The 230,686-nt window shown below is 43.2% G+C and carries 194 protein-coding genes, 7 tRNA genes and 1 other annotated feature; of the genes, 110 read left to right on the top strand and 91 right to left on the bottom strand.

Annotated elements, in window-relative coordinates; genetic code table 11:
* Positions 1 to 82: 82 nt before the first annotated feature.
* The gene (locus K5R16_RS04120; protein WP_220736273.1) at positions 83 to 358 is read left to right on the top strand and encodes an acylphosphatase; all 276 of its coding nucleotides are present in this window, start codon (positions 83 to 85) and stop codon (positions 356 to 358) included.
* 9 nt (positions 359 to 367) lie between these two features.
* Here K5R16_RS04120 and K5R16_RS04115 read toward each other — a convergent pair whose 3' ends face one another.
* The 3 genes from K5R16_RS04115 to K5R16_RS04105 form a co-directional block, all read right to left on the bottom strand.
* Positions 368 to 1,381, bottom strand: a complete 1,014-nt coding sequence (locus K5R16_RS04115; protein ID WP_220736272.1) for a peptidoglycan binding protein CsiV — start codon at positions 1,379 to 1,381, stop codon at positions 368 to 370.
* Positions 1,382 to 1,383: 2 nt separating this feature from the next.
* Complete coding sequence (gene mfd, locus K5R16_RS04110; RefSeq protein ID WP_220736271.1) at positions 1,384 to 4,857, bottom strand: transcription-repair coupling factor; 3,474 nt, start codon at positions 4,855 to 4,857, stop codon at positions 1,384 to 1,386.
* Positions 4,858 to 4,947: 90 nt separating this feature from the next.
* Complete coding sequence (locus tag K5R16_RS04105; protein WP_220736270.1) at positions 4,948 to 5,532, bottom strand: hypothetical protein; 585 nt, start codon at positions 5,530 to 5,532, stop codon at positions 4,948 to 4,950.
* 207 nt (positions 5,533 to 5,739) lie between these two features.
* Between K5R16_RS04105 and K5R16_RS04100 the strand changes: the two genes are divergently transcribed.
* The 7 genes from K5R16_RS04100 to K5R16_RS04070 all read left to right on the top strand — a co-directional run bounded on the left by K5R16_RS04100 (position 5,740) and on the right by K5R16_RS04070 (position 13,261).
* Positions 5,740 to 6,963, top strand: a complete 1,224-nt coding sequence (locus tag K5R16_RS04100; protein WP_220736269.1) for a lipoprotein-releasing ABC transporter permease subunit — start codon at positions 5,740 to 5,742, stop codon at positions 6,961 to 6,963.
* 10 nt (positions 6,964 to 6,973) lie between these two features.
* Entirely contained in the window at positions 6,974 to 7,672 is a 699-nt protein-coding gene (gene lolD / locus K5R16_RS04095; protein ID WP_248975287.1) for a lipoprotein-releasing ABC transporter ATP-binding protein LolD, read from the top strand.
* Positions 7,669 to 8,922 (top strand): lipoprotein-releasing ABC transporter permease subunit LolE, encoded by a 1,254-nt coding sequence (gene lolE, locus K5R16_RS04090; RefSeq protein ID WP_220736267.1) that lies wholly within the window; start codon positions 7,669 to 7,671, stop codon positions 8,920 to 8,922. Before lolD ends, lolE begins: the two co-directional genes overlap by 4 nt.
* A 296-nt stretch (positions 8,923 to 9,218) precedes the next feature.
* A complete protein-coding gene (locus K5R16_RS04085; protein ID WP_220736266.1) occupies positions 9,219 to 10,136 on the top strand; it encodes a M14 family metallocarboxypeptidase in 918 nt (305 codons plus the stop codon).
* Between the two features lie 395 nt (positions 10,137 to 10,531).
* Positions 10,532 to 11,389, top strand: coding sequence for a hypothetical protein (locus tag K5R16_RS04080; RefSeq protein WP_220736265.1), 858 nt, complete (start codon positions 10,532 to 10,534; stop codon positions 11,387 to 11,389).
* Positions 11,390 to 11,398: 9 nt separating this feature from the next.
* A complete protein-coding gene (locus K5R16_RS04075; RefSeq protein ID WP_220736264.1) occupies positions 11,399 to 12,691 on the top strand; it encodes a DUF4785 family protein in 1,293 nt (430 codons plus the stop codon).
* 162 nt (positions 12,692 to 12,853) lie between these two features.
* Entirely contained in the window at positions 12,854 to 13,261 is a 408-nt protein-coding gene (locus K5R16_RS04070) for a GNAT family N-acetyltransferase (protein WP_220736263.1), read from the top strand.
* 10 nt (positions 13,262 to 13,271) lie between these two features.
* On the opposite strand, the gene K5R16_RS04065 is transcribed toward K5R16_RS04070, so the two are convergent.
* A complete protein-coding gene (locus tag K5R16_RS04065; RefSeq protein WP_220736262.1) occupies positions 13,272 to 14,156 on the bottom strand; it encodes a LysR family transcriptional regulator in 885 nt (294 codons plus the stop codon).
* 151 nt (positions 14,157 to 14,307) lie between these two features.
* Here K5R16_RS04065 and K5R16_RS04060 point away from each other — a divergent pair, with 151 nt between their 5' ends.
* Both K5R16_RS04060 and K5R16_RS04055 read left to right on the top strand, forming a co-directional pair.
* A complete protein-coding gene (locus K5R16_RS04060; RefSeq protein WP_308440791.1) occupies positions 14,308 to 14,613 on the top strand; it encodes a monooxygenase in 306 nt (101 codons plus the stop codon).
* 21 nt (positions 14,614 to 14,634) lie between these two features.
* The gene (locus tag K5R16_RS04055) at positions 14,635 to 15,006 is read left to right on the top strand and encodes a hypothetical protein (RefSeq protein WP_220736261.1); all 372 of its coding nucleotides are present in this window, start codon (positions 14,635 to 14,637) and stop codon (positions 15,004 to 15,006) included.
* A 59-nt stretch (positions 15,007 to 15,065) separates the two neighbouring features.
* Here K5R16_RS04055 and K5R16_RS04050 read toward each other — a convergent pair whose 3' ends face one another.
* Both K5R16_RS04050 and K5R16_RS04045 read right to left on the bottom strand, forming a co-directional pair.
* Positions 15,066 to 15,626 carry a VOC family protein gene (locus K5R16_RS04050; protein ID WP_220736260.1) on the bottom strand — a complete coding sequence of 187 codons (561 nt, stop codon included), beginning with the start codon at positions 15,624 to 15,626 and terminating at the stop codon, positions 15,066 to 15,068.
* An 80-nt stretch (positions 15,627 to 15,706) separates the two neighbouring features.
* A complete protein-coding gene (locus tag K5R16_RS04045; protein WP_374758376.1) occupies positions 15,707 to 16,177 on the bottom strand; it encodes a murein L,D-transpeptidase family protein in 471 nt (156 codons plus the stop codon).
* Between the two features lie 245 nt (positions 16,178 to 16,422).
* Here K5R16_RS04045 and K5R16_RS04040 point away from each other — a divergent pair, with 245 nt between their 5' ends.
* Positions 16,423 to 17,256 (top strand): ion transporter, encoded by an 834-nt coding sequence (locus K5R16_RS04040; RefSeq protein ID WP_220736258.1) that lies wholly within the window; start codon positions 16,423 to 16,425, stop codon positions 17,254 to 17,256.
* A gap of 101 nt (positions 17,257 to 17,357) precedes the next feature.
* A complete protein-coding gene (locus tag K5R16_RS04035; RefSeq protein WP_220736257.1) occupies positions 17,358 to 18,905 on the top strand; it encodes an MATE family efflux transporter in 1,548 nt (515 codons plus the stop codon).
* A 19-nt stretch (positions 18,906 to 18,924) separates the two neighbouring features.
* Here K5R16_RS04035 and K5R16_RS04030 read toward each other — a convergent pair whose 3' ends face one another.
* Positions 18,925 to 19,140, bottom strand: coding sequence for a DUF2986 domain-containing protein (locus K5R16_RS04030; protein ID WP_220736256.1), 216 nt, complete (start codon positions 19,138 to 19,140; stop codon positions 18,925 to 18,927).
* A 285-nt stretch (positions 19,141 to 19,425) separates the two neighbouring features.
* Here K5R16_RS04030 and yqfB point away from each other — a divergent pair, with 285 nt between their 5' ends.
* The 4 genes from yqfB to K5R16_RS04010 all read left to right on the top strand — a co-directional run bounded on the left by yqfB (position 19,426) and on the right by K5R16_RS04010 (position 24,915).
* Positions 19,426 to 19,731 (top strand): N(4)-acetylcytidine aminohydrolase, encoded by a 306-nt coding sequence (gene yqfB, locus K5R16_RS04025; protein WP_220736255.1) that lies wholly within the window; start codon positions 19,426 to 19,428, stop codon positions 19,729 to 19,731.
* Positions 19,732 to 19,850: 119 nt separating this feature from the next.
* Complete coding sequence (locus tag K5R16_RS04020) at positions 19,851 to 20,468, top strand: TetR/AcrR family transcriptional regulator (protein WP_220736254.1); 618 nt, start codon at positions 19,851 to 19,853, stop codon at positions 20,466 to 20,468.
* Complete coding sequence (locus K5R16_RS04015; protein ID WP_220736253.1) at positions 20,468 to 21,808, top strand: efflux RND transporter periplasmic adaptor subunit; 1,341 nt, start codon at positions 20,468 to 20,470, stop codon at positions 21,806 to 21,808. The genes K5R16_RS04020 and K5R16_RS04015 overlap by 1 nt, the downstream gene beginning before the upstream one ends.
* Positions 21,805 to 24,915: an efflux RND transporter permease subunit gene (locus K5R16_RS04010; protein ID WP_220736252.1), complete on the top strand. Its 3,111-nt coding sequence runs from the start codon at positions 21,805 to 21,807 to the stop codon at positions 24,913 to 24,915. The genes K5R16_RS04015 and K5R16_RS04010 overlap by 4 nt, the downstream gene beginning before the upstream one ends.
* A 39-nt stretch (positions 24,916 to 24,954) precedes the next feature.
* On the opposite strand, the gene K5R16_RS04005 is transcribed toward K5R16_RS04010, so the two are convergent.
* Positions 24,955 to 25,377 (bottom strand): hypothetical protein, encoded by a 423-nt coding sequence (locus tag K5R16_RS04005; protein WP_259649762.1) that lies wholly within the window; start codon positions 25,375 to 25,377, stop codon positions 24,955 to 24,957.
* 116 nt (positions 25,378 to 25,493) lie between these two features.
* Here K5R16_RS04005 and K5R16_RS04000 point away from each other — a divergent pair, with 116 nt between their 5' ends.
* Entirely contained in the window at positions 25,494 to 26,180 is a 687-nt protein-coding gene (locus K5R16_RS04000) for an energy-coupling factor ABC transporter permease (protein WP_220736251.1), read from the top strand.
* An 80-nt stretch (positions 26,181 to 26,260) separates the two neighbouring features.
* On the opposite strand, the gene K5R16_RS03995 is transcribed toward K5R16_RS04000, so the two are convergent.
* Positions 26,261 to 26,668, bottom strand: coding sequence for a GFA family protein (locus tag K5R16_RS03995; protein ID WP_220736250.1), 408 nt, complete (start codon positions 26,666 to 26,668; stop codon positions 26,261 to 26,263).
* A 268-nt stretch (positions 26,669 to 26,936) separates the two neighbouring features.
* Here K5R16_RS03995 and K5R16_RS03990 point away from each other — a divergent pair, with 268 nt between their 5' ends.
* The 7 genes from K5R16_RS03990 to K5R16_RS03960 all read left to right on the top strand — a co-directional run bounded on the left by K5R16_RS03990 (position 26,937) and on the right by K5R16_RS03960 (position 31,132).
* Entirely contained in the window at positions 26,937 to 27,671 is a 735-nt protein-coding gene (locus K5R16_RS03990) for a DUF1538 domain-containing protein (RefSeq protein WP_220736249.1), read from the top strand.
* Entirely contained in the window at positions 27,671 to 28,456 is a 786-nt protein-coding gene (locus K5R16_RS03985) for a DUF1538 domain-containing protein (RefSeq protein ID WP_220736248.1), read from the top strand. The genes K5R16_RS03990 and K5R16_RS03985 overlap by 1 nt, the downstream gene beginning before the upstream one ends.
* Positions 28,446 to 28,796: a P-II family nitrogen regulator gene (locus K5R16_RS03980; protein WP_220736247.1), complete on the top strand. Its 351-nt coding sequence runs from the start codon at positions 28,446 to 28,448 to the stop codon at positions 28,794 to 28,796. Before K5R16_RS03985 ends, K5R16_RS03980 begins: the two co-directional genes overlap by 11 nt.
* The gene (locus tag K5R16_RS03975) at positions 28,793 to 29,200 is read left to right on the top strand and encodes a CBS domain-containing protein (protein WP_220736246.1); all 408 of its coding nucleotides are present in this window, start codon (positions 28,793 to 28,795) and stop codon (positions 29,198 to 29,200) included. Before K5R16_RS03980 ends, K5R16_RS03975 begins: the two co-directional genes overlap by 4 nt.
* A 214-nt stretch (positions 29,201 to 29,414) precedes the next feature.
* Positions 29,415 to 29,912, top strand: a complete 498-nt coding sequence (locus K5R16_RS03970; RefSeq protein WP_220736245.1) for a hypothetical protein — start codon at positions 29,415 to 29,417, stop codon at positions 29,910 to 29,912.
* A gap of 15 nt (positions 29,913 to 29,927) precedes the next feature.
* Positions 29,928 to 30,332 (top strand): hypothetical protein, encoded by a 405-nt coding sequence (locus K5R16_RS03965; RefSeq protein ID WP_220736244.1) that lies wholly within the window; start codon positions 29,928 to 29,930, stop codon positions 30,330 to 30,332.
* Positions 30,333 to 30,487: 155 nt separating this feature from the next.
* Complete coding sequence (locus K5R16_RS03960; RefSeq protein ID WP_220736243.1) at positions 30,488 to 31,132, top strand: CatB-related O-acetyltransferase; 645 nt, start codon at positions 30,488 to 30,490, stop codon at positions 31,130 to 31,132.
* A 103-nt stretch (positions 31,133 to 31,235) separates the two neighbouring features.
* Here K5R16_RS03960 and K5R16_RS03955 read toward each other — a convergent pair whose 3' ends face one another.
* The 3 genes from K5R16_RS03955 to K5R16_RS03945 all read right to left on the bottom strand — a co-directional run bounded on the left by K5R16_RS03955 (position 31,236) and on the right by K5R16_RS03945 (position 35,638).
* Complete coding sequence (locus K5R16_RS03955; protein WP_220736242.1) at positions 31,236 to 31,592, bottom strand: glutathione S-transferase N-terminal domain-containing protein; 357 nt, start codon at positions 31,590 to 31,592, stop codon at positions 31,236 to 31,238.
* A 79-nt stretch (positions 31,593 to 31,671) separates the two neighbouring features.
* Positions 31,672 to 32,313, bottom strand: coding sequence for a Type 1 glutamine amidotransferase-like domain-containing protein (locus tag K5R16_RS03950; protein WP_220736241.1), 642 nt, complete (start codon positions 32,311 to 32,313; stop codon positions 31,672 to 31,674).
* A gap of 217 nt (positions 32,314 to 32,530) precedes the next feature.
* On the bottom strand, positions 32,531 to 35,638 hold the full coding sequence (locus K5R16_RS03945; RefSeq protein WP_220736240.1) for a DUF748 domain-containing protein: 3,108 nt from the start codon (positions 35,636 to 35,638) through the stop codon (positions 32,531 to 32,533).
* Between the two features lie 193 nt (positions 35,639 to 35,831).
* On the opposite strand from K5R16_RS03945, the gene K5R16_RS03940 reads away from it, so the two are divergent.
* On the top strand, positions 35,832 to 36,827 hold the full coding sequence (locus K5R16_RS03940; RefSeq protein ID WP_220736239.1) for a 2Fe-2S iron-sulfur cluster-binding protein: 996 nt from the start codon (positions 35,832 to 35,834) through the stop codon (positions 36,825 to 36,827).
* A gap of 6 nt (positions 36,828 to 36,833) precedes the next feature.
* Here K5R16_RS03940 and K5R16_RS03935 read toward each other — a convergent pair whose 3' ends face one another.
* The gene (locus K5R16_RS03935; protein WP_220736238.1) at positions 36,834 to 37,214 is read right to left on the bottom strand and encodes a VOC family protein; all 381 of its coding nucleotides are present in this window, start codon (positions 37,212 to 37,214) and stop codon (positions 36,834 to 36,836) included.
* A 320-nt stretch (positions 37,215 to 37,534) separates the two neighbouring features.
* Between K5R16_RS03935 and K5R16_RS03930 the strand changes: the two genes are divergently transcribed.
* From K5R16_RS03930 to K5R16_RS03920, 3 genes are all read left to right on the top strand, one after another.
* Positions 37,535 to 38,242 (top strand): DUF445 family protein, encoded by a 708-nt coding sequence (locus K5R16_RS03930; RefSeq protein ID WP_220736237.1) that lies wholly within the window; start codon positions 37,535 to 37,537, stop codon positions 38,240 to 38,242.
* A 129-nt stretch (positions 38,243 to 38,371) separates the two neighbouring features.
* Positions 38,372 to 38,722: a VOC family protein gene (locus K5R16_RS03925; protein ID WP_220736236.1), complete on the top strand. Its 351-nt coding sequence runs from the start codon at positions 38,372 to 38,374 to the stop codon at positions 38,720 to 38,722.
* A gap of 35 nt (positions 38,723 to 38,757) precedes the next feature.
* A complete protein-coding gene (locus K5R16_RS03920) occupies positions 38,758 to 39,102 on the top strand; it encodes a 5-carboxymethyl-2-hydroxymuconate Delta-isomerase (RefSeq protein WP_220736235.1) in 345 nt (114 codons plus the stop codon).
* Positions 39,103 to 39,186: 84 nt separating this feature from the next.
* Here K5R16_RS03920 and asnB read toward each other — a convergent pair whose 3' ends face one another.
* Positions 39,187 to 40,851, bottom strand: coding sequence for an asparagine synthase B (gene asnB / locus K5R16_RS03915; RefSeq protein ID WP_220736234.1), 1,665 nt, complete (start codon positions 40,849 to 40,851; stop codon positions 39,187 to 39,189).
* Between the two features lie 371 nt (positions 40,852 to 41,222).
* The gene (locus tag K5R16_RS03910; protein ID WP_220736233.1) at positions 41,223 to 42,869 is read right to left on the bottom strand and encodes a M28 family metallopeptidase; all 1,647 of its coding nucleotides are present in this window, start codon (positions 42,867 to 42,869) and stop codon (positions 41,223 to 41,225) included.
* A gap of 554 nt (positions 42,870 to 43,423) precedes the next feature.
* Between K5R16_RS03910 and K5R16_RS03905 the strand changes: the two genes are divergently transcribed.
* Complete coding sequence (locus tag K5R16_RS03905; RefSeq protein WP_220736232.1) at positions 43,424 to 45,565, top strand: TonB-dependent receptor; 2,142 nt, start codon at positions 43,424 to 43,426, stop codon at positions 45,563 to 45,565.
* 69 nt (positions 45,566 to 45,634) lie between these two features.
* On the opposite strand, the gene K5R16_RS03900 is transcribed toward K5R16_RS03905, so the two are convergent.
* Together K5R16_RS03900 and K5R16_RS03895 are read right to left on the bottom strand one after the other, a co-directional pair.
* Positions 45,635 to 48,454: an FAD-binding and (Fe-S)-binding domain-containing protein gene (locus tag K5R16_RS03900; protein WP_220736231.1), complete on the bottom strand. Its 2,820-nt coding sequence runs from the start codon at positions 48,452 to 48,454 to the stop codon at positions 45,635 to 45,637.
* Between the two features lie 78 nt (positions 48,455 to 48,532).
* Positions 48,533 to 50,176 (bottom strand): L-lactate permease, encoded by a 1,644-nt coding sequence (locus tag K5R16_RS03895; RefSeq protein WP_220736230.1) that lies wholly within the window; start codon positions 50,174 to 50,176, stop codon positions 48,533 to 48,535.
* Between the two features lie 722 nt (positions 50,177 to 50,898).
* On the opposite strand from K5R16_RS03895, the gene K5R16_RS03890 reads away from it, so the two are divergent.
* Positions 50,899 to 52,299 (top strand): cache domain-containing protein, encoded by a 1,401-nt coding sequence (locus tag K5R16_RS03890; RefSeq protein ID WP_220736229.1) that lies wholly within the window; start codon positions 50,899 to 50,901, stop codon positions 52,297 to 52,299.
* Positions 52,296 to 52,916, top strand: coding sequence for a response regulator transcription factor (locus K5R16_RS03885; RefSeq protein ID WP_220736228.1), 621 nt, complete (start codon positions 52,296 to 52,298; stop codon positions 52,914 to 52,916). The genes K5R16_RS03890 and K5R16_RS03885 overlap by 4 nt, the downstream gene beginning before the upstream one ends.
* A gap of 240 nt (positions 52,917 to 53,156) precedes the next feature.
* Here the strand turns inward: K5R16_RS03885 and K5R16_RS03880 are convergent, their stop codons facing one another.
* From K5R16_RS03880 to purM, 3 genes are all read right to left on the bottom strand, one after another.
* Positions 53,157 to 54,227, bottom strand: coding sequence for a DcaP family trimeric outer membrane transporter (locus K5R16_RS03880; RefSeq protein ID WP_220736227.1), 1,071 nt, complete (start codon positions 54,225 to 54,227; stop codon positions 53,157 to 53,159).
* 607 nt (positions 54,228 to 54,834) lie between these two features.
* Positions 54,835 to 55,479, bottom strand: a complete 645-nt coding sequence (purN, locus tag K5R16_RS03875) for a phosphoribosylglycinamide formyltransferase (RefSeq protein ID WP_220736226.1) — start codon at positions 55,477 to 55,479, stop codon at positions 54,835 to 54,837.
* Entirely contained in the window at positions 55,479 to 56,519 is a 1,041-nt protein-coding gene (purM, locus tag K5R16_RS03870; protein WP_220736225.1) for a phosphoribosylformylglycinamidine cyclo-ligase, read from the bottom strand. Before purM ends, purN begins: the two co-directional genes overlap by 1 nt.
* Positions 56,520 to 56,738: 219 nt before the next feature.
* Between purM and upp the strand changes: the two genes are divergently transcribed.
* Positions 56,739 to 57,365: a uracil phosphoribosyltransferase gene (upp, locus tag K5R16_RS03865; RefSeq protein ID WP_220736224.1), complete on the top strand. Its 627-nt coding sequence runs from the start codon at positions 56,739 to 56,741 to the stop codon at positions 57,363 to 57,365.
* A gap of 100 nt (positions 57,366 to 57,465) precedes the next feature.
* On the opposite strand, the gene K5R16_RS03860 is transcribed toward upp, so the two are convergent.
* Positions 57,466 to 58,788, bottom strand: a complete 1,323-nt coding sequence (locus K5R16_RS03860; RefSeq protein WP_220736223.1) for a Na+/H+ antiporter family protein — start codon at positions 58,786 to 58,788, stop codon at positions 57,466 to 57,468.
* A gap of 317 nt (positions 58,789 to 59,105) precedes the next feature.
* On the opposite strand from K5R16_RS03860, the gene K5R16_RS03855 reads away from it, so the two are divergent.
* On the top strand, positions 59,106 to 59,711 hold the full coding sequence (locus tag K5R16_RS03855; RefSeq protein ID WP_220736222.1) for a peroxiredoxin: 606 nt from the start codon (positions 59,106 to 59,108) through the stop codon (positions 59,709 to 59,711).
* A gap of 247 nt (positions 59,712 to 59,958) precedes the next feature.
* Here the strand turns inward: K5R16_RS03855 and rnt are convergent, their stop codons facing one another.
* The gene (rnt, locus tag K5R16_RS03850; protein ID WP_220736221.1) at positions 59,959 to 60,645 is read right to left on the bottom strand and encodes a ribonuclease T; all 687 of its coding nucleotides are present in this window, start codon (positions 60,643 to 60,645) and stop codon (positions 59,959 to 59,961) included.
* A 140-nt stretch (positions 60,646 to 60,785) separates the two neighbouring features.
* Between rnt and K5R16_RS03845 the strand changes: the two genes are divergently transcribed.
* The 17 genes from K5R16_RS03845 (at position 60,786) to K5R16_RS03765 (ending at position 73,150) form a co-directional block, all read left to right on the top strand.
* A complete protein-coding gene (locus K5R16_RS03845) occupies positions 60,786 to 61,655 on the top strand; it encodes an OmpA family protein (protein ID WP_220736220.1) in 870 nt (289 codons plus the stop codon).
* A gap of 634 nt (positions 61,656 to 62,289) precedes the next feature.
* Positions 62,290 to 64,446, top strand: a complete 2,157-nt coding sequence (locus K5R16_RS03840) for a prolyl oligopeptidase family protein (RefSeq protein ID WP_220736219.1) — start codon at positions 62,290 to 62,292, stop codon at positions 64,444 to 64,446.
* A gap of 303 nt (positions 64,447 to 64,749) precedes the next feature.
* The gene (gene ybgC, locus K5R16_RS03835; protein WP_220736218.1) at positions 64,750 to 65,148 is read left to right on the top strand and encodes a tol-pal system-associated acyl-CoA thioesterase; all 399 of its coding nucleotides are present in this window, start codon (positions 64,750 to 64,752) and stop codon (positions 65,146 to 65,148) included.
* Positions 65,138 to 65,827, top strand: coding sequence for a protein TolQ (tolQ, locus tag K5R16_RS03830; RefSeq protein ID WP_220736217.1), 690 nt, complete (start codon positions 65,138 to 65,140; stop codon positions 65,825 to 65,827). The genes ybgC and tolQ overlap by 11 nt, the downstream gene beginning before the upstream one ends.
* Positions 65,827 to 66,264, top strand: a complete 438-nt coding sequence (gene tolR, locus K5R16_RS03825) for a protein TolR (RefSeq protein ID WP_020911971.1) — start codon at positions 65,827 to 65,829, stop codon at positions 66,262 to 66,264. Before tolQ ends, tolR begins: the two co-directional genes overlap by 1 nt.
* Complete coding sequence (gene tolA / locus K5R16_RS03820) at positions 66,264 to 67,199, top strand: cell envelope integrity protein TolA (RefSeq protein WP_220736216.1); 936 nt, start codon at positions 66,264 to 66,266, stop codon at positions 67,197 to 67,199. The genes tolR and tolA overlap by 1 nt, the downstream gene beginning before the upstream one ends.
* A 9-nt stretch (positions 67,200 to 67,208) precedes the next feature.
* Entirely contained in the window at positions 67,209 to 68,537 is a 1,329-nt protein-coding gene (gene tolB, locus K5R16_RS03815; protein ID WP_220736215.1) for a Tol-Pal system beta propeller repeat protein TolB, read from the top strand.
* A gap of 23 nt (positions 68,538 to 68,560) precedes the next feature.
* Complete coding sequence (gene pal, locus K5R16_RS03810) at positions 68,561 to 69,100, top strand: peptidoglycan-associated lipoprotein Pal (protein ID WP_220736214.1); 540 nt, start codon at positions 68,561 to 68,563, stop codon at positions 69,098 to 69,100.
* Positions 69,101 to 69,122: 22 nt separating this feature from the next.
* Positions 69,123 to 69,845 carry a tol-pal system protein YbgF gene (ybgF, locus tag K5R16_RS03805; protein ID WP_220736213.1) on the top strand — a complete coding sequence of 241 codons (723 nt, stop codon included), beginning with the start codon at positions 69,123 to 69,125 and terminating at the stop codon, positions 69,843 to 69,845.
* A gap of 195 nt (positions 69,846 to 70,040) precedes the next feature.
* Positions 70,041 to 70,116 (top strand) — tRNA-Lys (locus K5R16_RS03800).
* Positions 70,117 to 70,172: 56 nt separating this feature from the next.
* Positions 70,173 to 70,248: transfer RNA gene (locus K5R16_RS03795), tRNA-Lys, on the top strand.
* 44 nt (positions 70,249 to 70,292) lie between these two features.
* A tRNA-Lys gene (locus tag K5R16_RS03790) sits at positions 70,293 to 70,368 on the top strand.
* A gap of 56 nt (positions 70,369 to 70,424) precedes the next feature.
* Positions 70,425 to 70,500: transfer RNA gene (locus K5R16_RS03785), tRNA-Lys, on the top strand.
* Between the two features lie 43 nt (positions 70,501 to 70,543).
* Positions 70,544 to 70,619, top strand: a tRNA-Lys gene (locus K5R16_RS03780).
* A gap of 147 nt (positions 70,620 to 70,766) precedes the next feature.
* Positions 70,767 to 70,842: transfer RNA gene (locus K5R16_RS03775), tRNA-Lys, on the top strand.
* A gap of 64 nt (positions 70,843 to 70,906) precedes the next feature.
* Positions 70,907 to 70,982 (top strand) — tRNA-Lys (locus K5R16_RS03770).
* A gap of 1,022 nt (positions 70,983 to 72,004) precedes the next feature.
* A complete protein-coding gene (locus tag K5R16_RS03765) occupies positions 72,005 to 73,150 on the top strand; it encodes a DcaP family trimeric outer membrane transporter (protein WP_220736212.1) in 1,146 nt (381 codons plus the stop codon).
* An 85-nt stretch (positions 73,151 to 73,235) separates the two neighbouring features.
* Here K5R16_RS03765 and K5R16_RS03760 read toward each other — a convergent pair whose 3' ends face one another.
* From K5R16_RS03760 to acs, 3 genes are all read right to left on the bottom strand, one after another.
* Positions 73,236 to 73,502: a GrxA family glutaredoxin gene (locus K5R16_RS03760; protein WP_220736211.1), complete on the bottom strand. Its 267-nt coding sequence runs from the start codon at positions 73,500 to 73,502 to the stop codon at positions 73,236 to 73,238.
* 224 nt (positions 73,503 to 73,726) lie between these two features.
* Complete coding sequence (locus K5R16_RS03755; RefSeq protein WP_259649760.1) at positions 73,727 to 75,472, bottom strand: DEAD/DEAH box helicase; 1,746 nt, start codon at positions 75,470 to 75,472, stop codon at positions 73,727 to 73,729.
* Between the two features lie 161 nt (positions 75,473 to 75,633).
* On the bottom strand, positions 75,634 to 77,586 hold the full coding sequence (gene acs, locus K5R16_RS03750) for an acetate--CoA ligase (RefSeq protein WP_220736209.1): 1,953 nt from the start codon (positions 77,584 to 77,586) through the stop codon (positions 75,634 to 75,636).
* A 173-nt stretch (positions 77,587 to 77,759) separates the two neighbouring features.
* On the opposite strand from acs, the gene K5R16_RS03745 reads away from it, so the two are divergent.
* Entirely contained in the window at positions 77,760 to 81,188 is a 3,429-nt protein-coding gene (locus K5R16_RS03745) for a PAS domain-containing hybrid sensor histidine kinase/response regulator (protein WP_220736208.1), read from the top strand.
* A 55-nt stretch (positions 81,189 to 81,243) separates the two neighbouring features.
* On the opposite strand, the gene K5R16_RS03740 is transcribed toward K5R16_RS03745, so the two are convergent.
* Complete coding sequence (locus tag K5R16_RS03740; RefSeq protein WP_220736207.1) at positions 81,244 to 81,576, bottom strand: hypothetical protein; 333 nt, start codon at positions 81,574 to 81,576, stop codon at positions 81,244 to 81,246.
* A gap of 398 nt (positions 81,577 to 81,974) precedes the next feature.
* On the opposite strand from K5R16_RS03740, the gene K5R16_RS03735 reads away from it, so the two are divergent.
* Positions 81,975 to 83,264, top strand: a complete 1,290-nt coding sequence (locus tag K5R16_RS03735) for an FAD-binding oxidoreductase (protein WP_220736206.1) — start codon at positions 81,975 to 81,977, stop codon at positions 83,262 to 83,264.
* A 66-nt stretch (positions 83,265 to 83,330) separates the two neighbouring features.
* Here K5R16_RS03735 and K5R16_RS03730 read toward each other — a convergent pair whose 3' ends face one another.
* Together K5R16_RS03730 and K5R16_RS03725 are read right to left on the bottom strand one after the other, a co-directional pair.
* On the bottom strand, positions 83,331 to 83,990 hold the full coding sequence (locus K5R16_RS03730) for a response regulator transcription factor (RefSeq protein ID WP_220736205.1): 660 nt from the start codon (positions 83,988 to 83,990) through the stop codon (positions 83,331 to 83,333).
* A 217-nt stretch (positions 83,991 to 84,207) separates the two neighbouring features.
* Positions 84,208 to 84,633: an acyl-CoA thioesterase gene (locus tag K5R16_RS03725; RefSeq protein ID WP_220736204.1), complete on the bottom strand. Its 426-nt coding sequence runs from the start codon at positions 84,631 to 84,633 to the stop codon at positions 84,208 to 84,210.
* Between the two features lie 114 nt (positions 84,634 to 84,747).
* On the opposite strand from K5R16_RS03725, the gene K5R16_RS03720 reads away from it, so the two are divergent.
* On the top strand, positions 84,748 to 85,305 hold the full coding sequence (locus tag K5R16_RS03720) for a hypothetical protein (RefSeq protein ID WP_220736203.1): 558 nt from the start codon (positions 84,748 to 84,750) through the stop codon (positions 85,303 to 85,305).
* Between the two features lie 119 nt (positions 85,306 to 85,424).
* Here the strand turns inward: K5R16_RS03720 and K5R16_RS03715 are convergent, their stop codons facing one another.
* Both K5R16_RS03715 and K5R16_RS03710 read right to left on the bottom strand, forming a co-directional pair.
* A complete protein-coding gene (locus K5R16_RS03715) occupies positions 85,425 to 86,486 on the bottom strand; it encodes a 3-deoxy-7-phosphoheptulonate synthase (RefSeq protein ID WP_220736202.1) in 1,062 nt (353 codons plus the stop codon).
* A gap of 366 nt (positions 86,487 to 86,852) precedes the next feature.
* On the bottom strand, positions 86,853 to 87,665 hold the full coding sequence (locus K5R16_RS03710) for a pyruvate, water dikinase regulatory protein (protein ID WP_220736201.1): 813 nt from the start codon (positions 87,663 to 87,665) through the stop codon (positions 86,853 to 86,855).
* Between the two features lie 126 nt (positions 87,666 to 87,791).
* On the opposite strand from K5R16_RS03710, the gene ppsA reads away from it, so the two are divergent.
* The 5 genes from ppsA to K5R16_RS03685 all read left to right on the top strand — a co-directional run bounded on the left by ppsA (position 87,792) and on the right by K5R16_RS03685 (position 94,907).
* Positions 87,792 to 90,161 (top strand): phosphoenolpyruvate synthase, encoded by a 2,370-nt coding sequence (gene ppsA, locus K5R16_RS03705; protein WP_220736200.1) that lies wholly within the window; start codon positions 87,792 to 87,794, stop codon positions 90,159 to 90,161.
* 140 nt (positions 90,162 to 90,301) lie between these two features.
* Positions 90,302 to 93,352, top strand: coding sequence for an FAD-binding and (Fe-S)-binding domain-containing protein (locus K5R16_RS03700; RefSeq protein WP_220736329.1), 3,051 nt, complete (start codon positions 90,302 to 90,304; stop codon positions 93,350 to 93,352).
* Positions 93,353 to 93,426: 74 nt separating this feature from the next.
* Entirely contained in the window at positions 93,427 to 93,861 is a 435-nt protein-coding gene (locus K5R16_RS03695) for a DUF1285 domain-containing protein (protein WP_220736199.1), read from the top strand.
* 156 nt (positions 93,862 to 94,017) lie between these two features.
* A complete protein-coding gene (locus K5R16_RS03690) occupies positions 94,018 to 94,437 on the top strand; it encodes a MarR family winged helix-turn-helix transcriptional regulator (RefSeq protein WP_220736198.1) in 420 nt (139 codons plus the stop codon).
* 56 nt (positions 94,438 to 94,493) lie between these two features.
* A complete protein-coding gene (locus K5R16_RS03685) occupies positions 94,494 to 94,907 on the top strand; it encodes a PliI family lysozyme inhibitor of I-type lysozyme (RefSeq protein WP_220736197.1) in 414 nt (137 codons plus the stop codon).
* A gap of 33 nt (positions 94,908 to 94,940) precedes the next feature.
* Here K5R16_RS03685 and K5R16_RS03680 read toward each other — a convergent pair whose 3' ends face one another.
* Both K5R16_RS03680 and K5R16_RS03675 read right to left on the bottom strand, forming a co-directional pair.
* Positions 94,941 to 95,285 (bottom strand): hypothetical protein, encoded by a 345-nt coding sequence (locus tag K5R16_RS03680; protein ID WP_044556344.1) that lies wholly within the window; start codon positions 95,283 to 95,285, stop codon positions 94,941 to 94,943.
* Between the two features lie 166 nt (positions 95,286 to 95,451).
* Positions 95,452 to 96,483 carry a Glu/Leu/Phe/Val dehydrogenase gene (locus K5R16_RS03675; protein ID WP_220736196.1) on the bottom strand — a complete coding sequence of 344 codons (1,032 nt, stop codon included), beginning with the start codon at positions 96,481 to 96,483 and terminating at the stop codon, positions 95,452 to 95,454.
* A 269-nt stretch (positions 96,484 to 96,752) separates the two neighbouring features.
* Between K5R16_RS03675 and K5R16_RS03670 the strand changes: the two genes are divergently transcribed.
* The gene (locus tag K5R16_RS03670) at positions 96,753 to 97,190 is read left to right on the top strand and encodes a DUF4826 family protein (protein WP_020911998.1); all 438 of its coding nucleotides are present in this window, start codon (positions 96,753 to 96,755) and stop codon (positions 97,188 to 97,190) included.
* A gap of 95 nt (positions 97,191 to 97,285) precedes the next feature.
* Here K5R16_RS03670 and K5R16_RS03665 read toward each other — a convergent pair whose 3' ends face one another.
* The 6 genes from K5R16_RS03665 to K5R16_RS03640 all read right to left on the bottom strand — a co-directional run bounded on the left by K5R16_RS03665 (position 97,286) and on the right by K5R16_RS03640 (position 103,253).
* Positions 97,286 to 98,413, bottom strand: a complete 1,128-nt coding sequence (locus tag K5R16_RS03665; protein WP_220736195.1) for a cupin domain-containing protein — start codon at positions 98,411 to 98,413, stop codon at positions 97,286 to 97,288.
* A gap of 100 nt (positions 98,414 to 98,513) precedes the next feature.
* Complete coding sequence (gene purB, locus K5R16_RS03660; RefSeq protein ID WP_220736194.1) at positions 98,514 to 99,884, bottom strand: adenylosuccinate lyase; 1,371 nt, start codon at positions 99,882 to 99,884, stop codon at positions 98,514 to 98,516.
* Between the two features lie 29 nt (positions 99,885 to 99,913).
* Positions 99,914 to 100,531 (bottom strand): high frequency lysogenization protein HflD, encoded by a 618-nt coding sequence (gene hflD, locus K5R16_RS03655; RefSeq protein ID WP_220736193.1) that lies wholly within the window; start codon positions 100,529 to 100,531, stop codon positions 99,914 to 99,916.
* 3 nt (positions 100,532 to 100,534) lie between these two features.
* Positions 100,535 to 101,650: a tRNA 2-thiouridine(34) synthase MnmA gene (gene mnmA, locus K5R16_RS03650; protein ID WP_220736192.1), complete on the bottom strand. Its 1,116-nt coding sequence runs from the start codon at positions 101,648 to 101,650 to the stop codon at positions 100,535 to 100,537.
* Positions 101,651 to 102,127: 477 nt separating this feature from the next.
* Positions 102,128 to 102,580, bottom strand: coding sequence for an NUDIX hydrolase (locus K5R16_RS03645; protein WP_220736191.1), 453 nt, complete (start codon positions 102,578 to 102,580; stop codon positions 102,128 to 102,130).
* Complete coding sequence (locus K5R16_RS03640; RefSeq protein WP_220736190.1) at positions 102,573 to 103,253, bottom strand: pseudouridine synthase; 681 nt, start codon at positions 103,251 to 103,253, stop codon at positions 102,573 to 102,575. Before K5R16_RS03640 ends, K5R16_RS03645 begins: the two co-directional genes overlap by 8 nt.
* 298 nt (positions 103,254 to 103,551) lie before the next feature.
* Here K5R16_RS03640 and K5R16_RS03635 point away from each other — a divergent pair, with 298 nt between their 5' ends.
* Entirely contained in the window at positions 103,552 to 105,777 is a 2,226-nt protein-coding gene (locus tag K5R16_RS03635) for an NADP-dependent isocitrate dehydrogenase (RefSeq protein WP_220736189.1), read from the top strand.
* Positions 105,778 to 105,874: 97 nt separating this feature from the next.
* On the opposite strand, the gene cspD is transcribed toward K5R16_RS03635, so the two are convergent.
* Positions 105,875 to 106,081, bottom strand: a complete 207-nt coding sequence (gene cspD, locus K5R16_RS03630) for a cold shock domain-containing protein CspD (RefSeq protein ID WP_012155761.1) — start codon at positions 106,079 to 106,081, stop codon at positions 105,875 to 105,877.
* Between the two features lie 239 nt (positions 106,082 to 106,320).
* Between cspD and clpS the strand changes: the two genes are divergently transcribed.
* Complete coding sequence (gene clpS / locus K5R16_RS03625; RefSeq protein ID WP_020912009.1) at positions 106,321 to 106,629, top strand: ATP-dependent Clp protease adapter ClpS; 309 nt, start codon at positions 106,321 to 106,323, stop codon at positions 106,627 to 106,629.
* Between the two features lie 36 nt (positions 106,630 to 106,665).
* Positions 106,666 to 108,924, top strand: coding sequence for an ATP-dependent Clp protease ATP-binding subunit ClpA (gene clpA, locus K5R16_RS03620; protein ID WP_220736188.1), 2,259 nt, complete (start codon positions 106,666 to 106,668; stop codon positions 108,922 to 108,924).
* Positions 108,925 to 109,066: 142 nt separating this feature from the next.
* Here the strand turns inward: clpA and infA are convergent, their stop codons facing one another.
* The 3 genes from infA to aat all read right to left on the bottom strand — a co-directional run bounded on the left by infA (position 109,067) and on the right by aat (position 110,833).
* Positions 109,067 to 109,285 carry a translation initiation factor IF-1 gene (gene infA, locus K5R16_RS03615; protein ID WP_005500725.1) on the bottom strand — a complete coding sequence of 73 codons (219 nt, stop codon included), beginning with the start codon at positions 109,283 to 109,285 and terminating at the stop codon, positions 109,067 to 109,069.
* Positions 109,286 to 109,407: 122 nt separating this feature from the next.
* Entirely contained in the window at positions 109,408 to 110,133 is a 726-nt protein-coding gene (locus K5R16_RS03610) for an arginyltransferase (protein WP_220736187.1), read from the bottom strand.
* Positions 110,123 to 110,833 carry a leucyl/phenylalanyl-tRNA--protein transferase gene (aat, locus tag K5R16_RS03605; RefSeq protein ID WP_220736186.1) on the bottom strand — a complete coding sequence of 237 codons (711 nt, stop codon included), beginning with the start codon at positions 110,831 to 110,833 and terminating at the stop codon, positions 110,123 to 110,125. Before aat ends, K5R16_RS03610 begins: the two co-directional genes overlap by 11 nt.
* 53 nt (positions 110,834 to 110,886) lie before the next feature.
* Here aat and K5R16_RS03600 point away from each other — a divergent pair, with 53 nt between their 5' ends.
* Positions 110,887 to 111,363 (top strand): glycine zipper 2TM domain-containing protein, encoded by a 477-nt coding sequence (locus K5R16_RS03600; RefSeq protein ID WP_220736185.1) that lies wholly within the window; start codon positions 110,887 to 110,889, stop codon positions 111,361 to 111,363.
* Between the two features lie 98 nt (positions 111,364 to 111,461).
* On the opposite strand, the gene K5R16_RS03595 is transcribed toward K5R16_RS03600, so the two are convergent.
* Complete coding sequence (locus tag K5R16_RS03595) at positions 111,462 to 112,829, bottom strand: PLP-dependent aminotransferase family protein (RefSeq protein ID WP_220736184.1); 1,368 nt, start codon at positions 112,827 to 112,829, stop codon at positions 111,462 to 111,464.
* A gap of 98 nt (positions 112,830 to 112,927) precedes the next feature.
* Here K5R16_RS03595 and K5R16_RS03590 point away from each other — a divergent pair, with 98 nt between their 5' ends.
* Positions 112,928 to 113,533 (top strand): LysE family translocator, encoded by a 606-nt coding sequence (locus tag K5R16_RS03590; protein ID WP_220736183.1) that lies wholly within the window; start codon positions 112,928 to 112,930, stop codon positions 113,531 to 113,533.
* A 188-nt stretch (positions 113,534 to 113,721) separates the two neighbouring features.
* On the top strand, positions 113,722 to 115,047 hold the full coding sequence (locus tag K5R16_RS03585) for an amidohydrolase family protein (protein ID WP_220736182.1): 1,326 nt from the start codon (positions 113,722 to 113,724) through the stop codon (positions 115,045 to 115,047).
* A gap of 75 nt (positions 115,048 to 115,122) precedes the next feature.
* On the opposite strand, the gene K5R16_RS03580 is transcribed toward K5R16_RS03585, so the two are convergent.
* Positions 115,123 to 115,779 carry a glutathione S-transferase gene (locus K5R16_RS03580; RefSeq protein WP_220736181.1) on the bottom strand — a complete coding sequence of 219 codons (657 nt, stop codon included), beginning with the start codon at positions 115,777 to 115,779 and terminating at the stop codon, positions 115,123 to 115,125.
* Positions 115,780 to 116,108: 329 nt separating this feature from the next.
* Between K5R16_RS03580 and K5R16_RS03575 the strand changes: the two genes are divergently transcribed.
* A complete protein-coding gene (locus K5R16_RS03575) occupies positions 116,109 to 117,092 on the top strand; it encodes a rhodanese-related sulfurtransferase (protein ID WP_220736180.1) in 984 nt (327 codons plus the stop codon).
* Between the two features lie 41 nt (positions 117,093 to 117,133).
* On the opposite strand, the gene K5R16_RS03570 is transcribed toward K5R16_RS03575, so the two are convergent.
* Both K5R16_RS03570 and K5R16_RS03565 read right to left on the bottom strand, forming a co-directional pair.
* The gene (locus K5R16_RS03570) at positions 117,134 to 117,910 is read right to left on the bottom strand and encodes a slipin family protein (RefSeq protein WP_374758375.1); all 777 of its coding nucleotides are present in this window, start codon (positions 117,908 to 117,910) and stop codon (positions 117,134 to 117,136) included.
* 22 nt (positions 117,911 to 117,932) lie between these two features.
* A complete protein-coding gene (locus K5R16_RS03565) occupies positions 117,933 to 119,237 on the bottom strand; it encodes a nodulation protein NfeD (protein ID WP_374758374.1) in 1,305 nt (434 codons plus the stop codon).
* Between the two features lie 397 nt (positions 119,238 to 119,634).
* Between K5R16_RS03565 and yegD the strand changes: the two genes are divergently transcribed.
* Entirely contained in the window at positions 119,635 to 121,002 is a 1,368-nt protein-coding gene (gene yegD, locus K5R16_RS03560) for a molecular chaperone (protein WP_220736177.1), read from the top strand.
* Between the two features lie 88 nt (positions 121,003 to 121,090).
* Positions 121,091 to 121,579 (top strand): CreA family protein, encoded by a 489-nt coding sequence (locus K5R16_RS03555; RefSeq protein WP_220736176.1) that lies wholly within the window; start codon positions 121,091 to 121,093, stop codon positions 121,577 to 121,579.
* Between the two features lie 75 nt (positions 121,580 to 121,654).
* Here K5R16_RS03555 and K5R16_RS03550 read toward each other — a convergent pair whose 3' ends face one another.
* Together K5R16_RS03550 and azu are read right to left on the bottom strand one after the other, a co-directional pair.
* Complete coding sequence (locus K5R16_RS03550) at positions 121,655 to 122,230, bottom strand: type II secretion system protein (RefSeq protein ID WP_220736175.1); 576 nt, start codon at positions 122,228 to 122,230, stop codon at positions 121,655 to 121,657.
* Positions 122,231 to 122,357: 127 nt separating this feature from the next.
* Positions 122,358 to 122,810 carry an azurin gene (gene azu, locus K5R16_RS03545; RefSeq protein ID WP_220736174.1) on the bottom strand — a complete coding sequence of 151 codons (453 nt, stop codon included), beginning with the start codon at positions 122,808 to 122,810 and terminating at the stop codon, positions 122,358 to 122,360.
* 312 nt (positions 122,811 to 123,122) lie between these two features.
* On the opposite strand from azu, the gene rsgA reads away from it, so the two are divergent.
* From rsgA to K5R16_RS03515, 6 genes are all read left to right on the top strand, one after another.
* Complete coding sequence (gene rsgA, locus K5R16_RS03540; RefSeq protein ID WP_220736173.1) at positions 123,123 to 124,169, top strand: ribosome small subunit-dependent GTPase A; 1,047 nt, start codon at positions 123,123 to 123,125, stop codon at positions 124,167 to 124,169.
* 342 nt (positions 124,170 to 124,511) lie between these two features.
* Complete coding sequence (locus tag K5R16_RS03535) at positions 124,512 to 125,003, top strand: DUF1097 domain-containing protein (RefSeq protein WP_220736172.1); 492 nt, start codon at positions 124,512 to 124,514, stop codon at positions 125,001 to 125,003.
* Between the two features lie 420 nt (positions 125,004 to 125,423).
* The gene (locus tag K5R16_RS03530; RefSeq protein WP_220736171.1) at positions 125,424 to 126,881 is read left to right on the top strand and encodes a methyl-accepting chemotaxis protein; all 1,458 of its coding nucleotides are present in this window, start codon (positions 125,424 to 125,426) and stop codon (positions 126,879 to 126,881) included.
* 180 nt (positions 126,882 to 127,061) lie between these two features.
* Positions 127,062 to 127,808: a hypothetical protein gene (locus K5R16_RS03525; RefSeq protein ID WP_220736170.1), complete on the top strand. Its 747-nt coding sequence runs from the start codon at positions 127,062 to 127,064 to the stop codon at positions 127,806 to 127,808.
* Positions 127,805 to 130,159, top strand: coding sequence for an EAL domain-containing protein (locus K5R16_RS03520; protein ID WP_259649758.1), 2,355 nt, complete (start codon positions 127,805 to 127,807; stop codon positions 130,157 to 130,159). The genes K5R16_RS03525 and K5R16_RS03520 overlap by 4 nt, the downstream gene beginning before the upstream one ends.
* Before the next feature lie 9 nt (positions 130,160 to 130,168).
* Complete coding sequence (locus K5R16_RS03515; protein ID WP_220736169.1) at positions 130,169 to 131,410, top strand: hypothetical protein; 1,242 nt, start codon at positions 130,169 to 130,171, stop codon at positions 131,408 to 131,410.
* Positions 131,411 to 131,478: 68 nt separating this feature from the next.
* On the opposite strand, the gene xthA is transcribed toward K5R16_RS03515, so the two are convergent.
* The 4 genes from xthA to K5R16_RS03495 form a co-directional block, all read right to left on the bottom strand.
* Positions 131,479 to 132,285 (bottom strand): exodeoxyribonuclease III, encoded by an 807-nt coding sequence (gene xthA / locus K5R16_RS03510; protein WP_220736168.1) that lies wholly within the window; start codon positions 132,283 to 132,285, stop codon positions 131,479 to 131,481.
* Between the two features lie 16 nt (positions 132,286 to 132,301).
* Complete coding sequence (locus tag K5R16_RS03505; protein WP_220736167.1) at positions 132,302 to 132,601, bottom strand: YciI family protein; 300 nt, start codon at positions 132,599 to 132,601, stop codon at positions 132,302 to 132,304.
* Positions 132,601 to 133,146, bottom strand: a complete 546-nt coding sequence (locus tag K5R16_RS03500) for a septation protein A (protein WP_220736166.1) — start codon at positions 133,144 to 133,146, stop codon at positions 132,601 to 132,603. Before K5R16_RS03500 ends, K5R16_RS03505 begins: the two co-directional genes overlap by 1 nt.
* A 320-nt stretch (positions 133,147 to 133,466) precedes the next feature.
* Positions 133,467 to 133,841 carry an STAS/SEC14 domain-containing protein gene (locus K5R16_RS03495; RefSeq protein ID WP_220736165.1) on the bottom strand — a complete coding sequence of 125 codons (375 nt, stop codon included), beginning with the start codon at positions 133,839 to 133,841 and terminating at the stop codon, positions 133,467 to 133,469.
* A gap of 304 nt (positions 133,842 to 134,145) precedes the next feature.
* Between K5R16_RS03495 and K5R16_RS03490 the strand changes: the two genes are divergently transcribed.
* Entirely contained in the window at positions 134,146 to 135,114 is a 969-nt protein-coding gene (locus K5R16_RS03490; protein ID WP_220736164.1) for a dihydrodipicolinate synthase family protein, read from the top strand.
* Positions 135,115 to 135,190: 76 nt separating this feature from the next.
* Here the strand turns inward: K5R16_RS03490 and K5R16_RS03485 are convergent, their stop codons facing one another.
* From K5R16_RS03485 to K5R16_RS03465, 5 genes are all read right to left on the bottom strand, one after another.
* The gene (locus tag K5R16_RS03485) at positions 135,191 to 135,577 is read right to left on the bottom strand and encodes a RidA family protein (RefSeq protein ID WP_259649763.1); all 387 of its coding nucleotides are present in this window, start codon (positions 135,575 to 135,577) and stop codon (positions 135,191 to 135,193) included.
* Positions 135,578 to 135,740: 163 nt separating this feature from the next.
* Entirely contained in the window at positions 135,741 to 136,208 is a 468-nt protein-coding gene (locus K5R16_RS03480; RefSeq protein ID WP_220736162.1) for a hypothetical protein, read from the bottom strand.
* A 101-nt stretch (positions 136,209 to 136,309) separates the two neighbouring features.
* Positions 136,310 to 137,035: a hypothetical protein gene (locus K5R16_RS03475; RefSeq protein ID WP_220736161.1), complete on the bottom strand. Its 726-nt coding sequence runs from the start codon at positions 137,033 to 137,035 to the stop codon at positions 136,310 to 136,312.
* On the bottom strand, positions 136,998 to 137,294 hold the full coding sequence (locus K5R16_RS03470; RefSeq protein WP_220736160.1) for a hypothetical protein: 297 nt from the start codon (positions 137,292 to 137,294) through the stop codon (positions 136,998 to 137,000). The genes K5R16_RS03475 and K5R16_RS03470 overlap by 38 nt, the downstream gene beginning before the upstream one ends.
* A gap of 121 nt (positions 137,295 to 137,415) precedes the next feature.
* Entirely contained in the window at positions 137,416 to 138,006 is a 591-nt protein-coding gene (locus K5R16_RS03465) for a hypothetical protein (protein WP_220736159.1), read from the bottom strand.
* 424 nt (positions 138,007 to 138,430) lie between these two features.
* Here K5R16_RS03465 and K5R16_RS03460 point away from each other — a divergent pair, with 424 nt between their 5' ends.
* Entirely contained in the window at positions 138,431 to 139,375 is a 945-nt protein-coding gene (locus K5R16_RS03460) for an integron integrase (protein ID WP_220736158.1), read from the top strand.
* A gap of 85 nt (positions 139,376 to 139,460) precedes the next feature.
* Here the strand turns inward: K5R16_RS03460 and trpA are convergent, their stop codons facing one another.
* From trpA to K5R16_RS03430, 6 genes are all read right to left on the bottom strand, one after another.
* Entirely contained in the window at positions 139,461 to 140,270 is an 810-nt protein-coding gene (gene trpA / locus K5R16_RS03455; RefSeq protein ID WP_220736157.1) for a tryptophan synthase subunit alpha, read from the bottom strand.
* Positions 140,263 to 141,480, bottom strand: a complete 1,218-nt coding sequence (gene trpB / locus K5R16_RS03450) for a tryptophan synthase subunit beta (RefSeq protein WP_220736156.1) — start codon at positions 141,478 to 141,480, stop codon at positions 140,263 to 140,265. Before trpB ends, trpA begins: the two co-directional genes overlap by 8 nt.
* A gap of 105 nt (positions 141,481 to 141,585) precedes the next feature.
* A complete protein-coding gene (trpCF, locus tag K5R16_RS03445) occupies positions 141,586 to 143,004 on the bottom strand; it encodes a bifunctional indole-3-glycerol-phosphate synthase TrpC/phosphoribosylanthranilate isomerase TrpF (protein WP_220736327.1) in 1,419 nt (472 codons plus the stop codon).
* A gap of 52 nt (positions 143,005 to 143,056) precedes the next feature.
* A complete protein-coding gene (gene trpD, locus K5R16_RS03440) occupies positions 143,057 to 144,109 on the bottom strand; it encodes an anthranilate phosphoribosyltransferase (protein ID WP_220736155.1) in 1,053 nt (350 codons plus the stop codon).
* Positions 144,106 to 144,720 carry an aminodeoxychorismate/anthranilate synthase component II gene (locus K5R16_RS03435; RefSeq protein ID WP_220736154.1) on the bottom strand — a complete coding sequence of 205 codons (615 nt, stop codon included), beginning with the start codon at positions 144,718 to 144,720 and terminating at the stop codon, positions 144,106 to 144,108. The genes trpD and K5R16_RS03435 overlap by 4 nt, the downstream gene beginning before the upstream one ends.
* Positions 144,717 to 146,288: an anthranilate synthase component 1 gene (locus K5R16_RS03430; protein WP_220736153.1), complete on the bottom strand. Its 1,572-nt coding sequence runs from the start codon at positions 146,286 to 146,288 to the stop codon at positions 144,717 to 144,719. The genes K5R16_RS03435 and K5R16_RS03430 overlap by 4 nt, the downstream gene beginning before the upstream one ends.
* Positions 146,289 to 146,408: 120 nt before the next feature.
* Positions 146,409 to 146,518, bottom strand: a sequence feature (Trp leader region).
* Between the two features lie 408 nt (positions 146,519 to 146,926).
* Here K5R16_RS03430 and K5R16_RS03425 point away from each other — a divergent pair.
* The 5 genes from K5R16_RS03425 to rluB all read left to right on the top strand — a co-directional run bounded on the left by K5R16_RS03425 (position 146,927) and on the right by rluB (position 150,762).
* Entirely contained in the window at positions 146,927 to 147,799 is an 873-nt protein-coding gene (locus tag K5R16_RS03425) for a PHP domain-containing protein (RefSeq protein ID WP_220736152.1), read from the top strand.
* Positions 147,796 to 148,416 (top strand): L-threonylcarbamoyladenylate synthase, encoded by a 621-nt coding sequence (locus K5R16_RS03420; RefSeq protein ID WP_220736151.1) that lies wholly within the window; start codon positions 147,796 to 147,798, stop codon positions 148,414 to 148,416. The genes K5R16_RS03425 and K5R16_RS03420 overlap by 4 nt, the downstream gene beginning before the upstream one ends.
* Positions 148,417 to 148,499: 83 nt before the next feature.
* Positions 148,500 to 149,288, top strand: a complete 789-nt coding sequence (locus tag K5R16_RS03415; protein ID WP_220736150.1) for a ScpA family protein — start codon at positions 148,500 to 148,502, stop codon at positions 149,286 to 149,288.
* Between the two features lie 12 nt (positions 149,289 to 149,300).
* A complete protein-coding gene (scpB, locus tag K5R16_RS03410) occupies positions 149,301 to 149,897 on the top strand; it encodes an SMC-Scp complex subunit ScpB (protein WP_220736149.1) in 597 nt (198 codons plus the stop codon).
* On the top strand, positions 149,890 to 150,762 hold the full coding sequence (rluB, locus tag K5R16_RS03405; RefSeq protein WP_220736148.1) for a 23S rRNA pseudouridine(2605) synthase RluB: 873 nt from the start codon (positions 149,890 to 149,892) through the stop codon (positions 150,760 to 150,762). The genes scpB and rluB overlap by 8 nt, the downstream gene beginning before the upstream one ends.
* A gap of 86 nt (positions 150,763 to 150,848) precedes the next feature.
* Here the strand turns inward: rluB and K5R16_RS03400 are convergent, their stop codons facing one another.
* A complete protein-coding gene (locus K5R16_RS03400; protein ID WP_220736147.1) occupies positions 150,849 to 151,586 on the bottom strand; it encodes a YciK family oxidoreductase in 738 nt (245 codons plus the stop codon).
* Between the two features lie 262 nt (positions 151,587 to 151,848).
* On the opposite strand from K5R16_RS03400, the gene K5R16_RS03395 reads away from it, so the two are divergent.
* The 3 genes from K5R16_RS03395 (at position 151,849) to K5R16_RS03385 (ending at position 156,973) form a co-directional block, all read left to right on the top strand.
* On the top strand, positions 151,849 to 154,359 hold the full coding sequence (locus K5R16_RS03395) for a VolA/Pla-1 family phospholipase (RefSeq protein WP_220736146.1): 2,511 nt from the start codon (positions 151,849 to 151,851) through the stop codon (positions 154,357 to 154,359).
* 408 nt (positions 154,360 to 154,767) lie between these two features.
* Positions 154,768 to 155,799: a protease SohB gene (sohB, locus tag K5R16_RS03390; RefSeq protein WP_220736145.1), complete on the top strand. Its 1,032-nt coding sequence runs from the start codon at positions 154,768 to 154,770 to the stop codon at positions 155,797 to 155,799.
* Positions 155,800 to 155,926: 127 nt separating this feature from the next.
* A complete protein-coding gene (locus K5R16_RS03385; RefSeq protein WP_220736144.1) occupies positions 155,927 to 156,973 on the top strand; it encodes an AraC family transcriptional regulator in 1,047 nt (348 codons plus the stop codon).
* Positions 156,974 to 157,008: 35 nt separating this feature from the next.
* Here the strand turns inward: K5R16_RS03385 and K5R16_RS03380 are convergent, their stop codons facing one another.
* The 4 genes from K5R16_RS03380 to K5R16_RS03365 all read right to left on the bottom strand — a co-directional run bounded on the left by K5R16_RS03380 (position 157,009) and on the right by K5R16_RS03365 (position 163,304).
* Positions 157,009 to 158,196: an SO2930 family diheme c-type cytochrome gene (locus K5R16_RS03380; protein ID WP_220736143.1), complete on the bottom strand. Its 1,188-nt coding sequence runs from the start codon at positions 158,194 to 158,196 to the stop codon at positions 157,009 to 157,011.
* Between the two features lie 103 nt (positions 158,197 to 158,299).
* Entirely contained in the window at positions 158,300 to 160,948 is a 2,649-nt protein-coding gene (locus K5R16_RS03375; protein ID WP_220736142.1) for a parallel beta-helix domain-containing protein, read from the bottom strand.
* A gap of 497 nt (positions 160,949 to 161,445) precedes the next feature.
* Positions 161,446 to 162,543: a YdiY family protein gene (locus tag K5R16_RS03370; protein WP_220736141.1), complete on the bottom strand. Its 1,098-nt coding sequence runs from the start codon at positions 162,541 to 162,543 to the stop codon at positions 161,446 to 161,448.
* A 116-nt stretch (positions 162,544 to 162,659) separates the two neighbouring features.
* Positions 162,660 to 163,304, bottom strand: a complete 645-nt coding sequence (locus K5R16_RS03365) for an arylesterase (protein WP_220736140.1) — start codon at positions 163,302 to 163,304, stop codon at positions 162,660 to 162,662.
* Here K5R16_RS03365 and K5R16_RS03360 point away from each other — a divergent pair.
* Together K5R16_RS03360 and K5R16_RS03355 are read left to right on the top strand one after the other, a co-directional pair.
* Positions 163,285 to 164,022 carry an ABC transporter ATP-binding protein gene (locus K5R16_RS03360; protein ID WP_220736139.1) on the top strand — a complete coding sequence of 246 codons (738 nt, stop codon included), beginning with the start codon at positions 163,285 to 163,287 and terminating at the stop codon, positions 164,020 to 164,022. The genes K5R16_RS03365 and K5R16_RS03360 overlap by 20 nt on opposite strands.
* Positions 164,013 to 166,466: an ABC transporter permease gene (locus K5R16_RS03355; protein ID WP_220736138.1), complete on the top strand. Its 2,454-nt coding sequence runs from the start codon at positions 164,013 to 164,015 to the stop codon at positions 166,464 to 166,466. The genes K5R16_RS03360 and K5R16_RS03355 overlap by 10 nt, the downstream gene beginning before the upstream one ends.
* Positions 166,467 to 166,782: 316 nt before the next feature.
* Here the strand turns inward: K5R16_RS03355 and K5R16_RS03350 are convergent, their stop codons facing one another.
* Complete coding sequence (locus tag K5R16_RS03350; protein WP_220736137.1) at positions 166,783 to 167,688, bottom strand: TIGR01777 family oxidoreductase; 906 nt, start codon at positions 167,686 to 167,688, stop codon at positions 166,783 to 166,785.
* A 380-nt stretch (positions 167,689 to 168,068) separates the two neighbouring features.
* Here K5R16_RS03350 and K5R16_RS03345 point away from each other — a divergent pair, with 380 nt between their 5' ends.
* Both K5R16_RS03345 and K5R16_RS03340 read left to right on the top strand, forming a co-directional pair.
* Complete coding sequence (locus K5R16_RS03345) at positions 168,069 to 169,151, top strand: AI-2E family transporter (RefSeq protein WP_220736136.1); 1,083 nt, start codon at positions 168,069 to 168,071, stop codon at positions 169,149 to 169,151.
* A 5-nt stretch (positions 169,152 to 169,156) separates the two neighbouring features.
* Positions 169,157 to 170,080 carry a class I SAM-dependent methyltransferase gene (locus K5R16_RS03340; RefSeq protein WP_220736135.1) on the top strand — a complete coding sequence of 308 codons (924 nt, stop codon included), beginning with the start codon at positions 169,157 to 169,159 and terminating at the stop codon, positions 170,078 to 170,080.
* Positions 170,081 to 170,145: 65 nt separating this feature from the next.
* Here the strand turns inward: K5R16_RS03340 and K5R16_RS03335 are convergent, their stop codons facing one another.
* The 4 genes from K5R16_RS03335 to ackA all read right to left on the bottom strand — a co-directional run bounded on the left by K5R16_RS03335 (position 170,146) and on the right by ackA (position 175,298).
* Complete coding sequence (locus K5R16_RS03335; RefSeq protein ID WP_220736134.1) at positions 170,146 to 170,370, bottom strand: hypothetical protein; 225 nt, start codon at positions 170,368 to 170,370, stop codon at positions 170,146 to 170,148.
* Positions 170,371 to 170,999: 629 nt separating this feature from the next.
* Positions 171,000 to 171,458 carry a hypothetical protein gene (locus K5R16_RS03330; protein ID WP_220736326.1) on the bottom strand — a complete coding sequence of 153 codons (459 nt, stop codon included), beginning with the start codon at positions 171,456 to 171,458 and terminating at the stop codon, positions 171,000 to 171,002.
* Positions 171,459 to 171,851: 393 nt separating this feature from the next.
* Complete coding sequence (gene pta / locus K5R16_RS03325; RefSeq protein WP_220736133.1) at positions 171,852 to 173,996, bottom strand: phosphate acetyltransferase; 2,145 nt, start codon at positions 173,994 to 173,996, stop codon at positions 171,852 to 171,854.
* Between the two features lie 105 nt (positions 173,997 to 174,101).
* Positions 174,102 to 175,298 (bottom strand): acetate kinase, encoded by a 1,197-nt coding sequence (gene ackA / locus K5R16_RS03320; protein ID WP_220736132.1) that lies wholly within the window; start codon positions 175,296 to 175,298, stop codon positions 174,102 to 174,104.
* Between the two features lie 466 nt (positions 175,299 to 175,764).
* Between ackA and yfbV the strand changes: the two genes are divergently transcribed.
* Positions 175,765 to 176,208 carry a terminus macrodomain insulation protein YfbV gene (gene yfbV, locus K5R16_RS03315; protein WP_220736131.1) on the top strand — a complete coding sequence of 148 codons (444 nt, stop codon included), beginning with the start codon at positions 175,765 to 175,767 and terminating at the stop codon, positions 176,206 to 176,208.
* Between the two features lie 12 nt (positions 176,209 to 176,220).
* On the opposite strand, the gene pflA is transcribed toward yfbV, so the two are convergent.
* The 3 genes from pflA to K5R16_RS03300 all read right to left on the bottom strand — a co-directional run bounded on the left by pflA (position 176,221) and on the right by K5R16_RS03300 (position 181,637).
* A complete protein-coding gene (gene pflA, locus K5R16_RS03310; RefSeq protein ID WP_220736130.1) occupies positions 176,221 to 176,961 on the bottom strand; it encodes a pyruvate formate lyase 1-activating protein in 741 nt (246 codons plus the stop codon).
* Between the two features lie 66 nt (positions 176,962 to 177,027).
* Positions 177,028 to 179,310, bottom strand: a complete 2,283-nt coding sequence (gene pflB, locus K5R16_RS03305) for a formate C-acetyltransferase (RefSeq protein WP_220736129.1) — start codon at positions 179,308 to 179,310, stop codon at positions 177,028 to 177,030.
* 794 nt (positions 179,311 to 180,104) lie between these two features.
* Entirely contained in the window at positions 180,105 to 181,637 is a 1,533-nt protein-coding gene (locus tag K5R16_RS03300) for a DUF3360 family protein (RefSeq protein ID WP_220736128.1), read from the bottom strand.
* Positions 181,638 to 182,607: 970 nt separating this feature from the next.
* On the opposite strand from K5R16_RS03300, the gene focA reads away from it, so the two are divergent.
* Entirely contained in the window at positions 182,608 to 184,143 is a 1,536-nt protein-coding gene (gene focA, locus K5R16_RS03295; protein WP_220736325.1) for a formate transporter FocA, read from the top strand.
* A 61-nt stretch (positions 184,144 to 184,204) separates the two neighbouring features.
* Here focA and K5R16_RS03290 read toward each other — a convergent pair whose 3' ends face one another.
* Positions 184,205 to 185,119: a LysR substrate-binding domain-containing protein gene (locus K5R16_RS03290; protein ID WP_220736127.1), complete on the bottom strand. Its 915-nt coding sequence runs from the start codon at positions 185,117 to 185,119 to the stop codon at positions 184,205 to 184,207.
* A gap of 564 nt (positions 185,120 to 185,683) precedes the next feature.
* Here K5R16_RS03290 and yfcC point away from each other — a divergent pair.
* The gene (gene yfcC / locus K5R16_RS03285; RefSeq protein ID WP_220736324.1) at positions 185,684 to 187,162 is read left to right on the top strand and encodes a putative basic amino acid antiporter YfcC; all 1,479 of its coding nucleotides are present in this window, start codon (positions 185,684 to 185,686) and stop codon (positions 187,160 to 187,162) included.
* A 108-nt stretch (positions 187,163 to 187,270) separates the two neighbouring features.
* Here the strand turns inward: yfcC and K5R16_RS03280 are convergent, their stop codons facing one another.
* The 3 genes from K5R16_RS03280 to K5R16_RS03270 form a co-directional block, all read right to left on the bottom strand.
* Positions 187,271 to 189,973 (bottom strand): TonB-dependent siderophore receptor, encoded by a 2,703-nt coding sequence (locus K5R16_RS03280; protein ID WP_220736126.1) that lies wholly within the window; start codon positions 189,971 to 189,973, stop codon positions 187,271 to 187,273.
* Between the two features lie 554 nt (positions 189,974 to 190,527).
* Positions 190,528 to 191,514 carry a TDT family transporter gene (locus tag K5R16_RS03275; RefSeq protein WP_220736125.1) on the bottom strand — a complete coding sequence of 329 codons (987 nt, stop codon included), beginning with the start codon at positions 191,512 to 191,514 and terminating at the stop codon, positions 190,528 to 190,530.
* A 118-nt stretch (positions 191,515 to 191,632) separates the two neighbouring features.
* Complete coding sequence (locus K5R16_RS03270; RefSeq protein ID WP_220736124.1) at positions 191,633 to 192,706, bottom strand: methyltransferase; 1,074 nt, start codon at positions 192,704 to 192,706, stop codon at positions 191,633 to 191,635.
* A gap of 171 nt (positions 192,707 to 192,877) precedes the next feature.
* On the opposite strand from K5R16_RS03270, the gene K5R16_RS03265 reads away from it, so the two are divergent.
* Positions 192,878 to 193,555, top strand: a complete 678-nt coding sequence (locus tag K5R16_RS03265; protein WP_220736323.1) for a TetR/AcrR family transcriptional regulator — start codon at positions 192,878 to 192,880, stop codon at positions 193,553 to 193,555.
* A gap of 30 nt (positions 193,556 to 193,585) precedes the next feature.
* Here the strand turns inward: K5R16_RS03265 and cysK are convergent, their stop codons facing one another.
* On the bottom strand, positions 193,586 to 194,554 hold the full coding sequence (gene cysK / locus K5R16_RS03260) for a cysteine synthase A (RefSeq protein ID WP_220736123.1): 969 nt from the start codon (positions 194,552 to 194,554) through the stop codon (positions 193,586 to 193,588).
* A 221-nt stretch (positions 194,555 to 194,775) separates the two neighbouring features.
* On the opposite strand from cysK, the gene K5R16_RS03255 reads away from it, so the two are divergent.
* Both K5R16_RS03255 and K5R16_RS03250 read left to right on the top strand, forming a co-directional pair.
* Positions 194,776 to 195,939 (top strand): RDD family protein, encoded by a 1,164-nt coding sequence (locus K5R16_RS03255; RefSeq protein ID WP_220736122.1) that lies wholly within the window; start codon positions 194,776 to 194,778, stop codon positions 195,937 to 195,939.
* Positions 195,940 to 196,115: 176 nt separating this feature from the next.
* Positions 196,116 to 197,357 carry a response regulator gene (locus K5R16_RS03250; protein ID WP_220736121.1) on the top strand — a complete coding sequence of 414 codons (1,242 nt, stop codon included), beginning with the start codon at positions 196,116 to 196,118 and terminating at the stop codon, positions 197,355 to 197,357.
* Positions 197,358 to 197,413: 56 nt separating this feature from the next.
* Here K5R16_RS03250 and K5R16_RS03245 read toward each other — a convergent pair whose 3' ends face one another.
* Entirely contained in the window at positions 197,414 to 199,753 is a 2,340-nt protein-coding gene (locus tag K5R16_RS03245) for a carbohydrate binding family 9 domain-containing protein (RefSeq protein ID WP_220736120.1), read from the bottom strand.
* Positions 199,754 to 200,088: 335 nt separating this feature from the next.
* Complete coding sequence (gene cysZ / locus K5R16_RS03240; protein ID WP_220736119.1) at positions 200,089 to 200,862, bottom strand: sulfate transporter CysZ; 774 nt, start codon at positions 200,860 to 200,862, stop codon at positions 200,089 to 200,091.
* A gap of 204 nt (positions 200,863 to 201,066) precedes the next feature.
* Between cysZ and K5R16_RS03235 the strand changes: the two genes are divergently transcribed.
* From K5R16_RS03235 to K5R16_RS03185, 11 genes are all read left to right on the top strand, one after another.
* Positions 201,067 to 204,501, top strand: coding sequence for a chromosome segregation protein SMC (locus tag K5R16_RS03235; RefSeq protein WP_220736118.1), 3,435 nt, complete (start codon positions 201,067 to 201,069; stop codon positions 204,499 to 204,501).
* A gap of 23 nt (positions 204,502 to 204,524) precedes the next feature.
* Positions 204,525 to 205,472, top strand: a complete 948-nt coding sequence (gene zipA / locus K5R16_RS03230; protein WP_220736117.1) for a cell division protein ZipA — start codon at positions 204,525 to 204,527, stop codon at positions 205,470 to 205,472.
* Between the two features lie 77 nt (positions 205,473 to 205,549).
* A complete protein-coding gene (gene ligA / locus K5R16_RS03225; protein WP_220736116.1) occupies positions 205,550 to 207,556 on the top strand; it encodes an NAD-dependent DNA ligase LigA in 2,007 nt (668 codons plus the stop codon).
* Between the two features lie 197 nt (positions 207,557 to 207,753).
* Positions 207,754 to 208,221, top strand: coding sequence for a DUF2919 domain-containing protein (locus tag K5R16_RS03220; protein ID WP_220736115.1), 468 nt, complete (start codon positions 207,754 to 207,756; stop codon positions 208,219 to 208,221).
* 750 nt (positions 208,222 to 208,971) lie between these two features.
* Positions 208,972 to 210,165 carry an HD-GYP domain-containing protein gene (locus K5R16_RS03215; protein WP_220736114.1) on the top strand — a complete coding sequence of 398 codons (1,194 nt, stop codon included), beginning with the start codon at positions 208,972 to 208,974 and terminating at the stop codon, positions 210,163 to 210,165.
* A gap of 321 nt (positions 210,166 to 210,486) precedes the next feature.
* Positions 210,487 to 211,305 carry an SDR family NAD(P)-dependent oxidoreductase gene (locus K5R16_RS03210; protein WP_220736113.1) on the top strand — a complete coding sequence of 273 codons (819 nt, stop codon included), beginning with the start codon at positions 210,487 to 210,489 and terminating at the stop codon, positions 211,303 to 211,305.
* Between the two features lie 15 nt (positions 211,306 to 211,320).
* The gene (locus K5R16_RS03205; RefSeq protein ID WP_220736112.1) at positions 211,321 to 211,947 is read left to right on the top strand and encodes a thiol:disulfide interchange protein DsbA/DsbL; all 627 of its coding nucleotides are present in this window, start codon (positions 211,321 to 211,323) and stop codon (positions 211,945 to 211,947) included.
* Between the two features lie 268 nt (positions 211,948 to 212,215).
* On the top strand, positions 212,216 to 212,482 hold the full coding sequence (locus tag K5R16_RS03200; RefSeq protein ID WP_012277650.1) for a DUF4212 domain-containing protein: 267 nt from the start codon (positions 212,216 to 212,218) through the stop codon (positions 212,480 to 212,482).
* 31 nt (positions 212,483 to 212,513) lie between these two features.
* Positions 212,514 to 214,232, top strand: coding sequence for a sodium:solute symporter family protein (locus K5R16_RS03195; RefSeq protein ID WP_220736111.1), 1,719 nt, complete (start codon positions 212,514 to 212,516; stop codon positions 214,230 to 214,232).
* A gap of 150 nt (positions 214,233 to 214,382) precedes the next feature.
* Complete coding sequence (locus K5R16_RS03190; RefSeq protein WP_220736110.1) at positions 214,383 to 216,230, top strand: DUF294 nucleotidyltransferase-like domain-containing protein; 1,848 nt, start codon at positions 214,383 to 214,385, stop codon at positions 216,228 to 216,230.
* 5 nt (positions 216,231 to 216,235) lie between these two features.
* Positions 216,236 to 216,913 (top strand): exonuclease domain-containing protein, encoded by a 678-nt coding sequence (locus K5R16_RS03185; RefSeq protein WP_220736109.1) that lies wholly within the window; start codon positions 216,236 to 216,238, stop codon positions 216,911 to 216,913.
* A gap of 40 nt (positions 216,914 to 216,953) precedes the next feature.
* Here the strand turns inward: K5R16_RS03185 and K5R16_RS03180 are convergent, their stop codons facing one another.
* Together K5R16_RS03180 and K5R16_RS03175 are read right to left on the bottom strand one after the other, a co-directional pair.
* The gene (locus K5R16_RS03180) at positions 216,954 to 218,702 is read right to left on the bottom strand and encodes an ATP-binding protein (RefSeq protein ID WP_220736108.1); all 1,749 of its coding nucleotides are present in this window, start codon (positions 218,700 to 218,702) and stop codon (positions 216,954 to 216,956) included.
* A 22-nt stretch (positions 218,703 to 218,724) separates the two neighbouring features.
* The gene (locus K5R16_RS03175) at positions 218,725 to 219,258 is read right to left on the bottom strand and encodes a heme NO-binding domain-containing protein (protein ID WP_220736107.1); all 534 of its coding nucleotides are present in this window, start codon (positions 219,256 to 219,258) and stop codon (positions 218,725 to 218,727) included.
* Positions 219,259 to 219,535: 277 nt separating this feature from the next.
* On the opposite strand from K5R16_RS03175, the gene K5R16_RS03170 reads away from it, so the two are divergent.
* The gene (locus K5R16_RS03170; RefSeq protein ID WP_220736106.1) at positions 219,536 to 220,114 is read left to right on the top strand and encodes a lecithin retinol acyltransferase family protein; all 579 of its coding nucleotides are present in this window, start codon (positions 219,536 to 219,538) and stop codon (positions 220,112 to 220,114) included.
* A 57-nt stretch (positions 220,115 to 220,171) separates the two neighbouring features.
* Here K5R16_RS03170 and K5R16_RS03165 read toward each other — a convergent pair whose 3' ends face one another.
* The 5 genes from K5R16_RS03165 to K5R16_RS03145 all read right to left on the bottom strand — a co-directional run bounded on the left by K5R16_RS03165 (position 220,172) and on the right by K5R16_RS03145 (position 225,194).
* Positions 220,172 to 221,236: a ketoacyl-ACP synthase III gene (locus K5R16_RS03165; RefSeq protein WP_220736105.1), complete on the bottom strand. Its 1,065-nt coding sequence runs from the start codon at positions 221,234 to 221,236 to the stop codon at positions 220,172 to 220,174.
* Positions 221,237 to 221,333: 97 nt separating this feature from the next.
* Positions 221,334 to 222,005 carry a GntR family transcriptional regulator gene (locus K5R16_RS03160; protein ID WP_220736104.1) on the bottom strand — a complete coding sequence of 224 codons (672 nt, stop codon included), beginning with the start codon at positions 222,003 to 222,005 and terminating at the stop codon, positions 221,334 to 221,336.
* 107 nt (positions 222,006 to 222,112) lie between these two features.
* Positions 222,113 to 223,678 carry an aldehyde dehydrogenase (NADP(+)) gene (locus tag K5R16_RS03155; RefSeq protein WP_220736103.1) on the bottom strand — a complete coding sequence of 522 codons (1,566 nt, stop codon included), beginning with the start codon at positions 223,676 to 223,678 and terminating at the stop codon, positions 222,113 to 222,115.
* 41 nt (positions 223,679 to 223,719) lie between these two features.
* On the bottom strand, positions 223,720 to 224,721 hold the full coding sequence (locus K5R16_RS03150) for a 4-hydroxyproline epimerase (protein WP_220736102.1): 1,002 nt from the start codon (positions 224,719 to 224,721) through the stop codon (positions 223,720 to 223,722).
* A 77-nt stretch (positions 224,722 to 224,798) separates the two neighbouring features.
* Positions 224,799 to 225,194, bottom strand: a complete 396-nt coding sequence (locus K5R16_RS03145; RefSeq protein WP_220736101.1) for a dihydrodipicolinate synthase family protein — start codon at positions 225,192 to 225,194, stop codon at positions 224,799 to 224,801.
* Between the two features lie 167 nt (positions 225,195 to 225,361).
* On the opposite strand from K5R16_RS03145, the gene K5R16_RS03140 reads away from it, so the two are divergent.
* The 3 genes from K5R16_RS03140 to K5R16_RS03130 all read left to right on the top strand — a co-directional run bounded on the left by K5R16_RS03140 (position 225,362) and on the right by K5R16_RS03130 (position 228,069).
* Positions 225,362 to 226,402, top strand: coding sequence for a proline racemase family protein (locus K5R16_RS03140; RefSeq protein ID WP_220736100.1), 1,041 nt, complete (start codon positions 225,362 to 225,364; stop codon positions 226,400 to 226,402).
* Between the two features lie 24 nt (positions 226,403 to 226,426).
* Positions 226,427 to 227,710, top strand: coding sequence for an FAD-binding oxidoreductase (locus K5R16_RS03135; RefSeq protein WP_220736099.1), 1,284 nt, complete (start codon positions 226,427 to 226,429; stop codon positions 227,708 to 227,710).
* A 176-nt stretch (positions 227,711 to 227,886) separates the two neighbouring features.
* Positions 227,887 to 228,069: a hypothetical protein gene (locus tag K5R16_RS03130; RefSeq protein ID WP_220736098.1), complete on the top strand. Its 183-nt coding sequence runs from the start codon at positions 227,887 to 227,889 to the stop codon at positions 228,067 to 228,069.
* Between the two features lie 89 nt (positions 228,070 to 228,158).
* On the opposite strand, the gene K5R16_RS03125 is transcribed toward K5R16_RS03130, so the two are convergent.
* The gene (locus K5R16_RS03125) at positions 228,159 to 229,475 is read right to left on the bottom strand and encodes an aminopeptidase P N-terminal domain-containing protein (RefSeq protein ID WP_220736097.1); all 1,317 of its coding nucleotides are present in this window, start codon (positions 229,473 to 229,475) and stop codon (positions 228,159 to 228,161) included.
* A gap of 126 nt (positions 229,476 to 229,601) precedes the next feature.
* Here K5R16_RS03125 and gmhB point away from each other — a divergent pair, with 126 nt between their 5' ends.
* Positions 229,602 to 230,159, top strand: coding sequence for a D-glycero-beta-D-manno-heptose 1,7-bisphosphate 7-phosphatase (gene gmhB / locus K5R16_RS03120; RefSeq protein WP_220736096.1), 558 nt, complete (start codon positions 229,602 to 229,604; stop codon positions 230,157 to 230,159).
* The last annotated feature ends 527 nt before the right edge of the window (positions 230,160 to 230,686 follow it).

Here is a 230,686-nt window from a genome sequence, read left to right as displayed (position 1 = left end):
AAGTTGTTAAAAGTAGTCGAAGTAATGCGTTGATAAAATATTTACTTCTTCAAAGGACGATTTACACAGGTGGGTGCTAACTATGAAGCGTGTCATCATTAAGATCACTGGAAAGGTTCAAGGTGTCTCTTTTCGTCAAAGTACGCTGGCGCAAGCTACGGCGCTAGGTCTAACCGGTTATGTGAGTAACCTGACTGATGGTTCGGTGCAAGTGCTTGCTCAGGGGAGTTATCCAGCGGTAGACAAATTGATTAGTTGGTGTGAAACCGGCGCGCCGATGGCAAGTGTTGATAATGTTTATGTTGAAGATGACGAGGCAGACGATATCTACCTCGACTTTTCAATTGTACAGCTCTAGCTTCAGTGACTAGTTTAAAAGCAAGGCTTCTGTGTTGGCGTTGCTAATATACTCACTCTCTTCTTTAGTGCTTTTGGCTGTAGGATGCTCCATTTTTCTGATCTGAATGATCATCCCCATTTTAGGGTGGTCAAAATAGTGCACTTCATCACTTCTCACACGTCTATTTTGCTTCATCGGAATCGAGTATAAAAACGGACTGGTAACCGAGTCTATTTCTGGCTTTGAGTCTATACCTGTTGAAGCGGGATTATCATGATGCATTAAGGTTACGGTTTTTTCTCCCTCTTCACGCAGGTTAAATGCCGTTTCAATAAACAGGTAGTGTTCAAGGTAGATATTTAACGTCCCATCTAACTTCCACACAGGCTTTTGCGGCTCAGCTAAAAAACCACTACTCATAAAGTCAAACTGTGGCAGTCCATTGCTATCATCGCTGCTTTGCAACGGTTGGCCGTTTTGTTCGTACTCATTTGAGAAGTCATGGCCTGAGTATAACTTGATTGGAATTGCTCGATTTCTTGGCAACATCGATTGTTGCCATGTCATATGCATTAGGCTCTTATTGCCTTTCTCTCGCTTTAACGTTGCAATGATTTCTTTAAACTGGCTTTGACTTTCAGCCAGCAATACCGCGCCGTCTCCCAAATGTGCAGTTGCAGGTTCCGCTGCTGCAATGACCATCGGTATATCGGTTAAGGATTTTACTTGGTTGTTTGAGTTAAGCTGCTCGTTACAGTTAAGGCTATCGGTTGCCCAATCTGTTGAGGTACACCCGTTGAGCCCCATATTAACGGCTGTTAGATCAGTACTTACCATCGGAGTGATAAAGTCGACGGTTTTACGTTGACGAGGCTTAACGGCTTTATCTGACCATTGCTCAACTGTAGGAGAGTTATGCTCATACAGATAGATCTCAACCTCAAACCAACGCTCTTCTTGGGCGATAGCTGTGGTTGACAGGCTCGAAAGCAGACTTGCTGCTAGTGCAAGTATCAATTTATGTGTAGAAAGTCTAAACACGTTTATTCTCCAATGCGATGTTGAGACAACTGTTCAATTAACAGTTTAATGAGTGCAAGCCTGTCTTTGGCTGATTCAGATGGCATAGCAAACTTTAGCTTATTCGGGCCATCCATTCGATATACTTGTGGTTGGTTCTGTAATAAACCAATAATAAAACTCGGATCGACCTTGTTATCATCGCCAAATTCTATGCTACCACCTTTTGCATGCATCTCGATCTTTCTTAGCCCCAGTTGTGTGGCCAGATGCTTATAGAGCGTCAGCTCCATGAGGTTTTTGGTCGGTTCGGGTAACATACCGAAACGATCGATTAGCTCGACTTTTAATTCATCGACAGCTTTTTCTGATTTACAATTAGCAATGCGTTTATACAGCGACAAGCGCATGTTGACATCACTAACATAATCGTCAGGCAGTAGGGCGGGGATCCGCAAATCAATTTCACTTTGCTGCCGCATCATTTGATCAAGTGAAGGCTCTTTGCCCTCTTTAAGCAGTTTAACGGCATCTTCAAGCATCTCCATATAAAGGGTAAACCCTATCTTGGAAATATGACCACTTTGCTCATCGCCAAGCAGTTCACCGGCACCTCGAATCTCTAAATCTTGGGTTGCCAGCATAAAGCCTGCACCGAGATCTTCTAAAGCGCCAATGGCTTCGAGTCGCTTACGGGCATCTTTGGTCATGCGTTTTGGATGTGGTGTCATTAAATAAGCATAAGCTTGGTGATGAGAGCGACCGACGCGGCCTCGCAATTGATGCAATTGCGCTAAACCAAATTTGTCAGCTCGCTCTATGACGATGGTATTGGCCGATGGAACATCAATTCCGGTTTCAATAATGGTGGTGCAGACCAGTACATTAAAGCGCTGATGATAAAAATCAGACATCACACGCTCAAGTTCACGCTCACGCATCTGGCCGTGGGCTGTCACCACTCGCGCTTCGGGTAGCAACTCACTTATTTCAGCCGCACGTTTCTCAATGGTTTCAACGCTGTTATGCAAGAAGTAAACTTGGCCGCCACGTAATATTTCACGCAGTAGTGCTTCTCGAATCGTGGCGTCGTCATACTCTCGGACAAAGGTTTTCACTGCCAATCGTTTAGCTGGTGGGGTGGCGATAATTGAGAGATCGCGCATACCCGACATGGCCATGTTTAATGTTCGTGGAATAGGCGTGGCTGTGAGGGTTAAAATATCCACGTTTGCCCGCAGCGCTTTAATTTTCTCTTTTTGACGGACACCAAAACGGTGCTCTTCATCAATGACCAGTAAGCCTAAGTTTTCGAATTTAGCTTCTGACTGCAACAGCTTATGAGTACCGATCACAATATCGACTTTGCCTTCGGTGAGCTCTTTCATTACTTGAGTTTGCTCTTTGGCCGTTTTGAAGCGTGACATTACCTCTATTTTAAATGGCCAATCGGCAAAACGGTCTTGAAAATTTTCAAAATGCTGCTGCGCAAGCAGGGTGGTCGGCACTAATATCGCCACTTGCTTGCCGTCGTTAACAGCCACAAAAGCGGCGCGCATGGCCACTTCGGTTTTACCAAAACCAACGTCGCCACAGACGAGTCTGTCCATTGCCATTGGGGTGCGCATATCATCAAGTACAGCGGTAATTGCTGTTTCTTGGTCGACGGTTTCTTCAAACGGAAAAGTACTGGCAAACTGGGCGTATTCTTGTTGATCTATTTTACAAGCATCGCCCGGGCGTGACTGTCTGCGAGCATAAACATCGAGCAGCTCTGCGGCAACATCACGGATCTTTTCAATCGCTTTGCGTTTTGCCTTTGCCCAGGTTTCATTGCCGAGCTTATTTAGATTCGCCTCTTCATCAGGGCCAACACTGTAACGGCTGATCAGGTGCAGCGAAGAAACGGGCACATAAAGCTTGTCGCCACCTGAGTATTCAAGCACCAGGTATTCGGCAACAAGTCCGCCCGTATCGAGTGTTTCTAAACCTAGATAACGGGCAACCCCGTGTTCAAGGTGGACAATTGGTTGGCCTACCTTTAACTCTGCGAGGTTTTTTACTAATGCGTCACTGCTTATTTGGCGCTGTTTATCTCGGCGGCGTCGCTGTGAAATACGCTGGCCAAATAGTTCGGTTTCGCAGATAAGGCTGAATTTGCCACCAGTCTTTTTCTCAATGATACAACCTTGAGAAAGCGGCGAGACAATTAGCCCTAGTTTGGTTTTGCTGGCGGCAAATTCATTAAAGTGGCTAAACAGTTTTGGTTTAACACCTATTTTGCCCAGTAGCTCAACCAGTGCTTCACGACGGCCTTCAGATTCGGCACTGAATAATAACCTATCGCCTATAGCGGCATACTCTTCAAGGAGAGAGAGAGGTTGCTTGAGTTTATGGTTTGCCGTCAGATCCGGTAATTTAACGGCTTTGGCCTCAATAGCCGTACCAGAGTATGGCGGTGTCTTTAACTGGAATCGAGGTAAGGCTTTAAAAGCAGCAAAGATCTGCTCGGTTAATAGGTATAATTCCTGCGGAGCCAATAGTGGTCTGAGTGGATCAACACGTCTATCTTCATAGCGGGTTTCAACTTCATGCAGGTGAGCTTGGCTGGCAGCTTCAATATCACCAAGAGTGACTAGTTGCGTTTTTGCCGGCAGATAATCAAACAGACTAGCTGTTTCATCAAAAAACAGCGGCAGGTAGTTTTCAATTCCCGCTGGCATGGTCTTCTTACTGACCATTTGGTAGATAGAGCCCGGCTCTTTGACTAATACCTCAAAGCGGCGACGGTAACGTTGCCTAAAACCTTCTATTGCGGCGTCATCTGTGGGGAACTCTTTGGCGGGCAATAACCTAATTGATGCTATTTCTTGACTCGATCGTTGAGTTTCCGGATCAAAGTGTCGAATCGACTCGACTTCGTCATCGAATAATTCAATACGAAACGGCTGATTTGAACCCATAGGGAAAATATCGATAATTGAGCCACGTACTGCAAACTCCCCGTGCTCATAGACTTGCTCGACACTGTGATAGCCAGTATTTATCAGCTGTTCTCTAACATCGTGCAGTTGATAGTTATCACCCTTTTCTAAAATCAGTACATTGCCACTTAAAAATGATTGAGGCGGCAGCTTGACCATTAAGGTACTGATAGGAACGATAACCACACTTTGTTGCGCTTGCGGTATCCTAGACAAAGCTTCAAGACGTTGAGAGACCAAATCTTGATGCGGCGAGAAGCTGTCATAGGGCAGGGTTTCTCGGTCAGGGAATAACCATATCGACATAGCCGTTTCGCTAAGCAAATAGCTTAACTCTGTTTCCAGCGCGATAGCACTTGGAGTATCGGCTGTGACAACAAGGGTAACACCTTGATGTTGCTTTGCGATATTCGCGATAGTTAGCGCTTGGGCAGCGCCACCAATAGTACACAGCGTTTGTGCTAAGTTAGCACTCTTGACCGCTGGTGGAGTCAATACAGAAAAGGCATTCATCAAGGCGAGGGAAACGTGTCCAATAACAGCAAAGTTGCTTGGTATTGTAGTGGCTTGCCGACGCTCTGACCAGCTAAAAGTAGTTTTATACTATGGTACTAGCTTTCGTAATTTCAGTTGTTTCTGTTGCAAACTTAAGCTTGCTTTGACCAACTGCTCAACATCAGCATCTTGAATGACGCAAAATGCTAGCTGAACACTAAAGCTCTGAGGTGAATTATCATCTTCATTTTTAATGAGCGAGCAACTTTGAACGTTAGCAAAACAGATTAACGCTACCAACTCCTCTTTAATGTGCAAACTGACCTTAAAGTCACTGCCAAGGGGGAGCTCTTTACTGGTAGTGATGGTAATCGAACTGCCGCCGAAATGACTGCCAGCATAACGCTCACCGTCATATTCCTCTTTACCAATTACATGCTGCAACACCATATCAATTTTACGCGATTGCAATTTTAAGAACTCTACAACTGTTTTTGCATCATCATCAAGATGACGAAGTTGCAGCAAGCAATCAGATTCTAGTGATTTAATATCACTAATTAGCTGCAAACTCGGTGGTAACATCAGGCTAAGTTGCGCAATTGTTGGTAGAGGCTGGTTATTGTCCCAAGCTTGTAAATAGGCATCAAATGGATGATTAATACTAAAATAGGCGCTAGAGTCGTTTAACAATGGTGTTGCCTCTTGTTTTTAGGGGGCGAATACCCCTATTATCGTGCGCATCTTTATGATTTAGCAAGGTTAGAGATAACAATTACCTTGGCTTCGATGATGAGTAGAGTATTGCTGAGCAATATTGGTTGGGCTAATTGATGTGTTTATATCGATACTTCAACCTGATTGGCATCAGATTAGATTTGATTTTATTTGGAATTTTTAATGAATTTTTCATTATCTTTTTATATTGGTTACCGCTATTGGCGCGCAAGAAAGGCTAATGCCTTTGCCTCTTTTATTACCATATTCTCTGTGTCCGGCATTTTATTAGGTGTTGCAGCACTAATTGTAGTGAGCTCGGTGATGAATGGCCTTGAAGGGCAACTCAAAAAGCGTATTTTAGGCGCAGTACCGCAATTAACGGTGCATTCTGAAGTTGCATTAGATAATTGGCAGCAAGATGTCACTAAAATATCAGCATTAAAAGGTGTGCAAGGCGTTACGCCGAGTGTAACTACCCAGGCGATGTTGCAGTCGCCGTCTAATATTGGTGCAGCGCAAGTCTATGGCGTATACCCACAGCAGGAGCAAAAACTACTCAGCTTGACGCGTAATACTTATGCAGGTGATTTTGATGCGCTCGTTGCGGGGAAGTACCGTATTATCTTGGGCGCTGAACTGGCGCGTAAACTGGATGTAGTCGTCGGTAATAAAATTCGTGTATTGAGTGGCGATGGCGTGGTTTATACCCCATTAGGTCCAATTCCTAGTCAGCGAAAGTTTACTGTGGCGGGTATTTTTGAGATGGGTTCTCAAGTCGATGCGAGTGTCGCCTACATGCATCATGACGATGCACAGCGCTTGATGCGTCAAACTCCTGGACAAGTGAAACAACTGCGTGTTTATTTAGACGATCCGTTTAAGGCCTCTACCATCGCGCCAAGTGTGCAAGGTTATTTCTCCCATAAAGTCACAACGACAGACTGGCATGATTCCTATGGGCACCTGTTTGGTGCGGTCAAAATGGAAAAGAATATGATGTCTTTAATGTTGAGCCTGATTATCGCTGTCGCAGCATTTAATATTGTTTCGGCTTTAGTGATGATGGTGGTTGATAAAACCACCGATGTGGCAGTGTTAAAAACGCAAGGATTAACAACCTCAAGTGTGATGGGTATTTTTATGATCCAAGGATCATTAAATGCCATCATTGGCCTGCTTACCGGCGTGGCTGCGGGTGTGCTGCTGACGCTTAATTTAAATGAAATCACCAATGTATTGGGGATTTCCATTCTTGGTGCTGGACAGAACCTGCCGGTACAACTCGAGTTAAACCAACTCAGTTGGATAGTGATAGGTACGCTTATCATGACTTTATTAGCCACCATTTACCCGGCCTTAAGAGCTGCCAATGTTCAGCCAGCGAGCACCCTTAGACATGAATAGTGAGTCAACAATGAATTCAGAATTATTGCTACAAGTTAGCAATGTCAGTAAGCACTACACTGATGGTGCGGTTGAAACTCAAGTGTTACATAGCGTTAATATTGAGGTTTACAAAGGTGAGCAACTGGCGATAGTAGGAAGCTCTGGCTCCGGTAAGAGTACATTACTGCATATTATGGGCACACTGGATAAGCCCAGCAGTGGCAGCGTGGTCATGCTCGATGAAGATCTTTATAAACTATCGAGTAAACGTCAAGCTCACGTGCGCAATAGTAATATTGGTTTTATCTATCAGTTCCATCATCTATTGCCTGAATTTAGCGCTTTGGAAAATGTCTCGATGCCGGCACTTATTCAAGGTAAAAAGCGTAAAGAGGTAGAGAGTAAAGCCACAGCATTACTAGAAAGAGTTGGCCTTGGACATCGTTTAGCACATACGCCCGCAGAAATGTCGGGTGGTGAGCGTCAGCGAGTCGCCATTGCTCGTGCATTGATCAATGATCCCAAGTTGGTACTTGCCGATGAACCAACAGGGAACCTTGATGCCAATAGTGGAGAGGCTGTTTACGAATTGATTACCGAACTTGCTGCACAGTTAGGAACCGCATTTGTGGTGGTGACTCATGACCAAGACCTTGCCGCTAGAATGGACAGGCAACTGCATATGAAAGATGGCCATTTGGTGAATGCTGAGGAGCTCGCTGGATGAAAAGCCTGTTAGCGATGCGGATTGGCTGGCGCTTTTATTTAGCGCGGCAGTCAAACCGCTTTATCAACTTTATTTCGTTTGCATCAACCGCGGGAATAGCGCTTGGTGTTGCAGTCTTAATCATCGCTTTATCGGCAATGAATGGTTTTGAAAAAGAGCTAGAAGATAGGCTGTTAGGTGTTGTCTCTCATGGTGAGTTAGCGGGGGTTAACGAACCAATACAAAATTGGCCGAGCATCATTGCTGATGCCAGTAAGGTGCCAGGGATCGTCGCCGCGGCTCCCTTTGTGCGGATGCAAGGTTTGATTCAAAAGCCTGGCGGGTTTCAAGGTTTGACGGTGCTTGGGATCGATGGAGAGCTTGAGGGTAAGGTCTCTAATATTCGCGACTTTATGTCTGAGCAGAGCTGGAACAGCCTGCAGGATGAAAGCAAAAATAATATAGTGCTTGGTAAAGGCTTAGCTGACAGTTTAGATGTAGCGGTAGGGCAATCCATTAGCCTATATATGCCCAATAACAGCAAACAAGCCCAGAATAAGATTGCTGCAGCTAAAAGCCAACGCTTTGTTGTTTCGGGTATTTTTGAGCTTGGTGGTGAGCTAGATACTTCCACTGCTTATGTGCCTATGGCTTTTGCCGCTGATCTACTTAAGCTAGGACAGGGGGTTTCCGGCATTAGGATCAAGGCCAGTAATGTATTTCAAGCGCCAATGTTGATCCGTGACCTAGGTTTTAGTCAACAGCAATATGTTTACATTACTGACTGGACACGAACTCAGGGACATCTGTATCAAGATATACAACTTGTCAGAATGGTGATGTATCTTGTGTTGGCATTAGTCATTGCAGTCGCTTGTTTTAATATTGTTTCTACTTTAGTGATGGCAGTACGAGATAAACAGTCTGAAATCGCTATTTTATTGACTATGGGCATGAAAAAAAGCGCGGTGATGCTAATCTTTATTGTGCAGGGCGCATTAAATGGTCTGCTAGGCTGTGTGATTGGTAGCGCTTTAGGCGTAACGGTTGCGTTTAACTTAAGTGATATTGCCGCCGGTATCGAATCTATATTAGGCATTCAGCTGTTGTCAGCAGATGTTTATTTTATCGATTTCTTGCCTTCGCAGTTGGTTGCTACTGATGTGATTATGGTTGTGTCATTGGCATTTGTGATGAGTTTAGTTGCCACACTTTATCCTGCGTGGAAGGCTAGTCAAACACCGCCAGCAAGCGCATTAGCAGGTAGGTGATGTCAGTTTTTCGGCTAAAGTACTAGTCGGAAATTAATCCTTTAGTATTAGAGTGGGCACAAGCGTGTTCACTCGCTATCTTCAGCCTATCTTTCCTAAACCTTCCGTAAACATTACCCTCTTTTTTGATGACGATAAATCCGCCAGAGCCCACCCCCAGCTTTAGACTCTTTTCATTAACTGGTGATTGAATTCGGCGGCGACGATGTTTATGATTCGATGCTCTCTACCAAATATCAATACACTGTCTAATCTCTATAATAATTGTGTATTGCCTAGTTTAAAAAGGAAAATCGATGAATGCTGCTGAACACTACCCAATAGGTACACCAGGCCAGAAATGGAATGATGCAGATAAGTCTGCTTGGCTTGCATTGCAGTCCGTTAAACGCTCTTATAAAGAGCAAGTGCTAACAAAGGTGTTGGCTTTGGGTGAAAAGTTCACGTTAGAACAATACGCTGCTTTGTCTGTTGATGAGGCCAAGTACCCTTTATACGCACTAAAAAGTAATAACTGGCAGACTGACAAACCGATTATTTTGGTAACGGGTGGCGTTCATGGTTACGAGACCAGCGGTGTACAAGGTGCAATTCGCTTTATGGAAACTAAAGCGCAAACTTATGCAGAGCATTTTAATATTGTGCTTATTCCCTGCGTAAGTCCTTGGGGTTATGAGACGATAAATCGCTGGAATCCCAGTGCTATTGACCCTAATCGTTCATTTTATGCTGATAGCCCCGCTGAGGAATCAGCGGCGTTATTAGCTTATCTTGCGCCCATTAATGAACAGATTTTTGCTCATATTGATCTGCACGAAACCACTGACACTGATAATAGTGAATTCAGACCTGCATTAGCTGCTCGCGATGCAAGCGTGCATGATAATTGGAATATTCCAGACGGTTTTTATCTGGTGGGTGATACCATCAATCCACAGGCTGATTTTCAAAAAGCCATTATTGCTGAAGTTGAGCGAGTGACTCATATTGCGCCAGCTGATGAAAGCGGCAAGCTAATTGGGGTTGAGCTTGCTCAATTTGGGGTGATCAATTATGCAACTAAGGCGTTGGGGTTATGTGCTGGCCTTAGCGGTGCTAAATATGTGACCACAACAGAAGTCTACCCAGACAGCCCATTGGTGGACGATGAAAACTGTATTATTGCCCAGGTAGCTGCGATAACGGGTGGTTTGGATTACCTACTGACCTTGTAACTTATCCCATTTAGCTGAACGTCGCCTCTAGTGTTAATAGGAGGCGATAGCAGCATTATTTTATGCTGTAACTCTAGCTTTCTTGATTTAATCCTTGTGCTTTAGGTCGGTTTGTTGACAGAAATCACTGGTGATTCTATCTCCGCTCAAAATAATTTGTAAAAAATTCCAACTCCAATTCAAACAATGAGCCTATTAATTAAGCGCTTGCTAAAGCATAGGTTGTGTTGTGCCGATTTTGTTTTAAACAATCATCATTAAATCATTCGCTTAACTGGTACTCCCGTACCTAAAATTTATCTTGATAGCTTATTTTCTAATCGTTAGGTTGGCGAAAGAGCTCAGATCTCTGGCCTCATAAAGAACATTCAGACTATAACAATAGAGATAAAAAAATGAAGATCTTAAAACAATTCACCTTACTGGTGTTGGTCGCAATAAGCCCCTTTGTACACAGTGCGACAGGGGTCGCTTTTATACATGGAACAGGCCATCAGACTGATGCGCTTAACGATTATTGGAGTTCAGAGTTTGTTGATACCGTTAGGCAAGGAATAACTGAGCCGGATAATTACGTCGTGATCAATTGTGACTTCGACCAATACATGTGGGAGCAAGCTGCTGCAGGCTGCTTAGCCCAGCAGTTATCGAGTTTCATCAGTGACAAGCAGATAGACTCATTGACAATGATCACTCATTCAAATGGTGGCAATGTGGTGCGCTGGCTTCTATCTAATCCGACTTGGGATAGCCGCTATCCAAATATTATTAATGTTACTAATCGAGTGGTTGCCTTAGCTCCCTCTAGTGGCGGCACGCCTTTGGCTGACGCGGTTAATCAGGGTAATGTTTTTGAAACTTCGCTGGGTTGGTTACTTGGTTATGGTAGTAATGCAGTTAAGCAGCAGCAAGTGAGCTGGATGGAGCATTACAACAATACTTGGCTACACGGTACAGCAGGTCGACCAGCGCTAAGTCGTCCTTTCGAAGTGGTTGTTGGCTCTGATGTCGATTCGGCAATTTGGGACGGTGACAGCTACTGCGCCGGCTATCAGTATCAAGTTGCTTTGGAAACCACACAAAACTGGCTAGATGATTGCTCTGATGGCTTCTTAGAGTGCAGCTCGCAAAGCGCTGCGGGAACGGTTTGGTTTACTGATAAACAGCGCACCGCTGGGCGAGAACCACTCAGTCATCAGCAAAGCCGACGTGCTTGCTTTAACCTTCACCGTCTCATTCGCGATCATATCTAGGAGCCACCAATGAACAGATTAACAACCGCCATGGTGTCTATCACCGCTGGATTTATCCTTGCTGGCTGTCAAAGTGAAGAGCAACAAGACCCACAGCCAGAGCAGAGTATACTAATCGTGAGTAAACAGTTTTCGTTGGCAGCAGTTCAAGCTGGCGATATAACCGTTGGCAATATTCAGGCGCCTTCTTTGGATGCGATTAACAACAGTAAAGATCCGATTAGTTTTGTTAATTCAACACCCAGCCAACAAGCCTTAGTGTTACCACTATCAAATACTAGCAGCGAAAGTGATGAGTTTTGGATGACAGTCTCAGGTGCTGAACTTAACAAAGGCGTTAAGCTTGCGATAAGCCAACCTGCTAGCATTATCCGAGTTGCACCAAGAGCCAATAATCATTCTGGCGCCTTGATTCAAAGTAAGTCGATATCACCAGAACAACTTCGATTGCAAAAAGTGGGTGATAAAACAGATAGCAAAGTGTCTTATATACAATCGTTAACGGATGCTGATGCGCTTGCAACGGCAGGCCTTGATGACAACTCAAGTGCGTTGACGTTATCGAGCAGTGCAACGGCAGGAACCTATAAGCTAACAGTGGCGCAACCTCTGCCTAAAAGTGGCCAATACCTGCTGAACGTTAAAGAGAAGGGCTCACCCTATAAGCTAAAGCTGTCAGCTAACAATCGTATCTCTAGTGATAAGCCAAACGTGCCATTTACTTTGCAGTTAACTAATAGCCAAACAACGTTGCAACCACAAGCCAGTTTAAAGCATGCCGATGGCAATATTCAGACTTTGGCGGTAGAGCAGATAAATGGGCAGTGGCAGGCTAAGCTGCCGACTGTATCGAATATGCCTTCGAGCAATGCTGGTTTGAGTGAGATCCAAGTCAATGTGCAAACTCAAGTAAATGGTCAAGCGGTCTATAGAACGGTCAAAACGGCTTTTAAGCAGTATGTTGCCAGCGCGAAACTAAGCAGTAACGTTGCGAGTCAGTGGCAAGCAGGGTTGCCGTCGCAGCTCACTTTTGCTGTTGAGCTACAACAGGAGGGTCGTTTTGGCGTCAATGCAGCATTAACGGGCACAGACTCTGTGGGCAATGACGTACTCATCTTGACCAGCCAATCAGCAGCTTGGTTAACGACAGAATCATCGACAATATCACTTGATTTAAATACTGATGCTATTAAAAACTCAGGGCTTAAAGCACCCTTTAAACTCAAAGCGTTGGAGTTTGTAGATCAAGGACAGATGGTAAGGCTAAGTTATCAGCAACAAGCATTAACCATGAGTCTGTAGTCAATTAAACATTAAAAATAAGCGCGCCTAATCAGGCGCGCTTTTTCTTTGCGCTTGATAGCCATATTCTTATGATAATCTAGGCAGGCAATTACTATATTTATCGCTTAGTTTGTACAACTACATGTTTAAAAATACATTTATACAAATAAGAGTACTTCAATGACCGATCACAGATATACCATTATCGAGCAGGTAGCTACTGCCGAAGATTTCGTTCGCCTTCGCATCATTACAGGCTTAACGCCTAGGCCATTAGAGGCTGCAAAAAAGGCGTTGCCTAATAGCGTTTATGGCGTGCATATCTGTGTTGCTGAGCAAACCATTGCGATGGGCCGCGTTGTGGGTGATGGAGCGTTAAATTTTGATATTGTCGATGTTGCTGTCGATCCTGACTACCAAGGGCAGGGCTTTGGTCGACTTATCATGCAAAGCATTATGGATTACCTCGAAAATACAGCCTTTAAAGGTGCTTACATTACCTTAATGGCGGATGTACCTGAGCTATACACAAAGTTTGGATTTAAGTTAAGCCGGCCAGCAAGCGAAGGTATGTATATTATTAAGTAATCTCAGCCGGCTAATCTCGAACACTCACTGACTCTTGTAATAATTGGTACAAATATTTAGCTGCAGGCCCAGATTTTGCGCCTTTCGGCAGCGTAATATGCAGCGGCACTTGATACTGCTGCGCATGTTCAACTTGTAGCACGACAACATTGTTGTCAGTAAATTTTTCGATAATATGCATTGGTAAACGGCAATAACCCAGTCCTTGTTGCATTGCATGCACTGCATGGTCGAAATTATCAACCGTGATCCGTTGATTTGATTTTAACCAACCTACATCTTGTTTACTGTTAATGCCTAGATCTCGCACCACTATCTGCCTATTGCTACTTAGATCTGCCAAACAAGGCTTAGGCTTTGATGCTAAAGGATGGCATGTTGCCACGACCGGCAACATGCTGACGACCCCAAAAGCTTCAGATGGATGATTGGTGATAGGCAGAGTAATAATTGAAATATCAGCAGTTTCACGATTGACCATCTCTTGGGTTTTTGACAATGAGGTTTCTACAACTTGTACTGAAGTTGTGTGGTTTTGCTTAAAAAATAAAGCCATCGGTTCATATAGCCACTGGCGGTCACAAAGGTGATCGATTGCAATCGTTAATTCAGACTCAACCCCTTGAACCAATTGATTACTAATCTCTTCCAGCGCTTTAGCTTGTTCTAACATTGTCTGGGCGCGGCGCAACAGTGACTTTCCATCGTCGGTGAGTATTGCACGGCGCTTTTCAACCTTTAGCAATGGCACGCCAAGTTGTTCTTCTAACTTTCTGACAGCATAAATCAGCGTAGTGTGGCTTTTGTTTAAAGCTACTGCTGCAGCTTGAATGCTGCCAGCTCTATCTATTTCAAATAATGTGAGCCATTGCTCTAAGGTTGTTTTTAATCTCATGGTCTAATTTACCTACATTAAATGGCAGTATTATGAACTTTTCTGTCTGGATTTTATAAGTAAGATGGTTGGTATCGCAAGTATTGCTGAGCAGATAGTGACTTATCAGCGTAGCGAACTTGTCATTTACTACTATTTTTGGAGACAAATTATGAATACATTACTACAAGTCGATTTTGATTATAGCGGCCCATTTGACAGTGAGATGGCGAGCATGCTTAAAGCGCTAGCCGAATCTATTAACCATGAGCCTGGGTTGATTTGGAAAATATGGACTGAAAGTGAAACAGAACATTTGGGCGGTGGTATCTACTTATTTGAAGATGAGAAGTCAGCCAGTGCATATCTAACAATGCACTCAGCACGACTGAGTAAAATGGGCATTGAAAATATTCGGGGTCGGATCTTCGCAGTGAATACCGCGCTTTCTGCGATTAATAATGGTCCAATCGGATAAAATAGCTAAGGAGCAAAGGTTATGAATAATAGTCAAATTTTAACTTTACATGCTGTGATTTACGCGCTGTTTGCCTTGGTATTGTTTTTTATCCCAACACAAATTTGGCCAATTTACGGTGTAGAGATAAATGATCAGTACGCACTGTTTTTGTCACAGCATACGAGTATATTTTTAGCTGGTATTGCCGTTATCTGTTTTTTGCTTAAAGACATCGACAAGGGAACTTTGGCTAAAAAGCTATTTATCGCCTTATTCATTACCAATCTTATCGGCGTTGTGATCACTCTGAAGGCTGCGTTCACAGGCATTCTTGTTGGATTAGGTTGGAGTGATCCTGTGTTTTTCGCGTTTATGGCAGTGTTAAGCGTCAGACAGATGATGAAGCAGTAATCTTAGCAATAAAAAAGCAGCAACGTCTTGGTTGCTGCTCTGAGTTGTTAGCGCTGTTTCTATTCACATTCTGAAGCTATTACCGCTTTTATGCCGTGCGAGTGAACCTTGATGCATAAACCGTCTTTTTTAAAGGCGATGGTTGGATTAGCTAAGCGCTCTTTATCTCCTTTGGGTGAACTCATTTTCACCTTTACTTCGGTCTCACCTGCCAGTACCGGCTTGAGATTTGGTAGTGCTGCTAACAGATCTTGGCTGAGAGTTTCACACTCTTGAGCAGCTGATTTTAAAACTAACTCAATATGTTCCCAACCTTCTGCCGGGTATGACTTTTCTCCAGGGAAGGGCAGTTCGACACATTCGATAGTCATGTCACCAAGTCGCAAAGGCTGGTTTAGCTCAATAATTAAAATAGGACGGCCGTTGATCATGTTGTTCGAGATGATTGTGCCATGTTCTGCAAACTCAAGTTGTAACTGCTGCGCAGCTTGGGTGCTATTGACTCGCAGCGCAGTATGATCGCATTCAAGTGCCAGTTTATCCAAGCCAAGCTCGCTCATAAACTGAATAATAGATTGGCTAAAGACTGGCCAACTGCTGGCTAGTTGTTCATAGGTCATTAATTTTTCTCTGCTGGAGCCCGCTTTTAAACGGGCCTACTTTTTTGATTTAAAGTTTTTATTTCAAGAGGTGTGGAGCGTTATGGCCAGATCTCGATTGGGGTGCCTTCATCAATCGCGCGCCAAAGCTCATCCATCTCAGCATTGGTTACGGCTATACAGCCGTCAGTCCAATTGTACTGCTGAGCCTCTATTGGGCTCAGGCTGGAATTAGGGTTTTCACCATGGATCATGATTTGACCACCGGGCTCTATGCCAAGTGCATTGGCGCGTAAGCGATCTTCATCATTAGGGTAGGAGATGTGAATAGAACGGTAATAAGCACTGTCTGACTTTTTATAGTCCAGTAAGTAACGTCCTTCAGGGGTGCGTTGATCGCCTTCTGTGAGTTTATGGCCAACCGGGTTATCACCCATGGCAATGCGGTAAGACTTTAACACTTTGCCTTCGCGTAGCAGCGACAAACTTGATTCTGATTTGGTGACGACAACCAAATCAGCTTTACCACTGGCATGAGCTAAGTTCGTTTGGAAAACGCTTAGTACCAGCATTAATGAAACAATTGTTGAGAAGAAAACCCGCATTTACAACCCTGAGCCTAATGCCCTTAGCATGTAGAAATTAGGCCTATGTTACCTCAAAATCTGGTGATTGTTGACGTACAAGCTTAAGATTATTTTTGAGCTCTGCTTGTTTGCGTGTCACACTATTCATACCACCTAATTTAATACCTTGATAATTCAGCTTATGTCAGATGAATTATCAAGCGGCTTCACAGCAAGGAACGGCGCTATAGATGGCTACAGAAACCGACTCGGAAAGCTTATTTAAACTTAAACTTCGCCGAATAATCTTTGGTACAGACACTCCTGCAGGTCGCTTCTTCGATATCAGTTTAATCGTTTGTATTATTCTAAGCGTCATGTTGGTCTTTTTAGATACTGTTGCCCACATTCATCAGCAGTACGGTGAAATCATCGTTGTATTAGAGTGGTGCTTCACCATTATATTTACTGTGGAATACCTACTGCGCTTATATTGCTCAGCGAAACCGCTGGAATATGCTAAGAGTTTTTATGGGGTGGTCGATCTGCTTTCAGTGCTGCCTACATATTTGGCTTTAGTATTCCCAGGCGCCAATTTTACTATGGTGATCAGGGTATTAAGGCTATTTAGGATCTTTAGAGTCTTCAAGTTGTTACGCTATTTAAGCGAAGGAAATCTGTTGCTTCGAGCGATGATGCAATCGAGCCGAAAAGTATTTATCTTTTTCTTTTCAGTCAGTTTAATCGTCGTGGTGTTAAGCTCTATTATGTATGTTGTAGAAGGGCCTAATAATGGTTTCTCATCAATCCCTAAGTCTATCTACTGGACGATAGTGACGATTACGACTGTAGGTTATGGTGATATCACCCCCGGAACAAATTTAGGCCAAGCTATTGCCGCATTTACTATGTTGCTTGGCTATTCGATTATCGCTATTCCCACAGGCATTTTAACTGCTGAGATCTCACAAGAGATTGGCAAACACAAAGATTTACGTCGTTGTAGTAATTGCTTAAAAGTAGGTCATGAAACGAATGCGTTGTACTGTGATAAATGCGGTAGCGAACTAGAAGCCGACATTTAGTGCAGGCGAAATGGCTCAATGATTGAGTCATCCCTGTCTTTAAAATACTGCACATAGCGTCTAATGTGCAGTTTAGTTAGTCAAATGGATTAAGAGGTTTTATGGCTGTTGCCAAGTTTGTACAAGGATCGATACTGCGCCATATCTTGGTGATGAGTTCAACGGCCGCTGTAGGGATCTCAGCGCTATTTGTAGTTGACCTGCTAGATATCTTTTTCCTCAGTTTATTAGGTGAACAAGAGCTTGCCGCTGCTGTCGGTTATGCCGGCACTATCTCTTTTTTTACTACCTCGATTGGTATTGGTTTATCGATAGCGCTTGGTGCATTGGTATCACGCTCCATTGGTGCTAAAGAGGTAGAAAAAGCCAAGCGATTACTACTTAATAGCGCTGTGGTGACATTACTGATCAGTATTGTGGTCGCGGTTATTGTATTTTTGTTTATACCTGAGTTGTTATCGCTGGTGGGGGCTACAGGCAAAACCGCAGAGTTAGCGGCTGGTTATCTTTATATTTTAGTCCCTTCATTACCCCTTATTTGTTTGGCAATGGCACTGGGTAGTGCGCTGCGAGCGGTGGGTGATGCCAAACTTTCAATGGTATCAACATTGATTGGTGGCGGTGTTAATGCGGTTTTTGACCCTATATTTATCTTTATGTTTGCCATGGGGATTGAAGGGGCGGCAGTCGCTTCAGTATTGGCACGTCTAGCGGTATTTGTTGTGGCAGCCAGAGGAGTTATTGTTAAGCACAAACTGTTTGGCCGTTTTAACTTAGATCATTTCATCGCCGACTTAAACCCTATTTTTGCTATCGCGGGTCCTGCAATGTTAACCAATGTTGCGACCCCTATAGGTAATGCCGTAGTGACCCGTGCGATTGCTGATTTTGGTGATAGTTATGTTGCTGGTTGGGCAGTGCTTGGCCGTTTGATCCCAGTCTCTTTCGGTATGATATTCGCGCTTTCTGGCGCTGTTGGCCCTATTGTAGGCCAGAACTATGGTGCTCAGGAGTTTGGCCGAGTCAAAGAGTCACTAACCCGTGCGATTCAGTTCTGTAGTGTTTATGTGTTGGTGGTCTCGATTTTGCTATTTCTAACCCGAAACCAGATTGTAAGTGTGTTTGATATGCAGGGTGATGCTGCTGAGCTTATCTTGTTTTTCTGTAGTTATATTGCAGTGTTTTTCATCTTTTCGGGGATTCTGTTTGTTGCCAATGCCTCGTTTAACAATTTAGGAAAAGCTAAATATTCGACGCTGTTTAATGTAGGCAAAGCAACGGTTGGTACGATCCCATTTGTGTATTTTGGCGCGCAATGGGGCGGAGTATATGGCGTGCTAATTGGGCAAGCTATTGGCTCAATCATCTTTGGTGTGCTCGGTGTACTCATGGCTTATCGCTTAGTCGAGAAAGTTAGAGGTTTTGCGACGGTTCAGATGGTTACCGAACAGGGTCAACCGTTGCCAACAGCAACAACTGCTGATGAAATGAGTAGTGAATTTGATGAGGAGCTTAGTCTGAGTAGCCAAAATCCGATGTCGTCATCGTGTGCCAATATGGCGATGGTGACAGAGGAGCAGGATTGTGAAGCAAGTAATGAAATTGCTGAGCTTATTGGCGTTAAAGGCGAAGATTCGTCAACCAAGTAAGCCCAACAAATACGTTTAATTAGCTAGCAGGTGTGCTGTCTTTATCACTCGCTTGTGCATCAACGTCAGTTGCTGCATCGTTCTGATTAGCTAGCTCTTCTGCAGCAAGCTTTGCTTGTTGCTCTGCACGCTCAGCCTTAGATACGTATTTTTTGATCGTAGGTGGAGTGTGCTTATTAAGACGAGCTTTAGCACGCTTAGCCGACAATTTGATCATTTTCTGTTTTCTGTTCATGTGTTCTCTACGATAACGTCAATCTAAGATAAGTTTAGCGCAATAGGCGCTGAGCTTGAAATTGGAAGCGGATTTTACCCTAAAGCGCTCCGCGATGCCACTGTACTCATTTGATTTCAATTCGATGAGCTTTCACCTAATTGCAACTGCCTAATACACTCTACCCTTATGCTCGATTCAACAGCTTTAAAGAATCGTGACCGAGCTCGCTAGTTGTAGATTAAAGTTAACCTAGGGCAAGATTTATTGTTAGGCTCTTATTTTACCTATTGGTTTGAGGATAATATGCAAACTATCACCTTTTTTCAACGATTTGAATCAGACATTCTAGCGGGCAAAAAGACCATTACTTTGCGAGATCAGAGCGAGTCTTATTTTAAGGCCGGGCAAATAGTGCATGTGGCTAATTTGGAAACGAGCCACTGTTATGGTCAGCTTGAAATCTTGTCTGTTGCTTGGGTCAAGTTTGACGATCTTAATCAGCTTCATGCGGAGCAGGAGAATATGACGCTTGATGAGTTAAAAACCCTAATCAGAGAAATTTATCCTGAAATAGAGCAACTTTATCAAATCAATTTCAAACTGCTGTAGCAGTGATCCTTTCACTGCTATTCGAAAGCATGCTTTTCGAATAACGATAAACCATGCAAAAGCTGTACTGAGCAAGTAGACTTAGTGTTATTCAAGTGAATAACACTAAGTCTACTGTGATGACAGAACCAACAAATCAAACTGAAGCCGCCAATCAAGTTCGAGAAGCGCTTCTTTGCGCTGCTCGCAGCTGTTTTATCTCCTCGAATTACGACAAGGTCAGTATTCGCCAAATTGCCAATGAAGCAGGCGTGAATATGGCGATGATCCGTTACTATTTTGGTAATAAAATCGGTTTGTTCGAAGCGATGATGATAGAGCATTTGAAGCCGGTATTAGCGCGAAGCAAATTGATGCGCACAGCTGACACAAAGTCGATAATGGCAGATATTATTAACGACTTTCATCAATCTATGAGTGCTACACCGGACTTCCCGCGCTTTTTGTTTCGCTTGATGAATTCTGAAGGCTCGACTGAAGCCAAAGCGGTGGTATTTAAACTCTTTACCCCTTTGGCTAACTTGATCCCGATGCCTAAACCATTACTCGAAAAATGTACCGGCACCGACCCCATGTTAGTCAAAATGTCTATGATGAGCTTGATGGTGTTCCCTTACATCATTCCAGCGCCAATGGCTGAGTTGCATGGCTTTAAACTCGACAGCGATTTTTACACTAAATTGACGCAACACAACATAAAACTGCTAGAGCAAGGGTTATTTGGAGAGCAAGACTGATGGACATGATTAAAGGTAAGCGTTGGTATTTTTTCCCTGCAATGGCAGTCGGCGTGGTCACTCTATTTGCGGTGATATCATTTAAGGGGCATCCGCCGCTAGAAGAGATGTCTGAGCAGAGTAAGTTAGTTGATGTTGTTCCACTCAATCAAAGCTCGGTAATCGCGCAGGTTGATGCATTTGGCCGTGTTGCGCCTAAAGTTCAATGGCAATTACTCCCTGAAGTGGGTGGTAAAATTATTTACAAACACCCAGATTTAGCCGTCGGGAAAATGCTACCGGAAGGCACGCTGTTATTATCAATTGATCCACTTGATTATCAAATTCGTCTCGCCCAAGCACAGGCTGATAGAAAAGCGCTTGAAGGGCAACTGCAAGGTAAAGCACTGCAGCTGGAAAATCTTAAGTTGTCGCTCGATATTGAGACTAACCGCTATGAATTGGTTAAGTCTGATCTAAAGCGCAAAGAGACGTTACGAACAAAAAACCTTATCTCCCAGTCAGAGCTTGATGGTGAACGTCAAAATGTATTGGCGCAGAAACAGAAGATCCAAGATCTCAATAACAGTCTCAATCTAATGCCGAACGAGACTGATGTGTTGCAGGCCCAGTTATTACAAGCTGTTTCTCGGGAAGAAGAAGCGCAAAGCCAACTCGATAAAACTGAGATCCGCCAACCATTTGAAGGACGAGTATCTGAAGTCAACGTTGAAAATAATCAAGTGGTGGCACCACAACAAGTGCTAGCAAGAATTAACGGCACAGAAGTCATGGAAGTGGAAGCACAGTTATCTTTAGCTGATCTGATGACCTTAATGAAAACCGTCGATAAGCCAGCTATTTTTGACAAGCAACTGCCCAACGCAGAAGCTCTCGGTTTAACCGCTGAAATAACCCTGAAAAGTGCAGCATATGTGTTTAAGTGGCCAGCTAAAATAAGCCGTATAGGTGAAACCGTTGATCCAACTCTGGCGACTGTGAGCGTGGTACTGCAGGTCGAGCAGCAATATCGTGAACTTAAAATCGGTCAGGCACCACCGTTAGTGAACGGTATGTTTGTCAGTGCTCGTATTAAGGGTAATGCTAAAGATTACTGGATGGTGCCAGAGCGTGCACTTCATGGCGATAAGTTGTATCTGATGGACAGTGACAATAGCTTGCAGCTCATCAAGGTACAGGTGCTGTTTCGCCAAGAGGGTCAAGCAGCAGTGCAGGGCGAGCTTTATGACAATATGCAATTGGTATTAACCGATATCATTCCAGCAGTCACTGGCATGGCTTTACGTCGTCAAAGCGATAGCGCTGATGCTTCCAGTGATAATGAGGGGCTAGTACAGTGATCGCCTTTTTCGTTCGTCATCCTACAGCGACACATCTATTGATGTTGGCGTTAATTGTTCTGGGTATCAAAGCATTACCTGAGCTTAAGCGGGAAACCTTTCCTGAGTTTTCACCAAGCTATATTAGTGCTCGGGTGGTATTGCCTGGCGCGTCACCGCAAGATGTTGAAGAGAACCTTTGTTTACGTATGGAAGATGCTGTTGATAGCTTAGGCAGCATAATCGAAACCAAATGTGATGCGCTCGAGGGCGTGGCACAGATGACGCTTAAGCTCGATGATAAAGCGGATCTGGGACGAAACCTTGTCGACGTGCAGACTAAAATCTCTGCTATTAAAGATTTCCCTGCTGAAATTGAGCCTCCTATTGTTGAGGAGTTAGATTTTAGTGAACCGATCATCGATATCGCACTATCGGCAGCAACCAGCAAACCAGAACTCAAAGCCTATGCGGAAGATTTTAAACGACGCTTAAAGCTTGATACTAGCATTCGTCAGGTAGAGATCGCAGGCTTTTCTCAACATCAATTGTTGGTAGAGATCTCGCTCGATGCTCTCAAACGTTTAGGCATGAGTGTGTCAGATGTTGCCACTCAGATTGAACAGCAAAATGTGCAGTTACCGAGTGGTACCTTGGAAACTGCCAGTAAGAATATCCTAATTCGATTTGATCAACGAGAAGTGGAAGCCGACAAGCTCGCCAATATCGTTATCCGCTCAAATGCAGAAGGTGGCGTGGTGCGCCTGCGTGATGTAGCTAAGTTGACCGATAGATTCGAGCTTGATGAAGACCATATTCGTTTCGATGGTGAACCCGCGGCGATATTAACGGTGTTTAAAAATAAATCTCAAGATTCTCTGCGCCTCAAAGAGGAAGTGATTGGGTTTTTAGATGCAGAAAAACTGCGTACACCCGATGGTGTGAGCATTAGCACCTCTAACGATATGAGCTCTCTGTTGTGGGATCGATTAACCATGCTAATAAAGAATGGTTGGCAAGGGGTGTTACTCGTATTTCTTTGTATGTGGTTGTTCTTTAGTTTTCGGTACTCTTTTTGGGTTGCTATGGGCTTACCTGTTGCATTTATGGGTAGCTTGTTTTTTATGGCTCAAGTTGGCTTAACCATTAACATTATGACGTTAGTGGCATTTTTGATGGCTATCGGCATCATGATGGATGATGCGATTGTTATCGCAGAATCGATAGCCTCGCACATCGAGCGCGGCTTAGATAAAACAGAAGCGGTGATCCAAGGTGTTAAACGGGTGCTGCCCGGCGTCGTATCGTCCTTTTTAACCACGGTGTTTATTTTCTCCAGTATCGCCTTTATGGAAGGCGATATGGGTAAAGTGCTTAGGGTGGTGCCGCAAACCTTGCTGTTGATCTTAACCGTGAGTTTGGTTGAAGCCTTTTTGATATTACCCAATCACTTAGCCCATGCAGCTCAAGGCAAAGAGCGAAAAACCAGTCGCTTTAAAGCAGAATTTAATCGCCGCTTTGAACATTTTAGAACGGTCAATCTTGTTGCAGCAGTCGAGTGGGTGATTGCATGGCGTTACGCCTTTATGGGAGCCGTTATAAGCCTATTGCTGTTATCTGTGTCTCTTGCGGCTGGTGGCGTGGTTAAGTTTATTGGCTTTCCTGAACTCGATGGTGATGTGGTTGAAGCGCGGGTGATATTACCTCCTGGTTCGACTTTATCCCAAACAGAGCATGTCGTTGAAAAAATCGTTAATGCTGCTCAGTTACTTAATGATAAATACAGCAAAGATGAAGATGGTGAGCAGCTGATCCAACATATCACTGAGCGGTTTAATTTTAATGCCGATGCCAATGAGACAGGCGCTCATGTTGCTACGGTAAAAGTTGATCTGTTGAGTGCTGAAATACGGCAAACACTGCTTAATACTTTTATCCGTGAATGGGAGGAAACGGTTGGTGAACTGGTTGACCCTATTGCGATTGTGTACAAGCAGCCCTCTATGGGACCGGCTGGTCGGGCGATAGATATCCGCTTACGCGGTGATGACCTGCACCAATTGAAGGCGGCATCGATTGATGTTCAGCAGTATATCAGTGGCTTTAATGGTGTGTCTGGCGTGATGGACAGTATGCGTCCAGGTAAGTCTGAGATTTTGATGACCTTAAAACCAGGTGCAGAAGCCTATGGCGTTAACGGCATGATGTTAGCGAGCCAATTACGTGGAGCTTATTTCCACCAAACGGCAGATTACATTCAAGTAGGCCCTGAGAGTATTCAGATTGACGTGCAACTTGATAAAAGTGATGCGGCTAAGCTTGAGAATTTGGCTAACTTCCCAATAACCTTGGGCGCCTCTGGTGATCAAGTGCCATTGTCTGCGGTGGCTGATTTTTCTTGGCAACGTAATTACGTCAAAATCTCACGGCTTGATGGTATGCGTTTTGTCACCATTACTGGTGAAGTCGATACTCACTTAGCCAATGCAGGGGAAATTAATACTGCATTTAAAGAGGAACTGCTGCCTGATCTAATAAAGCGCTATCCAGGAGTGCGAGTCAGCTTTGAAGGTGAGGTCAAAGAGAATGCAACGACTCAAAGCTCAATGGTGTCAGGCTTTATTCTGGGACTGTTAGGGGTGTTCGCTATTTTGAGTTTGCAGTTTAAGAGCTACTTAGAGCCACTCATTGTGATGGCGGTGATCCCTCTGGGGCTAATTGGCGTGTTCTGGGGGCACTTATTGCTTGGGTTCTCGATGAGTATGCCATCGATAATGGGCTTTATCGCTCTGTCTGGGGTTGTGGTTAATGACTCGATACTTCTGGTGCAATATATTCGTTTTCATGTGGATGAGGGCCAGACTGTTCACCAAGCGGTAGTGAGCGCCAGTAAAGAGCGTTTTAGAGCGGTCTTTATTACCTCATTAACCACTGCCGCGGGCATGTTACCGCTGTTGCTCGAAACCAGTATACAAGCGCAGGTGCTACAACCACTGGTGATATCTATGGTATTTGGTATCTTTGCCTCAACCGCGTTAGTGCTATTTATGGTGCCAGCTTGTTACGCTATTTTAGAGGATTTTGGTAAGGTGAGTTTTGGTGCGAAAGAGAGTGGGTTGCCTGCTTAAAGGGAATGAATAAGGGCTTCGATTGAAGCCCTTTTTTGTTTAAGAGTCGAACTTTGCGATATCAACCTCAGTAGCACCTTCATTACACTCGCCTCTAATACTGCCTCGGTCATACTGAATAGAGCGACTGATCTCTATATAACCTTCGCGGCAGTAGCCGGTCATTTCGATTGTCCGGCTAAGACCATGCTCTATTTTTTGTGTCCAAGCGGTTAGATCTGGCCCTTGATAACGTTTCCTTGAACGCTTTTTTTGTTGTGCTCGCTGTTCATGGGGAAGTGCCTGCTGAGCATTGCCGTCTATCACTAGCTTGGCGCGGTAGGTAAATAGCTTAAGGCCATTGCTTTTTATATCGGTTCTAAATGAATCGGTAAGTTGGCCTGCAAACTCTTCTGGCTCGAGTTCAGGCGTACCGCTACAGGCAGAGAGTAGTAATACCAGCAAAAGGGAGATTTTTTTCATTATTATTTTTATGTTAAAAATTGGTTTCTAATTGCCAGCATAACGTATATTGAAGCAAGTTAGCAGAGCTTTAAAGTGTTTTACATTCGGTTGTCTGAATAGGGAGTGTATAGGTGATGCAATTTTTACAACAACTCGTCAATACTATCAGCCTAAACTCTAACTTTGCAGGGCTTATTGCGACCGTACTACTGGTATTTTGGTACTGGCTCATTTGGCCACAAAAGCAGTTCTCTGAGCTCCTAGCATCAGGCAAAAAACAATCTCGGGTATTTATTGCCACATTTATAATTAACGCTCTTTGGTTAATCAATGCAAGTGTCACAGCCCAAATTCATGTGCACTTTCTAGGTCTGGTAGTGCTAATGCTTATGTTTGGATGGCGTATGGCCAGTATCATTGCTTTATTACCTGTGCTGTTCTTTGCAACATTTGTATTAAAGCAGCCTTTAGATTTTGCTCTTTATGCGATTTTTGCCGTGTGTGTTCCGCTATTTGTTTGCTTTACCTTCTACAGCCAATGCTTTAAATTCCTGCCTCATCACCTGTTTATTTTCATTTTCTTTGGTGCATTCATCAATGCTTTTTTATCTATGTTGGTCCACATTGTTAGCTGGGCATTATGGCTCAATTTGAGTACAGATTATGATTGGTCATACCTTGCGGATAACTATTTAATACTCATTCCTTTATTAGGATTTCCAGAAGCGCTACTTAACGGTATGGCGATAACCATACTGGTGGTTTATCGCCCCGAGTGGCTTTATGACTATTCTGATAGAACTTATTTTTGGAAGCAGTAATTAGCTTTTTGATGGGTAATAGCGAGTGCCATGCTTAAGTGAAAGCTGACTAAGTTAGTTATCAGGGGCAATACGAACATTTAGCTTCGGGACTGTGGGTAGCGAATACAGCTATCGTTCAATGAAAGCCATTTAAGTTGGCTGTCGGTGTGAATATGATACGTTGGCTGTACAGTATTTGGCTCATCAAGCGACACGATTGATAGGGTAATGTAGTTCGGATAACGAGTATCTCTAAAACTAATCTGTGAGCCACATTGATGACAAAAACCACGCCGTACAAATTCTGAAGAGTGATACTCCGTCAGCACTCCCGTTAACCAGCTGAGCTCATCGATATTAAAATCCATCCAAGCTCCAAGCACAGAACCGGTACTTTTTTGGCATTGACGACAATGGCAATAATCTGCAGCAAAAGGGCTCGCGGTTAACTGGTACCTGATTGCGCCGCATAAGCAGCCGCTTTGCTGTGTCATAGTCTTTGTCATAAGCGAACCTTTAGTATAACTGCTAACAGCCTATCGACTCTATTAGCGGAAGTCACTTTATGGTGGTGATTTTATTTCGCTTAAGTCTGAAGGAGCAAAGTGCAAACAGGGTGTTAAGTCCTCCCTAGCGCATTTTAACGATAATGTATTTAGGTCAGCACCTTATAACTCTATGACTTAAGTCACAGATGTGGATAAAAGTGTTAATCGCTTGTTGTGATTTTTAACAGTTTTGGCAGACTGGAACAGTAGCCCCAAAGGAGTGTGTATGGCTTCAATTATTCAGTTGTTAAAAGCGATGTTAAATAGCTTTAAAGATCTAATCCCTATTATTTTAGTGGTTAGCTTTTTTGAAATATTTGTCTTGCATCAAGCCCCAGATAATCTTTTTTCTATCCTTATTGGCCTTATATTCATTGTGGTCGGCCTTACTTTCTTTGTATTTGGTTTGGAGATGGGTTTGTTCCCCATTGGCGAATCTCTTGCACAAGCATTAGCAAGAAAGGGCAGTGTCTTTTGGCTAGTCATTTTCTCGTTTTCATTAGGTTTTGGCACTACGCTGGCAGAACCGGCGTTAACCGCGGTCGCCAATGAAGCTGCCGAAGTTGCCGCCGATGCTGGGGCAATCGTTAACAGTGAAGCCGCTATGGACAGTTATGCAATGGGGCTAAGGTTAACCGTCGCTTTGTCTGTCGGGTTGGCTATTTTGCTCGGTGTGGTCAGAATTCTAAAAGGCTGGCCTATCCATTACATTATTATTGGTGGCTATGTTTTAGTGATGGTGCTGACCTCATTTGCGCCAGAGAATATCATCGGTATCGCCTATGACTCTGGTGGCGTGACCACATCCACCATTACTGTACCTTTAGTCACGGCATTAGGCGTAGGTTTAGCCAGCGTGATTAAAGGCAGAAACCCTATGTTAGACGGCTTTGGTTTAATCGCATTCGCGAGTTTGATGCCGATGATCTTTGTGCTTATTTACGGAATGGTGGTGCTGTAATGGAGATGCTAAGCAAAGTACTAGAAACCTTGATGCTGACAGCGCGAGATGTGATCCCTATTGCGGCGATTTTGTTTGGTTTTCAACTTGGAGTATTAAAGCGGCCCGTAGCCAATTGGCGTCGAGTTGCTGCAGGTTTTGTCTATGTCATCTTGGGGCTAAGCTTCTTTTTGGTTGGGCTTGAGCTAGCACTGTTTCCGATTGGCGAGGCGATGGCGGAGCAACTGACTTCCCCGGCGTTTATCCATGCTGACGACCCGTCAATCACGGTTAATGCATGGCAAGATTACTATTGGGTATATATCTTCGCTGCGGCAATTGGATTTAGCACCACGATAGCTGAACCCTCTCTCATTGCGGTGGCGATTAAGGCCAATGAAGTTTCCGGTGGCAGCATTGGCATTCAAGGATTGCGGATCTCGGTAGCGATTGGGGTTGCTTTTGGGATTTCACTCGGTTGCTTTCGTATTGTGGTAGGCGATCCGATCCATTACTACATTATGGCTGGCTATGTGATTGTGGTTATTCAGACGTTTTATGCCCCAAAAATGATTGTGCCCTTAGCTTATGACTCTGGCGGGGTAACAACCTCGACAGTGACTGTGCCATTAGTTGCAGCGCTAGGCTTAGGCCTTGCCACCAATGTTGATGGTCGTAACCCCTTGATTGATGGTTTTGGCTTGATTGCTTTTGCAAGCTTATTTCCAATGATCACTGTGATGGGTTATGCCCAACTGGTCGAATTTAAAAATAGAACTCAAAAGGAGCGGAATAATGCGCTTTAAACTCATAATTGTTTTTATAGATGATGCATGCACAGACTCTATCCTCAATGCTGCTCGAAGCAAGGGCGCAACCGGCGCGACGGTTATTAACCATGCACGCGGTGAGGGGCTGAAAAAACAGAAGACCTTTATGGGTCTATCGCTTGATATTCAACGTGATGTCGTACTATTACTGGTTGAAGAGCACCTAAGCCGCGCTATTTTGGAAACCGTTAGTGAAGTGGGCGAATTTGATAGTGATTCAGGAAAGGGGATCGCCATTCAAATTGATGTTGAAGATGCTGTTGGTGTTGCGCACCAAGTCCAACAGTTGAGCCATGATATAGAGGATCAGATATGAGCAAGCAAAATCCAGTCAGAAATCATGATGTAATGTGCCAAGAATATGCCATGGTAGATGGGCTTCAAACGGTTGCAGAGGCAATAGAGCAAGCGGTATCGCATAAGGTCAATGTATTGTTCGTTAACAAACGTCATGACGATGATGAGTACGGCATGGTGCTCATGAGTGATATAGCGAAAAAAGTATTGGCAAAAGATAAAGCCCCAGAGCGGGTCAACATCTACGAGATCATGGTAAAACCTGTTCTGTCAGTCGATGGCAATATGGATGTGAGGTATTGCGCCCGTTTATTTGATCGCTTCGGTATCACTAAGGCCCCTGTGGTTGAGCAAGGGAAAATTGTGGGGTTAGTCAGCTATCACGATATTGTGCTTAAGGGTATGATTAACAAAGCAGACTAGAAGAATGCACAGAGCACAGTCCGCTGTGCTTTGTGTTGCGTTTCATTGAAAATGAGTAAAAAACTGCCGATAACGTTCCCATGCTTGCATCTCTATTCAATTAATGACATTTCTTGTTAAAATACTTATCGTTAAGCAATAGTTTAGTGCTTTATCACTTTTAGAATATGCCGTCCGTTAATGGGGCATTACACTCATATGGACGATGTTGACTGTGCCAGCCTTATTTATCCCCCAAGATTTTGAAGTACCGATAACGTTTGATTGTCAGCACTTTCATTTTTGCGTGCTCGAAGATACGATTTCAGCGTTAGATTACGAAGCCGTAATGTCCAGCCATTTGAGCTTGCAAGGCATGTTTGGAACGCGATATATGTGGCCTAAAAGTGATATGACGCTGGATGAAAATACTGAAAGTTTACGTATTCATAAACAAGAGTTTGAATCACGCGTTGCATTTGCTTACTCAGTATTCAACAGTGCAAAAAATAGGTGTTTAGGCTCCATTTATATCGATCCAAGTCAATTACCTCAATATGATTGTGTTGTATATTTCTGGATCAGAGACGATAGTCTTGAGCTGGAATCAACACTGTACCAAGCAGTCTTAAACTGGCTCCAAAAACAGTGGCCTTTTTCGAAAATTGTATTCCCTGGTCGGTCACTTTCTTTGGAAACATGGGAAAAGAGCTCATCTCTGCAAATAATTTAAATCGAAAAGTGCTTTATGGATCCTGATTATAAGCAATGTACGCTAGCTGAATTATATGATGTTGAAGAAAACATCAATAAACAGCGTTATCCGCAGCGATATAGTGCGTTAATGCAAGAGATCGCGTACAGAAAGCAAAATCCGGACGCTGAACCTAAGCCAGAACCAATTAATGACAATGAAGAGAGTCAGGTTGAATGGATGATTATGTTTCTATTCTTTATGATTATTGTTTATGCATCATTTGTGCTAATTGACGCTTACTTGACGGGAGTTATTCGCGGTAAACACAGCCATATCTACCATATAGATACGAGCCCGCAAGGCTACTATAGGACTCTCTCCATCTATGCGCTTGCGGCTGTTGGACCTTTCCTTATTATTGTTAACCTACTTATCAAAAAGTTGTTTAACAAGTAGTTACTATTTATTAGAGAGTATTCAAGCTGTTGAGGTTTAGCGACTTTTGTTTGCGGTGACAGCTTTTGTACATGAAAAGAGTGCAGAGTTACTGTCAGCTTTTTTAGATTTTTGAATAGGCAGTTAGATTCTTGACTCCAACTATAGAGCGTTTTATGAAAAATAAACATTGGTCTAAATATCAATTGCTGAATGAAGTGGTTAGCAATAAAAATATTACCATCAAGGGCAGTTACAGTTACTACAGCGATTGCTGGGATAATGGCTTCGAGAATTCAGTGGTACGTTATTTACATGGCGATGAAGTGAGCCGTCAGTGGGAGCCTCGATGGCATATCGACAAGCTATCAATCGGTAATTATGTGTGTATAGGCGCTGAAGTCATCATCTTAATGGGAGGCAACCATACCCATAGAGCTGACTGGTTCTGCCTTTATCCCTTTATGGATTTTATTGATGAGGCTTATGTGGGTAAGGGTGATACTCATATCCATGATGGCTGCTGGCTCGGTATGCGAGCGATGATAATGCCAGGAGTGACAATCGGTGAAGGGGCTATTATTGCCGCAAACAGTGTGGTGACAAAAGATGTCGCTCCCTACAGTGTGGTTGCAGGCAGCCCGGCAAAGTTAGTTAAGTATCGTTTTGAGGAGAGTACCATTTCTGAGCTGTTAGCTTTGAAGATCTATGATTGGTCTGAGGATAAGTTTAATGCGCTAAAGCGCTATCTCTGTAGTTCAGAACTTTCTGAGTTAAAAAGCGCAGTGCGAGCTTATGATGAAGCTGAAGTGACGACTTAAGGCCGAATACCAGCCTATATAAAGGTTTGATCGCAAGAGTTTAGCAATAAAAAAGGTAGCTCATAGGCTACCTTTTTTGTGGGACTGACTTAATGCTTTACGTTTAAGCAAACTTCTTATCTAAGAAACCGATGATTTCAGATGATTCATACATCCAAGTCGCTTGGCCTGCATCTTCAATTTTTAAACAAGGAACTTGTAGCTTACCACCTTCAGTCAGAAGGGTATTTTTATGGGGTTCTTGCTTTGCATCAAGAGTCACAATGTTGAGCCCTTGGCGACGTAATGAGCGGCGTACCTTTACACAAAACGGACAGGCTTTGTATTCATAGATGGTCATATTTTTTGTGGCATCATCTATCTTTTGCTGTTCAGCGATAGGACGCTTAAGCTTTTTTGGAGAAAAAATAAAGTTAAAAAACAAAATGATCCGACCTAGTACCCAACGAATAACAAACATTTACTACCCTTAATGTGTTTTGATTCGCGAAGATTTTACCCTATGCATTGCGGCGTTAACAGCTTTGATTAGAAATCGTTTACTTAGCGGGATTTTTATACAGAGTTGGAGTGCCATAGAGTACCAACTCTTTACCCATTTGCAGCACAGCGTCATTGTCTGAACACAAATAGCAGGGGCTTTTTAGCTCTCTTAGTTGCTGCTTAAAATGAATTTGATTTAACTGCTCCTCTGTAACATGGGGCACAAATTGAAAATTGACCAAGCTGATGGCACGCAGTGCAGCCTCTTCATCAGTTATCATATCGCCGCAAAGTGCGGCACTGGCTATGGATGGGGTTAACAGCATGGCCCCAGCACTGACGCCAACGATTGCACCACCATCTTCAACAAATGACTTTAATACTGTGTTGAGTTCTCGTTGCTTTACTGAACGCAAAAAACGCTGAGTATCTCCACCGGATAAGTGAATAACATCACAGTTTAATAGTGCATTAAACGCCTCATGGTTAAAGCCTGATTCAAGCTCTAAATAGACACTCATCTGTGCATTAAGAGACTGATAAAGCTGCTGTGTTTGAGCAAAGTACTCACGATTAGGATCCGGTTGAGAGGCGATGTAACCGACGTTTGGTTTTTCTTTGGCGACCGCGGTTAGCAAAGCGCTGATAGCACGCAGTGCATTCGGTGATGTGGGTTGGCTTATAAAAGCTAAGTTCATCGCTATTCCATTAAAAGTATTGTCCTTGGCTTTAAATACTACCTTTGTGAACCAAGCAAATAAACATTTGTACGCTTAAATTTATGATTATTTTATAACCTTTAAATGAACTATATTGGTATAAAATAAAAAGGCACCTTACTAGGTGCCTTAGGTGTACGACTCAATCAGCTGTTACTCGTTGGCGAATATGGGGATTAGCTTGTTGCAAACGGCACTAATTGGCGGTCAACGTCAGTAACGCCTGACTGGCGCCAGTGTTTAAGTTAACTCGACTATCGAGTAAAAATACTCTTTCTGGTGCGACAGTCTTACTGTCGGCTAAGAAAGTCTTAACTGCACTTGCCCGTTGCTGAGCGAGGTCTCCAAGCGCATCATCAGAGATCCGCTGCGCGCTTAGGCTGAAATTATACAATGCAATATGCCAGCGAGTCGTCAGCTGTTCATCTGTTAGCGCATTATCACCTTGGTGCTCTGCTTCAATAGCAGTTTTAACATCAACTGCAGGGCTGGCGAGTTCAGTTTCATACAGTAACTTTAACGCATCCGATAGCGCACCTGTTGTTGGGTATGTGCTGGCACTTAAATCGGTTGGCAGTTGCTCTATTTCAAGTTGAGCAAGCTGCGCTAATTTCTGCGCGAGTTGTACTTCAGATAAGGCGCGGTTGTCGTCGGCAACATTGACCGCGCCCTCAACATTGAGTTTAAGCATTGGTCGATCAGCTAAGCCTTTGGCGAGTTGACCTAAAGTCTCTTTAGCTTGGTCATTCAGTTCATTGCTGCCGGCGTCGAAGTTGACTTTATCGAGTTCATCATCGTCAGCGCCTAACAAACCTGCCAATAGCGAGAACGGCGCCGTTACGGCTTTGGTGATGACATTGGTAAAGGCGGTCATCACAATACTACCAAAACTAAAGCTAGGCTCATCTAAGTCGCCTGAAACCTGTAGACCGAGATCAATCACTCCATGACGGTCTTGTAATAGGGCAATTGCTAATGTCACTGGCAATGTGGTGGCTAAGCTGCTGTCACTGGGTTTACCTAGTTCGAGTTGATCAACCACTAAATGGTTATCACCGACCAATTGATTGTTCTCAAGACGGTAGTTTAAATCTAGCGATAATTGACCTTTATCGATGTAATAACCCGCGTAAGTTCCTGAATAAGGGTTTACTGAGGTGAGTTCGACATGCTTAAAGCCGAGGGCTAAGTCTAAAAATGGCTGCTCCAGTAGTGGGTTGATATCACCTTTCAGCGTCACCGGTGCGTAACGATCGATTTTCCCTTTGATGTCTACTGATGCCGCTTGTTGACTCGAAGACGAAAGTTTAGTGACTTGACCATTAAGCTGCTCAATGCTGGCTGCAAAGTTAGGCGTTAATGAATTATCGGCGAAGAAGGTCGAACCATCGTTAATGCTGATCTTATTGATGCTAATAGCCATTGCTGTGGCAGCGACTTTATCAGTGTTACGCGTGGTTGGCTTGGCGACTTTTACGCTCGTGGCAGTTTGTGCATTTTGCTCTGACGATTGGCTTAACTCTGAGGTTGTAGGGGTTACCACGAGCTCGCCAAAGTTGGTGCTTTTATCTTCAGCAATAATGATACGCCCGTAAGGCTGCTTTAGCACTATGTGGTCTATTTCAACGCTATTGGCGGCTTTATCGAAACCAATGGCATTAATATCGACATTTTTCCATTTTAATAATGTCTTCTTTTGCACTGTGTCTTTTACAAGCAAATCGCTAATATTCAACGCGCCGTTATAGCTAAGTTGATCTGCCTCGTTGTTGAGTTCTAAACTGCCTTTTGTTGACAATAACCCCTGCTTTAAATCGATATTGATGTATGGGCTAAGGTAATCTTGGAATTGATTTAAACCAAGATTTGATAGCTGTAATTGGCTCAACACATTTTGCTGTTTAATATCAATGCTGCCATCTGCGGATAAGGTACCTTGCTGATTTATATCAAGCGACAGTTGGTAATCAATGGGGCTGGATAGGTCAGCATTGATTTTATCTGTGTGTAATTTAAGGTCACTTATCTGCCAAAGTGTCCCTTGGGTGAGAATATTTTCAGTTAGGTTCACTTGGTAGTTTTCGATGTCGACAGCGTTTAGTACCGCGGTCCAAGGTAAGCTTTGTGCCTCCTTATCAGCTTTAGCAATAACGTCGTTTTGTTGTTGCTTAGGTTCGGGAGTCGCCGCCAATTTTGGCTCAAATAGCTTTTCGAGGTTACTGCCTTTTTGATTGAGGATGGTGTTGACAACTAAGCCCTGAGTTCGGATTTTGGCGGCACTAACGGATTGCTGATGCAGATCAAACTCTATCCCTTCAATAGCAAAGATAGGTAAGCTGGCAACCGTCGTCTTGTCATCTATCAGCGTAAGATCTTCGAACTTGATTAAGCCTTCATTGGTGGTGACTTGAAAATGGTCACTCATCTCTTCTAGGCGATACTGGCTGTCGACACTTAATCTGCCAGAGGCTAGATTGGCAATAAATTGCTTATCAACAAAAGACCAAAACTGTGGCAGTTGAATATCGGTCAATTGAATATCACCCACAATAGAAAGTGGTTCGAGTTGCACAATACCTTGAGTCGCAATCTCTCCACCATTATTACCCACAAGATGGATAGCATAGTGGTTGCTTTGCACTCCCTGTTTGCTTTGCATCGACACTGATAGTGCATTTTGTGAGTCAAATGACTTAATATTCAGGTTTACTTGGGGGTAGCGTAACTTGCCTTCGGTAATGTTATCGATAAAGCTAAGATCTGCATCAACAATCGCCAAATTCTCAACCATAAAGTGAGGCAGAGCTGTTGCAGCTTCAGGTGTTTCCTCTGCAGGGCTGCTATTTTTTGCCAGAGTGTCTAATATATCGCTAAAATTGAAAGTTAATGAGTCATCGGTTTTGAGTCTTTCAACATTCAGTGAAGGGTTTAACAATGTCACATCCGCAATACTAAAAGCGGTATTAAAAATAGAGTGCCAAAAGCGATATTCAAAAGTAAGTTGTTCAAATCCAACAAATTCGTCGCTGTTTAGGGTAGTCTTACTTTCCTGAATTTGAAATTGGTCAATAGCCACTTTTAAGGTAAAGGGGTTGATTCGAACATCATTCAAGATCACAGGGCGTTGCAGCACATTCGACAGTTGTTGTGGTATTTGTTTCACTGCAATATAGGGGATTAGTAATCCTAAAATTGCGGTAAACACAAGGTACAGTGTAGCAGCGAACGTGAGTAGACGCAGGTAGCGAGGTAGTTGGCGAAATTTATCTCTAAATCCAACAAGTGATTTTGGGACGATAGTCATACTGACCTTACTTCTTCTTTAATGAATGAGTACTTCATTTTTGCTAGCCCGTAACCCAAGGGCTAGAACTCTTTGGTGGTTACAAAAGCGTTACAAAGCAAAAATAGACTCCTATAATTTTAGCTACATTATTATAGAAATGCGCTTGAGATCATATTATTTTTTATTATTAATTGAGAAACAACGTTAGCCCATGACAACTTTCTTTTTAGATGGTCAAGCTTTTGATTCCGATGAAAATGAATCGGTACTTGAGGCCCTTATTCGCAGTGGCAATTCACTCAACTACTCCTGTAAGAAAGGAGCTTGTAAAACGTGTTTGTTGCAACATGTCGGGGGGGAGCTGTCCACGGGGTCCCAGCGAGGCTTAAGCGCTCGCCTCAAGGCGAACCATTATCTGTGCGCATGCCAGTGTATTCCTGCTGAAGGGCTTAAGCTGAAAACGGTGCTTGAGCAAGACCTGTTTGTGTCTGCTCAATTAGTTGAGCGGATATTCATGACTGACAATATGATGAAAGTCGTGGTGAAAGTTTCTGAAAACCTCAATTGTCTTGCTGGGCAATATATCAACCTTAGACGCTATGACGGTCTGACGCGCAGTTATGCGGTCGCTAACGTCGATGGCAATGTCATTGAGCTGCATGTTACTCGAAAGTACAATGGCCAATTTAGTGGTTGGTTATTTAATACTGCCAGTAATGGAGAACAACTGCTTATTCAAGGGCCTTTAGGTCAATGTGTTTATAAGGCTGAGTATCAACAAGATAAGCTTATTTTGATTGGTCACGGGGCCGGTATTGGCGCTGCAATGGGAATTGTTGAACAGGCTTTGGCTATGTCACATCAAGCCGAAATATATCTCTATCACGGTGCCCGAACAGTTGAAGAGCTTTATCTGCAAAAGCGATGTTTGTCGTTAATGCTAGCCCATAAAAACGTCCACTATCGGGCTTGTATTACCGCAGCGACTCAAGTTGATTTATCGGGTTTACGTTGCCAACAAATCCAACCCTTTGAGCTTGCAGCGAGTGAGCACCCAGTCACTCGGCATAATAGAGTGTTTCTTTGTGGTGAACCTGAAGCGGTTGTTAAAGCTCAGCAACAAGCGTTTTTGGATGGATTTGAGTATTCAAAAATTCATGTGTTGCCATTTGAATATAAAGATCTTCGTTCAGTAAAACGCGGTTAACACCGCTTATAGGGCAAGGTAACTAATTGCTGCGATAATCGCTCCTTGGGGGTCTTTTAGCCAGCAAAAACGGCCAATGCCAACAATATCTTCTGGACCAAATAGAATCGTCGCGCCCAGTTCATGAGCCTTTTCGGCAATGGCGTCAACGTTTTCTACCGTGATGTATCCAGTCCAATTACTTGGCATGGCTGGTGCTGGACTTTGTGCAATACCACCAATATCAATGCCGTCGTTAATAATTATATGGTAGGGCGCGTGGGCTACAACAATGGTTTTGAATTTCCAGCCAAACACTTGGCTGTAAAAGGCCATGGCCTCTTTACTGCTGCTGGCTGTTAACTCATGCCAGCTTAATGAACCTGAATTGACAGAGGTGGGCTTCATTGGATTTCCTTGATAGGAATTGCTCAAACAAGTGTAGCTTCTAACCTTGCAACAAGAGCCAATATCGCACAGCATTTGGCTCACTAAAATGGTTTGCATCGTTAAAAGGGAGCCTAACGTGTTGAAGGTTGTAGGCATATTGGAGGTGCTTATATTGAATTGTTAGGCTATTAAATTGATAAAGAGATCTAGCTAGCTAAAGGTATTTCTCCTTTGTTATCTCAGTAGCAGTTTTGGCGGCAAAAGCATAATTCTATTGCCTAGTGAGTTTGCCTGGAGGTAACATAGCCCGTTTTCGATCATGCTTACGGGGAATTAGCTTGAATAAAAGTGTTGTTACCAATTTGATTGCTGCGCTCGCAGTATTAGCCGGCTACCTACTAGCGCAGCCAATTCTTCTAACTGTTGGTTTATTTGCTCTGTCGGGTGCGGTCACTAACTGGCTCGCTATTCATATGCTGTTTGAAAAAGTGCCTGGTCTCTATGGTTCTGGTGTGGTGCCATCTCGCTTTGAAGAGTTTAAAGAAGGGATTGCTCATCTGATGATGAAGCAGTTTTTTACCGAAGAGAATATTGAACGATTTCTATCGCAGCAAGGAAATGCAGAGCAGCATATCGATCTGCAACCCGTGATCGAGAAGTTAGATCTGTCACCTGCATTTGACGCTTTAGTCAGCACTGTTTCACAGTCCTCACTGGGTGGCATGTTATCGATGTTTGGCGGTACCGATGCGATTGAACCGTTGCGTGAGCCGTTTATGGAAAAAATGAAAACATCGCTCAGTGAGATATCTCAGTCCGATCAATTTTACGAGTTACTTAAAGCAGAGCTCGAACAAAGCAATGTCATCGATGATATGCGAGTGAAGATTGAGGATATTGTTAACCAGCGATTAAATGAATTAACACCGCAACTGGTCAAAGAGATAGTGCAGGATATGATCAAGAAGCATTTAGGTTGGTTAGTCGTTTGGGGCGGAATTTTTGGTGGCTTAATCGGTTTAGTCGCTGCGTTGGTTCAAGGCTAATTGCTGTACTTGTTATAGATTTTAAAGGGAGCTAAGGCTCCCTTTTTTATGGGTAAAATTTACAGAGAGCATACGGAACGTGCTATGGTTTTATACCACAAAAGTATTTTTAGATACTGGGAGCAATGGATGAGCCTACACCACACAATAAATTATTTGGAAATGCCTGTTAAGAATATTCAATCGACAAAAGATTTTTTCGGCCAAGTGTTCGGTTGGGAGTTTGTCGATTATGGGCCTGAGTATAGTTGTTTTCTAAACGCTGGAATAACCGGCGGATTCTATCTATCCGAACAAGATTTTACGTTAACAAAGGGCTCTCCTTTGTTGGTCATTTATTCAAATGAGCTAGCCAATTCCTTGCAGAAGGTCACCGATGCTGGTGGTACTATCAGTAAGCCAGTATTTGAATTCCCAGGTGGAAGAAGGTTTCACTTTTTAGATCCTAATGGCAATGAATATGCGATTTGGTCTGAGTAGCCAACGCGATATAACTAAAAGAAGAAGGGCTGGATATGCCACATTGTGTTATTGAATATGCGAAACCATTAAAGCACGTTATATCAGTCGAAGCATTGGTCGAGGCGACACATCAAGCCTTGATTGACTCGCAATTATTTGAGCCGCAAGCGGTGAAAACCCGCGCCCATGGGGTTGAACACTTTCGAGTCGGTGAAGATCAAGAAAATACCTTTGTGCACATTCATACGGCCATTATGCCAGGTCGAACAGATGAGCAAAAAGCGCTGCTACTTGAGCGAGTATTTGAGGCTATTTCACTCATCACCAATTCTGTGAGTAGCGTAACGATGGAAATAGTCGATATTAATAAGCAGCATTATATTAAGATGATCAACTGAACCGTTATAAACTCTTGATATATAAAAGCCACTCTTAGGGAGTGGCTTTTTTGATGCTGTTTGATCGACTTTCTCTAGTTGGTATTAATAAGCGCTGTCGTGGACAGACTGTACTGCACGGCCTGACGGGTCAATAATACCTTGTAAGCTTTCATCCCAAGCGAGTGCCTCTGGGGTTGAGCAGGCAACAGATTTACCACCTGGTACCGTTTCTGCAGCGCTCGCAAGCGGGAATAGTTCTTCAAAGAAAGTGCGATAGAAATAACCTTCTTTAGTCTCTGGCGTGTTGTATGGGAATCTGAACTTAGCGTTAGCCAACTGCAGATCATCAACTTTAACCGCGGCATGATCTTTTAGTCCATCAATCCATGAGTAGCCCACACCATCACTAAATTGCTCTTTCTGACGCCAAGCCACTTCTTTCGGCAATTTATGCTCAAAGGCTTCTCGAAGGATGTGCTTTTCAATTTTGCCATCTTTTGACATTTTAGCTTCAGGGTTGGTGCGCATAGCCACATCCATAAACTCTTTATCCAAGAAGGGCACACGTGCTTCAAGTCCCCAAGCCGCCATGGCTTTGTTGGCACGTAAGCAATCAAACAGGTGTAACTTATCTAGTTTACGTACTAACTCTTCATGGAACGCTTGTGCATTGGGTGCTTTGTGGAAGTATAAGTAACCACCAAATAGCTCATCAGCACCTTCGCCAGATAACACCATTTTAATACCCATGGCTTTAATTTTTCGCGCCATTAAATACATAGGCGTTGCAGCACGAATCGTGGTGACATCGTATGTTTCGAGGTGGTAGATCACATCTTTAATAGCATCGATGCCATCTTGAAAGGTAAAGGTGATTTCGTGATGAATGGTACCGATTGCATCGGCAACCTTTTTCGCTGCAATTAGATCCGGTGCGCCTTCAAGGCCGACAGCAAAAGAGTGCAGTTGTGGCCACCAAGCACTGGTTTCACCGTCATCTTCAATCCGTCGTTTAGCAAATGTTTGGGTGATTGCAGAAATAACTGATGAATCTAAGCCACCAGAAAGTAGTACGCCATAAGGAACATCAGACATCAACTGACGTTTAACGGCAGCTTCCAGTGCATCACGCACCTCTTCACTGCTGGCTGGGTTGCTTTGAACTGCAGCAAACTCACGCCAGTCACGCTGATAATAATGAGTTAGTTCACCGACTTTACTTGATAGATAGTGACCCGGAGTAAAGGTATCAACAGTTTTACAGACCGGCATCAGTGCTTTCATTTCAGAAGAGATATAGAAGTTACCTTCAGCATCTCTGCCGGTATAAAGCGGGATGATCCCCATGTGATCGCGACCGATTAAATAGGTGTCTTTTGCTTTGTCATATAACACAAAGGCAAAAATGCCGTTGAGCTTATCTAAGAACTCAGTGCCATATTCTTGATAGAGCGCTAAGATAACTTCGCAATCTGAGTTTGTTTGGTAGCTGTATTTGTCACCGAGTTCAGCTTTAAGCTCTTTGTGGTTATAGATCTCACCGTTAACGGCTAAGACGATAGTTTCATCTTGGCTAAGCAATGGCTGAGCGCCGTGTTCAATATCAACAATCGCTAAACGTTCGTGAGCAAGAATAGCTTTGTCACTGCTATAGATCCCAGACCAATCCGGTCCGCGATGACGTAGTAGTTTTGACATTTCGAGTGCGACTTGGCGCAATGGCGTCGAGTCTGATTGAATATCTAAAATAGCGAAAATTGAACACATAGGTCACTCCAAAAAATGTCAGTCTTAATCTCAATTGAGTATTACTCTGCCACTGAAACTCGTCACTATCAAATCGGTAATTGGTGATTTGCTAGTTTTTTAGGGTTTTTTGTCGGTTAATTGTCATTATTTTAACTTTAAAAATGAGAATGCAATAAATTATTGTAGGTTTTATTGGTATATGTTCATTTGTTGGTGTTGAAGTCCAGCTGTTAATGGATAAACGGCAACGCAGTATCAGTAATCATAGAGAATGCAGTTTTAAGTGAATTAAGTGACATTTTTCACATAAAATCATTATTCGTTGGCATAAGAAAATAAAAACGCCCGAAATAACTTCGAGCGTTTTTTATTTGTGTACGAAAGCGAGCTTAGTTGTTATCGGTTTTGGCGGGTCTTAATGAGTGAAATTCAGTGCCGCTGAAATAACCCGGCCAGTCACTATTATTACCCAATGCCGTTGCGGCATCATAGTAGACAGCTAGGTCTTCTAACGCTCCGCTTAGGTCCCAATTTTCTCGATATTCATCACATACGCTGTGGTAACACCCTTTCATCTGTTGTTTCATCATTGCTTTATATTCAGCAGTCGCTTGATCAACGGGGATGCTTCCGCCTCCTGCAAATACTGCGGGTACACCGTATTTAGCGAAACTAAAATGATCTGAACGGAAAAAGCCGCCTGATTCGGGGTACTTCTCACTCTTGGCGGTACGGTTTTGAGACTCGACTGCGGCGATTAAGTAATTTTCTAGTTCCGACTTACCTTTACCCACAATCGTGTAGTCGGTGGTACGGCCATAAATATTGGTACTATCCAAATTGAATACTGCCACAGTTTTGTCTAATGGATATATTGGGTTAGATGCATAGAAACGCGAGCCGAGTAAGCCTTGTTCCTCTCCTGTCGTTGCAACAAAGGTGACAGAACGGGCAAGGGGATTGCCATTTTTAGCTTGCTTGGCAAATTGGCGAGCGATTTCTAAAATACCAGCAGTACCTGATGCGTTATCAAGTGCGCCGTTATAGATCTGATCGCCATCCTTACTTGGATCTAGACCAATATGATCCCAGTGGGCGGTGAAGAGAATGTGCTCATCACTGCGACTCTCTCCAGGTAGGGTCGCAATTACGTTATAACTATTGGCATATTGCGCTTTATTTTCGAATGCAATGGAAGCCGTTTGATTCAGTGGAATGTTAATCGCACTGCTTGCTGCGCGGTCAGATATGGTGCTTAGTGACAGACCTGCTTTATCAAAGAGCTTAGTGGCTACATCAAGAGTCATCCAACCTTCAACTTCTATCCATTTCGCTTGCTCATCTTTACTACGAACAAGATCTTGCTGGGCACCGGTCCAGCTGTTCTCGACAACAGACCAAGGGTACGAAGCCGGTTCGGTATCGTGAATGATGATTGCGCCTAGGGCACCTTGACGACTCGCTTCTTCAAACTTGTAGCTCCAGCGACCGTAATAGGTCATTGCTTTGCCATTAAACTTTCCTGATTCAGGTAGAGCGAAGCCGGGATCGTTCACCAGTATTACCGCTATTTTTCCGCTCATGTCGAGATCTTGGTAATCGTTCCACTGATACTCGGGTGCGTTGATGCCGTATCCGACAAACACTAGCGGTGCATTAGCAATATCAACTTTACTCACATCATGACGACTACCAATCACCACATCTTGACGATGTTGTAATTGCATGTCACCTAGCTGAATAGATTGCTGTTCTGAAGCGGTATAGGTCACCATAGGTACGGCTTGTAGGTAATCTTTACCATTTGGCTTATCTAAGCCCATCTCAGCAAAAGCTTTACTAAGGTAATCCAATGTTAGTTGTTCGCCCTTAGTTGTAGGGGCGCGGCCTTCAAATTCATCTGACGCAAGGGTTTTAATATCTAAGCGAAATCGAGATTCATCAAAGGTGACTTTCTCTGGTGTAACAACATCTGTCGTATGTTGGCTACAAGCACTGAGTAGAGCAAGTGCACAGACTGGAAGCAAAGTGCGCATCAATATGTCCTGTTATTGTTGTTTTAGACTTTTGTGTTGAGATTTTGTTGTTCTATAGGTGGCAATAATGGCGGAAAGGCGCCTATGTTGACAAGAGTTAGCGGTTGAAGAAAGTGTTACTCGATATTGCATCTTGTATCGAAAACGCGCCAGCCTATAGTGAAAATAGCGATGTTTTAGAGTAATCATTCAGACTTAGAGGGTTTTAAAGCGAAATACATCAGCTTTTGATTTATTTCGCTATTTTGTCATTTTTTATAAAGTTGAGCTTTGATCTCTTAAAACAGCATCTCGTAGCGATATTTCTGTAATATCAGTCAAAATGTTTAATATATAAGCGCATTCTTTCATCGGCAAGGTTGGTTTGTTGAGTTTGTAAAACTCGACCTTTATTGCTCAAGTGCATTAATCCGTTCTAGGCTGTGTATTAACTGCTTTTCGCCCATTCTAGTGTTTACTCAGTCAATCATACATTTGTAAATTTTAAGTAACCACATTGCTTTTATTATTCACATGTAAATAATAGTCGTTCTCATTAACGTATGGACAGACTAGTGAAATTAAGTATTTTAGGATTGGCAGTATTGAGTTCGTTGGCAGCAGCATCTACTCAAGCAAAAGAAAATACATTAGCTACGCAAGAAGCAGAAGGGATGGAGCGGATATTGGTAACGGCTTCACCATTCGCGCAAAAACTTAGCGATACCCCAAATTCAGTTTTTATCGTGTCGGAAGCTGATCTCGATCTGCAGCGCGTGGTAGCACGAAACCTTTCTGAGATGATCTCAAACTTAGTCCCTGGCTTTTCACCTAGTACCGAAACCATGTCGACGTTCGGTCAGAACTTTCGTGGTGGTAAAGCGATAGTGATGATTGATGGTGTGCTAATTTCAACCACGCTGCGAGCGGGTGGACGCGATCTGCAATCCATATCTGTTGATGTGATTGAGAGTATTGAAGTGATTAAAGGTGCTAGCGCCATGTACGGTAACGGTGAGGCCGGCGCAATTATTAATGTTATTACCAAAAAGCCAACGCTAGATTTTGAAATGCAAACTCGTGTTGGAGTGGAAGCTTTTACCGATGAGTTGTCCGATGCCGGTTATAGCATTTCACAAAGCTTTTCAGGCACTACAGATTCAGATTTGGGCATGCTGCTCAACTTATCAGCCAAAGATCGTGGCAACCTGTATGACGCAGACGGCAACCAATTACCTGGTGCGCCCAATAGTCAGGGCGGCATGGGTGATGCAGATGAGTACGACGTGTTATTCAAACTAGAACAAGAATTCGATGATAGCCGTTTAGCTTTACTTGCGCATCACTACAACATTGAAAATAAATTGCATTATAAGCGCAGTGTCAATGATGAAAATGGTTTAGTGGCAATCGACAAAGACAGCCCCTACGACGGTCCTAATCCAACGACTAAACTCAGCACTGTACAGCTAACGTACGATCAGGACGATTTTCTCGGCCAGCAACTGAATGTGTCGACTTACTACAGCAAAGTGAATGTGGGTTATGAGTCTGGATCTGAAATTGTATCCAAACGCAGTGGTTTTAAAGCGGCTATGCAGTGGAGTATCAATGAGAGAAGTCGTATTGCCTATGGTTTTGAATATGGCAAAGATAATACGGAGCAGGGCAGAGAACGCGATGTAATCACTGGGACTGATGTTGCTGGCACCGCCCAAACACAAGCGCAGTATGTCTGCTCAATATGTGACTTAACCGAGACGAAACTGAGCCCATTTGCACAATATTGGAACCAAATTACTGACGATTTAACGTTACAGGTTGGTTTACGGTACGAGAACTTTGAAATTGAAGTGCCTGACTATCAGCGATACAGAAAAGGCCAATTAACAGCTAAACAAGGTGACACCTTAAAGTACGATAAGCCGTTGGTTAATTTGGGGCTAGTGTACAATATTGCCGAAAGTACCGACATTTTTGCTAGCTTCTCTCAAGGCTACTCCCATGCCGATATGCGTATGCTACGTGATATGCCTGTCGATAGCGTTACAGAGTTCTCTGATGCGATTCCTGCTACCCAGACCAATTACTATGAAACTGGATTGCGTTACTCTGGTGAAAGTTTGCAGGGGAGTTTGTCTTTCTTCTACTCAGACATTACCGACGGTTATGCCTATGACTACAACGTCGAGGCTGAGGTGACTAAACGAGTGGCCGCAGTGGTAGTGGCTGATGAAGAGATCTGGGGCTTTGAAGCGACGCTTGACTATCAAGTTAACGCCGCATTCAAGCTTGGTACTTCGGTATCAATGTCCGAAGGAAAGCGCACAAACAGCGAAACGAATGTCGATTACTGGATGAACGGCACTCGAATTACCCCGATTAAAGCTTCTATCTATGGTGATTACCGCTTCAACGATATTGCAGCGCTGCGTTTACAAGCTAATTATGTCGGCGATAGGGATAAAAATAGCCCAGAAAGTGAAGCTGGCTATAGTTACTATGAATCCCCCTATGACGGTTACACCTTAGTTGATCTTGTCAGCACCTTTGATACAGATTTCGGTTTATTTACTTTTGGTATCGATAATCTATTGAATGAAGATTATCAGCCGTTAGTGTCGCAAATGAACAAAGAGGTGGTTTGGGAAGTATATCGTAACCAGTTCTCAGGTTACGGTCGTCGTTTAGCAGTGGAATACACGATTAATTACTAGCGGTTGGCTTTTCTAGGCATAAAAAAGGGGCTGAATTAGCCCCTTTTTTGTCGCTATTTTTAATGGTGCTTAGCCACGGCTGCACTCTTCGAGCAGATAAGCTAAATGGCGGTAAGGGATGCCACTATGTTCAGTTAGACCCACTTCACACATACGGTTAGCGTAATAACCCTCACTGACATCAACAGGGATAAGCTTCTTAATATTGCGCAACGCACTGGCGTTGATCTCTGGTTTATAAAGACCTTTCTCACCTGCGTAACCACAACATTCGATACCAGCAGGACGAATGACTTGATTACAACAAGCATCGGCAATCGCGGTCATTATAGGTTCAACTTTCATGGTCCTTGCACTGCAGCCAAGGTGCAACGCTGTATGAGATTTCTTCTTAATGGTCAGCTTTGGCAATAATTTATCGTGCATAAACTGAACCAGATCCACTATCTCTACTTTTTCAGTTAGTGTTGGATCACCCGCTAACGTGCGCTTAGTACATGACAATGCATCAACGATAACGGGTAACTTTCCACCTTGTGTCATTGCTGACACTGCTTGGATCAGTTCAAGGCGTTTTGCATCGGCATTTTTAAAGTCTCCCTTTGACTCCCACATTTGACCACAGCACAGATCGCGGGTCTTAGGTGGTGTTATCACGTTATAGCCAGCACGCTCCAGCAGTGTGACTACAACTTCTGGCAGTGGTCGCTTATCGGTATCGACAGGTGTCGGTCCGAAAGTACGTCCGCCACACGCAGGGAAGTAAACCACGGTTTCCTGACCCGGAATTGGCGTTGATACTTTAGGTAGCTTGCCGCCTTTAGGGAAAGAAGGGTTCCAATAAGGCACTTCGCTGCTGAGCAGTCGGCCTGCTTTCATCATAGTTCCGGTGATACCGTTGCCGGTGATTTTATGGATCACACCCAGCATATCAAAACCAGCACTGATCACACCATTGACGGCGCCAAAGTTATTGGCCTGAAAATCAAGAAACTTTTGCTGACCGCTACTGATGGTTGGGGTTCTTAATTTACGTACAAGCTGGCCCATTTTATTATCGACAGGACAGGCAATAGTACACAGCTGACAAGCGGCGCAAGTGTCGATAACATCGTACTTCGCAGCGGCGCGCATGCTATCGGCCGCAAGGTGATCGCCAATTTGCTCCAAACGAGCAATTTCCCGCAAAGTTGCAATACGTTGACGAGGAGTCAGGTTGAGTGCCGATGTGGGGCAGGTCTTTTCACAGAAACCACACTCTAAACATTTATCAACAAAGTCATCGACCACTGGGCAAGGTTTGATGTTTTTAACGTGGATTTTAGGATCATCGTTTAAGATAACCCCTGGGTTTAATATGCCCTGAGGATCAAACAGTTGTTTGATACTTTTCATTAGCTCATAAGCATCTTGACCCCACTCCATCTCAACATAAGGTGCGACGGCGCGGCCTGTACCGTGTTCGGCTTTCATTGAGCCGTCGTACTTATTGATCACCATATCGGCGATTTCATCCATAAAGGCATGGAAATTCGCGATATCATCCTTGGTAGAGAAGGTCGGCGTGATGATGAAGTGGAAGTTACCGGCTAATGCATGACCATAGATGCAACCTTCAGGGTAGCCAAATTTGTGCATTAATGCGGTAATGTCATGGGCTGCGCCAGCTAAGTGTTCAAGCTCGAATGCCACATCTTCGATAATAACTGAGGTACCTTTAGGGCGCTCTCCCGCTACGATAGGGAATAAGCCTTTACGCATTGCCCAGTATTCGCCATACACAGCTGCATCGTCGGTAAAGCTAATCGGACGCAGAAAATCAAACCCTTGCAGCTTGGCGATGACATCTTTGGTGTAGCTATCTAAGGTATCGGCGTCATCGGCACGAGATTCAATCAATAGGATAGCCGATAGCGGTGGCAGTTCCGATAGCCAATCTGGCATACCCGGTTTACCGGTAACGGCTTTAATTGATGGCCAGTCAAGTAGCTCTGCTGCAGCGACACTTTCGCCATTGATGAGCGGAATGGCGCGAGATGCGTCTTCCATATTGTGGAACACGGCTAGCGCTGACGCCTTAAATTTGGCTTCATTGACTGTGTGATAGGTGACTTCATTGATGAAGGCCAATGTGCCTTCCATACCGACCATTAGGTGATTGATGATATCAAACGGATCGCTAAAATCGACTAGGGCATTGATGCCGTAACCAGTGGTGTTTTTGATGGAGAATTTCTTACGAATTTTTTCAGACAGTGCTAAATTGTGACGAGTTTTATGTGCCAACTCGTGCACTTGCTCAAGCATTTGTCCATGAGATTTGGCAAAAGCGACTTTAGATTTTTTACAACCGGTGTCAAGCTCTGTGCCATCGGCGAATAGTAACTTGGTCGAAGCGATGGTCTGGTAGCTGTTTTGTGCGGTGCCGCAGCACATTCCAGAGGCGTTGTTAGCCACAATACCACCGATCATGGCTGAGGCAATGGTGGCTGGATCGGGACCAATTTTACGGTTAAGCGGCGCTAATACTGCGTTAGCGTCGGAACCTATGACGGCAGAACCAAGGGTGATCTGTCTAGCGTCTTCGCTCACTTCAATCTTTCTAAAGCCATCATGGCCCAAGATAAGTAATATTCCTTCACCTAAGGCTTGGCCGGCCAAGCTGGTGCCTGCTGCGCGGAAAGTTACTGGTGCATTATGCTCGCGGGCAACGACTAGAGTACGCTTTACTTGTTCCATGTCTTCGGCATGAACAACAACTTCGGGAACAATTCTAAAGTAGCTAGCATCGGTTGACCAAGCGAAGCGACGAACATACTCATCTGTGACAGGCTTTTCACCTAATTGCTTGCGTAAATCACTAATTACAGCTTTATAATTTATCGACATGGACATATCTCTTTGCTCATTATTATTAAGCTCAATCAGAGCCGAAATATACGGCTCTGATTGATCGGGTATCACGGTCTAGAAGCCACCCCAAAGGAAGGCGATAGTGCCCGCGGTCATGGCGTAGGCCAAGGCTACCGGCATAGTTTTACGAATAATTTCTGATTCTCTTCCTGCCATACCAACAACGGTCGCAGCGGCAACAACGTTCATCACACACATCATGTTACCGGCGTTGGCGCCAATGCCTTGAAGTGCCAGTACCATTGCTTGGTTCATGCCAATGCTGTCGGCTACGCTGTACTGCAAGCCTGAGAACATCATGTTAGAGAACGTGGCGCTGCCAGAGAGGAAGGCTCCGAAAATACCCACAATAGGGGCAACCCAAGACCATACTGCCCCCATGCTGCTAGCCAAGGTATCTGCAAGTGCAACCGGCATAGAAGCTAGTCCAGAACTGTTGGTTCCCGAGTTCAAAAAGATCTTTACCATAGGCACAGAAGCGCCTAGTGAAATAATGGTCGGGATCATAGAGCTGCACGATACTGTGATTGATTCCTTGATGGCTTTTTTATTCATTTTGAACAGGAAGAAACCTAAGATACACACTGCGACGAAAAAGGCGCCGGGTGCATACAGGGTCTTGAATCCAGCTCCAAGCTCTGTGCCTAGCAGGCCGGTCCATTTGATGTTAAAGCTCAGTAACCATGATTTTAGCGGGGCAATAACGCGCGATAGCACTAACAAAGCGGCCATGATGATGTAAGGAGTCCATGCTGCAATTTGCGAGAACTTAGCAGTAGAAGCCACTTTAGCTTCTTTCTGACCGTCATTTTCAGCAAAATCGTTCCACGGTGTTTTAGGCAGCATAATGCCTTTCTTGGCCACGGGAATAACAATTGCCATACCTATAAGCGCACCGATAACCGACGGGAACTCAGGACCAGCAACGAAATTAATGATCCAAGCTGGAACCGTAAATGCGAATCCGGCAAAAAGCGCAAACTTCCAAATGGCAAAACCTTCGGCAAATGACTTATTACGACCGAAAAAGCCAGTCAATAGAGACACCATGACAAGCGGGATGAGCGTACCTGTCACTAGGTCGATGGTGATCATGTGCATGGCAATAAACTGGGCATAGTCGGCAAAGCTGCCACCATGTTGAGCAATCTGTTCCGCAGCCATATTAACGCCGCCAGAAGTTAAGCCCTGCTCCATACCAAATAACACGGGTAGGCCAATTGCACCGAACGATACTGAGGCAGAGTCCGCAATCAAGGCTACAACTGCTGCGGCAATTGGAGGGATCCCCAATAACACCAGTAAAGGCGCACCGATGGCTGCAGGTGTACCAAAGCCTGCACTACCTTCAATGAATGAGCCAAATAACCAACAGATAATGATGACCTGTACACGGGCATCGGCACTGATATTGGTGAAACCTGCACGAATGGTATCCATCGCGCCTGAATACTTCAGTGTATTAAGCAGGAATACTGCACCAAAGATAATGCTTAAAGGTGTCAGTGCTGCAAGCAAGCCTTCAACTACGGACGCTGCTAGGAAGGTGGTATCCATTTGCCAGACAAACACGGCGGCAAGGCCAGTTAGAACTGCTGAAATGGGCATTGCCCGTGATGCGGGCATTTTCAGCAATACTAAAAATAGCATTACGCTGATCACCGGCGTTAGACTCGCGAGTAGTTGGATAAAGTTCATGAGGGCCTCTTATTACCTTTTTTGTATTTAGAGTTATTTAGAGTATTTACAAGCTAATAGTGGATCGGTTGACTCGTTGGTTACTGCTGTTCGCTTAAAGCAAACCGCGAGGTCTGGTGTATGACAAACCGAGCTGTCTATTTCCAACTAATGGTATGGCTTTATAGGGGATTTTTTTATCGGTGTTTGCACCTAATACAACTAAGGGTTTACACGTAGATAAGGCAATTTATTCACGCCAAGATTAGCGGTTATTCAGCTTGAAAATCATTTAACATACATTTATCCATTTAAATACAATTGCTTACGGTTCAATCATTAATGATGATGTTGTTGTTCTGTCGCGGTGGTTTTTGCTGGTTAGCGACATGATATAGATCAACTTTGTAACGATTAACCACGAACAGTGTTAACACTGACAGCCAAAGTACAATCAAATAGTTGGCAAATGACACTAAAATAACGGTTAAAACTGAACGTAATCATTGGTTGTAAGCGTAAAGCGGCATTTGCTTTGCGTTTGCTAATGAATCCAATCACATATTCCAATGTTGATGATAGATTTGGTCGCTTGCAGTATGATTCTCAAGATAAGTTATCTGCCTTTCCTTTGATCTGGCTCCGATACTGGTGGATATTTACTGTGATTTTTGCGTTGATTAACTGTTAACATTATCCGGTTTATGGGGGCTATCCCTAATATAGCGGAGTATTAATCAGCGATGAACATTAATCATAAGTTACAGCTTATCACCGTACTTCCACTCATTTTATCTCTGATGCTGGTGTTGTTTGTGACTCAAATGCAGTATCGGGAACTCTCTCAGCAAGTGGTTGACGTATACCGGCAGAGTATTATCGATCACCGCAAAGAAGAACTGAAAAATTATTTGGCGATTGCCAATGTCGCTATTAAGCACCTCCATAAAAATAACAACGATGATAAACAAGATGTTGAGCAAGAAGTTAAATCTATGCTGGCCGAGATGCGTTTTGGAAAAAATGGTTACTTCTTTGCATATGATCTTAATGGTAAAAGTCTGGTGTTGCCCGACCAAGAATGGCGTGTAGGTAAAAACTGGCTAGACTTGGCCGATGACAACGGGGTTCACTTTATTCAAGAGTTAATCTCAGGCGCTAGGAAAGGCGGCGGCTATCTCACCTACTTATTCAATCAGCCTTCTAATGATGGTCAGCTGGGACAGAAAATGGCCTATGCCGAAGTGTTAGGCCAGTGGCAATGGATGTTTGGTACAGGCGTTTATATTGATGATATTAATGAAGAAGCGGCATTATTGAGCACCTCTATCAGTAGTCATATTCGTTACACTTCGCTAATGACGCTGACGATAGGTACTTTAGCGGTAAGTGCAGTGTTTATCGGCGGTATTTTTATGCGTGTTGGTGAGAAACGTCTCGCAAATGCTAAGCTTAGAACACTCAACGAACGGATTTACCAAACTCAGGAAGAGGAGTGTAAACGCGTTTCCAGAGAACTGCATGATGGGGTGAGTCAAACCATCGCAGCGGCGCTCTTTTCCATGGAAACGGCGCAATTAAAACAGGAATATGGCGACGATTCTGCCAAGGAACTGGAAAAGTCGATAACATTGACGCGGCAGATTATGCTTGAAATTCGTAATATATCGCATCAGTTACATCCGGCCATTCTCGAGGACTATGGACTCGGCGCAGCGTTAATTGAGTTGGGTAGAGAATTTACCCTGCGCACTGGTATTGAGGTTAAAGTGCAGCGATTATCAGTCCGTAAAATATTGTCGACTGAACTTAGCTGTGCGCTTTATCGGATTGTACAAGAGTCGCTGACCAACATTGAGCGACATTCGGAGGCGAAGAATGTGTTGATTTCACTGGCACTGACTCCAGGATGGCTGACCTTGGAGATCCACGATGATGGTAAAGGATTTAACTATGAGTGTTTTGAGAGAAAATCGACTCCGTTTGAAGGAATAGGCTTAAGGAATATGAACGAAAGAGTGAAATTCTATAATGGTGAACTCAAGGTAGATTCAACAATTGGAAAAGGAGTGAAGCTGGTGGCCCGTATTCCTCAAAGCGAGTTACGTTATCGAGCCGATAGTGCCACTGGAGGACTGCTATGATCCGTGTACTTCTGGTGGACGATCATCCCTTGTTTCGTGAAGGGCTGCGTTATCGTCTAAGCCTAGACAGCGATATTGAGGTATTAGCCGAAGCCGACAATGGCCAGCAGGCATTGGAAATCCTCAACAAAATGCCGGTTGATCTGGTGTTGACGGATATTAATATGCCACAAATGGATGGCATGTACCTGCTTGAGCTAATTAAAGAGCAGGAGATGTCATGCAAAGTGGTGATGTTGAGTATGCATGACAACAAAGAATATATCATGGCGACCATGCGCTACGGTGCCGATGGTTATATTCTCAAAGATGTGCCCGGTAAAGAACTGATTGAGGCCATAAAAAAAGTCGCCGCTGGTAAGCGCTATTTCAGTGCCGATGTCATCGATACTTTGTCGCAGGAGCTTGCCAGTGGCAAGCAAGTCCTAGTGACTCAGCGGGAGCAGTTGGTGCTAAGGTTGATATCGCTGGGGATGAACAATAAACGTATTGCACAGGAGATGGATGTGAGTGTGCGAACGGTTGAGACCCACAAGCGTAATATTAAGCAGAAACTGATGATAGACAGTACGGCAGGCTTGGTGCGCTACGCGATCGATCATGGTTTGGATCGTTAATAATTATTAGCGATATTTTTATATAGCTGCAGTAATTAAAAACACCCGAAGTAGGGTTAAGCTTCGGGTGAAACATCATAGACTTGCCTCGTTAAGGGCATACTAGTTGTTTTTTCTTAATATGTATGGTCAAAGCGACAAAGCCATTTATGCCTCTCAATGGCTTTTTACTGCAGCTTGACTTGGAAAAGACCTATGTCCGCTCGTTATACTGCTTGGCGTGCAGACTGATAGCTTTCGTTAAAGTACATACTTGGCTGAAAGCTGGATGTAATCAGAGTTGGCACTGTCAGTGGCAGAGATGTCTGCATCATAGTTACCCACTTCAACCCCAACACTGAGTTGCTTATTGAGCTGCTTAATCAAGTTAATAGCGTAGTGGTTACGATCTGAATCGGCATTCACACCGTTAAAGTCTTCAACTTCAGCGTGGCCGTAATAAATACTAGAGCGCCAGTCTTCACTCCAGAAGTGGCGATAAGCGACGGTATAGGCTTGGGTTGTCAGCAGATCACCACTGCCATCAGTATTGACCTTGTCGCCAGGGTTGTGACCAGGAGAAATATAACGACCAGCAGCGCCCGCGTTGTAGGCAAAGCGGAAGTCATCTTTACCAAAGGTATAAACTTTACCGCTCACGCTATAGGCAAGCTGTGTACCATCGGCATTGCCTGCTACACCATTGTTATCGAAGGTACGCGCCAGCACGGCAACTGCGACTTGGCCAAAATCACCTTTGTAGGTATAACGAGCCACTGCATCGGGGATGCTTTGGTTGGCATCGGTAGCGTTGGCTGGGTTTTCCAGTGCCAGTTCTAGGCCACCATTTGTATAACGGATCTGGGTTTGACGAATAAATACCTGACCAACGTGTGCGCCACCAAAGTCGAGTGCATCGGCGATAGAAACCAACGGCATAAACGTTGACCAGGTCTGGCCGACTTTCCAGTTCTTGTAAGAAATAAAGGCATGACGCATACGTGGTGTGTATGAGTTGGACACTAATGCGTTACCGCCACCGCCATAGAAATCATACTCTAGAAATCCTGTCACTGCGCCATTGGTAAACTTTACGTTGAAGCGTGATTCCTTTGCCTGAAGGCTGGTTTGGTTGGTATCTGGCGCGCTGGTACTGGTACCTATCCAGAAATCGCGGTATGCCTGATCGCCATTGACATTACGTAAGTCGGCTTTGAAATAGCCGCCGAAGGTCAACTTTGAATTCTCATCGATTTGGACTTCATAACCAGCGAAAGAAGGTGCAGAGAAAAGTGCAGTCATTAATAATGCCGCTTTAGTTGTTCTATTCATCAAGGTGCCTTTATATAGGGTTATTGTCTGCTTTGAACTGTGATCGTTGAATAATCAGATGCCCAGCAAACTTATGGTTTGTCTGCGGCTAACCATATGGCTTTATAAAAGGTTTTTTTATCCGTATTTACACCTAGGAGCACTAAGGGCTTACCCGTAGAAATCGTTTTTTCATTTTGTTCTAATTTAGTGTTTTTGCGGGTGATGGAGTAAGCGCGAAAGTATTTTAGTAAATCAATATAATATGTTATACCGTTGTTGCTATTGCGTGAGGTTTTTGGTTTGAGCTGATGTTTGCTGGCTTTCGCGAACATGATGTAGATCAAGTTTGTAACGAATAATCGAGTGGTGTGTTAATTGGGTGTGGTTTTATAATCGGAGAGTGACCCGCAAATGCAGGGCATGACGGCAAGCATGGTTATCGATACTTGATGATTATCGATGATAAATCCTCCAAATTGGAACTTATAAACGACATATCCAACCAGTGCTAGATGAAGCCGCTAAAGGTACACTCTTCATCGTGGTTTGCTAAATTTTGCTTGAGTTCGAAAATAAAAAAGGCGCTTAATGCGCCTTTCTTAGTCTGAAATATTTAACAAGCAGATCAGTCTGCTGCGTAACCATGATGATCAAGAACTTGGTCATCCAGTACTGCAGCACCATTTTCCATCTTCAAACGTTGTTGGCTAAACCATTTTACAACAAGTGGATAGATAGCATGTTCCTGCTCATGAACGCGATCAGCAAGTATCTCTACAGAATCTTCTTCATAAACCGGGACTTTAGCTTGTAAGATCACAGGCCCTGAATCAAGCTCAGGTGTCACAAAATGCACACTGGCGCCATGTTCACTATCTTTAGCATCGATAGCACGCTGATGAGTATTCAAGCCGGTATATTTAGGTAAAAGAGAAGGGTGGATGTTAATCATCTTCCCTTCAAAGCGCATAACGAAGTCATCAGTTAAAATACGCATAAAGCCAGCCAAGACGATTAAGTCCGGTTGATACTTTTCTATCGCACTAAAAAGTCTTTCGTCATAGTCAGCTCTTGTTTCGCCTTTATGAGCGATGACGCAGCTGGTATCAATTTCATTTTGGTGAGCACGAACCAAACCATAGGCGTCAGGCTTATTGCTTATCACGCCAATGACATCTGCTTGTACGTTATCATCACAACCATCAATGATGGCTTGTAGATTACTACCATTACCTGAAATTAATACTAAAACGCGGCAGCTCTGAGACATTACAAGATCTCCACTTGCTCTTCGTCACCGCTACGCTTGGCAATGTCACCAATTAGCCATGCTTTTTCGCCTTCAGCATTCAATAGCTTAAGTGCAGATTCAACTTTGTCCGCTGGCAACGCAACAACCATGCCCACGCCACAGTTAAAGGTACGATACATTTCAAATTCAGAAATGTTGCCTTTTTCCATTAACCAGTTGAATACGACAGGCCACTGCCAAGAGTCACTTTTAACCACGGCTTTGCAATCTTCTGGTAATACACGTGGGATATTTTCCCAGAATCCACCACCAGTGATGTGTGACATTGCGTGAACATCGTGCTCTTCGATCAATTTAAGCAGCGACTTTACATAAATTTTAGTGGGTTCTAACAAGTGATCGATAAGCGGCTTGCCAGCAAGCTCTTGCTCAGGATCAGCTTTGCTCACTTCTAATACCTTGCGGATCAGCGAGAAACCATTTGAGTGAGGACCACTAGAAGCTAATGCGATAAGTGCATCACCATCTTGCACCTTAGTGCCGTCGATGATCTCTTCTTTTTCTGCTACACCTACGCAGAAACCAGCAAGGTCATAATCATCACCTTCGTACATGCCTGGCATTTCAGCGGTTTCACCGCCAATTAATGCACAGCCTGATTGTACGCAGCCTTCAGCGATACCTTTAACAACGGCTGTGGCAACTTCAACATCAAGCTTGCCTGTCGCATAGTAATCGAGGAAGAATAGCGGCTCAGCACCAGATACGATTAAATCGTTTGAACACATAGCAACAAGGTCTACGCCTACGTTGTCGTGTTTCTTATAATCAATAGCAAGGCGTAGCTTAGTGCCAACGCCATCAGTACCAGAAACCAGTACTGGATGCTTATACTTAGTTGGTAGCTCACAAAGTGCACCAAACCCACCTAGGTTGCCCATAACTTCTGGACGACGGGTACGTTTAACTGCTGACTTGATGTTGTTAACTAGTGCATTTCCGGCATCAATATCAACGCCTGCATCTTTATAGCTTAGTGGGGTAGTAGGAGTGCTCACGGAGATCCTCTTCGGGTACGGGTCGATCGTTATAGGATTTTATGCGGCGCTATTCTAACAGCTTGTGACTAGCCTCGAAAGCATAGTTTTTCAATAAAGTTAGCGACAAGGCTCACGATTTAACGCCTTTTTAAAACTTTAAGTTTTCCTCTGCGAACAAATCTACTAGAATCGTTAAAATTTACCGTGAAAAATGCGTTAGAAAATCAGGAGATCAAGATGAAAGTCGTTGAAGTTAAGCACCCTTTAGTCCGTCATAAAATTGGATTAATGCGCGAAGGTGACGTAAGCACTAAGCGTTTTCGTGAGCTAGCGGCAGAAGTAGGAAGCCTACTGACGTATGAGGCAACTGCAGATTTCGAAACTGAGAAAGTCACTATTGAAGGCTGGAACGGTCCTGTAGAAGTTGAGCAAATCAAAGGTAAGAAAGTGACAGTGGTACCTATTCTTCGTGCAGGTCTTGGCATGATGGACGGTGTACTTGAGCACGTACCAAGTGCACGTATCTCAGTTGTGGGTATGTACCGCGACGAAGAAACTCTTGAGCCAGTACCATACTTTGAAAAATTGGCTAGCAACATGCCTGAGCGTATGGCACTTGTTGTTGACCCAATGTTGGCAACGGGCGGTTCAATGATTTCAACTATCGATCTGCTAAAAGACCGTGGCTGTACTTCAATTAAAGCGTTGGTATTAGTGGCGGCGCCAGAAGGTGTTGCAGCACTTGAAAAAGCTCATCCAGATATTGAGCTATACACTGCGTCAATAGATGACTGCTTGAACGAGCAAGGCTACATCTTACCGGGTCTTGGTGACGCCGGTGATAAGATCTTCGGTACTAAGTAATACTACAAACCTATGTGTTTTGAGCCAATGAATTGACTCAAATACAAACATTAAAAAAGGAGCCAATTGGCTCCTTTTTTGTATCTATCTATCCAGGCTTCTACAGCACCATTGCTGCAATCCAGCCAAACACTAGCAGCGGAATGTTGTAGTGAATAAAGGTTGGGATCACACTGTCTCTAATATGGTCGTGCTGACCATCGGCATTAAGACCTGCTGTTGGTCCTAATGTGGAGTCAGAAGCTGGTGAGCCTGCATCACCCAGTGCTGCTGCTGTGCCAACAAGTGCAATTGTTGCCGCAACTGAGAAACCAAAGGTCAGTGCGAGTGGCACGTAAATCGTGGCGATAATCGGAATAGTCGAGAACGACGAGCCGATCCCCATGGTAATAAACAAGCCTACTAATAACATTAAGAAAGCAGCCAGTGCTTTATTGTCGCCAATAATATCGGACAGTGAGCTAACCAAAGTACTGACGTCACCAGTCTCTTTCACTACGGCAGCAAAGCCTGCGGCGGAGATCATGATGAAACCAATGTTAGCCATCATGCGCACGCCTTGGTTAAACACGTCTTGGTCAGCTACATGCTTTAATGCACCAGAGAAGCTAAAGATAATAAAACCAATCAATGCACCAAAGATCATCGAACCAGTGTAAAGCTGAGTGGTTAAGGTTGCTAACACCGCCACAACCGCAATGGCAATATTTCGGGGATTGATGCTTTCATCTTCTGGTTCAGCGGAAAGAATGAGCTCCTCTTTGTACTCGCGAGGTTTACGATATGAGATAAATACCGCCACCAATAAACCACAAATCATACCTAGGGCTGGCAATAACATCGCCTGAGGGATCTGCGAACGTACAGCATCAAGGCCATTGGTATTTAGATTAGCTAGCAAAATGTCGTTGAGGAAAATGCCGCCAAAACCAACGGGTAAAATCATATAAGTAGTGACTAGACCAAAGGTCAGCACACAGGCCACTAATCGTCTATCGAGCGACAGTTTAGACATCACATGCAATAACGGTGGAATTAAGATTGGGATAAACGCTATATGAATGGGAAGCAGGTTCTGCGATGAAACCGCCATTGCCAAAATAGATAGTAGTAAAATCCAACGAACACGGTTGTAGTTGGTTCTAGATTGCTCTCCGCCCAATGCACCAATGACTTTACGTGAAATCAAGGTGGTTAAACCTGAGTGAGACAGGGCAACGGCAAAGGCGCCCAGTAAAGCATAGCTCAGTGCAATTTGCGCACCGCCACCTAAACCGGTATTAAAAGCATCTACGGTGTGTTGTAGATCCATGCCGCCAACCAAACCAGCTACCAATGCGCTAATGGTAAGAGCAATAACAACGTTCACTCGTGCAAGGCTCAATCCCAGCATCAAGCAAACAGCAATAACGACTGCGTTCATAATAAGCTTTATCTTTTTCTTATATTCAAAGTTGCTACTATTTTTGCCTGTTAACCAGCGTGATGTCCAGCGTGAAGGGGCGATATATTGATTTGGATGCGAGTTGTGAACTGAGTGTAGGGCTAATTGCTGTGAAAGTGTGAATACCACCACGCTCTATGTGGACTTGATGGCTGCATAATGTCCAGTTAACAGAATTAATATTCAAAAAAGTGATATTGCTCTCAAATAGCTTGTATGAAGTCAAACACTGCCTATAATGCCATTAGATTTAAAACGAAATAGCGTTTTTAGCAATCCATAGATGGAGAAATAAAATGAGTGTATTAGTAGGCCGTCCGGCTCCTGATTTTACTGCTGCTGCGGTACTTGGTAATGGTGAAATTGTAGATACCTTTAACCTTTCTGAAGCGATCAAGGGTAAGCCAACCGTCGTATTCTTCTACCCACTAGACTTTACATTTGTATGTCCTTCAGAGTTGATCGCATTCGATCACCGCATGGACGAGTTCAAGAAGCGTGGCGTTGAAGTTATCGGTGTTTCTATCGATTCTCAGTTTACTCACAATGCATGGCGTAACACTCCAGTAGACAAGGGCGGTATTGGCCAAGTTCAATACACTCTAGTTGCTGATGTTAAGCATGAAATCTGTAAAGCATACGACGTAGAGCATCCAGAAGCTGGTGTTGCTTTCCGTGGTTCTTTCCTAATCGATAAAGAAGGTCAAGTTCGTCACCAAGTGGTTAACGATCTTCCACTAGGTCGTAATGTTGACGAAATGCTTCGCATGATCGACGCACTTCAGTTCCACGAAGAGCACGGTGACGTTTGTCCTGCTGGTTGGGAAAAAGGCGACAAAGGTATGGACGCATCTACAGAAGGTGTTGCTTCTTACCTAAGCGACAACGCTGATAAGCTTTAATATCTGCGTTTAGTTGTTAGAAAAGCCGCGTTTAATCGCGGCTTTTTTGTGTCTACGATTTGGCGTATACACTTAAAATCATTAAGTTTCGGTTGATGAAGGTTGTAGCGTTTTGACCGCATAGGTATTAAATTGAAAAGAGTAAAGTTCTCTTTATTTATTCTAGCTTTTTCCTATATTTATAATTTTAAAAAAGCCGCATTGATTGCGGCTTTTTTGTATCTAGTATTGCAGGCGAACCTTACTATTAATCTTCAGGTTTAACTTCGATTTCCGCTCGTTCTTCTGACTTAGACTCATCGGCAATGTATGGCCAGCCACCGAGTGACTTCCAGCGGTTTACGATTAGGCAGAACAGTTCAGCGGTACGCTCGGTGTCATACAAGGCTGAATGGGCTTCGCGGTTATCAAATGGAATGCCAGCCATTGCACAGGCTTTCGCTAACACCGTTTGGCCGATAGCAAGGCCTGCAAGTGCGGCAGTATCGAAAGTGGCGAAAGGGTGGAATGGTGTGCGCTTCAAGCCATTACGCTCGATGGCTTCGCTGACAAAGCCGTGATCGAAGGCGGCGTTGTGCGCCACGATAATACTGCGATGACATTCAGAGGCTTTTTGTGCTTTCTTGACCTCTTTGAAGATCTCTAAAAAGGCTTCTTTTTCACTGACTGCGCCGCGCAGCGGGTTAGTTGGATCAATACCGTTAAACGCTAAGGCTTCAGGTTCAAGATTTGCGCCTTCAAAAGGTTCGATATGGTAATGCAGTGTTTTGTCTAATTGGAGTACACCGTCATCATCCATCTTTAACATCGTGACTGCAATTTCTAGTAGCGCGTCGGTCTTTGAATTGAACCCGGCTGTTTCAACATCGATAACCACTGGGAAGTATCCTCTAAAGCGGTTTTTCAATTTGTTGTGGTCGAAAGTGTCAGTCATTAAATTATCCAAAAAGTTAGCAGGTGCCTATTATGGGGCAACTGAGAATAACTGTCATGTTCGTTTGCTTATTTTATAAGCTAAAGAAAGATAAATCTTTGCCGATAGAGAGAAGTGACCCAATTATGGAGAGTGGTTTTATGCGGCTTAGCGTTCTTTTTGCATCATTATTATGCTTACCTTTTTTTGCTAATGCGGATCTCAAGCAATATGTAGCTTCTTTAGAAGAGTCCCAGTGGCGCGTGAGCGGAAATAATCCTGTGATGTGCCGCTTGGAACATGATATTCCCTCTTACGGAAAAGCGGTATTTACCAGTATTGCGGGTAAGAACCATAACCTTAATTTCACTCTTGATATGTGGGTAAAACCTGATCAAGTGACTCAAGCTAAATTAATGAGTATGGCGCCTGCTTGGCGACCAGGCGTGGTATCTAAAGAGATCACTGAGCTGACTTATCAAAAGTACTTTAGCGGCGAAGTGCCGCGTAATGCTGCTTGGTCAATGCTCGCAGAGCTTGAAAGTGGTATGCAGCCAACCTTCTATTACGCCGACTGGTATAACCAAACTAATAAAATAGCCGTGGGCTTATCGGCGGTGAATTTTAGACGCCAATATGCACAGTTCAAATCGTGTCTATCATCATTATTACCATACTCTTTCGAAGATATTGCCTTTACAGTACTCACCTATGAATCGGGTGGTACTGAGCTGACCCGTTACGCCAAAGCACAAATAAATAAAGTACAAGAGTATCTGGCTTACGATCAAAACGTAGACTTGGTGTTGATTGATGCTTATACCGATAGCTACGGTGGCCGCAGCGCTAACGAGCGTGTCTCAGTGCAACGCGCTGATTCGGTCAAAGATCTGTTTGTCGCTAGCGGCATCCCTCAAAGTCGTATTCATACAATGGGGCACGGTGAACGTCGACATGTGGCCTCAAATCAAACCATTGATGAGCGTGCAAGAAACCGACGCGTGGTGATTAGAATAAGTAAGCCTCTGTAAACCAGAGTTAGTTGGATCTATTATTTGAGCCTTGCTTTTATTGCAGGGCTTTTTTATACCTTAGGCATTTTTAATCGTGGCAGTAAAATTTAGATAAAAAAAAGCCCGCTTACATAAGTAAGCGGGCTGCAAAAATATTTGATTTGCAATCAACAAATTGAAGGAAGGAAGTCAAGCTAAGAACCAGGGATGAAACTTCCGTGGATAACCACCAAAGTTTAAGAGTTCTTTGTTTCCGAATCTGCTAGGCAGACACTTCCTGAAAACGAGACGAATTATAGAGCCAGGTTTGATTACTGACAAACTAGAATAATTTGATAAGTGGATTAGTTTTGCTAATGATTAAAAGTGGCAGGGATGATGATTTTAGCGGCCTACAAGCGCTATAGTGGGTCCTTAATCACGTTTTTTGCATAATTCCACTTAATATATAATTAATCTATGTTACTAAAATATTAATGGCTGAACAGTGGCATAAGTGAAACTAGGGCGACAACAAAATTTTGCGCTGTATTTTTTTAATTTGTATAGTGCATTTTGAAAATGGCTATTTATGCCAGCTTAATAAAAAAGCCTACCTAGTAAACATCGCTGTTAGGTGTGACTACGGATAGGTGAATCAGGGATACAAACCATGCGAATTAATACTTTATCAGCTAAAAAGCCGTTATTGGCTATTGGCTTTGGCTTAGCGTTAGCCGGTTGCCAAACGCAATCTGTTGACGAGTCTACAGCTGACACCCTTATACAAAACCAAGACAGCGTCGTTGAAACGCTCCATGGCGTTCAGGTTGCAGATCCATATCGCTATTTAGAAGTTGAGTCAGACAAGACTCATCAATGGGTAAAGCAGCAACAGCAAGATGGTAAAGCTTATTTAGCTGCCATCGAAAACAAGCAGGCGATTGTTGAGCGGATTACTGAGTTGTGGAACTTCGAAAAGATTTCTGCACCGAATGAAAAGGGCAGTAATACTTTTTATTATCGCAACAACGGGCTGCAAGCACAGTCTGTTCTGTTTGTAAAAGATGCATCGGGTAATGAAAAGGTGTTGCTCGACCCAAATACCTTCTCATCAGACGGCACCATTGCGCTTTCAGGTACATCGGTGAGTGACGACGGTAAGACATTGGCCTATGGCGTTTCTAAGTCGGGCTCAGATTGGCAAACGTGGCATTTTGTCGATATTGCGACAGGCAAGAAGCTAGCCGATCAATTAGATTGGATCAAGTTCTCTAGCGCGGTTTGGAACAGCGATAATACTGGCGTGTATTACGCTCGTTATGATGCACCTGAGGGCGGTAACGCGCTTGCTGATGTTAACTTTAACCAAAAAGTGTACTTCCATAAGATAGGCAGCGAGCAATCACAAGACAGTTTGGTTTATGAAAGACCGCAAAACAAAGACTGGGGTTTTGGTATTGAAGTGACGGATAAAGGCGATTATTTACTGCTTTATATCTCTCAAGGTACCGACAGCCGTAACCGTTTCTTCTATAAGTCGCTGAAACAACCACAAGCGGAAGTGGTTGAACTTATTCCCGATCTAGAAGCGGAATACAGCTTTATTGGCAACGACAAGTCTACTTTCTATTTTAAGACTGACTATCACGCACCTAATGGTAAAGTGATTGCGATTGATGTGAATAACAGCGCAAAGGACAATTGGAAGACCATTGTTCCTGAGCTTAAAGATCCAATCAGCAATATTGCAATTGTTAATGATCATATCGTCGTCAGCTACTTGCATGATGTTCTGGGTAAGTTAACCATTTACAGCATGAATGGCGATAAACGCCAAGATGTAAAACTGCCTGGAAAAGGTAAGGTTGCAGGCCCTTATGGTAAGCGCAGTAAAGATTACTTCTATTACGTCTTTAATAGCTACACTCAGCCACAAACTACCTATAAGTTTGATTTTAAGACCGGCGAGTCAACACTTTACTCAAAACCTACCGTATCATTCGACCCAGACAACTACACCTCTGAGCAGGTCTTCTATACCAGTAAAGATGGTACAAAAGTGCCGATGATGATCTCTTACAAGAATGGCATGAAGAAAGACGGTAATAACCCGACACTTCTATATGCTTATGGCGGCTTTGCGATTTCATTAACGCCACGCTTTAGTCCTGCCAATATAGCGTGGATGGATATGGGTGGTGTTTATGCGGTGCCAAACTTACGTGGTGGTGCTGAATATGGCGAAAGCTGGCATCAAGCGGGTATGTTCGATAAAAAGCAGAATGTATTTGATGACTATTATGCTGCTGCTGAATACTTAATCGACCAGAACTACACGAATAGCACAAAGCTTGGTGCTTATGGCCGTAGTAACGGTGGACTATTAATGGGGGCGGCGTTAACTCAGCGTCCTGAACTATTTGCCGCTGTGTTGCCTGCCGTAGGCGTACTGGATATGCTTAGGTTCCAAAAGTTCACTATTGGTTGGGCATGGACGAGTGAGTATGGCAGTGCCGATAACGCAGAGCAGTTTCCTGCATTATATGCATACTCGCCGTACCACAATGTTAAAGCGCAATCTTATCCAGCCACTATGGTGATGACTGCAGATCACGATGACAGAGTTGTACCGCTGCATAGCTTTAAGTTTGGTGCCATGATGCAAGAGAAGCAGCAAGGTGATGCGCCTGTGATTATGCGCATAGAATCTAAAGCGGGTCACGGCGCTGGTAAACCGACGGCGATGAAGATTGATGAGTTTGCCGATATTTATAGTTTCCTATGGCACAATTTTGGCTTGAAAGTGCCGACTAAAATCGCGCAATAGAGTTAGATAACGCTAAATGAAAAGGGCAGCTTAAGCTGCCCTTTTTTATGCTCTAAATAAACAGTGATTCAACAAAGAGTTGGCTAGATTAATATCACTCAACCTGCGGCGGTTCGAGGCCAGTACATACCCAGCAAGTGTGCATTTTTAACGCTTTTGGCGGCAGATGTAATAATCCCTTAAGATTATTAACAAAATTTTATGAAGATGGCTAAGGCTTATCACATATCGCCATTCACAATTGCATATTGGCTAGGTATAGTAGGCCTCTTATTTTGTCTCATTAATTGGCGATCTTATTTTATGTTTCGTTGGCCTATTTCCGTTTACTACGAAGATACTGATGCCGGTGGTGTTGTTTACCACTCAAATTATTTGAAGTTTTTTGAGCGCGCTCGAACGGAGTGGTTGAGGTCAATGGGCGTCAGTCAAACAGCACTACTTGCTGATGATATTGCCTTTGTTGTGAAGCGTGCAGCACTCGATTTTTGTAAAGCGGCGCGTTTTGAACAGAACCTTATGGTCGAAACCGAGGTCATACAACTCAAGAAAGCGTCGTTGACATTTAAACAGCGTTTAATTGATGAGCAGGGTGTTACGTATTGCGAGGCTGATATATTAGTAGCCTGTATCGCATTATCACGTATGAAACCCAAAGCCATTCCCCTAAATATTGCCCAGGAGTTTAACGGTGGAAGCTGATATTTCGTTTATTGGATTATTTTTACAAGCAAGTCTTTTAGTTAAGTTTGTTATGCTGACATTGCTTAGTTTGTCTATTGCTTCTTGGGCGGTGATCCTTCAACGCCGTAAATTATTGACGGCAGCAAAAACTGAAGCGCTTAAATTTGAAGATAAGTTTTGGTCTGGCGTTGATCTCAACAAACTTTATCAAGAGTTGTCGGCACGTCAAGATCGCAATGCAGGCCTTGAAGCACTGTTTGTAACTGGCTTTAAAGAGTACGCCAGACTTAATAAGCTCAATGGCCGCGTCCCTGAAGCTGTTATGGATGGCAGCTACCGAGCAATGCGTGTGTCACTTTCAAGAGAACTCGAAAAACTCGAGACCCATTTACCACTGTTGGCTACCATTGGCTCAACCAGCCCGTATATTGGCTTGTTTGGTACAGTATGGGGGATTATGAACTCCTTTATCGCTTTAGGCGCTGTTGAAAACGCCACCCTAGCTATGGTCGCACCAGGTATTGCTGAAGCATTGATTGCAACTGCTATGGGTCTATTTGCGGCTATTCCTGCCGTAATCGCCTACAACCGTTTCTCGACTCAAGTTGAAAAGATAGAGATGTCTTACGCCAACTTTATGGAAGAGTTCTCTAGCATCTTGCACCGCCAAGCATATAGCGAGAAGGAACAGGCATAATGCATCAAGGCTACCAAAGGAAGCGCCGTCGCCCGGTTGCTGAAATTAATGTGGTGCCCTATATCGATGTGATGTTGGTACTGTTGATTATTTTCATGGTGACAGCGCCAATTGTCACTCAAGGCGTTAAGGTCGATCTACCTCAAGGTGCTGCAGAGTCATTGCCCGCTGATAGTAAACCACCGGTTGTGGCTTCAATTGATGCCATGGGCGAGTACTATTTAGATGTAGGCAGTTCGAGCACCAAAGAGGTTCTTGAGCTGGACGAAGTCGCGATTAGGGTTGGGGCTATTATTCAATTAGAGCCAGAACGTCCGGTGGTCGTAAAAGCTGACCGTTCAATCCCCTACGAGAAAGTGATTCAGTTAATGGTGACACTGCAAGGCGCGGGCGTACCGTCTGTTGGATTGATGACCGATTCGCCGGAGGATAAGTAGTGGCGGCTAAATCAGAATTAACCATTCCAGTGTCAATTTCAGCTGGAATTCATATTGGCGTGATAGTTATCTTAGCGCTAGGCGTTGATTTTTCAGATAAACCCAAGCCACAACCTCAAGCGAGTGCGCCAGCTGTACAAGCGGTGGTCGTTGATCAACAAAAAGTGGCAGAGCACGTTGAAAAGCTAAAAGCACAGAAGCGTGAAGCGGAGCGAAAAGAAAAGGCGCGCCAAGATGATGCTGATAGACGTGTCCGTGAAGCGCGCAAAGAGCGCGAACGTGAACAGAATCGTATTAAGAAGCTTGAGCAAGAGCGAAAGCAAAAAGAGATTGAAACTAAAAATGCAAACGACGCGGCTAAGGCTGCGCAGTTAAAGCAGAAGCAGGAAAAAGAGAAAGCCGCTAAAGCTGAAGCTGATCGTAAGCAAAAGGAAAAAGAGCGCCAAGCTTCGGAAGCAGCAGCTAAAAAAGCTGCGGATAAGCGTAAAGCCGAGGAGGCCGCTGCCTTAAAAGCTGAAAATGAACGTAAGCGTAAGGCTGAAGCTGAACGTAAACGCAAAGCCGAAGAGCAAGCGCGCCGTGAGCAAGAGCAGATGATGCAAGAAGCTTTAGCTGCAGAGCAAGCAGCACTTTCACAGACTCGTAATAAAGCCGTGATGAGTGAAGTTCAGCGTTATACCTCGATGATCAGAGCGACCATTCAGCGTAACTTAGTTGTCGACGAATCAATGCGAGGTAAAAGCTGTCGAGTCTTTATCCGCTTAGCAAACGATGGTTTTGTGACTGCGAGTAAAATCTTGGATGGCGATAGCGTAGTATGTCGGGCGACTAAAGCTGCGATTAATAAAGCTGGGCGTCTACCCGTTTCGAATGAGCCTGATGTATATAACAAGCTAAAAGAAATTAATTTAACAGTTCAACCCGAGTTCAATTAAAGGAATCACATGAAGATTTTGGGGAAATGGTTACTCGCTAGCCTACTTATTTGCAGCATGCCTGCAAAAGCTGCATTGGATATTGTGATCACCGAAGGTGTTGATGCTGCAAGACCTATTGCCGTTGTTCCTTTTGTTTGGCAAGGCACCGGTCCTATGCCTTCGCAAATATCGGATGTGGTTATGTCTGATCTTGCACGTAGCGGCACATTTAGCCCATCAGATGAGCTAAGCTTGCCACAACGTAATATCAGTACCTTGGCTCAATTTGATGCGAAGGCGTGGATGGCGCAACCTGCAGAAGCTGTAGTGATGGGGTCTATTAAGCCTTATGGTGCAGATAAATATTTAGTTAGCTTTCAGTTAATTGATTTAGTCAAAGCGCAATTACAATCGGATGCAGGGCCGCAAGCCGCTAACGATTTAGTGATTGATAGCCGTGAGACTGTCATTAGTGCCGCTCAGTTTCGTCAGTACGGTCACCGTATTAGTGATGTGGTTTATGAAAAATTAACTGGTATTCGCGGTGCTTTTCTTACTCGTATAGCTTATGTTGTTGTTAAGCATGGCGAAAAGTCACCATATCAGTTGATGATCTCTGATTACGATGGCTATAACGAACAGATGTTACTGCGCTCTCCTGAGCCATTGATGTCGCCGTCATGGTCGCCAGATGGACAGCAACTTGCTTACGTTAGTTTTGAAAACCGTAAAGCAGAAGTGTTTGTGCAGAACATTTATACTCAAGCACGTAAGAAAGTCACTAGTTTTAATGGTATAAATGGTGCGCCGGTATTTTCACCTGATGGTAAAAAACTCGCTGTGACGCTTTCTAAAGACGGTCAGCCAGACATTTATGTGGTTGATATCGCCACTAGCGCGCTAAAGCGTGTAACGAATCATTATTCCATTGATACCGAGCCGTCTTGGTTCCCGGACGGTAAGTCTTTATTACTTACCTCTGAACGTGGCGGACGTCCACAGTTGTATCGTGTATTTTTGGACTCAGGTAAGATCTCTCGCTTAACTTTTGAAGGCGAATGGAACTTAGGTGGTTCAATTGCGCCAGATGGGCGCAGCATTGTTTTTGTAAATCGTACTAACGGTAAGTTTAATATCGCAAGAATGGATCTTGAAACACGATTTATGCAGGTTTTGACGAGCACCAGGCTCGACGAATCCCCAAGCCTAGCACCTAACGGTACTATGGTTATTTACGGAACAACATACCAAGGTAAACAGGTATTGGCGGCGGTTTCTATGGATGGACGATTCAAGGCCAGATTACCCGTCGGTCAAGGTGAAGTGAAATCACCTTCTTGGTCACCATTTCTCTAACTATAAAGATTAAGGATTTTAAAATGGATCTGAATAAGCTATTTAAAGCCATGTTAGTCGTACTTCCTATTATGGCTCTCAGTGCCTGTAGCTCGACTTCTGAGTCTGAAACAGATGCAACTAGCTCAACGGAATCATCTTCATCAACAGGTTCTGCTAACAGCGGTGTTGAAACAGGTGGTGTTGCACCTGTGCTGACTCCTGCGGAGCAGCAGCAACTTAAGTTTCAAGAGCTAAGAAAAGAGCACATCATCTATTTCGATTTTGATCGCAGTTCTGTTTCGCAGCAATTTGCTGAAGTGTTAGAAGCTCATGGTGATTACCTTGTAGAACACCCAAATGTTCGTGTGATGATTGAAGGCCATGCTGATGAGCGTGGAACACCTGAATACAACATCGCATTGGGCGAGCGACGCGCTAAAGCGGTTGCTAAGTACCTTCAGGGTATGGGCGTACAGCCAAGCCAGATGAGTGTTGTTAGCTACGGCGAAGAGAAGCCAATGGATCTGTCTCGCACTGATGATGGTTTTGCAAAAAATCGTCGTGCAGTACTTGTATACTAATTTTAGGTAAAAGGTTTACCCTATGAAATACGCCGTGATATCAGCGGCAATCATCCTGGCAAGTGCAGCACATGCTGCACCTGCTCCTGTTGAGGATGTTGCTGGTGGCTCTTCAGACGACAGAGTGGCTCGTCTAGAGCGAATTGTAAAAGCAAAACAGCAAACTGAATTTGCTATGCAACAACGCTTAGAAGCGTTGCAGCAAGAAGTCCTCGATTTGCGTGGATTAAGTGAGCAGCAGTCTTATCAAATTGAACAGATGCTACAAAGGCAGCGTCAGCTCTATGAAGATATCGCTAATATCTCAAGTAAGCCTGCAGCGACTGTGAGCGTAGTAAGCAGCAATAGCACCACCACGGCAAGTTCAACTTTAGGTGAAACCGCCAGTTATGAACAAGCTGTAAACTTAGTGCTTAAAGAGAAGAAGTACGAAGCGGCTATTCCAGCTTTTGCTCAGTTTATCGAAAGTTATCCTGATTCAAGCTATGCACCTAATGCAAATTACTGGTTAGGGCAGCTACTCTATAATAAGAGTGAGTTTGTTGGAGCCACTAAAGCTTTTACAACAGTTGTTGATAAATTCAAGGATTCAGGTAAGCGTGGTGAAAGTTTAGTCAAGCTTGGTATGATTTCTGAGAAGACTGGTGATAAAGCCAAAGCGAAAGCTTATTACCAGCAAGTTGTGAAAGAATATGCTAATAGCGCAGCAGCCCGTATTGCACAGCAGCAACTTTCAGCACTTTGATTGCGATTTATTCAAAAAACAATCTCTTAGACTGTTTTTCATGCAAACGATGAAAAATGGGAAATTTGCACTTGCATGAGCAAATGAAAAAGGTATTATAGGCGCCCTCAGAGAGACACCGTCTTTCGGAGGGTATCTAAGCGAATTGTTTAGTTAATCTAAACTAAGTGCTAATGATACAAGCAATACCAGATAGGGCCGTTAGCTCAGTTGGTAGAGCAGTTGGCTTTTAACCAATTGGTCGAAGGTTCGAATCCTTCACGGCCCACCACTTCTGAGGTGGATTTGTTTTAAAGCAAATGAAATCAGAAAATGTAATACCAGAGAGGGCTGTTAGCTCAGTTGGTAGAGCAGTTGGCTTTTAACCAATTGGTCGAAGGTTCGAATCCTTCACAGCCCACCACTTATTCTACAAGGTGGAAAAACAAGTAGAAGCAATACCAGAAAGGGCCGTTAGCTCAGTTGGTAGAGCAGTTGGCTTTTAACCAATTGGTCGAAGGTTCGAATCCTTCACGGCCCACCACTTCTGAGGTGGATTTGTTTTAAAGCAAATGAAATCAGAAAATGTAATACCAGAGAGGGCTGTTAGCTCAGTTGGTAGAGCAGTTGGCTTTTAACCAATTGGTCGAAGGTTCGAATCCTTCACAGCCCACCACTTATTCTACAGGTGGAAAAACAAGTAGAAGCAATACCAGAAAGGGCCGTTAGCTCAGTTGGTAGAGCAGTTGGCTTTTAACCAATTGGTCGAAGGTTCGAATCCTTCACGGCCCACCACTTCTGAGGTGGATTTGCTTCAAGGCAGATGAGTTCAGAAACGTAATACCAAAAAGAGCCGTTAGTTCAGTTTCTTGTAGAAACAGACAGTTGGCTTTAACTAATGATAGTTAGTTATTGACTTGAATATATCAGCAATACCAGAAAGGGCCGTTAGCTCAGTTGGTAGAGCAGTTGGCTTTTAACCAATTGGTCGAAGGTTCGAATCCTTCACGGCCCACCACTTCTGAGGTGGATTTGCATCAAAGCAAATGAAATCAGAAAATGTAACTCAGCATTACCAGAAAGGGCTGTTAGCTCAGTTGGTAGAGCAGTTGGCTTTTAACCAATTGGTCGAAGGTTCGAATCCTTCACAGCCCACCACTTTCTGATTCAATCGTAAATCCCATACCTTGCTTCATGTGTTAACAACTTCATAAATGAACTCAATTTTCCTATTTATTCAAAGAATTTAATGTCTAGATTAGATGTTAGCTCTGTTGCAGCGGATACTAATGAATAACCAGTTGGCTTGCTCTTTTAGCAATTGGTCGAAGGTTCGAATCCTTCACAGCCCACCACTTTCTGATTCAATCGTGAACTGTAAATTTTACTTCGATTACACATCATTTGTTAGATTTTTTCCTATGCAGTTTTCTTCCTATTCATACAAAGTATTTAATATCTAGATTAGATGTCAGCTTTGTTGCAGCAGATACTAATGAATAGGCTGCTGGCTTGTTTCTTTTGTTATTGGCAGCTGGTTCGTTACTCAGAGTGTTATAGCTTCGTCTTATGATTTCAATATCTGAACCTGTACTACCCAATGGAAGAGAACTATTTATTTTTTCTGTTTCTTTAATCTCTATTTAATCGCTAAAAGCGATCCTTAAAACCTGTTTATCAGAAATTTAGTGCTTAATTCATCGCTATTATTGTTGGTATTGTTTAAAGAAAATATTAAAGTGTTTGCAGTAATTTAGATGTTTAGGCGAATACAGCTAATAACATTGAGTCTAAATAAAGCAATAAATAAAATAATTCGTCAGTTTTATTTAGCGGATGACAGCCATGTGACATATTCTTTTCAGCCGTATCCCCCTTTTAAAAACCCTATTTAACCTCATGTATTTTATCACTTATTCAGAACTCCTTTGATTACTGCTGTTATTGCTGCTTATTTTAATGGGGCGAGTGCTATAAGAATAGTTACATCTTTCTCTTAAAATTATCGTGAGTTATTAACACTTTGTATAATTCTTTACTAATATTAGCCGCGATGGATGCGAAAGTGATTAATTAGTAAGAGATGTTCTACTTTTGTCTGATAGACCTATTGCTAATGTTGCCTTGATGTTAAGTCGGTCATATTTCGTAAGGATAATAAAAAATACGGGAGAAAGGGAATGAAACAAGCAAAATTAAGTATCTTGTGTGCTTCGCTTATAGCTGCAACGAGTATAAGTGCACAGGCTGATACGGACTTTAAATTTGGTGGTTATGTAAAAGCTGATGTGATGTTCAGTGATTACAGCAATGGCGCACCTGATTCTGGCAGTCTATCACGACAGTTTTATGTACCAGGTACCATTTATGGTGATCCAAGTAACGGTAAGCAGGTTGTCGATTTCCAAGCAAGAGAATCACGCTTTAACTTTAAATCGTCTACCGATATTGATGGTCATAAGTTAGTTGGTTTCATTGAACTCGATTTTATGACTCATACCGATGGTAACGAGCGAGTATCTAACAGCTACTCGCCACGGATCCGTCAAGCATTTTTAAGTTTCGATAATTGGGCTGCTGGTCAAATGTGGACCACTTTCCAAAATCCAGGCGCCTTACCTGAAAACTTAGACTTTGTTGGAGCTGCTGAAGGTACGCCTTTTGTGCGTCAAACAATGGTTCGTTACACAAACGGTGGTTTTCAATTCTCGGCTGAGAACCCGGAAACAACACTCAATGCCTATCGCGATCCAGCTGGTAGCCGTATAACCAGTGGTAGTGGTATGGTTCCAGATTTTGTCGCTCGTTATAATATGAAAACTGAAGGCGGCATGGCGTTCACGTTTGCAGGCCTCGCACGTCAGCTTAACGTTGAGCAAGATGATTTAGACTCTTCAACCTTCGGTTACGGCTTGAGTTTTACAGGCGTGATCCCAGTTGGACAGGATGATATTAAAATGTCAGCCACTTATGGTGATGGTTTAGGTCGCTATATGGCACTTAACTACGCTAATGCGGGTGTATTGGACGTAAATGGTGACATTGAGGCGATCACTTCATATGGTGGCTATATTTCGTATCGCCATTGGTGGAATGATAAGTGGCGTACAAGTATCACTGGTTCAGGTTTTAAAGCTGATAACAATATTGACTTGATTGGTAATAACGTCAATAAAGACTCTTATTCTGGTTATGTCAACTTGCTGTACTCTCCAGTTAAGCCACTTACGGTTGGTGTTGAATATATGTATGCGAAGAACACCAAAGAGAATGGTTTTGATGGTGAGCTAAATCGTGTCATCTTCTCAATGAAGTATGTACTCTAGCTGATACAAGATTATTACTTTTAGTTAGATAATTTAGACAATAAAAAAGGAGGCGATAGCCTCCTTTTTTATTGAGTGGTTAAACTTATGCCGCTGGCATTAAGTCATTGTCTCGTACATATTGTTCAAACTCAGTACAACCGCCAACATGGTCTTTATCGACAAAGATCTGCGGTACTGTTTCAACTGGCTTACCAACTGTTTTTTCTAGATCGGCTTTGCTGATCCCTTCTGCATGAATATCAACATATTTGAATTTGAAATCTTCACGCTTTTCAGTAAGTTGCTCTGCAACTTGAACTGCACGTACACAATAAGGACAACCCGGACGACCGAAAATAACTACAAACATATTAATTCCTCAAAAATAGCTTGAGCACTTTATAACATAGGCTACGGATTAGTTCTAATCGATATTTGTAGTCGTGTTAATCGCATTGCTGAATTTTCGATTATATGTTTAAGGAACTGTCTATTTGTCGTTCTACACGGAACCGTTGGGAACTGGCCACATTTGTTGTAAATGCTCTTCTATAATGGTGCATATTTAAAAATGACCAAGTGCTAACCTGATAATTACAGCGCCATATTGCTCGGCTCGGTTTGATAGCGGCCTTGGTAGTCAAAAATGGACTCAAGCAGATCCCAGCCTTTTTTGCCTTTTTTAAGTAGTAACAGATCAGGCTTTCTAAAGCAGTCGGCATCATTAGCAAGCTCCTGAGCTGATTGATACTTTTTATGTTTCATACCCGGAGTCTTGCTATGGGGGAAAATAAACAGGGCAAATACAGCTTTTATTTGGGCGGCCGTCTGCATTTTAAAATATCGGCAGAAATCATTGCCCTCGATATCTATGTAGCGCACGATTAAGCGCTCACCATCGGGCTCAAGCAACATACTTTGGCATTTAAACAAGTGGTGATGTTTCTGCTGTAATACTTCTTTGAGTCGCTTATCGGGGTCAACTAATACTGCTTGGCAATGGTTACAGACTTTGGCGGCGATGTCGTTTTCTTCTCCACAATTTGGGCACGCTTTAGAGCGAAACCTAAAATCGCATTGTTGTTTGCCGCCAGGTGTTTCTATCAATGCTTGGCAGCGTCTGCCAAAGTGCTCAATAATGTCACCATCGTCATCAGTTAACCCCCAGAAAATATTGGCGAAGTCGCATACCGGACAATGTACTTGTACTGGTTTACATTTACTATTGGGTTTGGGCTGGCCTACCTCTGGATAGAAAAGGTCATAACCATTGGCTGCGTAGTCAATAATGAGGCATTCAGTTTTACCTGCATCGATACGCAAGCCACGTCCCACCATCTGCTGAAATAGACTCACCGAGGCTGTGGGTCGCATAATGGCAATTAAGTCGACATGGGGCGCATCAAAGCCCGTAGTAAGCACTGCCACATTAACTAAAAACTTTATCTGCTTAGCTTTAAAGGCTGCAATTAGCAGGTCTCTGTCTTCGCGAGAGGTCTTAGCGGTCACTAGTGCTGGTTCATACCCGTCAAGCTTGGCCATTATCTCTTCGGCATGTTTAACGGTAGCAGCAAAAATGATCACTCCTTGGCGATGCTTTGCTAGCGCAATGAGTTGCTTGACGATAGCGGTGGTAGCACGTCCGCAATGATTGAGTAACGAATTAACCTCTGATTCGTTGTATTGGCCTGTAGGCGATGCCGTTAGCTCGCTAAAGTCATATTGCGCGCTAAGCCCGTCAAACATTTTTGGTTGGCTTAAAAAGCCTTGTTTGATTAATGGGCGCATGGGTAATTCAAATATGCACTTTTCGAAAACGGGTTTGTCAGCATTACCGATTTTGCCATGGTAGTGATGACGGTAGATCCAACCTAGATCCAAGCGATAAGGAGTTGCGGTTAACCCTAACAGTCTTACCTTGTTATTTTTCGATTTAAGGTGAGCAAGTAGCTGCTGATATTGGCTGTCTTTTTCTGGGCTGACTCGATGGCACTCATCAATAATGACGAGGCTATAGGGTTCGTCAAATTGCGTTGGCTGTTTAACCGCAGACTGGATACTGGCAACCACTGTTTTACCACGGGTTGATTTTTGATTTAACCCTGCAGAATAAATGGAGGCTTTCTCGGTGAGTAGGCCGACTTTTTCTGCGTTTTGCGCCACTAACTCTTTAACGTGGGTCAGCACCAGAACGCGACCTTTGGCGATTCTAGCTAATTCAGCGATGACAATGCTTTTACCCGCTCCGGTAGGCAGTACCAATACGGCAGAATCGCTAGTCGACTTAAAGTGATTTATAGCGGCATCAACCGATTGTTGCTGATAGTCTCGAAGTTGCACGTGAGTTTCCGTTTGGCAGGTAAATACAAAAACTGATATCGAAATCATCACATAAATACGCTGTGACGGTAAGCAAAATGTGGATTTGTTTATTTAAAGGCATAAAAAAAGCCCCTCTATGAGGGGCTAGGGAAGGTAAAGCGAGTATTTCTGCTTAACTATTATTCACTGCGGTTAAGACGAGATTCAATCAGGGTATCAATCACGGCTGGATCAGCCAGCGTTGAAGAGTCACCTAAGTTTGTCACTTCATTTGCAGCAATCTTACGTAGGAATCGACGCATAATTTTGCCTGAACGTGTCTTAGGTAATCCGCCCGCCCATTGAATAAGATCCGGCGTGGCTAATGCGCCAATCTCTTTTCTAACCCACTGGCGAAGTTCCTGACGTAACTCTTCAGTTTCAACAGTGCCTCGAGTCAGCGTGACGTAAGCGTAGATCCCTTGGCCTTTAATGTCGTGCGGGTAACCAACAACTGCGGCTTCAGCAACTTGCTCATGGGCAACTAAAGCACTTTCAACTTCAGCGGTGCCTAGTCTATGACCAGATACGTTAATCACGTCATCAACACGACCCGTGATCCAGTAGTAACCGTCTTCATCGCGTTTTGCGCCGTCGCCAGTGAAGTACATGCCTCTAAATGTTTTAAAGTAGGTCAGTACAAAGCGGTCGTGATCGCCAAACACAGTTCGCATCTGTCCTGGCCATGAATCAAGAATAACGAGGTTACCTTCGTTTGCGCCATCAACAATATTACCCATGTTATCGACAAGTGCTGGCTGCACGCCAAAGAATGGGCGAGTTGCAGAACCAGGCTTGGTGTCTGTAGCACCTGGAAGCGGGCTAATCAAAATACCGCCAGTCTCTGTTTGCCACCACGTATCAACAATAGGGCATTTCTCATGACCAATGACATCGTTATACCAGCGCCACGCTTCAGGGTTAATCGGTTCGCCCACCGAGCCCATAATACGCAATGAGCTACCGTCAAAACCATCGAACTGCTCTTTGCCTTCGGCCATTAATGCTCGGATAAGAGTTGGCGCAGTGTACAAGATATTGACTTTATGTCGGTCAACCATTTCACCGAGGCGAGCAGGGCTTGGGTAGTTAGGCACACCTTCGTGGATTAATACGGTAGCGCCATTGGCTAGCGGGCCATATACCATGTATGAATGGCCGGTGATCCAACCTACATCAGCGGTACACCAATACACTTCACCGTCTTTATAATCGAACACATACTCGTGAGTCATTGCGGCGTAAACCATGTAACCACCAGTGGTGTGTAGCACACCTTTTGGGTTACCTGTTGAGCCTGAGGTATAAAGCAAAAACAGCGGGTCTTCAGCGCCCATCTCTTCAGGCATACAGTGCTCTGAAGCGGTTTCCATCAAAGATTCCCACCAGATATCACGGCCTTCAACCCAATTAATATCACCGCCAGTACGCTTCATGACAATGACTTTTTCAATACAGTCAACATCAGGGTGCGATAGCGCTTCATCAATATTGGCTTTTAGTGGAATAATTCGTCCCGCACGCAGGCCTTCATCTGCGGTAATAACCACTTTCGAGTTACCGTCTATAACGCGTGAAGCGATAGAGTCTGGCGAGAAACCACCAAATACAACCGAGTGGATAGCACCAATACGAGCACATGCAAGCATCGCAACGGCAGCTTCTGGAACCATCGGCATATAAATAGTGACTACGTCGCCACGTCTTACGCCTTGGCTGCGAAGGGCATTAGCAAATTTACATACGTCAGCATGCAGTTCACCGTAGGTGATAGTGCGCTGATCTTTTGCATCATCGCCTTCCCAAATAATTGCCACTTTGTCGGCATTATTTTCTAAATGTCTGTCTAGGCAATTTGCTGAAGCGTTTAGCGTGCCATCGTAGAACCATTTAATGAACAAGTTATGGTCATCGAACGAAGTTTTCTTTACTTTAGTAAAGGGTTTCATCCAATCGATACGGTTGCCGTGTTCTCTCCAGAAACCTTCAGGGTTTACAATAGACTCCTGATACATTTTTTTATATTGTTCGTCATTTACAAGTGCATTTGCTGCGATTTCACTTGGAACTTTGTAGAGAGACTGCATGCTCATTGGGCTTCCCTTATCTAATTTGCGTGAGATGAGTATGGATTGTGTGAGGGTTATATCTCTATTAGACCTTGGTCTAGTAAAAAAATATCCTTATTTTTTAAATGGTTGTAATTTATTTTTGGCTAGATTTCATTTGGTTTTTACCGCAAAATAGGTAAAAAAAAGAGAATCCTATGAATTTGACTGTTCTGGTTGGCACCATTGCCATCATTTATGTGTGTATCTTGTTCCTCATTGCTTGGGGAGCAGAGCGCTGGTTCAGTCGTATCACCAAACGGATCCAAACTTGGATCTATGGCTTAAGCCTAGCGGTGTATTGTTCATCTTGGAGTTTTCTGGGGACGGTGGGTCAATCCGCCGATGATCTATGGTCATTTCTACCTATCTTTATTGGTCCCATCTTAATATTCACCGTTGGCTTTGGCTTGCTGAGAAAGATGGTGATTGTGTCAAAGGCGCAAAACATTACCTCTGTGGCTGACTTTATTGCAGCAAGATACGGTAAATCTCAACTACTTGCGGCAATAGTCACGCTAATCGCTCTGTTTGGCATCATGCCCTATATTGCGCTGCAACTTAAAGCGATGGTCTTTAGCTTGAATCTTTTTCAGCCAGAGGGCGCTTTGTTCGACGGTACAAAAGTCTCTCTGGTTATTACAGGCTTATTAGCCATTTTTGCCATTTTATTTGGTACTCGAAAGCTCGATGCTACCGAGCATAACCCTGGGATGATGTTGGCGATTGCTTTTGAGTCTTTAGTTAAACTCGGGGCATTTTTACTTGTTGGCGCTGTCATTAGCTTTGGTGTTTTTGATGGCTTTGGTGATATTTGGCAGCAAGCCAGCGCTAAGGATTTGATCAACGAGCCTAATTTACGTATCGAATCGTTGATGCCTGAATTGCTAGTGGGTATGGCTGCTTTCTTATGTATGCCTAGGCAGTTCCACGTAATGATGGTTGAGTGTACTAATGAAAAAACCATGGTTAAAGCTAAGTGGATGTTCCCGGTTTATCTGCTGTTGTTTGGCTTGTTCGTGGCGCCACTAGCATTAGCGGGCAAGTTATTACTTGGCGATGCGGTCGCCGCTGACACTTACGTGATTAACCTACCATTAGCACTCGATAAACCTTGGCTTGCTGTTGTAGCGCTGCTCGGAACACTTTCTGCTGCTACGGGGATGGTCATCGTTGCCGTGGTGACGATTAGTGTGATGGTGAGTAATGAGTGGCTGGTACCGCTAATGCTGCGGACTGGGCAGATAAAGGCGAGAAATTTTAGCCAGTTTTCGCAACTTCTGCTTAATGCCCGACGCCTCGCAATTATGCTTATTCTGGGCTTAGGTTATTTTAGTTATCTTTCGTTTATGGATAATGATTCGCTATCCTCCTTAGGGATGTTGTCTTTTGGCGCTTTTGCACAATTAGCTCCGGCGTTAATCGGCGGTATGTATTGGAAACACGGTAATCGCAGTGGTGTTTTCTTAGGGCTTGCGGTTGGTTTTGGCTGTTGGTGTTACATCTTGCTGCAGGGAGCCGCTGCTCATTCAGGCATCGTTGCGACCGATATCGCTTTGCTAGATGCTATTAAGCCTAACGTGCGCGATATACTCATCGCATTACTGGCAAACTGCGGCTGTTATATGCTTGGTTCCATCTGGTTTCGCGCCGGTGTTGCCGAGCGAATACAAGCCAGTGCCTTTGTGACCCCAGGACGTTTTAAAAAAGATACTAACCGCAAGAGTGCACCCGTTTCCCAGCAAGATCTACTGATATTAGCCAGTCGATTTGTCAGTCCAACCCGCGCCTATGAAAGTTTTTCAGGTTTCTCTGAAGATGCGGTAAAGAGTGATAGCTGGCATAAGATTGCGCCACCTGAGCTCATCGCACATACCGAACATATGCTTGCTGGGGTTCTGGGGGCCTCGAGTGCATCACTGGTGATGGACTCGGTGATGCAAGGACGTGATTTAGCACTTGATGAAGTGTTTAGCTTGGTTGATGAGGCTTCTTCTAAAATTATCTTGAGCCAAGACATGCTTAGAGGCGCCATAGAGCACGCTTACGAAGGTATGAGCGTGGTTGACAAAGATTTGAATTTGGTTGCTTGGAATTTTAAGTATGCTGAGCTATATGACTATCCAGATAACTTTTTACAAGCAGGCATGCCCATCAGTGATGTGGTTCGCTTTAATGCTGAGCGCGGCTATTGTGGTATTGGCGATATAGAAGATCAAGTAGACAAACGCGTACAGCATATGCGTAATGGTACTCAACATGTCTCAGAGCGACAGCGTAAAGACGGCAAAGTTATAAAAATTCAGGGCAACCCCATGCCTGGGGGGGGCTTTGTGATGACCTTTACTGATATTACTCAATATCGTTTGCAAGCCAAAGCGTTGCAGGAGTCCAATGAGACGCTCGAAGCACGAGTAAAGGAGCGGACATACGAATTATCAATGCTTAACAGCAAACTGCTGGAGTCGAAAGCGCAAGAGGAGATGGCAAATGCTTCTAAAAGTCAGTTTCTTGCCGCAGTGGGTCACGATTTAATGCAACCATTAAATGCTGCCCGGCTTTTCACTGCGTCACTTTCGCAATACCCCAACTTAGATCTAGAGGCTAAAACAACCTTAAGCCATGTTAATAGTTCGCTGAAAATTGCCGGAGAGTTATTGACAGATTTGCTCGATATTTCGAAATTAGACTCTGGGATGGTTGATGTTAATCGACGTGACTTTGCCATTGCAGATCTACTTGATGGCTTAGCGGTTGAGTTTGAGGCGATGGCTAAGGATTGTTCAATTAAGTTCAGCGCAATTCCTTGCTCTGCAACAATCAACTCAGACCCAAGCCTGCTCAGACGCGTGTTACAAAATTTCTTAACTAATGCTTATCGTTATGCTAAGGGAAGTCGTGTTTTGTTGGGCTGCCGTTATCGCGGCGGTGAACTTGAAATTCAAGTGCTTGATACTGGCTGCGGTATTGACGAGAGTGAAACAAAAGAGATCTTTAAAGAGTTTAAGCGACTGGATAACCCAGAGAGTAAAAGTGCCAGTGGCTTGGGTTTAGGCTTAGCCATTGCAGACAGGATTAGTCGTGTTTTAGAACATGAAATCAATGTCAGTTCAATTTTGGGGCAGGGCTCAGTATTTTCGATTAAAGTGCCACTTGGTAAAAAGGTTACTGCGCCTACGCCAAAGAAAGTTGCCTCTCTTTTGCAACCTTTAGCGGGCGTGAAGGTGTTATGTATTGATAATGAAGAGGCTATTTTAGCGGGACTGGAAAGTTTATTAACGCGTTGGCAGTGTGAGGTTATCTGCGCCAGCGACTTTGCAGATGCAAGAATTAAACTAGGGCTTAAAGGCGTTGCTCCCGATATTGTACTTGCTGATTATCATTTAGATAATGATCAAAATGGCGTTGATGCGATGGATGGTGTCAGAAACCTTTACGGTGAAAACCTGCCTGGTATATTAATTACCGCAAATACTCGTAAAGATCTGATTGATGACATTCAGCTTCGTGGCTACCACTACATGGCCAAAATGGTCAAACCTGCTGCGCTTAGAGCGTTGATCTCAAGTTTGGTAAGAAAGGGCTGATAGCTGGAAATGAAAAAGGCACATCTATTGTGCCTTTTATTTAACAGGGCTTGTCCTACTCAACTTTTACAGGAGTTAAGCCTTTATCTCTTGATTCAACGGCACTGTCTACGTCGAAGCCGCCAGTCTTCCAACTTTTGGCTTCATCAGCATCAAAAGACTGTCCTTTCCAACTTGTGGCACTGGTCAGGTTAAAACCATGTTTGGACCAACTCTCAGATTGCTCTGCGGTAAATCCACTACCTTTCCACGCTTGAGCTTGCTCAGCGTTAAAACCAATCTCTTTCCATGCCGCAATATCTCTTTCTGACATACCTTTCCATGTCGCGGGTGCAGATGCACAGGCACTAAGCGCGAGGATAACCATTACTAAACCGAGTTTTTTCATTTCACAGTCCTTATCTAAATCGTGACTTAATATGCCGAATCTACCCAGAGCTATGCCTGTACGCCTCTCGACAACATATGTTTTATCATTTTCGGTAATACCATCTCCTTATCGATAAGTTAAGAAGAGTGGAACAGAGGACGATGCTTACGACCTATCAATGTAAAAGGTATTTACCGTTCACTATTGAAGATAGTCGCTGAAATATCACTCGACAAGTTATTGCTTCAAATGAAGTAAACCGACTTGGAACATCGTTGCAGCTAAAAGCGTGCCAAATTTTTGTCTAGCGCTTTTCAGAATTTAGATAGCTTGACCCAACATTAAAGATTGATATACTGAACGCAATGTAAAAAATATAAAACAAGAAGTAATCAATTACTCAAAAGGAAATTGTTATGTCACAACCACGCTGCAACTCTTACTACAACGCCACCATCAATACTGAAACTGACTATCCAGAGTTAGAAGCTGATATACGTGTTGATGTGGTGATTGTTGGTGGTGGCTTTACTGGTGTAGCGACGGCAGTGGAGCTTTGTGAGAAAGGCTACAAGGTTGCGATTGTAGAGGCCAATAAGATTGGATGGGGAGCGACAGGCCGCAATGGTGGCCAGGTGACGGGCAGTTTGTCAGGTGATACAGCCATGACCAAGCAGTTACGCAATAAATTGGGCACTGATGCTGAGCAGTTTGTTTGGAATATGCGTTGGCGCGGACATGAGATAATAACAACGCGAGTAAAAAAGTACGGAATCGAGTGCGACCTTAAGTATGGGCATTTACATACAGCCTATAAAGCGAGTCACATAAGTGAGTTGCAACAGACCTATGATGAGGCTTGTAAGCATGGCATGGCTAGCGAGCTGGAGCTGCTAACTAAAGAGCAGCTACCTGAGTATATCAACACACCCTTGTATCACGGCGGCCTTTTAAACAAGCGTAATATGCACCTGCATTCAGTTAATCTTTGTATTGGTGAGGCAAGAGCTGCTGAGAGTATGGGCGCACAAATTTTTGAGCACTCGGCAGTTGTTGATATTGAAGATGGGGTTCTTGCTACTGTGACCACATCAAAGGGGAAGATCACCGCTAACAGTGTTGTGTTGGCGGGGAATGCTTATCATAAGTTGGCGAGAAAAAAATTAAGAGGCATGTTGTTTCCTGCATCGCTGGGGAATTGCGCCACTGCACAACTGACCTCAGAGCAGGCCCAAAGCTTGATCCCCAAAAATGTTGCTGTGTATGACACTCGTTTTGTACTGGATTACTACCGACTAACCGCCGATAACCGTTTAATGTTCGGTGGTGGCACTAACTATTCGGGTCGGGACTCTAAAAATGTTGCTAATGAACTTAGGCCTGCTCTGGAGCGTACTTTCCCACAACTGAAAGGGGTCGATATAGAGTATGAGTGGACTGGTATGGCGGGTATTGTGCTAAATCGTATTCCGCAGCTAGGCAAAGTTTCAAAAAATGTATTCTATTGCCAAGGTTACTCGGGTCATGGGGTTGCGACCTCCCACATTATGGGTGAAATCATGGCTAATGCCATTATCGGAGAGCAGCAAGAATTTGCTCTCTTTGCTGATATGCAACATTTAAGGATCCCGCTCAATGAGTGGTTTGGAAACCAAGCATTGGCACTGGGGATGATGTACTACAAGGTCATGGAGAACTTTAGGTAGTAACAGATATTGATAGCCATAAAAAAACCGCATGCAATGCGGTTTTTCTGCAACGGCTTTTATCCGTTATAGATCGACTTTTTCCATCTCTAACTGCTGCAGTGCGATTACCGCTTGGGTACGATTTCGAACCCCCAGCTTTCTAAATATGGCGGTGGCATGCGCTTTAATTGTGGCTTCTGAAACGCCTAAGTCATAGGCAATTTGTTTGTTAAGTAAGCCTTCAGCAAACATCTGCAGTACTTTATATTGCTGTGGGGTCAGATCTGAAAGTTTACTGGCCATCTGGTCAGTACCGTCATCACTGATCTCTTGCAGTTCAACGCCTTCTGGTAACCAAACATCACCAAATAAAACGGCTTCAAGTGCCGTAGCAAGCGTTTCCATGGATGATGATTTAGGGATAAAACCGGAGCTACCATAATGAATTGCGCGACTGATAGTCGTATTGTCTTCATGGGCAGAGATAACAACGACGGGTAGTTCTTGGTAGTGAGTTCTAAGATGGATCAATGTCGAATAGCCATGAGAACCTGGCATCTGTAGATCCAGCAGCACAACATCATATTCAATGTCGCTATTGTCTAGAAGATTTTGTAACGCATCAGCGCTATCAGCTTCAAACCATTGAGTATTGGTAAACGCAGTGGCTAATGCTTGTCTTAATGCGTTTCTAAATAGAGGATGGTCATCCGCAATTATTATATTTAAGTTTTCAGGCTTCATGGCTTTATAGGGTTATTTTGGTTGCTCGTGAAGATGCTTTCAATGTAACAGATAAATGACAAGCTATTCTATGGCTTTATCCGACAAACGTTATAAATTGGTAAAATTTTGCGCGGAGTTAGACTTTGGTCTAAAGGTTTAACTATCTATTAATGGGTAAATCAAAAATTTGAAACAAATTAAAGAGGTTTTAACTAAACCTCTTTAATTTATACGTTTATCCTTGGGTCCAAACTGTTGTTGGTTTTCTATCGTCGTCTACCGCGACAAAGGTAAATACACCGCGTATCGCATGTTCGCGAAGGTCTTGGTACATATCTTCTACAAAAATATTAACTTCAACTTTGATTGAGGTATTACCTACATGAATCACTCTGGCAATAATCTCCGCTAGAGAGCCTGCTGGGATCGCCTTATTAAAATCAATTCTGTCTGAACTGACAGTAACAAGTGTTTTGCGACAAAAGCGTGTAGCAGCAATGAATGCTGTCTCATCCATCCAAGCTAAAGCTTCCCCACCAAATAGTGTATTGTGGTGGTTAGTAATTGATGGAAACACAGCTTTAATAACGCGAGCTTCAGACTGCTCAATTCTTAGTGACATCGCTTCACTAAATTGAGTCGGAGTTTGAGTTAAGGGCATACGGCAACCTAAGGTTATGCACAAGAAAGGCGCGACTATACTCCTTTCATAGGCATTAGAATAGTGGCTCTAACATGTTAGCTTTAAACTCTACGGCTAATAGGTATCGTTGCTATGCATAGAAAAAGCGCTTATATGGAGTCAAGCTTGATGGGCAGTAAAGGTATAAAGAGTCTATTGATTGCGGGTATGACCTTAGTTTTATTAGGGTGTCAAAGTACTGAAAATAAAGAGACTAGCATTAGGTTTGAAGGTTTTATCGGTTTTAAACAAGCAAAGCCATGGGCGATTACGTTTAACGATTGTACTGTCTATCGGTTTTCAGACGCTAAGCCATATTACTGGTTTGATAGAAGCCTAAATAAGGTGAGTTGTTATCAGTTTTCTGAGACAGATAAAAGTGAACTGCTTGGGCTTTTTAACAAAATTTATCAAATGCCAAGTTTAACTGCCCCAGCAAAGAGTTTTATTCGGTTTGAACAATTGGATATTTCATCTTCTGGGTGGGGAGCGTTTCCTAAAGTGTTCGACAGACAAGGCGAGCATTGGATACGTGTAAAAGAGGGGTGGATTTATTTACAAAAAGCAGACTTTGCGTTAATAGAGGTTTATCAAGGTCAACAAGATATGAAGCTGAAAGCTAACCACGATAGTTACTACAACAATCATTAGGTGCTGTTGATCTTCCAAGCAATCAAAGATCAACAGCCCCTAGTCATCTTTTGCTGAATACATAAAAAAGCGCATCGAGTGAATTCAGTCGATGCGCTTTTTTATAAGTTTGAATTAAATCACTTTAGTAAATTAATTCTGGCTCTGGATGCTTTTGCCAGATCGCGCAGCAGTACTTCTGAATCTTCCCAGTGAATACAAGCATCAGTAATACTCTTGCCATATACGAGCTTTTCACCCGCAACGACTTTCTGATTGCCTTCTTCGATAAAGCTTTCAGCCATTATGCCAGCAATGGCTGTAGAGCCTTGGCCCATCTGCTGCATAATTGAATCAGCAACATTGAACTGTTGCTTATGCTTCTTCTGGCTATTACCGTGGCTAAAATCGACAACCATACGCTGAGTCACACCCACACTCGCTAATTGAGTGGCTGCTTTTTCGATATCTTCGCTATGGTAGTTTGGTTGCTTGCCGCCGCGTAAGATGATGTGGCCATAAGGGTTACCATGAGTACGGTAAACGGCCATTGCACCGTCTTTATCTGGTGAGTAGAAGATATGTGGAGCCTGCGCTGCTCGTACTGCATCAACAGCAATATCGATGTTACCGTCAGTACCATTTTTAAAACCAACAGGGCATGAAAGTGCTGACGCCATCTCACGGTGTATTTGGCTTTCTGTAGTACGTGCGCCAATCGCGCCCCAAGTGATCAAGTCTGCAATGTACTGGCCATTAACCATATCGAGGAATTCTGTTGCGATAGGTAGTTTTAGTTCAGTGATCTGCTGCAAAAGGTGGCGCGCTTTACGCAAACCTTTGTTAGGACTAAAGCTGCCATCTAAATCGGGATCCGAAATAAGTCCTTTCCAACCGACCGTAGTACGTGGCTTTTCAAAATAGACACGCATAAGGATACATAGATCATCCTTATATTGCTGATGCAGCTTTGCTAAGCGTTGAGCGTAATCGAGTGCAGCTTCTGTATCATGTATTGAGCATGGGCCGATGATGACAAGTAGTCGTTGATCATCGCCATTGATAATAGCCTCTACTTCACGGCGTTGCTCAACGAGATAGTCAGCAGCATCTTGAGTTAAAGGATATTCAGAAGCGAGTTGTGCAGGTGAAATTACCTTACATAAAAGTGAGGTGCGTAGTTCGTCTGTTTTAATGGTCATTCACAATACCGAGCGTTCGTATGGGCTTTTTGCCTGATTACTTCGGATTATAACGAATCATAGCGTTATGCACAGTGGCAAATAACGGAAATTTAGCTCTAATTTGCCTCTTATTAGCAACTATTTGATTTATGTTATGCATAAGTAGTGCTGAAATGCTTGATTAGCTTAAAATAGTTGTTGTATTAGCAAGGGCTGGTAAGTGCGTATAGCAAGCAAGATAATAAGCCAGTGTGATGTGTTGTTTATTCATAAAAGAAGTTGTGGATAGTGATTATTAATCAACATAAAGACCTGCTCGAGGCCCAATGTCTTCATGTTTCGATAAATGAAGGCTTTAAAAAAGCCTTCATTCAATCATCAGCATTAGAACATGTGACGCTCTAGGCTGGTTGCTTCTAAAATCTTGGTCGCAATCTCTTCAACCGAATGGTTGGTGGTATTTACAAACGGAATACGCTCCCTTTTGTACATCATTTCTACTTCTTTCACTTCAGTCCTGCATTGGCGCAGTGAAGAGTAACGACTATTCGACATACGGCTTTGACGGATCTCATGTAAACGAACGGGATCAATGGTTAGCCCAAACAGTTTATCTTTGTTGCGTTTCAACGCATCCGGAAGTTTCAAATTATCCATATCATCTTCGGTGAAAGGGTAGTTTGCTGCCTTTATACCAAACTGCATTGATAGGTACAGGCTCGATGGCGTTTTACCGCAACGAGATACGCCTAACAAAATCAGGTCTGCTTTATCCATGTGTTTCATGGTTTGGCCGTCATCATTTTCCATTGCGTAGTTAATTGCTTCTATTCGCGCTTCATAACTGTCATTGGTTTTACCATGAGTTCGGTGTAAAGCTGGCGTTGCAGGTATGCCTAATTGTTTCTCTAAAGGTGCAACGAATGTGTTCAAAAAGTCATAATCGAGTCCTTCGCTGCTATATATGATGTCTCTAATCTCAGCTTTGACGATAGAATGGAAAACCAGCGGTCGCTCACCTGTTGTAATAAAACAATCATTAATTTGAGCCTTAACCGCTTCAGCTTTTTTTTCTGTTTCAACGAACGGAATTGTAAGTGCGTCAAATTCAAGGGGAAATTGACTTAAAACTGCATGGCCAAACACTTCCGCTGTGATCGCCGTCCCATCTGAGATATAAAATACTTTACGCAACATTTTGACCTCTTGTAGTAATAAAATTACAAATAAAATTATACATTTACGCTTGTTGTTGGGGAGTGTAAAATGCCGCTGCTCTCGTGTGAAGAGCCACACTAAAATATACTTGCGGAGATTAGAACTGTGCAGCAATACGTACTCTGGTATCAAGAATTAGGCATGGGTGACGTCAACAAGGTCGGCGGTAAGAACGCTTCTCTTGGTGAGATGATTAGCAATCTTTCAAATGCAGGTGTTCAAGTGCCTGGTGGATTTGCTACAACGTCTTTTGCGTTCAATGAATTTCTTGAACAAAGCGGACTTAACCAGAAGATATACGAAATTCTAGAAACTCTAGATGTAGATGACGTGAACGCACTCGCTACAGCAGGTGCACAGATTAGACAGTGGGTTATCGATACCCCGTTCCATCCAGAATTTGAGCAAGTCGTTCGTGATTCTTACGACAAACTTGCCGCTGAAACCAGTGACGCATCTTTTGCGGTTCGCTCTTCAGCTACTGCAGAAGATATGCCGGATGCATCTTTTGCGGGACAACAAGAAACATTCCTAAACGTTAAGGGTTATGAAGCGGTACTCGTAGCAACTAAGCATGTATTTGCTTCTTTGTTTAATGACCGAGCTATTTCATACCGAGTTCACCAAGGATATGACCATAAAGGTGTTGCACTTTCTGCTGGTGTTCAGCGTATGGTGCGCTCTGATAAGGCATCTTCTGGTGTCATGTTCACTATGGACACTGAGTCTGGCAACAATGATGTGGTATTTATTACCTCTTCATTCGGTCTAGGTGAAATGGTTGTTCAAGGTGCGGTTAACCCTGATGAATTTTATGTTCATAAGCCAAGTTTAGTTGCTGGCCATAAAGCGGTTGTTCGTCGCAATATTGGTAGCAAGCTTATTCAGATGGTGTATTCAGATGATGAATCCCACGGTAAGCAAGTTAAGATTGAAGATATCGCCGCTGATAAGCGCCGAGAATTCTCAATCAATGACGCAGAAGTACAAGAGCTTGCCAAGCAGGCGATGACTATCGAGAAGCACTACGGTCGTCCAATGGACATCGAGTGGGCAAAAGACGGTAACGACGGTAAGTTGTATATTGTTCAAGCTCGCCCTGAAACTGTTCGTTCTCGTGAAGATGTACAGCTTATTGAGCGTTACCACCTTAAGACTCAAGGTGACGTAGTTTGTGAAGGCCGTGCAATCGGACACAAGATCGGTAAAGGTGTTGCTAAAGTTCTTAAGTCAATTGACGATATGGACCAGATCCAACCCGGTGATGTACTCGTTACAGACATGACTGACCCTGATTGGGAGCCAATCATGAAGCGTGCAAGCGCGATTGTTACTAACCGTGGTGGACGTACTTGTCACGCAGCAATTATTGCTCGTGAATTAGGTGTTCCAGCAGTCGTTGGTTGTGGCGATGTAACTGAACGCATTCAAAATGGTCAGGAAGTGACTGTTTCTTGTGCCGAAGGTGATACTGGTTTTATCTACAATGGTCTGCAAGATTTTGAAGTGATTTCATCACGTGTTGATTCAATGCCTGATCTTCCTATGAAGATTATGATGAATGTCGGTAACCCTGACAGAGCATTTGATTTCGCTCGTCTGCCTAACGAAGGTGTTGGACTTGCACGTCTTGAGTTCATCATTAACCGCATGATAGGTATTCATCCAAAGGCTCTACTTGAGTTTAACCAGCAAACAGCTGAACTTCAGGAAGAGATCCACGAGATGATCGCAGGTTACGACTCTCCAGTTGAGTATTATGTTGCTCGCTTGGTTGAAGGTATCGCGACTATCGCTTCAGCATTCCATCCTAAAAAGGTTATTGTTCGTATGTCTGACTTTAAGTCAAACGAATACGCAAACCTTGTAGGTGGTGACCGTTATGAGCCTGAAGAAGAAAACCCAATGTTGGGCTTCCGTGGTGCTAGCCGTTATATCTCTGAATCGTTCCGTGATTGTTTTGCACTTGAGTGTGAAGCGATTAAACGTGTACGTAATGAGATGGGTCTTACCAACGTAGAGATCATGATCCCGTTCGTTCGTACAGTGAGCGAAGCTGCACAAGTTATTGAGCTGCTTAAAGAGGAAGGTCTTGAGCGTGGTAAAGATGGCCTACGCGTTATCATGATGTGTGAGCTACCATCAAACGCATTGCTGGCTGACCAGTTCCTTGAGCATTTCGATGGTTTCTCTATCGGTTCAAATGACTTAACCCAGCTAACACTTGGTCTAGATCGTGACTCAGGTATTATCAGCCATCTGTTTGATGAGCGAAATGATGCGGTTAAAGCGCTACTTGCTATGGCCATTAAAGCGGCTAAAGCAAAAGGTGCATACGTCGGTATTTGTGGTCAAGGTCCTTCTGATCACAATGACTTCGCGGCTTGGTTGGTTGAACAAGGCATCGATACAGTATCGTTAAATCCTGATACTGTGATTGATACTTGGTTATACCTAGCGGAAGCGCACGGCTAACGTAAGCCACTAAAAATGGGATGTTAACTCTGCGTGATTTAACATTTCGTTAAAAACATTAAAAAAGCCGCTTTTTAGCGGCTTTTTTTTGTTTATAATGTTTGGCATAAACTTAAGAATAATAATTGACAGAAGCCGCCATGTTACCGAAGCTATCACATCAACAAACGCTTGAACCTGTTTACCTTTCCTTTTTATCAATGTTAGAGGATGGGCAATTTAGTGGCGATATCGATACTCGCTACAGCGCGCGTTTAGCCCAAGCCACCGATAACTCGGTATATCAATTCTTACCGCAAGCAGTTATCTATCCTAAGACCGCAGATGATGTGCAAGTAGCGTTAACACTTGCCAATCAACCAGAGTTTAACAAAGTGGTCTTTAGTGCAAGAGGCGGCGGTACAGGCACCAATGGGCAGTCTTTAACCCATGGCATTATTGTCGATATGTCGCGCTACATGAATCAGGTTTTAGAAGTGAATGCGGCAGAAGGCTGGGTCAAAGTACAAGCTGGTGTAGTGAAAGACGCGCTAAATGATGCTTTGCGCCCCCATGGTTTTTTCTTTAGCCCAGACTTATCAACGTCAAATCGTGCCACTTTAGGTGGAATGATTAACACTGACGCTTCTGGCGCGGGATCATTAGTTTACGGTAAAACCTCAGATCACGTGCTGGGCTTAACCAGCATACTCTTTGATGGAAGCGAACTTGAAACTAAGCCTGTTACACAGGCAGAACTCGATGATGTGAGTGGAATTACTGACAATGAGCTCGGTCAACAGTTACTGACAACGGTTGCCAAAATATGCAAAGACAACCGTGAGCAGATAGATCAACGTTTTCCCAAATTGAACCGTTTTTTGACCGGCTATGATCTTAAAAATGTTTGGGATGAACAGCTAGAGCAATTTGATCTTTCGCGAATATTGACTGGCTCCGAAGGGACTCTGGCGGTGATCACCGAAGCCAAGCTTAATATTACGCCGCTGCCAACCTGCCGCATGATGGTCAACATTAAGTATGATTCGTTTGTATCGGCGCTGCGTCATGCGCCCGACTTAGTCAAAACCAACGCTACCGTTGTTGAAACTGTCGACTCAAAGGTGCTTAACCTCGCCAAAGAAGACATCATTTGGCATTCAGTGTCATCACTGATCACCGATGTACCAGGTAAAGAGATAGACGGACTTAACATGGTTGAGTTTGCGGGTGAACAAGCTGATGTTGAAGCCCGGCTCAACCTGCTTGAAACCATGCTAACTAAACAGCTTGAACAGCAAGAGGCGGGGCTTTTAGGTTATCAAATCACCTCTGACAGAAATAGCATTAACACCATATATGCTATGCGTAAAAAGGCCGTTGGTCTTTTAGGTGCCGCTAAAGGCTCACGTAAGCCTCTGGCATTTGCTGAAGACACTGCAGTGCCACCAGAGAAACTCGCCGATTTTATTATTGAGTTTAGAGCGCTGCTAGATAGCCATGAGCTGCAATATGGTATGTTTGGTCATGTCGATGCCGGTGTTTTGCATGTGCGTCCAGCACTGGATATGTGTGATGTAGATGATGAAAAGCTACTGAAGACGATTTCAGATCAGGTGGCAGACTTAACACTTAAATACGGCGGGTTGATGTGGGGCGAGCATGGTAAAGGTGTTCGCGGTGAGTATGGCCCTGCGGTTTTTGGTGAGCACTTATATGGCTTACTTGAAGAGGTTAAAGGATTATTTGATCCAAGCAATAAACTTAACCCAGGTAAGTTGGTTGCTCCTAAAAATAGTGGACCGATGCTCTACAATGTGGACAGTGTTAAGCGCGGTAGCTTTGACAGACAGATCCCTATTCAGACTCGTAACGCCTTTCCTGATGTGATGAATTGCAATGGTAACGGCCTGTGTTTTAACTACAGCCATTATTCACCAATGTGCCCATCTTTTAAGGTGACCGGTGATAGAGTTCAATCTCCGAAAGGACGCGCAGGATTAATGCGCGAGTGGCTACGTTTACTTGAAGCAGAAGGTATTGATGTCAATGAGCTGGCGCGTGCTAAGCCTTTAGGCTGGCTCCAAAGAGCGCAAAATAGCTTAAAAATAGATAAAGAGTACGATTACTCCCATGAAGTGATGGAGTCTCTCAAGGGCTGTTTAGCGTGTAAGGCATGCTCTAGTCAATGTCCAGTCAAAGTGGATGTACCAAAATTTAGAGCGCAATTCTTTGATATTTATTATCAGCGCTATTTGCGTCCTGCTAAAGATTATTTAGTTGCAGGCATCGAAGAATCATTGCCATTAATGGCATCAGCGCCAAAGCTGGTTAATGCTGTATCGCAAAATAGCTTGAGTAAGTGGGTGATTAAAAAGTCGCTCGGCTATGTTGATTCGCCAGCACTGTCGGTACCGACGTTAAAACAGCGTTTAGAAGGGCATGCCAGTCGAGGTTATGATCTTGCGGCATTACAGCAAATACCAGAATTTGAGCGCTGCCAATACGTGCTAGTTGTGCAAGATCCTTTCAATAGTTTTTATGAAGCAGGCACTGTACTGCATTTTATAAAGCTTATTGAGAAACTCGGTCTTAAACCTATATTGCTGCCATTCAAGCCAAATGGTAAACCAATCCATATTAAAGGTTTTTTAGATAAATTTGCCCGAACGGCAAAGTCGACTGCTGATTTCTTAAATGAAGTTGCTAAGCTAGATATGCCAATGGTGGGCATTGATCCTGCACTAGTGCTTTGCTACCGTGACGAATATGCAGAAGTACTTGGCGGCGCGAGAGGCGACTTCCATGTGCAATTAGCTAATGAATGGTTGCTTGATGTTATTGAGAAATTGCCTCAGGCTGAAGTCACAACCAGTGAGAACGACGACCATGAGTTTACTTGGTTTAGTCATTGTACAGAGTCTACTGCAAAGCCAAATACCGCCAATGAGTGGAAAGGCATTTTTGAACATTTTGGCGCCAAGCTTAATACGGTCAGTCTAGGTTGTTGCGGCATGGCAGGAACCTATGGTCATGAGGCTGAAAACCTCGAACGCTCTAAAACGCTTTATGCGATGTCTTGGGAGCAAACTCTTGCAAAACTGCCGCCTTCACAGGTGCTTATATCAGGCTACTCTTGTAGAAGTCAGGTAAAACGCTTTAGTGGTTTTAAACCTAAGCATCCAATAGAAGCTTTATTAAACTTACTCTAGAGCGAATATGAAAAACTAGCCTTTGGCTAGTTTTTTTGTCTTTAAAGATGGATTGGGTTCCAGAGGACTTTTAGATGACCTCAAAAATAGCAACCGCGACAGAAGCACTCAATTCGCTGAATCAAGGTGCGCCTTTATGTGATGCTAGTGCAATTTTTGAGATCACAGACAGCGGTGACTGGTACTATCGTGGTGGCAAATTGCCACTTAAGTTCAGTAAACTGTTTGCCAGTATTTTGCATAGGGTTGAAGGTCAATATTATTTAATTACGCCTGTGGAAAAACTCAAAGTTAACGTGGTGAGTGAAGCGCTCGTTATAGTTGATTATGATGCAAAGCAAGCGGGTACTTTTGAAGTTATATCAAGTATTGGCACTGAGCATGAGCTTGCAAGTTTTGATGGTTTTACCGTAACGAACGACAAAATTATGCTGCAGCTAGAAAGGGGGCTTGTCGCTAAGTTAAACCGAGCCTGTTTCTATCGATTTATAAATGAGTTTATAGCCTAAACTGTGTGCTTGAGTATGAACTCGAATTAACATTTTCAAGGTTATGATTTATAAGCTTTTTGATTGATAATCAATAATTAGCTATTGCTAAGGCTAGTTTCTTTTAGCGTAAGTGATAAGATTAAATGAACCGCTAAGCTGCTTAGGAGGTGCTGATTGAATCGATTTGAAAGTTTAAGTTACTTGGTCTCCCATCTAAATGTTGACCTACAAAATGCGTTAGATCAGAGGCTTAAACGCTATGATCTGGACATTAAACTTTGGCCTGTGCTGTTTTCGCTTTGGCAGGAAGAGGGTGTGACTCAAACTGAGCTGTCAAAGCGTTGTGATGTCGCTAACTACACCATGACTCGACTGCTGGATCAACTGCAACAACAGCAACTCATTACCCGTCAGCAAGATCTCGATAACCGTCGCGCATTCAATATATACCTCACCAATAATGGTAAAGCGTTAGAGCAAGATCTTATTCGTGAGGCTGAGCGGGTCAACGAGATGTATTTGGAAAACCTCACTGTCGAAGAGCAAACCGAGTTCTTAACCTTAATCAATAAGATTAACCGCTTCTCCGATTAGAATGGGTCGAAATTTTGAGTTTTGCCTGTTGGTGACTCTTTTTAAAAGGAATTATCATGTACCGTATTTTCGTTGCAATCATTTTAGCTTTCACTGTCACAGCTTGTTCGGTCAATATTAATAAGTCGAAAACTAAGCCAGCAGTCAAACCCGTTGAACAAGTCAGTCAAAGCGCTGGGTTTATTCAATCAATAGCGCTGGCTAATGGGTCAACCTTAGTGGTGGAAGAGGGACGCTTAGAACCTCGTTCTATTGGTAGTATTAGCGTTAAGCTTTATAAAGATCTGAATGTAGGCGATTTTGTGGCTGCGGTTAATTTTGCTCGTGACGGAACAATTGTGAAGGCGGTTTTAATTGAGAATGGTGACGATAAGCAAAAACTATCGATTACAACAGTGACGGCTGGCAGCGGCAATTATCAAGCAAGTCAGTTGATTTGCGTTACATCTAATGAGCTTAAACTTTGTTGATTTGGACTAGATAGCGTTGATTGGCCGTTTTTACTAGCTAACCATAAGTAGGAATACTGCCAATAACCCTAAAGCTAGAATGCTCTGTTGGCTCATTAATCGGCTTCGATATAACTCTCTTTTCCCCTGCTTTAAACTAGCAACCAAATTATTTTGTTTATAGATCCTACATATGAGCTGTTCGGTTGCAGGATCGAGAAAGAGGTGCAGCCTTGCAGGTTTGCCATCTTTAAGCACAACTTGATGTTCGCTATTATGACCGAAGTTTAGTTTTCTAGAGACTCGTTTGCCATTGACATAGGCTTGCTCTAAGCCACACCAATTACTCGCTTGTAGCTCAATATTTTCTTGGTTGAGATCATACTTAAAACAAACCATTTGAGGACCCACAATTTCCCTAGGGCCTTTAATTCAAGCAGAGGAATATGACGTTTGCCAGTATGGAAAAATGAAAGTTGTATGAAAAGTGGTTATGTACTTGGAAGTATGTAGATAAAAAGTCAAAAAAAAGCCAAGCAACTGCTTGGCTTTTATTATTCAACAATTATTTTGCAGCGTTAATGATCTCGCGTGCCATTTCATCAGCAACATCACCAGTAGTGCGGTTTTGCTCATCTGACTGCTTAAAGATTGTGAGCAGTGTGTTGTAGATCTCTTCGACTTTTGCTGTAGCAGCAGCAGGATCGTAGTCTTTTTCGAAAGAGACATTAATAATGCCGCCAGCATTTATCACATAATCTGGAGCGTATAGAATGTTTTGCTCTTTCAGCAACTCACCATGGCGAACCTCTGCAAGTTGGTTATTGGCACAACCGGCAACAATTGTCGCTTTAAGCATAGGGATGGTGATGTCATTGATCGTTGCACCCAATGCACATGGCGCATAAATGTCTACATCTTGATGGTAGATATCTTGCGGGGCAACGACTGTCGCACCAAATTCTGAAGCCACTTTGTCTAACGACTCCTGGTGGATATCGGTAACAATCAGCTCAGCGCCTTCTTCGTGTAGATGACGACAAAGGTAGTAACCTACATGGCCAACGCCTTGAACAGAGATCTTAAGCCCTTTAAGGCTGTCTAAACCACGCTGATGCTTTACTGCAGCCTTAATGCCCAAAAAGGTACCCAGTGCAGTATATGGTGATGGATCGCCACTCTTGCCTTCTAAACCAGCCATATAAGGGGTTTCTTCATGGGCAATCATAATATCGGCAGTCGATACGCCAACATCTTCAGCTGAATAGTACTTGCCGCCCAAGGTATCAATGCAACGGCCGAACGCTCTAAAAAGGGCCTCGCGGTCTGTTATTTTTGGGTCTGCAATGATAACGGACTTACCGCCGCCCATTGTTAGGCCTGCTAATGCATTTTTATAGGTCATGCCACGAGAAAGACGCAGGACGTCGTTTACTGCTTCATCATCAGATTCATAGTTCCACATACGGCAGCCGCCAACAGCAGGGCCTAGATTTGTGTTATGAATTGCAATAATGGCTTTAAGGCCGCTTTCTTTGTCCTGACAAAAAACAACTTGTTCATGATCGTCAAAAGAGATGTGATTGAATACTGCCACTTGTTGATCTCCGCTATAAGCATCGAAAATGCCGCTACTGCTAGATTACAGTGCGATCTGTTTGTTATATTTATTGCAGAACGATAGCATTTAGCGATACTCTCAACAAAGTAAAGATTCGGATTATTTGTGATCCATGTGGCAATTCTGCTTTCCACTTTACGTTAACGTAAAGTTTTAAGCGTTATTTAAGCTAATCAAGCGTGTCAAAATTATTAGAGAGTTGCTGTGCTACGGACTCAAAAGAACAATAAGAAAGGAAGAAAGAGATGGCTGAACAAGAAGTCGATCAAGCTCAAGACCAAGAAGCATTAAGACAAGAGTGGATCAGAACGCAATTTCAAAAAGCTAACAAGTTTCTTGCTGAAAAAGGCATTATGCCAAATAAGGTTTATGCGGATGAAAGTCGCTACTTAGCGCCCTTTGTCGCCATTTGGAAAATGGATTCTAAAAAGCCATCTAAGCAAACATTTTGGGTAATGTCAGGCGACTTACCTGCTGATTATGTTGATGTTAATGTCGCAGCAACCGCTCGAGATGCGATCCGTCATTTTTCTATGATGTGGCAAATGAAAGCCGAGAATATTCAGCGCTCAGGTCTGACTAAAGATCCTGCACAAGCTCAGTTTGCAGAGCTACTTATCTCGCGTGCAGAAGGCTTATACAAAATGCAGGCTGATGATAAAATTTGGGGTCCTGCTGCGTAAGTGAGACGTCTAGACTGTTTTTTAAACGCCAGAATAAGTCATTTATTCTGGCGTTTTTGTTTAAAGCACAGAGGCTCAGCCTTCAAATTGATAGTTTAGCCTAAGTAAAAATAACCGCGATTGAGTAGCGTTAGAACCAAGGTTAAGGTGTCTTCGTTTTGCGTTAACTTTTGGGTCTGCTGCGAGTCAAAGCTAAACTGGTTAGCTAACAAAGCGATGTCTGTCGCTATGTTTGCAGAATGCTCAAAGGCTTCACCGTTAATAAATACTCTGTCAACGCTATCATTTTCTAGCTGCAACATTTTCAAACCGCCAATGCGATTTAGCTCTGCACCTTGTTCAATGTCTTCTATTAGCATATCTGCTGTATAGGGCTCATCAGGCTCGCATAAATCCAGTTCAAAACGGTTTTGACTTAGCATGCTGCCTAACATTGCTTGATAACTGTCAGGTGAACTGGCGAGCTCAGTGATAAGGGCCATCATATCTTGCTGGTGGCTGACGCTTACCTGGTTAGCTATCGCGGGCTCAGAGGTTGAAGTAAAACGTTTTAAGCCTGTATTGCTATCAATAAGCCCGTCTGCAAGTGCACTGAATAACTCTTGCTGGCTAGGAGCCCGAAAACCAATAGAGTAACTCATTGCTGTGGTTAGGGTTTGGCCCTGGTGAGGGTAGCCTGGCGGAATGTATAACATGTCGCCTTTTTCCAATACCACGTCAATAATAGGCTCAAAGCCTTCAATCAGAGGTGTGGTTGGATCATTGTTTTTGGGTGCATATTGGCCTTTTTCTCCGACAGTCCAATGTCGCTGACCTTCGCCTTGAATGATAAACACATCATAGTTATCTATATGCGCGCCAACACCACCTTTTGGGGTTGCAAAAGAAGCCATTAAGTCATCAAAACGCCAGTCAGGAATGAAACGAAAAGCATCAATAAAGTGCGCCGAATCAGGATGCCAATGGTTGAGTGCTTGTACTAATAATTGCCAGTGGTTGTTGCCAAATTTATCATAATCTTCAAAAGGCCCCTGGCAGATCTGCCAGTCATTGTCTTTGGTTACGACAACTCGAGAAGAGACTTCCTCTTCACACGCTAAACCCGCAAGTTCATCTGGGCTGATGATCTCTTCAAAATTAGGGAATGCATTTTTGATAAGTAACGGCTTTTTCTGCCAATAGTCGGTAAGAAAAGCATTGGTGTCTAAGTTAAGACTGTACATGTTTGGCAGCACTCATAAAAAGGATAAAAATAAAGGCGATAAGCTTAAGCTTACCGCCTTATTTGAACCATTAGTAGTCTAACTACATCTGGTTTTTTGTTTACTTAAGCTCATCAACGAAAGTTTCAGCACGGCCAATATAATTGGCTGGTGTCATCTTCTTAAGTTCAATTTTTACATCTTCTGGTAATTCTAGACCATCAATAAAGACAGCAAGTTGCTCTCCATCGATACGCTTACCACGTGTTAGCTCTTTTAGTTTCTCGTATGGCTTTTCGATGCCGTAACGACGCATAACGGTTTGTACAGGTTCAGCCAGTACTTCCCAGTTGCCGTCCAACTCTTTACGAAGTTGCTCTTCATTCACTTGTAACTTACTGATCCCTTTTAATGTCGCTTGGTAAGCGATAAGAGAGTGAGCCATACCAACACCTAAGTTACGTAGAACGGTAGAGTCAGTTAAGTCACGCTGCCAACGAGATACAGGAAGCTTAGCGGCTAAATGCTGCATCAGCGCGTTAGCAATACCTAAGTTACCTTCTGAGTTTTCAAAATCAATTGGGTTAACTTTATGTGGCATTGTTGAAGAACCAATTTCACCAGCGATAGTACGCTGCTTAAAGTGGCCTAATGCGATATAGCCCCAAATGTCACGATCGAAATCGATAAGGATGGTGTTGAAACGTGCAAGTGCATCGAATAGCTCTGCAATGTAATCGTGCGGCTCAATTTGAGTCGTGTACGGATTCCAGTTGATACCAAGGCTAGTGACGAAGCGTTGTGAAAGGGCATGCCAATCAACTTCAGGGTAAGCGCTAAGGTGAGCATTGTAGTTACCTACAGCACCATTGATTTTACCCATAATCTCAACGTTAGAAACTTGTGCTAATTGACGCTCTAAACGTACTGCAACGTTAGCCATCTCTTTTCCTAAAGTAGAAGGAGAGGCTGGTTGACCGTGTGTGCGAGACATCAATGGTACTGTTTTATGTTCTTTTGCTAATGCTTTAACGGCATCAACAATTTTTTGGCAATATGGCACAACCACTTGATCACGCGCTTCAGTTAGCATTAACGCGTGAGAAAGGTTGTTGATATCTTCTGAAGTACAAGCAAAGTGAACAAACTCATCGATAGCAACAAGTTCAGCGTTATCTGCAATACGTTCTTTAATGAAGTACTCAACCGCTTTTACATCGTGGTTAGTTGTCGCTTCAATATCTTTAACGCGCTGGGCATCGGCTTCGCTAAAGTTATCTTTAATTTGATCAAGTAAAGCAAGTGCTGCTTCACTAAAAGGTGGAACTTCTTCAATTTCTGGGCAGCTAGATAGCAGCTTAAGCCAGTTAATTTCGACTTGAACACGGTATTTGGTCAGGCCGTACTCGCTGAAAATCCCTCTTAAAGAGGCGGTTTTACTACCATAACGACCGTCTACGGGAGAGATAGCAGTTAGTGCGGAAAGTTCCATTAGAAGCTCCTTGATGAACTTGACTTATATTATAGGGTGAGGCTTTTCATAGCTGTATCGACTATTGTTTTTCTTGCGAAGACAAGGTGCCTACGCTTGCCTCCTAATTGACGCCATAACACTGCACTGCGCATGGCAGACAGTAAAAGTGCGCGAATCTTTTGTTGGGTTTGAGTGCGTTTAAGAAACTCAGGGTTACCCGAAATTTGTAATTTGGGGCCAAGTTCACTGACGATGTCGCTGTATATACCGGCAAAGTTAGCAATAACTTGCTCGTCAGTGATTTCGAAATGGCTAAGTTGGCGGTGGATCTGGTTGATCCGTTCTGACAACATCCCCATGGCATTAGACGAGCGAGCGAGTTTTCGCTCCAACGCTAAAATGCCCACTAAGTAACGGGTCACTTCAACATCTTTTTCCTTTCCGTCACCCAATTGGGCAACGATCATTTGATAGCCTTTTTTCAGCGCGTCTTTATCGGCATAGACTTCAGATGTTGATTCTGGGTTGGTCACCAACACTGAGTTTAAGCTTGCCGCGAGGGCATCTTTATCTGAATCGCCATGTCTTGCGATGTACTGTACTTGGGCTACAGCTTGCAAAATGCCAGCAAAAGCCATTGTGCGTTCAAACAACGGATCGCTCATGGATTAATCTCTTATTAATACGTCGATGATTCCGCCGCCAAGACAAATTTCGCCGTCGTAAAAAACAGCTGATTGTCCGGGAGTTACCGCGGCAACAGGTTCATCAAATATTACGCGTATTTGATCGTCACTGTCATAGGTTACTGTACAGGGCACATCGTGCTGACGGTAACGCGTCTTAAGGGTGATTTTGGCGCCATCAGCGGGCCCTTTTCGATCAACCCAGTGCAGTTGGTTGGCCAGTAAACCATTTGACATGAGGCGAGGGTGGTTACCACCTTGACCCACGACCAATACATTACGAACCAGATCTTTTTCAACCACATACCAAGGGTCTTCGTTACTGTTCTTTAGACCACCAATGCCTAAGCCTTTACGTTGGCCTAAAGTGTGATACATCAAACCTTGATGTTGTCCAATCACTTCACCTTCGCTGGTTTCGATATTACCCGGTTGAGCAGGTAAGAAGGTTGATAGGAAATCAGTAAATTTACGTTCGCCAATAAAACAGATGCCAGTGCTGTCTTTTTTATCGTGGGTGATGAGTCCCATTTCTTTAGCAATATCACGTACTTCGCTCTTTTCTAATTCGCCAACGGGGAAGAGTGAGCGTGCAACTTGCTCGTGGCTAAGTGTGTATAAGAAGTAGCTTTGATCCTTATTACCATCAACACCACGCAGCATTTGGCTGGTGCCGTTAATGTCGCGGCGGCGCACGTAGTGACCCATCGCAATATAGTCAGCATCTAAAATTTCATCAGCAAACTCGAGAAAAGCTTTAAACTTAATCTCTTTGTTGCACATGATATCGGGATTTGGCGTTCGGCCCGCTTTGTATTCTGCGAGGAAATACTCAAACACATTGTCCCAGTACTCTGAGGCAAAGTTGACCGTATGCAGTTTAATACCAAGCTTATCGCAGACAGCTTGAGCATCTTTTAGATCATCTGCCGCCGCACAATATTCATCCGTGTCATCCTCTTCCCAGTTCTTCATGAACAGGCCTTCAACTTGATAGCCTTGCTTCATCAACAAGTAAGCTGATACAGATGAGTCAACACCACCGGACATGCCGACGATGACTTTTTTACCTAGATGGGTGGGGTCGATTGATGTCATAAATCCTAATAAAACCTTTGTGTTTGACGAGCGTTGCAGCCATATATCAGTTAAATATATGGGTTAAAAACCGAATTACAAGGGAGCCTAAAACTCACCTCTTTCTGCGGGGGCGTATTCTATCATGCATTAGGGGACTGGGCTATTATACCTATTGCATTAAAAGTTTGACCATTCAGCGGCAAATCAAAACGCTGTAGGCAAACAGTAGGATTTGAGCTAATCGTTATTCTCGGGTCTGGCATCCTGCTTCGCTCTAGCTCCTAAAATACATTTAGTCGTATATCCAAATCCCATAGCGAAGCCTAAAGCGTATTGCCATTTGCTTTAAACGTCCGCCGCACTGCGTGAGCGCCTCGGGTTTTCCACTGCTGCTTTGTATTGGCTTAAAAGGGAATAACCATTTCTTTGCCAATGCGCTTTGAATTGAAAAGTTTGAGGGGCTCTGAAACGGGCAAGTACTTAATATTATTACTATTAAAGCCATTGATTATTTAGTATTTCGAGCGGATAGCGCTTGTTGTTTTGATAATCCTCAATAGATTTGAGCACCAGTGGGCTCCGCAGCTGAGGTTTGAGGGCTGTTATCTCAGAAAGTGTCAGCCACTTTGTGCAGTTTATTGCGGGGTCTATCGGCTTGGATTCAAGACAATTATCCAGTGAAGCGCAAAAGGTGTAGCGCACAAAGGCCAGCTCCTCAGTTGCCGTAAATTGGTAGATTGACACCAATCCTTGCGGTTTTATTTCAAGGCCGGTTTCCTCTTTCACCTCACGAATACAAGCATTAACAATGGATTCATTTGCTTCAAGGTGGCCAGCTGGCTGGTTATACTTAATTTCGCCTTCAATCAGCTCTTCAACCAGCAAGTATTTGCCATTAGCCTCAATCACGCAGGCAACAGTGGTGTTGGGTTTATAACGTTCAGGCATGCTTACCGCTCATATCTAATTGTCGATACTGACCGTTAGGGAGGTCGTCTAGACTCCATTGGCCTATTTTATAGCGGATTAATCTTAGAGTTGGGAAACCGATATTGGCGGTCATCCTTCTTACTTGTCGGTTTCTGCCTTCACAGATCTCTATAGTGAGCCAAGTTGTTGGAATATTTGCTCGTTCTCGAATTGGCGGGTTTCGTGGCCATACAGCAGGATTACTCATGATGTTGATTTTTGCGGGCAGGGTTAAACCATCTTTCAATTCGACTCCTTTACGCAGCTTATCGAGATCCGTTTCGCTGGGGGCGCCCTCGACTTGCACCCAATAGATTTTAAAGGTTTTCTTTTTCGGTTCAGTTATTTGCGCCTGCAACTTTCCGTCATTAGTCAGCAGTAATAAACCTTCACTGTCTCGATCTAATCTACCTGCGGCATAAACCTCTTGAATTGGAATAAAATCTTTGAGAGTTTTACGGCCCTGTTCATCAGTAAATTGGCAAAGAACATCAAAAGGTTTGTTAAATAATACAATGACAGGATTTTTCACCTCTTTAGGCTTACTAGCCACTCGAGATGGGCGCTGTGGCTTTCTCCCTGCCTTGGCAGAGAAACCATTAGATTTAGCAGGCTTTCTAGCTGGTTTTTTTTTCGAAAATGGCTGAGTCACGCAAATTAACTTTTAAAAAAGGGGCTAATTTGTCTATTGTACTGCTCATTCGCCATTAGTGGAATTTGAATCTTGCGCGGAATGTTTTATGATGTCGGCCATAAAAGTGTGATCCGCAACTAAATTTGAGTGTTAATGGGATCTTTATTAACCTCGCAGTGGTAAGCAGAATAAAAAGTTATCGCACATTGTTAGTGACGATAAGTAATCGAAAGTGACTGAATTTTTTACCTTTTCATCATAAAGATAGACATAATTATTATAAAAATCTTAAATTTAAAATAATGTAGGACGAAAAATGAACGATAAATCATCAACGATCATCTATACCGAAACTGACGAAGCTCCAGCACTTGCTACACTTTCTTTGTTACCCATTATCCAAAAGTTTACTCAAAGTGCAGGTGTTGACGTTGAGACTCGTGACATTTCATTGTCAGGTCGAATCATCTCAATTTTTCCTGAAAACTTATCAGCAGATCAAAAAATCAGTGATGCGTTAGCGGAACTAGGCGAGCTGGCGAAAAAGCCAGAAGCTAACATTATCAAGCTGCCAAACATCAGCGCGTCAATTCCACAGTTAAAAGCATGTATTGTAGAACTGCAAAACAAAGGGTATGACATTCCTAACTACCCTGATGAGCCTGCAAATGATGTTGAAAAAGACATTCAAGCGCGTTACGACAAAATTAAGGGCAGCGCAGTAAACCCTGTATTACGTGAAGGTAACTCTGATCGCCGCGCACCCGGTTCAGTTAAAAAGTTTGCTCAGAAAAACCCACATTCAATGGGCAAATGGTCAACAGAATCTAAGTCTCATGTAGCTCATATGAATGAAGGCGATTTTTACGGTAGTGAAAAATCTGTCACGCTAGCTGATGCAGGTAGTGTTTCAATTGTATTAAGCAAAACAGATGGTTCAGAGCAAGTGCTTCGTCATGCTATAACATTGCAAGCTGGAGAAGTTATCGATTCTGCAGTAATGAGCAAAACCGCATTAGTTAACTTTTATGAGCGCGAAACGTTAAGTGCTAAAGAGCAGGATGTATTATTGTCGCTGCACTTGAAAGCCACCATGATGAAAGTCTCTGATCCTATTTTATTCGGCCATGCCGTTAAAGTTTACTACAAAGACGTATTTGCTAAGCACGGTCAACTATTTGAAGAGCTCGGTGTTGATGTTAATAACGGTGTCGGTGATGTGTACGCCAAGATCGCTTCATTACCTGCAGAGCAAAAAGCGGCTATTGAAGCAGATATTGCCGCGGTATACGCAAGCAGTGCTGAACTGGCAATGGTTGACTCTGATAAAGGGATCACCAACTTGCATGTGCCAAGTGATGTGATTATCGATGCCTCTATGCCAGCTGCTATCCGTACTTCAGGGCAGATGTGGGGTCCTGATGGCCAGCTAAAAGACATGAAAGCAATGATCCCTGATCGTTGTTACGCCGGTGTTTACCAAGAAACAATTGATTTTTGCATTAAAAATGGTGCGTTTAATCCAAGCACTATGGGTAGTGTGCCTAACGTCGGCCTAATGGCTCAAAAAGCGGAAGAGTACGGTAGCCACGACAAGACTTTTGAAATTGCTGATGCGGGCACTGTTAATGTCGTTGATCAAAATGGTGTTGTGCTTATGTCGCACAACGTTGAAGCTGGTGACATATTCAGAATGTGTCAGGTTAAAGACGCACCAATTCGAGATTGGGTGAAACTAGCTGTTAACCGTTCACGTTTATCTGCGACTCCTGCAGTATTTTGGTTAGATGCCGCGCGTGCTCACGATGCTGAAATCATCAAAAAAGTTGAGTTATACCTGAAAGATCACGATACCAATGGTCTTGAACTACACATTATGTCGCCAGTTGAAGCTACACGCTTTACCTTAGCGCGCGTTAAAGCAGGCCAAGATACTATTTCTGTGACTGGTAACGTTTTACGTGATTACCTTACCGATCTATTCCCAATTTTAGAGCTAGGCACCAGTGCTAAAATGCTATCAATTGTACCGCTAATGAATGGTGGTGGATTGTTTGAAACTGGCGCTGGCGGTAGTGCGCCTAAGCACGTGCAGCAGGTTGAAAAAGAAGGTCATCTACGTTGGGATTCACTCGGTGAGTTCTTAGCGCTAGGTGCATCTTTAGAGCACCTTAGCCAGACAACCAATAATGCAAAAGCACAAATATTAGCCGATACACTTGATTTAGCGATTGGCCAGTTTCTTGATACTAACAAGTCTCCTTCACGTCGTGTGGGTGAACTTGATAACCGCGGAAGTCATTTCTATCTTGCTATGTATTGGGCTCAATCTGTTGCTGCGCAAACCCAAGATAGTGAGCTGCAAGCACAGTTTACTGCACTTGCAGAAGCTCTGACGAGTAACGAACAAACAATCGTTGCAGAGTTAAATGGTGTACAAGGCCCAGCAGTGGACTTAGGCGGTTACTATCGTCTAGACGCGGCAAAGGCATCTAAAGCAATGCGCCCAAGCGCAACGCTAAATGCATTAATTAACGGCTAGTTATTATTGGCCTGTACAATCCAGGCCTTTATTTGAGCCAATAAAAAAGCAGAGTAGATAACTACTCTGCTTTTTTTATTTCTTATCACATACTAATCTAGTTAGTGGGTGATATTGCTGACGCGTGCATACCTTTTGGACCTGCTTCTACTTCGAAACTGACGGGTTGACCCGCTTTTAGAGTTCGATAGCCTTCCATTTCGATGGTAGAATAGTGCGCAAAAACGTCTTCACCGCCAGCATCAGGGCAAATAAACCCGAATCCTTTGGCGTTGTTGAACCATTTAACAGTTCCGCTTGCCATACTTCCACTTCCTTCTGTTGTTCACTTCCCAGTAAGATAGTAAAACTTATCAGCGAGGAAAGTCCTTCGCTTACTGAACAGAATGAAAGCAGAAAAGGGTGTTGTCAAGCATATTTTAACATCCGGGCAACATTTTACGAACAAAGTGGTACACACTATTTAGTAGGATTTATGTTATTAAATAGATAGAGTTGGATAATCAATTGGAACAAGCCAAGACTAGAGGCTAGTATTGAAGCATGAGCAGAACAGAAAATATTGAACATGTAGAAGAGAGTGTTGAGTCAGAGTTAAAACAGCCTTCTATGTATAAAGTTATTTTAAATAACGATGATTACACTCCGATGGACTTCGTTATTGAGATTTTACAGCTGTTTTTTAGAAAAGATGAAGCACAAGCCACTGAAATCATGCTTGCGATTCATCATAAGGGGAAGGGGATTTGCGGTATTTACCCTTTTGGGATTGCAGAAACTAAGGTCGCTCAGGTAAATCAGTTTGCAAGACAAAACGAACATCCGTTATTGTGTTCTTTAGAGGAGGCCTAATTTGGTTGAATCTGTTGTTAATTTTTGGGGGTGCTTATGCTAAATAAAGATCTTGAAGTCACCTTAAATCTGGCTTTTCAGCAAGCCAGAGATGCACGTCATGAATATATGACGGTTGAGCATCTACTGTTGGCATTAATCGATAACCCGGCCGCACAAGAGGCGTTAGTTGCTTGCGGAGCAAACCTCGATAAGCTCAGAGGCGAAGTCTCTAGCTTTATTCAACAAACCACGCCTATCATTGCCGATCCTGAAGAAGAGAAAGAGACGCAGCCGACACTTGGATTTCAACGTGTGCTGCAAAGAGCGGTATTCCATGTCCAGTCATCTGGGCGAAACGAAGTTACTGGCGCCAATGTCTTAGTCGCCATTTTTAGTGAGCAAGAGTCTCAAGCCGTTTACCTATTACGCTCAGGGGAAGTCACTCGCCTTGATGTGGTCAACTTTATTTCACACGGTTTCTCCAAGGAAGATATTGACACCGATGCTGAACCCAATCGCATCGAAGATCAAACTGAGACAGAAGAAGAGCGCAGTATTTTGTCGCAATTTACCTCTAACTTAAACGAGTTAGCTAAAAAAGGTGAAATTGACCCTCTTATTGGTCGAAGTGAAGAGATAGAACGCTCTATTCAAACTTTGTGCCGCCGTCGTAAGAATAATCCGTTGTTAGTTGGTGAAGCTGGTGTGGGTAAAACGGCGATAGCAGAAGGGCTTGCCTACCGTATCGTTAAAGAAGAAGTGCCAGAGGTGATGAGTGAGGCAACAGTCTACTCACTTGATCTTGGCGCCTTGCTGGCCGGTACCAAATATCGCGGTGACTTTGAAAAACGCTTTAAAGGTTTACTCAAAGAACTCGCTAATGACGAACATGCGATTTTGTTTATTGACGAGATCCATACCATTATCGGTGCTGGCTCTGCCTCTGGCGGCGTAATGGATGCGTCAAACTTACTTAAACCATTATTATCGAGTGGTAATTTACGCTGTATGGGGTCTACAACCTTCCAAGAATACCAAAGTATTTTTGAGAAAGACCGTGCACTGGCTCGTCGTTTCCAGAAAGTAGATATTAACGAACCTTCTGTGGCCGAGACGACTAAAATTCTCCAAGGGTTAAAGTCGACTTATGAGGATTATCATAATGTTCGCTACACCATGGCGGCATTGAGTATTGCAGCGAAGCTATCAGACAAGCACATTAATGATAGACATTTACCTGATAAAGCCATTGACGTTATCGATGAAGCGGGCGCCCGTATGGCTATGTTGCCCGCTAACAAGCGTAAAAAGACCATTGGTCAAAGCGAAATAGAAACTATCATCGCCAAAATGGCACGTATTCCAGAGAAGTCGGTATCGAGCTCTGACAAGGATATGCTTAAGAACCTAGAGCGTAACCTTAAGATGGTAGTGTTTGGTCAGGATATGGCGATTGAGGGGCTTAGCTCTGCGATTCGTTTATCTCGAAGTGGTCTTGGTGGCGAAAATAAACCAGTGGGTAGCTTCTTGTTTGCAGGTCCTACAGGTGTCGGTAAAACCGAGGTCACAAGCCAGCTGGCAAAATGCCTCGGGCTGAGTCTGGTGAGATTCGACATGTCTGAGTACATGGAAAGTCATACCGTGTCGCGCCTTATTGGTGCGCCTCCTGGATATGTGGGTTATGACCAAGGTGGCTTGTTAACCGACGCCGTCATAAAAAATCCACACTGTGTGGTATTGCTCGATGAGATAGAGAAAGCACATCCTGATGTTTATAACTTGCTACTGCAAGTGATGGATCACGGCACATTAACGGATAATAACGGCCGTAAAGCCGACTTTAGACATGTGACGTTGGTGATGACCACTAATGCTGGTGTGCAGGAGACTATTCGTAAATCGATAGGCTTTAAGCAGCAAGATCACACTCAAGATGCGCTGTCGGAAATCAACAAGGTGTTTTCACCTGAGTTCCGTAACCGTTTAGATTCAATTATCTGGTTTAATCACCTTGATATGACCGTCATCGCTAAAGTGGTTGATAAGTTCCTCGTTGAGCTACAAGCACAGTTAGATGATAAGTCAGTGACACTTGAAGTCAGTGATGAGGCAAGAACGCTACTGGCTGAAAAGGGTTATGACAAGTCGATGGGTGCAAGACCGATGGCACGCGTTGTGACGGACTTAATCAAGCGTCCGCTTGCAGATGCAATTCTATTTGGTGATCTAGAGAAAGGCGGTATCGCTCGGGTTGATGTTAAGGGCGATGAGATTGTGATTGAAGCGCAATCACAAGAGAAAGCCATGCATTAACGCTACAACAGGAGTGAAGTCGCCAATGAGACTCTGGCTTCACTCTTTAGCCGCTATTTTACGGCTTAGCATTACTCGAATGACAGACAACAAAAAGCCGGCGCAAGCCGGCTTTTTAAATACGTTATAGGCTAATAATAACTTAGCGTGAACGGAAGACGATGCGTCCTTTGCTCAAATCGTAAGGGGTCAGTTGAACCGTTACCTTGTCACCCGTAAGAATACGGATATAGTTTTTACGCATTTTTCCTGAAATGTGTGCCGTTACGACATGACCATTTTCAAGTTCTACACGAAACATTGTATTTGGCAAGGTTTCAAGGATTGTGCCTTGCATTTCAATGTTGTCTTCTTTCGCCATTAATCAGTTATCCTGTTTAGCCTTCAAATATTAAAAACGGGCGTATCATGCCGCAAAATCACCTCGCTGTAAAGAAAAGGTTGAGCGAATCACGGCTGTAGAGGCGTTATTAGTATTATTGTTTATTTGCTTATGTTTTTGACCTCAATCTCAGTAACCCAGCCCGAGTGGGTGAGAATTTGATGAGGTCGGTAGTCTCGCTTGTAATTCATCTTTCTTGATTCATCAATTTGATAACCCAAGTACAAAAATTGCTTTTGCATCATCTTAGCTATTTTGGTTTGCAATAAGATTAGCAGACTTCCCAAGGAGCGCTTATGTTCATCGGGATCAAAATAACTGTAGATAGCAGATAAGCTGTTGGGCAGCACGTCGGTGACGGCTACGCCAATTAGCTTGTCATCAATCGACAGCTCGATAAACACTGGTTGCGTCCAGCTTGCTGTCGCAAAACTATCATATTGCTCAGGCGTTGCAGGATACATAGGGCCATCAGCGTGGCGTGTATTAACGTAGCGCTCATAGAGGGCATACTGCTCATCCGTTTTATGGTCAACTATTTTCCAGCTTAAATCTTGGTTATTCTTTAGGGTACGTTTCTGTCTTTTTGACAATTTGAACTCGTCAATTTCAAGTCTAATCGGCAAACAAGCGGTGCAATGTGGGCATTGGGGCTTATAGATCATACTGCTACTGCGGCGAAATCCTAACGCCAACAGTTGCTCAAATAATCCAGCATCAATGATCTCCTCTTGTAATACCAAGAGTTGTTCTTGCTGCTCATCTAGATAGCTACAAGGAAAGGTTTTGGTTCTGCCAACCGTAATAGGTCTTGATTTAGAGTTCAATCGGTACCTCTGTAGTTAACCAGCTATCAGGGTTAACATCGCCGTCTCGTAAGTGCTTAAGTAATGTGAGAAAATCTTTACGTTCTATTGATTTAGCACCCAAGCTGGATAAATGGGGATTCTCAACCTGTGCATCAATAAGTTTAAAGCCACATCGCAAAAGGTGCTGCTGTAATACGATCATAGCAGCTTTAGAGGCGTTAGTGCGAAGATGGAACATCGATTCGCCGCAAAAGACTTGCCCAATAGCGAGTCCATAAAGCCCGCCAATGAGGACATCGCCTTCCCACACTTCAATCGAATGTGCATGGCCTTGCTGATGCAAGTTCAGATATGCCTGTTGAATGTCGTCAGAAATCCAAGTTTCCGCTTGCTTGGCTCTAGGCGCCGCGCAGCCGTGAATTACAGCATTAAACTGTTTGTTTATACTAAAATTCCATGATTGTTTCTTTAGATATTTGACTAAACTACGGCTAATTTTCAAGTTTCCTGGCGCAAAAACAGCGCGAGGATCGGGTGACCACCATAGTATGGGATCATCTTGGTTAAACCATGGAAAAATCCCGTTGTAATAAGCGTTTAACAACCTTTCTGGCTGCAGATCGCCACCCACTGCAAGTAACCCGTTCGGGTCGCTCAGTGCTTGCTCTGGTGGCGGAAAATCTTGTTGTTCTTGATTTAAATAGGACAGTGAGTTCACAATTGAGTAAAATTAGGCAATGTACATACCTTTAAGTTAGCGGAAAAAAGCCTATGTTGAAACCTCATCTTATTGTTTTTATGGTTATCAGTTTGTTTTTGAGCATAGCTCAACTCAGCGCGGCGCCTTATGATCGCAATCAAGCAGTTCCCGTTGAAAAAGTGGAATTTGGTCAAGTCGCATCAGTCAGGAATATCACTGAAAAGCAACTCGTTGAAGACCAAAATACTGGCTGGAAAACGTTTGGTGGTGCGCTCATTGGTGGCGTAGTTGGGCATCAATTTGGTGGTGGCTCAGGCCAAGATGTCGCTACGGTACTAGGTGCTCTGCTAGGTGCAGGTATCGGTAATCGCTATGGTGACAGCTCATACTACCAAGAGCTGAAGTTAGTTGAAATGATGATTACTCTGGACAGTGGCGAGCAAGTTATGGTTATCCAAGATTTAGACCAAGGGATGATTTTTAACGTCAATGATGAGGTCAGAGTGGTTTACCTCAAAGGTTATGTCAGAGTTGACCAACAGATGTAATCGGCAATGCTTCAGCTGACTTACAAATTCAAGCGCAGTCTAGTAAAACTGCGCTTTTTATTGTTTAAAATGTTACTAAGGCATTTTTATTGCAGGATTTAAACAAATGAATAGCTGCTTTGGCTTAGTTTCAAAATCGTGGACTCAATCAACTCTAGCTGCTTTTTAAACTCTATTTCGTCACATGTGCCACCAATACTGAGTCGAATATGATTATGATGATCATCAAAGTCATCCCCATCACGAATGAGTATTCCTTCGGCGGCTAGCGCTGCGACAACATGATGAGATTTAAGTGGCAGAGCAAGCTTCAACCAGCCATTGAGGCCACGCCATGTTTGAGTTAACGTTAAACGCTCTCCCATCGCGATACATAGTTGTTGTCTTTGTGCTATCTGCTGTTCTCTTTCTCCCATGTACGCGTTATTGTTAATAATTCGGCAGGCAAGTTCGGTGTTAAGGGGCGATACCATCCAGCATTGGCTATAGAGCGCCTGTTTAATTTTAGCCAGTAACGGTAGTGGGCAAAGCAGGAAACCTTGACGCAGTCCACCACAAAACAGCTTCGATAAACTAGATAGGTAAACCACCTTGTGCTGCTGCTCATCATCGGTGGATGCTTGGTCTAAACACCACATCGGCGTGTGCCACTCTTCAGGTAAACAGTAGTTCACATCGTCTTCAATAATGACAACATCATATTGGCGTGCGAGAGCAATAATGGTTTGTCTTTGCTGCAGGTTGTATTGAATACACGTTGGATTCTGATTGTTAGGGGTTAGATAAATAGCTTTCGGTTTGTAGCGCAATATTTGACGTTCTAGCTCAGCGAGGTTTAATCCCTCTTGGGTCAATGACACTCTCTCAATATTGAGCCCGAGTTGCTGCGCAGCGACTTTTATTCCGGGGTAGCAGTTTTCTTCACACAGCAGGTGGTCACCCGCATTCATCAATCCATTTAAGACTGCAAAAATACCTTGCTGGGCACCGTGACTAAAAACAATTTGATCCGCTTTTTGTGGTATTTGGCGCCTGTGCAGCCACTGGCTGAATTTCAGCTGATGCTGTGGTAATGGGTCTGCATGGTATTGCATCAGTTGGCTAATCGTATGTGGCTCTTTAGCTAGTTCGCTTAAAGCATCACTAATAATACCGATTTGGTTGGTTAGCGGTTGTTCGCAAGTCGCAAAGTTAGCCTGTTGCGGTTTTGACTGATATCGAGTGCCTTTTACAAAGGTGCCAGCGCCCACTTTTGCATACACATAGCCGCGTTGCTCAAGCAACGCATAAGCCCGGGTTACCGTGCCTACCGTAACAGCGACTTTATCCGCGAGTTGTCGCTGCGGTGGAAGCTTTGTGTCAGCTGGCAGTTGGCCATTTTTAATTGCTGCTTCAGCGGCCTCTGCAAGGCGAACATACAAAGGACCTTGGTAGTTTTCAAGTGTTGGAATCCAAATTGTACCCATGACAATAAAACCATTGATCTGCTTTTTGTATCGATTATTATGCGGCTAATGATTTGATTGTGTCAATAATTGTATGCGTACAATTAACTGGGGGAGATATGGATTCACTACTTACACTAATGGCTTCGGCGGCAATATTTTGCGCAACAATGACCATGACACCGGGGCCTAACAATATTTTGCTCGCTACATCAGGCGCTAACTTTGGTGTGAAGCAGACGTTACCGCATATTATCGGGATCCGAGTTGGGCAAACAATGTTGCATGTCGCGATTTTGTTGGGACTTGGTGGCTTATTCCAATCTTGGCCGCTATTGCACTCAGTGTTGAAGGTGGCATCGGTCATATATCTGTTGTTTCTTGCCTATAGAGTGATGACTTTGCCTGTATACAATGATTATGACGTGTTGGATAGAAAGCCCATGTCAATGAAAGAGGCTGCACTGTTTCAGTGGATAAACCCAAAAAGCTGGATGGCAACGATAACGCTTTGCACAGCATTTACGGTAAGTGGTGATGGTTACTGGGCAAGTGCGTTACTCGGCTTGCTAGTGTTTAATATTGTCGGCTTTCCAGCCTCTTTTACGTGGGTGGTTTTAGGCGCTGCAATAAAAGACAAACTAAATTCAACCAAGCGTCGACGTTATTTCAACTGGAGCATGGGGGGCTTGCTGGTGGTAACCATTCCTTTGATTACTCTTTAGCCAACAAAAATCTTTGTTCTTTGTGGCTTACTCAATAAAAACTAGCAGGCCAGTTTGTTGTGGTTACACTGATTATTTAATTAAAATCGCGACGAAGCAAATAGTTACATGATGTGAATGAGTATTTACATTAATCAGTACTTAGGTATATTCATATCATATAAATGTAACTAAAGAAGATAATACCAATGATAAATCCGGAGCGTAAGCAGCCTAAAATTTCACCAAAATTAAGCTTGGTTACATTGGCGATATCAGTCTTTCTCAGTCAGGCAGCTATGGCTAACACTCAGGTTATTCATGCGGGGGAGCTACTTTCTGTACCAGGCAAAGCACCATTAAAAAATCACACCGTTGTCATCGACGATGGTGCGATTATTGCCGTTAAAAAGGGCTTTATCCCAGCAACTACCTTTGCAAGTGATGCAACGCTTATTGATCTATCCAAAAGCTTTGTGATGCCGGGATTAATGGATATGCATGTGCACCTACAGATGGAACTTGGCCCCGACAACACCGCAGATACCGTGAAACTGTCAGATGCTGATGTGGCGATGAAAAGCGTTCATTACGCCAAAACAACACTGATGTCAGGTTTTACCACTGTGCGTGATCTACTCAGTGAGCCTGAACAAATGTACGCATTACGTGACGGGGTAGAAAAAGGCTGGATAGATGGGCCTAGAATAATCGCAGCAGCAGGGATCTCTATTACGGGCGGGCATTTAGATGCCGATGGAATGGCGCCTGATCTCTTGGCAATGAAGTCATCAAAAATGCTTTGTGACGGCCCTTTTGAGTGTAGAAAAATGACCCGTAAAGCGATTAAGTATGGCGCAGATGCGATTAAAGTTGCCTCAACCGGTGGGGTGCTTTCTAACACTGACACTGGAACGGGTCAGCAGATGACCAATAATGAGTTAAAAGAGATAGTTGAAACCGCTCATTCGCTGGGTCGTAAAGTTGCCAGCCATGCCCATGCTGCAGAAGGAATAAATGCGGCCTTACGGGCAGGCGTCGACAGTATTGAACATGGCAGTTATTCTGATAAAGAGTCGATTAAGCTATTTAAAAAAACTGGCGCCTATTTAGTGCCAACTTTGCTTGCTGGCGCGACAGTGGTGGAGATGGCAAATACCTCTGACTTTATGCCCGCGCCAGTTAAAGCTAAAGCGATTAGAGTGGGCGCTGATATGCTCAACAACTTTACGACCTCCTATAAAGCTGGAGTGAAGATAGCTTTCGGGACCGATAGTGGCGTGTCTAAACATGGGTTGAATGCTGAGGAAGCGGTGTTGATGTATCAGGCTGGCATGAGCACTGCTGATATCTTAAAATCAGCAACAGTAAATGGCGCAGATCTTATCGGCATGAGCGATAAGTTAGGCACGATTGAGGTGGGTAAATACGCAGATATTATTGCCACGGATTCTAGCCCACTAAATGATATTAAGCAGTTACTGGATGTCGATTTTGTCATGAAAGGCGGTAAAGTTTATAAACAAAATTTCTAGACAAAAGTTCATAAGTAATCATGTTGGTATATAGACTACAAAAAGGAGCTAATGCTCCTTTTGTGTTTAATCTATTTACTTTTCGACACCAAATGCGAACTCTTGATCGCTTTCGAGCCAAGTGGGAAATTTTTGCATAATTGTTGTAAACACTTCGCTTTGTAAATGGTTTGCTAGCCACAATTGAACGTTTTTATAGTCAGATTGCTCGAACCAAGCTTTATCTACATGGGCAAACTGCCGAATGAACGGATAGATGGCATAATCCGCAATGCAGGGCTCTTGAGCAAGGAGCTGTGAGTGCTTATCAAGTAAGGTTTCTAATTGCTGTATAAATAGCTCACCTTGTTGACGGTAGTGCTGTTGGCTGAATTCAGGAAAGCGGTCAGCATATTTGTATTTGTCTAACCAAGATTTAAAGACTTGATCGTTATATTCAATTAACGCTTTTGCTGCTTCTTGTTTCTTACTGCTATTAGCCAGTAATAGATCGTTCGGGTCATTTTGTGAAAGTGCCCAACACATGATCTCAAAACTCTCCTCAATGACAGCACCATTTTCTAATATCAATACCGGCACAGTGCCCTTTGGCGACAGGGCAAGCATTGCTTCTGGTTTATGCTTGAGTACAATTTCACGCAAACTGACTGGCTTTTGGGCAAGGTAAATGCCCAGTCTAGCCCGCATAGCGTAAGGGCAGCGTCTAAATGAGTACAAGGTCGGTAAGGTCATATTATTTATTTTAGATAAACTATGTTGTATTAAACGATGCCGCTATTTTTAACTGCCTGCAATGAAATAACAATCAATATTGACTGAATTAGAAAATGCTCAAGCAATTCTCGTTTTGCTATCGTCATTTATTTTACTGATTAAGATTAAAATCTAAATGGTAAGGGGATGGAGTAAGTGTTCTATAAAGGCCTTACTTTTTGTACCTGTTTGTTGTGATGTGATTCAGGTAGACTTCGCGGTTAATTTTGTGCAGCGGCTCACGTTTTGCCGTTGGCGCAGTAAATGCACTGAAGATTAAGCTTCAGCCAGCAGTATAAGAGGTCTCAATGTCAAAAGTTGTTGTTTGTGCCATGTATAAGTTTGTTGCTCTTCCTGAGTTTGAAAATATCCAGAAGCCATTACTCGCCGTAATGGAAGAATCCGCTATTAAAGGTACATTGCTGCTGGCTGCAGAAGGTATTAATGGCACCGTAGCAGGTTCTCAAGCGGCTATTGATGAATTACTGACATGGCTAGCTGCCCAGCCAGGGCTTGATAATATTGTCCACAAACTGTCTTTTGACGAAGAAATGCCATTTTACCGCACTAAGGTCAAACTCAAGAAAGAGATTGTGACCATGGGCGTAGAAGGGATTGACCCTAATAAAGTGGTAGGCACTTACGTTAAGCCTAAGGATTGGAATGCATTGATCTCTGATCCCGAGGTGCTTTTAGTGGATACCCGTAACGACTACGAAGTGCAGATCGGTACATTTGAGAATGCACTTGATCCAAAAACAACCACCTTTAGAGAGTTCCCTGAATACGTTAAGCAGAACCTAGATCCTGCAAAGCATAAGAAAGTCGCTATGTTCTGCACCGGTGGTATACGCTGTGAAAAATCAACGGCTTACTTGAAAGAGCAGGGCTTTGATGATGTTTATCACCTAGAGGGCGGTATTCTAAAATACCTTGAAGAGGTCAAGCAGGAAGAGAGCATGTGGCAAGGCGAATGCTTTGTATTTGATAATCGGGTGGCGGTTAATCATGATCTTGAAAAAGGCCAGTACGATCAGTGCAATGCATGTCGTATGCCTATTACTGCAGAAGAGAAAGCATCGCCACAGTTTGAGCAAGGTGTTAGCTGTCCTCATTGCATCGACAAAGTAACCGACAAACAGCGTGAGCGATTCTTAGAGCGAGAACGTCAAGTGCAGCTGTCAAAACAGCGTGGTGAAGCGCACATAGGTAGTGATGTGGGCGCAGTGATCGAATCTCGTCGAGCAAAGAAAGAACAGCTAAAAAAATCTCAACATGAGAAAAAAGTGTAAGCCACACTCGATAATTTAAAGGCAGCATTAGGCTGCCTTTTTTATTGTGGCTTATTCGACGACTTAGATTCGTTTTCTGTTCTCTCTGCTGGTTTTTGTTCAGAGTTCATTACCCCGTTAAGTAAGTCCATTGGTAGCGGGAACAGAATGGTCGAATTTTTCTCTCCGGCGATTTCAGTCAAGGTTTGTAAGTATCTGAGTAAAATAGCATTGGGCTCTGTGGCAAGCGCGGTTGCAGCTTCTACCAGCTTACTTGAGGCTTCCATTTCGCCAGACGCATGAATAACCTTGGCTCGACGCGTTCTTTCTGCCTCTGCTTGGCGGGCGATGGCTCTGACCATTGTTTCATTAAGATCAACGTGCTTTATCTCTACATTCGACACTTTAATGCCCCAATCATCTGTACGACCATCTAAGATCACTTGAATATCGGCGTTGAGCATTTCACGATTAGCAAGCATCTCATCCAGTTCATGTTGACCTAAGACTGAGCGCAGAGTTGTTTGTGCCAATTGCGATGTTGCTTGTAGAAAGTCTTCGACATTGATTATGGCTTTTTGAGAATCAATAACGCGAAAATACAGCACCGCGTTTACCCTGACCGAGACATTATCACGACTGATCACATCCTGACTGGGCACATCCATGACCACGGTTCTTAAGTCGACTCTCACCATCTGCTGAATGAACGGAATAACAATAATAAGACCGGGACCTTTAACTTGCTGAAAGCGGCCTAACAGAAAAATAACGCCTCTCTCATATTCTCTTAAAATCCTGAAGACACTGATAAGCAGCGAGATCATAATAAATAGCATTACTGCGCTGAATATTGTGCCGTTAGTGATGACAGGTTCCATTAGAGGCCTCCTTATGCTGAGTAGTATTAAGTTCAATTTTCGCGACCAGTAGCGATAGACCGTCAATCTTGATAACGGTCACATTGTCACCTTTACTGAATTTATGCGGGCTTATTGCATTCCAACGTTCGCCATTTAAAGAGACAAAACCTTGGCCGTCAAAGTCAGCAAGCACCGTTGCATTGGCGCCTACTATCGCTTCTTGACCGCTAACAACTGCACGTTTTCGCATACGTAAAACAAAACCGAGTACGAACACGAAAAACAATAGACTGACAAAAGCGACACTACCAATGAGCAGTGGTGATACTTGAAATTGCGCCAGCGGGGTGTCGAATAGGAAAATAGAACCCACCACGAATGCCGCTATTCCTCCAACCCCAAATATGCCAAAGCTAGGAACCATAGCTTCTGTTATTAGCAGCACGATGCCTAAAATAACTAACGCAAGTCCGGCATAGTTCAAAGGCAGCATTTGTAGTGCATAAAGGGCAATAATCAGTGCGATAGCTCCTGTTATGCCAGCCACGCCGATACCAGGGCTATAAAACTCCAATAACAGACCATAAATGCCGATGATCATTAAAATGTAAGCAATATTCGGGTTAGTGATAGTGGCAATAAACTGGTTTTGCCAGCTTGGCTGCTTATCCACTAAGACTGCGCCTTTTAGATCTAGAGTGATTTTTTCTTCGCCTAACTCAATGACACTGCCATCTAATTTTGTTACCAATTGCAGAGGTGATGCTGCGATTAAATCAATCACATTAAGCGCCAGCGCCTCAGTTGCGGTTAATGTGGCTGCTTCAGTGACTGCAAGTTCGGCCCACTCTTGGTTTCTGCCGCGTAACTGCGCTAAAGAGCGTATGTAGGCGATAGCATCGTTAAGGATTTTCTTCTCCATTGCTGAAGGGCTGGGGTTATCATTTTTACTATCCTCGTCTTTATTTGCCGGACTGATTTTGTCAGGTGAGGGGGCACTCGGCCCCATTTGCACTGGCGTTGCGGCGCCTAAGGTTGTAGCGGTTGCCATCGCTGAGATATGGCAGGCATATAACAGGTACGTACCGGCGCTAGCTGCTCTGGCTCCTTTAGGGTAAACCAAACATGCAATGGGAATAGTAGAGGCAAGAACGGCTTGATTGATGTCGCGAAGACTCGAGACCAATCCTCCTGGTGTATCGATAGTGATAATGATAAGTGGAGCTTGTTGTTGGTTAGCTGCATTAATTTCTGAGGTTAGATGATGACTAACAGCAGGCCCAATAGGACCTTTAATACTCACAACGGGAATCTCAGAAGCAAGAGTATTTTTGTCCGCACTCTGCGCTCCCATGCAAAAGAGGGCTGTTAAAAATACTAACAGGGCTAGCTTGCAGCCATACATAATCAAACCTTAGTTAATTTTTTAGTCGAGTTCCTATTTCGGCTAAAAGTCGTACTTTAAGTTTAGTCTATTTTGACAAATTCATTGCAGTCGACGCGATTTGAATTGTGAAATGATTGCTAAAACGTTGCTAAGCACAAGAGCAACAATATGTTCAGTTTTATCTTTTCTGCTTATGAATTTGTTTAGCCTGAGTAGAAATTGTGCTTAGGAATAATTTTTGAAAATAACCCTTTTTGCATCCGATTAACTGTGCTATTTTTCACGGCTTTTTTACGATTAACGGGATAGACTCATGTTTGTTGGATTTGACTATGGTAGTGCCAATTGTGCGATTGGTATTATGCAAGGTGAAGAGGTCTGTTTAGTCCCGCTTAGTGGTGATGCAAAGTACTTAACTTCAACGCTCTATGCGATGGACAGAGAGCTGATTGCCGAAGAGGTACTCAAGCAATTGCCTGACGGGCAAAAAGCTGAATATACCCGTTTACGCTCCGCTCAATTAAGCCGCGCCGCATCAATGCGTCGTGAGCTAGATCTGCTGCCCCATGAGCAAGCTGTTTTCGTTGGTGAAGCTGCTGTAGAGGCGTATTTAGAGATGCCTGACGAAGGTTTTTATGTTCGCTCGCCTAAATCATTCCTCGGCGCAACAGGGCTAAGAGACAATCAAATAGCATTGTTTGAAGATATCGTCACGTTAATGATGATGCATATTAAAACCGTTGCTGAAAAAAATATGCTTGAAAACGGTGTGATAACCCATGCGGTTATTGGTCGCCCGGTCAATTTTCAAGGTATAGGTGGCGAGCAAAGCAATCTACAAGCAGAAGCTATTTTATCTTTAGCGGCCAAACGCGCTGGTTTTATCGATGTGGATTTTCTCTTCGAACCGCTCGCAGCCGGAATGGACTATGAAGCTTCATTAGATGAAGATGTCACTGTGCTGGTGGTCGATGTGGGCGGTGGTACTACAGATTGCTCTATGGTGAAAATGGGGCCAAGTCATATTGAGAATGCAGACCGAAGCCAGGACTTTTTAGGTCATAGTGGTCAGCGGATCGGCGGTAACGATCTCGATATTGCACTATCAATGGCCGCGTTTATGCCGCATCTTGGCTTAGGCAGCTTAATGGTCAATAAGCTTCCAGTGCCAAGTAAACCATTTTGGAATGCAGTGGCTGTTAATGACATTAGCGCGCAACGTGATTTTGCAGCCTTGAACTCAAAAAAACTTATCGAAGAGTTAATTAAAGATGCACAACAACCAGAACTTATAACGCGGCTGCTAAAAGTGCAAAAAGAGCAGTTAGGTTATAAATTGGTTCGTAGCGCTGAGCAAAGTAAAATAGCGCTTTCTAGCGAAGACAGTATTGATACACCACTGAGCTTTGTCCATGCTGGTCTGCATGCCAAGGTGACAGAAGCTGATTTTGAAAATGCGATTACCATGCCACTGAGTAAAGTCGAGTCGTTGATGCGAGAAGCATTGGAGGCATCTGGGGTTAAGCCCGACAGAATTTACGTTACCGGCGGCACTGCTCGTAGCCCTGCGATATACCGCAGGATCTCAGGTTTATTCCCTGATATTCCGATTGTGGTTGGCGATCACTTTGGTAGTGTTACAGCGGGTTTAACCCGTTGGGCACAAAGAGTATTTGCGTAGCACTTTGTTATACTAATGGGTTTAAAAATAAGCCAGATGCTCAGCGATTTACTTTCATGTGAGTATGCAATATGAATAAGGAAAAGTGATGAATAAATTAGCGTTATTAAAAGCGGGATTGCTTGGGATTGTTGCCAGCGCTACTTTAGCGGGTTGCGGTGATGATGTTGGCAAGGTAAGTCTAGGCTTGTTTACCACCAAAGATGTGATTATTGATGCCCGTCATGACCCCAAAGTGGCTGGGGTGACATGTCATATCAGCCGTATTGAAGCCAACCTCAGTTTGGCTGATCCATCTGATATGAGCATCTCTTGTCGTCAAACTGGGCCAATCTCTGCCGCTGATATCGCTGATATCGATAAGAGTAAAAATGGTGAGGTTGTGTTTAAAGCGTCACTGAGCATTTTATTCAAGACGCTTAAAGTACGCCGCATTTACGATGCAGAGAATCAAACCTTACTTTACTTGTCTTACTCAACTAAAGAGACCAATGGCAGTCACAAACATGCCTTGTCTACAGTGCCATTATATGGCGCGCAAGCTTGGATTGATCCGGTCACTATCCAAACTAATTAAAATAAGCGGCGCTATTTAGCCATATTCGATTACAAGATAAATAGCGTCGTTCAATTAATACTTATCGATTGAGCTTTAATTACTGCTAATGACACTGTCAGCGGTACCCGCAACCGAGTCATATACTATTTTTATTTCTGCGGTTTCACGGCCAGCGGTATCATTGAGTGTGCGTAGCACATAGCTGCATTCGGTTTGCCCCGTAGGATTACTATCTGCTGGGTGGCGATAAGCTTGAAAGTCACTGCCGTTATCGACACTGGATAATGACACGCTAGCGGGATCTTCGATTAAGGTATTCCATAAATCAACGCAGCCTTGCTCTCCTTGGCCAATATTGGTTGGTTGTCCCATTGGTTCGCCTTTATCAATTCCTAATGGGAAGCCATTAGCATTCATATCAAGTTCATCACCTGCATAGCCTGGTAGATTATTCATTGGGCTATTGCCACCGACTATTTGCCAGCGAGTGTGGCTGAAGGTGAGAGCTTGCTGATATGAGGCTGCTATCGCTTTAACTCGGCTGATCTCAGCATCACGCCTAAAATCAATAAACTTGGGCGCGGCTATCACCGCCAAAATACCTAAAACGATAATGACTACAACTAGCTCAATCAGCGTAAATCCTTTAACTCTACTCTTTGCGGCCATGCAATGTTTTCTTCTAATAAAGTGAGGCAATTAGCTTAATAGTAATCGATTTGTTATTAAACGAAAATAAAAAAACCGCCAGAATGGCGGTCTAATCTCAATCTTACTTTTCTATGTAATCGATAGCTTATTTGATACTGAAACTTCCCTGCATAATTGCCCAATGACCAGGGAAAGAGCAGAAGAAACGGTAGTCACCTTTTGGATCTAAATCGGTGATACTAAAAGTAATGCTGGTTGATTCGCCACCGCCAATAATGTCGGTATGAGCGATGACTCTAGTATCTCCAGGTTTTACATAGCTATTGCCTGCGCCAGCGGCCATACCTGTATTTGCGATTGCTTGCATATCACCCGCTGTACTCAGCACCCAGTTATGCCCCATTGCAGATTTAGGCAGTTGCCCGCTATGGGTTAACGTAAGAGTAACCTCTTTGCAGCTAGCAGGTACCGATAACTGCTTTTTATCGAACTGCATCGCATCAGTTGCTGAAATTGATAATTCACACTCGTTAGCGAAAGTTGTGCTGCTAAATAACATGAGCATCATAGCGGCGGTAAATATAGTGATAGAACGCATAGTTGTTCCTTAATAGATTAAGTTGAAAACCGAAGCATATTAGAACAAATACCAATGAATGAGAATGATAATCAATTGTAAATAAGTTAAAGATAGTGATGCAGCTATGTTGGCTGTTATACGGCAGGGGCATTTTGTCGCTTTTATTCAATCAAATGGTCTTGAAGATTGCTATTGTTTAGTCACAGAATCAGTAAGGCTTTAGTCTGCATTAGCAACGGCTAACAGCTGTAATACATACTTGCGGCTACAAGCGGCACACAAATTTATGTGAACTTGAGTGATTTTAGATATTTGGAATGGAGAATTGCGTTGGAACAGCAAACTGTCACGTTAACACAACTCGGTTGGAGGCCTTTCTTTCAACAGCAACTAAGCCTTGAGGAGTTAACAGAACTCAGCATTGGTCGAGTGGTTGAGCAGCATCGTAGCCATATTATGCTGTTAAGTGAAGCCGGAAATATACAGCTAACACTACCCCCTCAGTCTGAACGAATTTGTGTGGGAGATTGGGCACTTTTCGACGATTCAAACAGGCTAGTACGCCACTTAGAGCGTCAGTCACTGTTTCAGCGTAAAGCGCCTGGCAGTAAAGTGGCCACTCAGTTAATAGCTGCCAATGTCGATAGCGTAATGATTGTTTGTTCGCTTAATCACGATTTTAACCTAAGCCGCATTGAGCGCTACCTTGCGCTTGCAAAAGAAGCGCAGGTAGAGCCGGTGGTGGTGCTGACTAAGCGCGACTTGTGCAGTGATGTCGATGATAAATGTCAGCAAGCACAGCAGCTTGATCCCTTTATGATGGTGCACGCAGTTAATGCGTTAGATGATGAAAGCCTGCAAGGCCTATCAGCTTACTGCCAAACGGGCAAAACCGTGGCCTTTTTGGGCTCTTCCGGTGTGGGTAAGTCAACGCTCGTTAATGGGTTGATGGGGTTCGAGGCTCAACTTACCAGTGGCGTACGTGAAGATGACAGTAAAGGGCGTCATACAACGACCTCAAGAGCGCTTAAGTGGCTGCCACAAGGAGGGCTGCTGATGGACACTCCTGGAATGCGAGAGCTACAACTTAGCGATTGTGAGCAGGGCGTTAATGACACCTTTAGCGAAATTATCGATTTAGCACAGCAATGTCGCTTTGGTGATTGTAGCCATGAAAGCGAGCCGGACTGTGCAGTTCGAGCTGCACTCAATGACGGCTTACTCGATGAGCGCCGCTTAAATAGCTATCGAAAGTTAATGCGTGAGCAAGCTTTAAATAGCGCAACCTTAGCGGAAAAGCGCGCTAAAGATAAAGCGTTCGGTAAAATGATCCAGGGCGTACAAACAGCTTCTAGAAAATTGAAGAAGAATTATTAGAGGTCAATACTAGGTTAAAAGCAGCAAACTAATCGTTAGTTTGCTGCTTCTGTTTCCTGTCACTCATGCAACAAGTTAAGTCAGAGCTGTAATTTATAATCATCTTATGCTGTTATTGATTTGTCGATGTTGCATGAAACTGCTCTGAATCAGCCTGATCGCGATGCATATAGTAATTTTGTTACATTGCTGTTCATTTTGTGCGCTAAAACACCTTCAATAGCAAATTATTTGTCACAGATCGTGTTTTTTAGCATGCAAAAAGGGTAATTTAGCGTCCTTAATATAAAACACTGTGTTCTTACATAGTAAAAGTATATGTGTCGTTAAAGAGAGGGCTTTATGGAACATCGTTGGCAAATAGCTATTTCAGCAGGATTACTCGCCGCAGTTTGGACGGGCTTCGCTGATGTATTTCAACTTGTTACCTGGATAGGTTTTCTTGGCTGCAGTACCTTTTTTGCTCAAACAGAGTCTGGGGCGAAGGGAATGCTGATGGCAATGACCACCAATCTCTCTGGTGTTTTCTGGGGCTGGCTCATAATCTCTGGTAGCAGTTTCTTTGTATCTCCTCTGTTTGGATATGCCTTTACTGGCATTGCGACAGCGGCAATGTGTTTACAAGCCAGTTATCAAAAACTGGCCTTTATACCTGGTGCTTTTATCGGTTGTTGCATCACATTTGCTATGGGTGGTGATATCGCTGCCATATTACCACCGCTGCTGCTTGGTGCTGTGCTTGGTTACAGCATGAGCTTGTTCACTGCTCAGCTAATATCTCTGACACAAAAATTACAAACCATGCTTGCAGAAAACACTGCAAAAGAATCCTAATACCAATCAATATAAAGATGTGATCGCTATGAGAGTGTTTAGCTGTTTTTGCGGTAAGGTCATAAAATGCTCCTGCCTTAAGCATGTCAGGAACATGCTTGGCCATGTGGTTTGCAATGAGTGAAGAGCATAGTGAAACTAGGTTTAAGCTCATTAACGCAGCATCAGAGCCGCGAAAACTCGCCTGTAAGGAGTATTTTTGGCTTGCTACTTCGGCAACGAATAGACTCATAAGGGAATAACCATTATGCCATTTATCTGCCTTGAATTAGTTCGTCAAAAAAATACTCTGGATAGATCAACGTCTTATACAGATTGGTGTGATTAGCTTTAAAGATTAGCTAAACAATGCCGATATTAGGTTTATTAGCTGAATATTGCTTATAAATGGTCGAAGATAAAGGCCAAGGGAACTTCACGATGAAGCAAATTAATTTTCGAACTGTCGATGCTGTATTAATCAAGCTTAGCCTTAATGGTAAATTCTGGTCGATTTGTACCATGGTCACGCTTATCACGCTTGGGGTTGCAGTCACCAACTATTTTAATAGCACACAGCAGATTGAGGCCGCCTCAGTAGAGCGGGCTCAAGCGACTGTCGATGCTTATGCATCTGTTGCTAACGACCTTCAGCTAAACGACGCTGCACTTGCTGAATTTGCCGCAAAAAATGGCTTAAGTGTGGGTTATGCTCAAAAATCAAATCGAGTTAACAACAAGGTTACCGTGAGCGCTAATCTTGTATCCGAGCAGCTTGTTTACAGCGCCAATGTCGCTAAGTGGGAGCAAGATGCACTGTCACAAGCTAATATGATGTTGTTATTGTCACTGCTTGGCCTGTTGCCTTTGTACCTGGTGAGTTACTGGGTATCTACCTCGCTAGGCGGCGGTTTGTGGGATATGTACCAAGCGATTAAAAGGTTGGCGGATGGCGACTTAAGCTTTAGGCTCAACTTTTTTGGTAAAGACGATTTTAGTTTAATCGCCCGTGAAATTGACCGCAGTGCGGACAACATGAGTGAAATGGTGTCTGCCATTGCTAAAAATGCCGAAACACTTTCTCATGCTGCGAGCGAGTTCCACCAACAGGCAGGTCAAAATGAGCAACTTACTCATGCTCAGCATCAATTTCTTGATACTGTTGCCGTGGCGATGTCGCAAATGACCGCTGCTGTTGAAGAAGTATCAGCAAATGCATCAAGCACTTCAGAACAAACCGAAATTAACTCTTCTCAGGCGGCTAATAGTAAAGTACAGCTTACTGAAGCAGTTGCTAGCATAGGTATATTGACTGAGAGGATCTCTGAAGCCTCTATTTCAGTTGAAGACCTCTCTCATGCAGCGACTCAGATTGGTGAGGTCGTGACCACCATTAATGGCATTTCTGAGCAAACAAACCTATTGGCGCTTAACGCGGCAATTGAAGCGGCGAGAGCCGGTGAGCAGGGAAGAGGTTTTGCTGTCGTCGCCGATGAAGTCAGAACCCTTGCTAGTCGCACGCAGCAAGCGACAGTGGAAATTCAATCTATGATTGAAGGCCTACAAACTGGCACTCACAAACTCAGTAATATTACTGGCGACATCGTATCGCAAGCAAATAAAGGCCGCGAAGCGATTGTATCTGTGAGCAATGATGTTGATAGCATGGCGTTATCGATCAGCACGGTATTTGACATGAGTGCACAAATTGCGGCGTCATCAGAGGAGCAAAGCGTAGCCTCAAGAGAGATCGCATCGCAGCTTAATGACATTCGTGGACAAGCTGAAACAATCAAAGAAACCACTGGTCATTCTATTAGCTTAGCCACTGACTTGAATGATGCTTCAAATGGTTTAGATCAGCTTTTAGGGCAATATACCTTAGCAAAGACTAATTAATTTATACTCGCTTGGGTTGAAGGATATTTAAAAGCAGAGCTAAGGCTCTGCTTTTTTGTGGCTGTATTTCGTTCAAGCTATTCTTTTTCTAAAATAATTTGTAATATTTTTGTTGTTTTGCCTTTCTCTTTTCCAGATCAGCTTATTTATCACTATCGCTTGAAATGGAATAGAAACAATATGGATGTCATCACTAGAATTTTCGCAGTAGCGTTATTTGCATTGTGCTCTTTAGGTGTGCTGTTAATGCAGACTTCAACACGGGTATTTGCTGCAGAACCAGCCGATGTGGCGCTAAGCACAAAAGTGCATATCAAGGTAGTCGATGCCAACGCGCACGCTATGGATAACATGGTTGTTTATCTGCAAGCAAAAAGCATAAGTGATGCCAGTAGCGCTTATAAGACACCGAAAGCCGCACAAGGGTTGGCAATTCCAGTTGAAGTCCATCAAAAAGATAAACAGTTCACCCCATACATTACCGTGGTTCAAAAAGGCCACGAGCTGCAGTTTGTTAACGATGATGATATAACCCACCATATTTATTCTGCAATTGGCCCCAAGCGCTTTTCGTTTAAATTACGCCAAGATGATGCCACTAAAACCATGGTTTTTGACAAAATAGGCCAGATCTCGATGGGATGTAATATCCACGATTGGATGAGCGGTCATATCTTGGTGGTCGATACGCCATATTTCTCCGCAACAGGCGTAAACGGCACTGCAGAGCTTAATGGTATTCCTGCTGGAGAGTACGAACTGATTGTGTGGCACCCGCAGCTCAATAGTCCAAGTCATCGTCAAGTCTTTGCGATCCACAAAAATGATAATCCGTTAGTTTTTACTGCAACGCTCAATGCTGAAATGGGGCAAATCCCCGAGCAAAAAAGCCTTGATGACTTTGAGTTTTTGGAAGGCTACGAATGAAAAACGGATTCTTTAGGCAAATGAATCGATTGCAGATCCGTATTTTTGCTTTTTTTATGTTGCTGTTATTCGCGGTGCAGATGATTTCGTTTGTGATCACTTACAACAATAATCAACGCCTAGCAGCACAGCAGCTTACAAATCAGTTGGAAGTGGCGCAGTTAGTCTTTAAGTCAGAATACGACAATCGTAACTACTATTTATCAGCTTTCGCTGAAACCGCGGCCAAAGACTTTGGCTTAAAAGATATTTTTATTGATGGTGATAGCCGTAGTTTTTTAGTCGCACTTAATAACCACCGCAAACGTATTAACGCTGACTTGGCCATAGCGGTTGCAGCCGATGGCAAGGTTATCGGACAGTTGATAAACCAGTACAACAAAGCGGGTGTGAAAAAGGTGCGCTTAGGTCCAGAGCAAAACCAAACCTTTCGTTATGCGCTAGACAGTGCTTTTCAGCAAATAGACTCGCTGTACGCGTTAGATAGCAGCGTTTACCAAATTAAGTTTGCGCCGCTAACCAGTGGTGGCAACACAGTAATTGGTTGGGTCGGCTTTGGTTTTGTCATTGATGAAGCTCTCGCGGGTACCTTGCAACAATTGACTGGGCTTAATACGGGTTTTTTGTTAACAGAGAAAGGCGCACCAAGCCGATTTCTAGTGAGTGGTCAATCGACTATGGCAGCGAAAGATAGCGCTGCAGTGTTACGGTTTGTCGAAAGCGACTTAGACAACACTGACTATCTGCTGTGGCAGCAATACCTTGGTAGTATGGCTGAACAGCATTTGCATGCTTACATGTACCAACCTCGAGCGGATCTATTACAATCCTTTCAAAAACAGTGGTTATGGCAGCTAGGACTCATTTTATTGATGCTGCCTTTATCGATGTTACTGGCCTTTATGATCTCCGGCAGCGTCACTAAACCGATTAAAAAGTTGGTAGAGCAGGCGAGGTATATTGCTAAAGGTAATTATCACAGCAAAGTATCAGTTGGTAGCAGTGTCGAGATGATGCAACTCGCCGAAGAGTTTACCGTGATGCAGCAAGCGATCCTTAGTCGAGAAAGCAAGATTGCTTTTCAAGCCTACCATGATCCTTTGACAAATCTTGCCAATCGTAATGAGCTAGAGCGGATCACCGCGGGCTGGTTTGAGTCGCAGCAGAATGTGGCTATCTGCTTGATAAATATTCGCCGTATTACCGAAGTCAATGTCACTTTAGGCCACGTCGTTGGTGATGAAGTGATTAAAGAGGTAGGGCGCCGACTAACTGCCATGACGGGTATCGATTTAGTGTGTCGCTTATCGGCTGATGAATATGTGTTAGCTTTTAAAAATCTCGATGCCAAATCGCTTAAAGAGGTACTGCAGCAATTACAACGCAATATTGAGCGAGAGTACCTTTATCAAGATATCAACTTGCATCTGCAAGTTACCGTTGGCACCGCATTTTATTACCCGCCAACGGATTTAGTCACCTTGCTCAGACAAGCCGATACTGCATTACATCATGCTAAAAAGCACAAACTTGACGACCAAGTGTATGACTCACGAATTGATATTAATACCTTGGAGCGCCTACAACTGATCAATGAGTTAAAATCGGCCATTCAGCATGATGAGTTGGTTCTTTTCTACCAACCTAAGCTCGATCTCGCTTTAGGTAAAGTGACCCATGTTGAAGCCCTTGTGCGCTGGTTGCATCCCGTTAGAGGCTTAATCCCGCCCGATACATTTATTCCCATAGCAGAAAAAACAGGCCAAATGAATGCCTTAACTCGCTGGGTTATGGTCGAGGCGATAGCGCAATATCATCGCTGGAAACTGCAGGGCATTGAGCTGGCCATTGCGATAAATATTTCAGCAGAAAACCTAAAAGATGAGTCTTTCTGCCAATGGGTGCTAGACATTATTGCCGACCAGAATATGCCTATTGAAGCATTGACGTTAGAGATCACTGAAGACGCAGTGGTAGCCGATCCAGCCACAGCCATCAAACAGTTAAGTGTATTGCGCCAATACGGCCTTAAGTTATCAATTGATGATTATGGCACTGGCTATTCATCGCTTACGCAGCTTAAACAGTTACCCGTTGACGAACTCAAAATAGACCGTTCTTTCATTCAGCAGTTGATGATCAATGGTGATGATAGAACCATCGTCAATTCGACCCTGCAATTAGCTCATAGCTTAGGTTTATCGGTTGTTGCAGAGGGGATAGAGGATAAGGCGACTTTATCTTGGTTGAAACAACGAGGTTGTGAAATGGCACAAGGTTATTATCTATCGCGGCCAATAGATGCTGATGCACTCAGCCAATGGCTCGTTGAATTTCCAACTCACGAATAAGAAGAACAGATGAATACAACAGTATGGATACTCGTAGTATTAAGCCTATGTTTAACCCAAAACGTCTACGCCGTTGAGCAGAAGATATCGGGGATAGTTGATGTACGTACAACCGCTACCGATGGGATTCGTTCTTTTGTTGACGGCGGCCTAGGAAAGTTTAGGTTCAATCCACAAACACAAGTGTCATTAGCTCAAGGTGGATTAAGTTATCAAGCCACTTGGGACAATGGCATAGGGGCGCATGTTGTCGCTAATGCCTATTGGGATGGGGTGAAAGACAATGTTGGTATCTCAGAGGCTTATCTCAGTTATAAAAGTTTACCTTGGGACAGTGGCTTTAGAGTGACCGCAAAAACGGGCATTATTTACCCGCACATTTCGCTGGAAAACATCGCCACGGCTTGGTCATCTCCTTATACCTTGAGTTACTCATCAATCAATAGTTGGTTTGCCGAAGAGGTACGGCATATTGGCGCAAATGTCGGCTTGCAACACCTTGGCAAGTTCTCCCAATCGGAGCATGACTTTGGTTTTAATGTTGAGACGTTTATCAATAACGACACCACTGGAGCCATGTTGGCGTGGCATGGCTGGACACTCGGTTCCAGACAGACACTTTGGCAAGAACATATCCCATTAAGTGCTATACCTGCGCGCAACGACGGCGGCATGTTAGCAGGACAAGCTGCAGAGTCTGATCCGTTTATAGAACTTGATAACCGACTAGGATATCACTTCAGTGGCAATTGGCAGTGGCGAGGCAAGGGAAAAGTTAACGCGGGTTACTACAACAATAATGCCGATACCCGCGTGGTAAAACAGGGGCAATATGCATGGTTAACTCGTTTTGCCTATGTAGGCTCCAAGTGGCGCTTACCGAACGGTATTGATTTTATCGGCCAATATCTGCAGGGCGATACCATGATGCGATCTCCATACGGCATGGTCGTGGTTGATAACGACTACCACAGTGCTTATTTACTGTTTAGCAAGCGCTGGCAAGCCCATCGATTAACGGTGAGGTTGGAAGATTTCGCAGTAAAAGATAACGATAATACCCTTGATGACGACAACAGTGAAAACGGTCAAGCCTATAGCGTTTCATATGCTTATCAGCTGCGTAAAGGCTGGTTTTTACAGGGCGAATATAACCTTATCGATTCAGAGCGTCCAGCACGGGCAGTGCAGGGTGCGAGTGCTGAGTTGCTAGAGCAGCAGTGGCAACTGGCTAGCCGCTACTATTTTTAGTTGGGTTAACGGCAGATACAAAAATGCCAGCAGTAAAGCTGGCATTTTTAGTTTAAACCATGTTTAAGCTAGCTAAAGCTGCTCCAAATCGGTGCATGATCTGATGGCTTTTCAATGCCACGTAGATCGTAATCAACATCTGATTCTACCAGGCGTTCTGCCAGTGATTTTGTCGCTAGAACCACATCAATACGCAGACCACGGTTATCAACAAAACCCTTACTGCGGTAATCAAACCACGAGTAGCGCTCACTGCGAGTTGGATGTAGTTGACGGAAGGTGTCAACTAAGCCCCAATCCATCAACGTTTTAAGCCATTCACGCTCTTCAGGTTGAAAGCTACACTTACCCGTTTTCAACCAGCGTTTAGCGTTAGGTTCACCAATGCCAATGTCTAAATCGACTGGGGAGATATTGATATCACCAATAATGGCAATATCTTCATCAGCGCTATGATGTTCATTTAAATAAACCATTAAATCTTTATAGAACTTGCGCTTTGCCGGGTACTTTGTTTCATGGCTAATGTTGTCGCCTTGAGGGAAGTAACCATTTAGCACGGTGAGTGGACGGCCATTTTCCTGCATAAAGGTGCCCATAATCATCCGACGTTGAGCATCTTCTTCATCGGTCGGAAAGCCCTTTTGAACCTTTAACGGTTCAGCCTTAGACAGCATAGCCACACCATAATGCGCTTTACCACCGTGGTAATGCACTTTATAGCCCATCGCTTCAACATCAGCGAGAGGAAAAGCCTCATCGTGTACTTTGGTTTCCTGTAAACCAATCACATCTGGCTGATGGCTATCGATTAAGGCTTGCAGTTGATGCAATCTTGCACGCAATCCATTGATATTAAATGAAACAATCTTCACTGTTGAGTCCTTTTAGTTACGGCAACACTAACTTGTATGGTTTAACGATAACACTTTGGTACACGCCTGCGGCAATATAAGGGTCGGCATCAGCCCAGCGCTGCGCATCTTCAAGAGATGGGAAATCAGCAACTACCAAAGAGCCAGTAAAGCCTGCTTCGCCTGGGTTCTCGCTATCAATCGCTGGGTGTGGGCCTGCAATCAACAACTTGCCTTCATCGGCTAATAACTGTAGACGAGCAAGGTGATCTGCACGAACAGATAGACGTTTTTCTAAGCTATTTTCAATATCTTGTGACGAAATCATGTACCACATTATTTGAGTTCCTTCTTATCTTCTTCAGACATGTTTTTAAATAGATAAAATACAGTAAGCACGGTATTGATGAGGGTTAGGGCGGTTAGGCCAAATACTTTAAAGTTAACCCAAGTCTCTTGCGACAGGCTAAAGGCTACATAGATATTAACTAGGCCACAGACGACAAAAAACAGTACCCAATACCAAGTGACATGCGCCCAAATTCTGTCCTCTACAACCAGTTCTTTGCCAAGCATGCTTTTTAAAATTGGCTTGTTCATAAATTGACTGACAGCTAATGCAATAGCAAACAAGGCGTAAACGATAGTGACTTTCCACTTGATAAAGGAATCATCATGCAAAATAAGGGTCAATGAACCAAATACAGTGACCATGGCAAAGGTAATGAGGTGCATCTTTTCTAACTTTTTATACAGCATGTAGCTAATAATAAGTTGTAACGCGGTGGCGGCAATTAAGGCACCGCTAGCGATGTAAATGTCGAAAAATTTGTAGACGGCAAAAAAGATAACCAAAGGCAAAAAGTCGAGCAACTGTTTCATAGGGTAATATCAATTATAAATTCATAAAAGTGAGGCTGAGTGTAGCATGCAAGCTAACTAGGAAAAAGCGCAACAGCCTAACTTGAGTGCTTCGGTAAACTGCTGTTCAGTTAGGCAACATTAGGGTTACAAGATTACCGCTAAGCTGCGCATGTCTCGGTCATTATTTGTTATGAAATGTCGTTGAGTTGACTGAAAACCGGGGCAGAGGTCGCCCCATTTGTGATTCACTGATTTGTCGTCATCGATTGCTTTTTTAGGCACTCAATGAAAACAGGCTCGTCTAATTTTAGTTCGGCATAAAACACTACAGCACTGCGCTACTCATCGTTATTTGAAACGATCCAGGTTTTGGCTAAATCAAGCTCACTGTACTTAAAAGCTTTTACCTTCGCGGATATAAAATGACTCGCGATATCTTCAGCAATCGAGCTAAGTGAAGAGTCTGTCACTAAGGCGATATTTTTGATCTCTTTATGGTGATTTTTTACAAAAGTTAAGTGGGATAAAAGGCCGCCAAACGAGTCCCATCCTGGAAAACTCTCTACAGAGATGATCAGCCCGTTCAGTTTGCCATGTTGCTCAATGAAGGGGTCAATGACTTCAGTTGCCCTTTTAAAGTCAGCTTCAGAGAGGCTTGAGTCAGGGGAAAGCGTGGCAATGGCGTTTGCTACATCAATCTCAATGTTTAGCATAAAATTAACTCCTGTATGTTTAGCTTACAGCTTAAAGTCGCGCTCTGTTCCATCGAAATAAAGCATAGCAGTTAAATGTGAATTTACAGCTGAAATCACTTTGTTGATTAATAATCGGAGGCTAATGTGTAGGTCTCTGAGTTCAGAGAACAACTGAAGTTTGCCGTGTTATACGCTTAGAGCGGTAACTTTAGTCTTTGGCGGCGCAACCCAATAAATCTCCCGCTTTTCCCAAAGTTATTTAACTGGTACAATACGCCACGTATAATGTATGCAAAATATTTTTTAAGTAAAAGGTAATATGATGGAAACGAATAGTTCAGATTGGCGATACACGGTTATGCCGGCCGTGTTTACGTGGCTTAAAGAGTCAGAATCCGGTGCCCTTGAAATTGACTTTGATGCAACAAAAAAATACGCTGCAGATATTTTAAAAGTTCAAGGAAAAGGCGGAAGCCGAATGGGTGGACTTGTCGGTTCTGGTACTCTAGGTGAGAATAGCTACCTAAGCTCAGAGCAGCGTCTTTCTGCACTTAAAGCTCTTTCTGAAGTTGCTAAAGAATACAATGTCCCGTTGATCAGTGGAGCAGCGGCAGAAACTAAAGAAGAGCTTGCTGAAATCGTTAGAGAACTAGCGACGGTTGGAGTGGATACCGTAATGGTGATGCCACCAAAAACCAAGAACGTTCCTTCTGACGAAGAGATGTATGCGTACTATGAGCTTTCTGCCATAGCAGCAAAAGAGGCAGGCGTAACCATTATGCCTTATAACAACCCTGACGCCGCCGGATATCACGCACTTTCAACAGATATTCTTAGAAGACTTTCTGCTCTAGCTGAAGTAACAGCTCTCAAAATTTCGACTACAGATGTTTCAACTATTGAAACACTGATGTTAGAGAACAAAGAGTTAAAAATCTTAGCAGGTGTTGACACTGTAACTGTACATGCCGGACTTGCTGGAGCATGCGGTGGAATTACAGGCGTAGGCTGTATATTCCCAAAAGCGAGTGTCACTATGCAGGAGTATGTTAATAATGGCGAATGGGCTGAGGCAAACAAAATTTCTCAGGCTATGAATTCCATATCATATCTTGATGCACAGCCGTTGCTTATGGAATACCTTAAGTTTGCTTTTGGCATTCACCATAATGATGCTACTGGAGGTCTTCGTACCTTTGGTAAGACATTAACTCAACAGCAAATTGATGATGTTCGCGCAAGATATATTCTAGCGAAAGAAAGACTTGAAGCTCTGGATTTAATTGGCTAATTCTTTCCAATATTCAAAAAGAGAAAGCTCCGTTTTAACGGGGCTTTTTTTGTGGTTATTTATTAGCTTGTTATGTTTACGGTAACACGACAACAATCTCGACTTCTAAAAAGTGTGACTCACTCCATAACCTTTTTACTTCAACCCAACTGGCAGACGGATATTTACCGTCAAAATGAGCCTTACGTATTGGGATTGACGATTTTAACTTTTCAATGTCAGTAGTGAAGATAACTTCTTTTACGATAGCATCAGTTCCAACATTATAATCAGACAATATCTTCTTGATGTTAGTGTATATATCATCTACTTGGTTTTCAAAGCTGACTTTTTCGCTCGTAATACCAGAGATATACAAAGTGTTATTATTTTTCACAACCTGGGTATAACCAGTTTCATTCTCCCAAGGAAAATAATTTTTTCTTTCAATAGATTGGTTCGTTGTGATGCAGCCACAAAGCAAGATACTACAAGATATTAGTAATGATTTTTTAACCAAGTTTATCAATTGAACTCCAATGATGAAAAGTAAACATAACGCCCAAACAATGGACAAGTATCAGTCGGCCAAAATAGGCGGGGCAGGAGCAAAAAGCCAACTATTATTTGTCTTTTTGAGTGACTTGTTATACGTAATTTCTCCGCATAGTCTCTATAGCCTTTTGGTTCTTTTTATTTAGTTTCTCATAACTTTTATGCTTGGAAAACTTTGGTCCAATCCAACCATCTTCGTGAGTAAAAGCCATAGTCCAAGCTAAGTTCTTTGGAAAGATATGGAAGTCCTGTAGATGTTCGTTACCTATTGGCTTCTGAGTAACTACATAGACGATCTTTTCATCTTGCCCGAAACAGTCTTCCATGATTACATATTTAGGGGCTTCATGTTTACAATACTCTAGATTTGCTTCTTCACTTTGAAGATCACACTCCATTATGTCCCACATATAAGTTTTAAAACGCAAAATTCCTTTAAAAGAAGTTCTGCTTGGGCAAAACGCAGCAAGCCAAGTATGAGCGATCCTGATTGCATCTTCATCTCGTACAACTTCATATTTTTCGATGCCTAAAGATTCAGGCAGACTAGTTCGATTCATATTTACACATAACGCCTCATTCAGAGGCAATAAAATAGCTGGTTAAAATTAGCGAGGCACGAGCAAAAACCAGCTGTTTTTTGTCCTGCTGAAATGACTTGTTAGGTGCACTTTTTATCTGTGCAATTTATTAAATATTCTGTTTTAAATATTGGAAGTTCTCGAACACCAAAACCTTGCAACCAAGTAGGAAAACTCAAAACCCGATTAGTTGGTAACTCTACTTCTATTTGATTACCTTCAGGTTTTGTTATTGTAGCCCTAATAGCCCAATAATAGCCATTTGTTCCCCAAGGATATTGAACTAATTTGGTAATTTTTAAAATTGTTCCTTTAGGTAAAGGCGAAATTATTGAGCGTTGCTTTTCGAAAGCTAACTTTGTAAATAGCTTTTCATTCCAGAGTTTTTGCGATGATTGGTACGCCTCATAATTTTCTGGTGTTGAAGCGTATTGATTACCAGAATTAAACGCTTGGATCCCTATGCACCACTCAGTTGATTGAACAGTTGCAGAAATGTCAGCACATCTTGCTTCGTACAAAAAACCATCTTTGGCTGTTTTGAAAAAGGAACCTACAAAGTTACTGGCCATCGGATCATTCGTTTTATCGTGAACAACAACACTACAACCAGAAAGAGCTAAGAAAAACACCAAAGCTAGATATTTCAAATACACCTCCTGTGCACCTAACGCCTCATTAAGAGGCAAAAAATTGTTGGCTAAAATTAGCGACGAAGGAGCAAAAGCCAACTGTTTTTGTCTTTTTGAATGACTTGTTATATGCAAATCACTCACTGCCACCACCAGAATCACCTGAACTATCATTTGAACTACCACTGTTTGAATCTGGTGGATAAGTGGCATAACCTACGTTGACGGTTCCTGAACCATTTTTAACAGAGATGAAGCTAATTTTATATTTGGCGAATGCTGGTCCGAAAAAAGGAATAAAAACCGTAATACAAAATAATAGAAACTTAGCACCTGCTTGCCTAAATGGGCATTCAATTACTAACGCCGCAACATAGAAAGCAAAGATTGCGTGAACTGCGCCTAAAATCAGATAGATTGTAAATGCATCCATGATTCACCTTTGCATTTAACGCCTCGTTAAGAGGCAAATAATTGTTGGCTAAAATAAGCGACGAAGGAGCAAAAGCCAACTGTTTTTTGTCCTTTTAAACGACTTGTTATGTGCAAACTTGCTATAAAACTTCTATTAAGTGCCAATAATTGAATACACATAAATGAATAGAGGAGAGAAGTACAAGTATAAAAATGGAATGTCGTTTTTTGTATTTTTCTTTAGCCTTACAATTTAATAAAATAAGTCCAGCAACGAGAGTTGAAGCTAATAAAACATTTTTAATCGACAAATAAAAGAGCATTCCCCAAAAGATATTTAATGTTATTGTTTCAGTTGGAAGAGCTATAAACGTAGCAATAGTAGTACCTAACGTTATTCCGATCTCAACGAATACCAACGACAATAAAAAATTTGTTACAGGGTTAATTACCTTAAGATCAATTGATTTATTGTCTGCCTTGAAACAATATAATTTAATTACCCCACAAAATAATGCAACAACCGATAAAATAGCCATCGATATACCAGCTTCATGTTCAGTCATAATAGAACCGACAAACTCAATTAAATTAAGCCCTGGTATACAGTCATTACAATAGTATGCAAATGTAGCAACTATTAGCGTTAATAAAAAAAATACCCTAGATAAATAAAAAGGCGTTTTTAAATCTAAGGTGCTACAAAAAATGAATTTTCTATATTTATCCATAGTTCTCTCTTGGAAGTGAATTAATCAGACTAACTACAACTAATTGCTGGCAGTGTAATAAACTGAATTATAATTTGCACATAACAGTTTATTCATTAGTCGCTCGATAACGTTCTCGGCAACTAGTTAATTTTTGAACAAGTTATCACTGCTAAGGTATTGCTGTAAATAGATATTTTCTACATTTAGACCACTATAACTGCTTGGCTAGCAGCGGAGAAAGAGAGCCTAGGTTGTTCAATGGGTCCGTGTATCACTTTTTTACATATTCCATGCGTATGATTTTTATAGATATTTTTAAATGTTAAATAATTATCTATGCCTAGCAGCACTGTTTTTGGCATCTTTATTTGCGTGATAATTGGTGTTTTGGGTCACTTTCAATTATAGCTGTATATATATACAGTGTTCTTTTGAGGTGACTATGAAAGAATCCGGTTACATTAGTGCTATTAGAACTGAAATAAGAGTTCGTCATTACAGCTATCAAACTGAGAAGTCATATCTGTATTGGAATCGATATTTTATTAATTACTGTCAGATCAGCCATGGTTCAGAGATTTCAGCCTCAAAAATTGGTCAGTTCTTATGTTATATCGCTGAGCAATGCAATGTTTCGGCAAGCACACAAGAACAAGCATTATGTGCCATTGTTTTTGAGTGTCGTTATGTACTGAAGATGGATACGTCCGGGTTAGATTTCCCCTATGCAAAAGCCCCAAAACGGATACCTCAAGTCCTTTCTACAGAGGAAGCTAAACAAATTATTGGTCAGATGTCGGGGGATCATTTTCTCGTTGCTGCGATCTTGTTTGGAGCAGGACTAAGGCTAAAGGAAGCACTGCGGATACGAGTAATAAACAATAAGTCTATTTTTATACATCAAGGTAAGGGCAAAAAAGATAGGGTTTGTATTCTGCCAAATGAAATTATATCGCCACTAGAATTGCAAATTGAGAAGGTAAGGAAAATACACAATAAGGATTATAAAGCTGGGTTTGGTATGGCCTCGTTGCCAATTTCTCTAATTAAAAAGTATGGAGCAAGTGCTAGAAAATTCCATTGGCAATTTTTTTCCCCTGCAACAAGACGGTGTATTCACCCTAGCGATGGATATATTTGTCGGCATCATATTCACCCTACGGCATTTTCAAAAGCGTTACGTCTCGCGACGAAGAAAGCAGCCATTGATAAGCGCGTAACGGCGCATACGTTTAGGCATTCTTTTGCAACAGCATTATTGAGAAAGGGCTATGATCTTCGGACGATACAAGAGCTAATGGGGCATACAGATATTAAAACAACACAAATTTATACTCATGTTATTGGTACTCATACCAGTGGTGTAGTGAGTCCGTTCGACTCTTGAAAAATTTTGGAAATTAAACATTAAAAAGCACGGCAGTTATCGTTCTGCCGTGCTTTTGGTGTCGTGAGGAGCTAGGCGTTTGCCTTTACCTTGCCGTCGCGGCCTTCATATTGCGGGTGAACTCTGCAAGTGCGGCTAGTAGCTGCGCTTCATTGTCTTTGTTGGCATCAATGATTTTAACGACCGCTGAGCCTGAAATCGCGCCAGCTGCTCCTGCATCAATGGCGGCTTTCACTTGTGCAGGCTCTGCAATACCAAAGCCCAGTAGCGGCGGTGCGCCGCTAAACTCTTTTAGGCGGTTTAGAATATCAGTGATTGGCATGCCGGCTTTTGATTCTGTACCGGTCACACCTGCGCGCGATAACAGATAGGTATAACCTTCACCTTTGTCGCTCACAAGTTGTAGTGTTTCGCTGTCAGCATTGGGTGGTGCGATAAATATCGGCGCGACGTTATGCGCTTTTGCTGATTTGATAAAAGGCGCTGCTTCTTCAACTGGCACATCGGCGATAAGCACGGAATCAACGCCCGCGGCTTGTGCTTTGGCATAAAAGACGTCAACTCCATTGGCGTAAACCAGGTTGGCGTATAGCAGCAAACCTATTGGTAAATCTGGGTATTTAGCGCGCACAGCGCTTAGCATTTCAAAGCATTGTGACGGCGTAGTCCCTGCGGCAAGTGAGCGCAGGTTGGCACCTTGGATCACCGGACCATCAGCGAGCGGATCGGAAAATGGGAAGCCAAGCTCTAGCGCATCAGCGCCATTTTCGACGAGCGTGTCAATTATCTTTAAAGACAACTCAGGAGAGGGATCGCCTAAAGTGACAAAAGGGACAAATGCACCTTGGTTTTTCTTATCTAGTGCGGCAAAGGCTGCCTGGTAACGATTACTCATTGCCACTCTCCTCAGTTGTTGAGCTGTCTGCTTGTTGCTTTTCTAAAATATCAGCCACGGTGAAAATATCTTTGTCGCCACGACCTGATAAGTTGACCACTAATAAGGTCTCTTTGGTGGCCGCTTTGGCAAGCTTGACGGCATAGGCAAGTGCGTGCGCTGATTCTAGCGCGGGGATAATCCCTTCGCAGCGAGCTAACAATTGGAATGTCTCTAACGCTTCGTCATCAGTTGCTGACTCGTAAGTTGCACGGCCAGTTGCGGCAAGGTGCGCATGCTGCGGTCCAACAGATGGGAAGTCTAGACCTGCAGATACAGAGTAAGACTCTTCAATCTGGCCTTCGCTGTCTTGCATCAATGGCGCTTTCATACCAAAGAATATGCCGGTTTTACCATGCTTTAACGGCGCGCCATGCATCGGGGTATCAATACCTTTACCTGCAGGTTCAACCCCAATTAATGCCACTTCCTCGTCATCGATGAAGTCGGCGAACATACCGATAGCATTTGAGCCTCCGCCGACACAGGCGATAACGGCGTCGGGCAGTCGACCTTCACGTTCGAGGATCTGTTTTTTAGTTTCTGCGCCAATCATGCGCTGAAATTCACGCACAATAGTTGGGAATGGGTGTGGCCCCGCTGCTGTGCCTAACAGGTAGTGTGCTTTGTCGTAACTGGCAGACCAGTCACGCATTGCTTCGTTACAGGCATCTTTTAGGGTGGCAGAACCTGAAGTAACTGGAATAACTTCTGCGCCCATTAGCTTCATTCTAAATACGTTAGGTGACTGGCGCTCAACATCTTTTGCGCCCATATACACTTTGCATTTTAAGTCGAGTAGTGCACAAGCAAGCGCGGTGGCAACACCATGTTGGCCTGCGCCTGTTTCGGCGATGATCTCTTTCTTACCCATGCGTTTTGCGAGCAAGGCTTGCCCCAAAACTTGGTTAGTTTTGTGGGCGCCACCGTGGAGCAAGTCTTCACGTTTTAGGTAGATCTTAGCCAGTGGGTTAGGGCTCAGATTACGGGTAAGCGTGAGCGCTGTTGGACGACCTGCGTAGTTTTTAAGCAGATCGGTAAACTCTTTTTGAAACGCTTCATCTTCTTGCGCTTCGATAAAGGCTGTTTCTAGCTGTTTTAGTGCAGGCATTAAAATTTGTGGTACGTACATGCCGCCGTATTCCCCAAAGTAGGGGTTTAACTTACTCATAATATGGTCCTTTATCTTTCATTTCTAACGCGATGCTAATAACGTTAGCATCGCGTGGGATTCGATTTATTGGTACAGTCACTCGCACTGCAAATAGTGCGATATCTAGTATTGACGTAACTTGGCAAAAGTTTGGCTGATCAGTTGATGATCTTTAATACCAGGGCTTTGCTCGAGGCCGCTGTTAAAGTCGAGCCCGTAGAACCCTTGGCTAGCTGCTTGTTCTGCATTATCTGCACTTAAGCCGCCAGCGAGCAGCGCGTCGCTGCGATTAGGGAGTGACTGTTGCCAATCAAAGGCTTGGCCTGTACCGCCAAATTGACCATCGCTTTTACTGTCGAACAAGATACGGTCGGCGTTACTAGGTACGTTCAGCTCGACATTGTTATTGCAACTATCAATAGCCACAGCTTTCCAAACTTGGCATTGGCTGTTTTGTTTTACCAGTGCCTGTTTTAGCGCGTCAATTTCAAGCGAGGTTTCTGTGCCGTGCAGTTGCACCGCATATAGACCTAATTGTTTTGCAATAGCGGCAATTTCATCACTATTTTCGTTAACAAAAACACCCACTAAATTGAGTTTATAAGTCGTGGCATTTAATGCTGTAACCAATTCAAGTGCTCGTGCCTTAGTCACTGCTCGTGGCGACTTTTGTGCAAAAATGAGTCCGCCGTATACCGCGCCTTTCTGTGCCACTTCGATTAAGTCTTCGATACGAGTTAATCCGCACACTTTATTGTGGCCTAAGGTTAATGTTCTGCAGGCTAAATCTAAGTCATCTTCAGCCATTAATGAACTGCCCACTAAAAAGCCGTCAACTAATGATGCTAACCGACGCACTTGTGCTTGGTTATAGATCCCCGATTCACTGATCACCACGCGGTCTGCAGGAATATGCGGCGCTAGCGCTTCGGTGGTGGAGAGATCGGTCGACAAGTCGCGCAGGTTACGGTTATTAATGCCGATGATGGCAGCATTTAGCGCAATGGCGCGGGTCAGTTCAGCGTCGTTGCTGACCTCGGTTAAAATATCTAACTGATATTTTGCCGCTTCTGCCGCGAGTGTTTGGTACTGGTTATCGTCAAGTACTGAAAGCATGAGCAAAATGGCGTCGGCACCTTGGTGCGCAGCGAGTTTTATTTGGTATGTGTCGACAAAGAAGTCTTTACACAAAATAGGCTGCTTAACTCGGGCACGTACTCTTGGAATATAGTCCATATCACCTTGGAAAAACTGCTCATCGGTGAGCACTGAGATCCCTGCAGCGTAATGGTTGTATACATCGGCAATGGCATCAACATCAAATACGCCTCTGATTAACCCTTTTGATGGACTGGCTTTTTTACACTCTAAGATAAAGCCCGCATTGGGTGCTTTTAGTGCATCATACAAACTTCTGTCTGACTGCTTCGGTGATAAACTTGCTTCTGGAAAACGCAGCTTTAATGCAGCCATATGGGCAGCTTTAGTATCAATAATTTTAGTGAGCACATTGCTCTCTTTTGCTTGGGTGTCACTGGCCATGGGGGTGTCTCTTACATCGCTATCGTTGTTTATGTTCGTTAGTTGGCTCACGCTAAACTCCTTTTGCTGCTTGGCTAGCATCGGCGAGCGCTGTTAGCAATCGGTAGGCTTTACCACTTTCAATGGTTGCCAGCGCTAATGTTGTGCCGGCTTTTACTGAATCACAAACACCAGCAACATAAAGGGCGCAACCGGCGTTAATCGCAACGGCATTCATGTGCGCTGGGCAGCCTTTACCTTGCAGTATAGCGCGTGTAAATTCGGCATTGTCCTCTGGCGCGCCGCCCTCTAAATCACTCAACTTCGCTTCTGCTACGCCTAAATCTGCTGGGGTGATGCGGTACTCACTAATTTCGCCATCTTTTAGCTCGTGTACTAAGGTATCACCATGCAGAGCAACTTCATCAAGACCGCTGCCATGAACCACCATGGCGCGTTTTATGCCGAGTGCTTTAACGACTTGTGCGATAGGCGCAACAAGCTCTGGGCTGTATACACCCAATAGCATAAAGTCTGGGTGAGATGGGTTAATCAACGGCCCAAGCACATTAAATAAAGTGCGCGTTTTAAGTGCTTGGCGCACTGGTACTGCGTGAGCCACGCCGCCATGGTAGTGCGGTGCAAATAAAAAGCATAAGCCTAAGTCATCAAGACAATCACGGGCGGTTTCTGGCGCCATGGTTAAATCGATACCAAACTGCGCGAGTAGATCCGATGAGCCTGACTTACTCGACACACTGCGGTTACCATGTTTAGCCACTTTAGCGCCTGCCGCGGCGGCTACAAAGGCGGCAGTGGTTGATATGTTAATGGTGTTATGGCCGTCGCCGCCGGTGCCTACAATATCAACTATCCCTTGGGCAACCGTTGTTTCACTTGGAGCTGGAAACGGTTTTGCTGCGGCTCTAAGTGCATCTGCAGCACCTGATATTTCATCGATAGTCTCACCGCGCATTTTCATCGCAACCAACATTCCTGCCATGGTGACTTCATTCATTTCGCCTTGAATGATAGTACTAAAAAGCGTTTTAGCATCTTGACGACTTAAACTCTCACCACGGTAAAGTGACTCTAGCAATTGGGCATTGTCGATTAGTTGGCTCATGATGTTTGTCCTTTTACGTCTTGCTGCGCGAGTGATTGTGCCAAGTATTGCAATGACTGCACTAATAACTGGCTGCCTAGGGTGGTGAGAATTGATTCTGGGTGAAACTGAAACCCGACCGCTTTATCTTGGCGATGTATGATCGCCATTGGCATATCTTCAGTCGTCGCTATCACCTCTAAACATGCTGGAACGTGGGTTGCCACTAAGCTGTGATAGCGCGCAACTGGCAAAGGCGAGGGCAGATCCGCGAAAATATCTTGTCCGTTATGCACTGTCGGGCTGGCTTTGCCATGCACAACTTGTTGGGCACGCTCCACTTTACCACCATAATGTTCAACTAATGCTTGATGGCCTAAACAGATCCCTAGCATGGGAACTTTACCTGCCACTTTGCTGATTAAGTCCATTAGCGATCCCGCTTCATGGGGCGCGCCAGGACCTGGTGATAACACTAATGCCGCAGGCACTGTTTCACTAAGTAGCTTATCTGCTATAAAGTCTGCATCAACATCGTTACGATAGATGATAACTTGATAGCCTAGGCTGCGAAACTGATCGACTAGGTTATAGGTGAACGAGTCAAAGTTATCTAATAGATAGATTTTCATAATCCACCTCCCATCTTAATGGCTGAAATGACGGCTTGGGCTTTTTGTCTGGTTTCATCGGCCTCGGCTTGCGGATCGGAGTCAAACACCACACCTGCACCGGCTTGGATAAAGGCGGTGCCGTTTCTGACAAAGGCTGAGCGGATCACAATACAGGTATCCATATCGCCTAAACCGTTGAGGTAGCCAACTGCGCCGCCGTAGCTGCCGCGGCGAGTTTTTTCGGCGCCTCGAATAAGCTGCGCAGCACTCACTTTAGGCGCACCGGTTAATGTGCCCATGTTCATGCAAGCTTGATAAGCATGCAGTGCATCTAAGTCGGTTCTAAGCTGACCGGTAACACGGCTAACAAGATGCATGACGTGGGAGTATCTATCGACCTTTAATAGTTCAGGGACTTTGCGAGTACCACTTTGGCTGATACGGGCGACATCATTTCGAGCTAAATCAACTAACATGATGTGCTCGGACAGCTCCTTTTTATCTAAACGAAGCTCGAGCTCGTTGCGACTATCCAAATCAAAGTCTATGTCACCGTTTGCTGTCTTACCACGCTTACGAGTGCCTGCAATAGGGTAGATCTCAACTTGATTGGTGCTCGCTTCATATTTAAGTGCGCTTTCAGGTGAAGCGCCAAAAAGGGTAAATCCTTCACCTCTAAAGTAAAACATGTAAGGGCTTGGATTGGTCAACCTAAGCGCACGATATGCACCGAGTGTATTGGGGCAGGGCAAACTGAAGCTACGTGATGGCACCACTTGGAAGATATCGCCTGCAACAATGTGCTGCTTTAAATCATTAACCGTTTGCTTAAACTCGCTATCGGAGATATTAACTTGAGTATCGGCATCAACAGTTTTGAGCTCTGGAATAGCGGTGAGGGTGGTGCAGCTTTGTTGTAACTCATCCATGCGCGCAGCAAGCGTGTTTGCTATTGCAGTATTGGCCGCTGCAAACTGATGGGTAATGATGTCGGCACTTTGTTGCTGATGATCAACTAATATTAGCGTTTCGGCGAGATAGAACAGGTAATCTGGGCAGCTATTGTCACCTTCAGGTACTGAAGGCAGTGGCTCAACAGTATCGATAAGATCGTAAGATAATACCCCACCTAAAAACAGGTCTTCAAAAGCCGGGGTATCGTTGCAACGAATGTGCTGCACCAGCATACGCAGACCATCGAGCGGCGAGGTGGCTTTTAAGCGTGCATCTTCATCTAGCTGTGTACTGTCTTTGCAAAGCTTAACCGTTAATGTAGTCGTTGAGGCTTGCTCAAATCCTACTGCGCTAAAGTGCTCGGCGAAAAAGGTTTGGATAGGTGCAAGTAGCGTTTGGCCGTTATCGGTAAAAGCAGTAAAAGTTAACAGATAACCATCACAGCGGATCATCATCGCTGCGTGGGTCAAAATAATACTTTTTAGATGGTCTTTGCTTTCTATCTCTGCAGACTCCAGCAACATAGTATGTGGCGCGTCATTGGTCACATGCTGATACAAGCGCAGCGGGTCGTCATGGTAAGCGAGTGACTGCTTATTAGTCATGACTTTCGCGATATCTTTTACTGCCATGCTAAGCTCCTGCCGTAGGGAATAATGGGTTATTCATTGTTATATCTCTTTTTAATACTTAAAAATCAAGAGCCTGCTGCTTGTGGGTTTTGTATAAAACGTTACCGCTGTTGTTTAGATACAAAAAAGCCCGCAATTGTGCGGGCTTTTTTGTTTAATCTTGTCTCAAACTGATTGAGCACAGAATTTCACACCACCCGCTAATTTGGGAAGTGCCACCACCAATTAATGTTTTGGAAAGTTGTAAACTGTGTCATTTAAAATTCAATCTAGTTTGTTGTCGTGGCTATATAAAAACATTTGCAGACAAAGGCTGTCAATTGAATATTGCTCTTTTTGAGAAAAGATAATGAAAAAAGCAGTTCTGACCGATATCACGGCTGGTTAGCGTAAAATTTATGTGAATTCATCATGTTTTTTTCACAAAACGCAGCAAAATGTGTCGCTATCGACAAAAGTGATAGCTAAAAAAGAAATATAAGAAGCATACAGATTCCTGTGTTGTAGCGCTTTATAAGTCGAGAGTATCACTGCTGTTGATAACATCTAACGCAGCTTTGTTGGCATTATTAACCAAGCTGATTACAAAATGGCTATTTAAATCCCCTTTCAAGGTTAAACTCAAGTATTATAAGGGGATGAAAGATGAAAATATTAATGAAGTAAAACTGGTTGATCTGCATAGCCATACCACCGCATCAGATGGCCAACTAACCCCTTCAGAATTGATCGAACGTGCCATCAGCAAAGGTGTGCAAGTTTTTGCTATTACCGACCATGATACAACCGATGGTTTGGCTGAAGCACACCAATACAACAATAACCATAAAACGCCATTGGAGCTGATTAATGGGGTTGAAATTTCAACCCACTGGAACAGCTTCGACATTCATATCGTTGCACTTAATATCGATATTGAAAACCAAAGAATGGTCGACTTTCTTTTACACCAACGTGAATTAAGAGCGACCCGAGCATTTGAAATTGGTGAACGTCTTGCTAAAGCGGGTATAGAGGGGGCCTACGAAGGCGCTAAATTCTATGCTGGCGATGCCGCGATTAGCCGTGGCCATTATGCTCGTTGGTTGGCAGAAAAGGGTTATGCCACCACCACCGCCAATGTGTTTAAGAAGTATTTAGCACGCGGAAAAACAGGATATGCGCCTAATAATTGGGGCGATATGGCCAGCGCGATTGATATTATCCATCAAGCGGGTGGCGTTGCTGTTTTGGCTCATCCAAGCGGTTACAAGTTATCGGCTAAATGGCTTAAGCGTTTAGTGCGAGAGTTTAAAGCAGCAAATGGTGATGCTATCGAAGTCGTGTTAGGTCAACAGACCATTGACGATAGAAATAATCTGATAGCACTAACCGTAGTAAATAATTTGATGTGCTCACTAGGAAGTGATTTTCATTTTCCAGGAAGCTGGATTGAGCTTGGTAAGAATATGTTCCAACCCCAAGGCGTTAACTGGGTTTGGCAGTCAGATAAATGGAAGGAAGCACAATGAGTCAGTTTTTTTATGTGCATGAGGAAAACCCTCAAGTACGCCTAATTAGCCAAGCGGTACATGTTATTCAACAGGGTGGCGTTATTGTTTATCCAACAGACTCGGGTTATGCCTTAGGCTGTTTATTGGGCGACAAAGATGCAATGAGCAGAATTGCACGGATCAGGCAGATAGATAACGACCATAACTTTTCGTTGATGTGTCGCGATCAATCTGAACTTGCGACTTATGCTCGAGTTGATAATCAAGCTTATCGAGTCTTAAAGCACAACACGCCTGGGCCGTACACGTTTATCTTTAAAGCCTCTAAAGAGGTGCCTAAGCGTTTGCAAAACCCGAAGAAGAAAACCATTGGTATTCGTGTACCTGATAACGTGATTGCTCTAGCGCTGTTAGAAGCCCTTGATGCACCACTTATGTCGACCAGTTTGATCTTGCCGGGTGAAGAGTTCACCGAGTCTGATCCTGAGCATATTCGCGATGTTTTGGAGCATCAGGTCGATTTGATTATCCACGGCGGTTACTTAGGTGAGAAACCTACCACGGTAATCGATATGTCAGAAGGTGACATTGAGGTGATACGAGAAGGCGCTGGGGATGTGAGCCCTTTTCTTTAGGAATATCGCTTAACGATAATCACTTTAAACAATAGTTGTTTACGGGTATAATCGCGCGTTTGCGAAATAGAGTGGGTAGAAGGATGGAGGGAATTGTACAAGAATTGCCTTTAGCCATGGTGCAAGGTGAGCCTGTAAAGGTGATGCCGAAGGATCTATTTATCCCCCCCGAAGCGTTGGAAGTTTTTCTTGAGTCCTTTGAAGGACCGCTGGATCTGCTGCTTTATCTCATTCGTAAACAAAAGCTTGATGTGGTTGATCTACCTATATTTGCGATAACGCAACAATATTTAGAGTACGTCAATTTACTTCAAGGTGCCAAAGTTGAATTAGCGGCTGATTATTTGGTCATGGCAGCAACCTTAGCTGAGATTAAGTCGCGGTTATTACTGCCAAAACCTGATGTTGAGCACGAGGATGAAGAAGATCCTCGTGCGCAATTAATCCGTCAGTTAAAAGCGTATGAAGTGATTAAAGATGCGCAGGAAAAGTTAGATGTTCTGCCGAGAATGGAGCGGGACATATTTCAAGCAAAAGCGGTTCCAGCAGCCAACATAAAGCCTGAATTATTACCACCTGAGGTATCACTCACCGAAGTTGCACGTGCTTTTTCTTCAGTCCTTAAACGTATTGAAGCGACTGAAAGTCATCATGTTGTTCGAGAAGTGCTTTCGACTCGAGAGCGAATGACACAAATTTTGGCCAAGTTAAACGCGCAAACTTACTTACCTTTTGAAGCATTATTTGACTTTGAAGAGGGACGTAGCGGCGTGGTGGTGAGCTTCTTAGCGTTAATGGAGCTGGTAAAAGAATTGTTGGTGGAACTGGTACAAGCTGAACCTTTTTCGACTATACATGTTAGAGCGTACTAAGGATCTATTTCGTTGTCACAGATTAATCCAGAGCAGCTAAAGCAATTAATTGAAGCGAGCCTTTTCGTGTTGGCAAAGCCAATGACGATTAAGGCACTTAAGGAGACAGTACTCGCAGACTTTACTGTGTCTAGAGCAAAAATTAAGGCTTCGATTGAAGAGTTGCAGCAAGATTATGAAGGGCGCGGGGTGCAACTGATTAAAGTGGCTGGCGGTTATCGTTTTCAGACTATCTCTGAACTGAGCCAGTATTTACAGCCGTTATGGCAAGAAAAAGCACCTAAGTACTCGCGCGCAACCATTGAAACACTGGCGGTGATAGCCTATCGACAACCTGTTACTCGAGGTGACATAGAGTTTGTTCGAGGCGTCGCTATCAGCAGTCAAATTATTAAGAGTTTAAACGATAGAAACTGGATTAAAGTCGTGGGGCATAAGGAGGTACCGGGGAGACCCGCACTTTATGCAACGACCACAGAGTTTTTGTCATACTTCGGGTTGGACAGCATCACGGAACTTCCGTCGTTGTCAGATCCTGAATCATTGGATGCACTTTTTTCGACAGTGAAAAGTGCACCAGAAAAAATAGAAGAGTCTACTAATGAGTGAAAAATTGCAGAAAGTCTTGGCCCGAGCAGGCCATGGCTCCCGTCGTGAGATGGAGGCATGGATTGCTGCAGGTCGAATTAGTGTTGACGGTGAAATCGCAAGTCTTGGCGATCGCGTTGAATCAGGTGTCAAAGTGCGTATCGATGGACGCGCCATTTCGATAAAGTCTGAAGAAGATGTGATCTGCCGTGTTATTGCTTACCATAAACCAGAAGGTGAAATCTGTAGCCGTAAAGACCCAGAGGGTCGACCTACAGTATTTGATCGCTTACCTAAAACCCGAGATTCTCGTTGGGTTGCGGTAGGGCGTTTGGATATAAACACCTCTGGTCTGTTGTTATTCACCTCTGATGGTGAACTAGCGAACCGCTTAATGCACCCTTCAAATGAAGTTGAGCGTGAATACGCGGTGCGTACCTTTGGTGAAGTGAATGATGCTTGTATCCAGCGTTTACGTATGGGCGTTACCTTAGAAGATGGCCCTGCTAGCTTTGATAAAGTCAAAGCCGCGGGTGGTGAAGGGATGAACAAGTGGTGGCATGTCAGCTTAGCTGAAGGCCGTAACCGCGAAGTGCGTCGTCTTTGGGAATCTCAAGAGGTGCAAGTTAGCCGACTTATCCGTATTCGCTATGGCATGATTGAGTTACCTAAATCTTTGCCGCGTGGTGGTTGGATTGAACTACCGATGGAAGACGTTAACTACTTGCGTAAAACCGCCGGCATGGATGAAGAAACTCGCAGTATTTTAGGCACAGATAAACACAGTGTTGCCCGTGCCAAAGTACGTGGCGCTAAAATACGCCGTGCAGTGCGTAAGCATAAAGCCACTGCAACGCCTAATAAGCCGAGCCGTAGTCGTTCATAAGCACGAGTTATGCTTTACGTATTGCTACATTAAAAAAGGCCGCTAATTAGCGGCCTTTTTTATGGCTTTATTTATGAACTTAATGATTATTGAGCATTAAGCTGTTGGCCATTAATGTCTGCTGAATCATTACCCATTAGGTAAAGGTACGTTGGCATGATCTCTTCAGGCTTTTTGAGCAACTGCGGGTTTTCTGCAGGATAAGCATTGGCGCGCATACCCGTGCGGGTAGCACCTGGATTAATGCTATTAGTTCGAATGTTACTGCCTTCATACTCGTGTGCAATTGCTTGCATCATGCCTTCAGTTGCAAACTTAGACATTGCGTATTCGCCCCAAAATGATCTAGCTTGGCGGCCAACGCTGCTTGAGGTAAAAACAAGCGAGGCACTTTCCGATTTACGCATTACTGGTAACAATGCTTTTGTTAACATTATTTCAGCAATAACGTTAACTTTGAATACCTCTTCAACTGAACTCATGGTGATATGTTCAAACGGTCCGAGCACACCCAACATGCTGGCGTTATGCAGCAATCCATCTAAATGACCAAATTGCTCTTCTATGGTTTCTGCCATATCTAGGTAGTTTTGTTCTGTCGCACCTTTCAAATCGAGTGGGACAATCGCAGGTTTTGGATAACCTGCTTGCTCAATTTGGTCATAAACGGCTTCAAGCTTTTTAACTGTTTTACCTAAAAGAATCACCGTTGCACCGTGCTGCGCGTATGTGAGCGCTGCAGTCTTTCCTATGCCATCGCCGGCACCTGTTACCAATATAACTTTACCATTTAGTAAATCTTTTGCAGCTTGATATTCCAACATGAGTTATTACTTCCTCTGAGCTCAAACGCCCGTCACTTCTAGAGTCGCTGATATGGTAAACAGCTGTTTAAAACAAACGATTAATTTTTACCCAGTTATTCGTAGGCGCAATGTGACAAAAATGTAGCTAAGTCAATAATTTTACGTTAACTTGAACTGAGTTAAGGGCTAACAATAAGCCCTATTGGTCATACATTGCTGACTATTGTGACCAATTTCTAAGAGAAAACAAAATTATTACAACAAGATTTGGGGAAAAAAGATGAAAAAGCTCTTTTTAGGTGTCGCAATCACATCTGCATTGGGTCTCACCGCTTGTAGTGAAGACAGTTATAACGAATTAGTCGACAAAACGGAACCATTGGTCCCTCAATCAGTTATCGTCTTTGATCCTGCTGGAGGCGAACTACCACTGCCAAATGACATTCTTTTTAGTGGCACGCTCGATGGCACTATTAATATCCCAGAGGATAAGGATCCTACCAAACCGAGTGAAAAGAAAGGTGATTATACCGATCCAAGTATAGCCTTAGGAGCATTGGATGGTTGGTCGACCACCGCGCCTATTTCGATTGAAGTTGCACCAGCAACTGACTCTGATGGTACAGTCTTAACCTTGAGCAAAGTATCGGTTGAGCAACCAGGCGCAGTAAGAATGTTTGAGGCGACAGTCGGCGGTTCATTGTCTTCTGATCCTGATTGTACTGGTGCTCCCGATATTTCAGCTTGTAAAATTGGTGCCGAACTGCAGTTTGGGGTTGACTTTGTATCTACGGCTTCTGGCAATAAAATTGTTATTGTGCCGCTCAAGCCGCTTAAAGCAAAACAGTCTTATGTTTACGCGACAACCAATCTTGTTCAGGATTCAGCAGGTCGTGCAATCGCGCCGTCATCGACCTACTCATTACTAAAGCTTGATATCGAGACCAAACCATTAGAAACCCCTTCACAACTTTTACTGCAGGCTGCTGTGAACAGTTACGAAAAAGGCATGGCAGCAGCGGGCGGCCCAGATGCTGAATCTGTTAGTTTCTCAGGGATTTTCACCACGCAGTCAGTGGCTGATGTTTATGAAGTGTCAAAACTATTAATTGTCGGTGATCTTGAATATAAACCAGAGTTTATAGTTCCACCTACCGATAGCGGTGTTTCATTAGCGGTCAAGTTAGGCTTGCCGGAAGGGCATCCTGCCTACAATGGCGCTAGCAAAGTTAACATTTGGACCGCGGCACTAAAGTTACCTGTGTATGGTGAATGCTCGTCAGCAAACTGCTTGAGTGCAAAAGGTGAACCTTTAATTAGCAGCTGGTGGACGGCGGATTATGACAGCCCTGTTTCTGTACTCACAGCATTACAAGCGGGAACTCTTAGTCAAGAAAACTATTTTGCACAAGCCATAGCTAATGAAATCGAAGATCCTATCGCTGCACTCAGTGACCCAGCACAATTGGCGGGTAAATCTTGGTTCTTAGATGAACGAGATGATGATGGTGAGCTGGTGTCTACCGATACTGCTCGACACTTAACTAAATATAACCCTATCCCGGAGGTAAAGAGTTATGAAACGGTTCCGGTGTTGATGACGGTTCCAAACACGGTTCCTGCTCCTGCAACGGGTTGGCCTACAACAATGGCTATGCATGGCTTAGGTGGCGGTAAGGAGATGGCCTTTGCTTATGCGGGTACTTATGGTGAACTTGGTGTAGCAACGATTGCTATTGATATGCCTTTGCATGGTGCACGTTCATTTGATGCTAATGGTGACGGTATTTATGAAGTATCTGCAACGGATCCAAGTTTCGGTAATGTAGTGGGCACTCCTAAAGCCTTTGCAAATGGTAACCCATTAGTATTTATTAACATCGCGAGTACATTAACGGTACGTGATAACTTCCGCCAAGCGACCTTGGATCACTTAGCTGTGCGCGCTGCTCTTACTGGTTATGCTCAACAACGAGCTACAGCAGGTGTTGGCCAAGTATTCGATAACAATCAAATCAGTGCGCAAGGCTTGAGTCTTGGTGCAATTGTGGGTACCGATTTTGCGACTTACGCAAGTACGGGACTGACTCACCCAAGTGGGGCAGACTTAAGTTCAGTGTATGCGCTTAATGCAGCTTCGCTTGTTGCACCATCAGGTGGATTTGCAGGTACCTTTATTGGTTCAGCGACATTTGGTCCAATGTTATTTGACAACATCGTCACAACTGATGCTTTCCTTGAGTTAGTTGAAGAAGCCAATAAGGATTTAGGTTACGAAGTCGGTTCGCCTGAATACGACGCGCTTGTGAAGTCGGTTTACGACGCCTTTTTGCCAACATTTGCCTTTGCAGTGCAAACCGCAGTTGATAGCGCAGACCCGATTAACCATGCCGCAATGCTTAAAGCTACGGGCTTGCCTATTCACCTAATTGAAGTGGTTGGTGATGGTGCAAACAGCTTACCAGACCAAGTTCTGCCTAATCGTGTACCTGCCTTCCCAATTTCAGGCACTGAGCCGTTGATTGAAAACTTAGGCCTTGCCTGTGTTGATTCAACGACAGTAGGTTCAGGTGTTGTGCGCTTTACTAAAGGCCATCACAGTTCAATCATTGATCCTACGGCAAAAGAAGGGATCACTGATGGGTTGGAAGGTGCAGTTACGGTTGAGATGCAAACTCAAGCAGCCGCCTTCTCATACAGTGCTGGTTTACCTGAGGGAGGCCCATTCATAGCTGTTGGTTCCGTCATAGGCACCGATGCAGCGAAAATGGTAGTACAACCTTGTATGTAATATTGACTGTTTAACAGTTTAAAAACCCAGCTTTTGCTGGGTTTTTTATTGGCATTTTTAATTGCACTTTTAATTACGACATAGGCTGCTAGAATAGCGGGCAATAATACCAATTGCATTAAAAGTTTGACCATTCAGCGGGAATTCAAAACGCTGTAGGCAAGTAGTGGGATTTGAGCTAATAGTTATTCTTTATCCAATTCCCATAGCGAAGCATACAGCGTTTTTAAACTCGCACTACGTGAGGCCCTCAGTCTTTCCACTTCTGCTTTGCATTGGCTTAAAAGGGAATAACCATTTCTTTACCAATGCGCTTTGAATTGAAAAGACTGAGGGGCTCTGAACTGGCCAAATACTTAATGCAATTGGTATAAATGAGAATAACAATCGATGTAGTTGGAGAATATTTTGGAATTTCTGTACGAGTACGGCCTATTTTTGGCTAAAGCAGTGACGATAGTTGTGTCTATTTTGGCTATTGTGATTGTGGTGCTGGCATCATCTATGAAGCACAAAGCTGAAAAAGGTGAGCTGAAAATCACTAATATTAGTGAAGATTTAAAGTCGTTGAAGCATGATTTGAAAGAAGAGCTGTTATCTAAGAAAGCATTCAAGGCTTATGAGAAAAAGATAAAGGCAGACGAGAAAGAAAAAGACAAAGCGCAAAAAGACAGTAAAGAACCTGAAACCGATCCTAAAGTATTTGTGGTCGATTTTAAGGGCAGTATTGATGCCGGTGAAGTGGCGTCTTTACGCGAAGAGATAAGCGCGATTTTGACTATTGCTGACAAAGGCGATGAAGTCATCGTTAATGTTGAAAGTGGCGGCGGTATGGTCCATGGTTACGGTTTGGCATCAAGCCAGCTCGATCGCTTAAGAAAAGCCGAAATCCCATTATCAATCTGTGTCGATAAAGTGGCTGCAAGTGGTGGTTACATGATGGCTTGTGTGGCTAACAAGGTGTACGCAGCGCCGTTTGCTATTGTCGGTTCTATTGGGGTTGTTGCCCAAGTGCCTAACTTTAATCGTTTGCTTAAAAAGCATGATATTGATTATGAGCAACATACTGCAGGCGACTTCAAACGCACTCTGACTATCTTTGGTGAGAATACGGATGAAGGTCGCGAAAAGTTCCAGAAAGAGCTTGAAGAGACACATGTGCTGTTTAAAGAGTTCATTTCTAAGTACAGACCAGAACTTGATATTGCTAAAGTGGCTACCGGTGAGCATTGGTATGGTCAGCAAGCCATTGAGCTTGGCTTGATTGATGAAGTGGCTACCAGTGATGACGTGATTCTAAAGCTTGCTAACGAACGCACAGTCGTTAAAGTAAGTTACCAGCTTAAGAAGAAACTGTCTGATAAGATTGCTCATGGTGCATCTTTGTCTTTCAACGCAATTTTTAATAAATTTGCAGAAAAGAACCAACCGCTAAAATAGTTGGTGCGATATCAGTAAAAGCCTGCAGTTGCAGGTTTTTTTGTATCTAAATTTAAATATAGGCTATTAATTAACATCTAAATCCGTTAAAAATGTAGTTAGAAATGTACTAATTTAGCGGAGTAAAATGCATAAAGTTTGCAGTTACAAACCACACTTGATGGTTGGCGACCAGTCTTACCCCGCTTATGAATTAACAAACCTGATCAGCTACTTAAAAAAACAATTCGGCGTAGAGGCTGTAGAACAGCTGTGCCAAGAGATAGGGGTCGGTGAAAATGAATTAGCGCTTTGCCAATTCGTCTATGTGTGGCAAGTCGATTACGCTATGACCTTCTTGCAGCATTTAAGCCAAGACCCTGAAGTGGGGGCCAAGGCTGCTAGCGAGTATCAAATCACTGACTTAGGTTTTTTACTGGGTTATCTAACAAAGTATAAAACCTTAGGTGAATGTCTTGAGTTTGTTATTGCGCATCCGGAACTCGTTGGTAGCTTTTCGGATACGCTAATACGTAATGAAGAGGGTTTACTTAAGGTTAGATGGCTCAATACTAACAAGCTCGATATTAATAAATATAGTTGTCAGTTTCAGCACAGCATTGCCTCTTTGATGACCTTTGCGCGACAGTTAACGGGTGGCGAGGTGAACGTCAAAGAGATCGCCTTGGCTGAACCTAAACGCAGTGCCAACTTTTTAGCCTCGTGCACCGGCGCGTCAGTCCGTTTTGATGCCGAATTTTTTGAATGGTCTATCGAGCATCAGTTGTTGAGCTTACCCATTACTTTCTCTTTTGCTGCCGCAGAGCCTGGTATTACTGTAGACCCTAGTCATTCTTACATTTCAGAACTTCTCGCTGAGCTAAGAGAAAGTGCACCAGAATTACCGAGTATGGATGCGGTAGCATTAACGCAAAATATCAGTAGTCGCACATTAAGACGTCGGTTGTCGAACGCCGGTACGAGTTATCAAAAGCTGGTCGACCAAGTTCGTTGCCAAATGGCCATAGAGCTTATTTTGTCGAATGACCACTCGATTGAATCAATATCAGATTATATGGGGTTTGGTGATGTTAGCCATTTCAGGCAAAGCTTTAAACATTGGATTGGCCATCCACCCGGGCATTTTCACCGTCTTAATCGAGGTAAAGATAAAGCAAGCGGCTCACTGAGTTGATTCAATTGAACCGCTTTACTAGGATCTGTTGCTTATTATAAGTGTTGGCAATTTCCCCAGTCAGCTGGCATGGCATCTATCCACTGCTTAATCATTTCTACGGCTTCAGTGTGCACTATTGCTCGACCAAGTGGCGGCATTCTGTCTTTTGCTTGATTGAGCTCTTGACGATAGACCGCGATGGAATGTTCACCGTCACCTGGAATGATGTCATAAGATAAGCCTTTGGCGCCGCCATCCCAACCAGGAGGCTGTTTACAGATCCCATACTGATAGCTGCTATGATCAATATAAAAGCCAAGACGCAATCCCGAGATGCTGGCAAACCCATCTGCGTTATGGCAATGAGCACAGTTTATATCCAGATAGCCTTTGGCTCGAGATGTTAATGAAGCACTGTGATCGTTTATCTCTGCCGTTTTTCCCACTTCACTGAGATCTGGTAAGTCATTTAACAAACTGAGGTGTTGCCATAGCAGCAGCTGATTGATGCTTTGACCTTGATAATTGATATCACGATTCAGTAGGTGGGCTTTTATGCCTATGGGCCTGATAAGTGCTGTTTGATTGTCACTGCCAAGCGTAGATTGATGGCATATTTTGCACTCGGCTCGACTAGGGACATGATAATCGAATACCTCTTTCACACCTTGATGGTTCAAGCTGTGGGGCACGTCTAAACCTGCTTGTTGCAGTGTGGCTTCTGCGCCATTCCAAACATAAGGCAGGGTGGTCCAGCCCGCTTGTCGATGAATGAGTAGCCGAGTTTCTATTTGTACCTCATTGTTGGCGCCGCTGACTTGAGTATCGAAAGGTAAGGAGAACGTTTTTATTAGTACGGTGCCTACAGGCATCTCAAAGGTAGTGGTAGGGTGGTAGTTGATTTGTTTGCCTTGAGGCAGGAAAATAAAGCGGTGTTTGTTGGCGTAATTTGAAAATAGCTGTGTCGATAGCTGGTAAGCCATTCCGGGTGGGACTGGATCTGATGTTGGCACACTCGGGTCAACAAATAGTCCATATTGGGAGAGGCTTTGGCAGTCCTCAGTCATTAAGGCAAGCCAGTTAACTTCGCTCGTCGTATTGTCACATACTGATACTGGAGGTTCTGTTACTGGCACATCTGGCGTTGTGGGTATTTGATCAATAACTTGCTCAGTAGAATCATCTGAGCCACCACACGCGCTTAACGACAAGATTAAAATGAATATCGCTATTTTATCCATAAGCTACCTAATCAATTTACTTAATAACACTGATACTGAAAAAATTGCTGAATTTATTGAATAAAAAAGGCCGGGATTAACCGGCCTTTTTATGTATCTCTATTTAGTTTGAGCAAGATGCACTTGGTAGACGTTTAATCCACTCATTGATTAGTGCAACACCTTCAGCATGTGAGAGGCTACGACCAATCTCTGGCATTCTGTCACCTGGATTGTTGGTTTCCATACGGAAATGTAAGATAGACTCTTCCGGGCTTCCTGGAACAACATCAAAGCCTAGAGAACCACCACCATAAGCGACTGGTGACTTACAAGTTCCGTGTGATAACCCTGCATCTTCTGCATATGCTCTCCAGTACTCTAGCTTTAAGCCAGTATTAGAGGCATTGCCTTCAGGGCGATGACAATGAGCACAGTTAATATCTAAGTAACCTTTAGCTGTTTTCATTAGCGCTTCATCACTAAGGCTAGTCACACTCGCTTCATCACCATCATTGTATGCTGGAATAGTATCGATGGTGGCCACATCAGGTACACCTTGTAAAATACCTGCTGCTTGCCACTTCATTAACTGGTTCATGCTGCCATCGGCATAGGCATAATCTTTGTTGAGTAAGCGCGCTTTTGGCCCAATAGGGACAAACTTAGCCGGACTATCAGCGTCAGCTTTAAACTGGTGACACTGTTTACACTGATTCATGCTTGGTACCACATAATCAAAGTCCAACGACTCGCCGTTATGCATGACTTTCTTGCCTTGAATTGCGCCAGCTTTTGCAAGTACAGCATCTGCTTTTTCGGCGTTCCACACATAAGGCAGTGCAGTCCAACCGGTTTCGCGGTGGATCAATAAACGAGTTTCTACTAAATCTTCGTTGTCCAATCCTCGCTTGCTCGTATCAGCAGGTAGGGCAAAGGTCTTAACTAATACAGTACCCACAGGGAAGTCGAGTGACTCCATTGCTGAGTAATCCGCTTTTTTACCCTCAGGCACAAATACATAACGATACTTGCTAGAGTAATCGGTAAACAGCGGCGTATTTAGGTCATAAGGCAAACCGCCAGAGTTTGGCGTATCAGCTGGATTTTTAGCATCTGCAAATAGGTTGTAGTCCGACAGGTTAGGGCAGTTAGCTTTCAGTAACGCATCCCAAGAGGCATTGCTACCTTCAGCTTTACAAAGGGTTAAGTCACCATCACCAATAAGGCCAACTTCACCTTCGCCAATGCTACCGCCGCCGCCAACAAGATTGCCGCCATCACAACCTTCAGTCTCATCGTCTACACCACAACCAAAGATCTGTTCACCAAAGGTCACGGTATGTACAGGTAAACTCACCTGAGCACAGTTCATTAGCTTGTCTTGAGTCTTCTCATAGAGGACTTCAGGGATTGATATATCAGTATTCTCATTTGCGTATAGACGGCCAAAAGAGACATCGCCGTTGTCGCTAGCACAAACATTATCGCTGCCGTCAGCGGCAAATGGCATTTCCTGTAATCCAAGGTATGCAGCGGTACCATTATTAGACAGCATCTCGCCTAAGCCGTCGTACAGTACGCCAGGAAAAGCGCCGTGAGTGAACAGGTAAGCCTTAATGATGTCATCAATTAGGTAACCATTTGGCTTTTGGCCGTACCCAGTTATGACGTTATCGTGGATATAAATATTACGCGGTGTAGGGCGCCAGCCATCTTCAATCGGTTGGCCTGGTTGGCCATAGTTTCCGACAAAGGCGTTCATATCAGGTTCTGCAATGAAGAAGCTTGAAATAGTGATACCCATGGTATCGTGGTTGGTAACTTCGTTATTAAATATTTCAACATCATCAGTGGAAAGAATAATCATACCTGTACCCGGTGGTACGATATGAACGCCAGCAGGATTGGCGGATGCATTGGCAAAGTTTTTGGTATTGTTATCATAAACTTTGTTATTGAAAATTCTTACGCTTGAGCCGTATCTATGGTTGTTGATGGGGAGATCGAACACCAAAATACCACCGGTATTACCCATGGCTTCGTTATCGTATACGTCTGCATATTTTGAGTTTTCTATCTCAATACCGGCAACGTTCTCTTTGGCTATGTTACGTCTAACCACAATGTACTGCGACTGCCCGACATAAATACCCGCATCGGCACTACCACGCACATAGGTGTCTTCAATGAGAATGTTTTCACACTCAACAGGGTAGAGGCCGTAAGCGCCGTTATCTTCGTCTAGCTCACCTTCCCAAATGGTCGCCAAACGACGCAAGATGATACCGTTGGTATTTTTAAGTTTGATACCGTTATTTTTGGCTTCATTGACGGATAGATCTTGAATAATGATATTAACGGCGTTCTGCACAAAGATGCCATCGCCGGAGTTCGCCTTGGAGAAATCGAGTACTGTTTCATTTTGGCCGTAACCCATAATGGTGATGTTTTTGGCAAAGCTGCCATCACCGTCTACATCACCATCAAACAGCAGTGTAGATTCAATTTCGAATGTGCCTTTTGGCAGTACGATAACATCGTTACTTTGGGCGTTTATGAGTGCTTCTTGAATCCGAATAGTGAGATTTTCACCCTCTTCAATCATTATTGCGCCGTCAGGAAAGGAAGGCCCTTCGGGCTCAGGCGTCACGACCGGTGGGGTTTCTATTTGTACCGGGTCGTCATCGTCAGAAGAACAAGCCCCCAAGCTTATTGCAACTGCAGTGGCGATTAATGATGGCATTAGCCATGAAGGTTTCTTGTTGAGCATAGCGTCTCCAGAATTATTTTTATTATGCGCTTCTTAGATTGCACTGACGTACCAGATAAGCAATGTGAAATCCGGACAACAAGTTTGCAACATTGTGTTATCAAATGCTTTTTGAGCTGCAATTAAACGTAATGAGTGCTGTTAGCTATTGAAAATTATTATGAAGCGCAAACAATTCAAACGACTGTATTATTTTTTGTACTGTTCAAGCTTTCGCTAAATTATTTTACCGTGCAAGGTATTGTTAAAATAATAGAGAAACAGAGGCTTATGAAAACGAAGCTAACAAATGACAATTAAGCAGGGGTTATTAACGGTAGAGAGAAGCTAAATATACAGTTTAGTCAGTAGCTGGGGGCATTGTGACGCAATTTTTTTGAACGATAACTCTTATAAGCCGATTTTTACAGTGACGACATGATGGTGTTGGATGTCGTTATCTTTGTATGTTACGCACAGTGCGTTGGTTTAGCTATCCAGCATGTTTTGTAAAAACATTAAAGGTCGATACCAAAGCCAATAATAAACTGATAGTCATTGGGCTCTGGAGTTAGCCCGTTAGCGTCTGGCTGGGGGTTATTGGTTCGGTCCCAAACGAATGACAGGTCAAGGTCAAACATATCTGTTAATTCTATCTCTAACGTTGCAATAGCGTGATGGGTATAGCCGCCTGAGGCCTCATTACCGTATTGCAATCGATACAGTGCATTAAAGTCTATGTCAGATGAAATTTCGGTATCGTATAAGCTTTCAATGACCAATGTCGCACTGCTATCACTTTGATCTTCATTAACTTCAACGGTATCGAATCGAGTTAACGTATAAGCGGGGCCGCCACTGACACTCCACTCTGTTTTTGGGTTGTCGATAATATTGTAACCGAGACCAGAACCTATGGTTACTCGGTAATCGGTATTTAAAAAGGGATCAATGTAGACTTCAGCAAATACTGGGCGAAGGTAAAACTGTTTAGAGATAAACCAGTCAAAGTTACTATTGATACGATGGTTGTTGATGTTGTTCTCACCATCTGTTTCTGAATAATTGCCGATATAGTCTAGATTAAATCTTGATTGGGTTGTTCTGCGCTTTGTTTTAGCTATCGCACTATAATCAATTTGGTCGGTATTACCTTTGCGAAAATTGGCGCCTAAGCTAATTTTACTGGACCAATAGTTAGCTTCAGTTTGTTCACCAGCAATGATGGTCATTATTTTCGAATTATCAAACTCTTCACCGTTAATGTAGGACTTTCCATCTTTGATTAATAGCCTGCCTGATTTAGTGGTGAGGTCAGTAAATCCAATACTAACAATGCTACTACTCTGCAATACCTTCACGTCTTCCCAATCAATAAGTACACTATCAAGCTCGTCGCTATCAAATTCAAGTTTGTCATCATAGAGGTTAACAATCTCGCCCTTAAGTAGCTCCAAGGATGTCAGTTGCAGCCAGTCATACTGGCTATCAGCGGGGAGGGTTATCTGTTCGGGGGTAATTTGAGCTAAAGGCTCTGCTGCTAAAACAGATGTATGTAAACAAAAAAGTGTAAAACTACCGATTGCTAGCGTTCCAAAATTGACTTTTTTGTTCATCGAGATCCCTTGCCATTCATTTATCTTAAATACGACTGATTACAGATTATTGCTGTGGTCGTTTTATAATTTACAAACTTGCCTTGTTAGCTACAACTATTTTGTTGTTTTTAATGCTATTTAGTGTCAATAGAAGTAGCTTGTTGTAACCATGGCTGCATAAATTCTGCGATTTGTGGTTGGGCTTTTGCATTTGGATGGATCCCATCTCTTTGCATCAACGTACTGTCAGTGACAATCAACTCCATAAAGAACGGCATCAAGGTAATATCATGCTCTGCAGCGAGTTCTTTATAAACGGTTGAGATCTGAGAGGCGTAGCGTGGGCCATAGTTAGGCGGTACCATAATTTCGCTCAATAGCACTTTTATCTGTTTATCTTGGGCAAGCTCGATGATTTTTGTAAGATTATTTTTCAGCTGCTTAGGCGGAAAACCACGAAGACCATCGTTGCCGCCCAGTTCAATTAGCAGCACTTCAGGGCTAGCAGAGTCAAGCAGGGCGGGCAGTCTGCGCAATCCACCTGCTGAGGTTTCACCACTAACAGAGCCATTAATGATGGTATGATCGGGCATTTTATTACGCAGAAGATGAACCCAACCTTCATTTTCTGGCATGCCATAACTTGCACTTAGGCTGTCACCTAGGATTAATATAGGGGCAGCACTTAGCGGGAAACTGCTGAAAATAAATAATAAGACAAAACCGAGTCGTCGGTTTTTAAGGTCTAAGAAGGGTTTTATGTCTGAAAAATGCGCCATAACAGTAAGCCACCTAGTTAAATCGGTTAATACTCAAGAGGGAGAACTGACTATCCTCAACGGCATTAATATGGATGTCAAGCAGGGAGAGAGTGTTGCGATACTTGGACCCTCTGGTTCAGGGAAATCAACACTACTGGGCTTGCTTGCTGCGCTTGACTCCCCGAGCCAAGGCTCCATTTTACTCGATGGTGTGGCATTGGAGACTCTCAATGAGGAATCTAAAGCTGCACTTCGAAAGCAAAAAGTGAGTTTTATTTTCCAATCTTTCATGTTGGTCGATACCTTGAATGCACTTGAGAACGTCATGTTACCTGCAGAACTCGCAGGGATCGCCAATGCGAAAGAGAAATCTCAGGCGATGCTAGAGCGCGTTGGATTAAGTCATAGACTGAACCACTTTCCTAACCAATTATCAGGTGGCGAGCAGCAGCGTGTGGCGATTGCCCGGGCTTTTATCTGCGAACCGAAAGTACTGTTTGCTGATGAACCGACGGGTAATTTGGATTCAGCCAACAGCGATAAAATAGCTGATATGTTGTTTGAACTCAACCGAGAGAGCGATACTACGTTGGTGTTAGTGACTCACGACATGGTGCTAGCGAGTCGCTGCCAACGCCAGTTTGTTATGGACTCTGGTCATTTGAGCGAGAAGCAATCTGCTCCAGCAGCAGAGGTTGATGACAACGTTGCACAAGAGGCAAGTTCATGGAGCTAAGACTAGCATGGAGGCTATTTAAGCGGGAATTGTCTCAAGGTCAGCTACTGCTGATTATTTTGGCGATCACCTTAGCGGTGTTGTCGGTGACAGGTTTAGCATCTGTAAGCGAGCGCTTGCAGCTTGCTATCAACGGCCAAGCTTCAAAATTTATCGCTGCAGATAGAATTATCAACTCGCCGAAAAAAATTGATCCTGCTGTGCTTGCTATCGCGGATGATATTGGTTTGTCCCGCGTAACCAGCATGCAGTTTAACTCTATGGTTTACGCCGGGGATGAATTTCAACTGGTCACAGTTAGAGCGGTTGAGCAGGGTTACCCACTGAAGGGAGACATCGAGCTAAGTACAGGAGTGGCTGAAGGGCTGCCTAGTGCCGATAATATTTGGTTTGAAACTCGACTCGGGGGTCTGCTTGGTTATCCTAAGCACATTGAAATTGGTAACGCTAATTTTGGTTTATCAAAAGAGATAGTCCGCTTACCTGATGCGGGTTTTAATCCATTCGCATCTTCACCAGTGGTGCTGATGCGCATTGAAGATGTAGCCAAAACTCAAGTTATTCAACCTGGTAGCCGAGTCACTTATTTGTATCAGTTTACCGGTGACAGCGTAAAACTTGATGCTTTTGAGCAGCAAGCTAAACCGTTACTCAACACCAGTCAGCGCTGGGTAGATGTGCAATCGGGAGATTCGCCAATTGCCAGCGCGGTGAAACGAGCAGAGCGTTTTCTGTTGCTAGCGAGCTTACTGGGTATTGCTTTGGCCTGCGCCGCGATAGGCATCGCTGCGCAACGTTACTGCCAACGTCATTATGATGTTGTGGCCATGCTCAAAACATTTGGCGCATCAGCAAAACAGATCAGAGTGTTATTTGGTACGCATTTGCTGCTAGTCACTGCAGTGGGAGTGGTGCTTGGGCTCGTTGGTGGCTTTGGCTTAGACCGCGCGATCACCTCCTTTTTACCCGCTGAAATAGCTGCTTATAGCCCGCCCATAAGTCGTCCTATCTTACTGGGTATTGGTACCGGCTTTATTAGTGCCTTTATGTTTTCTGCTTATCCTCTAATGCGCTTACTGGCCATTCCTCCGCTCAGAGTATTGCAAGGACACCTTGAAGGTTTGCAGTTAGGCATGTGGCTACATCTGCTACTGAGCTTAACTGCGATGGCGATATTAGGGTATTTGTACTCTCAAAGCTTGGCGCTAACACTAACAGTGGTTGCTGCGGTCTTGTTGTTAGGCGTTTTGCTGAGTGTGTTAGGCTTCTTTATGATCCGCCTAGGCCATAGCGTTGGCATGAAGACCACTAATCCATTGCAACTTGCATTAGCTGGACTTCGACGCCGAGCGCGGCAAAATGCTGTGCAATTGGTGGGCTTTAGTAGTGCGTTAGTATTGTTGTTGACCATTTTTGCGCTCAGGCAAGATATCTTAAATGAGTGGCAAAAGCAGTTGCCAGAGAATGCGCCTAATTATTTCTTAGTTAATATTGCACCAGAAGAAACCAATGCTATTGCGGACTTTTTAAAGCCTCATGTAAAAGTGCCGCCGGTTATTTATCCGGTGATCAGAGGCCGCTTGACCGCGATTAATGATGAGATACTCATCTCATCAGAGCAAAAGAAAGCGGGTGAAGAGGGACGCGTTGGGATCTCTCGAGAGCTGAACTTAACTTATCGCGACAGTATGCCCGACAACAATGAACTGATATCAGGTAGCTTTAACCAAGACACCTATGATGTTTCAGTTGAATCAGGTGTCGCTGAGCGTTTAGACATTGGCCTGGGTGATAGACTCACCTACACCATCGATAATCAGTCATTAACGGTGAAAGTGGCTAGTATTCGTGCCGTTCATTGGGAAACACTGCAGCCGAATTTCTTTATGATTTTTACCAAAGAAGCTCTTGCTCCGTTTGCTTATACCTCTATGTCGAGTTTCCATCTAGAGGATGCTCAACGGTCAGTGATTTTGTCCTTAATTAAGCAATTCCCAACCGTGTCAATTATTGATGTTGGTGCGATGGTGATGCAACTTCGACAAATCATCGAACAGGTGTCGTTGTCGCTGACGTTGGTAATGGTGTTAGTGCTATTGGCGAGCGCATTAGTGATGATCGCGCAAACTGAAGCTGGAATGGCAAGTCGTCAACGAGAGCTGGCAGTACTTAGAACATTTGGCGCATCAGGTTGGCTACTTCGAGCTGCAACGGGTTTAGAGTTTGCCTTACTCGGCACGATTGCTGGGGTATTGGCGGTTATTGTGGCTGAGTTTACGTTATATCTACTGAAGACTCAGGTATTTGAGCTTAATGTGTATATGCACTGGCCGTGGTGGGCAATAGCGCCGTTGTGCGGTGGGTTAGTTGTGGCATCTCTGGGGTTATGGCGTTGTCGTCAGCTGCTCAATAAATCCTGTGGTGAGCTGCTAAAAGCGCATTAATCATTAGGGACGATTGACCTTTCGCGCTTAGTTTATGTTCGAGTTCAATGATTTTAGGGTAAGGCTTGAGTGATGATGCTTAGCTCGCTAAGTGAAAGCGCGTCAGGCAGCGATAAGAGCATTGAAACCAACCCGAAGGGTCGTGCTTTTTGGCTATTTTACTGCGTTGTAGACTATTTGTGGCGAATGACTCAACTGCATCGCTTCTGGCTTGTTAAAGTCGCCAATAAACAGCGGCAAAACAACGGTGAAAGAACAATCACACTAGTATGTGATGAAAAAAAGGGATGCGGCTAGTGCATCCCTTTTTCTTTTATTATTTGAAAATTTCGCTAAAAGCTTCATCAATATTTGCATAGTTAAATTCAAAACCATCAGTGAGTGCTTTTTGCGGCACGACATATTGCCCATCAATGAGTAGTGTCGACATCTCGCCTAATGCCAGCTTCAGCCCGAATGCTGGTGCTGGAATACAAGTTGGGCGTTTTAAGGCTGTGCCCATTGCATGAGTAAATACCTTATTGCTTACCGGAGCAGGTGCACAGCCGTTATAAATGCCGCAGCACTGCTCATTGTTAAGCATAAACTCAATCAAACGGATGAGATCGGTTTGGTGGATCCAGCTCATTCCCTGTTTGCCGTTTGCAATCGGCCCCCCTAAGCCGAGTTTAAATGCTGGTAGCATCTTAGCTAATGCGCCGCCGTGAGCGCCAAGTACCAGTCCAATACGCACGATACAAACGCGGGTTGAATCGCTTACAGCATTTAGTGCTTCTTGTTCCCATTGAGAACATACTCTATGGGTAAACTCACTTTTGCTTTCTTGGCTTAAATTAAAGTCTTCATTGATATGCTGCTCGCCTTGGCGACCATAAAAACCTACCGCAGACGCGCTAATGAAAGTGCTAGGGGGGTTATCACTGGCTTTAATAAGTGCAGAGATTTTGTTAGTGATCTGCCAACGGCTCTGACAAATGGCCTCTTTTTGGTCACTAGACCAACGTTTACCCGCAATGGGTTCGCCCGCTAAATTGATGACAGCATCAAAACTGTCCAAGTTTGCTAGGTTGTCGAGATCCGCGAGATAACGGTGAGCTGCACCTAATTTAGCGGCAGCATTTTCAGGAGATCTAGTGAGCAGAGTCAGTTGATGATCAGGACTTAGCAAGTTAACTAATTGACTGCCAACAAATCCACTCGCGCCGGTAATTAATATATTCATAGGCTTTTGTTTTTAGGAGGGTCTTACTAGAGTTTACGCCATTGACGCAAATAAAGATCTCTTCACTGTTAAAATTGTTTTAGATCTAACACCACTTTTGCTAGAAAGTTGTATTTTAATGTAGCTTTTCAGCAGCTATTTATTGAGCTGAATTGACTTCTAACGTATTCGTTAAAACTAAAGCAGTGCTTTCTACAAAATCATGCGATAATTCAAGCTATTATTTATTTTTAATCAACAGAATAATTTGTGAACTGTCTATAAATGGTGAGTTTACTGGTTAGACTTGGCATTTTAGCGATGGAACCTTAGGATAGGGTTCTGATCTTTATTCATTGCAGTAAACTGTAATTTGATTGTTAATCTACAAGGATTTATTAATGGGCCGATTTGAGAACCAAGGCGTGGCATTTAGAGGCTTTGCCATCTCTGCATTCATAGTGGTGATTTTGGCAGGGATAAAAACAGCAAGCCCGATAGTGGTTCCTTTTGTGCTGTCGGTGTTCATTGCGGTGATCTGTAATCCGGTCATTAACTGGCTCACTCGCCATAAAGCACCAAGAGGGCTTGCGGTATTAATGCTAATGGCATTTATCGTATTAATGGGATTGTGGTTGGCTTCATTAGTAGGCACCTCGATTAACGAGTTTTCAAAACAACTACCGTTTTATCGCGATCAGTTGATTGAGCAGTTTTCTTGGATTGTCGATAAACTAGCGGCGCTTAATATTCAGATCTCGAAAGAGCAGATTTTAGCCTATTTTGACCCAGGTATTGCGCTGTCAATGACCACCAATATGTTGACTGGCGTCGGCAGTGTGATGGCGAATCTGTTTTTGATTATTTTGACCGTTGTGTTCATGTTGTTTGAGTCAAATGGCTTTTCAAGAAAAATGCATCTCGCGCTTGATGACCCTGATATGCGACTAAAACAGATAGACCGTTTTCTCCACTCGGTTAATCAGTATATGGTTATAAAAACGCTAGTCAGCTTGGGAACGGGTTTTATTGTTGGACTCGGTTTGTACATTATTGGCGTTGATTATGCCTTGCTGTGGGGCGTGATTGCTTTTCTATTTAACTATATCCCTAATATCGGTTCGATTATTGCTGCAATTCCGTCGGTGTTACTCGCTTTCATACAGATAGGTCCAGGCGCTGCAGGTGCAGTTGCTTTGCTTTATCTAGGAACCAACACCATTATGGGCAATGTGGTAGAGCCCCGCTATATGGGACGTGGTTTAGGCTTGTCGACTTTGGTGGTGTTTTTATCATTAATATTTTGGGGATGGTTACTCGGCTCAGTCGGTATGCTGTTGTCTGTACCATTAACCATGATCGTTAAAATAGCGTTAGAGTCGAGTCAAGATGGTCGCTGGCTAGCAGTGCTGCTGGGTGATGATGTCGCCGAAGGTGAAGTTGAGTCCGAAGAAAGTTTAAAGATAGAACAAAGTAAAAAGTGAGTTAAATGCAGTTATTTATTGAAGCAATAAAAGACCTTACCTTTGGTGAAGATGTTGGCCGTTTATTCCATGGCCGTGGTGGTTGTTATCAAGGTGCGGAGCATCTTTGTTTAGATTGGTTTGCGCCCGTTATATTGTTAACCAGTTTTAAACCATTGACTGATGATGAGCTTTCAGTGATCACTGAAGCTTTAGAGCAACGTTGGTGCGAGCTAAAAGGTGATACACCGATTAACTTAGTTTTTCAGTATCGCGCTGGTGGTGAGACACATACTGACATCCTGAAAGGCGAAGTGCCTGATAAGCACGTAGTCACTGAAAATGGTGCTCAATTTCAGGTGCACTTATTGAAAGGGCAAAATCACGGCTTATTCTTGGATATGAGCAATGGTCGGCAGTGGGTTCGTGACAACAGTGCTGGTAAAAAGATACTGAACTTGTTTGCCTATACTTGTGGCTTTTCTGTAGCTGCGCTGCAAGGAAAGGCCGCTGAAGTGGTTAATATTGATATGAGTAAAGGCTCGTTATCGATAGGTAAGCAAAATCATTTGTTAAACGGCTTTGGCTCCGGTGCGCGTTTCTTAGGTCACGATATTTTTAAATCTTGGGGCAAGCTTACTAAACTAGGGCCTTATGATTTGATTATTGCCGATCCGCCTAGTAATCAAAAAGGCAGTTTCGTGGCAACTAAAGACTATGCTCGACTGTTGAAACGCTTGCCGAGTTTACTTGCAGCTGATGGAGACATTCTTTTGTGTCTCAATGCGCCTGAACTCACTATCGATTTTCTAAAGGGGCAGGTGGCAGAATACAGCCCTAGTTTAACGTTAGAGCAGCAGTTGCAGAACCCAAAGGTGTTTAATGATGTTGATCCTAACAAAGCACTAAAAGTGTTGCGCTATAAACAACAGAACGATTCGGTGGCTTAGTTAAGTTTACAGAGTGAAAAGGCCAAACAGCATGTTTGGCCTTTTTTGTTCCTGAGCTAGGCAGTTTAGTAATTAAGACGTTCGCTGAGGGCCGATTGCCCATGTGACTCTATTACCTTGGCTATACTGCTGTGCTCTCTATGACTCAATGAAGATATTTCACTGATAAGCGTACCTTGTACATCAATTGGAATATTCATCTTCTCCATAAACATGTATATCGACAGGTCGTCACCTTGCTCAAATAACTCAGCGAGTTTGCCTGCTTCAAAGTCAATTAATGCATTCATTATCTTTTACCTCTAATTAGCGCAGTTAATTCAATGGGGATCATTCAGCGATGCTGTTTATTAAGTGATAGCAGTACATGTTGCTGGCTTGTATATTTTTTGGGTGTATAAAAATGGCTGTTTAGCGTAAAAGTGAATAAAAAAATGAAAGACTTTCAGTTTTTGGTACGTTAAATAGAGTGTTCTAGCCTTAAAACAGTGTTTTAGGCTGTTTTTGTGTTTTAAACTGAAAGTTTTCTGTAAGTGACGTGGTAATGCTGTTATAATCTGCGATAGAAACACTGCAGAGTTGGCATGTTTTAAGAAAGGCAAAATGTCACACTATTGATGACATGCTTTTGTACCCTACACCTAAATCAAAGATCCGGAGTCGTTATGGAAATTCAGGAATATGAAGGCGCATATTATCAACTACAAGATGAGATGTTAGAGTCTCTGCCAGTTGAAATGGATGAAGAAGCATTTTTGGATTAGGACAACCGTAGATAAAACTATTTATAACAGTTTTTTCTAGAAGAAATAGCAACCATAGGGTTGCTATTTTTGTTTGTGAGTTATGTCATAAGCTAGCACCTAGCACCTAGCACCTAGCACCTAGCACCTAGCACCTAGCACCTAGCACCTAGCACCTAGCCATTTACATTTCTTTTTTCAGGCACCACTTCGGTGATAATCCATTTCCCTTTGCGTTTATTTAAGCGCAATGTTCTATCATCGACCCAAAACTGGCCACCGCGTAACCCCATAATCTTTACGATGACGGTGACATCTTCAGTTGTCTTTCGAAAGAAATCGATGTCAACTTCATCGACTTCCATCTCGACGTCAGTCAATGACAAATTGAGTACATGTCGCTGCACTGAAGCTGCAATGTAATAATGTGACAGAATATCCTTCATCGAGTCATCGACGAACAGTTTGGCCTTCTCTACATCACGTTCCACATAAATAGCATTTAAAAAGCCGAGAGAAGAGAGCTCTGGCGTACGCATAGAGGGAATTGATGGATCTGCTAATACAGATTGACCCGCGGTATTGTCACATCCAGAAACGGCTAATAGAGAAGCAATAAGAATAAGGAGTTTCAACATAAGTTTTTATTATTTGTTTTTTAGCAGTATCACGATAATCCTGCGCTAACGCAAGATTTTACTGTTAGATCTAACGCAAAGCTTGACCTAGATAAAGATCTCAGGCATATCTGTATAGATAACTTATAAAGGTTATCCACAGAATCTGTGGACAAGTGTGTTGACGACTATTTTTAGTGTGGTTAAGTTATTAATATATCAGCATTAAATTGACTGGTCATTTTTTGACGCATTCACGTCGTGTTTACTATTTAGCCTGTTAATTCTGTTCTATTCCCCCAATGTTACTGTTAATGCGATCGCTACGATCCCTACTCGTGTTATTGCTACGGTATAAATACTCGACCAAAAAAAAGCCTGCATAAGCAGGCTTTTTTAGTTGTATCGTATTTAGCTTTCGTTTTGCGAAGCTTGGATTGCAGTAAGCGCAATAGTGTAAACAATATCATCGACAAGCGCGCCGCGTGATAAATCGTTGACTGGTTTGCGCATGCCTTGCAGCATTGGACCAATAGAGATTAGGTCAGCACTTCTTTGAACCGCCTTGTATGTAGTATTACCGGTATTTAGGTCTGGGAATACAAATACGGTTGCTTGACCCGCAACAGGGCTATCTGGCGCTTTAGAGCGAGCAACGTTCGGCATAACCGCGGCGTCGTATTGTAAAGGACCATCAATCACTAGATCTGGTCGCTTCTCTTTAGCAATGCGAGTCGCTTCACGTACTTTATCTACATCAGAACCGGTTCCTGAACTACCCGTAGAGTAACTGATCATTGCTACGCGCGGATCGATGCCAAATGCGATTGCCGATTCTGCTGACTGAATAGCAATATCAGCTAACTGCTCTGCATTTGGGTCTGGGTTAATGGCACAATCACCATAGACTAAGACTTGATCTGGCATCAACATGAAAAAGATAGAGGAAACTAAGCTTGAGCCCGGCGCAGTTTTAATTAACTGCAGTGGCGGACGAATAGTATTGGCTGTGGTATTAACCGCGCCAGATACGATACCGTCGACTTCGCCTTGAGCAAGCATCATAGTCCCTAGAACCATGTTGTCTTCTAACTGCTCTTTAGCAACGACTTCGGTTAAGCCTTTGTTACGGCGAAGTTCAACCATTGGCTCGACATAACGACTACGAGCAGATTCTGGCTCGATGATCTCTACGCCTTCACCTAATGTTACGCCTTGCAAAGTCGCAATACGTTCTATCTCTTCACGGTTACCCAGTAAAACACAGCGGGCAATACCACGTTCAGCACAGATGCTGGCAGCTTCAATTGTTCTTGGTTCATCACCTTCAGGTAAAACAACCGTTTTACGAGCGGCGCGGGCAAGTTCTGTTAGCTTGTAACGGAATGCTGGTGGCGACAAGCGATGCTCACGTGGTGAGTTTTTAGTAATGCTCTCAACCCAGCTCTGATCAATGTGCCCGGCGACAAACTCTTGAACCTGTTCAATACGCACGGCATCGTCTACAGGCACTTCATGGTCAAAGCGTTGAATGTTAAGCGAGGTTTGCCAAGTATTAGTATCGATTAAGAACACAGGTAAGCCAGTTTCAAAAGCTTGCTCACACAGTTCCATAATTTGTGGCTCTGGCTCGTAGCCACCTGTTAGCAATAGTGCGCCAACTTTGATGCCGTTCATTGAAGCAAGGCAAGCCGATACGATTACATCACTGCGGTCGCCAGAGGTCACGAGTAATGAATCTGTCTTAATATGAGTGACCATATTTGGAATACTACGGGCACAGAACGTAACTTTACGCATACGGCGAGTGTTCATTTCGCCTGCGTTGATAATCTTAGCGCTGAGGTGCTTGGCAAGATCTGAAGCACGAGGTGCCACTAGATCTAGGTTATAAGGCACGCTGCCTAAAATACGCAGTTTGCTCTTACCTGGCAGCTGGAACATGTTTGCTGCATCAGTGCGTTGAACACTGTCGTGATCAAATACTTCTGATAGGTCAGGGCGAGCGCGGCCTTCGTCATCAACTGGAGCACCAATTTTATTGATAATCGCGCCAATAAGGCGTTTGTTTTTATTTCCGCCCCATGAGTTATGCGAGATCTCTAAACGGTTCATTAATGCTGTCGCACTTTCATTGCCTGGCGTGGCGACAAAAATCACGTCTGCATCTAACGCCTTAGCAATCGCATGGTTTACATCACTTGAGAACGGGTGATTACGCGTTTGTACCAAACCTTCAACAATTAACGTCTCTGTATCGTCAGCACACTCAGTTGCACGGGCAATAATCTGCTCCATCAATACATCTGTCTTGTCTGCACGGATCAGGTTTTCTGCATGGTCCATCTCAAACGGTTCGAGTGGGTTAACAGTCGGTGATTTGCTTAAAATAGTGGTTGAACGCTCAGGTCCACGATCGTTTGGACGCTGCTGGGCGATTGGTTTGAAAAAGCGAACTTTAACACCGTGGCGCTCTAGCGCACGAACCATACCTAAACTAATTGATGTTAACCCTACACCAGTCCCTACCGGGATGAGCATAATGTTACGAGACATAAATACCTCTTAAAAACGCAAGAACGCCACAAAAGTATGGCCTTAAAAATTGTTATTTTGAGCTGCTGGGATCTCTAGCTAGCAGCTCAGAATAAACAGGTTTGACTATTTAATTAGTGCGACAGCATCTTGGGCAATAACCCACTCTTCATTGGTTGGGATAACCATTGCTACTGGACCTTCGTCTTTAGTAATTTTACCTTGCTTACCAAAACGCGCCGCAGTGTTACGTTCTTTGTCGACTTTAAAGTTAAAGATCGCTAATGAGTTCAGCACTTTTTCACGGATAACATCAGAGTTTTCACCGATACCACCGGTAAATACGACGGCATCAAGGCGCTCTAAAGGTACTGTGTATGAAGCGATATACTTCGCTAAACGGTAGCAGAAGATCTCAAGTGCAAGCGTGGCACCTTTGTGACCTTTCTCGTAGCCTTCTTCAATACCGCGGCAATCATTGGTTAGCTCAGAAATACCCAACAGACCACTTTGCTTGTTAAGTAGGTTGTTGACTTCATCTAATGTGTAACCAAGACGATTAACTAAATGGTAAATAATTGATGGATCCATATCGCCACAGCGTGTACCCATGACTAGACCTTCAAGTGGAGTTAAGCCCATAGACGTATCAACACTCTTTCCGCCTTTTATTGCTGTAACAGATGCACCGTTACCCAGGTGAGCACAGATAAGGTTAGTATCTGCTTCATCTTTACCTAAAGCAGCTGCGGTTTCACGGCTGATGAAAAGATGGCTAGTACCGTGCATGCCATAGCGGCGAATCGCATTTTCTCGGTAAAGCTTGTACGGCAGGGCATAGATAAAGGCTTTCTCCGGCATCGTCTGATGGAAAGCTGTATCAAACACGGCCACTTGTGGCAATTCTGGGAATGATGCTTGTGCTGCACGAATACCAATTAGGTGAGCAGGATTATGCAATGGCGCTAATGTGGCACAATCTTCGATGCCTTGAACCACTGATTCATCAATGATCACTGAGTGAGTAAATTTTTCTCCGCCGTGCACAACACGGTGGCCAATGGCTTGGATCTGTTCGGCAATTTGAGGGTGTGCACCTAAGATGTTGTTTACGATGTATTCAACAGCTTCTCTGTGAGCGGTAAATGCACCTAAGCTGGCATCATGTTTAGCGCCGTTAACTTTCCACTTAATCCGTGAGTCTTCAAGACCGAAACACTCGGCTAGACCTGAAATTTGGTCATCACCAGTTAGCGCATCAATAATCGCAAACTTAAGAGATGAACTACCGCAGTTAAGCACCAATACCAGTTTGTTTGACATGTTTAAACCTTTCGCAATAAGTAATGAAATCGTTTGATTCACTGAATAATACCAATCGGTATAAGTAGTGGGTCTACTCAGAGTGTTTTTGGCGAACTAATTCAAGGCGAATAATTGCCATAAAGGTTGTTCCCTTTTGCCTTTATCCAACACCGAAGTAGGAAGCCAAAAACACTCCTTACAGGCGAGTTTTAGCGACTCTGATGCTGCGTTAATGAGCTTGAGCGTAGAATAACTATGCGCTTCACTCACTGCCTTGCCTCAAAATCGCTAAACTCTCGCTGAGCGACCAAATCTTTATACCGAATGTTATAACAATAACTTCTATGGCAACTATAGGCCGAAGTCGTAAAATGTGCCCTGTAAAAGAGCGAAAATCTGTTGCTTACCGGGCATAGAGCCTTGGGGCAAGCCGAGTGTTTGTGCTAGAGTTAGGCTTGTTATCGTTTTTTAATAGGTGCCATTCTTGAGCATTCAAGTTCTCAAAACCTTAGGTGAAGGCCGTCGTTATATGAAGACTTGGCCTATGGTTAGACAACTGAGTTTTTATTTTCCTGAGTACCGCGTTATGCGCGCGACTCAAATTGCTTTGCCTTTAATGCCGCTGCTTGCGGTATTGGCTGGTGCCAGTCAGTTGTATCTGCATGGCTGGGATTACTTACCACAAGCAATCACTATTGCATTATTCTTTATCAGCTTACCTATTCAAGGTTTGCTATGGTTAGGTTGGCGATCCGCTCATCCTTTACCGTTAACTTTGTTGGACTGGGGTAATCAGTTATCAACAAAGCTGTCTCAAATGGGTGTTAGTTGTCGACCTTTAGGCGCTAAAGCTTGCTATTACGATATGGCGCTTATATTGAAAGCGGCATTCGAACGCTTAGATGCAAGTTATTGGGAAGAGCTTTAGCACGGCAAATATCTAATAAATCGCATTAATACCCATATCGATAAAGACTTGCTTTATCTGTTCCATCGTTTCGGTAGTTGGAGGAGAGATTTGATTGAGTTCATACTCTTCACCCATCGCTTCCCACTTATGTTTACCTAATTCGTGATAGGGCAGTAACTCTACTTTTTCCACATTGGTCATTGGTTTGATAAATTCGGCCAATGCTTGTGCCGATGGAATATCATCGGTAAATCCACCTACTACAACATACCTAATCCAAGTCTTTTGGTTTCGTTTATGCAAATGTTCGGCAAATTGTAATGTACGTTGATTGCTGACTTTGGTTAAATCGATGTGTTTTTCATCGTTTATCTGTTTAATGTCAAGTAATACCAAGTCGGTGCTATCAAGTAACTCATCAATAATTGGGGTATATTTGCGGACAAAACCATTGGTGTCTAAGCAGGTATGAATACCTTCTTTTTTACAAGCTCGAAAAAGCTCTTCGACAAACTCTGGTTGTAATACCGCTTCACCACCACTGGCTGTAACACCGCCACCGCTGGCTTCTAGAAAAGGTCGATAGCTAATGATTTGGCTCATTAGCTCATCGACTTTGATCTCTTTACCGCCGTGTAGATCCCAAGTATCGCGATTATGACAGTACTGACAACGCATCAAGCAACCTTGCATGAAGGTGATAAACCTTATGCCTGGACCGTCTACGGTGCCAAAGGACTCTAATGAATGAATCCGACCTGTTACTGCCATTATTACTCCTTGTGAGGCTAGTGCAGCACTTTGCTACGCTAGCCGAATCAACACATTAAACTGACGTTATAGACCTTTAGTAAAGGTACGAGTGATAACGTCTTGTTGCTGCTCAGGTGTCAGAGAGTTAAAGCGTACCGCATAACCTGAAACTCGAATGGTTAGCTGTGGGTACTTATCTGGATTAGCCACGGCATCTTCAAGCATTTCACGGTTCATTACGTTTACGTTTAGGTGTTGACCACCTTCACGACTGTCGTTATGAGCAAAGTAACCATCCATTAATGCTGCAAGGTTAGCTTTACGGCCATCTTCATCTTTACCCAATGCATTAGGAACGATAGAGAAGGTGTAAGAGATGCCATCTTGTGCATGAGCAAAAGGTAGTTTAGCAACTGATGTTAAAGAAGCAATGGCTCCTTTTTCGTCACGACCATGCATAGGGTTTGCACCCGGTGCGAAAGGCGCGCCTGCTTGGCGTCCATCAGGTGTGTTACCTGTTTTCTTACCGTAAACCACGTTAGAGGTGATGGTTAAGATAGACTGTGTAGGAATCGCATCACGGTACATCTTCATGCTACGGATCTTAGCCATAAAGCGTTCTACAAGCTCAGTCGCTAAATCATCAACACGTGCATCGTTGTTACCAAACTTTGGATAATCACCGCTGATATCGAAATCAACAGCAATGCCATTTTCGTCACGAATAGGCTTTACAGTGCCGTATTTAATTGCAGAAAGTGAATCAGCTGCAATTGATAGACCTGCGATACCACATGCCATTGTACGACGAACATCTCTGTCGTGAAGCGCCATAAGTGCGGCTTCGTAAGAGTACTTGTCGTGCATGAAGTGGATAGCGTTTAAAGCTGATACATATTGCGTTGCTAACCAGTCCATCATGGTGTCTAAGCGACCCATAACGTCATCGAAATCTAAAACTTCATCTGTGATTGGCGCAAACTTAGGACCAATTTGAGTCTTAAGTTTTTCATCAACACCACCGTTGATGGCATAAAGCATAGTTTTAGCTAGGTTGGCACGGGCTCCGAAGAACTGCATGTGCTTACCAACAACCATTGGACTTACACAACATGCGATAGCATAATCGTCAGATTCAAAATCTGGACGCATTAAGTCATCGTTCTCGTACTGGATAGAGCTAGTATCAATAGAAACTTTAGCTGCATACTTTTTAAAGTTAAGCGGTAACTGCTCAGACCAAAGTACAGTGATGTTTGGCTCTGGGCTTGGGCCCATGTTGTACAAAGTGTGCAAGAAACGGAAGCTAGACTTAGTCACCAATGTACGGCCATCAACACCCATACCAGCGATTGACTCTGTTGCCCAGATTGGGTCGCCAGAGAATAGCTCATCATATTCTGGAGTACGTAGGAAACGAACCATACGTAACTTCATCACGAAATGGTCAACCATCTCTTGTGCTTCTTGCTCAGTCAATACGCCAGCAGCGATATCACGCTCAATAAAGATATCAAGGAAGCTTGAAGTACGGCCCAATGACATTGCTGCGCCATTTTGGCTCTTAACTGCGGCAAGGTAACCAAAGTAAGTCCACTGAATCGCTTCTTTAGCATTGGTAGCTGGCTTAGAGATGTCGAAGCCGTAGCTTGCTGCCATCTGCTTCATTTGGCCAAGTGCTTTATGCTGCTCTGCGATCTCTTCACGAAGCTGCATTGTGTAAGATAGGTTTTCGCCTGTTTCGAAGTCAGCTTGAAGTGAACCAAACTGAGCAAACTTATCTTGCATTAGGTAGTCAATACCATATAGCGCGATACGACGGTAATCACCAATGATACGACCACGGCCATATGCATCAGGCAAACCTGTCAATACACCAGATTTACGACAACGCATAATTTCAGGCGTATAAATATCGAATACACCTTGGTTATGTGTTTTACGCAATTCTGAGTAAACATACTTGATGTTAGGATCAAGTTCACGGCCATATGCGGCGCAAGAACTTTCAACCATGCGGATACCACCATTAGGCAACATTGCACGTTTAAGCGGTGCTTCTGTTTGCAGACCAACGATTGTTTCTAGGTCTTTAGTGATGTAACCGGCTTCATGAGAAGTGATTGTGGAAACTTTGTCTGTATCAAAATCGACAGGGGCGTGGGTGCGGTTTTCTTGCTTGACGCCTATCATTACTTTATCCCAAAGCTCTGTAGTCGCTTCGGTTGCATCTGCTAAGAAAGACTCATCGCCTTCATAAGGAGTGTAGTTAGCTTGGATAAAGTCACGCACATTGACTTCAGTTTTCCAATCGCCTGGCGTGAAACCTTCCCACGCGTTTGCAAACTGTTCAGTTTTTTCGGTCATCGTACTAATACCTTCTGTTTGAGATAAAGGTTATTGGCGTTAACAAGGTTTATCGTTTAACCCTAACGACCAATAGCTAATGCTTAAACGTTTCGAGGCCGCAGCCTTTGTTGAAACGTTTTCGAAGTGATTTCACTTCGCAAGAATTTGTTTGTTGATAACCACAATCGAATCAAAATTTATTGTAAGAAAGTGGTTTATCTAAATTGGTAAGACCAATTTACCGTAAGTATGTTACCATAGGCTTACTGAGCCTGCACTTTAATCCGTAGCCAATTGCCGCGTATTTGTTGAAACTGTTAACAAGATAGCATTTATTAAACAATTTAATGTTTGCATCTATGCTTGATGTCAGGTAATTGCCTTGCTGGTCTATTTTTCGCAAGGCAATTTATTGCAGATGATAAAGCGTTAAAAAGTTCGCCTTACAATCAGCGCTATGTTTTAAGTCATAGTGACTATCAAACAGATTGATAAGAATTATTATACCAATCAGTGTAAATATTTTATCGCTCAGCGAGAGTTTAGCGGCTTTGAGGTAAGGTCATTAAATGCTCCTGCATTAATGACATTCACCACATCCATGTGGTTAACAATGAATGAAGGACATAGTTATCCTACTTCTGCGTTGAATAAACTCATAAGGGAATAACCATTGTGTCATTACTCACTTTGGATTGCCTGCCTTGAATTAGCTCGCCAAAAACACTCTGAGTAGATCAACTTCTTATACTTATTGGTATTATAGATGAGAAAAAGACGAAGAGAGTGCAGGGCTCTCTTCGCCAATTCATTTAAAGTAGGGCTGGTATACCGGTTATCATGCCTACCGCTAACATCGCAGCAAGACAAATAACAAATGCAAGTCCAGGAATGACCATACGATCAGTAAACGATAATGATTTTGCTCGTTCTTTGTCGCCAATAAGACCATTATTGTCTAGAAACATGGTTAATGCCCATGCTAGTACTGGGTTTGCGACGAATGCGGCAAAGATACATATACCTGCAGATTGGCTATTTTTAGTGTCTTTTACCATCTGCATTCCGGCTTCAAGCAGCGGTAAAAATACCCCAACTAAAAGCGCAATCGACATAACAGGTCGCCACACGGTAACGTCCATTGGGTAGCCAATCACTGCCACTAAGATACACATTATTCCGAGTAAAATAGCACCTGCAGGGATTGGGCGTTTGGCGATGGCAGCAGGGATCATGTATGTACCCCAAGAAGAGGTAATGTTACCGCCACCAACTGCTGTACCGACAATCTGGCGAACCGAACAGGTTGTCATAGTATCGTCAACATCCATCAATACCTTTTCTGAACCTTTTGGATAGTTAAGCTCTTGGAAGATGCGGTGGCCCAGGAAGTCGGGTGACCACATAGCAACAGCTAAGATTGCGAAAGGTAAAGAAGCGATAAAGTGTTCAAGGTTTGGTAAGCCTAATTGCCAGCCGTATTCTGTTGAACCCCACCAGTACATAGGGTTTAAGTTAGGGATCCCAGGTTCTGTAACAAACTTCAGATCAAGCCCTGCGCCTAGTGCAAAAGCGAGCACGATAGCGGCAATGGAACACAGTGGAATTGCTAGCCAACGCTTACCAACTTTAGCAAGATAAGCATATAAGATGACGTTAGCCAGTAGGATGAAGAAAGCCACGTAACCTAAGCTGTAATCCAGTGCATGCTTGGCTTCAAGCCCTCCAGCCCAATCAAACAGCGAAGTGATTTGACTCTTAGCACCCATAAAACCGAGGAATACTAATAGTCCGCCGGCAACCCCACTACTGGTCAAATTAACGAGCCGCGATCCCCCTTTGAAGTAACTGAGAATGAGACCGAACACCCCAAGCAGAATGGCGAGCGCTAGAGGATGAGCACCTGCTAAGGCAATGGCACCAATTAAAGGGATCATTGGCCCGTGGTTGCCACCAAGGTTAGCGCGAGGATTAATGAATCCTGAACTGATAATACAAAAGAGTAGGGCGGGAATCAGCATTTCAACCCGTACCACTTGAATTGCAAACTCTGCACCTAAGTTTACATGCTCCCAACGTTCAGACAGGCCTGATGCCCATGCTGCCATCACCGCTGAATACATCACGGTAATACCAATCGTACCGGCGATAGCCGGAACTAAGTCTTCCCATTCAAAACGAAAGTCTCTACCTGGGAGGTTAAGGCCCCAGCGTTTAGGCTTCATGATTTTTAGTTCATTATCCAAATACTCTTCACGGGTATTGAACTCTGATGCGGGACGGTGAAGTGCTTTGTAGCTCTGATTTGAGCTTTCTTCTGCTTCATTCTTTACTGTTTCAGGCATAATTTCTCATTCTCCGAAAAGAATTTAAGTGATTCATCGGGATTTATAACAGTTATTTAGTTGTTCCCTGTGAATTAACAACTTTCTTATACTGATGGGTATAAGTGTAGTCGACTTCAAGTCTTTGTTAACGCTTCTGTAACGGCAAATATTCAGCATCGGTCATGCTGAAATGCAGGTTACATAGGTAATCCGTTACTCACATCAAATTGGTAAGACCAATTTACCTCAAAGATCTTAACATAGTAACCTAGGGACAACATCAAGTATCAAAGTTATTGAATATGGTGTTTGATTAAACTGAGAGCGACTTAACAACTTATACAGTGATGGCTAAATAATCTAATAATAGGCATGTAATTTGCCTTAGTGTCTAGATCAATAAAACCCTATTTTTTGTATTATTATTGACCATTAGTAAACTTACTTTGTTTGCGACAATCCTAGATCACAAGAACTGGGCATTTATCACACCAAATGAAGCGCTAGTTGTGATCTCTGTTGCCTTTTGAGTTCACAATCGTTTACATCAAACAATTACCATATTGATACAGGCATTAGCTTTATCTTTAAATCAAGCATCGATAATCTTCTACGACACGTTGATGGCTTATCAAAGTAGCCTGTCGAGTTTTGCTCACTCTGTTAGTACATAGCTACTTCCTCACCAAATACTCTTTTGCTGTAATTAAATAAATTTATTAAATATAGCTATTATTCAATAGCTTATGACTGGTTTCTTGTTCTGGTAACACCATTAACATTTTCAAATGGACTTTTTTAGGTATCAAAATAAATGATTGTATCCATCATTAATATCAAATTTTATAGTGTCATCGCTTCAGGTAATTTGTGCTTAGAACAAGAGTACGTTTTGAATAACTGGAGTATGGGATGAGTGTAGATCTAGTGACTTACTGTTACGTGACAGTAAGGGGGCAGCATGGCGGCAAATAGCCAAGCAAAACAGATGCCGATAATTAAGCAAGTAGAAAGCCCTCTATCGCAAAAGAGTGCGTTAAAGCCGAGTATGTATCAGCAAGCAGAGCGCTATGGCGCGGATAAAGTGGTAAAGGCCCATTGGCAGTCTTTCGGTTTAGCAGTATTTGCCGGCGCATTTATCGCATTAGCATTTGTGTTTTATATCACTGTAACTACTGGCAGTACTGGGCCCTGGGGGTTAATGAGACTTGCTGGAGGCTTAGCGTTTAGTCTTGGGTTAATGCTGGTAGTGATCTGTGGTGGTGAGCTATTTACCAGTACAGTGTTAAGCAGCGTCGCTTGGGCACAAAAGCAAGTTTCAACTCAGTCACTGCTTAAATGCTGGGGGCGTGTGTATGTAGGTAACTTTATTGGCGCAATGCTAATGCTGTTATTAATTGTTGTAGCCGGGATGCAGAATTTAAATGATAGTCATTGGGGACTCAATGCACTTAACATCGCCCAACATAAGTTGCATCACGGTTGGTGGCAAGCTTTCGTGCTGGGAATGCTCTGTAATATGTTGGTATGCCTTGGTGTCTGGATGACGTTTTCCAGTAAAGACGCATTAACTAAAGCGATATTACTTATGTTACCCGTGGCGATGTTTGTTAGCAGTGGCTTTGAACACAGTATCGCCAACCTATTCATGGTGCCATTAGGCATAGTGCTGGCGAATATTTCAGACCCTACTTGGTTTGCTGCGCTTAATGTCACTCAAGAACAATTTAACGACCTAACAGTGACTAACTTTATTCTCAATAACTTAATACCGGTGACACTTGGCAATATTGTCGGTGGCGGTCTGTTTGTTGGCTTAGGCTACTGGTTAATTGAGAAAGCTAACCCTAGTCCATCTCTGCTTTCAATGACACAACATAATCACTCGGTCTTGGCTGAAGTCATTTCATTGTCAGATCTCGAAAAAAATAATCAAACACATTTTGTAGAACAAACCTTTGCTGAACCTTCACTGGCGCAAAGTCCTAAAAGTGCCTACCTATCTTCTGGAGTAAAAAATATGCCTAAAACAATACAAAAACTTAATGTAAGTGACCTAATGAATCCTGCTCCATTTACACTGACAGCTGACATTACTGTATACGAAGGATTGAAGCGTCTTACCGAAAGTGCCAGTCGTGGTGCGCCTGTGATTAATGAGCAGCAACAGTTGCTTGGCTTTATCTCCCAACAAGATCTCTTACGCAGCTTATGGTCAGAAGAGTTTGCCCGTGGCGTAAGCTTTAAAGTCGCTGATCTGATGCAAACCCAAGTATTGACGGTATCGCCGTCAGATGCCGTTGCCGATCTGATAGAGCTTATGGTTGTTGATAGAGAAAAATTATTTCCGGTCAATGACAGCGGAATGCTGATTGGTAACACGTTCAAAAGCTACGAAGAGCGCCTAAGAGGCGCTAATGCTAGTAAACCTAGCGTGTTCCCAGTGGTAGAAGGCGGCGTATTATGTGGTGTTATTACGCGTGAAGATATTGCACAAAAAGTTTGTGAGGTTTATAAATTCTAAGGGTATTTTAAGCTTAACAAAGGGCAAAGAGGATATGGTTCCTCTTTGCCTTATTTTCAACTTAGCGGTTTTTTTTAACAGCAACTCTATTACGGCTCAAACGTCTGGCCTCAGTAATAACACAATCTCTGAGTGGATTCTCACCTGCATCATTGCGCCATACAAATGAAAGATGGCGTTGCATGTTTAACTCTGGGGTTGATAAAACCACTAGCTCTCCATTGGCAATCTCTTTTTCCACATCTAAATAGGGTAAGCTACTTAAGTAAGGGCCATTTTTGACAAGGGCCTTAAGCAAAGAAACGTATTCATACTCTTTCCACACATGCAGTTTTTCAATGACGCCATGAATGGCACCTTCAAAAATACGTCTTGTGCCTGCTCCTTGTTCCCGAAGCACCCATTTTGCTTGTTCTAGTTGCGCTAAGCTTGCTGATTTTGATTTAGCATAAGGGTGATGTGGTGACGACACCACCACAAGGTGATCATCAAGCCACTGCTCTTGATGCAGTCGGCTATCGTCGTTGCGTCCTTCGATTATGCCAAAATCGTATTCATAATTAAGTAAGCCTTCAATCACGTTTTCAGTATTTTCTACCATCAAGTCAATGCGCAATTCGGGGAAGTCTGTATCAATTTTGCTGATGAGTTCAGGTAGCAGATGTTCAGCTGCTGTTTGGCTAGAGCAGATCCTAAATCTACCGCTTATAAGATGTTGTTCATGCAGGCCTAATTCAATTTGCTGTGCATCTTGTAGCAGACGTCTCGCTTTTGGTCGCAGCCAGTTACCCCAATGGCTTAGGGTTAAACGATTACCCTGACGAATAAACAGCGGACGCCCAAGTAAATTCTCTAATTGTCCCAACGACATACTTACTGCAGATTGCGTCATCGACAGTTTTCTTGCTGCCGCACTGACACTTTCAAGACTGGCAACAGCGTCGAAAACCATAATTTGTTTGAGAGAATACTTCATTGTACCTACTGTTTTCCTACTCGAAAAATAACTAAAGGGAAACTATCAATTTATTTGATGGTTGTTAAGTATGATTCTAGGTGGTGATCAAGTACCAAACAAGCCATGTTGGCTTTAGGTATGAATAACTTAGATTAGGTTCACTATTCTATATATAGTGTGATCCTAATGCGCTCATTGTTGCATGAGTAGGGTAACTGTTTTGATCGGCAATGGTTGCAAATTTGTTTTTATTAGCGGTAAAGCGAGCTTGTACACACGTTAGTAAGGCGAAATGGATCATCTAAATCATCTTTTAACTGACTATTTCAACTGAAAATAGCTTTTCAATTGTATAGTTTTAGGCCTTTCAATCAAAACGATATGGACGTTAGTCTATTTTTTTACCGGTAGCCAACTAACCACTCATAGATAAAGCACTGACATTGGTTTATATTTGCAGCCAAATAACAACAATACGGCCATCAAATGACCCCCAGTTCCCCTACGCAGCAACAACCTTTAACTACCGAGCCAACCGTCGCCAATAACAACCGTTCTCAAATTGTTAATAAAGCATGGCAGATGCCAGATACTTTGGTGATCATTTTCTTTGTGGCACTGCTTGCCGCTGTGATGACCTATTTTATTCCTGTTGGTTCATTTGAGACACAACAAGTGAGCTACGTGATTGACGGTGTTGAAAAGAGCCGCAGCGTGGTCGACCCCAACTCTTTTGCTTACCAATTAAATGATAGTGGTGAGCCAATGCTGCAGCCGGTCAGTTTATTTGCTGGCGGTGGAGGCACAGGTTTCTTTAACTTTGCTTTTGAAGGGCTTGTATCTGGATCAAAGTGGGGCAGTGCTATTGGGGTGATCATGTTCATGCTTGTTATTGGTGGCGCCTTTGGCATTGTTATGGCGACAGGAACCATTGATAACGGCATTTTAAAACTTATCGATAAAACCCAAGGCAATGAAACACTTTTCATTCCGGTTATCTTTACCTTGTTTTCACTAGGTGGGGCTGTATTTGGGATGGGTGAGGAGGCGATAGCCTTTGCGATTATTATCTGTCCGCTAATGATAAGACTTGGTTACGACGGTATTACCACTGTGATGGTGACCTATGTTGCAACTCAAATAGGTTTTGCTAGTTCATGGATGAACCCATTTAGTGTGGCGATAGCCCAAGGCATAGCGGATGTACCTGTGTTGTCAGGTTCAAGCGTGCGAGTAGCAATGTGGTTAGGCTTTACCCTAATGGGCCTTATATTCACTATGCGCTATGCCGCGAAGATAAAAGCTAAACCAGAGCTCTCATACAGCCATCAAAGCGATCAATATTTTCGTGATAATGCCAGTGATGCGAAACTCGATAGCCGCTTTAACATTGGCGACATTCTAGTGTTATTAACTATTGTTGCAACTGTGGCCTGGATTATTTGGGGCGTGGTGGTTAATGCGTGGTTTATCCCTGAAATAGCTAGCCAGTTTTTTGCAATGGGCATCGTTGTTGGCATCATAGGGGTTGTTTTTAAGCTTAATAACCTGACGGTTAATAAAGTCGCCACTAGCTTCAAGCAAGGGGCATCTACAATGCTTGAACCGGCAGTTTTAGTCGGCTGTGCGTCGGGCATACTATTATTACTCGGAGGCAGTAATGCTGCTAACCCAAGTGTACTCAATACCATACTCAGTAGTTCGGGTGAGTTTATTGGCCAGCTGCCAAGTGTGATGTCAGCTTGGTTTATGTTTGTATTCCAGGCCGTGTTTAACTTCTTTGTGACCTCTGGTTCTGGTCAAGCTGCACTGACAATGCCGTTGATGGCACCGCTTGCTGATATTGTTGGAGTCACTAGACAAGTTGCGGTGCTGGCGTTTCAATTAGGGGATGGTTTCACAAATGTATTAGTGCCTACGTCAGCTTCATTGATGGCCACGCTAGGAGTTTGCCGAGTTGATTGGGGCCAGTGGCTTAAGTTTATCTGGCGCTTTATGTTGGGGCTCTTTTTTGTCTCTAGCGTCATTGTTATTACTGCCCACTATATGGGGTTTAGCTAACAATTTACTCTGTCATCGTGTCAATTGAAGCAATAAAAAATGGCATCCTAGGATGCCATTTTTTTATGCTTGATTAAGCGCAATTTGGTGCGCTTAGTTCAACCATGTTTAGAACTTAACTTCACCTTCAATGAACCACTCTTGTCCACGAGCGTTGTATACGCTACGTGGGTAATGAGGCCATGAAGTGTTTGTTGGGTCAAAGTTAGGACCCGCATCAAACATGTTGATTAGACCTGTAGATACTTTGATGTTGTCAGTAAAGTTGTAACCTGCAGTTAGGTTCCACTTAGTTAGTGATGCTACTTCGTAATCACTTTCTTCGCCTTCACCGCCTTCAGCAAATGACTTGTAAGCAGTACCGTGCATGCGTGCAGTGTGGTATGCACCAAGTGTTGCTTCAAAGTCTTCTAGGAAGTAACCAAGTACAAGGTTAGCTCTGTACTGTGGTAATCCACCGTTGTAGATATCATCATCAATTTCAGCTGTTGGGTCTAATTGACCTTCTGACATTAAGATGTAAGTACCATTAAAGTTTAGTTTAAACTCACCAATGGCATCTAGATCCCAACCGTAACCAGCTGTAACATCTAGACCACGAACTTGCTGGTATGCAAGGTTTTGAGCTACAGAGTTAACGTGGGTGATAGTACCGTCTGCATCACGAGTGATCATATCTTCATACAGATCATATTCACGTGCTGCTTTTGAAGCGCTGATGTCACTAACCATGTCATCAAGCTTCCACTCCCAGAGGTCTACAGAAGCGTTTAGTGAATCACCGCCCCATACTGCACCAATGTTAGCTGTGTAACCGGTTTCAGCTTCAAGATCTTTGTTAGCACCCGTTGTGATATCAATGTGTAGCTCGTTACACACTTCATTGATTGTTGGATTTGAGTTTGTCTCACCAGGTGTTCCACCCATCGCTGCACACTGTTTAAAATCAATAACCTGTGTAAAGCCTTGTGTCGGATCACCATATACACGGTGCATATCTGGTGCACGGAATACGCTGCTGATAGAACCACGAACGAGAAGCTCATCCAATGGACGGTATTCAACAGTTAACTGAGGTGATAGGTTACCGCCAACATCACTATATTCATCGTAACGTAAAGCGACATCAATGGTTAGTTGATCAAGAACTGGCATGCTTAGTTCAGCATACGTCGCCCAAAAATCGCGTTCGCCATTTCCTGAAGAGCCACCGGTCGTTAAGATATTACCTTTCTTAGATTCAGAATCTGAATCTGTTTGGTAATCTTGCTCTGTGTACTCAGCACCAAACGCGAACATTGCGTCACCAGCAGGTAACTCAAATGCTAAACCTGTGATGTTAGCCTGAACGTTTTTCTGTGTAGATTGTGCTTGCTCAAAAGGTGTGTAAGAAGCATCTTCTACATCTGCAGTCGACATATTCTTAAGTAAAGAATTACCATTTTCGCCAGCTGTGATGTAGTCAAACATACCGGCGATAGTCGCATAACCACCACGGAAAACATCAACATTTGTACGGCCGTAGTTTACTGACGCGTCCCAGTTATACTCATCAGCAATAACGCCTTCAAGGCCAGCGGTGAAGAAGTAGTTACGGGTATTGGTCTCACCAGTACGGTTACCAAATTCATGTAAACGACGTATGTATACATAATCACCATCAGTTGCTTTAGCGAAATCACCGCCTAGTGCTGTCGATTTGTCATTGAATGTTTTGCTTAGTCCACCTGCGCCTGAAACGGTTACGTCATTGCCAGCCACTTTGATGCCGTAGTCATTGATCGCCATAGGCTCAATGTTCGTGGTAGATTTTGCTTGAGCAAAGTCTAAACGGCCTAAGAAAGTGATATCGTCAGCTAGTTCATAGTTGAAGTTGGTTGTGCTGATAAAGCGGTAGCTTTCTGGCTCAAGATCGCGTTGCTTCGAACGGTCATAACCACATCGCGGAACGCTTACAGTGTCATCCCAGAAGAAACCACCGGCAGTACATTCTGCAGCTGTTAGTGCTTTAGCACCGCTAGCGCCTTCACTAGTACCTGCAATACGTGCACCGTAAGAGCTGTAACTTGAGAATTCACTGTGAGGAACTTTATCTGTATTTAAGCCAAAGTTTTCACGATCTGTCGCGCGAAGTACTTCGTTGTTTGTATATTCGATAAACGTTGAAACGTTACCTTTATCTGAAGATGAACCGATAGAGAAAGCGATTCTATCATTCATGCCACCGCCATTGGTGGTATCACCGTGGCGATACTTAAGTGCAGCACCGTCGAAGTCTTTCTTCAAAATGATGTTAATAACACCACCAATTGCATCAGCGCCGTAAATGGCTGAGCCACCTGATTGTAGAACTTCGATTCGAGCAACTGCTTCCATTGGAAGGTTAGCGGTATCAACGAAGTTATCTGTGCCGCCAGCAGGTTTTGGATACTGGTTTAGACGTTTACCATCAATAAGCGTCAATGTACGGTTAGCACCAGCATTACGTAAGCTGATAGATGAAGCAGCAGGAGTAAAACCATGAACTGATTGTGTTGTCATCGCACCAGTTGTAGATGTTAGGCTTTGAAGTGCATCTTGAATATTGGTAAAGCCTTGCTTTGCCATGTCATCGGCACTTAGCACTGTTACAGGCGTTGCCGTTTCCATATCAGTTCGTTTAATACGAGAACCGGTAACTTGAATTCGCTCAACTTTATCTGCACTTTCTGCATCAGCCGCAAGAACTACTGGCGAGCTAAGTGCTGCTGTTGCTGCACCACCCACTAACGCAAAGCGTACTGCTTTGGCCAATCTTGAATTAACTTGCATTGTATTACTCCCTGGAAACTTATATTAATTATATGTTTTATTTTAATTAGAACCACCTTCTTAAGGTAACTTAAATGTAAACAAGAAGATGAATCCCATCCGAATAGAACCATAATTAAATAACTGTGGCAACAATCTAGTTACAGCTGTGATGAGGTTATAAGATTAATTGTGGAGTATTTTTTTACTGATTTTGATTAACAATTTATTATCCATATCGCAACAAGTTGTGGTGTTGTTGAATTGTTGTTTGTTTTTTGGTTGTTAATTAATCTCGATTCAACCTCGGTGTTGATAGTTGGTTGCTTTTTTGTTGTGGCTTTGCTTTTGAGAGGTTTTGTTTATTAACAATGTCGATACAGTTTATGTAGATAAAAAGTATTAATCTCGAATAGATATATTTCAATTTGTGACGCCGGTCACGTTACTGGTGTGGCTGGAAATGGCTTATTGTTGCGGGCATGTAAGTTTTTGAGGCGAGGAGAGAGCAGTTTGGCTTGCTGTATTATACTTTATTCTATCGATTGAGAGTCACTCATTATAATAAGTTAACCTTATTGCGGCATATTAAATGCCGTTTTGTAATGACGCAAATATCTTACTGCTACATAGGTCACGATGATGGTTGCAATCACTAGTTCAAATTTTGCGGTTATTAACAAGCTCACCGATAAGATGCTTTCTCCATATGTACTTACTATCCAAGTGACAGTTTTAAATAATGCGGTTGCACCGATAACCATTGGAAAAGTAAATGCAGCATAACCTGGACTAAACGGCAGTTTTAATAAGTTAAAAAAGGCTAGATAAATAATACTGGTCATTAATAGCGCGACGGTTAATAAAACAGCGACAATAACTAAAGAAGGTTGACTTGATATTGTTAGGTAACCGGCTAATGATAGGCTTGCTGGTGCGGCCAAAATTGCAATTGTTGGTTTTGCTGCATCGGCTATCGGTTCGCAGAATATCAATCTGTAAAGCATAATAGGAAGCATCACTAAGTAACTCAACATACCGAAGTTAACAATAGCGTTGGCAATCCAGTGGTTTTGTACCTGTAATAACTCTCCATGTGGAAAAGAGACTGCTGCTACAATCATGCCGATAGGGGGAACAAACCAGCTCGGTACCATGTGGCTTAGCTTGAAATCGATTGCTCTATTATAGATAAACATAAATAGAAAGATGATATGGATGCTAATCGCCGTTAACCATAATGTTAAAGCAGCGCCTTGGCTAAATTCTCCAATAGCGGCTGAAACCACCATTAACCCCATGGCAAAGGTTGGGATAACACTGCCAATAACCGGGTGAGACAGTTCTTCAATAAGCACTTTAGGGTGCAAAACGAATTTAGCAACCAGCATGGTTAGCAGTACTGATGCAATTAGAGCACCAGCTAACTGTGCATTACCGCCAAGCTCAGGAGACATGCTCTCCCAAGCCCAACCTAGGCTGGCTATTGCTAGTGCCAAACCAGCCATTGGACTCGGTAAGCGTGATACTCTGTGTGTTAGTTTGTTATTTGTTACAGTCATTGTGTTCTCCAAAATCTTATCTCTATGGATGTATTTTAGAATCACCTGCAATTAAATTAAATTGAGTTATAGTTAACCTTGGGTTAAGTATAACTTAATTGGTTGGTGTGGATTTAAATCAAGGCTTCAGTTTGCAACGCAGTAACGTGTGCCCAAGTCCAATATTGTCGATATCTTCATCAACAAAGAGTCCCGCTTGGCTAATTAGGCTCAGTAAGGTTTTACTGTGGTACATGCGACTATTGCCATTGGCAATAGCGGTGAAATAGATTGAAGTGGCATTGACACAAAAAGCGCCTGCTTCAAATGGCTGACGATCCCAAAAGGTTTCTAGGATGCATAGCTCACTGTCTTTCTCCATGACTGAAACGGCACGTTTTAGAATGCTGAGAATTTCTGTCTCAGAAAAGCAATCTAAAAATTGGCTCATCCAGTAAAGGTTACCAGCTTCACAAAATGGTTTGCTTTCATCGAGTAAGTCTGTTGCAAATGCGTTTATTCTGTCAGCTACCCCATTGTCAGCAGCGTTCTGCATCGCGACTTCTAGCTGCCCAGGAAGATCCATGATGGTGACAGCGACTTGGCTATCAAATTTGGTACAGGCTAATGCCCATTTACCCGTGTTTCCGCCAACATCGACAATATGCTTTGGCTGAGCTTTGAAAATGAGCGGTAACAAAGTCTCGAATGCATGATCTGAATAATAGTGATCAAACTCAAACCAGCTCTTTTTAATATCGTCGGGCAATTGACTCAAGCCGGGATAGATTGTTTGCCAGTCACCCAGTGAGGCGAGCCCTTTTGGTTTACCTTCGAGTAAAGAGGCTTCCAATTCAAATAATCCTTGATAACAGACATCATGGGTAAAATTTAAATTGGTTTGAGCCATATCATCATGCAATAAAAAGTGCCCGACCTTATCGAGCACGTATGCTTCTTCATTTAGGTATAACAAGCCCATACTCAGTCCCATATCGACCAATACTCCAAGGGCGTACTCTGACAGTACTGACTGCTTGGCTAAATCACTTATGCTGCAACCTTTTGAGCCGCAATCGGAGATCAACTGTAAAACATTAAACTTCAACAAACAGCGTGCGACTTGAAAACTTATTGGCGCGAAGGCAATTTTTTGCGCTTCAAACTTGGCATCAAATGCGCTGATTGATAGAGGAGAGCGATAGAAAGACATAAATTAGACCGATGTAGCTGTTACCGAATTAGGGGAGGCGTATCTTACATGTTACAGTCTGAATATAGTTTGAACTGGATCTTGCTTCGAGTTGTTTTAGATAAGATTAGTTTCCAGTTGTTGTTCATGGCGAGTTCAAGCCAGATTGAATATTCGTGTAAAGGAAGTGCCATGCTCGTACCACTGACCTATGTTGGTCGACAATCAAGCCGAAGTGATGGGCAAGCAAGACGCAAAGCGATTCTAGAGGCGACATTGCGCTTAATCGTTAAAGAGGGGATCCGTGGCGTGCGCCATAGGGCTGTTGCAGCTGAGGCAGATGTACCATTAGCTTCAACTACTTATTACTTTAATGATATTAAAGATCTTATTAGTGATGCATTAACCTTTTTTGCGGAAAAAACGTTGTGGATGAATAAAGCGTTAGAGGAACAAAGCTATACCTTGCTCAATAGTATGGCCGAAGTAAGCCAGAGCCTAACTAAATCTGAGCTGCAAACGTTAGTGGTTGAGCAGTTATCTGACTTTATCTGTGATCATATAGAAGCACAGTTAACTCAACCTGATGATCGTATCCTAGAGCATGCTTTTCACGAAGAAGCACTGCGGAATCCCGAGCTTGCTAAAGCCATTATCTTGCTCGAAGAGACATTACTGCAGAGCATTAAATCATTTTTTAGTGCATTTGGTTCAAAAACAGCAAGTGAAGATGCCCACCAAATCTTGGCAATTATTCGACTGTTGGAATACCAGTTTTTACTGCGTGGTAAGGTGAATAAGATTGAGCTCAATAACATTGTGCACACCACTGTGAGCCACATTATTCAGGCAATAAAAAACCCAAGCTAAAGCTTGGGTTTTGTTGTATCTACTTACGGTTTATTGTACGTTTTCAGCGTCGCTAAACTCACCCTGGAACAATACTGAAGATAAGTAACGTTCAGCGGCAGAAGGTAATACAACAACAATATTCTTACCTTCAAACTCAGGTAGTGCTGCAATACGGTTTGCTGCTACTACAGCTGCACCTGATGAGATCCCTACTAGAATACCTTCTTCTTGCATGAGTCGATGCGCCATTTCGATAGAGTCTTCATTCGATACGGCTTCAACACGGTCTATCAGTTCAAGATCTAGGTTGCCCGGAATAAATCCAGCGCCAATACCTTGAATTTTGTGTGGTCCAGGTTGAACTGTTTGACCTGCAAGTGTTTGTGCAATCACAGGCGAATCAACTGGCTCAACAGCTACAGAAGTAATCGCTTTACCTTGAGTATTTTTGATGTAACGGCTCACACCAGTGATTGTTCCGCCTGTGCCAACACCAGCAACAATGACATCAACTTCGCCGTCAGTATCATTCCAGATCTCAGGTCCAGTAGTTTTTTCGTGGATCTCTGGGTTTGCTGGGTTATTAAACTGCTGCAATAACACGTATTTTTCAGGTGCTGATTGACGGATCTCTTCCGCTTTATCAATGGCACCTTTCATGCCTTTTGCGCCTTCAGTTAACACTAAGTTTGCACCTAATGCTTTAAGCAGCTTTCTACGCTCTAAACTCATGGTATTAGGCATAGTTAACGTTAACTTATAGCCTCTTGCAGCCGCTACATAAGCAAGTGCAATTCCTGTGTTACCTGAAGTTGGCTCGATAAGCTCTTTATCTTGAGTTAGAACGCCTTTTTTCTCAGCGTCCCAGATCATATTCGCGCCAATACGACACTTAATACTGAAACTTGGGTTACGTGCTTCAATCTTGGCAAGAACATTACCTTTGCTAACACGATTTAAACGGACAAGTGGCGTATTACCAATTGTTTGTGAATTGTCTTCAAAAATTTTGCTCATGGGCTGCTTGCTCCTTAAAATGCACAGGTAAAGCATAATCCTCTTTCGCTGCTTTAGAAGTGATTGTTTGTTCTTCTTTATTCCTTTTAGTTATTAAAGCAATCGCTATTATACGTAATGAGTGGAATTACTATAAGTTTCAGTTGTTAAGCTTAAGTTAATAGGGTGGTAATATGGTGCATTGACCAATGCAATGCACTCACTATGACTGGATTAAACCAATGAGAAAACAGCAGACTGAATCAACGCTTGATCCTAAGTCGTTAGTCACCCCTTATGCATTTGAGATTGCCCCCAATGTTTTATATCAACCTTTAGCGAGTCCATTGAAACGCGCCTTAGCAATAACCGTTGATGGTTTGCTGGTCGCGGCCCTTGCTGAAAATGCGGGTTGGATATTTGTATTAATGGTCGCAATTACCGTTGTTGTTCATAAAAGAAGCAAGGCTTTGGGGAGCATTGTTAAGTGGGCGTTATATGCTTTCATGCTGGCAGGTATGGTGTATGCGTTACTTGGTGACGGTTGGAACAATCGAAATGATATTTTAGACTCTAACCAAGTTGGAACTCATATAAATGCTGATAGTGCTGAGCCTGAAACATTGCAAACAGTCGCTGAATTAGCAAATTACCTTCCTGAAGTCATATCCACATCGAGTTGCCAAAATTACTTATGTGCTCAAAAGCGTTTAAATTCATTAAAAGATGCGCTAAACCACTCAAGCCTCTCGAACGCAGAACAAGCACGTATTATAGAACAACTGATTAATGAGCTACCGCTTACCGCTAAACAAAAAGAGAGCTTAAAGTTAAAGTTTGTACCCACTGAGAATATACAAGCGCAATCCTCTGTCATTGATGCAAGTATTGAACAGCCAGTCGAAGAAGAGAGCATTGTTGTTAGTAATGAAGAGAGTGATGCTTCAACCACTAACAAAGTCGACTGGGAAGCGTTGGAAGATGATTCTCATTTTGAAAAAGAGCAAAACCCAAAATCGAGCCCGTTAGCTTGGTTGATAGGCTTTTTAAACGATATGGGCTTAGGTTTTGGTTGGGCTGCTTTCTATTTTACGGTGTTTACCGCTTGGTTTGATGGGCAAACATTGGGTAAAAAACTACTTGGAATTAGTGTTATCCAGCTGGATGGTTCCAAGATCACCTTATGGGCCGCTTTTGGTCGTTATGGCGGCTACGCTGCAGGCTTTACCACAGGTTTACTCGGTTTCATGCAAATATTCTGGGATGCGAATCGGCAAGCAATACAAGATAAAATATCAGCAACTGTTGTTATTGACCTTAGAAAACCTGAAATTGAAGCGCCTAAGCTACAATTAAACATGAATGCGCTTAATGCATCGATTGATGCAAAAATTGAAGAGAAGTAGCATAATTGATACCGTTTTCTGTAGGTAAGGGTTAAGCTGCTGACGAATTTAGTAAAATTGCAGCAATAAAGCAGATGAAGTTCTCACTTAGCGTAGGCAATTAATAATTAAAGAGTCTTTCAAAAAGGCCGATTAACTAATGCGCTAAAGGAGTTTGGGTTTATAGGAGAGTTAAGTTGCGGATCTTAGTTGTAGAAGATAGCCAAGTTGTATCAAGGGTAATGCGTCATTTATTAACCCAAGAGTTAAATTGTGAAGTTGATGTCGCGCCTGATCTGGCCAGTGCCAAGAACCTGTTAGCTGAAAATGATTATTTTGTGGCCATTACCGATTTAAATCTTCCGGATGCGCAAGAGGGCGAAATTGTAAAATTAGTACTGGCAAAACAGATCCCTTGTATCGTACTTACCGGAAGTTGGGATCCCCAAGAACGATCACGTCTGCTGCAATTAGGTATTGTTGATTATGTACTTAAAGAAAACCGCTTTAGCTATGAATATACCGCTAAGTTAGTTAGGCGTTTGCAACGCAATCAAAGCGTGAAGGTATTAGTTGCCGATGACTCCATGGTGAGCCGAAAGTTTATTCGTAGCCTTTTAGAGCAGCATTTGTTTCAAGTGATAGAAGCTGATGACGGTATAGCAGCACTCGCTACCCTTAAAGAAAACCCAGATATTAAGCTGCTTATTACTGATTATAATATGCCGCGACTAGATGGCTTTGGTTTAATTATAAAAGTCAGAGAGCAGTTCAGCAGAGAAGAGTTGGCAATTATCGGGTTGTCCAGTGATAGCGACGAAAGCCTCTCTGCACGATTCATTAAAAATGGTGCTAATGACTTTCTGCAGAAACCTTTCGTGCACGAAGAGTTTCATTGTCGAGTACTTAACACGCTAGATGCACTCGATATGATGGCTAAACTGTGGGAGCAAGCCAACCTCGATTACTTAACCAATGTATTTAATCGGCGTTACTTTTTTAATCTCTATGAGGAGAAACTGCCTACTATTACCCGTAATCAAGGTACGCTTTCACTCGGTTTAATGGACATCGATTTCTTCAAAAAGGTCAATGATGGTTATGGTCATGATGTGGGAGATGAGGTGTTGGTTGAATTTGCCAAACGTCTTGAACACTCATTTTCACAACATTTTACAGTGGCTCGATTTGGTGGTGAAGAATTCGTTGTAGGTTTCAAAGGTTTAAGTGTTGAAAAGTCATTTGCACTATTAGATAGGTTTAGAATGCAGATGGAAAGTACACCGGTAATGACAACGAAAGGCGAGTTAACCATAACCGTTAGTATCGGTGTTGCTAATTTCAATCACGATGAAAACGTAGATGAGATGTTGCAACGAGCTGATGTTGCTCTGTACGAAGCTAAAGAGGGTGGGCGCAACTTAGTGTGCATTGCTTAAAACGGTTTCTTATTGATAATAAAAAGGCTTAACCATTAGTGGTTAAGCCTTTTTGTTTATAAAATCCAAGCGTAACTCATTTTCATAAAGTAGGTTTCTTCGGTTTTCATTAGCGAGTCGATGGAATCATTAGACTTCAATCCATCTGAATAACCTAGATAGAACACACTTTGAGGATTAAGCTTATACCCGTAAAGGATCTCATTGCCTAAATTCTGCTGCTCTTTATTCGGTGAACCATATTGGTAAAGGCTTGGATCTCTTTCAATATGGGTGTAGACGCTGGAGACTCGGATAAAGTTATGAATGTCGATATACCAACTCAATCTTACATCGCTTAAGTTTGCGGTAAATAGACGGCCGTCATCGACATCCATAGTACGGTAAACGTGCGATACATTAAGCTTCACTGAATCGGTAACATTCCAGCGAACACCAGGATTGAGTAGAAACTTAGTACCCAATTGATCGTTGGCAAAGTCGATGCTATCGCCGTAGTTGACATCCAGTTCGACAAATAGGGTACGGGTTGGCTTCATATTGGCATAAAACCAGCCCATGGTTTCGTCAAACATCTGAGTATTATTTTCAATTGCTAAGCTTGCACTATCGTGACGCCTTCCTACACGTTGACGATTCACAACGCCAAATGCGGTGTAACTTTGTAGTAGGCCGTCAAAAGCAAGCTTAGCTTCAGCTTCCTGTTCTAATTTTTCACCGGCCTGGTTATGACTAATATCCCAGTCGCCGCTCAATCTGATCTTGCTAAAACCACTGTTTTCAGGGTACCAAGTGTAACCACCGCCTGCGACAAATTTGCTAAAATCGACTTTTTCAATAAAGCCTAAATCGGCTCTAAAATCCTCGCCTACAGACTGATATTGCGCTATAGCATCCCAGTTTCTGGTTTCATGTTCATATTTTGCCAAATACATGTTGCCACGAATTGCATCAGTGCTATTGGTGCGTAATACACGCTCATTGACGCCGCAATCATTTAAATCACAGTTGATATCCGGAAGGCAATCATCATTGCTGCATAGTGTTTGCGAGAAACCTAAAGGGTATTGGGTATCCGATACTACGTATTGGCCAATAAAGGTATCTTGCTCGGTAGGCTGATATTTAACATCTACGCTAGTAACATAGTTATGATAATCGTCGCTGGTTTTAGCGGTGACTAGCGCGCCCATAGACAACTCTTTACCTATGTCGTAACGATAACGACCTGCAAAGTTCTGACTTTTCTCATCGATACTGGCGATATCAGAGCTTAAATTCCCAGGTACTAAAAAGTTAGTATGAGTGTCGTTTGTCGCCAGTGTGGCAAATGTGTGGTCACCCACTTTACTGGTTAGCTTAATACCATAGTCTGGCGAAACGATATTACGGGTATGCAATAAGTTTAACTGGGTATCAAAATAGTCCTTATTATCGAGAAAAAAGGCTCTTTTTTCTGGATAAAACAGTGCGAAGGTATTATTAATATCGAGTTGGCCTGCGTCGGCTTCTACCTGCGAAAAATCCGGGTTTATGGTTGCACTCAATAATGTACTAGGAGTGATCCCCCAGCGGATATCCAAACTTGGCTCGACGTTGTTTTCGCTTTCCCAGTCACTATTAAGCTCGAGAGGACGTTGGCTGTTACGATTAAAAACCACTGATGGCGTGATCTGTAGGTCATTACCTTGCTCAAGGCTAGACATGCCACTCATCACCCCAAATTGACACAGTTGGCAGCTATTATTTCTGTCTATCTGGTGACTAGATAGTCTGTGCTGTTCATTTCGTGGATAAAACCTAACCAGTTCAACGCCCCATTTTTGCTCGGTGCTGTTATCAAAATTAAGCACTCTGTAAGGTAACTCTATTTCTACCTGATAACCCGTTTCTGTGCGCTGAGCTGCAGTGTACCAAATGCCGTCCCAAGCATCGCTTTCGCTGCCGGTCAGTTCATTTTCGATAGAGTCCATTTGCACGCCGTAAGCATTGACAAAGAATTGATAGGCGAGTCTGGCATCATTAAAAGTATCGAGTTTAATACCGACTAAATCATCACCCCAAACACTGTCTCGATCGCTCAAGTTTGCTCTGATCTGCGATGGCGTTGGATCATAAGCAGTAAATGCCAAGAAGAGACTCGTGTCAGTAGAGTAAAGCTTTACTTCAGTTGTTACTGGCGCAGTGATGTTTTCACCGGGACTCGTTTCAATCGTTATTTCGGTAGTGGCGGCATTCTCCCATTGTGGTTCATCAAAGTGACCATCTACTGTGATGCTGCCTGAAAGTGTTGGTATTTCGATATTGAATTGATTTTCCTGCCCTGCGTTAGCGAGTAAAGAATGACAAGAGGCGAATAAGATAAGGGTTCTAGCAAATAGAGTTGCTTTATTCATTTGTTATTATTATTGAAAGCTAATCTTTAGGTGAGGGGATTGTAATGGAATTACGTATAAAAAAGGTAGGCTATTTGTTACAAATATTTTCAGTGTGATAACAACTGGCCGGAAGTTGTGTAGAAGTCGCTGGGCCATATTATTAATGGCTCAGCGTAATAACCAAGTGTGCTGGCAAAAAGCCTTCTGCGATGGGCTGCTTTTGAAATGAAAGCAAAGACTTTTCTCAGTGTTATTGATTTTACCAAGGGAATGACCATTAGTGGCTATCAATACCGTGATTAAAGTCCATTAAGCACCCACGGAATCCTGCATCTACAGATAGAACGGGTATATTAATCTGGTGCGATGATGTTGTCTTTGTATGCTTCTCGGTATTTATCAACCCACATAGATGTGGCGCCACATATGGCGACAGGCATCACGACAAAGTTGAGGATTGGGATCATTGAAAACAGTGTAACGGCCGCGCCAAAACTAAAGCTACTGCCGCGAGTTTGGTTAAGCGCAAATTTCATGTCTGCAAAGGGGACTTTATGGTTATCAAAAGGGTAATCACAGTATTGAATTGCCATCATCCAAGCACTAAAAAGAAACCATAAAATAGGCGCCGCAGTTTGACCGACAAACGGTAGTAAAAATAGCAATAAGAAAACAATGGCACGAGGTAGATAGTATTTTAGCTTTATCCACTCACGGCCTAATATGCGCGGCAAATCTTTGATTAAATCGATACCGCCACCAGTATTGAGCGGTTTGCCCGTTAACAGTTGTTCGACTTTTTCAGCCAGTAATCCGTTAAAGGGCGCAGCGAGCCAATTCATCACTGAACTAAAGATGAATGATAACACCACCAACAAGGTTAATACCGCAAGTGGCCAAAGCAGAAAGTTCAACCAACTTAAGTATTCTGGAAGCTGACCTGAAAGCCAGGCGAAAACCTGCTCTAACTGACCAATGGCAAAATAGATCAAGCCACCAAAGAGCAATAAATTAATTGTCAGTGGAATAAATACAAAACGTCTAAGGCCGGGGCGTTTGATCAAGCTAAACCCTTCTAAGAAGTAATTTACGCCGCTTTTCTTTGTTACTTGATTGGTTTTATTCATAGAAATTTTAGATCATTAAAGATACGCATTGTCACGATTGTGAGTCAGTGGGCATTTAACCGCAAGTGAAAAGGCGTTAATCGCCAATAAAAAGCGTTACAAAATGCTGTTAGCTTTGGTAAAGTTACCATAATTATATGCACATCAAACATAGACGCTAAGAGTCAGCAGATAACTTAGTGTAGAAGTGACCAAAACGGCATCATGAGACTTAAACAGATAAAACTTGCCGGATTCAAGTCATTCGTCGATCCAACCAAAATTCCCTTACCTAATCCTTTAAGCGCCATTATTGGTCCGAACGGCTGTGGTAAATCAAATGTCATTGACGCTGTGCGTTGGGTGTTGGGCGAAAGCTCGGCTAAACACCTGCGTGGCGATTCTATGGCAGACGTTATATTTAATGGCTCTACAGCCAGAAGACCCGTATCAGTAGCGGGGGTGGAACTGCTATTTGACAACCAAGATAATCGATTAGCAGGTCAGTACGCCAGCTACCAAGAGATAGCGGTTAAGCGACAAGTAAGCCGTGATGGCGACTCAAGCTATTTTCTGAATAATCAAAAGTGTCGCCGTAAAGATATTACTGATCTATTTATGGGCACTGGGCTCGGACCGCGAAGCTACGCGATTATTGAGCAGGGCACCATTTCTCGACTTATCGAGTCAAAACCGCAAGAATTAAGGGTATTCATTGAAGAAGCGGCCGGGATCTCTCGCTATAAAGAGCGCAGGCGTGAAACTGAGAATCGTATTAGGCACACTCGCGAAAACTTATCTCGACTTGGAGATATTCGCTCAGAGCTGCATAAGCAACTGGAAAGACTTGCTGAGCAGGCGCAAACGGCAAAACAGTATCGCGAGCTTAAGCAGTCTGAACGTCAATGTGAGTCTGAGCTGGTGGTGTCTCGTTATCACGAGCTTAATCAGCAAACCGATACATTAACCGTTCAGATCGGTAAGCTAGAGGTGCAGCAAGCCAGCTTACTCGCTGAAAAGCAGACACTTGAACTTAGTCTGACGGAACTGAATTTAAAGTTGAGTGAGCTTGATAGTCAAGAGCATCAGCAAGTCGAAGCTTTTTACCTCACCAAAACCCATATCGCTAAGCTTGAACAATCACTGAAACACCGTGAGCAACAAGATGACAGTTTGAATCAACGACTGGGCGAAATTAGTGCTCAAATAACGCTGCACCAAACGGCGTTAAAAACGGCTAATACAAACCAAGAAAAGCTGGTAAAGCAGCAACAAGAGTTAGCGCCAGAGATAAAGGCGTGGCAGAAACAGGCACACAACCAGTCAGCGGAATTAGCCCTAATCAACCAGCGTCACATTGCCTCAACCGAACAGTTTCAGCTACATAGTGGTGACGAAGCCAAAGCACATTTAGCGGTAGAGATGAATCGTACTCAGCTAAATCATTGTACAAAAGAGCTAGCCCATAAACAAAAATCGGTAGCAAAGCTGACCCAAAGAGCACTGGAGCATAATGAACAGCTCGATCAACTCAAGAGCAGTTCCTTAGCTAACCAATGTGATACGTTATCTATCGAGACTGAGCAAGCGCAAGAGGTATATGACGAGCTGAGCTTTAATATTGAAACGCGTCAACAATCTTGTGATGAACTGAAAACAGAGCTTGAGTCTGTAAAAGTAAAACTGGCTGATGAAAAAGGCCGTTTGTCTGTTGTTACTCAATTACTGCCTGATGAAGGTGATGAAGGTGATGAAGCAGGCACGCTGCTATGGCAAGTTATCGAGGTGACTCCTGGTTGGGAAAGCGCGGTTGACTTGTTACTTGCTAATGTTCTTAATTCTCCGGTATTTGAAGAACGACCTCCTGAATTAAGTATAGGGTTCATTGCAAACTCTATGGTAAGTGAAGTGGCTAATGATGTTATTCAGAGCCCTGTGAACCTCCAGCCATGGTTAGGCCAAGTTAAGTGGCTAGAGACAAAAGATGAAGCGGTTCTGCAGCGAAAAGAGCTTGCTGCAGAACAAATGTTCGCGACTGCAGATGGTTTTCTTGTTGGTGCTGATTTTATCATCGAAAAAAATGCAGACTCAGGATCAGTCGTACAACTTAAAAATGAACATGCTGCGCTAACAGAAGTCGTTTGTAGTACTGAAGAGCGGTTGAGCTTATTAAAGCAAACCTTGTCGGTGTATATCGAGGAGCTAAAGCCGCAATTAGTCTCACAGCAACAACAGTACCAGCAGATCCAAGCTCAGAAAGTGGCATTGGCAGGCATGTTATCGCAAGTTAAAGCGATGCAAACCACTATAAATGATACGGATGCACGTTATAAGCAGCTGTTGCAGGAGTTAGCGGAAACTGAGACTGAGTTACAACAATTAACTGCTCAACAAGCGCAGTTTTCACACAGTGAAGCAAGCCTGCGACAAACCTTTGAGCTTGCTTGTCAAAGTCGGCAAGCAGCAGAGTCAGACAAATTGTCGGCATTTAAATCGTTAAGTGAACTCAAAGACCTGCTTAATGGTTCTGAGCTACGACTTAAAGCTAGCGTTAAAAGTGAGCAAGCCATTCAAACGCAAGTGGCGTTGATGGAACAAAAAGTGAGTCATCAGAAGCAGCGACTTGAAGAGCTCGAACTGAGTAAAGAGCAAGTGCGCCTGCAGTTAGATGATAAAGAAGATGTTGACACTGCGCAAAACTCACTGTCGATAAAAACGCAGTTGGTACAAGCCTTAGACGCACAGCAAGTTAAACAACAAGCGCTAAACTTGCTCAGGCAGGAGCAAGCAGGGTTACAAGAACTGTGCGATAGTGCAGGAACGAATAAAAAACAACAGCTTGCGAAGATAGAAGACTTGACTCAAACCATGAGCGCGTTAAAGTTACGTCGTGAAGGTTTAAAAGGACAAATTGACAGCCAGTTTAGTTTAATTACTGAACAGGGCATTGATGTTGAACAAGTATTATCTAAGCTTGATGCTAGTCGCAACACTTTATGGCGTCAAAAAGAACTAGAACGTTTACGGGCTCGGATCGCTCATCTTGGGGCTATTAACCTCGCCGCGATAGAAGAGTTTGAACAACAAAATGAGCGGAAAAGCTATCTAGATAGCCAAGATGAAGACTTAAATTCAGCCTTGGGAAGTTTGGAAGAAGCGATTCGTAAAATTGATACTGAAACAAAAAGCCGATTTAAAGATACCTTTGATAGGGTAAATAAAGATTTAGGCATTTTGTTTCCGAAAGTTTTTGGCGGTGGCAGTGCTTATTTAGCACTGACTGATGATGATCTTCTGGAAACAGGCGTCACTATCATGGCTCGGCCACCAGGTAAGAAAAATAGCACTATCCACCTTCTTTCTGGTGGAGAAAAAGCACTAACCGCATTATCATTAGTTTTTGCTATTTTTAGATTGAATCCAGCGCCTTTTTGTATGTTGGACGAAGTTGATGCACCTTTGGATGATGCCAATGTTGAACGATTCTGTCGTTTGGTAAAAGAGATGTCCCAAAGCGTACAATTTATATATATTAGTCATAACAAGATCACCATGGAATTGGCCGATCAACTTATCGGTGTGACTATGCATGAGCCCGGCGTTTCACGCATTGTGGCGGTAGATATCGATGAAGCGGTAGCGTTAGCTGACGCTGGATGAACATAAAGATTACAGGGTAACCAATGGAAAATTTGCAACTGGTATTGCTTGTTTTAGGAGCGATAGCGATTATTGCCGTACTTGTGCATGGTTTTTGGTCCATACGAAAGCAACAGCCGACTGGATTCAAGCAGAGCCCAATGACAGATATCAATCGAGACCGCAGAGATGCTGAAGGTTTCGATAATGACGGAATAGGCGAAGTCAGGGTTGTTAAGGCGAGCGCAGACGAAAGCGTCACATCTGACATTGAAAATGAGCCAAAGCATGTACCATTAGTTACAGAAGCTGCAGTTACAGAAAATGTCGACGCGGGTTTCTCGGCCGTTGAAGATGAGTCTTTTACATTAAGTGAAGCGCCGAGCCAAAAAGCGGCTCGTGGTGCTAAAGCGACTCGCGTTGAACCTTCATTAACCGATGAAGGTGTAACAATACAAACAGAAGCTGCGCCAATTCAATCATCTTTGTTTGCTGAAGAACCTGTTCTCGCAACCGAAGCGGCGCAAGAAAGTTTTGTCGAGCAGGATGTTGAAGAGGTAGCAGTAGAAGAGCCTTTAGGTGATCCACAAGATGTATTGGTACTGCACGTTGTAGCTAAAGAGGGTGAAGAGCTTAATGGCGCGGAGCTGTTACCTTGCTTGCTGACACTCAATTTTAAGTTCGGTGACATGAATATTTTCCACCGTCATGAAGATAATGCCGGTACCGGTAAAGTATTATTCTCGATGGCGAATATGGTTAAACCAGGTGTGTTTGACCCTGATAGCATGGAGCAGTTCTCAACTCAAGGAGTGGTGCTGTTTATGACACTACCCTGTTATGGCGATGCCTTGAGAAATTTCTCTACCATGCTCAATTCTGCCCACCAAATCGCTGACGACCTAAACGGTCTGGTACTGGATGGTGGACGCGATGAGTGGCTAGAAAGTACCAAACAGAGTTATATACAACGAATTAAAGCACAGGCTTAATTCTGAGTTAGTGAATCAACTAAACTTGTTTTAAAAAGGTCGCTTAGGCGGCCTTTGTTATTATTTGGACGAACCATATGCACGCGAATGAACTTGAGATTTTAGAACTGACTCAGCAACTGAATCAACATAATTATCACTACTATGTTGATGATAATCCGACAATTCCAGATGCTGAGTACGACAGGTTACTTAAAAGGCTTAAAGAGTTAGAGACCCAAAGCCCAGAGTTTGCTAAAGCCGACTCGCCTACACAGCGAGTCGGTGGTGAGGCATTAGCTAAGTTTGAACAAATCACCCATCTCAAGCCGATGTTAAGCCTTGATAATGTATTTGATGAAACAGAATTTAATAGTTTTCATTCGAGGATCACCGACAAAGTAGGTACAGCGTTGAGCTATTGCTGTGAGCCAAAGCTTGATGGTTTGGCTGTGAGTATTGTGTATCGTGATGGTGTATTTGAGCGAGCTGCGACACGTGGCGACGGCCAAACTGGTGAGAATATCACTGAAAATGTCCGCACAATTAAGTCAATCCCTTTAAAGCTACGCGGTGATAACTTTCCGCCTTTAGTCGAGGTGCGCGGCGAAGTGATTATGCCGCATAAAGCCTTCGATGCGCTTAATGAACGTGCCCGTGCCAAAGGGGAAAAACTGTTTGTTAATCCTCGCAATGCCGCTGCTGGCAGTTTACGTCAGTTAGACAGTAAAATTACTGCCAGCCGAGCACTAGGGTTCTACGCTTATGCACTCGGTGTCGTCGAGCCTGAATCCTGGGAACTTGCCGATAGTCATTATGGCCAACTAGAGCAACTGCGCTCATGGGGCGTTCCAGTTAGCCAAGAAGTCAAAGTCTGTAAATCCGTCGCGGATGTCATGGACTATTACAATGATATTCAACAGCGCCGTAGCAGCTTAGATTTCGAAATCGATGGCGTAGTGGTAAAAGTTAACCAGATTGCTCATCAGTTGAGTTTAGGTTTTGTGGCTAAAGCGCCGCGCTGGGCGACTGCATTTAAGTTTCCAGCTCAAGAGGAGATGACCTTATTAGAAGGGGTTGATTTTCAAGTCGGTCGTACCGGAGCCGTTACACCTGTTGCACGCCTTAAGCCTGTATTTGTTGGCGGTGTGACGGTTTCAAATGCCACTTTGCATAATGCTGATGAAATAGCGCGTCTTGGTGTAAAGGTTGGAGACACCATCATTATTCGCCGTGCTGGTGATGTTATTCCACAAATTGTTGCCATAGTCGCTGATAAACGCCCTGATGATGCCCAAGATATCGTGTTTCCGCAGCGTTGCCCTGTGTGTGATAGTGAAGTGGAGCGCATTGAAGGCGAAGCGGTAGCACGTTGCAGCGGTGGTTTATTTTGTGAAGCACAACGTAAAGAAGCAATAAAGCATTTTGCTTCTAGAAAGGCGCTTGATATTGATGGTATGGGTGACAAAGTTGTTGAGCAGCTGATTGATAAAGAGCTGGTTGAAAGCCCTGCTGATCTATTTAAGTTAACCGCATCTGCGATGACAATGCTAGAACGTATGGGCATGAAATCGGCCACTAAATTAGTCGCCGCTATCGAAGTTGCCAAAGAAACAACCTTTGCTCGGTTCCTTTATGCGTTAGGCATAAGAGAGGTGGGAGAAGCCACTGCCGCTAACCTTGCAGCTTATTTTAAAACATTAGATTCACTAAAAGCTGCTACAGCTGAAGAGTTTATTAAGGTCGATGATGTTGGGGCGATTGTAGCGGCTCATTTAGCGCACTTCTTGGCACAGCCACATAATCTCGAAGTGATTGATAAGCTTATTGAGGTGGGTGTTTGCTGGCCGGCAATAGAAGAGGTGGCAGAAGAGGATTTATCACTTAAAGGGCAAACCTGGGTATTAACAGGCACATTAACACAGTTAAATCGAAATGATGCTAAAGCTCAGCTGCAAGCATTAGGTGCAAAAGTTGCTGGTAGTGTGTCAAAAAATACCGATTGTTTGGTGGCTGGTGCAGCTGCTGGCTCGAAATTGACGAAAGCTCAAGAGCTTGGTGTGAAGGTGATTGATGAAGAGGCATTGATAGCAATTTTGTCATAGACAAACAGTTGCTGATGTAAAGCTCCCTAAGGGGAGCTTTTTTATTTGTCTTTTACTATTTTCACCACCTTTCTAGTATTTCAATAAGTAATTTTCTGCATTAAAAACGTTGAAATTTCTGCAAAAGGCACCATATCTGATTAAACACTAATACAGCTGCAGTTGGCGCTGTCTAGATTCGGAAAAAAGGGACAGCTTTGAATTTCAGTAACATAACTTGGTTAGATGATAAGGGGCATATTAAGCCTCCTTTGATGCTGTATTTAATGCTGATCTTTTTAGCCAGGGGTTGGTGCATTTTTATAGCATCACTAACTCAGGCAAGTGATAGAGCAGGGCTGGTTGCGTTAGTTTATCCGCAAAAGTCAGACTTTTTGATGGCGTTAATGGCCGGTGCTGGCGCACTTGTTGTTTACGGCTTAATTATAGCCGAGCGAAAGCGCAGCCCTTCGTGGATCCAACCTATTTTTAAGTACATAAAGTGGCTATTACTGGTGTTGTTGTGTGTTGACGGTGGTTTACTCATTCAGCGTATTCTGCATGCTCACTATGTGTATAGCTGGAGTGTCGGACTAGATGCATTGTTCCTATTTTGGAGTACTTTATACTTGTTTAATTCAAAGCGATTAAAGCATTACTTTTCAGATTGGAAAGCAGAAGAATAGATTGAGACTGACTTAGCGATATCTTCAAGCACGTCAGCTAGCGGCTTAACTTACTGAGTCGATAAAAAAATAGCGCTGTATGAATACAGCGCCAAAAAGAATCTGCAGTATCGACAGCATTCGATACTATGATCCAGGGATATTAACAAAAAACCTTTTTTAGATAAGCAATAATTGTTTATTGCTAGCCTTAATAAAAGGACAATTGACAGTTTGCCTTTGAGAGTAATAGTTCGGGGCTACTAACTCTAAAGAACGAAGCTAGAGTATATCAATTGCACATTGCATACAATATCCTGATGGTGATAATTTCATACAGTTGTCGATAAAAATGGAATAAGTTATAACTAAGTGCTAGACGGTTTACTGGCTATTAGTGACCTATTGATGTCGCTACAGAATGAACCACGGTGTTAGCGGTCGATGAATAATTTGACGGTATAACAGTTTAACTTTCTAGCTTCAGTTGATTTATCTATCTAGTGTGCTCAAATGTTATCGTTCTGTCTGAAACATCAAAAATGAACGAAGTGATTGACTGTTTACTTATTGGCTTAACTATGTGAAAACTGTCATAAAATTGACATTCTTACTGTTATTCCTAGTCGAAAGCTATTATTATCTACTGATAGCTAATGGCGACGTAGCCAAAATTAGTGCCTGTGATAACCTGCAAGAGTTTGGCACTATATCTTCATTCAAGAGCGAGCCACTTTGTATTAGCAGTGACTACCTCTGGAGCGTTTACTAATGTCAAAAGACGTCAGAATTCCCTTGTCTAAGTTATGCATTGGTTTAACCATCAAATTACCACTGTCATGGACCCAGCATCCTTTTCTTTTTAACCAGTTTGAAATTGAAAACCAATCACAAATCGAACTGATTAAGAGCTTAAATATTACTTATGTGTATTTGATCGCAGGGAAAGCGTTGCTTGCATCTACACAAGAGCAACAGATTGAAGTGATCGTGGAGAAATCTGCGGAGGAGTTTGCTCAGGAAAGACTCACTTCATTACGTAAATCTATTCGTATGAGTCAGCAACGGTTTCAAAAGAATGGCCTAGAATGCCGCAGTGCATTTTCAAAAATAGCCGCTGAACCAGAGGGCGCTTATCGCTCAGCTGCAACGCTAGTTGAATCGATGATGGATCATATTAAAGAAACCTCAACACCGCATCTTGCTTTAGTGAATAGCAATGAGGACGACAGCGGGACTGAGCATGGGGTTTCAATAGCTGTATTGTCGATGATGCTCGGGTGTTCATTGGGCTGCACTGATTCAGAGTTGCGCGATATCGCAATGGGGTCTGTATTTCATGATATTGGTAAGCGAAAAGTGCCAGATATTATCAGACGAAAGAAAACTAACTTATCGGATCATGAAGTTAATTTTTTGAAAATGCACCCCAAATTTGGTTTTGACATGATGAGCAAACAAGATCTGTTTCCAAAAGCAGTGCTTGATATTGTTTTACATCACCATGAGTGGGCTGATGGCAGTGGTTATCCTGATAGATTAAAAGGCGCACAGATCCCACTAACAACGCAAATAGTTGCCTTAGCAAACGACTTTGAACAGTTACTTAAATTTGGAAATGGGCGTTCACCACAAGTGGCTTTAGGCTATCTTTTTAAGAATAGAGCAGGTAAACATGCTGCAGCGCTTATTTCTGCCTTAGTTAAAGTTCTCGGGATCTATCCTCCCGGTACATTAGTGCAGTTATCCAATGGGCAAATAGCGAAAGTTCTGATTACCACTGAAACGGTTAAACAGCCTCATGTGCTTGCCTGTGATGAAAACGGTGATAACGCAGTGTTACGCTATTTAGTCGAAGAGGGTATATTGATAAGTAAAGTGCTTAAAGTCGATGAGTTAGGCACTGGTGCATTAAAAGCACTGGATCCTAGTGCTGATATAAGCTTCTATTTTAGCTCTATGTAATACCAACTCCATTAAAGAGTTGCTCATTCAGTGGGAGTAAAAATCACTTTAGAAAAGTAAGTGGCTTATCGCTAATCGTTATTCTATATCGAATGCCACATGCGCTGTATTAAGTGATTTCCCCATGCCTTAAATATCAGCCGCACGTTGTGAGCGTCTCAGGACTTTCACTGCTACGTTGCATTGTCTCAAAAGGGAATAACCATTTCTTGCACAATGCGTCTAGTATTGAAAGCCCTGAACTGAGTATATCCTTAATGGAATTGGTATAATACAAATGCGGTCTGACCTCGTTATTTAAGAATAATCAAAAGGGTGAAAATGATAAATTCAGTTTGTATTGTCGGCTGTGGTTGGTTTGGCTTCCCACTTGCGCAAGAATTAGTAGCACGTGGTGTTACGGTAAATGGTAGTAAACGTAGCTCTGAGGATGCAACCGCATTATCTAAAGATGGCATTAACGGCTTTGCATTAGATCTGGCAGAAGTCGAGCAACAGTCAGTTCCAGCGTTAAAAGCCGCGCTTAACACCGATTGTTTAGTTGTCAATATTCCACCAGGATTAAGAAAAGACCCCAACGCTTATCACGCAAAACTAACAGAGTTAACCGCGTTGATTAGCGGTATTCGTTACCAGAAAATAGTATTTGTGAGTACCACAGGGGTGTATCCATCGCTGGATAAAATCATGACTGAGCAAGATGCCGTTGCCCATTCAGAGGTTAGCGAAAAGCTGCTTCAGGCTGAAGCGATGTTTTTAGCATTAGACAACAGCTGCATTGCTCGATTCTCTGGTTTAGTGGGTCCTAAACGACACCCAGGACGCTTTTTGGCTGGCAAAACTGAGCTTGCAGAACCACAAGCTCCGGTCAATATTGTTCACCTGCATGATTGTATTAGTGCCGTAACAAAGCTGATTTTTGATGAAGACTCTGCAGGTGTCTATAATGTTTGCGCTCCTCAACATCCTACACGTGAGGCTTTTTACCGTCGGGCTAGTTTAAGTTTGGGCCTCGTTGAGCCGCAATTTGTGCAAGGCAGTGCGGGTGGCGGTAAACTCATTAGTAGCAATCGACTCGTTAAAGAGCTAAATTTTGAGTATCAGTTCAGTGACCCAATGGATATGCTGGACGCCTGTTAAATATTAAGGATGTATATGAAATCGTTACAAGTATTGTTTACCAGTGGCTTACTGGCGATTGTCAGCTTGCTATTGCCCTTACAAAGCGCCCATGCCGCGCAGTATGTAGAAGGTATTGATTACGTCAAGATAGCTGGGATCCCAGAAGCTCAAACGCCGGTGATCAGAGAGTTTTTCTCTTATAACTGCGGTCATTGTTACCGACAAGATCCACTGTTTGAACAAACAGCTCATCTGCTAGAGAGTGATGTTGAGTTTGAAAGAACGCCTGTTGGAGCTGGCCGTACGAGTTGGATATTAAGCCAAGAAGCCTACTATTTAGCGCAAAAATTCAGTGTTACTAAACAAGTGCATGGCAATATTTTTACTCGTATCCATGAAAATAATGGCGCATTCAACCGACCAGCAGATCTTCAAGCTTACTTTGTCAGTCAAGGAGTCGACGATAAAGCGGTTACAGACGCGATGAATTCGGCTGATGCTAAATTGGCATTAATGAATTATGACACCCAAGCTCAATTGGCTGAGATTAAAGGTGTGCCATCTCTACTGGTCAACGGAAAGTACTTAATTAAGAAGCAACCTCAGTCCCCTGAAGCGCTTGCTGAAATGATCCGTTACCTGAGCCAACTTGAAGATTAACCGCTAATACAACAAAAAGAGCCCACTTCTAGTGGGCTTTTTTGTGGCTGAAAAATAAAAACAGATAATACCTTGGTCTAACTCACCGCTTACTAAATGAACTTGCTTTACGTGAGCGTAAACTTATATCTTCTTGAATAATATAATTATTTGTAGATTCCGTCTAATACCTTCCGTTGGCGTTAGACTAAGGTCGCGATTGTTGTTCAGCGTATGCTTGCTAGATTAACTGCTGACTTAATATAAAAATCAGCACAGGGGAGTCGCTATGAGTTTTGAAAGCAACGAGAAGGCAGAAGGTTATTGGCGTGAAAATCTACGTCTAGTATTGGGCTTATTGGCCATTTGGGCAGCAGTTTCATTTGGCTGCGGTATTTTATTAGTAGATGTGCTCAATGAGATCCATTTCATGGGGTTCAAGTTGGGATTCTGGTTTGCACAACAGGGTGCCATGTACGTGTTTGTCGCACTTATTTTTGTTTATGTCGCTAAAGCGAATGCATTAGACAAAAAATATGATGTGCACGAAGACTAATAACTAAGAACTTATTTAAAGGAGTCATGAAATGGACGTACAAACATTAACCTATCTGATAGTAGGGATTACATTTGCCCTATATATCGGTATTGCGATCTGGTCTCGTGCTGGTTCGACTAAAGAATTCTACGTTGCGGGTGGCGGTGTACACCCAGTAATGAACGGTATGGCTACAGCAGCCGATTGGATGTCTGCGGCATCATTTATCTCACTGGCGGGTATTGTATCGTTTACTGGTTATGACGGTTCCGTGTATTTAATGGGTTGGACCGGCGGTTATGTTCTGCTAGCGCTTTGCATGGCTCCGTACCTGCGTAAATTTGGTAAGTTCACAGTACCTGATTTTATTGGTGACCGTTATTACTCACAAGCGGCGCGTACCGTCGCGGTAGTGTGTGCCATCTTTATCTGTTTCACTTATATCGCAGGTCAAATGCGTGGTGTGGGTGTTGTATTCTCAAGGTTCCTTGAAGTTGAAGTTGAAACCGGCGTATATATTGGTATGGCAGTGGTGTTCTTCTATGCGGTTCTTGGTGGAATGAAAGGAATTACCTACACCCAGGTCGCACAGTACTGCGTACTTATTTTCGCTTTCATGGTGCCAGCTATCTTCATCTCTGTGATGATGACAGGCCATATCATTCCGCAAATTGGTTTTGGTGCAGAGTTAATTGATGCTGCTGGCAATGGTACTGGAGTGTACTTGTTAGATAAGCTCGATGGATTGTCTGCCGAATTAGGTTTCTCCCAATACACCGAAGGTTCTAAGAGCATGATTGATGTGTTCTTCATTACTGGTGCATTGATGTTTGGTACTGCAGGTCTTCCGCATGTCATCGTACGTTTCTTCACTGTACCTAAAGTTAAGGATGCGCGAGTATCAGCGGGCTGGGCACTGGTGTTTATTGCGATTATGTACACAACGATTCCTGCTCTTGCTGCTTTCTCTCGTGTAAACATGATTGAAACAATTAATGGCCCAGAGTCGACAGGTGTTGCTTATGAAACGGCACCTGAGTGGATTAAGAACTGGGAGAAAACAGGGTTAATTACTTGGGATGATAAGAACGACGACGGCAAGATTTACTATGCTAAAGGCGCTGAAAGCGAGATGAAGATTGACCGCGATATTATGGTGTTAGCGACGCCAGAAATTGCCAATCTGCCAGCATGGGTTATCGCACTTGTTGCTGCAGGTGGTCTAGCGGCTGCGCTATCAACTTCAGCAGGTCTGCTACTGGTTATTTCGACTTCTGTATCTCATGATTTATTGAAAAAGAATTTGATGCCAGATATCTCTGACAAGAAGGAATTGATGTACGCCCGAATTGCAGCTGCAATGGGTATCGTGATGGCTGGTTACTTCGGTATTAATCCGCCAGGGTTTGTGGCCGCGGTTGTTGCGATTGCATTTGGACTTGCTGCATCATCATTATTCCCAGCTATTATTATGGGGATCTTCTCTAAGACTGTGAATAAAGAGGGCGCTATCTCCGGTATGATAACCGGTCTGCTATTTACTGCTTCTTATATTGTGTACTTTAAGTTTGTAAACCCAAGTGCGAATATGAGTGAGAACTGGTTGTTTGGTGTGTCTCCTGAAGGGATTGGTATGCTTGGTATGGTGATTAACTTTGCTGTGGCTTTCGCAGTCAGTAAGGTTACATCCGCAGTTCCACAAGATGTTGTTGATATGGTTGAGTCGATTCGTTTCCCTAAAGGTTCTGGTGAAGCTCAAGATCACTAATATCTAAACTTAGATTGATTAAAAAGAGCGCTTTTAGCGCTCTTTTTTTATTTCTACAGCCGCGACTGGCCTTTAGTCGAATAGTGTTAATGTTGTTCTAAACGATATAGTTGTTGTTGAAGATATGGTCAGTGAATAGGGAGTCGGGAAATGGATGCAAGCGAATTACAACCCATTATGCAGTTCTTACAACAGCGAGTGCCGTTTTTATCGCTGGATGAGGAAGCGTTGTTAAGTGGCTGCCGCTCACTCACTATTGGCTACTACAGTAAAGCTTCCGCTTTTGTTCCGTTAGATCCTCTACATCCTCAGCTGTATATTGTGAGAAGTGGCGCGTTTGAAGTTCGTGACATTAATGGCGAGCTACTTGATCGACTCGGTGAGGGCGATTACTTTGGATTTCCCTCTTTATTATCAGGAGAGGAGGCGAGTAATCGCGTTGCTATTTTGGAAGATGGTTTGGTGTACCACCTGCCGCCTGAAATGTTTAATTTACTGCGCACAAAGAGTCGTGAATTTGACCGTTTTTTCAATAAAGCTTTTGCCAAGCGATTACGACATCAGGGGAGATTTAAGGCTAAAGAGCTGACAACCACAAGTCGGATCACGACATTGATGTCCAAATCTCCGTTGACGATCGATATGAAAGCAACGATATCGGATGCTGCACGATTGATGCGTAAATCCCGGGTTTCATCTGTACTCGTTATCGATAATGAAAAGTTAGTGGGGATTTTAACTGACAAAGACCTTCGCAATCGTGTGTTAGCGGAGGGGCTAGATGGTAGCCTTGCTATCCATCAAGCAATGACTACGACACCGATATCGATTGAGTCAAACTCACTTGTGTTTGAAGCTATGCTTTTGATGAGTGAACACAATATTCATCATTTACCAGTGGTAGATGGCGGAGAAGCAAAAGGAATTATTACTAGCACCGATATACTGCGTGGACAAAGTTCGCAGCCGTTATTATTAATCGGTGAGATTGACCGACAAAAAGACCTACCTAGCTTGATCCAGGTGAGCAAACAGATCCCACTTTTATTGCAAAACCTAATCAGCGCCGATGCGCGGGCCGAAGAGATAGGTCGGGTATTAACTTCGGTAACCGATGCGTTGACCCGGCGTTTAATTGTATTAAATCAGCAGATCTTGGGCGAGGCGCCGATGGCTTTTTGTTGGTTAGCATTTGGCTCTCAGGGAAGGCAAGACCAAGTCGCCTGTTCAGATCAGGACAATGGGCTACTGTTGGCCCATGAGCCGGATGAAGCTGCAGAAGGTTACTTTGAAGCACTGTCAAAAGCAGTGTGTGCTGGGCTTGATGAATGTGGTTATATCTATTGCCCTGGCGATATTATGGCGCAAAACCCTAAATGGCGGATGTCTCTTAAGCAGTGGCGTGGAGTCTTTCACAAATGGGTGAGTACGCCAGATCCTAAAGCGTTGATGCATAGCAGCATCTTTTTCGATATGCGTTCTGTATATGGACCGCAATCTCTGTTTAATGGACTGCAAGATGAAGTGCTTAACAATACCAAAAATAACGATATTTTCCTCGCGGGTTTAACTGGTAACTCATTGACGAGTACACCGCCTTTAGGTTTTTTCAGAAAATTTGTACTGGAGCGTGACGGAACAGAGGTTAAAGGGATAGATCTCAAACATAAAGGCAGCGCATTAATTAATGACATCGCGCGTGTTTATGCTTTGTCTGCTGGTATTAAAGAGGTCAATACCGCCAAAAGAATTAGGGCGTTAATGGATCAAAATATTATTAACCGTAAAGATGCGCTTAACCTTGCCGATGCTCATGAGTTTATCGCGCATATGCGCCTTTCAAATCAAGGCTATCAATATACTAACGGTAAACCTGTAACCAATTACTTGATGCCAAAAGATGTATCTTCATTGGTGCGCCATCAGTTAAGAGATGCGTTTAAAGTTGTTCATGACGGGCAAGTCGGCCTTAAGTTAAAAATGATGCGGAGCTATTAACTCTTTTGAAGCGTTTTTATTTAAAAAACCAACTCAGCTGGAAGGCGTTTAGAGCTACTGATGAGGTTATTGCTGACTACTATCGAGCTTTAACTGTTGCTATCTCTAAGCCTCTCGTCGATATTCCGTTAATGGCAATCGATTTAGAAATGACCGGGCTAAATGCTCAGTTTGATCAAATTTTGAGTATCGGTATGGTGCCGATACAAAATGGCATGCTGCAGCTGAAGGATGCCGATTATAGGTTAGTAAGTATAGAAGGCAGTGTGGGTGATAGCGCTGCAATACATGGCATTGTTGACGGCCAGTTGGACGCAGCTATTTCGGCCAAGGAAGCAATGCATTGGTTTTTACAAAAGACCCAAGGCCATGTGTTAATTGCACATCATGCACCGCTTGATCTGTGCTTTTTAAAAGCAGAACTCTTTCGTTGTTTTGGTGAAAAAATGACATTTGTGTCAATTGATACTATGTCTTTAGAACGAGGTAGAATACTACGGCAGCATGAAGTGATTAAAGAAGGCTCCTTGAGGCTCGATGCTTGTCGGAGTCGATATGGTTTACCTATTTATGCCGCCCATAATGCGGCTGTTGATGCATTATCTTGTGGAGAATTGTTATTGGCCCAGATGGCGAGTATTGCGGGGGCTGAAGAGCTTACTTTGTCAGATTTATTACGTTAGCTAGTCATAATGACTAAGACGTTGGCCAAGTAAGTAATGGTTAACGGTTGCTATCAAGTATTTGCCCCCACTTCATCAATGCCACCTTAATATCATCCTGCTGGTAGGGTTTGTTAATTATTTCATCCATACCGCATTGGTAACATTGTTCGGTTTCAACAGAGGTGGTACTGGCAGTCAATGCAATAATGGGTTTTGTATAGCCTTTTGCACGCAGTAAACTCGTTGCTTCAAAACCATCGACCACCGGCATTCTGCAATCCATAAATACAATATCGACATTATTGACGCTTAAATAGTCGATAGCTTCCTGACCGTCGTTAGCGATGGTCGGCGTAATTCCAAATTTGGCCAAAATCATCTCAATCAGCATTTGGTTAACTTTACTATCTTCCACGACGAGGATTTTTAGCTTTTCAATGGGGTAATCTGCTTGAGGTCTTTCAATATCTAAGGCTACCTTCTGTGAGCTATTTAGTGGCAGGGCAACTTTGAAGCAGCTGCCTTCACCAAGGACTGAGCTCAAAGAGATTGTGCCATTCATCTCATCGACCAATTGCTTACAAATAGCAAGACCGAGTCCAGTACCTTCAAAGGAGCGGTTGCTAGAATTATTGACTTGAGTAAAAGGGTCAAATAATGTGGCTACTTTATCTTCTGGGATCCCACACCCTGTGTCTTGCACCGCAAAATGAAGCTTTTCTTGCTCCCAGCTGATATTGACGATGATTTCCCCCTCTTGGGTAAACTTAAGAGCGTTGCCAATAAGGTTAACCAGGATTTGTTTTATTCTATCTGGATCACCTATCAATATTTGAGGAATACTTTGCTGAACATTGAAGCTAAATATAAGGCCAAACTCTTCAGTACGTTGCTTAAAAATATCAAAAATCATCTGGCACAGTTTAGCTGGCGAGAAATCTACCTCTACAATCTGCAGCATACCGGCACTCATCTTACTGAGATCTAATAGGTCATTGATGATGACTCTTAAAAGCTCTCCTGATTGGTGCATGGTATTGAGAAGTTGCTGTTGATAACCCGATAGTGTGGTATCAAGCATAAGCTCTGCTGAGCCCAGTAAACCGTTAAGCGGGGTTCTTAATTCGTGGTTAATCATCGCAACAAAGTCACGGGTCGATTGCTCTGAGGATTCAGCCCTTAACTTTTCTTTGATGGTGTTTTCGAGTAATTCTTGTCGTCGCTGGGCTGCGCTAATCATATCGCAAAATAATAGTAACTGTTTCTCAATGGTATTTTGCCATGAAGTCGGAGATTCAATGGCTAGTGTTAAACTACCTAGAACACTGTTTTGGGTTTTTATAAGCAATTTTATTTGTTGACGGTCTTCCGACCAATTTAATGCTTGGTTAGCAGTTGAAATTTGTTGTATTAGTGCTTTGTCGCCTGCGATGAAAGTATTAAATTGGTTTTCTTCAGTTGGTGATTTAAATCGGATACGGCTAGCTTTAATATTTTCAATGCCTATTAAATCATCTAATAGCCGTTGCAGTAATATATTTGAGATCGGTTTTTGTAAAAATAGCTGATTATAATCGAGTAAGATTGATTCTAAATAGGTCTTAAAGTGAAGTAGGGCGATACCTTGCTTTGACTCTTCTTTAATATTGATAAGTGAATCTTCAACAAGCTGTTTGGCGCTATATAGCTCTCTGCTTTTTTCTTCCAACAGCGCTTCAGCTGCTTTCTTGGCAGCCTTTTCGCGGTCTATTTTACGGTTTAATAGCTCAATTTTTGCTGCTAACGCTCGGATCTCATCACTCGGCATAGAATACTTATCGACCTACTTGTTAAACATGCGTGATGGTAAAGCGCACTTCAGAACTGTCTTTGACAAGCGGCTCCATGACTATCTCAACTTTCTCATTGAAATGCTCAGCACAGCCTTGAATTAAACCTAAACAGACATGTGACATACAGCGTGCTGAAACGTAATCCATCACTAACTGGCTCTCGGTCGCTGAAATAAAATTAAATGTCGGTGGGTTAGCGTTCTGGTAAAGTTTTTTAACTTCAATATGGATGTACTCTTCAACACTTTTGATAAAGCCAAAAGTCGAATCAGACTTGCCTTCAAGGCCAGGCATACTATTGAATAATGTGATAAAAACCGATTTACCATAGATTTCTTGCAGTTCTTCTATCGATACTCCTGTGAGCTTGCTTAAACTCACAATGAGCTTAATCAGGTCATTGTGATCATAAGTACCAACACTGGTATAAACACCGTCATTTTGGTTTTCATCTAGCATTTTTTGGCAAACTTCTAGGCCAAAAGAGTCTTCAACTAACTCTAAAAACTCCGCAAAAATGATTCCTTTCATAGATAACTCCTCATTACACTTCTTCTTATTAAAGTAGTGTATTAATTGATTATATTCAATGCTTCTGTAAACCGAACCATTGATTTAATTTGTGCTTCAGTTTAGATGTTCGTCTGTTTATGTTTCCGAGAAAGTAGCTGTAATCCTTATAGCCTGAAGCCAAAGTGATTACGATATTAGTAATAAACAAGTTTTGGTTACACTTTTTGACTTCTGCTGACTAGAATTGTTGTATAGGTTACAGAGTATTAGATGAATTTTAGCGAGAGGAAACTGTATGGCATTGCCCTTGATATGGTTAGGCGCAGCTGCAATAGGTGCCGCTTTGGTTGCTGACGAGCGGAAGAATCAAAAAGATATTGCCAGTAAGCGTATGCATGGCAATGCCAAATCAGCTCATACTCATGGTGACAGTGCAGAACTTGCTCCTAGTCTATGGCATACAGGCGATAAAAAAGTCGCGTTAGAGCCTGGTGCTATTATTTGTTGTTTTGTATTTGGGGTGATAGAGCATACCGGTATCTGGCTCGGTGATGATACCTTGGTCGAGCTTCACGGTAGTGGACTTGTCCGAGCGATTTCAATTGAACGGTTTCTTGCAGGAAGAAGCGGTAGCAGAGTTTATCAAGCGTGTAACCATCTGCACCAACCATTAGTTGGGATTAATGTATTAGAAAGGGCTAAGGAAGCGATATTTAGCTATAGAGAATACGATTTACTCGATAATAATTGCCATCGCTTTGTTTGTTATTGCCTTACGGGTGAAGAAAAATCTTTATCTCGTTTTAGCAAACTTAATAATGAAATTGGCAGCTACTTTAAAGAAGCGATTTATTGGGATGAAGCGATTATTTGATATAAAAACACCGACTCATAAAGTCGGTGTTTTTTGATCTTTGACTAGCAGCTAACGCTACTTACAAAAATGCTTTACAGCTTTGCTGACTAATTCAATACCTGTTTTATCACAAGGTGGTAGCTCTGCATCGCTGACTTTGATCGGCGTGACTCTATCGCCCCACTTAATTAAAGCGGCTGCAGAGGTTAAACCGGCACCAAATGCACAGGATAGAATCGTTTGATTAGGTTGGATTTTACCTTGTTCCAAAGCATCGCAAATAGCGATAGGTATCGTTGCTGCAGAGGTATTGCCATAATTAGCGATATTTACCACGGCTTTTTCTTTTGGAATTTTCATGCGACTAATTAACGTATCAATGATGCGTTCGTTAGCTTGATGTGGAATAACCCAATCGATATCGTCTTTGTCAATGCCACACTTTTCAATGACTTTAGTGCTCAGTTTCCCCATGCCTGCAATTGCACGCTTAAAGATCTCTTGGCCATTAAATTCGATATAAAAGTCGAGTGAAGATGCTTCAAACCTGTCCATTGCAGTACCAAAGCCAGCTTTGAGAATATCACGACCAGCAGGGTCATTATTAAGCTCATAACCGAGTACACCGATGGCTTCGTCAGTTGCTTCAAGAACAACTGCACCAGCGCCATCACCGAATAAAACAGCGGTTTCTCGGCGAGACCAATCTAAGAAGAATGATAATCTTTCTGCGCCAATGACTAAGACTTTTTTACACTGGCCACTCTTGATTTGTGAGCTACCGAGCCCAACGCCATAAAGAAAACCACTGCATGCAGCATTGATATCAAAGGCTGCGCAACTTGCACCTATGTTTGCTTGTACCGTCGAGGCAATATTAGGGATCAAAGTATCTGGCGTAGCAGTTGCTAGAATAATCATATCTAGATCGCTACCTTCAATACCTGCAGCTGCAAGTGCACGCTGAGCGGCAACTGATGCTAGTTCTGATGTATTGACATGACTAATATGACGCTGGCTTATACCTGTACGAGGTTTAATCCACTCATCGGAAGTCTCGATAAAGGTAGCGAGATCATGGTTGGTCAAAGTTGCAGGAGGAACACATTTGCCCCATCCCGTAATTGTTGCGTACTGCATTTCGGTATTCTCTCAAAATAAAAAGGCAGAACCTGAGGTCTGCCTTGTCAATCAGTATTAGTAAAGCTTAACAAGTCTTGTCATACTCAACAGTGAGCTATCCCTCTTGTTGAGCAACTAAATCTCTAATTGCTTCTGCTGCATGAAGGATGTGGGCGCGTAAAAGTTTAACTGCGTTTTCAACATCACCTTGCTTACAGAATTCTAGCAATTCTCTGTGGTCTTTTTGGGCTTTAGGGATCCCGCTAGCCAAATAAAGCTCTAGTCGAACATATCTGTCACAGTTGGTATTAAGGCCATTGACGACATCAATAGTATGAGGCTTGTCAGCTGCTCGGTATAAACAAATATGGAATTGTGAGTTCAAGCCACTCCAGCTTTCAATCTGGTCTTTATCTTTAAAAGCGACATCGAGAGAATCTAAGATATTTTCAGCTTCAGTGAAGTCATCTTCAGTCATATGAGGAATTGATTTAGCTAATAGATCGGTTTCAATCAGTGCTCGTAAATCAAATAGCTCAGTAACTTGAACTGCTGATAAAGTGGTTGCCGTCGCGCCTTTATGCGCTTCAAACTTAACTAACCCTTCAGCTTCTAATTGCAGTAGTGCCTCTCGTACGGGGATCCTGCTCACATTCATTTCGTCGGCAAGGGCGCTTTGGCGTAATGGCATGCCAGCTGCAATTTCTCCTGATAGGATTTTTTCCCTCAATACTTCGACAACAACTTGAGTGCGTGTTTTATGAACGATAGGAGTTATTCTGCTCATATATCCTGTTTTTATGTTAGTTGTTCAAGACGATTTTCTTAGATTACCGTTTAAATAAGTATAATGAAAGGGAAACAACTTGTTTCCCTGTACATAATTTGAAATGTTTAGAATGTGATGATGTTAGCTTGGTCTTCTTTTAACCGGCATGGCAAAAGAGACATAGGCATGTTTTGGATACACAAAGGGCGTTCAAAGCGAGCTTTAGCTTGGCTACCAACAGAAGTGGTGCGACTATCAGTGCTCGCAGGGTAGGGACCACCATGGTTCATTGAGTGACAGACTTCAACACCCGTTGGCATTTGGTTGAAAATCAAGCGACCAACATTGAATGACACCGACTCTATCAATTGTGTGTTTTCAGCTAGTTCAGGTTTTAGACCATGAATCGAAGCGGTTAATTGGCCTTCCATCTGCTCAGCTATCAGTTCCATCTGCGCTAAGTCATTACATGCGACAACCACAGCGAATGGACCAAATACTTCCTGTTGCAGTGCTTGAGAGGCTAGATAATCTTCTGCTTCAATTTTTACTGCTGCAGGGCGTGTAAAGTGGTTAGCAGCAGAGGACTTGCCTTGTGATATCAGTGAAACTGATTGATTGTTTAACAGAGCGTCGACTTGCGATTGGAAGGTCGTTGCAATACCCGCTGTCAGCATACTCGCAGCGGATTCTTGCGCGATTTTTTCAGCCATAGTAGCAAGATAGCGGTTAAGCGCTTCTCCCTTTATAGCAACAACAACACCTGGACTGGTACAGAACTGACCGTGTCCCATCATCATCGACTGCACTTGAGTTGTTGCTAAGCTTTCCGCTTGATCTGTTAACAGTTCGCCCAGTAAAAATTGAGGGTTAATAGAGCCTAACTCACCATAAAAAGGGATCGGTTCAGCTCTAGCTGCGCAAATATCAGCTAAAATACGACCGACTTTTAAAGAGCCTGTAAAGCCAACTGCTTTTATCGCACTATGGTTTACAAGTTCAGTAGAAGCTTGAGGTTCTGTCGCCTGAATAAGGTTAAAAACGCCTGCAGGCATATTACAACGACTAGCCGCGCGAGCAATTGCAGCGGTCACAAGTTCACTGGTAGCTGCGTGTGCTGGGTGGCCTTTTACGACGACAGTGCAACCTGCTGCTAGTGCAGAAGCTGTATCACCTCCCGCAGTTGAAAACGCTAGCGGAAAATTAGAGGCTCCAAAAACGGCTACAGGGCCGATGGGTAAAGTACCTAAGCGAGTATCAGGCTTTGGTAAAGGTTGTCTTTCTGGGTTGGCAAGATCAACAAGCACATTATTGATTGGCGCTCGCAGTGTGTTTGCGAATAGCTTGAGTTGTCCACATGTTCTACCGGTTTCACCTTGTAGACGTGGCATAGGTAAGCCAGTTTCAATATGCGCAGTTTCTGTTATGGCGGCTATATCAGTTTGGATCTCTTCTGCTATCGCGTCCAAAAAATCAGCGCGTTGCTCATCAGTGGTGCGTCGATAAGATAGGAATGCTTGTTTTGCAGCACTCACGGCAGCTTCGATATTTTTGGTGTTAGCGGAAGCGAATTGCCACTGTGTTTTTTCATTCAGCACAGGGTTCATGCTATTAAATTGCAATGCTTCGTTAGTCCACTCGCCATTGATAAAGTGTTGGCCATTTATTGCAACGCTTGTTAAATCTGTCATATTTACTCCTGAGCATGCATGCTCAATAATTTAGTGTTTAATTACACGACCTGAAAGCCGAAGGCGTATGGGTCGTCATCATCAATTGTGATGGCATTGTTGCCTGTTATTCTGGCCCAGCCTTTAATACTAGGCATAATCCCCGAGAACTCACCGACTTGTGCCGCTGCTTCTATTCGTCCTACAAATTGGCTACCGATAATGCTTTCGTGAGTATATTCATCACCCGCTTGCAGCAGCCCTTTTGCATAAAGTTGTGCAAGCCTTGCGCTGGTTCCTGTTCCACACGGAGAGCGGTCTATCGCTTTATCGCCATAAAATACAGCGTTAGCGCCATCGGAACCTTCTGAGATAGTATCGCCAGTCCAAAGAACATGACTCACTCCGCTAACTGTAGGGTCATTTGGATGAATACAAGTGAGCTGTTCATGAGCGACCTGCCTAACTATTGGACTCCAGCGTAAAATATCTGCAGCCGTCCAATGACGTAAGCCTGGGAAATTTTGTTGTGGATCGACAATCACGTAGTAATTACCACCATATGACACGTCTACTTTTAGTGTGCCCAAGCCAGGAATATCCAGTATTACGTCTTGATGGGCGAGATAGGCTGGAACGTTATAAATTTTAACCCAATCTATTTTGTTAGCCGTTGCCTGATAATCAATTTTGATTTGCCCTGCAGGAACATCAATGATGAGTTTTCCTGGTATTTTCGCAGTCAATAATCCAGATTCTATGGCAGCAGTTATTGTGCCTATGGTCCCATGACCACACATAGGCAAGCAGCCGCTTGTTTCAATGAATAGAATAGATGCGTCAGCATTCTCTGAACAGGGTGGGTAGAGGAAGGCCCCTGACATCATGTCGTGCCCTCTAGGCTCAAACATAAGGCCCTTGCGGATCCAATCATATTCACGAAGAAAATGTTGTCTTTTCTCGCTCATAGTTTTGCCGACTAGGTTGGGGTGACCACTGGTCACCAGCCTTACAGGGTTGCCGCAAGTATGTGCATCAATGCAAAAGAAAGTGCCTTTTAGCATGTATTTAATTCCACTATTATAGTTATTGTGCTGAGCCCGCTAAAAATGGAACCAGCGCTTGGAGACATGACTTATATTTAGTCGATATTGTACTTGTCTAGATCAATGCGAGTGGCAAGTGATTGAGCAATCACTTGCTCATCGTATGCTCTTTCCTTACCGATTAAAGGTAAACGTGGCCTACGGCAATTTTTGCTACCGCGAGCCAAGACTTGCTCTGCAGTATTTTTAATACAACCACTCAGAACTAATATACGACCTTTAACTGTTTCAACAGTGTGTTTGATAAAATAGGGCTTCTCTTCAGGGCTTAAAAATGCATTATCTCTTATGGTGCCAAGAGCAATAATTCCGTCAATCGCATCTCTGATTAGATCTTCCAATGTGCGAGTATTTGACTCGAAATTGATAGTCCCATGGTCATATAACTGAGTTGAGATAGCTGGGGAAACACCTTGCCAGTTTACCTTCATATTTAAGCCTCTATCACTACATTTTTACGTTTGAAATTCTAGTTGTTTGTGGGATATTGTATACTCGAGATTAAAAAATAAAAGACCCTAAGTAGTGAATTAGAGCAACTAACTCACTCTCGGTAAATTGTATACAATATGCAATTCAACAAAGGAAAAAACTGAAAATGACCGAAATTGATATCAGTCCAGAGCTGGCAAGCTCTTATAGAGTGTTCAAAACGATTGATGCACATACAGAAGGGGAGCCGCTGCGAATTATTACCTCTGGCTACCCTGAAATAAAAGGTGAAACTATTTTAGATAAACGCAAATTTGTTGCTGAAAACTGGGATGTTTATCGCAAATTGCTCATGCATGAGCCACGAGGACATGCTGATATGTATGGTGCATTGGTTACTGAACCAGTGACAGATGGAGCTGATTTCGGTGTGCTATTTTTACATAATGAAGGCTATAGCTCTATGTGTGGTCATGGCATTTTAGCGCTTGTAAAAGTGATGTGTGAAACAGGCTGTATTGTGCTTCATAATCTTCCTCGAGTGATAAAAATTGATGCCCCAGCGGGGTTAATCACAGCAACCGCTTATCGTGATTTTGAAGGTAAAGTTCGCGCTAGCTTTAAAAATGTGGATTCTTGGGCTGAAGCAATAGACTGCGAAGTAATGGTCAATGGTTTTGGGCAAGTACGTTATGACATTGGCTTTGGTGGTGCATATTACGCCTATGTTGATGCTGACGAGCACGGCATTAGCTGTTCACAAGGTAATGTGGCGCAGTTAATTGATATAGGGAGACGTATAAAGCATGCCGTCATTGCGGCTCATCCACTTAATCATCCGGTTGAGGAGGAGTTGAGTTTTCTGTATGGAACAATTTTCACTTCGAAAAAGGTAACTAATAATGAAGCGCACTCGCGTCATGTGTGTATTTTTGCAGATGGAGAGGTAGACCGTTCACCAACAGGAACGGGAGTGGCCGGCCGAATAGCATTACTGCACGCAAAAGGTGAGGTTGAGCTGAACGATGAATTGATGATTGAAAGTATCGTCGACGGAAGAATGATTGTCAGCGCTAACGCAGAGTCGCTATATTTTGGCAAGCATGCAGTTGTTCCTGAAGTATCAGGAAGATCATTTATTACAGGGAAGCATCAGTTCTTTATTGACCCAGATGATGTGTTTCAAAATGGATTTATGTTGCGCTAAACAGCGGCTGTTAAGGAATTAATAATGAAAGAATACGACGATGAGCATGGTGCAACGATTACTATAGTTGGGGCCGGTATTGTTGGACTTGCTGCAGCAATAGAGCTTCAACGAAAAGGATTTGATGTCACTATCATAGATAAAGAAGGAGCCGGCTCTGGCGCTTCTCAGGGGAATGCTGGCCACTTTGCGACAGAACAAGTCTTTCCATTAGCTGATCCCGCTATTATAGCCAAATTACCTGGTATGCTGATGGATCCTTTAGGTCCTTTTAGGATCCAACCTAAATACTTTGTCAAAGCCTTGCCATGGTTTATGCGCTTTTTGGTTAATATGTTACCAGGGCGCCGCGCTAAAAATACGAGAGCGATAAAAGCACTTAACCAAAGCTCTATTGCTGCGATGAAGGAGCTAGTGCGCTTTTGTGGTTGTGAACAGTTATTAACCCTAAACGGCAGTTTGCTTGTTTTTGAAGAGACTCCCATAGATGAAGTACAAAAAGAACTAACGGTATATGCGAATGCTGGTGTTGACGTGCAGTTACTCGATGGAACAGAAGTTAGAATGCTTGAGCCTTCTTTAAGCCAGTCGATTACTCATGGTTTGTATTTCACTCAGGTTGGCCATACCAGTGATCCTTATCGTTTGTGTAAGGCGTTAGAGTTAAAGTTCATGTCGTTAGGTGGGAAGTTAGTTACTGAAGAGCTTGTAAAAGTTGCAGCCGCTAAGACCAGTTCAACTATCCAGCTGGAGATGGCTAATGGAACAAGCAAACAAATTAAAAAATTAGTTATCGCGGCGGGTGCTTGGTCAAAACCTTTTGCTAAACAGTTAGGCTACTCGGTTCCATTAGAATCAGAGCGAGGCTACCATTTAATGATGCCGCAAATAAGCACGCTGTCACGTCCTGTTGCCTCCTATAATCGTAAGTTTATTATTACGCCTATGACTGACGGAACTCGTCTGGCGGGAACGGTAGAGTTTGGCGGGTTAAAGGCACCTCTAGTTCCGGCAAGAGCTGATTGTTTGTTCACTCATGGGAAAGCACTACTGCCAACGTTGTTTGAAAGTGCAGTCGCTACTGATGGTGAGCGCTGGATGGGATTTCGGCCCTCTTTACCTGATAGTTTGCCAATTGTGGGGCGCAGTGTTACACAGTCGAATGTATTCTTTTCGTTCGGTCATCAGCACTTAGGACTAACATGGTCAGCATTGACTGCTAAGTTGTTGGCGCAAGAGGTGGTTGGTGAACAAGCAAATATTGACTTGCAACCTTATAGGATAGATAGATTTTCTTCATGGGGCTGAATATAGAGGCAGCAGCTATATAGCTAGAAGTTCTTTATGTATAAGAGTTGATACATTAATAGGCAATTGGTTACTAAGCGGGTCGTAAAGTATTCGGTTAGTTAGCCAGCTGCTATCTATCTCTAAATAGGCATATTAAAATTTGGGTTAGGCAATACATAAGTTATAGATAAACAGTGATAAATAAACTACTTGATTACTTTCATAGCGTACTGGAAAACCCCTGGATCTTACTCGATGATCTGATGACAATCGTAAACTTCCTTTTAGGTCTTACAATTATCTGGAGCTTTATTTCACTTTTTTATGCTCTCGGTGGTGGCACTGCGGCAGATCTGATTAATCCAAATAGTTGGTAGTCAAAAAACAGAAAACTGTTGTTTGAAATTTATATGACGATAATGAAAACAAGCCAACACTTAGTGTGGCTTGTAATTTTAATCATTACTTATCCATCAGCCTCGGCCATAAAATTCTCAATTTCATCAACGGTTCTTGGTATATCTTTAGACAAATTCTCAAAACTGCAATCGGTTACTAATATGTCATCTTCAATGCGAATGCCCATACCACGATAACCCTCAGGGACATCTGTTGCATCTAGAGGAATATATATCCCTGGCTCGATAGTAAACACCATACCATTTTCTAGTCGGCGCCAATTGCCTGCAGTGTCATGGTAGGAACCTACATCATGTACATCCATGCCTAACCAATGGCCAGTTTTATGAACCGTAAAGCGCTTATAACTCTCGGTTGCCATAATGTGCTCAATTGATCCAGTTAAAAGACCAAGCTCTTTGAGCCCGCAAGCCATTACCTTCATACAGGTCTCGTTAATTAAATTCCAAGCAAGTCCCGGTTTTATCATCTCGATAGCTCGGTCTAGTGCGTTTAGTACTATCTGATAAATTGCTCTTTGCTCATTGCTGAATTTTCCGTTCACAGGGTAACTGCGGGTAATGTCTGAGGCATAATATTGACATTCAGCGCCAGCATCGATCAAAAGCATCTGTCCATCTTCTAACTCGCAACAATTTTCTTCATAGTGTAAACAGCAAGCATTGTTTCCTGACGCAACTATATTAGGATAGGCCACATCGCTACAGCCTTTATTGGCAATACTGAAATTAAATAGCGCAGAGAGTTCGCGTTCATTTATGCCTGGACTACAGGCTTGCATGACTTTCTTGTGTGCGAATATTGACGCTTTGACTGCAAGACGAATGTTTTGTATCTCATCTTCCGTTTTAATTAATCTATGCTGGTGTAGTACTTCAGCTAGTTGCTTTATTGCTACAAACTGCTTAGGGGTATCGAACGAGCCATTATGTCTGTGATGATTAGTCCAGCTAACGATCTCGGAAGAGAAGCGGTCTGTTTCGTCACAAACATAAAAGCTCGTAATGCCCTTCATCTGGCATAAAAGCTGAGTGGTAAACTCGCTAACAGGGTAGGCATGGTCAGCATTGTAGTGTTCGACAGCTCCGCTAACACCAGCGCGAGTGCCAAAATTGACCTCTTGATCTTTATCCTTGGGTCTTAGGAATAGCTGAAAAGAAGTTGTTTCACTCTTAATTAGCAACGCAATGGCGTCAGGTTCATCAAAACCGGTTAAATAAAAGAAATTGTTGTCTTGCCTGAAGTGATACTTAATATTTTTACTGCGCACTTTTTGCTGGTAACCCGCGAGCAACACTAAACTGTTTTCAGGTAATTGATTAAGTAGTGCTACTCGCCTTTGTTGATAGATGTCTAAAGTCACGTCCTCACCCTTATTATTGTATATTTTATTTATTACACTGTATTACTGCTTTTATAGCAAGTTCACGGTGCAATTGTTTCTAATGAATGGAATAATAGCGGCATCAAAGAGTAGAGAGATAGTATTGTGAAACGAGCAGTTTTTTTAGATAGAGATGGCGTTATTAATATAGATCACGGCTATGTACATAAAGTCGATGATTTTGAATATGTCGACGGCGTCTTCGAGGCTTGTCTCTCATTAAAGAAAGCAGGCTACCTTCTTGCTGTTGTGACCAATCAATCAGGTATAGCCCGGGGTATGTACACCGAGGAGCAGTTTCATACATTAACAGAATGGATGGATTGGAATTTTGCTGATAAAGGTGTAGAGCTAGACGGTATTTATTACTGTCCTCATCATGCAGAAAAAGGAGTGGGGGAGTACAAGATTGATTGTGATTGCCGTAAACCTAAACCTGGAATGATGTTAACTGCTGCTGAGTTTTTGAAAATTGATTTAAGCCGCTCTGTTATGGTCGGTGATAAACGTGATGACATGTTGGCCGCCAAAGCAGCAGGTATTCCGACTCGCGTGCTGGTACGCACAGGTAAATCTGTAACAGATGAAGCGATTGCTGCTGCAACAGTGGTACTTGACTCGGTGGCTGAGCTGCCCGCCTATTTAGCGGCTGAGGTAAACTAAATCGTATGTAGCCTGATTTGTTATCCTGCTCAGTATATAAAGGGGTAGCACCAAACTGTGCATTTTGGCGATGTTTTGCTGTAGTGATTAGAATTTTGAGATGGCGAATCTGTGAAAATGACAGTTTAAAGGGGCTTTTAGCCCCTTTTTTGTGCGTATCGTTTGAGAAACGTCCGCTTAGACGTATTATTTCATTTTTTCTCATTTAGCCCCTTGTGCTCTGTCAGGATTTCCCTATAATGCGCATCCACTGACACGGCACAGCAGGCCAACTAACTAAACGAAAGCTTAGGTAGTACGGGACTTGCAGCGGTGTTAGAGAGTTAAAAACCTTCGGGAATTTGATTCAGGTGACAAACGCTTTAAGGGCTTCGGGTAATGCTTCTTTTCACGAGAGTGATTAAGAAATCATCGCTTGAAAAACTTCTTAAAATAAGCGCTTGACGCCGCCACTGGAGAGTGTAGAATACGCCTCCTCAAGCCAACGACCTAGCGTCTTCGGCGAAGTATGAAAGATGACTTCACGC

This window comes from Shewanella sp. c952, from assembly GCF_019654975.1.
Classification (GTDB): Bacteria; Pseudomonadota; Gammaproteobacteria; order Enterobacterales; family Shewanellaceae; genus Shewanella.
The sequence above is the reverse complement of the archived record's forward strand: the minus strand, read 5'-3'. Positions and strand labels throughout refer to the sequence as shown.

Coding starts and splice junctions, on each gene's coding strand:
- K5R16_RS04120 (WP_220736273.1), top strand. CDS start 83: ATGAAGCGTGTCATCATTAAGATCACTGGAAAGGTTCAAGGTGTCTCT.
- mfd (WP_220736271.1), bottom strand. CDS start 4,857: ATGAATGCCTTTTCTGTATTGACTCCACCAGCGGTCAAGAGTGCTAAC.
- K5R16_RS04100 (WP_220736269.1), top strand. CDS start 5,740: ATGAATTTTTCATTATCTTTTTATATTGGTTACCGCTATTGGCGCGCA.
- lolD (WP_248975287.1), top strand. CDS start 6,974: ATGAATTCAGAATTATTGCTACAAGTTAGCAATGTCAGTAAGCACTAC.
- lolE (WP_220736267.1), top strand. CDS start 7,669: ATGAAAAGCCTGTTAGCGATGCGGATTGGCTGGCGCTTTTATTTAGCG.
- K5R16_RS04085 (WP_220736266.1), top strand. CDS start 9,219: ATGAATGCTGCTGAACACTACCCAATAGGTACACCAGGCCAGAAATGG.
- K5R16_RS04080 (WP_220736265.1), top strand. CDS start 10,532: ATGAAGATCTTAAAACAATTCACCTTACTGGTGTTGGTCGCAATAAGC.
- K5R16_RS04075 (WP_220736264.1), top strand. CDS start 11,399: ATGAACAGATTAACAACCGCCATGGTGTCTATCACCGCTGGATTTATC.
- K5R16_RS04070 (WP_220736263.1), top strand. CDS start 12,854: ATGACCGATCACAGATATACCATTATCGAGCAGGTAGCTACTGCCGAA.
- K5R16_RS04065 (WP_220736262.1), bottom strand. CDS start 14,156: ATGAGATTAAAAACAACCTTAGAGCAATGGCTCACATTATTTGAAATA.
- K5R16_RS04060 (WP_308440791.1), top strand. CDS start 14,308: ATGAATACATTACTACAAGTCGATTTTGATTATAGCGGCCCATTTGAC.
- K5R16_RS04055 (WP_220736261.1), top strand. CDS start 14,635: ATGAATAATAGTCAAATTTTAACTTTACATGCTGTGATTTACGCGCTG.
- K5R16_RS04050 (WP_220736260.1), bottom strand. CDS start 15,626: ATGACCTATGAACAACTAGCCAGCAGTTGGCCAGTCTTTAGCCAATCT.
- K5R16_RS04045 (WP_374758376.1), bottom strand. CDS start 16,177: ATGCTGGTACTAAGCGTTTTCCAAACGAACTTAGCTCATGCCAGTGGT.
- K5R16_RS04040 (WP_220736258.1), top strand. CDS start 16,423: ATGGCTACAGAAACCGACTCGGAAAGCTTATTTAAACTTAAACTTCGC.
- K5R16_RS04035 (WP_220736257.1), top strand. CDS start 17,358: ATGGCTGTTGCCAAGTTTGTACAAGGATCGATACTGCGCCATATCTTG.
- K5R16_RS04030 (WP_220736256.1), bottom strand. CDS start 19,140: ATGAACAGAAAACAGAAAATGATCAAATTGTCGGCTAAGCGTGCTAAA.
- yqfB (WP_220736255.1), top strand. CDS start 19,426: ATGCAAACTATCACCTTTTTTCAACGATTTGAATCAGACATTCTAGCG.
- K5R16_RS04020 (WP_220736254.1), top strand. CDS start 19,851: ATGACAGAACCAACAAATCAAACTGAAGCCGCCAATCAAGTTCGAGAA.
- K5R16_RS04015 (WP_220736253.1), top strand. CDS start 20,468: ATGGACATGATTAAAGGTAAGCGTTGGTATTTTTTCCCTGCAATGGCA.
- K5R16_RS04005 (WP_259649762.1), bottom strand. CDS start 25,377: ATGAAAAAAATCTCCCTTTTGCTGGTATTACTACTCTCTGCCTGTAGC.
- K5R16_RS04000 (WP_220736251.1), top strand. CDS start 25,494: ATGCAATTTTTACAACAACTCGTCAATACTATCAGCCTAAACTCTAAC.
- K5R16_RS03995 (WP_220736250.1), bottom strand. CDS start 26,668: ATGACAAAGACTATGACACAGCAAAGCGGCTGCTTATGCGGCGCAATC.
- K5R16_RS03990 (WP_220736249.1), top strand. CDS start 26,937: ATGGCTTCAATTATTCAGTTGTTAAAAGCGATGTTAAATAGCTTTAAA.
- K5R16_RS03985 (WP_220736248.1), top strand. CDS start 27,671: ATGGAGATGCTAAGCAAAGTACTAGAAACCTTGATGCTGACAGCGCGA.
- K5R16_RS03980 (WP_220736247.1), top strand. CDS start 28,446: ATGCGCTTTAAACTCATAATTGTTTTTATAGATGATGCATGCACAGAC.
- K5R16_RS03975 (WP_220736246.1), top strand. CDS start 28,793: ATGAGCAAGCAAAATCCAGTCAGAAATCATGATGTAATGTGCCAAGAA.
- K5R16_RS03965 (WP_220736244.1), top strand. CDS start 29,928: ATGGATCCTGATTATAAGCAATGTACGCTAGCTGAATTATATGATGTT.
- K5R16_RS03960 (WP_220736243.1), top strand. CDS start 30,488: ATGAAAAATAAACATTGGTCTAAATATCAATTGCTGAATGAAGTGGTT.
- K5R16_RS03955 (WP_220736242.1), bottom strand. CDS start 31,592: ATGTTTGTTATTCGTTGGGTACTAGGTCGGATCATTTTGTTTTTTAAC.
- K5R16_RS03950 (WP_220736241.1), bottom strand. CDS start 32,313: ATGAACTTAGCTTTTATAAGCCAACCCACATCACCGAATGCACTGCGT.
- K5R16_RS03945 (WP_220736240.1), bottom strand. CDS start 35,638: ATGACTATCGTCCCAAAATCACTTGTTGGATTTAGAGATAAATTTCGC.
- K5R16_RS03940 (WP_220736239.1), top strand. CDS start 35,832: ATGACAACTTTCTTTTTAGATGGTCAAGCTTTTGATTCCGATGAAAAT.
- K5R16_RS03935 (WP_220736238.1), bottom strand. CDS start 37,214: ATGAAGCCCACCTCTGTCAATTCAGGTTCATTAAGCTGGCATGAGTTA.
- K5R16_RS03925 (WP_220736236.1), top strand. CDS start 38,372: ATGAGCCTACACCACACAATAAATTATTTGGAAATGCCTGTTAAGAAT.
- K5R16_RS03920 (WP_220736235.1), top strand. CDS start 38,758: ATGCCACATTGTGTTATTGAATATGCGAAACCATTAAAGCACGTTATA.
- asnB (WP_220736234.1), bottom strand. CDS start 40,851: ATGTGTTCAATTTTCGCTATTTTAGATATTCAATCAGACTCGACGCCA.
- K5R16_RS03910 (WP_220736233.1), bottom strand. CDS start 42,869: ATGCGCACTTTGCTTCCAGTCTGTGCACTTGCTCTACTCAGTGCTTGT.
- K5R16_RS03900 (WP_220736231.1), bottom strand. CDS start 48,454: ATGTCGATAAATTATAAAGCTGTAATTAGTGATTTACGCAAGCAATTA.
- K5R16_RS03895 (WP_220736230.1), bottom strand. CDS start 50,176: ATGAACTTTATCCAACTACTCGCGAGTCTAACGCCGGTGATCAGCGTA.
- K5R16_RS03890 (WP_220736229.1), top strand. CDS start 50,899: ATGAACATTAATCATAAGTTACAGCTTATCACCGTACTTCCACTCATT.
- K5R16_RS03885 (WP_220736228.1), top strand. CDS start 52,296: ATGATCCGTGTACTTCTGGTGGACGATCATCCCTTGTTTCGTGAAGGG.
- K5R16_RS03880 (WP_220736227.1), bottom strand. CDS start 54,227: ATGAATAGAACAACTAAAGCGGCATTATTAATGACTGCACTTTTCTCT.
- purN (WP_220736226.1), bottom strand. CDS start 55,479: ATGTCTCAGAGCTGCCGCGTTTTAGTATTAATTTCAGGTAATGGTAGT.
- upp (WP_220736224.1), top strand. CDS start 56,739: ATGAAAGTCGTTGAAGTTAAGCACCCTTTAGTCCGTCATAAAATTGGA.
- K5R16_RS03860 (WP_220736223.1), bottom strand. CDS start 58,788: ATGAACGCAGTCGTTATTGCTGTTTGCTTGATGCTGGGATTGAGCCTT.
- K5R16_RS03855 (WP_220736222.1), top strand. CDS start 59,106: ATGAGTGTATTAGTAGGCCGTCCGGCTCCTGATTTTACTGCTGCTGCG.
- rnt (WP_220736221.1), bottom strand. CDS start 60,645: ATGACTGACACTTTCGACCACAACAAATTGAAAAACCGCTTTAGAGGA.
- K5R16_RS03845 (WP_220736220.1), top strand. CDS start 60,786: ATGCGGCTTAGCGTTCTTTTTGCATCATTATTATGCTTACCTTTTTTT.
- K5R16_RS03840 (WP_220736219.1), top strand. CDS start 62,290: ATGCGAATTAATACTTTATCAGCTAAAAAGCCGTTATTGGCTATTGGC.
- ybgC (WP_220736218.1), top strand. CDS start 64,750: ATGTTTCGTTGGCCTATTTCCGTTTACTACGAAGATACTGATGCCGGT.
- tolR (WP_020911971.1), top strand. CDS start 65,827: ATGCATCAAGGCTACCAAAGGAAGCGCCGTCGCCCGGTTGCTGAAATT.
- tolB (WP_220736215.1), top strand. CDS start 67,209: ATGAAGATTTTGGGGAAATGGTTACTCGCTAGCCTACTTATTTGCAGC.
- pal (WP_220736214.1), top strand. CDS start 68,561: ATGGATCTGAATAAGCTATTTAAAGCCATGTTAGTCGTACTTCCTATT.
- ybgF (WP_220736213.1), top strand. CDS start 69,123: ATGAAATACGCCGTGATATCAGCGGCAATCATCCTGGCAAGTGCAGCA.
- K5R16_RS03765 (WP_220736212.1), top strand. CDS start 72,005: ATGAAACAAGCAAAATTAAGTATCTTGTGTGCTTCGCTTATAGCTGCA.
- K5R16_RS03760 (WP_220736211.1), bottom strand. CDS start 73,502: ATGTTTGTAGTTATTTTCGGTCGTCCGGGTTGTCCTTATTGTGTACGT.
- acs (WP_220736209.1), bottom strand. CDS start 77,586: ATGAGCATGCAGTCTCTCTACAAAGTTCCAAGTGAAATCGCAGCAAAT.
- K5R16_RS03745 (WP_220736208.1), top strand. CDS start 77,760: ATGAATTTGACTGTTCTGGTTGGCACCATTGCCATCATTTATGTGTGT.
- K5R16_RS03740 (WP_220736207.1), bottom strand. CDS start 81,576: ATGAAAAAACTCGGTTTAGTAATGGTTATCCTCGCGCTTAGTGCCTGT.
- K5R16_RS03735 (WP_220736206.1), top strand. CDS start 81,975: ATGTCACAACCACGCTGCAACTCTTACTACAACGCCACCATCAATACT.
- K5R16_RS03730 (WP_220736205.1), bottom strand. CDS start 83,990: ATGAAGCCTGAAAACTTAAATATAATAATTGCGGATGACCATCCTCTA.
- K5R16_RS03725 (WP_220736204.1), bottom strand. CDS start 84,633: ATGCCCTTAACTCAAACTCCGACTCAATTTAGTGAAGCGATGTCACTA.
- K5R16_RS03720 (WP_220736203.1), top strand. CDS start 84,748: ATGCATAGAAAAAGCGCTTATATGGAGTCAAGCTTGATGGGCAGTAAA.
- K5R16_RS03715 (WP_220736202.1), bottom strand. CDS start 86,486: ATGACCATTAAAACAGACGAACTACGCACCTCACTTTTATGTAAGGTA.
- K5R16_RS03710 (WP_220736201.1), bottom strand. CDS start 87,665: ATGTTGCGTAAAGTATTTTATATCTCAGATGGGACGGCGATCACAGCG.
- K5R16_RS03700 (WP_220736329.1), top strand. CDS start 90,302: ATGTTACCGAAGCTATCACATCAACAAACGCTTGAACCTGTTTACCTT.
- K5R16_RS03695 (WP_220736199.1), top strand. CDS start 93,427: ATGACCTCAAAAATAGCAACCGCGACAGAAGCACTCAATTCGCTGAAT.
- K5R16_RS03685 (WP_220736197.1), top strand. CDS start 94,494: ATGTACCGTATTTTCGTTGCAATCATTTTAGCTTTCACTGTCACAGCT.
- K5R16_RS03680 (WP_044556344.1), bottom strand. CDS start 95,285: ATGGTTTGTTTTAAGTATGATCTCAACCAAGAAAATATTGAGCTACAA.
- K5R16_RS03670 (WP_020911998.1), top strand. CDS start 96,753: ATGGCTGAACAAGAAGTCGATCAAGCTCAAGACCAAGAAGCATTAAGA.
- K5R16_RS03665 (WP_220736195.1), bottom strand. CDS start 98,413: ATGTACAGTCTTAACTTAGACACCAATGCTTTTCTTACCGACTATTGG.
- purB (WP_220736194.1), bottom strand. CDS start 99,884: ATGGAACTTTCCGCACTAACTGCTATCTCTCCCGTAGACGGTCGTTAT.
- hflD (WP_220736193.1), bottom strand. CDS start 100,531: ATGAGCGATCCGTTGTTTGAACGCACAATGGCTTTTGCTGGCATTTTG.
- mnmA (WP_220736192.1), bottom strand. CDS start 101,650: ATGACATCAATCGACCCCACCCATCTAGGTAAAAAAGTCATCGTCGGC.
- K5R16_RS03645 (WP_220736191.1), bottom strand. CDS start 102,580: ATGCCTGAACGTTATAAACCCAACACCACTGTTGCCTGCGTGATTGAG.
- K5R16_RS03635 (WP_220736189.1), top strand. CDS start 103,552: ATGAACGATAAATCATCAACGATCATCTATACCGAAACTGACGAAGCT.
- cspD (WP_012155761.1), bottom strand. CDS start 106,081: ATGGCAAGCGGAACTGTTAAATGGTTCAACAACGCCAAAGGATTCGGG.
- clpS (WP_020912009.1), top strand. CDS start 106,321: ATGAGCAGAACAGAAAATATTGAACATGTAGAAGAGAGTGTTGAGTCA.
- clpA (WP_220736188.1), top strand. CDS start 106,666: ATGCTAAATAAAGATCTTGAAGTCACCTTAAATCTGGCTTTTCAGCAA.
- infA (WP_005500725.1), bottom strand. CDS start 109,285: ATGGCGAAAGAAGACAACATTGAAATGCAAGGCACAATCCTTGAAACC.
- K5R16_RS03600 (WP_220736185.1), top strand. CDS start 110,887: ATGTTGAAACCTCATCTTATTGTTTTTATGGTTATCAGTTTGTTTTTG.
- K5R16_RS03595 (WP_220736184.1), bottom strand. CDS start 112,829: ATGGGTACAATTTGGATTCCAACACTTGAAAACTACCAAGGTCCTTTG.
- K5R16_RS03590 (WP_220736183.1), top strand. CDS start 112,928: ATGGATTCACTACTTACACTAATGGCTTCGGCGGCAATATTTTGCGCA.
- K5R16_RS03585 (WP_220736182.1), top strand. CDS start 113,722: ATGATAAATCCGGAGCGTAAGCAGCCTAAAATTTCACCAAAATTAAGC.
- K5R16_RS03580 (WP_220736181.1), bottom strand. CDS start 115,779: ATGACCTTACCGACCTTGTACTCATTTAGACGCTGCCCTTACGCTATG.
- K5R16_RS03575 (WP_220736180.1), top strand. CDS start 116,109: ATGTCAAAAGTTGTTGTTTGTGCCATGTATAAGTTTGTTGCTCTTCCT.
- K5R16_RS03570 (WP_374758375.1), bottom strand. CDS start 117,910: ATGCTATTTATTATGATCTCGCTGCTTATCAGTGTCTTCAGGATTTTA.
- yegD (WP_220736177.1), top strand. CDS start 119,635: ATGTTTGTTGGATTTGACTATGGTAGTGCCAATTGTGCGATTGGTATT.
- K5R16_RS03555 (WP_220736176.1), top strand. CDS start 121,091: ATGAATAAATTAGCGTTATTAAAAGCGGGATTGCTTGGGATTGTTGCC.
- K5R16_RS03550 (WP_220736175.1), bottom strand. CDS start 122,230: ATGGCCGCAAAGAGTAGAGTTAAAGGATTTACGCTGATTGAGCTAGTT.
- azu (WP_220736174.1), bottom strand. CDS start 122,810: ATGCGTTCTATCACTATATTTACCGCCGCTATGATGCTCATGTTATTT.
- K5R16_RS03535 (WP_220736172.1), top strand. CDS start 124,512: ATGGAACATCGTTGGCAAATAGCTATTTCAGCAGGATTACTCGCCGCA.
- K5R16_RS03530 (WP_220736171.1), top strand. CDS start 125,424: ATGAAGCAAATTAATTTTCGAACTGTCGATGCTGTATTAATCAAGCTT.
- K5R16_RS03525 (WP_220736170.1), top strand. CDS start 127,062: ATGGATGTCATCACTAGAATTTTCGCAGTAGCGTTATTTGCATTGTGC.
- K5R16_RS03520 (WP_259649758.1), top strand. CDS start 127,805: ATGAAAAACGGATTCTTTAGGCAAATGAATCGATTGCAGATCCGTATT.
- K5R16_RS03515 (WP_220736169.1), top strand. CDS start 130,169: ATGAATACAACAGTATGGATACTCGTAGTATTAAGCCTATGTTTAACC.
- K5R16_RS03505 (WP_220736167.1), bottom strand. CDS start 132,601: ATGTGGTACATGATTTCGTCACAAGATATTGAAAATAGCTTAGAAAAA.
- K5R16_RS03500 (WP_220736166.1), bottom strand. CDS start 133,146: ATGAAACAGTTGCTCGACTTTTTGCCTTTGGTTATCTTTTTTGCCGTC.
- K5R16_RS03495 (WP_220736165.1), bottom strand. CDS start 133,841: ATGCTAAACATTGAGATTGATGTAGCAAACGCCATTGCCACGCTTTCC.
- K5R16_RS03490 (WP_220736164.1), top strand. CDS start 134,146: ATGGAAACGAATAGTTCAGATTGGCGATACACGGTTATGCCGGCCGTG.
- K5R16_RS03480 (WP_220736162.1), bottom strand. CDS start 136,208: ATGAATCGAACTAGTCTGCCTGAATCTTTAGGCATCGAAAAATATGAA.
- K5R16_RS03475 (WP_220736161.1), bottom strand. CDS start 137,035: ATGATAGTTCAGGTGATTCTGGTGGTGGCAGTGAGTGATTTGCATATA.
- K5R16_RS03470 (WP_220736160.1), bottom strand. CDS start 137,294: ATGGATGCATTTACAATCTATCTGATTTTAGGCGCAGTTCACGCAATC.
- K5R16_RS03465 (WP_220736159.1), bottom strand. CDS start 138,006: ATGGATAAATATAGAAAATTCATTTTTTGTAGCACCTTAGATTTAAAA.
- K5R16_RS03460 (WP_220736158.1), top strand. CDS start 138,431: ATGAAAGAATCCGGTTACATTAGTGCTATTAGAACTGAAATAAGAGTT.
- trpA (WP_220736157.1), bottom strand. CDS start 140,270: ATGAGTAATCGTTACCAGGCAGCCTTTGCCGCACTAGATAAGAAAAAC.
- trpB (WP_220736156.1), bottom strand. CDS start 141,480: ATGAGTAAGTTAAACCCCTACTTTGGGGAATACGGCGGCATGTACGTA.
- trpCF (WP_220736327.1), bottom strand. CDS start 143,004: ATGGCCAGTGACACCCAAGCAAAAGAGAGCAATGTGCTCACTAAAATT.
- trpD (WP_220736155.1), bottom strand. CDS start 144,109: ATGAGCCAACTAATCGACAATGCCCAATTGCTAGAGTCACTTTACCGT.
- K5R16_RS03435 (WP_220736154.1), bottom strand. CDS start 144,720: ATGAAAATCTATCTATTAGATAACTTTGACTCGTTCACCTATAACCTA.
- K5R16_RS03430 (WP_220736153.1), bottom strand. CDS start 146,288: ATGGCAGTAAAAGATATCGCGAAAGTCATGACTAATAAGCAGTCACTC.
- K5R16_RS03425 (WP_220736152.1), top strand. CDS start 146,927: ATGAAAGATGAAAATATTAATGAAGTAAAACTGGTTGATCTGCATAGC.
- K5R16_RS03420 (WP_220736151.1), top strand. CDS start 147,796: ATGAGTCAGTTTTTTTATGTGCATGAGGAAAACCCTCAAGTACGCCTA.
- K5R16_RS03415 (WP_220736150.1), top strand. CDS start 148,500: ATGGAGGGAATTGTACAAGAATTGCCTTTAGCCATGGTGCAAGGTGAG.
- rluB (WP_220736148.1), top strand. CDS start 149,890: ATGAGTGAAAAATTGCAGAAAGTCTTGGCCCGAGCAGGCCATGGCTCC.
- K5R16_RS03400 (WP_220736147.1), bottom strand. CDS start 151,586: ATGTTGGAATATCAAGCTGCAAAAGATTTACTAAATGGTAAAGTTATA.
- K5R16_RS03395 (WP_220736146.1), top strand. CDS start 151,849: ATGAAAAAGCTCTTTTTAGGTGTCGCAATCACATCTGCATTGGGTCTC.
- K5R16_RS03385 (WP_220736144.1), top strand. CDS start 155,927: ATGCATAAAGTTTGCAGTTACAAACCACACTTGATGGTTGGCGACCAG.
- K5R16_RS03380 (WP_220736143.1), bottom strand. CDS start 158,196: ATGGATAAAATAGCGATATTCATTTTAATCTTGTCGTTAAGCGCGTGT.
- K5R16_RS03375 (WP_220736142.1), bottom strand. CDS start 160,948: ATGCTCAACAAGAAACCTTCATGGCTAATGCCATCATTAATCGCCACT.
- K5R16_RS03370 (WP_220736141.1), bottom strand. CDS start 162,543: ATGAACAAAAAAGTCAATTTTGGAACGCTAGCAATCGGTAGTTTTACA.
- K5R16_RS03360 (WP_220736139.1), top strand. CDS start 163,285: ATGTCTGAAAAATGCGCCATAACAGTAAGCCACCTAGTTAAATCGGTT.
- K5R16_RS03365 (WP_220736140.1), bottom strand. CDS start 163,304: ATGGCGCATTTTTCAGACATAAAACCCTTCTTAGACCTTAAAAACCGA.
- K5R16_RS03355 (WP_220736138.1), top strand. CDS start 164,013: ATGGAGCTAAGACTAGCATGGAGGCTATTTAAGCGGGAATTGTCTCAA.
- K5R16_RS03350 (WP_220736137.1), bottom strand. CDS start 167,688: ATGAATATATTAATTACCGGCGCGAGTGGATTTGTTGGCAGTCAATTA.
- K5R16_RS03345 (WP_220736136.1), top strand. CDS start 168,069: ATGGGCCGATTTGAGAACCAAGGCGTGGCATTTAGAGGCTTTGCCATC.
- K5R16_RS03340 (WP_220736135.1), top strand. CDS start 169,157: ATGCAGTTATTTATTGAAGCAATAAAAGACCTTACCTTTGGTGAAGAT.
- K5R16_RS03335 (WP_220736134.1), bottom strand. CDS start 170,370: ATGAATGCATTAATTGACTTTGAAGCAGGCAAACTCGCTGAGTTATTT.
- pta (WP_220736133.1), bottom strand. CDS start 173,996: ATGTCTCGTAACATTATGCTCATCCCGGTAGGGACTGGTGTAGGGTTA.
- ackA (WP_220736132.1), bottom strand. CDS start 175,298: ATGTCAAACAAACTGGTATTGGTGCTTAACTGCGGTAGTTCATCTCTT.
- pflA (WP_220736130.1), bottom strand. CDS start 176,961: ATGGCAGTAACAGGTCGGATTCATTCATTAGAGTCCTTTGGCACCGTA.
- pflB (WP_220736129.1), bottom strand. CDS start 179,310: ATGACCGAAAAAACTGAACAGTTTGCAAACGCGTGGGAAGGTTTCACG.
- K5R16_RS03300 (WP_220736128.1), bottom strand. CDS start 181,637: ATGCCTGAAACAGTAAAGAATGAAGCAGAAGAAAGCTCAAATCAGAGC.
- focA (WP_220736325.1), top strand. CDS start 182,608: ATGCCGATAATTAAGCAAGTAGAAAGCCCTCTATCGCAAAAGAGTGCG.
- K5R16_RS03290 (WP_220736127.1), bottom strand. CDS start 185,119: ATGAAGTATTCTCTCAAACAAATTATGGTTTTCGACGCTGTTGCCAGT.
- yfcC (WP_220736324.1), top strand. CDS start 185,684: ATGCCAGATACTTTGGTGATCATTTTCTTTGTGGCACTGCTTGCCGCT.
- K5R16_RS03280 (WP_220736126.1), bottom strand. CDS start 189,973: ATGCAAGTTAATTCAAGATTGGCCAAAGCAGTACGCTTTGCGTTAGTG.
- K5R16_RS03275 (WP_220736125.1), bottom strand. CDS start 191,514: ATGACTGTAACAAATAACAAACTAACACACAGAGTATCACGCTTACCG.
- K5R16_RS03270 (WP_220736124.1), bottom strand. CDS start 192,706: ATGTCTTTCTATCGCTCTCCTCTATCAATCAGCGCATTTGATGCCAAG.
- K5R16_RS03265 (WP_220736323.1), top strand. CDS start 192,878: ATGCTCGTACCACTGACCTATGTTGGTCGACAATCAAGCCGAAGTGAT.
- cysK (WP_220736123.1), bottom strand. CDS start 194,554: ATGAGCAAAATTTTTGAAGACAATTCACAAACAATTGGTAATACGCCA.
- K5R16_RS03255 (WP_220736122.1), top strand. CDS start 194,776: ATGAGAAAACAGCAGACTGAATCAACGCTTGATCCTAAGTCGTTAGTC.
- K5R16_RS03245 (WP_220736120.1), bottom strand. CDS start 199,753: ATGAATAAAGCAACTCTATTTGCTAGAACCCTTATCTTATTCGCCTCT.
- cysZ (WP_220736119.1), bottom strand. CDS start 200,862: ATGAATAAAACCAATCAAGTAACAAAGAAAAGCGGCGTAAATTACTTC.
- K5R16_RS03235 (WP_220736118.1), top strand. CDS start 201,067: ATGAGACTTAAACAGATAAAACTTGCCGGATTCAAGTCATTCGTCGAT.
- zipA (WP_220736117.1), top strand. CDS start 204,525: ATGGAAAATTTGCAACTGGTATTGCTTGTTTTAGGAGCGATAGCGATT.
- ligA (WP_220736116.1), top strand. CDS start 205,550: ATGCACGCGAATGAACTTGAGATTTTAGAACTGACTCAGCAACTGAAT.
- K5R16_RS03215 (WP_220736114.1), top strand. CDS start 208,972: ATGTCAAAAGACGTCAGAATTCCCTTGTCTAAGTTATGCATTGGTTTA.
- K5R16_RS03210 (WP_220736113.1), top strand. CDS start 210,487: ATGATAAATTCAGTTTGTATTGTCGGCTGTGGTTGGTTTGGCTTCCCA.
- K5R16_RS03205 (WP_220736112.1), top strand. CDS start 211,321: ATGAAATCGTTACAAGTATTGTTTACCAGTGGCTTACTGGCGATTGTC.
- K5R16_RS03200 (WP_012277650.1), top strand. CDS start 212,216: ATGAGTTTTGAAAGCAACGAGAAGGCAGAAGGTTATTGGCGTGAAAAT.
- K5R16_RS03195 (WP_220736111.1), top strand. CDS start 212,514: ATGGACGTACAAACATTAACCTATCTGATAGTAGGGATTACATTTGCC.
- K5R16_RS03190 (WP_220736110.1), top strand. CDS start 214,383: ATGGATGCAAGCGAATTACAACCCATTATGCAGTTCTTACAACAGCGA.
- K5R16_RS03180 (WP_220736108.1), bottom strand. CDS start 218,702: ATGCCGAGTGATGAGATCCGAGCGTTAGCAGCAAAAATTGAGCTATTA.
- K5R16_RS03175 (WP_220736107.1), bottom strand. CDS start 219,258: ATGAAAGGAATCATTTTTGCGGAGTTTTTAGAGTTAGTTGAAGACTCT.
- K5R16_RS03170 (WP_220736106.1), top strand. CDS start 219,536: ATGGCATTGCCCTTGATATGGTTAGGCGCAGCTGCAATAGGTGCCGCT.
- K5R16_RS03165 (WP_220736105.1), bottom strand. CDS start 221,236: ATGCAGTACGCAACAATTACGGGATGGGGCAAATGTGTTCCTCCTGCA.
- K5R16_RS03160 (WP_220736104.1), bottom strand. CDS start 222,005: ATGAGCAGAATAACTCCTATCGTTCATAAAACACGCACTCAAGTTGTT.
- K5R16_RS03155 (WP_220736103.1), bottom strand. CDS start 223,678: ATGACAGATTTAACAAGCGTTGCAATAAATGGCCAACACTTTATCAAT.
- K5R16_RS03150 (WP_220736102.1), bottom strand. CDS start 224,721: ATGCTAAAAGGCACTTTCTTTTGCATTGATGCACATACTTGCGGCAAC.
- K5R16_RS03145 (WP_220736101.1), bottom strand. CDS start 225,194: ATGAAGGTAAACTGGCAAGGTGTTTCCCCAGCTATCTCAACTCAGTTA.
- K5R16_RS03140 (WP_220736100.1), top strand. CDS start 225,362: ATGACCGAAATTGATATCAGTCCAGAGCTGGCAAGCTCTTATAGAGTG.
- K5R16_RS03135 (WP_220736099.1), top strand. CDS start 226,427: ATGAAAGAATACGACGATGAGCATGGTGCAACGATTACTATAGTTGGG.